This window comes from Streptomyces sp. SAJ15, from assembly GCF_007595705.1.
GTDB lineage: Bacteria > Actinomycetota > Actinomycetes > Streptomycetales > Streptomycetaceae > Streptomyces.
Window position 1 is genome coordinate 1 of record NZ_NISY01000004.1, and the last position, 230,686, is coordinate 230,686.

Genomic DNA, 230,686 nt, shown 5'->3' on the forward strand with positions numbered 1-230,686 from the left:
CGGGAGCCGCCCCACCGGCCTCCGACTCCCCCCACCCGGGGGCCGCCCCACCGGCCCCCGGAGCTCCCCCCCCCACGGGGCCACCCGTGGGGGCCCAGCCCCACCGAGGCCCCACAGACCCACCCCCCACACCTGCCACCCCCCATGGGCGGGGTGCGGCGGCTCCACCCCCGGCCGCCGCACCCCGCCCGCAGGTCTGTTCCGGGACGGAACCGTCGGAGAACCGCCGGTGGCGACCGACGCCCAACCACACGAACCGCAACGGGTGGGAACCGTGCCCCTGTTGAATGGGCCTGGGACGTAAGACGTACGCAGGGCGTGGCTGGAGGCGGAAGACCATGGCAGGAACCCGACGGCGCGGGGGCGCGGGGCGTGGCAGACCCACCCTGGAGGAGGTCGCCGCCCGCGCGGGAGTCGGTCGGGGCACCGTCTCACGGGTGATCAACGGCTCGCCCAGGGTCAGTGACCGGACCCGCGCCGCCGTCGAACAGGCGGTGGCCGAGCTCGGATACGTCCCCAACCGGGTCGCTCGGGCGCTCGCCGCGGGCAGCGCGGACGCCGTCGCGCTGGTCATCCCCGAGCCGGAGACCCGGCTCTTCGCCGAGCCGTACTTCTCCGACATCATCCGCGGTGTCGGCGCCGAGCTGGCAGAGGCCGACCTCCAGTTGCTGCTCACCCTGGTGCGCACCCCCAAGGAACGTCAGCGGTTCGCGGACTACCTGGCCGGCAACCGCGTCGACGGCGTGCTGGTGGTCTCCGTGCACGTCGACGACCCGCTCCCCGACCTGCTGGAGCGGATCGAGATGCCGGCCGTCCTCAGCGGTCGCCGCTCGGCGCGCGAGACGGTCGCCTATGTGGACGCCGACAACACCGGCGGCGCCGGCGCGGCCGTCGCCCACCTGGCGGCGCGCGGTCGGCGCACCATAGCCACCATCACCGGGCCGTCCGACATGTACGCGGCCTCCTGCCGTCTGGACGGCTACCGCGCGGCGCTGGACGCCGCGGACCTCCCGTTCGATCCGCGGCTCGTGGGGTCCGCGGACTTCACCGAGGAGGGCGGTCGCCGCGCCATGCGCGCGCTCTTGGACCGCTGCCCGGCGTTGGACGCGGTCTTCGCCGCCTCCGACGTGATGGCCGCGGGCGCCCGGCAGGTGCTGCGCGAGGCGGGACGCCGGGTCCCCGACGACGTCGCCCTCGTCGGCTTCGACGACTCCGCCGTGGCCCGGCACATGGACCCGCCGCTGACCAGCGTCCGCCAGCCCACGGAGGAGATGGGCCGGGCGATGGTGCGGGTGCTGCTGGAGCAGATCGACGAACAGCGGGGGAGGGGCCGCCGCACGGCGGGGCGGGTCCGGGAGCGGACGCGGCTGGTGCTGCCGACGGAGCTGGTCTGTCGGGCGTCGTCGTAGCCGCCCGTTCGAACGCTCGCTGGACCGGCCGGTGCCCGGCGGCGGCGTGCGGCGGCCGGCGGTCCGCGGTGCTCGGCACCGCGCTGCGCCGTCGCCGTGTCGGCGCGGCGTCGGCGCGGCGTCGGTACGTCGTCAGTCCGCTGTCGGGGCGCTGTCGGCGCGCTTCTCCAGGCTCGGGGAAGACGGAACGACCTCGGGCTGAACAGGAGTCTCCCATGCGCACGATGAACGTCCTGATCTCCGGCGCCAGCGTCGGCGGACCCGCCCTCGCCTACTGGCTGCGCCGGTACGGGATCGGGGTGACGGTGGTGGAGCGTGCCCCCGGGCTGCGTCCCGGCGGGCAGGCGATCGACGTCCGAGGCCCGGCGCTGGGGGTCGTCGAACGGATGGGCGTGCTGGACCGGATACGGGCCCGGTGCACGGACCTGCGCGGGATGTCGGTCGTCGACGACGACGGTGTGGAGCTGTTCCGCACTACCGAACGGACCATGAGCGGCGGTGAGATCGACAGCCCCGATGTGGAGATCCTGCGGGACGACCTGGCCGAGATCCTCTTCGAGGCGTCCCGCGGCGAGGGCGTGGAGTACCTCTTCGGCGACTCCGTCGCGGAGCTGGAGCAGGACGCCGACGGGGTGCGGGTGCGCTTCCAGAGCGGCGCGCGGCGCACCTTCGACCTGGTCGTCGGCGCCGACGGAGTGCACTCCGGCACCCGCCGGATGGTCTTCGGCACGGACGAGGAGTGCTACCGCCACCTGGGGAGCTACCTCGGCGTGTGGACGGTCCCCAACCACCTCGGACTGGACCGCTGGCAGGTCGTCTACCGCACGCGCGGGAACGTGTGGGGCGGCATGGCGATGAGCGTCCGCGACAACAAGGAGGTCCGCGTCTATGTGGGCATCGACGCGGACGTGCCGCCCGCGGAGTTCCTGCCCCGCTCCGTCGAGGAACAGAAGCGTCTGGTGGTCCGCGCGCACGCGGACGCGCGCTGGGAGATGCCGCGGCTGTTGGAGGGCGTGTGGGACGCCCCGGACTTCCACTTCGACTCGGTGTCCCAGATCCACCTGGACTCCTGGTCCCGCGGCCGGGTGGTGCTCCTGGGCGACGCCGGCTACTGCGGCTCGCCCGCCTCCGGCCAGGGCACCACCATGGCGCTGATCGGCGCCTACGTCCTGGCCGGTGAGCTCGCCGCCGCCGGCGGGGACCATCGCGCCGCCTTCCTCGGATATGAGCGTGCGCTACGCGAGTATGTGACCGCCAGTCAGGAGATCGCGCACATCGGCATGGCCCGACTGCGCACCGAACTGGAGGCCGACCTGGGTGACCCGGAGGCGGCGGCCCGGCTCGCCGAGGACCCCGCGGACGCCTTCAAGAAGATCGGTGCGATCCGCTTCCGGGACTACGCGACCCCGACGGGCCTGCTGTAGCCGGGAACAGTAATGGGTGCTAACGCTTAACGCCCCTATACTGCGCCTCATGACCTCGCCGATGATCAAGCGCGCGACCGTCCGCGACGCGGAGCGCCTCACCGACCTGATGCACGCCTCCCGCGCCTACGCGGGCGCCTATGCCGCGATGCTCGCCGGCTACCGGATCACGGCCGACTACATCGCCGCGCACCCGGTCCACCTGGCGGAGTCCCCCGACGGGAAGCTCCTGGGCTTCTACGCCCTGCTGCTGGAGCAGGCGGAGCTGGACCTGCTGTTCGTGGCCGACGCCGCGCAGGGGACCGGTCTGGGCCGGCTGCTGGTGGAGCACATGTTGGAGCGGGCACGGGAGCATGGGCTGGAGCGGGTACGGGTGGTCTCCCACCCGCCTGCCGAGCCCTTCTACCGCCGGGTGGGCGCCCGCCGGACCGGCACGGTGCCGGCGTCTCCGCCGAAGGTCACCTGGGACCGCCCGGAACTCTCCTTCACCACGGCCACCACGGCCACCGTGGCCGCCACGGCCGAGAGCTCCCGCGGCGCGGCCGACGCGGACGGGCGCGGCTAGCCGCACGGCGAGGGCGGGCAGCCCCGCGCCGAGGCGGTCGGCCGGCGGGGTGGCTCAGGAGTCGGTGGCGAGCACGCGGGCGTAGATCCTGGCTCCTGAGTGGCAGTGGACGGTGAGCCCGTGGTGGCCGGGGCGGGGATTCGCCCGCCCCGACCACTGCTCGATGCCGCTGATCTCCCGGCTGCCGCCGGAGGCCAGCAGGGCGGCGAACCACGCCTCCGCCTCGATGGGCCCGAGCCGTGCCCCCACCTCGGGCACGGGCACCGGCGCCATCGGCTCGCCCTCCACCGGTGCCTCCGTCTCGCCGTAGTCGTCGCCGGGCGAGGACTCCGCGATGAACTGCCACCGCGTCTCGCCCCCGGCGTGGGTGATCGCGAGGCCGAAGGGATGCTTGTCGTCGCCGGCCTCCCTCAGACTGCTGACGCCGCTGACGCCGGCGGCGTTCTTGGCCAGGTCGAGAGCGTGTTCTTCGAACCGAGAGGGCCGCATGCGCGGCAGCCTAGGAAGGATCACGCGCGCCCACCGGTCCATGTCCCCCGGAGGGGTTGATCTCCCTGAGAGGTCTGACAGACATGGCTGCGGAGTGCTACCGACAGCCGGGCTGACGGGCGTTCAGCCACCCGTGCCGAGCACCGCCCGCACCACCGGACCCGCCGTGTCCCCGCCGTGGCCGCTGGCGGGCACGCGGGCCGCCGCGGCCATATCGCCGCGGTACGCGGTGAACCACGCGTCCGGACGGCCCTGCCCGTCGACCTCGGCCGACCCGGTCTTGGCGCCGATGTCACCGCGCAGGCCGGTCATGGCCCGTGCCCCGGTGCCACTGGTCGCGGTGAGCCGCATCATGGACTTGAGCTGCCGCGCCACCGCGGGGGTCAGGGCGCGCTCGGCGGTCGCCACCTCGCGGTGGTCCAGCGACGGCGCGACGAGGTACGGCTGCCGGAAGCGGCCCGACTGGGCGGTGGCGGCCACCGACGCCATGGTCAACGCGTTCATCTGCACCCGCCCCTGGCCGATCATGGCGGCGGCCTTCTCATCCCCTCCCTCCGTGGGAACCTTCCCCTCGCTGCTGGACACCCCGATGTTCCACACCGGTCCGATGCCGAACACCTCGCGGGCCTCCGCCGCCAGCGCGTCGTCGGATATCTCGTCGGCCAACGAGACGAAGGCGGTGTTGCAGGAGGCGGCGAAGTCCTCCGCGAAGGTGGCGTCGAGCTGCTCGCCGCTCTCCAGGTTGTGGAAGCTCTTGCCCTGTCGGTAGGCGGCGTACTTCGGGCAGGGCAGCGACTTCTCCGCCGTGACCTTGCCCTGCTCCAGCAGGGTGGCGGCAGTGACGATCTTGAAGGTGGAGCCGGGAGCGGTCTGGCCCTGGAGCGCGGTGTTGAACTCCGTACGGGCCGAGTTGGCGATCGCGAGGATCTCGCCGGTGCTGGGCTTGACGGCCACGACCGAGGCGTCCTCGTGCCGCGCCACCTGCGCCTCGGCGGCCCGCTGTGCCTTCGCGTCCACCGTGGTGCGCAGCGTGCCCGGCTTGCCCGCGCGGAGGATGTGCAGCACCTGCGACGGGCTGCCGTTCACCTGGATCGCGATCGCCGGGCTGCCGCCCGACTCCGTCGCATACCGCTTCCGCAGCGAGGCCAACACCGGTGACAGCGAGGGGAAGTCCTTCTCGTCCAGCGCCTTCCCGTGCCGGTCCAGCACCTTGATCGATGACGGCAGTGCCGCCTCGCCCGTCATCAGGGTGTCCCCGCTCGTCTTCAGCTTCGGGTGCAGCACCGAGGTCTTCCAGGAGACCAGCGGTCGCCCACTGGTCTCCCCCCGCACCACGTCCAGCGACGACTCGTAGGTCCAGGTGGAGCGCTTCTCTCCGGTGTCGATGTGGGCGGCGACGGTGAACGGCACCTCGGTCCCGTCGGCCTCGCCCTGGGTGAGCTTCACCTTGGTGACGTGCGTGCCCTCGCGGTAGCGGGTCAGCGCGCCGAGCGCCGCCACCGCGTCGTTGGTGAAACCCGCGGCCCGCTGGTCGTTTCCGTTCTGCCAGGCCGTGAGGAAGTCGGATGCCGCCTTGGTCACTTGAGCGTCACTCAGGGGACCGTCGGGTCTCTCGGTGCCCGAACTTCCGCCGGCCATGGCGTCGTAGATGTTGTAGACGCCGACTCCCGCCACTCCCACCACCCCGGCGACGACCCCGCCGAGCACGATTCTCCCCACTGTGCGCATGGCCCCGTGGCCCCCCGTGTATCCGTCGACCGCCGGGTTGGCGGCCGGTACAGCCGACGATCGTAATCGGCATGAGGGGCAAATCATGCCGGATCCCGCAGATGTGTTCGAGTCAACGCGGTGGACCGCTACCGGCGCGCGCGCTCCGCGGCGTACCGGTTCGTCAGCAGTCCCCGGGCCAGGCCCGATTGGAGCGCGACCAGCGCGCGGATGACCGGTATCGCCGAGGCGGCCATCAGCACCCCGATGCCGGTGTTGAACGCGATGTCGGCCACTCGGGAGTCCACGCCGAACATCAGGTCCAGCAGCGACTGGTCGTCCCCGTCACGGGGTACCGCCCACGACCAGGTGACGTACAGCAGCTCGCCGGCCGCGCCCACGGTCCACGTCAGCGCGAGGCAGAAGCCCACCACCCGCGCCGGGAACGCCACCACCATGTGCAGCAGGTCCCGCCATGACTGCGGATCCCCCAGCGCCCGCACCAGGCCGCCGAGCCCGGAGCCGCCCCGCTCCCGGTAGTGGTGCGGCGGCAGCGCCCGCCCCGTCACGCTCTCCACCCGCCGACGCTCCACCCGGGCGAACCCCCGCGCCGCCCGCAACAGCCCCACCAACACCGGCAGCCCCAGCCAGACCACGAGCGTGCCCAACCCGAACGAGAACCCCGTCACCGCCACGACGAACGCGGCTATGCCCAGCGGCAGTCCGGTCAGCAGATATCCCAGCTCACGCCCGAACCGCCTGGCCTGCCCGGCGCGGAGGCCGGCGGAGACGGTGGAGGTGGGGGAGGCGGTGCCGTGCGACACCCTGTGCGGCGAGGTCATCTCGGTCATGGATCCACTCTCGCCACTCCGTCGCCCCCTGCCCAACCGGCCTGCCCGCCTTCTCGGGGTGGTGCTAGCACCACCCCCGGGCGGCTTCTGACCCCCGGGAGGATTCCCGTGGCGCCTCACGCGGTGATCCCCGGGCGGCTTCCCGTGGTGGCCCGCGGCGGTTCCCGTGCGATCCCCGGGCGGCGCCCACTCCCCGTGGGCGATCGCGTTCGGGCGGTCTCACGCGTCAGGGACGACCCCGCGGTGTCACCGCGACTCCGAGTGAGCCGCTACGAGTCATCCGCTCCGGGTCAGGCACTCCCAGCCAGGCGTGCCAGGCGTGCCAGGCGTGTCAGGCACCTCAGCCGCTCCGGGCGCGGAGGGGGCGGCCGGGACTCGGTACGTCGTCCCGCCCGGGAGAAGGCGCCCGGGAAAGGCCGAGGCCCGATGCGCCTGCGCGCATCGGGCCTCGATCCCTCAGGGTGAGTAACGGGACTCGAACCCGCGACATCCTGGACCACAACCAGGTGCTCTACCAGCTGAGCTATACCCACCATGACCGGCGGTTTTCCGCTTTTCCGTACCGGCCGAGAAAAAGTGTACAGGGTCCGGAGGTGTGCTCGCTCCCGGCTTTCGGGTGTGCCGGGAGCGAGCTACGTCACTCCTGCCGCAGGGGGCGCCCGCGAGGTCGTCGAAAGACCCCGCGGACGTCCCGCTGGCTACGGCTGCGGCTGCGGCGTGGGGACCACGTGCTTGGCCGCGATGGCCTTGGCCGTCTCGGAGTCCGGGCCGGGCTGCGGCACGAAGACCGCCTCCCGGTAGTAGCGGAGTTCGGCGATGGACTCGCGGATGTCGGCGAGGGCGCGGTGGTTGCCGTTCTTCTCCGGGCTGTTGAAGTACGCCCGCGGGTACCAGCGCCGGGCGAGCTCCTTGACGGAGGAGACGTCGACGATCCGGTAGTGCAGATACACCTCCAGCTCCGGCATGTCGCGGCCGAGGAAGCCGCGGTCGGTGCCGACGGAGTTTCCGCACAGCGGGGCCTTGCCGGCCTCCGGGACGTGCTCGCGGATGTAGGCCAGGACCTGGCGCTGGGCGTCTTCCAGCGTGGTCCCGCCCTCCAGCTCCGCGAGCAGCCCGGAGGCGGTGTGCATCTCGCGCACCACCTCCGGCATGGTCGTCAGAGCCTTGGCCGGCGGGCGGATCACGATGTCCACGCCGTCGCCCAGGATGTTCAGCTCGGAGTCGGTGACCAGGGCGGCCACCTCGATGAGCGCGTCGTCGGCCAGCGAGAGCCCGGTCATCTCGCAGTCGATCCACACCATGCGATCGTTCATACGTCTCACCCTACGGGGCGTTCCCGCTGACCCGGCAGGGTCGGACGGCCCGGAAGCCGCCCGCCGGCCTGTTCGGGCAGGCGAGGAGCGTACTCGTCCGACTCCGGCTTGCCCGGCTCACCGCCGAGGCCGCCGGCTGCCAGGCCGGTGGGCACCCGGCCGCCGTGGCCCGTATGCCCCGGGTGGCCGGCATGGTTCCCCAGTGCCCCGCCGCCCACGGCCCCGGACGGGCCCGGCGGGGGATAGCCGCCGTGGCCGCCGTGGACCGCCGCACCATGGGCTCCGGCCCCGTGGCCGCCGTGACCGCCGTGCGACCCGCCGTGCCCGGCGTGCGCCACCGAGGCCGCCGCCCTGCGCAGCGCTCCCGCCGGCTCGGCGCCGCGCTCGACCGCCTCGGCCCGGTCCAGCCGGTCCAGGCGGTCGCGCTCCGGACGCTCGGGGCGTTCGGAGCGCTCGGAGGCGCCGCCCTGGGGCCGGCGGGCGCGGTACGCGGCCCGGTAGGCGGCCGGGGAGGACCCCAGCTGCCGCCGGAAGTGCCCGCGCAGCGCGACCGGGGACCGGAAGCCGCAACGCCCGGCGACCTCGTCGACGGAGTAGTCGGAGGTCTCCAGGAGTCGCTGGGCCTGGAGCACCCGCTGGGTGATCAACCACTGGAGTGGAGCGCTCCCAGTGAGCGAACGGAACCGGCGGTCGAAGGTCCGGCGGCTCATATAGGCGCGGGCGGCCAGCGCCTCGACATCGAACTGTTCGTGCAGATGTTCGAGTGCCCAGGCGACGACCTCGGCCAGCGGGTCCGCGCCGATCTCTTCTGGTAAAGACCTGTCGAGGTAGCGCTCCTGGCCTCCGCTGCGTCGCGGCGGCACGACCAGGCGGCGGGCCAGCGCCCCGGCCGCGTCGGCCCCGTGGTCGGTGCGCACGACATGGAGGCACAGATCGATCCCGGCGGCGGTGCCCGCCGAGGTCAGTACGTCGCCGTCGTCCACGAACAGCTCGCGTGGGTCCACGTGGACGGACGGGTAACGCTTGGCCAGTGTCGGCGCGTACATCCAGTGTGTGGTGGCCGGCCTGCCGTCGAGCAGACCTGCCGCCGCCAACACGAAGGCCCCCGTGCACAGGCCGACGATGCGGGCGCCCTCCTCATGGGCGCGGCGCAGCGCGTCCAGCGCGGCGGTGGGCGGTGGTTGGGTGATGGAGCGCCACGCGGGTACGACGACGGTGCCGGCCCTGGAGAGTGCCTCCAGGCCGTACGGAGCGGTCAGTTCCAGTCCGCCGGTCGTTCGCAATGGCACATCTTCGCCCGCGCACACGAGCAATCGGTATCGAGGGACACCGGCGTCCTGCCGGTCGATACCGAAGACGGAGAGCGGGATGGAGCTCTCGAATATAGGGCCGCCGCTGAAGAGCAGCACCGCGACGATTTCGCGTCGGCGGCGTCCGGAGAGCTTACGCGAGGTCTCCGGTACGGTTGTGGAGTCCTGGCTCATGGAACTAAGCCCCCCTCGGTGGTCGCGTCCTCTCGGTCCTGCACTGTTCCCCTCGGTCCTGAACGGTTCCCCCGCCGGTCATCGCCAAGATCGAATCTACTGCGTCGCGTGTGCTCGGCGTGACCAGTTCACCACTCGACACTATGTCGACATGACAACTTGGCGCGAAGCATTCGATCACGAAGCGTTGCACTCGTAGCGCTCGCTGGGAAGTGCGCCTATGGCCCACGCCCACTCCCCGTAGGGGGCCCGAACCGCCGATACCCCTTTCCTTGCAGGTCGGAAGGGGGTTGAGCGTGCCGTTTGCCGTGGAAAGAAGTGCGGCGTGAAGTTGGCTGAAAAGAATCGGGTGCAGGCGCGCGATGGACTCATTCCACCGGCGTACGCGCACTCCTCACCTGGGCGTCGGACCGTGCCCTCATGCGCCCGCGCCCGTGCCGCGCGAGGTGGAGCGCCGGTCGCTCCGCGACCCCCCGGGCGGCATGAGGCACCGCGGCGCGCTCGGAGTGCCGCAGCAGCGCGCGGCATCCGGCGGCGGTCGCCACGAGCGCCATCGCGATCCCCGCCGCGCCACCGAACGAGGCCCCGCAGGCGAGGAGGAGTACGGGGGCCAACGCGCAGCTGAAGGCGGTCCAGCGCAGCGCCGACGCCCCCTCGCCGACCGCCGTCGCCCGGCCGTGTGCCACCCCGGCCGGCCTTCGCGCGGCGCACTCCCCGATGCCCCGTCGCCCGCATCGGGCCGCGCCCGTACGGCCCGGCGCCGGTTCCGCCGCGGCGCGGACCGGGGGCTCGACGACGACCTGGCGACTGCTGCCGGACACGGGCTGCTCCTCGCGGGCGGCGGATGGCGGCGGGTGACGACGAATGTGCCGCGGCCGGGAACTGGGCGGCACGGAAGTGCGACTAGTAGGCAGGTACTACGCAACGGTTCACGGCTACTACAACGCCCGGCCCGGCGCCTGGTCACGTGTCGGCGGCCGCGTGGCGTACGCCCGGGGACCACTTGGGGCATTGCGCTACGAGCCGCCCTCCGGCATGCTCCGGGGAACGCCTCGGGGCGCCCCCGCGCGGGGGCGGCCTCTGGGCAGGCGAGGAGTGGCGCCGTACCCTTGGGGGTATGGGCTTGGAAAGATGAATCCCGGACGGATTTCGTTCGTTCGATTATCGCCCCGGGGGCGGCCCGTCCGGCCCCGAGCGACGCCCCGAGCCGACAGAGCCTCCAGTCCCACGACAACTCCAACCAGAGCCCACCGCCGATCCCTCCGCACGAGGACATCCTTCGCCGAGACACCGATGGCCGGTCACGAATTCTCCGATCCCGCGGACCGCAAGCGGGTCGCCGATCACCACGAGGCGCACCCCGAAGCGGCGGAAGAATCACGTCATTCCTGCGACCCGGCGTTCCAGCACGGCGTCGTGGTGGGATTCGACGGTTCCATGTCCAGCGAGCGAGCGCTCGCCTACGCCATCGGCATGGCTCGGCGCTCCGGCTCCGGGCTGATCATCGTCCATGTGGCGAACCGGTTGCCGACGACGGTCTGGGCGGGCTGTGAGCCGCCGGTCTTCGTGGACGTCCCCGACCATCGCACCGAGGTGCTCGGCCTCGAACTGGCCTGCGCGGACCACCTCTCCGAGGTGCCCTGGATCCTGGTCGAGCGGGGCGGCGACATCTGTCACGAACTGGAGGAGGTCGGCCGGGAGTACGCGGCCGACGCGATCGTGGTCGGCTCCACGCACGGTCTGGTCGGACGCATCTTCGGCTCCGTGGCGGGGCGGTTGGCCCGCCGCGCGCAACGCCCGGTCGTCGTCATCCCGTAGCCGCCGTCATCCCGCGGCCGTCCTCATCGGGCGCCGTCTTCATCAGCCGTCCTCAGCAGACGTCCTCATCAGGCGGCGTCCGTTGGAACCGTCGTCGGTGGTCGGCGCCCATCGCCCTCATCCGCCGTCCGCCCTCCGTCATCCGCCGTCCGCCGGACAAAGCGGCCCTCATCGCCGTGCGGGATCGCGCGGGTGCCCTCGCGCGTAGCCGCCGGGGCGCCGGTCGGGAAGCCGGTTGTTGCGTCAATTTCCTTGCGCGCCGGGCCACATGGTGCGGGTTGCGCCACCGCCCAGCCCGTCAATCTACCCATGCGTAGGCGTGGATTGTGCGTTTGTGATGGGTACACACCGACCAGGGTCAAGCACGCGCCGCCGCCCGGGAGGTGACGGTTCCCGGCGTGGTGGCGCGCCGCCGGCGTGAAGGGCGACGCCGGCCAAGGGGAGGCGGTTCCCCGCGTGCGTGGTGGCACACGCGGGGAACCGCCTGAACATCCGGAGTCAAGCCCCGGAGGGGCGGACTACTCCACCGTGACGGACTTCGCCAGGTTGCGCGGCTTGTCGATGTCCCGGCCGAGGGCCAGCGCCGTGTGGTAGGCGAGGATCTGGAGCGGAATGCCCATCAGGATCGGGTCGAGCTCGACCTCGTTCTTGGGCACCACGATGGTGTGGTCCGCCTTCTCCTGCTCCTGGTGGGCGACCGCGAGTATCCGGCCGCTGCGGGCCTTGATCTCCTCCATCGCCGCGCGGTTCTTCTCCAGCAGGTCGTCGTTGGGGACGATCGCGACCGTCGGCATGGCCGGCTCGATCAGCGCCAGCGGACCGTGCTTCAGCTCGGAGGCCGGGTACGCCTCGGCGTGGATGTAGCTGATCTCCTTCAGCTTCAGGGACGCCTCCAGCGCCACCGGGTAGCCGCGCACCCGGCCGATGAACATCATCGACTTTGCGTTCGCGTACTCCTCGGCGAGCTTCTTGATCTCCGGCTCCAGGTCCAGGATCTCCCGGATCTGCTCCGGCAGCTTGCGCAGACCCTCGATGAGGCGCTTGCCGTCGGAGACCGACAGGTCGCGGATGCGGCCCAGGTGCAGGGCGAGCAGCCCGAAGGCGACGACCGTGTTGGTGAAGCACTTGGTGGAGACGACGCAGACCTCCGGGCCGGCGTGGACGTACACGCCGCCGTCGGTCTCGCGGGCGATCGCCGAGCCGACGACGTTGACCACGCCCAGCACCCGCGCGCCCTTGCGCTTCAGCTCCTGCACGGCGGCCAGCACGTCATAGGTCTCACCGGACTGGGAGACGGCGACGTAGAGGGTGTCGGGGTCCACGACCGGGTTGCGGTAGCGGAACTCCGAGGCCGGCTCGGCGTCGGCGGGGATGCGGGCCAGCTCCTCGATCATCTGGGCGCCGATGAGGCCCGCGTGGTACGAGGTGCCGCAGCCGAGGATCTTCACCCGGCGCACCGCGCGCGCCTCGCGCGCGTCGAGGTTGAGGCCGCCCAGGCGGACGGTGGAGAAGCGGTCGTCGATGCGGCCGCGCAGCACGCGGTCGACCGCGTCCGGCTGCTCGGAGATCTCCTTGTGCATGTACGTGTCGTGGCCGCCCATGTCGTACGACTCGGCCTCCCACTCCACGGTGGTCGGCGAGGCGGTGGTGCGGGTGCCCTCGGTGGTGTACGTGCGGAAGTCGTCGGCCTTGAGCGTGGCCATCTCGCCGTCGTCGAGGGTGACGACCTGGCGGGTGTGGGTGACCAGCGCGGCGACGTCGGAGGCGACGAACATCTCCTTCTCGCCGATGCCCAGCACCACCGGGGAGCCGTTGCGGGCGACGACGATGCGGTCGGCGAAGTCGGAGTGCAGCACGGCGATGCCGTAGGTGCCCTCGATCAGGCGCAGCGCCTGGCGGACCCGCTCCTCCAGGGTCTCCGCCTCGGAGCGGGCGATGAGGTGGGTGAGCACCTCGGTGTCGGTCTCGGAGGCGAACTCCACGCCCTCGGCGACCAGCTTGGCGCGCAGCTCGTCGGCGTTGTCGATGATGCCGTTGTGGACGAGGGCGAGCTTGCCCTCGGGGTCCATGTGCGGGTGGGCGTTCTCGTCGCTGGGGGCGCCGTGGGTGGCCCAGCGGGTGTGGGCGATGCCGGTGGTGCCGGCGAAGCGCTTGGGGACGCGCGCCTCCAGGTCGCGGACTCGACCCTTGGCCTTGACCATCTTCAGGGAGGCCGGGGTCTTGCCGGACGGCTTCCCGGTGATCACGATGCCGGCCGAGTCGTAGCCCCGGTACTCCAGGCGCTGCAGGCCCTCCAGGAGCAGCGGTGCGACATCGCGCTTACCGATGTATCCGACAATTCCGCACATAAAGATTCCCCTCCGGTTGGTTGAAACGGGTGCTCGGCCCGTGTGTGGTGCTCCAGGCCGCCTGGTCCGTCGTGGTCCGGGCTGCCGGCCGGGGCGGGTCGCCCTCGGTGGTCGGCCGCTCGGACGGTGGTCAGCCGTAGACGATGCGGCGCAGCTGCCGCAGGGACAGCTCGGGTGGCGCCACCGCCCGCCGTGGCAGCTCGTGCGCGATCCGCTCGAAGATCTCCGCGTTGTTCAGCCCTCCGGACTGCAGCTCGCGGTGGCGGCGGCGCACGAACTCCTCGGTGGTCTCGTCGAAGTACGCCAGCACGTCCAGCACCACCCGGGCGGCCTCGCCGCGCTGGAGCGGCGTGGTGCGGACCAGGTGGTCGACGAGGTCGTCGTGGTTGGACGTCGGGCGTTCGAGCACCCGTCGATACTGCGTGGTAGCGCAGAGTTTCGCAAGAATCCTGCCCGATTTCGGGCAGGGATTGTGTGGAGGTGCGTGGGAATCGGCCGTTCCGGGGCGGAATGGACAGCGACCGGCGTGCGGTGAGCGGTGGGGAGGGCCGGCGAGCCGCGGCCGCCCCGCGAGCCGCCTTCGTGCTGGGCGCCGCGCGCGGCGCCCCTCGGCGGTCAGAAGCGGCGGAGTACGGCCTGCTTGGCCGCCGTGAACTCGTCCTCGGTCAGCACGCCCGACTGCCGCAGCTCACCGAGCTCCCGCAGTCGGCGCAGCAGCGCGTCATGGTCCTCCGTGCCACCGGCCCGCTCGCCGTCGCCGGACGGGAGCGCCGTCGCGGCCTGCTCGGGCGGCGCCGCCGGGTGCGGCATCCGCGCCGTGACCGCGGCCGCGACCAGCGTCATCAGCATGTCCTTGCGGAAGCCGTAGAGCTCGATCGCGTACGGATCGTACTTCGGCGGGATCTTGGCCGCGTGCCGGCCCATGACGAACCGCAGATAGCCGTCCTCCAGGCCGGCGGCCGGGAGCCACTCCACCGCGTGCACATCCGCGACCGAGAAGGAGCAGGCCCCCGAGGAGCGCTTGGACTCCTCGGTCTTCCAGTTCCACTCCAGGTGGATCCGCTCACCGTCGAAGGAGGCGGTGCCGTCGCCCGCCGAGGCCGACAGCGGCACCGACGGGCCGGGCAGCAGATAGCGGTCGCAGGGCCCACCGGGGACCTGCTCCAGCAGCAGCGCGTTGCGCACCTCGTCGACGAAGTACTCGGCGACGCCGGAACGGTCCTGCTGCACCGTGAGCTGGTACGGATTGGCCGCGTCCGGCAGCTTGCCGCCGGTGGCCTGGAGCAGCGGGTCGGAGCCGTCCCGCAGCCGCAGTCGCAGCCGGCCGGCCTTGCGGCCCGGCTCGTAGGAGATGCCCGCGAGGGCCTCCAGCGGGACCGTCAGCTCCCCCAGGGACTGCCGCGCCAGGTTCACTCCCTTGTCGCGGCCGGGCACGATCCGCACGCTCTCGCCGTCGAACGCCCAGGTCCCGTCCCGCTGGATGATTTCCGCCATGGGTGGAATTCTGGCAGGCGTGGCCCGCGCGGTGGTCTGGACCTTGACCGGCCGCGGGCCTCGCTCCACCCGGGGGAACGGGAGCCGGGTCGGCTCGCGCTTCCCGTCCGTTCGCCCGCCGTTCCCCTCGGCCATGCTCCGCGCACGCTCCAGCCCCGCAGGCTCTTCCCGTAGGCAGTTCGTTGAAGGGACCGCCCGTGAGACGACGCAGCGCCCGCAACCACCACAGAGCGACCCCGTCCCCCCTTCGGCCCAGCCGTCCTCCCCGATTCACCCGGCCACGCTTCCGGGCGCTGTGCGCCCTGCTGCTGGCGGTCACCGTGATCGGGGCGTCGGCCGGCGCCTGCGCCTCCCCGAGCGCCCCGGCCGCCGTGGACCCGGCCGCCGCGCGGGCCGGTCAGGGTACGGGCGAGGGCGCCGCCGAGGATCCGCTGAGCAGAGTGGTGCCCGCCCCCGCCGCCGTGCGGACCGACGGCGAGCCGTACGTCATCGGCTCGGGCGCCCGGATCGGCGTACCGGCCGGGGACCCGGCCGCCCGGCGGGTCGGCGACTACCTCGCCGAGCTGCTGCGCCCGGCCACCGGCTTCGAGCTCCCGGTCACCACGCGGAGCGTCCACGCCGGCGTACGGCTGCGCATCGCCCAGGTGCCCGGGGTGGGCCCGGAGGGCTACCGACTGGAGACCGTCGGCGGCTCGGTCACCATCAGCGCGCCCGCGCCCGCCGGGCTCTTCCACGGGGTGCAGACGCTGCGGCAGCTGCTGCCCGCGGCCGTGGAGCGGCGCACGCCGCAGCCCGGCCCCTGGCTCGTGCCCGGCGTGACGATCACGGACAGCCCCCGCTACGCCTATCGCGGGGCCATGCTGGACGTGGCCCGGCACTTCTTCACCGTCCAGCAGGTCAAGCGCTACATCGACCAGCTCGCCCTCTACAAGATCAACAAGCTGCATCTGCACCTCTCCGACGACCAGGGATGGCGGATCGCCGTCGACTCCTGGCCTCGGTTGGCGAGCTACGGCGGATCCACCCAGGTCGGCGGCGGGCCCGGCGGCTTCTATACGAAGGACGACTACCGCGAGATCGTCCGGTACGCGGCGAGCCGCCACCTCACCGTCGTGCCCGAGATCGACATGCCCGGGCACACCAACGCCGCCCTGGCCTCGTACGCCGAGCTGAACTGCGACGGCGTCGCGCCGCCCCTCTATACCGGCACCGAGGTCGGCTTCAGCTCGCTGTGCGTGCCCAAGGAGGTCACCTACCGCTTCGTGCGGGACGTGCTGCGCGAGCTCGCCGAGCTGACCCCGGGCCCCTATCTGCACATCGGCGGCGACGAGGCGCACTCCACCAGCCAGGCGGACTATGTGACCTTCATGGACCGGGTGCAGCCGCTGGTGGCCGAACGGGGCAAGACGGTGGTCGGCTGGCACCAGCTGACCGGCGCCCGCCCGGCCCCGGGCGCCGTGGCCCAGTACTGGGGCCTGGACGGAAAGGAGAAGGAGGTCGCGGACGCGGCCCGCGCCGGGACGAAGATCATTCTGTCCCCGGCCAACCGCGCCTACCTCGACATGAAGTACACCCGGGACACCCCGCTCGGACTGGACTGGGCCGGATACGTCGAGGTACGCCAGTCCTACGACTGGGACCCCGGACGCTACCTCCGGGACGTCCCGCCCTCCGCCGTGCTCGGCGTCGAGGCGCCCCTGTGGTCGGAGACCATCTCCACCAGCGACCACATCGAGTACCTCGCCTTCCCCCGGCTGCCGGGCATCGCCGAGCTGGGCTGGTCCCCGCCCTCCCGGCACGACTGGTCGTCCTACCGGGTCCGGCTGGCGGCCCAGGGGCCGCGCTGGGACGCGATGGGCGTCGATTTCTACCGGTCGCCGCAGGTTCCCTGGCCCTCGTCCTGAGCCTTCGCCCTCGCGGGCGGCGGTCTGGGTGGCGCGCGTCGTGTTGGGTGCGGCCCGCGCCACCCCCGGCCGGTTGCGGTCGGTTCGGCACCGCCGGGCCCCGCCGCCTCGGTTCTCACCGCCGCGGCGGGATGAAAGGGGTTTCCCCGTCTGTTCTGGGGCCGTCGCGGCGGGAGGAACCGGGGTTTCCCGCCGCCGGGCCTCAGCTCGTCAGCCCCAGTTCGCGGGCGATGAGCATGCGCTGGACCTCGCTGGTGCCCTCGCCGATCTCAAGGATCTTGGAGTCGCGCCACATCCGGGCCACCGGGTACTCGTTCATGAAGCCGTAGCCGCCGTGGATCTGCGTGGCCTCACGCGCGTTGTCGACGGCGACCGTGGAGGAGTGGAGCTTGGCGAGGGCCGCCTCCTTCTTGAAGGGTTCGCCGTTGACCAGACGGGAGGCGGCGTCGCGCCAGGCGAGACGGGCCGTGTGGGCGCGCATCTCCATGTCGGCGAGCTTGAACTGGATGGCCTGGTTGGCTCCGATGGGGCGGCCGAAGGCGTGGCGCTCCTTGGCGTAGGCCACCGACTCGTCGACGCAGCCCTGGGCGAGGCCGGTGGCGAGCGCGGCGATGGCCACCCGGCCCTCGTCGAGGATGCGCAGGAACTGGGCGTACCCGCGGCCCTCCTCGCCGAGCAGGTTGGCGACCGGGACCCGGCAGTCGGCGAAGGAGAGCTCGCGGGTGTCCGAGGCGTTCCAGCCGACCTTGGAGTAGGGGGCGGCCACGGTGAAGCCGGGGGTGCCCGCGGGGACGATGATGGTCGAGATCAGCGGCGAGCCGTCGTCCTTGCGACCGGTGACCGCGGTGACGGTGACCAGGCCGGTGATGTCGGTGCCGGAGTTGGTGATGAAGCACTTGGTGCCGTTGATCACCCATTCGTCGCCGTCGCGCACCGCCGTGGTGCGGGTGCCGCCGGCGTCCGAGCCGCAGTCGGGCTCGGTCAGCCCGAAGGCGCCGAGGACCTCGCCGGAGCACATCCGGGGCAGCCACTCCCGCTTCTGCTCCTCGGTACCGAAGCGGAAGATCGGCATCGCGCCGAGCGAGACGGCGGCCTCAAGGGTGATGGCCACTGAGGAGTCGACCCGCGCCAGCTCCTCCAGGGCGATGCCCAGGGCGAGGTAGTCGCCGCCCATGCCGCCGTACTCCTCGGGGAACGGCAGGCCGAACAGGCCCATGCGGCCCATCTCGCGGACGATCTCGTAGGGGAACTCATGCCGTTCGTAGAGATCGCCGATCTTCGGGGCGACGACGTCGTGGGCGAACTCCTCCACGGTGCGGCGGAGCTCCTCGTGCTCGGCGGAGAGCCGGTGGTCGAGCGACATGGTTCAGTTCTCCTTCTGGGAGAGTGCGCGTACGGTGCGGGACGGGCTGGGTCGGCCCAGATGCCCGGCCATCCACACGCTTGTGGCGGTGAGTCGGCCGAGGTCGACCCCGGTCTCGATGCCGAGGCCGTGGAGCATCCACACCAGGTCCTCGGTGGCGAGGTTGCCGGTGGCGCTCTTGGCGTAGGGGCAGCCGCCGAGGCCGCCGGCGGAGGCGTCGACGGTGGTCACGCCGTGCTCCAGCGCGGCGAGGGTGTTGGCGAGGGCCTGCCCGTAGGTGTCGTGGAAGTGCACGGCGAGCCGGTCGGTGGGCACGCCGGCCTCGTTGAGGCCGGCGAGCAGCTCCCGGACGTGGCCGGGGGTGGCCACGCCGATGGTGTCGCCCAGGCTCAGCTCGTCGCACCCCAGCTCCATCAGGCGGGCCGCGACCGAGACCACCTGGTGGACGGGGACCGGCCCCTCCCAGGGGTCGCCGAAGCACATCGACAGATAGCCGCGCACATGCATCGTCGCCTCGCGGGCGCGGGCGACGACCGGCTGGAACATCGCCAGCGACTCGTCGACCGTGCGGTTGAGGTTCCGCCGGGCGAAGGTCTCGGTGGCGCTGCCGAAGACCGCGATCCGTCGGACACCCAGCTCCACCGCGCGGTCCAGGCCGCGCTGGTTGGGCACCAGCACCGGAAGCTCGGCGTCCACCCCGTCCAGCAGCGGGATCAGCCGCGCGGCGTCGGCCAGCTGGGGTACCCATTCGGGGTGCACGAAGCTGGTCGCCTCGACGGTGGTCAGCCCGGCGTCGGCGAGCCGCCGGATGAACTCGGCCTTCACCTCGACCGGGACGATCGCCTTCTCGTTCTGCAGGCCGTCGCGCGGACCCACCTCGTGGATGCGCACCCGGGCGGGCAGCCCGGCGGCGGGCACGGCCATGGGCAGTCCTGGGGGCAGGGCCATCACGCACGCTCCTCGCTCGCCGGGCCGGTGTCCTCGCCGTCGTGCGGGGTGACCACGGCCAGCACCTGGTCCATGGCGACCGTGCTGCCCGCCGTCACATCGAGCTCGGTGACGACGCCGTCGTGCGGAGCGGAGATGACGTGCTCCATCTTCATCGCCTCCACCACCAGCAGGCCCTGACCGGCGGTGACCTCGTCGCCCACGGCGGCCTTCACCACCGTGACCGTGCCCGGCATCGGCGCGGTCAGCGCGCCGGCGTGGGCGGCCGCGGAGCCGCCGCGCAGCGCGGCCTCCACGGGGTCGTGGTCCTGGACGTGCCAGGCGTCGCCGTCCCGCCCCAGCCAGCGTCCTTCCGGGCCGGGCGCGGCGGTGAAGGTGTGGGTGAGCCCCGTCCACTCCATCGTGACGCGGTCCATGGCGGTGGCGCCGCCGACGAGGCGGGCGCGGACGGGTGGGACGACCGCCCCCGGGGACGGGGTGGCTCCCTCGTGCGCCGGGTCCGGCCGGTCGATGAGGAGCTCCGCGTCCCGGACCGGGCCGCGCACCCGGACCGTGACCGGCTCATGGCCGGGGACGCGCAGGTGGTGGAGGGTCCAGGCGGGGGTGCCGCCCAGCCGCCAGCCGGTGGCCGTGGAGAACGGGTCCACCCAGCCGGAGCCGCCGGCGCCCGGCCCGTCGACGCGGCCGCCGTCGCCGCCCGACCCATCGCCGGGGGAGCCTCCGGAGGCGCCGCGCTCCAGGGCGGCCTGGCGGAGCAGGGCCGCGGTCGCGTAGACCTCGTCGGGGACGGTGTGCGGCACCAGGGTGGCGGCGTCGCGGTCGACCAGGCCGGTGTCGAGGTCGCCGGAGACGACGGCCGGATGGGCGAGCAGCCGGCGCAGGAAGCCGGTGTTGGTGTCGAGTCCGAGCACGGTGGTGTGCCCGAGGGCGGCCCGCAGCCGGCGCAGCGCGGTGGCCCGGTCCGGGCCGTGGGCGATCACCTTGGCCAGCATCGGGTCGTACAACGTGCCGACCTCGGTGCCGGCGGTCAGGCCCGAGTCGACGCGCACGCCTTCGCCCTCGGGGTCGCGCAGCACGCGCACGGTGCCGGCGGAGGGCAGGAAGTCCACCCGGTCGCCGGACGCCCGCGCGGTCTCGGCGCAGATCCGCGCCTCCACGGCGTGGCCGGTCAGGGTGATGTCTCCCTGGGCGAAGGGCAGCGGCTCGCCGGCGGCCACCCGCACCTGCCACTCCACCAGGTCCAGGCCGGTGATGAGCTCGGTGACCGGGTGCTCGACCTGGAGGCGGGTGTTCATCTCCATGAAGTAGTAGGCCGACGGGTCGTTGCCCGGCACGATGAACTCCACCGTGCCCGCGCCGGTGTAGCCGCAGGAGCGGGCCGCCTGGGCCGCGGCCTCGCCCATCGCCGCGCGGGTGGCCTCGTCCAGCAGGGGGCTGGGCGCCTCCTCGATGATCTTCTGGTGGCGGCGCTGGAGGGAGCACTCGCGCTCGCCGAGGTGCAGCACGTTGCCGTGGCCGTCGGCGAGGATCTGGATCTCGATGTGGCGCGGGCGGTCGATCCAGCGCTCCACCAGCAGGGTGTCGTCGCCGAAGGAGCCGCGCGCCTCACGCCGGGCGGCGGCGATCTCGTCCGCGAGCAGCGCCTCGTCGCGCACCAGCCGCATGCCCTTGCCGCCGCCGCCCGCCGAGGGCTTCAGCAGCACCGGCATGCCGATCTCGCGGGCGGCCTCCGCCAACTGGGCGTCGGTCAGCCCGCTGCCCGAGGAGCCGGGCACCACCGGGACCCCGGCGGCCCGCACGGTCTCCTTGGCCCGGATCTTGTCGCCCATCAGCTCGATCGCGCCGGCCGGCGGCCCGATGAAGGCGACCCCGGCGTCCGCGCAGGCCCGCGCGAAGGCCGCGTTCTCGGCGAGGAAGCCGTAGCCCGGGTGGACGGCCTGCGCCCCGGTGCGCCGCGCCGCCTCCAGCAGCCGCTCGACGGAGAGGTAGCTCTCCGCGGCGGGCGCGGGGCCGATGCGGACGGCGGTGTCCGCCTCCCGCACATGCCGGGCGTCGGCGTCGGCGTCGCTGAAGACGGCGACCGAGCGGATGCCCAGCTCCCGCAGGGTGCGGATCACGCGGACCGCGATCTCACCCCGGTTGGCCACCAGGACGCTCTCCAGCGCCGCCGCCTTCATGGAAGCCCCTCCCTGGAGGTCCGCGGAGTCCGTCCGCGCCGCCGCGTCGTCGCGCGCGGCCGAGCCTGTCTGCACCATCGTCCGCATCTCCCTCATCACATCCGGAAGACGCCGAAGCCGGGCGCCGTGTCGTCCTGCCGCGGAAGCGGCGCGTTCGCGCAGGCGGTGAGGGCCAGGCCCAGCACCTGGCGCGTCTCCATGGGGTCGATGACCCCGTCGTCCCACAGGCGAGCCGTCGCGTAGTACGCGTTCCCCTGGGTCTCGTACTGCTCGCGGATCGGCGCCTTGAAGGTGTCCTCCTCCTCGGCGCTCCACTCCTCGCCGCGCGCCTCCAACTGGTCGCGCTTGACGGTGGCGAGCACGGAGGCGGCCTGTTCGCCGCCCATCACCGAGATCTTCGCGTTGGGCCACATCCACAGGAAGCGGGGGCTGTAGGCCCGGCCGCACATGGAGTAGTTGCCCGCGCCGTAGGAGCCGCCGATGACGACGGTCAGCTTGGGGACCCGGGTGCAGGCCACCGCGGTGACCATCTTGGCGCCGTGCTTGGCGATGCCGCCCGCCTCGTAGTCCCGGCCGACCATGAAGCCCGAGATGTTCTGCAGGAAGAGCAGCGGGATGCCGCGCTGGTCGCACAGCTCGATGAAGTGGGCGCCCTTCTGGGCGGACTCGGAGAACAGGATGCCGTTGTTGGCGACGATGCCGACCGGGTGGCCGTGGATGTGGGCGAAGCCGGTCACCAGCGTCGTGCCGAACTCGGCCTTGAACTCGGCGAAGCGGGAGCCGTCGACGATCCGGGCGATGACCTCGCGGACGTCGTAGGGGGTGCGCGAGTCGGTGGGCACCACCCCGTACAGCCCCGCGGGGTCGACCTTGGGCTCCTCCACCGCCCGCACCGTCCACGGCAGCGGGGAGCGCTCGCCGAGGGTGGAGACGATGGTGCGCACGATCCGCAGCGCGTGCGCGTCGTCCTCGGCGAGGTGGTCGGTGACGCCGGAGACCCTGGAGTGCACCTCGCCGCCGCCCAGCTCCTCGGCGGTGACCACCTCGCCGGTGGCGGCCTTCACCAGCGGCGGACCGCCGAGGAAGATCGTGCCCTGGTCCCGCACGATCACCGCCTCGTCGCTCATCGCCGGGACGTAGGCGCCGCCCGCGGTGCAGGAGCCGAGGACGGCGGCGATCTGCGGGATGCCGGCCCCCGACATCCGGGCCTGGTTGTAGAAGATCCGCCCGAAGTGCTCGCGGTCCGGGAACACCTCGTCCTGCATGGGGAGGAAGGCGCCGCCGGAGTCGACGAGGTAGAGGCAGGGGAGCCGGTTCTCCAGGGCGATCTCCTGCGCCCGCAGGTGCTTCTTGACCGTCATCGGGTAGTACGTGCCGCCCTTGACCGTGGCGTCGTTGGCGACGATGACCGCCTCGCGGCCGGAGACCCGGCCGATGCCCGCGATGACGCCGGCGGCCGGGGCCGCGCCCCCGTACATCCCGTCCGCCGCCAGCGGGGCGAGCTCCAGGAAGGGCGAGCCCGGGTCCAGCAGCGCGTCCACCCGGTCGCGCGGCAGCAGCTTGCCGCGCGCGGTGTGCCGCGCCCGCGCCTTCTCGCCGCCGCCGAGTCCGGCCGCCGCGAGCTTCTCGCGCAGCCGGTCCACCAGCTCGCGGTGCGCGGCCTCGTTGGCCCGCCAGGCGTCGGACGCCGGGTCGGCGCCGCTCCTGAGCACCGGTGCCTGCTCCATGGGTACGAGCCCCCTTGCTCGATCCTGCCGATCCGCCGCCCGGTGCCGCGCCTGGTGGGCGCCGACCCCGGTCCGGTCGATCCGTCGTTGAGCGCTCTGTCGTCGAGCGACCCGTCCCCGCGCGATCCGCCGAGGAACGGTGCGTCGATGAGCGATCTGGTACTGGGCGATCTGTTGCTGAGCGATCTGTTAATGAGCGTTAACCTATTGCCTTCAGGTTAACGACCACTAACGCCGCTGTCTAGAATCAATTTCATGAGCACGCATGCCCCCGCCCCGACCCGACGCGAGCAGATCCTCAGGGAGGCGGCCCGGCTCTTCGCCGAGCGCGGTTTCCACGGCGTGGGTGTGGACGAGATAGGCGCGGCGGTGGGCATCAGCGGCCCCGGTCTCTACCGCCACTTCGCGGGCAAGGACGCGATGCTCGCCGAGCTGCTGGTCGGGATCAGCGGCCGGCTGCTGACCGGCGGCAAGCGGCGCGTCGCGGAGGCGGCGACCGCCGGCGACGGCCCGGCGGCCGTGCTGGACTCGCTGATCGAGGGCCACATCGACTTCGCGCTGGACGACCGCCCGCTGATCACGCTGCACGACCGCGAGCTGGACCGGCTGCGGGACAGCGACCGCAAGTTGGTGCGCCAGCTCCAGCGGCAGTACGTCGAGCTGTGGGTCGAGGTGGTGCGCCAGGTCTATCCGGCGCTGGCCGAGGCCGAGGCGCGCGCCGCCGTGCACGCCGTCTTCGGGCTGCTCAACTCCACGCCGCACCTGGGGCGCCCCGGCGCCCTCCCCGGTCGCGGCGCCACCGCGGACCTGCTGCACCGGCTGGCGCTGGGTGCCTTCGCGGCCGCGGCGGGCGTGGGCCCCGGGGCGGACGGATCTGGACAGCGCTACTGACCGCCGGGTAACTTTCGATCCCGTAACTGAGCAAGCGCTTAGAAGGTGCCGCGCGCTGGGGCCGGCCCAGCCGGGGAGGCTGTTCCAGCCGGGGAGGCTGTTCATGCGTCGGACGGTGTTCAACGAGGACCACGAGGCGTTCCGCGAGACCATACGGGAGTTCATCGCCGCCGAGGTCGTGCCCCGGTACGACCAGTGGCGGGAGGCCGGCCAGGCGCCCCGCGACTTCTACAAGAAGCTGGGTGAGCTGGGCGTCTTCGGCATCGAGGTGCCCGAGGAGTACGGCGGCGCCGGTCAGACCAGCTTCAAGTTCCACGCGGTGATCGCCGAGGAGGTCGCGCGGGCGGGCGTGACCTTCGGCGGCAGCGGGGTGCACACCGCGCTCTGCCTGCCGTACCTGCTCGCCTACGCCACCGAGGAGCAGAAGCGGCGCTGGCTGCCGCCCTTCGTCTCCGGCGACATGATGACGGCGATCGCCATGACCGAGCCCGGCACCGGCTCCGACCTGGCGGGCATGCGCACCACCGCCAAGCTCTCCGCGGACGGCCGCCACTACGTCCTCAACGGCGCCAAGACCTTCATCACCGGCGGCGTCCACGCCGACCGCGTCCTGGTCTGCGCCCGCACCGCACCTCCCACCCCCGAGGACCGTCGCGGCGGCATCTCCATCCTGGTCGTCGACACCACCAGCGAGGGGTACGCCGTCGGCCGCAAGCTGGAGAAGCTGGGGCTGCACACCTCCGACACCGCCGAACTGTCCTTCACCGACGTGCGGGTGCCGGTCGAGGACCTGCTGGGCGAGGAGGGCCGGGCGTTCGAGTACCTCACCCACAACCTGCCGCAGGAGCGGCTCGGCATCGCCTTCGGCGCGTACGCCCAGGCCGCCGCGGCCGTGGAGTTCGCCAAGGAGTACGTGCGCGACCGCACCGTCTTCGGGCAGCCCGTGGCGTCCTTCCAGAACACCAAGTTCGTGCTGGCCGACTGCAAGGCCGAGGTGGACGCGATGCAGGCGGTCGTCGACCGGGCGCTGGACGCCCACGACGCCGGGGATCTGACCGCCGCCGACGCCGCCTCGGCGAAGCTGTTCACCACCGAACGCGCCGCCGTCGTCATCGACAAGTGCCTCCAACTGCACGGCGGCTACGGCTACATGATGGAGTACCCCATCGCCCGGCTCTACGCGGACACCCGCGTCAGCCGCATCTACGGCGGAACCAGCGAGGTCATGCGCTCCATCATCGCCAAGTCCATGGGCCTGTGACGGGCCCGCGACGCCCGACGAACGACGCACCGGTCACACCACCCACCACGCCTGCCCCGCCCGCCCCGCCCGCCGGAGCCGACGCGCTCCACGGGCACGCCGCGCGGACACTCCCAGGCACTCCGACGCACTCCGGACGAACGAAGCGCCCAGATGAACGAAGCACTCCAGGATCTGCTCGACCTGCTCGACCTGGAACAGGTCGAGCGGGACATCTTCCGCGGCACCAGCCGCCCCTCCCTGGTGGAGCGGGTCTTCGGCGGCCAGGTCGCGGCCCAGGCGCTGGTCGCCGCGGGCCGCACCGTCCCCGAGGACCGCACGCCGCACTCGCTGCACTCGTACTTCCTGCGCCCCGGCGACCCCGGCGCGCCGATCGTCTACACGGTCGACCGCATCCGCGACGGCTACTCCTTCACCACCCGCCGGGTGGTGGCCGTGCAGCACGGCAAGGCGATCTTCCACCTCTCGGCCTCCTTCCAGCGCGCCGAGGAGGGGCTGGAGCACCAGGAGCCGATGCCGGCCGCCCCGGACCCGCTGACGCTCCCCACCGCGGAGGAGCTGCTGCCGCGGTACGCGCACCTCTTCGGCGACCCGGTGGTCAGCCGGCGCATGCTGGAGGCGCGGGCCGCCGTCGATGTGCGCTACGTGGACGCCCCGCCGTACGGCACCATCGGCGAACCGCGCGAGCCGAGGTCACAGGTGTGGTTCCGCACCAACGGCAAACTGGACGGCGAACAGGACCGTCCACTGCTGCACATCTGTCTGGCGACCTACGTCTCGGACATGACCCTGCTGGACTCGGTGCTGCTCGCGCACGGTCGCGGCGGCTGGGCCGTCGGCGACGTGGTCGGCGCCAGCCTGGACCACGCCATGTGGTTCCACCGCCCCTTCCGCGCGGACGAGTGGCTCCTCTACGACCAGGAGAGCCCGACCACGGCGGGCGGGCGGGGACTGGCCAAGGGCCGGATCTTCACCGCGGACGGTCGGCTCGCCGTGTCGGTGATCCAGGAGGGTCTGGTGCGGGTCCCGCGCGGGCGAGAGTGAACCGGGTGGCCCGGCGGCGCGACGCCGCGGTGGAGGGGCGGTCCGGCGCCACGGTGGACCGTGGCGCGGATGATCTGACGGCTCGGCGGCTCGGCGCCGCGGTGGACTGGCGGCGGCACCCGCCCCGAGGCCGTGGGGCTGGAGGGCGGGACCGCCGGGTGGCCGGCCGGAGCTGGGGTGCGGACGCGCCCCTGGCCGCTGTGGGATGGCGGGGCGCCGTGAGGCCGCGGGTGGTGCCGGCGCGAGGTCGCGCCCGGGCACCGGAGATCGCGTGGGCCGGTCCCCGCCCCACGGAGCGATGGCGCGGCCCTCGGTCAGTAGGCGTCGGTAGGCGTCAGTAGGCCGGGGAGAGGCCCGCGGCGTCCAGCAGATAGGCGGTCATCGGGTCGTAGAAGCGCGGGTTGACGACGTGGTCGTCGAGCGGGACCACCACGGCCAGCGCGCCCTCCGCCTCGCCGATGAACAGCGCCGGGTCGTTGCAGTCCGCGTACCCGACCGCGTCGATGCCGCGCTGCCCCGCGCACCCCGTCCAGCCGTGGTCGGCCACCACCAGGTCCGGCAGCGGCCGCCCCTCGCGCGCCAGCCCGTCCAGGATCGCCGCCATGGGTGCGGGGGAGTGGGTGTGCCACAGCGTCGCGCCGCGCTCCAGCACCGCGACGTCGGCGAACTGGAAGACGAATCCCTCGTCGGCCTGGAGCCCGCCGGGGATCTCCATGATCTCGCAGCCCGCGGCCCGCAGCGCGGCGGCGGTCGCGCGGTGCACGTCCAGCAGCCCGCCCGGGTGGCCGGTGGCGAACAGCACCCGCTCGCCCGCCTCGGCCGCCTTGCGCAGCACCGCCGCCATCCGGTCCAGGGCACCGACGGTCAGCTCCGGGTCGATGGTGTCCTGGCCCACCCGGTGCTCCGGGTCGTCGATCACCCCACACCGCTCCGCCATGACCGCGAGGACGTCCTGCTCGTCCGTCCAGCGGTCGCCCAGCTCCAGACCCAGCCAGTAGTGGCGGTCGCCGTTGGCGAGGCTGCGGTAGTGAGACAGGTTGTTGCCGCGCGGAGTGGCGACGTTGCCGGCGATGCGGGTGGCCACCAGGTGGTCGATCAGTTCGGCGCGGCTGGGCACGGAGCTGGCTATTCGGGGGTACGGGGGTCGTCCCCCGGAAGAAGGCAGCGGCATGCCGCCTATTGTCCTCCTTGGAGCTTGCACATGGACGTGGTGTCCAAATAGCCGGGCTTGGCCCTCGGGAACGTACATGTGCGGAATCCGCGGCGCTGCCTACTCTCGAATCACAGCCCCCGAAACCCCACCGCCGAGAGGCAGTAGTCGCATGTCCACCAACGCCCGCCAGCCCGGCCCCGTCGGCCCGGTCGACTCCTCTCGCATTCCGCGCTACGCGGGGCCCGCGACCTTCGCCCGGCTGCCGCGCATCGACGAGGTCGGCGGCACCGCCGACGTCGCCGTGGTCGGCGTGCCGTTCGACACCGGCGTCTCCTACCGCCCCGGCGCCCGCTTCGGCGGCAACGCCATCCGTGAGGCCTCGCGCCTGCTGCGCCCGTACAACCCGGCCCAGGACGCGTCCCCCTTCGCGCTGGCGCAGGTCGCCGACGCCGGTGACATCGCCGCGAACCCGTTCAACATCAACGAGGCCGTGGAGACCATCGAGGGCGCCACCGACGAGCTGCTGTCCTCCGGTGCCCGACTGATGACGCTGGGCGGCGACCACACCATCGCGCTGCCGATCCTGCGTTCCGTGGCCCGTAAGCACGGTCCCGTCGCGCTGCTGCACTTCGACGCGCACCTGGACACCTGGGACACCTACTTCGGCGCCGAGTACACCCACGGCACCCCGTTCCGGCGCGCGGTCGAGGAGGGCATCCTCGACACCTCCGCGCTCTCCCACGTCGGCACCCGCGGCCCGCTCTACGGCAAGCAGGACCTGGACGACGACGAGAAGATGGGCTTCGGCATCGTCACCTCGGCCGACGTGATGCGGCGCGGCGTGGACGAGGTGGCCGACCAGCTGCGCCAGCGCATCGGCGACCGGCCGCTGTACATCTCCATCGACATCGACGTGCTCGACCCGGCGCACGCGCCCGGCACCGGTACCCCGGAGGCGGGCGGTCTGACCTCCCGCGAGCTGCTGGAGATCCTGCGCGGCCTGTCCTCCTGCAACCTGGTCTCGGCCGACGTGGTCGAGGTCGCCCCGGCGTACGACCACGCCGAGATCACCTCCGTCGCCGCGTCCCACACGGCGTACGAGCTGACCACGATCATGTCGCGGCAGATCGCCGCCGCGCGGGAGGCGTGACGCTCCGCGCGGTGCGCCGACAGCGCGGCGCGCCGAGTGAGGAGGCGCGCTGACAGGAGGCGCGGCGGTGGCCCTTGAGGGTCACCGCCGCGCCTCGCGCCTTTTCCGGGCTCCGGGCTCTGGGTTCCGGGCTCCGGGCTCCGGTCACCCGGTTCCGCCGGACTCTTGGACGGACCGTCTGCCCTCTGTACAGTTGATCCAGTGAGCACCGTGGGAGCATCAGTGAACGCGGAGGCGGACGCCGTCATCGCCGCGCTGCGACCGGTCGCGGAGGGGCTCGCCGCCACCTTCGGTCGGTCCTGCGAGGTCGTGGTGCACGACTTCCGCACGCCGGAGAACTCGGTGGTCGTCATCGCCGGCGACCTCACGGGGCGCGCCGTCGGCGGCTCCATGAGCGCCATCGGGATGGACCTGCTGCGCCAGGGCGACGCGGCCCCCGACCGGCTCAACTACGTCACCAGGACCCCGGCCGGCCGGATGCTGAAGTCCTCCACGGTCGTGCTGCGCACCAGCGACGGCACGGCCTTCGGGGCGTTCTGCGTCAACCTCGACATCACCGCGCTGACCCAGGTCCATGATCTGGTCGGCGATCTGGTGGGCGTGGTCCCCGGCGCGGCGGGGCAGCGGGCCCCGGGGTCCGCCGCCGTGGTGCCGACGACCACCTTCAGCAACGACGTGGACGACGTCGTCGACGCCGCGGTGGACGGTCTCCAGCTCGCGCACGGCAAGCAGTGGGCCCAGCTGGACCGGGCCGAGCGGGCGGAGCTGTTCGCCCGGCTGGACGCGACGGGCGTCTTCGCGGTGCGCCGGGCGGTGCCCCGGGTGGCCGCCCGACTGGGCATCTCACGGGCCTCGGCCTACGCGTACCTGTCCGACGCGCGGAAGCGCACGGCGGACAAGGGGCGCGCTCCAGGGACTTCAGCGAAAGGCGGTTCCGCATGACGACCATTCAGCCGGCCACGCCGTCGGGGGCCCGGTCGACCACCGGCGAGCGCGCCGCGCCGGTCACGCTCGACGACGTCCGCGCGGCCGCGGCCAGGATCGCGGGGATCGCGCACCGCACCCCGGTGCTGACGTCCCGGACGCTGAACCGGCGGGTCGGCGCGGAGGTGTTCCTCAAGTGTGAGAACTTCCAGCGGGTCGGCGCGTTCAAGTTCCGAGGCGCCTACAACACGATCGCCCAGCTGTCCGCGGAGGAGCTCCGGCGCGGCGTCGCCGCCTACTCGTCCGGGAACCACGCCCAGGCGGTGGCCCTGGCCGCCCGGCTCCTCGGCGCCCCCGCCGTGATCCTGATGCCCGAGGACGCGCCGGAGTCCAAGCGCGCCGCGACCCTCGGGTACGGCGCGGAGGTGGTGACGTACGACCGCTACACCGGCGACCGGGAGGCGATCGGCCGCAAGCTGGCGGAGGACCGCGGGCTCACGCTGGTCCCGCCGTACGAGCATCCGCAGATCATCGCCGGCCAGGGCACCGTGGGCCTGGAGCTGATCGAGGAGGTCGGCGCCCTGAACGCGCTGGTGACCCCGGTCGGTGGGGGCGGCCTGATGGCGGGCTGCGCCACCGCCGTACGGGGCATCGACCCCGCCGTCCGCACGATCGGCGTGGAACCGGCGGCGGGCGACGACTACAAGCGCTCCCTGGAGGCCGGTCACCGGGTGCGCGTTCCGGTGCCGCACACCATCGCCGACGGACAGGCCCTGGAGACCCCGGGGGAGCTGACCTTCTCCATCAACCGGCGGCTGCTGGACGAGGTGGTGCTCGTGAGCGACGACGAGATCCGCGAGGCCATGGCCTTCGCCTTCACCCATCTGAAGATCGTCGTCGAGCCGAGCGGCGCCACGGGCCTCGCCGCCCTCCTCGCGGGGCGGGTCGCGTCGGTCCCCGAGCGGGTAGGGGTCGTGATCTCCGGCGGGAACGTGGACCCGGGGCGCTTCGCCTCGCTGGTCGGGGCGGGCTGACGACCCGGTGCCGCCCGCGCGGGAGCGCGCTGGGCGGGCCGCCTAGGGGAGCGTGAGGACGCGCGGGCCGTCGTCGGTGATGGCGACGGTGTGTTCGCTGTGGGCGGCGCGGCCGCGGTCGGCGGTGCGGAGGGTCCAGCCGTCGGGGTCGGTGAGGTAGGCGTCGGAGCCGCCGGCGAGGAACATGGGCTCGATCGCGATCACCATGCCGTGGCGGAGGGGGAGGCCCCGGCCCGGTCGGCCCTCGTTGGGGACCGGGGGGTCCTCGTGCATGCGCCGGCCGATCCCATGTCCCCCGAAGTCGGCGGGGATGCCGTAACCGGCGGCGCGGCCCACGCTGCCGATGGCGTGTCCGATGTCGCCCATCCGGGCCCCGACCACGGCCGCCGCGATGCCGGCCTCCAGGGCACGCCGGGTGGTCTCGACGAGTCGCTGGTCGTCGGGGCGCGGGGTGCCGACCGTGAAGCTCACCGCCGCGTCGCCGGCCCAGCCGTCCAGCATCGCCCCGCAGTCCACGCTGAGCAGATCGCCGTCGCGCAGCCGGTAGCCGTCGGGGATGCCGTGCACGATCGCGTCGTTGACCGAGGCGCAGATCACGGCGGGGAAGGGGGTGGGGGCGAAGTGCGGCCGGTAGCCGAGGAACGGGGAGCTCGCCCCCGCCGCGCGGAGCACCTCGCGCGCCGTCTCGTCCAGCTCCCGCAAGGACACGCCGACGGCGGCCACCGCGCGCACCGCCTCCAGCGCCTTGGCCACCACCCGGCCGGCCTCGCGCATGGCCTCCAACGCCGCGTCGGTCTTGATCTCCACCATGGCCAGCCGTCCCTTCGCTCAGGGAGACCCGATGCCGACGGGGTGCCGACGGGGCGGGGTCCCAATTCTTATACCGGTATTAGTATCACGGTCATGGTGCGCACCCCTCTCACCGCCCTCGAACGCGAACGCGGCCGTTGTCTCGGCGCCCTGCTACGGCAGGCGCGCGGCGAACGCAGCATGGCCGAGGTCGCCGCGCGGGCGGGCATCTCCGCCGAGACCCTCCGGAAGATCGAAACCGGCCGGGCGCCGACCCCCGCCTTCTTCACCGTCGTGGCGCTGGCCTCCGCGCTGGGGCTGGGGTTGGACGAGCTGTCGACGCGGTGCGCGGAAGCCGCCGACGAGGCCGCCGCCGCCGCGGAGGACAGCGCGGCCGCCTGACCGACGCCGCCCGTTTCCGGACCGCGCCCCGCGCGGGGCGCGGCTTCACCGCGGGTGTCGGCAACACCGTCCGGCTGTACCTCGCCGATCCGCGCCGCGCCGGCGACGTCGGCGGCGTCAGGCCCTGACCCGATCACGCCCTGATCGGATTCGGTCGGGCGACGCTCGGTGACGATCCGCGACGATTTCTTTGTTGCGTAAGGATGAAATCCGCACGCCTGTGCGTTGCAGCCTTCCGATAGGGCGGAAAGATCCGGGAGGTCGTGGGTGTCAGGCACAGGACAGGGCTGGGTGCGACGGCTGACCCGGTACTGCTGGCGGTACCGGCGCAATGTGCTGCTGTCTCTCGGCGCCTCGCTCGCCGGGATGGCCGTGCTGGCCCTCGTGCCGCTCATCCCGCGACTGATCATCGACGATGTCGTCGTCAGTCAGGAGCGCTCGCTGGGCCCCTGGGCCGCGCTGCTGATCGTGGCCGCGGTCGTCGTCTACGCCCTGACCTATCTGCGGCGCTACTACGGCGGGCGACTCGCCCTCGACGTCCAGCACGACCTGCGCACCGAGATGTTCGAGGCGATCACCCGGCTGGACGGCAGGCGGCAGGACGAGCTGTCCACCGGCCAGGTCGTCGGCCGCGGCACCAGCGACCTCCAGCTCATCCAGGGCCTGCTCTTCATGGTGCCGATGATGATCGGCAACGTGCTGCTGTTCGTCATCTCGCTGGTCGTGATGGCGATCCTCTCGCCGCTGCTCACCGTCGTGGTGCTCGCCGTGGCCCCGGCCCTGTGGATCATCGCCGCGCGCAGCCGCACCCGACTCTTCCCCGCCACCTGGTACGCGCAGAGCCAGGCCGGCGCGGTCGCGGGCGTCGTCGACGGCGCCGTCACCGGCGTGCGCGTCGTCAAGGGCTTCGGACAGGAGCACCAGGAGACCGGCAAGCTGCGCGAGGCCGGCCGCCGGCTGTTCGCCGCGCGGCTGCGCACCGTGCGGCTCAACGCCCGCTACACGCCCGCGCTCCAGGCCGTGCCCGCGCTGGGTCAGGTCGCCATGCTGGCGGTCGGCGGCTGGATGGCCACCCGCGGCCAGGTCACCCTCGGCACCTTCGTCGCCTTCTCGACCTACCTCGCGCAGCTCGTCGGCCCGGTGCGGATGCTCACCATGATGCTGACCATGGGCCAGCAGGCCCGGGCCGGCGTCGAGCGCGTCTTCGAGCTCATCGAGACCGAGCCGGCCATCGAAGAGCGGCCCGACGCCCGGGAGCTGCCGGCCGACGCCCCCGCCACCGTCGAGTTCGACCACGTCACCTTCGGCTACGCCGGCGCCCGGCGCCCGGTGCTCGACGACGTCTCGCTGCGCATCGAACCGGGCGAGGTGCTGGCCGTCGTCGGCGCCTCCGGAAGCGGCAAGTCGACGCTCTCGATGCTGCTGCCGCGCTTCTACGACGTCTCCAGCGGGGCCGTGCGGATCGGCGGTCAGGACGTGCGCGACCTGACGTACGCCTCGCTCCGCGGCGCCATCGGGCTCGTCCCCGAAAGCAGCTTCCTGTTCTCCGACACCGTGCGGGCGAACCTCGCGTACGGCGCCCCGGACGCCACCGACGAGCAGATCCGGGCCGCCGCGCGGGCGGCGCAGGCCGACGCCTTCATCAGCGAGCTGCCCGACGGCTACGACACGGAGGTGGGCGAGCAGGGCCTCACCCTCTCCGGTGGCCAGCGGCAGCGCGTCGCCCTGGCCCGCGCGATCCTCACCGACCCCCGGCTGCTCGTCCTGGACGACGCGACCTCGGCGGTGGACGCGCGCGTGGAGCACGAGATCCACGAGGCGCTGCGCGGGGTGATGGCCGGCCGCACCACGCTGCTCATCGCGCACCGCCTCTCCACCCTCGCCCTCGCCGACCGCGTCGCCGTCCTCGACGCCGGCCGCGTGGTCGACGTGGGCACCCACGACGAGCTGCGCGAGCGGTGCGAGCTCTACCGCCGGCTGCTGACCGACCCCGACGAGCTCAGCGGGATCGAACGGGACCCGGCAGGCGCGGCGCCCGCGGCCGTCGGACGCGACGCCTCCGTGAGCGCCGCGCTGGAGGACGGCTCGGCAGGCGAGCCGGACGGTTCCACGCCGGACGGTTCCACGCCGGACGGAGCCGCGGGCGGCTCAGACGGTGAGGCGGCCGGCGCGGGGCTCGCCGAGCCGGAGATACAGGGCGTGGACCTGGGGCTGGGCCGGGACACGGGCCGGGACCCCGGGCACCGGCTGGACCGGAGCCCCGCGTCCGCGCGGCGCCCGGCGACGAACGGCGCGTCGGGCCAGGATCTCTACCGGGCGCTGGACCGTCGGGCGCTGGACCGCGAGCTCGACCTGGACGTCGACATCGAGGTCGAGGCGGAGATCGACAGCGAGCCGGTCAACGCCCGGCGCCGGGTCGTGGACGGGGTGACGCCCGAACTCTGGAAGCGCCGGCAGGACGGCGCGGACGGCGCGGACACCGCGTCGGCCGGCACGGCCGGAGCCGCCGGCCCCTCCGCCGCGGCCACCGGCCAGCCCGGCGCCATGGCCGGCGCGCTCGCCGGGGCGCCCGCGACGCCCGAGCTGCTCGCCAAGGTCGCGGCGCTGCCGCCGGCCACCGACACCCCCGACATCGACGAGGACCGGGCCGAGCGCCCGGAGGACTCCTACGGGCTGCGGCGGCTGCTGCGCGGCTTCGGGCTGCCGCTCGGCCTCGCCCTGGCCCTGGTCGCCGTGGACGCGTTGGCCGGTCTGCTGTTGCCCGTGCTGATCCGGCAGGGCATCGACGAGGGTGTGCAGCGTGCGGCCCTGGGCGCCGTGTGGGTGGCGTCCGGGCTCGCCCTGCTGGTGGTGCTCGGGCAGTGGGCCGCGCAGATCGGGGAGACCCGACTGACAGGGCGGACCGGCGAGCGGGTGCTCTACTCCCTGCGCGTCAAGATCTTCGCCCAGCTCCAGCGGCTGGGCCTGGACTACTACGAGCGCGAGCTGACCGGCAAGGTCATGACCCGCATGACCACCGACGTCGACGCGCTCTCGACCTTCCTCCAGACCGGCCTGGTCACCGCCGTCGTCAGCCTGCTGAGCTTCTTCGGTATCCTGGTCGCGCTGCTCGTCATCGACGTCCAGCTGGCGATGGTGGTCTTCGCGACGCTGCCCCCGCTGGTCATCGGCACCGTCTTCTTCCGGCGGCAGAGCGTCAAGGCGTACGAGCTGGCGCGCGAGCGCATCAGCGGCGTCAACGCCGACCTCCAGGAGAGCGTCGCCGGGCTGCGGATCGTGCAGGCGTTCCGCCGCGAGGACAGCGGACGGCGGCGGTTCGCCGAGCGCAGCGACGACTACCGCCGGGCCCGGGTGCACGGCCAGTGGCTGATCTCGATCTACTTCCCCTTCGTCCAACTGCTGTCCTCCGTCGCCGCCGCGCTGGTGCTGATCGTCGGCGCCGGGCGGGTCGGCGACGGGACGCTCACCGCCGGCGCCCTGGTCGCGTACCTGCTCTACATCGACCTGTTCTTCGCCCCGGTGCAGCAGCTCTCCCAGGTCTTCGACGGCTACCAGCAGGCCACCGTGTCGCTGCGCCGCATCCAGGAGCTGCTGCGCGAGCCGACCACCACCCCGGTCGCCGAGCGGCCGCGCGATGTGCGCTCGCTGCGCGGCGAGATCACCTTCGAGGACGTGCACTTCCACTACGGCGCGGCCGTGGAGGCCGCCACGGCCGCGGAGCGCGGCCGGGCGGCCTCGGAGCGCGACGCGGCAGCGGACGCCCGTACGGTCGCGGACGCCGGGGGCGGGGCCGGCGCCCGCGCCGACGATGCGGCGCTCACCGGCATCGACCTGCACATACCCGCCGGGCAGACCGTCGCCTTCGTCGGCCAGACCGGCGCCGGCAAGTCCACCCTCGTCAAGCTGGTCGCCCGGTTCTACGACCCCACCTCCGGGAGCGTCCGGGTGGACGGCGCGGACCTGCGCGAGCTCGACCTGACCCGCTACCGGCACCGGCTCGGCGTGGTCCCGCAGGAGTCCTACCTCTTCGCCGGGACCGTGCGCGACGCCATCGCCTACGGTCGCCCCGACGCCACCGACGCCGAGGTCGAGGCCGCCGCGCGGGCGGTGGGAGCGCACGCCATGGTCGCCTCCCTGGAGGGCGGCTACCTCCACGAGGTCACCGAGCGCGGGCGCAACCTCTCCGCGGGCCAGCGGCAGTTGATCGCCCTGGCCCGTGCCGAGCTGGTCGACCCGGACGTGCTGCTGCTCGACGAGGCGACGGCGGCCCTGGACCTGGCGACCGAGGCGTTGGTCAACCAGGCCACCGACCGGCTCGCGGGCAAGCGCACCACGCTCGTGGTCGCCCATCGGCTCACCACGGCGGCCCGCGCCGACCGGGTGGTGGTGCTGCACCAGGGGCGGGTCGCCGAGGACGGCACCCACGACGAGCTGCTGGCGCGCGGCGGACGCTATGCCGAGCTGTGGCGCACCTTCACGGGTGAGGCCGGGCCGACGGCGGCCGACGTCGACGAGGGCACGGCGACGCCTACGCTGGCGCGTTGACCCCGGCGCGTTGACCCCGGCGGGTGCGTGGTCGGCGGTCGTCCGCCGTTCTCGGTGCTCGTCGTGGGCTCGGGGTCCGTTCGGCACCGCCGGTCTCCGCCGTCGGTCTCCGCCGTCGGGCTGCTCGCCGTCGAGCGGGATGGTTTCGCTACGCGCCGTAGTCACCTTCGGCTACGGCGCGTAGCGATCACCGAGTCCCGCGGCCGCTAGGGCTCCATGCCGCTCACCCGGGCTATCGCCTCCACCTCCCGGCGGTCCCGCTCCCGCTGCTCCGCCTCGGCCGCCACCCGCTGCTTGTGCCGCTGAAGGAAGTCGGGGTCGTCCGCGCGGTCCTGGGGCACCAGGACCTTCATGCCCTTGGCGTGCGGGCTGTCCCCCAGGTCCACCACGACCCGCTCGTCCTGCGAGGTCAACAGGCCGAAGAGCACCAGCAGTTCCGCCTGGAGTGCCGGCGTGAACAGCTCCTTCTCCTCCGGGCCCATGCCGAGCTCGTACGTCCCTCCCCGTACGGCGGGTGAGGTGCTCAGCTCCCGCAGCAGACGCATGAGCAGCTCCAACGCCCGTGGCTCCACCCGCTCCTGCAGTTCCGTCAGGTACTGCCTCAGCCGCTCGGCCCGTTCGCTCCGCTCGTGCCGTTCGTCTCGGTCCATGTAGGCAGCATGCGCCATCACGCGCCGCTACGAAAGAGGGCGGGCGACAACTCTCCGTATTCACAAGCGGGATGGACGGGGCTAGCGGGTCGGGCAGCGCCCCCGATAGGTTTCCCGGCGACCTCTGAGGAGAAAGGGGAGCGCGCATGCGCAAGGCGCTCAGATGGCTGCTGTCGCTCGTGGTGCTGATAGGCACCGCGGTCGTCGGCAGCGCGTCGTCCGTGACGGCGGCCCACGCCGCCGAGCCGGACATCAAGGAACGCATCCTCGCGATACCGGGGATGAGTCTCATCGAGGAGAAGCCCTACGAGGGCTACCGCTTCTTCGTGCTCAACTACACGCAGCCGATCGACCACCGGCACCCGTCCAAGGGCACCTTCCAGCAGCGGCTGACCCTGCTGCACAAGGCCACGGACCGGCCGACGGTGTTCTTCACCTCCGGCTACAACGTCAACACCAACCCGCGCCGCAGCGAGCCCACGCAGATCGTCGACGGCAACCAGGTGTCGATGGAGTACCGCTTCTTCACTCCGTCCCGACCCCAGCCGGCCGACTGGTCCAAGCTCGACATCTGGCAGGCCGCCAAGGACCAGCACCGCATCTTCAAGGCGCTGAAGCCGATCTACGGCAAGAACTGGCTGGCCACCGGCGGCAGCAAGGGCGGCATGACGGCCACCTACTACCGCCGCTTCTTCCCGAACGACATGGACGGCACCGTCGCCTACGTCGCCCCCAACGACGTGCGCAACAAGGAGGACTCGGCCTACGACCGCTTCTTCCGCACCGTCGGCACCGCCGAGTGCCGCGCCAAGCTCAACGCGGTGCAGCGCGAGGCCCTGGTGCGGCGCGACGAGATCGTCGACCGCTACCAGAAGTGGGCGGCCGAGGAGAAGCAGACCTTCACCGTCGTGGGCAGCGCCGACAAGGCGTACGAGAACGTGGTGCTCGACCTGGTGTGGGCCTTCTGGCAGTACCACCTGCTGAAGGACTGCGACACGGTGCCGGCGGCGACCGCCTCCACCGATGATCTGTACACCTTCATCGATGACATCTCCGGCTTCTCCGCCTACACCGACCAGGGCCTGGCGAACTACACCCCGTACTACTACCAGGCGGGCACCGAGCTGGGCGCGCCCTCCTTCAAGACCCCGCACCTGAAGGGCCTGCTGCGCTACCCGGGCATCTACGACCCGCGCAACTACGTGCCCCGCGACATCCCGATGACCTTCAAGCCGTGGGTCATGCGGGACGTCGACCGCTGGGTGCGGCACCACAGTGAGCGGATGCTCTTCGTCAACGGCGCCAACGACCCGTGGGCGGCGGAGCCGTTCCGCGTGGGTCGCGGGTCCGACGACAGCTACGTCTTCACCGTCCCCGGCGGCAACCACGGCTCCAACGTGGCCGGGCTGCCCGCCGCGCAGAAGGAGAAGGCCACCCAGGAGATCCTGGAGTGGGCGGGGGTCGCCCCGGCCGCCGTCCGTGAGGGCGACAAGCCGGCCAAGCGGCTGACCTCCTACGACCCGAAGCTCGACAAGCAGCTCGTCGAGCGCGAGCCGCTGCTGCGGCCGTAACGGTCGTTCAGCCCTCGGGGCCGTCCGAACCGCTCAGGGGACGGGATCGGACGGCGCACCCCACCGGCGGTCCGCCGTCCAGGTGCACATAGAGGGCGGTGCCCGGCGGGCAGTCAGCCCGCCGGGCCACCGCCGCCACCAGCCGGAACTCCGGTGGCCGGGCCCCCGAGCCGTCACAGGCCGTCTCCCGCACCTGGCCGCGCCGGGCGCTGTAGACGCAGTCGCCGACCAGCGTGCGCGGCCCGCCGCCGGCGCCCGGGTCGCCCGGATGCGGCGGCTCCAACGCCCGCATGCAGGCGTAGCCCTCCGGCGCCGTGCCGTCGCCGTCCTCGTCCGCGTCCGGACGGACGCCGGAGATGTGCAGCACGAAGTCGGTGCGCTCCGGACAGTGGGTTCCGGAGTCCGGCGTCCCCTCGTAGCGGGCGAGCACCCGCGCGGTCGCCCGTTCACTGGTGCACGGCACCTCGGTGAAGGCCGTCCGCCGCTGAGCGCCGCACTCGCCCCGGGCCAGGAAGGTCGCGCCGTAGTCGGCGCTCCCCGTGGCCGCCGCCGGCGTCGTCCCACCGGCCCGCTCGTCCCCGTGGCAGCCCGTCAGCCCCATCGCCGTCCCGGCCAGCGCGAGCGCCAGCACGGCCGCGCGAGACCCGGCGACGTGCCGCGGCGAGCGTTCGCGTGTCCCGCCCTCCATTCCCACCCCCGGCTGCCAGCCTGGTCCGCGCGGGCGGGCGCACGCCAGGCGTACGGCGCGGAATCCGTCGGCGGTGGGGGGACGCGCGGGAGCGCGCCGTACTCGCCGTACGCCGGGCGCGGGGCCGCCGCGCCGCGCCCGTACGACGGCCCCGTACGACGGCGCCGTACGACGGCCCTGTACGCCGCCTCGGTACGCCGTACCGGCTCCTCAGTACGACAGCCCGTGGCCGATCGGGTAGAGCAGCCGGGACGGGTCGTCCGCGCGGGGCACCGCGACCGGCAGCCGGCCGTGCGGCCGGACACGCCCGGCCAGCACCCGTGCGGCCGCCCGTAGTTCCACATCGGTCCAGGAGTAGGTGGCGAGCGAGGCCGCCAGACCGTAGCCGGTCAGCTGGGCGATGTCGTACGGGTTGCGCAGCGCGAGATGGACGACGGGGACGCCGGTGGCGGTGAGCTCCGCCACCAGGGTGCGTTGGCCGGAGCTCGGGCCCACGTTGTACGTCGCCACGAGCACCGCGTCCCGGCCGCGCGCCCGCGCCACCGCCGCCGCGATCCGCTCCGGTGTCGGGTCGGGCCGGGAGCCGGTCCCGGTGGACAACGCCTCGGCGGCGAAGCCCAGCTCGGTCAGGGCCCGGGCGAGCACGGCGGTGGGCGGGCCGCCGGTGCCCGAGGGGGCGGCCGGGTCGACGCCGACGACCAGCAGCGAGCGCTGCCGGCGGGGCGAGAGCGGCAGCAGCCCGGCGTCGTCGGCGACCAGCGTCGTGGTCCGCCCGGCGATCCGGTCGGCGGCCCGGAGATGGGCCGGCACGCCCACCGTGCGGTCCACCGCGCGGTCGCTGGTGTACGGGTCGGCGAACAGTCCGCGGCGCGCCTTCAGCTCCAGGATCCGCAGGATCGAGGCGTCCAGCCGCGCCTCGCTCAGCTCCCCGTCCCGCACCGCCTGGTGCACCCCGCGCCAGGCCGTGGGCAGGTCGGGCGGGTTCAGCAGCTGGTCGGCGCCGGCCTTCAGGGCGAGCACCGGCACCCTGGCGTCGCCGTACTTCTCGCGCACCCCCGCCATGCCGAGCGAGTCGGTCACCACCACGCCGTCGAAGCCGAGTTCGCCGCGGAGCACCCCGGTGAGGATCCGCCGGGAGAGCGTCGCCGGGTCGTCCACCGGGTCCAGCGCGGGGAACAGCAGATGCGCCGTCATGATCGCGTCGATGCCGGCCGCGATCGCCGCGCGGAATGGCGGGGCGTCCAGCCGCTCCCACTCCGCCCGCGAGTGGGTGATCAGCGGCAGCCCGACATGGCTGTCCACGGTGGTGTCGCCGTGGCCGGGGAAGTGCTTGGCGGTGGCCGCGACCCCGCCCCGCTGGTACCCCCTGACCTGCGCGGCGACCAGGCGGGCCACGGCCTGTGGGTCGGCGCCGAAGGAGCGCACGCCGATGACCGGGTTGGCCGGGTTGACGTTGACGTCCGCGACCGGGGCGTAGTCCTGTCGGATACCCATGGCGGCCAGCTCGGCACCGGCGACGCGGGCGGCGGTGCGCACGTCCTCCGTGCTCCCGCCCGCGCCCAGCGCCATGGCGCCGGGGAAGAGGGTGGCCGGCGCGCCGACGCGGGCCACGATGCCGTGCTCCTGGTCGGTGGAGATCAGCAACGGCAGCGGGGTGGGCTGGGCCAGCCCGGCGCGCTGGATGCCGTTGGACAGGTCGGCGATCTGGTGCGGTTCACGGGTGTTGTGCGCCCAGGCGAAGTAGATGATCCCGCCGACGTGGTACGCCTCGACCAGCTCGGCGGCGTTGGCGACGCCCGTCTCCTTGCGGTTCGCCTCGGCGTCGACGGGGTCCGGCGCGGTCGCCGAGTGCCCGTACACCCGCATCACGAAGAGCTGGCCGACCTTCTCCTCCAGCGTCATCCGGGAGATCAGGGCCCGCAGTCGGGCCCGATCGGGTCTGCGGGCCCCGACGGCGGCGCCCGCCCGTTCGGCGGCCCCGGCGGCTCCGGTGGCACAGGCGGCGGCCGTGGCGGCCGTGGCGGTGAGCAGCGTACGTCGTTGCACCTCGCGCCCCTTCCGTGGCAGGACATGGCGAAGAGTCGCCTCTTGGCACGGAATAGGCGCGGACGCGGGGCGGGTCAAGGGGGTGGGATGTGCCGCCGCCGGCACAGGTCCGCGAGGGGCGTGCCGGCGGCGGGTCACTGCCGGCCGCGGGCGGCGGAGAGGGAGGTCGGCGTTCGCAGCCAGCAGCGAGGCCGACACCGCACCGCGGAGGCTTTTCCGGCAGCACGGTCCTTGGACGGGGGCCCTTGCGGAGTGGTTCCGCCGGGCCGATGACCCGGCCCGGGGTCGGGGGTTTTCCCCGCCCACCCGCCCCCGCCCGTGCGGGGACCGCCGGGAACGAGATCACCTGATCGAAACCGAGCCCGCGCAACAAGGCCTGAACGGGGCAGGGCGGGCGTAGTCGTGATCCACATGAGTTGCCGAAGCTAACCGCCGCCGGAAACTACGCGGGCTCTCCACGGTCGGCCAGGAGCAGGGCGAGGGGCCCGGCCGGGAGGAGGAATCGGCGCTGGGAGGCGGCGTCGAGGGCGTCGGCCATGGGCCACCAGGACAGTTTGAATCCCTCCTCCGTCGGGGTCAGCTCCTGCGGTCCGAGCGTCAGCCCTTGGGCTTCGTAGAGGTGTACGCGGGCAGTCGATTCCAGGGTGATGGCGTACGCGCCCAGGTGCCGCCACCGGGTGGCGGTGATCCCGGCCTCTTCACGCAGTTCCCGTCGAGCGCACTCTTCGGGGGTCTCGCCGTCCTCGCGACGACCGCCGGGCAGGAACAGGTACTCGCCGCCATGGCGGGGGAAGTCGGCCGACAGCAGGGCCACCAATCCATCCGCGTCGCGGGCCACCACCACCGCCGCGTCGCGGGCCGGGCCGCGTGCGGGAACGTCGTCGCTCATGGCGCGCGAGCATAGCGGTGACCCTCAACGCACCCAGGCCGCGAACGGCACATTCATCACGACGGGATGCGCGATGCCCCGGCCGTGGTAGCCGTCGTCTCCGTAGGCGTCGCCGTGATCGGCGCACATGATGACCAGCCACCTTCGCTTCGCGGTCAGGGTGGTGACCAGGCGATCGAGGTGTTCGTCTGCGTATGAGCGCGGCCTTCTGGGAGGCGGTGGTGTCTCGCCTCGCAGGGCCTGGATGGGCCCGCGAGGCCAGGCGGTCGACCTGCCCCCATCCCGGGCTCGCCGCTTTAACGACCACCCGCCACGACACCGACGCCGCTCTGGCCGCCGACCACACCTCCGCCGATCTCGGCTACTGGGAGCACGCCGCCGAGCGGTACAGCTACGGCTACCACGGGCAGGCCCGGCCAAGGTCCTCTCCGACCTGGTCGCGGACTTCACCGACATGAAGCCGCTTCTGTCACAGCCGCAGACCGTCAAGAACCGCGCCACGCTGTGCCACGTGACCGGGCAGATGGCGGGAATGATCGCGATTGTTCTGTACGACCTCGGTCAGCGCCGCTCTGCTTCGATCAAGGCGTGATCCTCTGCTCAGATGTCATGAGCGTGGCCGGGGTGACCGTGCGGGCGCGCTCGTAGAGGTCCCTGGCGGCGTGGTTGCCCAGGTGTGGGCGGATGAGCTTGAACATGTTCTGCACGCGTTGGTCTGCCCGCCCGGACTGGATCAACGGGTAGTCGTCGAGCGCCATGTGCCACGTCGCGCAGGCGGCTTCCAGGTGGCCGATCGACAGTTGGCGCTCTGCGAGAACGGCGCGTTCCTTGACCCGGGTGCGCCGGTACACGTCGTGGCGCAGCCTGTCGGACTCCTGCATGGCTTCGACGGCGCCGTGCGCGTCGCCGAGCTCGAACCGCACTTGGCTCGTGTGGTACTGCAATGACGACGGATCGTACGAGCCGAACGCTCGCTCGCGCGACTCGGCTTTCTCCATGGCCGCTTCGGCGTCTCGGAGGTACCTCAGTGCTTCGTTCCGGTTGCCGACTTGCGCGTACGCGTGGGCCTGTTGCCCGGTGAGGAATGCCCGCATCCGGGGGCCGGCCTGCGGGGACGCGGCGGCAGCGGCATCGGCGAGTCGCACGGCCGCCCGGCCGTGTCCGAGGTCGACCGCCTGAACGCTCATGCCACGGAGCGTCGTGCAGTACGTCAGATGGTCTTCCGAGGCCCCGGCCAGTTGCAAAGCCTTCAGGTAGTACTGCTGTGCCAGGCCGTGTAGACCTTCGTCAACCGCCATGTAGCCGGTGAGGTAGCACAGGTCCGATGCCGCCGACATCATGGCTTTTCTGACCGGCTCGGAGCCGTCCGCCCGCAGATACGGCGCCACGGTGTTCACGAGGAACGCGGCGGCCATCGGACGGGCGTGGCGCCCGCCGAACTGGTCGTCGAGCTCGGAGACGCGCTCGGTCATGGCGATGACCATGTCGACGTCCGGCATCCCGATGCGCTGCACCCGACCCTGCCGCACGGTTTCCATCCTGCCCATGACGTCAGGCCAGTTGGGGTCGGTGAGGGCGACCGAGAGGAGCCCCGCTCCTAGGATGCCGCGCCGGGACGGGGGCATGTCCTGTCTACCGAGGTCGATGATCCCTTTCATGGTGTTCGGGGAGGTGCTCCTTCGGTCACGGGGGCAGGCACACGCCGAGCCGCTACGGCGTCTGTGTAGAGCTCCGACGTGAAGTCTTCCTCACAGACGCCGAGTTCGCTCATGACAGACCGGATGTCGTCAAGCGCCGATGGGAGTTCTTCCTCCTCTTGGACCATGGTCTCGACTTCCAGGAAAGTTCCCTCGATCTCCGGCACTTCGACCAGCGTGGCGAGCAGGCCGCGCCCGTGAGAGCTGAGCTTGTAGTTCCGGCATCGTTTCTGGAACGAGATCACCGGAACATAGCCGAGTCCGCGCAGCAGGGCGTGAACGGAATCCGGGTTGTCCACACCCGTTTCGTGCTCTGGCTTCGAGCCGGAGGTCGGGTCGATCCGGGCGCCCTTGTACGTGAGGACGGTTCGAGTTGAGTGGGGCTCACGGATTGTGCGGACCCTCAGTTCCTGGTCCTGCGCGCCGAGGCTTCCCGATGGGTCGTCGTAGTAGGTGTCCTGATAGACCTCCTCCCGCCCCTCTGCCATGCGTTCAAGCTGCTCCATGACGTCCTTCGGGGCGCGAACACGCGCCTTCAGCTCTGCTTCGATCAAGGCGTGATCCTCTGCTCGGATTGCACGGATCCCTGTTTCGCTCACGCGAGCGGTGCGCCGTCGCGGCTCCCGTGGCTCAGCCGCAGGGCATCTCTCCTTCCGTGACGGAGGCGACAAACGCCGCCCAGACGGGTACGGGGAAGGCGAGGGTTGGGCCGTCGGGGTTCTTGCTGTCTCGCGTTGCCACCACCCCGTGAAGGAACGCGATCTCGACGCATTGGCCATTTCCACTGCTGTAGGAGCTCGTACGCCATCTCGCCTCTATAGGGCCCACCTCATGCATCCTTGACTGCCTCCGCTCACAGCATGTCGCCGATCAACTCGGTGATCAGGCTCAGCGTGCCATCCGGGCTGAGTGCCTGGGCACGCAGGTTGTCGAACATCACGCCGTACCGGCGTACGTCGATCTCGGCTTCGAGGAAGAGGCCGCCGGCCATGCTGTCCAGGTACACGATCTCGGGATCTTCCGCGTCGGCGAAGCCCATCAGGACGAACGAGCCGGGCATTCCCGCGTGCGCTCCCGCGCTGAACGGGATGGCCTGGAGCGTTACATGCGGTTCCTGCATGACCCGGGCCAGGTGTTCCAACTGTTCACGCATGACCTTGCGGCCGCCGACCAGGCGGCGCAGCGCGGCCTCGTCCGTGATCGCCCAGAGCCGTAGCGGGTCGTCCTTTGTGAGCACGTACTTTCGCTCGACGCGCGCCTGCACTCGTTGCTCTACCGCCTCGGCAGTGGCCATGGGCAACGTCCCTCTGATCACGGCTCGCGCGTAGTCCTCGGTCTGCAAGAGGCCGGGGACGAACAGGGACTCGTAGTTGCGGACTTCCCATGCTTCGCTCTCGAAGCTGATGTAGGCAGTGTATTCCTCGGGTAGTTCGCTGTGATACGGCCGTAGCCACCCTTGTTTGTTCGCACCCTGCAAGAGGGCCAGGACTTCGCCACGGTGCGGATCACGCACTTCGTAGAGGTCCAGCAACGCGACCAGCGTCCGGCGCTGGGGCCGGACGCGTGCCGTCTCGATGCGATACAGCGTCGCCTCGTTGATGCCCGTACGGTTCGTGACGTCTTCCCTGGTCAGCTCTGAGCCATTGCGGAGGCGTCGTAGCTCTGCCGCGAGGCGACGGAGGCGGACCGTGGGGATCTGGCGCTTCGGAGTCACCACAACCAACCCTTCATCTGCGCAAGACGACGGCCGATTCTGGCGGCTCATCAGCTCGCCCATCAAGCTGAGGCCGCATATGCAAGGTATGCATTCACATACCTTGCGAGCGACGGGCCTGTGGGTGCACCCTGGTCTCGTAAGTCGCTCCGTGTAGCAACTCGACTACAGGGGTGCGGCGTTGGTGCGCACTGTTGTGCGTACGAAAGACCCCCGCGACGTTGCCGGACGTCCGGGGGCGCGGCCATCACCTGATGAGAGGTTGACGACGCCATGGACACTATCCGAACGATCTTCGAATCGCTGTTGGTGCGGTTACTGCCAGGACCTGGTCGGCACCGTGCCACCGGACCCCGACATGCCCTGCCGCGGCACGCGTACCGGTTGGGGGTGGCGGCCCGATGAGTGAGCAGACGCCACCGGCGGCGGGCGGTCAGGACCGCCCCAGTCTGGAAGAGCTCGGCCGGCGTGGGGACGATCTGGCCGAGCGGGTCCGTAGCCACCTGGGGCCCCGGGGTGGAGCCCGGCGTGCGACGTATCGGTTCCGGGAGTACACCATCGGCCTGGACCGCCGGCCGCAGGCCGAACCGCACTCGTTCACCATGCAGTGCGCGGACTGCGGGGACCACAGCGCGCCGCACGGCAGTGGTGAGGGCGGCACGGAGTGGGCCGTGGCGCACCTGAAGGCCCACCCCGGGCACCTCGCCTATCGGGAGATCATCACGCGTCCGTACCGGTTCGAGCCGGGGGTGTGGCGATGAGCCTGCCGTCGTCGCGCTGGCGCGTCGGGCCCGTGCCCGAGCGGCGTCCCAGCCGCACCGAAGAGGGCGACGTGACGATGTCGTTCCAGATCAGCCGTGCCGGGAAGCCCGTCGCCATCGCCCCGCTCACGCTCACGGCCGCCGAGGCGGAGCAGCTCCACGCGGCGCTGTGCCATGCCCTGGCCGGGCACCCGCCGCCCGACGACGCCCCCGCCTGCCGCCGGCCGTACGGGCGGACCGTCGTTCGCTGGCCGTAGCCGCCCCGCTCAGCCCGCCCGCGGCTCCCAGTGCTCCCGTAGCAGTCGGACCGTTTCGGTGATCGCGGGGCGGCGGGCGGCGCCTGGGCGCCAGAGGGCGTACAGGCGGCGGACCGGGGTGGGGTGGAGAGGGATGGAGGCCACCCCGTCGGGGAGGGGGCCGCGGCCCAGCAGGGGGACCAGGGCGACGCCCAGGCCGGCGGCTACCAGGGCGAGCTGCGAGTGGTACTCGGCGACCTGGTAGGCCAGGTCGGGTTCGTGGCCGGTGGCGCGCAGGGTGCGGACCAGCCAGTCGTGGCAGACCGTTCCCGGCGGCTGGCAGATCCAGCGGAGGCCCACCAGGTCCTCCCGGCGCAGGGCCGTGCGGTCTGCCAGCGGGTGCCGCGCCGGGACCAGGACGTCCGAGGGGTCGTCGCCGATCACCGCCCGGCGGACGCCGTCGGGGGCCGGGCGGGGCGCGATGTCCCAGTCGTGGGCGACGGCCAGGTCGATCACCCCTCGGGCCACCAGGTCGGGGGAGAGGTGCGGGTCGACCTCGACCAGGCGGGCGTCCAGGGACTCGTGGCAGGCCGTCAGCTCGGCTAGGACCGAGGGGAGCAGGCCGCGCGCCGCCGTGGCGAAGGCGCCGATCACCAGGCGGCCGGCGGGCTGGCCGCGGCGCTCCTCCAGGGCGGTCTCCGCCCGCTCGACCAGGGCCAGCAGCTCTTCGGCCGTGTCCGCCAGCTGGCGCGCCGCGTCGGTCAGCGCCACCCCGCGGCCCTGGCGCTCCAGCAGCGTCGTACGGGTCTCCCGCTCCAGCTTGGCGATCTGCTGGGACACCGCCGAGGGCGTGTAGCCGAGCGCGATGGCGGCCGCGCTGACGGAGCCGTGGACGCCGACGGCGTGCAGCGCCCGCAACCGCGACAGGTCAAGCATCGGCCCCCCAGGTGACTTTGAAGCGTCGCTTCATCCAACCATGAAGTGATCCGCGCTGGTGCTTCACGGTCCGCTGCCGGGAAGCTCGACACCATGCGTCCCGCCCACATCGCCCTCGCGGTCGGCACCGCCGCCGTCTGGGGGCTGAACTTCGTCGTCATCGAGGTCGGCCTCGACCACTTCCCGCCGCTGCTCTTCTGCGCGCTGCGGTTCCTGGCGGCCGCCTTCCCCGCCGTCCTCCTCGTCGGCCCGCCGCCGGTCGGCTGGCGGTGGATCGTGGCGGTGGGACTGGCGCTCGGGGTGGCCAAGTTCGGCCTGCTCTTCATCGGCATGCACCAGGGCATGCCCGCCGGGCTGGCCTCACTGGTCCTCCAGATCCAGGCGGTGTTCACCGTCCTGATCGCCGCCGCCGTGCTCGGCGAACGCCCCGGCCGGACCCGGCTGCTGGGCATGGCCGTCGCGGCCGCCGGCATCGTCGTGGCCGCCGTCGACGAGGGCGCCTCGGGGCCCGTGCTCGGCTTCGCCCTCACCATCGCCGCCGCGCTGTGCTGGGGCGTCTCCAACGTGGTCACCCGCCGTGCCGCGCCACCCGACGCGCTGCGCTTCATGGTCTGGGTGAGCCTGGTGCCGATCCTGCCGCTGCTGGCCCTGTCGCTGCTGTTCGAGGGCTGGTCCGCGGACCGCGCGGCGCTCGCCTCCCTCGACTGGGGCGGCGCCGGCGCGATCCTCTACGTCGCCTGGGGCGCGACCGTGCTGGGCTTCGGCGCCTGGGGCTTCCTGCTGCGCACCTACGACGCCTCCGCGGTCGCCCCGTTCTCGCTGCTGGTGCCGGTCTTCGGGATGTCCTCCGCGGCGCTGCTGCTGGACGAGCACGTCAGCCCGCTGCGCTGGCTCGCCGCCGCGCTGCTGGTCGGCGGGGTCGCGTTGACCACCCTGACCGGTGTCGGGGCCCGGCTCAGGGCGCGGCGGCCGGCAGCCGCCGCAGCCACTCCCGCGCCGGGCCCAGCAGCCCCGCCAGCTCCGGGACCCGCGGGTACCAGCGTCTCTCGTACTCCCAGCACAGCCAGCCGTCCCAGCCCGCGCGGCTGAGCAGCCCCAGGCACTCGGTCAGCGGGAGCACTCCGGCGCCCAGCGGCAAGGGGGTGGTGTCGTCCGCCGAGGCGACGTCCTTGAGCTGCACATAGGCCAGGTGGGGGGCGAGGGCCGCATAGGAGTCGGTCGGCTCCTCGCCGCCCAGCCAGGGGTGCAGCACATCCCAGATCGCGCCCACCGCGCCATGGCCGATCTCGTCGGGACCGACCACCCCGCCGTGCTCCACCCGGCCGAGCAGCCGCGCCACGGCGGCCCCGGTGCGATGCGAGTCGTGGGTCTCCACCAGCAGCCGCACCCCCAGCTCGACGGCGTACGGCGCGACGGCGGCCAGTCGGCGTACGGCGTCGGCGTCCGCCTCGTCCTCGGGGCGCTCCCCTGCGCCGGGGAAGACCCGGACATGGCGGGCCCCCAGGTCCCGGGCCAGGCCGAGGAGGGCGCGCAGCTCGGCGAGGACGGGGCCGTCGGGGCCGGGCGCGGCGACCCGCGCGTACCCGGCGACGGCGAGGACCTCCACCCCCGCCGCCGCGAACTCCTCGGCCGCCCGGCGTCTTTCGGCCGTGCCGAGCCCCGGGTGCACCGGCTCCTCCGGGTGGGCGCGCAGCTCCACGCCCTGGTAGCCGTGGTCGGCGGCGAGCGCGACCACCTCGGTGAGGGGCGCGCCGGGAATGCCCAGCGTCGAGAAGGCGAGCTTCATGACGTGACGCTAAGCGCTTCGCTGGCGGGTATGCCATCTGCGGGTGCGTCGTGGCTGGTCGCGCCCACGCGGCGGAGCCGCATATGGCACAGCCCCGCGCCCCTTCGGGGCGCTGCCCCTCACTGCGCGCCCAGGCACCGTACGGGGCCTCAGGTCGTCAGCCCGAGGCGCCAGTCCTGGCCGACCAGGTCGGCGCCGAAGCTGCGGTGCGGCCGCTCGGCGACCAGCTCGAAGCCGACCCGCTCGTAGATCGCCCGCGCGGCGGAGAGCGCGTCGTTGGTCCACAGCACGATCTCCCGGTAGCCCCTCTCGCGCGCGAAGTCCACGCACCGCCGTACCAGCAGCTCCCCGATGCCCTCGCCTCGCGCGTCCGGCTCGACCAGCAGCAGCCGCAGCCGCGCGGCCCGAGGATCGTCCGCGTCGCGCACGCAGAGCACGGAGCCCACCGGGCGGTCGGCGAGCTCCGCGATCCAGGCCCGTTCGCACGCCGGGTCGTGCCCGGAGGCGAAGTCGCCGACGATGCGGGCCACCAGGCCCTCGAACTCGGCGTTCCAGCCGAACTCGCGGGTGTACAGCGCCCCGTGCCGCTGCACGATCCAGCCGTACTCCCCCGGTGCCGGCGGCCGCAGGCGCACCGGTGCCGGCGGCCGCGGCTCCCCCAGGACGTCCGTCGCGGTGCGCAGCGCGTCCCGCAGCCTGCGCAGGTCGGCCCAGCGCAGCCCGCGCAGCAGCAGGGCGACGGAGGCCCGTGAACGCTCCTCCAGCTCCGCGGCGACCGCCCGGCCGGCCGCGGTGAGCAGGACCTGCTGGTAGCGGGCGTCCATGTGGTGCCGCTCCCGGGTGATCAGGCCCTGCTCCTCGAACCGGCCGAGGGTCCGGCTCAGATGCGCGGCGGTCAGCCCGAGGTCCTCGCGCAGCTGGGAGACGTGGGTGCGCTCGCGCCGCGAGAGCTCGCAGAGGATCCGCGCCTCACTGGGCGTGTAGGGCGTGTGCGGCCGGCCGGGATGGTCCAGGGCCCCGGTGAGCCGGGTGTAGAGGCGTTGGAAGCGGCGTACCTCGTCCACCGCCGCGCGCAGGTCGTCCCCGTGCCCCATCGAGCTCCCCCTTCACGGAATCGCTTCACCCCATACTTGCTCCCGAACAACTGCCTGGGAAGGGGTGTGGACGACCGAAGGCGAGGACGGCGCGCCGCCGACCGGCCCGCGCGGCGCGGGTGGCCCCGGCACCGGGGCCGTGGGGCTCAGGCCGCGGCGCCGGCGCGGGGCGGCGCGGTCGACGCGCGGGCCATCAGCTCGGCCCGTACCATCGCCACCCCGCCCGGCGGCTCCGGCTCGCGGCCCAGCGCCAGCCTGCCGGCCCGCGCCCCCGCGTCGTGCAGCGGCAGTCGCACGGTGGTGAGTGACGGCACGGCGTCCACGCTGAACGGCAGGTCGTCGAAGCCGGCGACCGAGACGTCGTGCGGGATCCGCAGCCCCTGGTCGCGCAGGGCCGCGCAGGCGCCGAGGGCGACGGTGTCGTTGGCGGCTATGACCGCGGTCAGCCGCGGCTCCCTGCGCAGCAGTTCGAGGGTGGCGTCATAGCCGCAGGAGCGGTCGTACGGGCCGTGGACGGTCAGTCGCTCGGCTCCTTCGGCGAGGCCCTGGCCGGCCAGCGCGGCCCGGTGCCCCTCCAGGCGGTCCCGCGTGGTGCTGCGGTCGGCCGGACCGGCGACATAGCCGATGCGGCGGTGGCCGAAGGCCAGCAGGTGCTCGGTCAGCCGGCGCGCGCCACCGCGGTTGTCGAAGGTCAGCGTGGTGGCGTCGGGGATCGGGGGACGTCCGCAGAGCACCACCCGGGTGCCGGCGGCGGCCAGCCGGGACGCCTTGGCCTCCACGGCGGCCGCGTGCTCGGGGTGCTCGATCGCGCCGCCGGTGAGGATGACGGCGGCCGCGCGCTGACGCTGGAGCAGGGTGAGATAGGTGAGTTCGCGCTCCGGCGAACCGCCGGTGTTGCAGATGACGGCCAGCTTCTCGCCACCGCGCCGCGGCTCGGCGCCACGGCCCGGTTCACGGCGGGCGCCCGGCTCGCCGGCACCGCCCATCTCCGACTGCACGGCACCGGCGATGATCCCGAAGAACGGGTCCGCGATGTCGTTGACGAGGACGCCGACCAGGTCCGAGGTGGCGGCCGCGAGAGCGCTTGCCGGGCCGTTGACCACGTACTCCAGCTCGTCGACCGCTCGCAGCACCCGGGCCCGGGTCGACTCGGCCACCGGGTAGTTGCCGCTCAGGACGCGGGAGACGGTCGCCGCCGAGACCCGCGCCCGCGCCGCCACATCAGCCAGCGTCACTGTCATGGCTTCCTCCGTGTGTGAGCACCGTGTGCGCCCGGCGCGCGCCGGGCGCCCCAGGGTTGCCGACATGCTCCGCCCATGCTCTCACCGCACCGGTCCGGGGCGGTGAACCGGTGACCGTCAGGCGAGACGCCGGGACGGTACGACATGCAACGCCCGCCCGCCATACGGCTGATAAGCGACCGGCGCCCTTGTTGGCGGATGCAAAAGGCGACTAGCGTGAAACGAAGGGAAAGCGCTTGCTATAGCCGTCCGCGACACCCGGGCGGCGAGGGCGGGCGGGGCCGGCGCGTGGGCGGACCGAAGGAGACGGACCAGGTGACGAGTGTGTCCCGCAAGACCTTACGCATCGCCATGAACGGGGTGACCGGCCGCATGGGCCACCGTCAGCACCTCGTGCGCTCGCTGCTCGCCATCCGGGAGCAGGGCGGCGTCGACATCGGTGACGGCGGCACGCTGTGGCCGGAACCGGTGCTGGTGGGGAGGCGGGAGCACGCTCTGACCGCGCTGGCCGAGCGCCACGGGCTGGACCCGGTCGACGACGTCAGCACCGACCTCGACGCGGTGCTCGCCGACCCGACCGTGGACATCTACTTCGACGCCCAGGCCACCGCGGCCCGCGAGGGCGCCGTGCGGAAGGCGATCGCGGCCGGCAAACACGTCTACACCGAGAAGCCCAGCGCCGGAACGCTGGCCGGGGCACTGGAGTTGGCCCGGCTCGCCGAGGCCGCCGGGGTGCGGCACGGGGTGGTCCAGGACAAGCTCTTCCTACCGGGACTGCGGAAGCTCAAGCGGCTGATCGACGGCGGCTTCTTCGGCCAGATCCTTTCGGTGCGTGGCGAGTTCGGGTACTGGGTCTTCGAGGGGGACTGGCAGCCGGCGCAGCGGCCGTCGTGGAACTACCGCGCGCAGGACGGCGGGAGCATCGCGGGCGACATGTTCCCCCACTGGGAGTATCTGCTGCGCGAGCTGTTCGGCCCGGTGCGGACCGTGCAGGCGCTGGTCACCACGCACATCCCGCGCCGCTGGGACGAGCGGGGCAAGCCGTACGAGGCGACCGCCGACGACGCCGCGTACGGGATCTTCGAGCTCGACGGCGGGATCGTGGCCCAGATCAACTCCTCCTGGGCGGTGCGGGTGCGCCGCGACGAGCTGGTGGAGTTCCAGGTGGACGGCACCGAGGGCTCGGCCGTGGCCGGGCTGCGCGAATGCCATGTGCAGCACCGCGCCACCACGCCCAAGCCGGTCTGGAACCCCGACCGGCCGACGGCCGAACGGTTCCGCGAGCAGTGGCAGCGCGTCCCCGACAACGCGGGCGACGAGGCCGACAACGCCTTCAGGGCGCAGTGGGAGCTGTTCCTGCGCCATGTGGCCCTCGGCGAGCCCTGGCACTGGGACCTGCTGGCCGGAGCGCGCGGCGTCCAACTGGCCGAGCTGGGACTGGCCTCCTCGGCCTGTGGGCGTCGGCTGGACGTGCCGGAGCTGACGCTGTGACGCTCCGGCTGCCGCGCGCGGGCGGCGCGTTGACCGCGTACCGGCCGCGCACCGAGCCGGTCTGGCATCCGCCCTCCGGTCGCCCGCCCGCCTCCCGCACGGTCTTCGCGGCCGCACACGTGGTCGCGGACCCGTACGCGGATTCCGACCCCGAGGGCCCGGCCGTCGTGGACTGGGACGCCACCCTCGCCTTCCGCCGCCACCTGTGGGCGCACGGACTCGGGGTGGCCGAGGCGATGGACACCGCGCAGCGCGGCATGGGCCTGGACTGGACCACCGCCGCGGAGCTGATCACCCGGTCGGCGGCGGAGGCCAAGGCGGCCGGCGGCCGGATCGTCTGCGGCGCCGGCACCGACCAGCTGACCGGGCCGGCCTCGCTCGACGCCGTCCGTACCGCCTACGAGGAGCAGTTGGCGCTGGTGGAGGGGGCGGGCGCGTCCGCCGTCCTGCTGGCCTCGCGCGCGCTGGCCGCCGTCGCGCGCGGCCCCGAGGACTATCTGGAGGTGTACGGATCACTGCTGCGGCAGGCCGCGGAGCCGGTCGTCCTGCACTGGCTGGGCCCGATGTTCGACCCGGGCCTGCGCGGCTACTGGGGCGCCGACCACCCGGAGGAGGCCGCCGAGACCCTGCTCGCGCTCTGCCGCGCCCACCCGGACAAGGTCGACGGGGTCAAGGTCTCGCTGCTGGACGCGGGGCGGGAGGTCGAGCTGCGCCGCCGGCTGCCCGCCGGGGTCCGCTGCTACACGGGCGACGACTTCCACTACCCCGAGCTCATCGCCGGCGACGCCGACGGCTTCAGCGACGCGCTGCTCGGCGTCTTCGACCCGCTGGCCGCACCGGCCGCCGCCGCCCTGCGGCGGCTGGACGGCGGCGACGCCCGGGGCTTCCGGGCGCTGCTGGACCCGACCGTGGCGCTGTCCCGGCAACTGTTCCGGGCGCCGACCCGCTACTACAAGACAGGCGTGGTCTTCCTGGCCTGGCTCGCCGGCCACCAGGACCACTTCACCCTGCTCGGCGGCCTCCAGTCGGCGCGCTCGCTGCCCCATCTGGCCCGGGTGTACGAGCTCGCCGACGGGCTGGGGCTGTTCCCCGACCCGGCGCTGACCACGGCCCGCATGCGCCACTTCCTCGCCGTCCACGGAGTGGCGCCGTGACCGACCTGGCCGGGTTCAGCCTGAACCAGCAGACCATCCGGCAGTGGTCGCTGCCGCGGCTCGTCGAGGGCTGCGCGCGGGCCGGCGTCACCGCCGTCGGGCTGTGGCGGGAGCCGGTGCGGGAGTACGGGGTGGCGGCCACGGCCGCGCTGGTGCGGGCCGCAGGGCTGACCGTGACCAGCCTCTGTCGGGGCGGCTTCCTCACCGCCGCCGACCCGGCCGGGCGGGCGGCCGCGCTCGCCGACAACCGCGCCGCCATCGACGAGGCGGCGACGCTCGGCACCCGCACCCTGGTGCTGGTCTGCGGCGGGCTGCCCGACGGCAGCCGCGACCTGGGCGCCGCACGGGAGCGGATCGGCGAGGCGCTCGCCCACCTCGCCCCGTACGCCGCCGAGCGGTCCGTGCGGCTGGCCGTCGAGCCGCTGCACCCGATGTACGCCGCCGACCGCTGTGTGGTCTCCACCCTGGCCCAGGCCCTGGACCTGGCGGAGCGCTTCCCCGCCGACCAGGTGGGGGTGGTGGTGGACACGTACCACCTGTGGTGGGACGACACCGTGGCCGGGCAGATCGCCCGGGCCGGCGCCGGCGGCCGGATCGCCGCCTTCCAACTGGCCGACTGGGTGACTCCGCTGCCGGAGGGGGTGCTGCTGGGCCGCGGCCAGCTCGGGGACGGCTCCGTCGACCTGCGCTGGTTCCGCGGGCGGGTGACGGCCGCCGGCTACTCAGGCCCGGCCGAGGTGGAGATCTTCAACCCGGCGCTGTGGGCGCGCGACGGCGCCGAGGTGCTGGCGGAGACGATCGGGCGGTTCCGCGCGCACGTGCTGTGAGCGGCGCCGCCGGCCCCGCGCTCTCCGGCGGGCCGTCAGTCGTCGGCCGGGCCGGTCTGGCCGATGCCGAAGGGCCAGGGATGCTGACTTCAGGTAACGGATCGATAACTCTGGGAAATCGTGCAACCCTTCAGGGCCGAGTGGGGTCGTAACTGTCGTGCGGCCGCCCGGGAGTCTGGGGGGATGGTCCGAGGGGCCGCGCATGGGGGGAGGGAAGGGGCCCGGTCCACGGACCGGGCCCCTGGAAACGTCCTCCGCACATCCCGGACCGCTTCACAGGGCCGCCACCTCCTCCGCGGTGGGGAACGACCGCTGGGCACCGGGTCGGGTGACCGCCGCCGCGCCCACCCGCACGGCGAAGCGCACCGCCGTCGCCAGGTCGTCGCCGACCCCCAGCCGCCAGCCGAGCGCCCCGGTGAACGCGTCGCCCGCGCCGGTGGTGTCCACCGCCGCCACCGGCACCCCGGGCACCCGGACCGCGCCCCGGTCGTCCGCGGCGAGTGCGCCGGCGGCGCCCAGCGTCACCACCACCGAACGCGGCCCGCGTGAGCGCAGGGCCGCCGCCCACACCACGGGGTCCTCGCTCCGCGCGGCCAGGTCGTCGCCCAGCAGGAACCGCGCCTCGTGCTCGTTGACCACCAGCGGGTCGCAGGCGGCGAGCACCTCGACGGGCAGCGCGGCCGGCGGCGAGGGGTTGAGCACCACGCGGGTGTCCGGGCCCACCGCCGCCACCGTCGCGGCGACCGTCTCCAGCGGGATCTCCAGTTGGAGGGAGACCACGCGGGCCGCGGCCAGCAGCGGGGCGGCGGCGTGAACGTCCTCGGGGCTGAGCCTGGCGTTGGCGCCGGGGGAGACCACGATGCTGTTGTCGCCCGAGGGGTCGACGGTGATCAGCGCCACCCCGGTGGGCGCGCCGCCGACCAGGACGCCGGAGGTGTCCACGCCGGCCGCCCGCTGCACCTCCCGCAGCATCCGGCCGTGGTCGTCGTCGCCCACGCGGGCCAGCAGCGCGGCGCGGGCCCCCAGCCGGGCGGCGGCGACGGCCTGGTTGGCGCCCTTCCCGCCGGGGTGGACCGCCAGGTCGGAGCCGAGGACGGTCTCCCCGGCCGCGGGGCGGCGCTCGACCCCGACCACCAGGTCGGCGTTGGCGGACCCCACGACCACCAGGTCGTAGCCGTGCATGCGTCTGTCCTCTCGTCAGCTGCCATGCCGACCCTATGAGGCCCATGGCCGCCGTCACCGTCACCGTCACCGGCGGCCGGCCGCCGAGGGTCCCCACCCCGCCCGTCGCCCCGGTTGTCCACAGGCCCACGAAACGCTGTCGCACCCGGGCGGTACCGTCGGTCCATGCTCAAACTCGCGGTCGTGGAAGGTGTTCTGGAGCGGCTGACGTATGTCAATGAGGAGACGGGCTACACGGTCGCGCGGGTCGACACCGGCCGTGGCTCCGGCGACCTTCTCACCGTCGTCGGCTCGCTGCTCGGCGCGCAGCCGGGCGAGTCGCTGCGCCTGGAGGGTCGCTGGGGCTCACACCCGCAGTACGGCAAGCAGTTCACGGTGGAGAACTACACAACCGTGCTGCCCGCCACCGTCCAGGGCATCCGCCGCTATCTGGGCTCGGGGCTGATCAAGGGCATCGGGCCGCGGATCGCGGACCGGATCACCGAGCACTTCGGCGTGGACACCCTGGACGTGATCGAGAAGGAGCCGAAGCGGCTGATCGAGGTGCCCGGCCTCGGCCCCAAGCGCACGAAGATGATCGGGGCGGCCTGGGAGGAGCAGAAGGCGATCAAGGAGGTGATGGTCTTCCTCCAGGGGGTGGGCGTCTCGACCTCCATCGCGGTGCGGATCTACAAGAAGTACGGAGACGCCTCGATCTCCGTCACCAGGAACGAGCCGTATCGGCTGGCCGCCGATGTCTGGGGTATCGGATTCCTGACGGCCGACAAGATCGCGCAATCGGTGGGCATCCCGCATGACAGCCCGGAGCGGGTGAAGGCCGGGTTGCGGTACGCGCTGTCGCAGTCGACCGACAGCGGCCACTGCTATCTGCCGGAGGAGCGGCTGATCGCGGACGCGGTGAAGCTGCTCCAGGTGGACACCGGGCTGGTCATCGACTGTCTCGGCGAGCTGGCGGCGGACCCGGAGGGGGTGGTCCGGGAGTCCGTGCCCGGGGAGGACGGAGAGCCGGTCACCGCCGTCTATCTGATCCCCTTCCATCGCGCCGAGATCTCCCTGGCGGCACAGCTGCTGCGGCTGCTGCGCTGCGAGGAGGACCGGATGCCCGCCTTCCAGGAGGTGGACTGGGAGGCGGCGCTGGGCTGGCTGGCCCGGCGCACCGGCGCGGACCTCGCCCCCGAGCAGCGGGACGCGGTGCGGCTGGCGCTGACCCGGAAGGTGGCGGTGCTCACCGGCGGCCCGGGCTGCGGCAAGTCGTTCACCGTGCGGTCCGTGGTCGAGCTGGCCCGGGCGAAGAAGGCCAAGGTGGTCCTGGCGGCACCGACGGGCCGGGCCGCCAAGCGGCTCGCGGAGCTCACCGGGGCGGACGCCTCCACGGTGCACCGGCTGTTGGAGCTCAAGCCGGGCGGGGACGCGGCCTATGACCGGGACCGCCCGCTCGACGCCGATCTGGTGGTGGTGGACGAGGCGTCGATGCTGGATCTGCTGCTCGCCAACAAGCTGGTCAAGGCCGTTCCGCCGGGCGCGCACCTGCTGTTGGTGGGGGATGTGGACCAGCTGCCGTCGGTGGGGGCCGGGGAGGTGCTGCGGGACCTGCTGGCGGACGGCGGACCGGTGCCCGCGGTGCGGCTGACCCGTATCTTCCGGCAGGCCCAGCAGTCCGGGGTGGTGACCAACGCACACCGCATCAACTCCGGGGTGCCGCCCCTCACCCAGGGCATGACCGACTTCTTCCTCTTCGCCGAGGAGGACGCCGAGGCCGCCGCGCGGCTCACCGTGGATGTGGCGGCCCGTCGCATCCCGGCGAAGTTCGGCCTCGATCCGCGCCGCGATGTGCAGGTGCTGGCCCCGATGCACCGCGGTCCGGCCGGCGCCGCGGTGCTGAACGGGCTGCTCCAGCAGGCCGTCACCCCCGCCCGCCCCGACCTCCCCGAACGCCGCTTCGGCGGCCGGGTCTTCCGAGTGGGCGACAAGGTCACCCAGATTCGGAACAACTACGAAAAAGGGGAAAACGGCGTCTTCAACGGCACCGTCGGCGTGGTCGCCTCGCTCAACGCCGAGGAGCAGCGGCTGACCGTCCGCACCGACGAGGACGAGGAGGTGCCCTACGACTTCGACGAGCTGGACGAGCTGGCCCACGCCTACGCCGTGACCATCCATCGCTCCCAGGGCAGCGAGTACCCGGCCGTGGTGATCCCGGTGACCACCAGCGCCTGGATGATGCTCCAGCGAAATCTGTTGTATACGGCGGTAACCCGGGCAAAGCGCCTCGTTGTGCTGGTCGGGTCCCGTCGGGCGCTCGGTCAGGCGGTGCGTACAGTGTCCGCCGGTCGTCGCTGCACCGCGCTCGATCACCGAATCGGTGGCGCCATGCGTGTCGAGAGGGTTTCCGAACGGTGACGAAGGGGGCAGGATGGGCATCGAGGGAGGCACTCAGTGCCGCCGATAGGCCCTTTGGCCGACCCCGAGTGCACGTTCATCGTCCAAATGGGGGAAGGTAGGGGGAGTCAGGGCACCTCGAAGAAGAGAACCAGACGTCGGTGAGGGATGACGTGAGCGACAACTCTGTAGTACTGCGGTACGGGGACGGCGAATACACCTACCCGGTGGTCGACAGCACCGTCGGCGACAAGGGCTTCGATATCGGCAAGCTTCGCGCCCAGACCGGTCTGGTGACCCTGGACTCCGGTTACGGCAACACCGCGGCGTACAAATCCGCGATCACCTATCTTGATGGCGAATCGGGCATTCTGCGCTATCGCGGCTATCCGATCGAGCAGCTGGCCGAGCGCAGCACCTTCCTCGAGGTCGCTTACCTGCTCATCAACGGCGAGCTGCCGACCGTGGACGAGCTGGCGGTCTTCAAGAACGAGATCACCACGCACACGCTGCTCCACGAGGACGTCAAGCGCTTCTACGACGGCTTCCCGCGGGACGCGCACCCGATGGCGATGCTGTCCTCGGTGGTCAGCGCGCTGTCGACGTTCTACCAGGACAGCCACAACCCGTTCGACGAGCAGCAGCGCAACCTGTCGACCGTGCGGCTGCTGGCCAAGCTGCCGACGATCGCCGCCTACGCGTACAAGAAGTCGGTCGGTCACCCGTTCGTCTACCCGCGTAACGACCTCGGCTACGTCGAGAACTTCCTGCGGATGACCTTCTCGGTGCCGGCCCAGGAGTACGACCTCGACCCGGTCGTGGTCAACGCGCTCGACAAGCTGCTGATCCTGCACGCGGACCACGAGCAGAACTGTTCCACCTCGACGGTCCGCCTGGTCGGCTCCTCGCAGGCCAACATGTTCGCCTCCGTCTCGGCGGGCATCAGCGCCCTGTGGGGTCCGCTGCACGGTGGCGCCAACCAGAGCGTGCTGGAGATGCTGGAGGGCATCCAGCGCTCCGGCGGCGACGTCGACTCCTTCATCCGCAAGGTGAAGAACAAGGAAGACGGCGTGAAGCTCATGGGCTTCGGGCACCGCGTCTACAAGAACTTCGACCCCCGGGCGAAGATCATCAAGGCGGCGGCGCACGACGTCCTCTCGGCGCTCGGCAAGAGCGACGAGCTGCTGGACATCGCGCTCAAGCTCGAAGAGCACGCGCTCGCCGACGACTACTTCGTCTCGCGCAAGCTCTACCCGAACGTGGACTTCTACACCGGTCTCATCTACCGGGCGATGGGCTTCCCGACCGAGATGTTCACCGTGCTCTTCGCGCTCGGCCGGCTCCCCGGCTGGATCGCCCAGTGGCACGAGATGATCAAGGAGCCGGGCTCCCGCATCGGCCGTCCGCGCCAGATCTACACCGGCGTGGTCGAGCGCGACTTCGTCCCGGTCGAGCAGCGCTGACGCCCGCGGCGCGTGTCCGAGCGATCCGCTGTGCGCGTGATCGGTCGGCCGCGGGCCGTCGGTAGCTGATCGCGCAGTTCCCCGCGCCCCTTCGGGGCGCGGTTCGGTGCCCCGAAACGAAAGCGCCCCGCGCCTAATCCCCCCACGGGTTAGGGCGGGGCGCTTCCCGTTCCCCGGTGCGGATTCCCCCCACGGGATCCGGCCGGGCGTCTGCTGGCCGCAAACAACCAGGGTCGCGACCTGCCGGGACCCGTACGTGCGGGAGGGCCGCTCAAAGCTCCCCGTGTACGTGCCCCGGCTACGCGTAGCCGGAATACGTCCCCCAAGACGACCCAGCCGCACAGTTAGACTCTCCACTCCCGACAATGGTTACGTTCAGTTGACTGTGATCTGCGTCTCTTGCCATATGCGCATCTAAAAGGGCAAGAGCCCCGATCGGGAGATCGGGGCTCCGCTGTATGGGTGGTGTGCGGCTTATGGCGGCTTGGTAAAGCTATGTGGACGATGTGAAGGTCCGCAGTCGCAGACTGTTGGTCACCACGAAGACCGAGGAGAAGGCCATCGTGGCCCCGGCGATCATCGGGTTGAGCATGCCGGCCGCCGCGAGCGGCAGCGCGGCCACGTTGTAGCCGAAGGCCCAGAAGAGGTTGCCCTTGATGGTGCCGAGGGTCTTGCGGGAGAGCCGGATGGCGTCCGCGGCCACCCGCAGGTCGCCCCGGACCAGGGTCAGGTCCCCGGCCTCGATGGCGGCGTCGGTGCCGGTGCCCATCGCCAGCCCCAGGTCGGCGGTGGCCAGCGCGGCCGCGTCGTTGACGCCGTCGCCGACCATGGCGACCGAGTGGCCCTCGGCCTGGAGCCGCTCGACCACGTCGACCTTGTCCTGCGGCAGCACCTCGGCGTAGACCCGCTCGATCCCGACCTCGCGCGCCACCGCCTCCGCGACCAGCGCGTTGTCACCGGTCAGCAGCACCGGGGTGAGGCCCAGCGCGCGCAGCCGGGCGACGGCCTCGGGGCTGCTCTCCTTGATCGCGTCGGCGACGGTGAGCACGCCGCGCGCCGCGCCGTCCCAGGCCACGGCGACCGCCGTGCGGCCCTCCGCCTCCGCGGCGGCCTTGGCCTCGGCCAGCTCCGCGGGCAGCTCGATGGACCACTCGGCCAGCAGCTTCTCGCGGCCGACCAGCACCGCGTGCCCCTCGACGACGCCCTGGACGCCGAGGCCGGCGAGGTTCTCGAAGCCCTCGGGGGCGGGCAGGGCGGCCGCGCCGGTGCGCTCCAGGGCGCCGTCGGCGATGGCGCGGGCGATGGGGTGCTCCGAGGCGTGCTCCAGGGCTCCCGCCAGCCGCAGCAGTTCGCTCTCGTCGACGCCGGAGGCGGGGTGCACCCCGTGCAGGCTCATCCGGCCGGTGGTGACCGTGCCGGTCTTGTCCAGGACCACGGTGTCCACGCGGCGGGTGGACTCCAGCACCTCGGGGCCCTTGATCAGGATGCCCAGCTGGGCGCCGCGGCCGGTGCCGACCATCAGCGCGGTCGGGGTGGCCAGGCCCAGCGCACAGGGGCAGGCGATGATCAGGACGGCCACGGCGGCGGTGAAGGCGGCGGCCGCGTCGCCGGTGAGCAGCAGCCAGGTCGCCAGGGTGCCCAGCGCCAGCAGGATGACCACCGGGACGAAGATCCCCGAGATCCGGTCCGCCAGCCGCTGCACCTCCGCCTTGCCGTTCTGCGCGTCCTCCACCAGTCGGGCCATCCGGGACAGCTGGGTGTCGGCGCCGACCCGGGTGGCCTCGACGACCAGCCGCCCCGCGGTGTTCACGGTGGCTCCGGTGACCGCGTCGCCGACCGTCACGTCCACCGGCACCGACTCGCCGGTCAGCATCGAGGCGTCCACCGCGGAGGCGCCCTCGACCACGGTGCCGTCCGTGGCGATCTTCTCCCCGGGGCGGACGACGAAGCGGTCGCCGACCGCCAGCCGGCCGACCGGGACGCGCTCCTCGCGGCCGCCGCGCAGCACGGTGACGTCCTTCGCGCCCAGCTCCATCAGGGCGCGCAGGGCGGCGCCGGCGCGGCGCTTGGACCGGGCCTCCAGATAGCGGCCGACCAGGATGAGCGCGGTGACCCCGGCCGCCGCCTCCAGGTAGATCGAGGAGGACCCGTCGGAGCGGGAGACGGTGAGGTCGAAGCCGTGGTTCATGCCGGGCATGCCCGCGTCGCCGAGGAACAGCGCCCAGAGCGACCAGCCGAGCGCGGCGAGGGTGCCCATCGAGATGAGGGTGTCCATGGTGGCCGCGCCGTGTCGGGCGTTGGTCCAGGCGGCCTTGTGGAACGGATAGCCGCCCCAGGCCACGACGGGGGCGGCCAGGGTGAGGGACAGCCACTGCCAGTAGTCGAACTGGAGCGCGGGGACCATCGCCAGTAGGACGACGGGCACCGAAAGGGCGACCGTGACGAGCATGCGCTCGCGCAGCTCGGCGAGGTCCTGGGCGCCGTGCTCGACGGCCGCCTCCGCGGGCCCCTCCTCGGGGCTCGGCTGGGCCGCCTCGGGTCGCGCGGGGGGCGCGGGCTCCTCGGCGGTGTAGCCGGTCTTGACGACGGTCGCGATCAGATCGGCGACCTCGACGCCGGTGGGGAAGGTGACCTTGGCCTTCTCGGTGGCGAAGTTGACCGTGGCGGTGACGCCGTCCATCCGGTTGAGCTTCTTCTCCACGCGCGCCGCGCAGGAGGCGCAGGTCATTCCGCCGATGGCGAGTTCGACCTGGCTGGTCGGCGGTTCCGCGACGGTGGGCTGAGCCGTGGTTTCGGGGGCCGTGCTGGTCATGGGGGTCTCCCGTGGGGTGGGCCGGGTCGTGCGGCGGCTGTATGAGCAGGGCGGCACGACCCGGCGGGGTGTGGCTGCGGGGTCGCTCAGACCCGGCCGACGAGCTCGTAGCCGGCCTCGTCCACGGCGGCGCGGACGGCCTCCTCGTCCAGCGCGGCGGCCGAGACCACGGTGACCTCGCCGGTGGCGGCGACGGCCTTGACCGAGCTGACGCCGGCGATCGCGGAGATCTCCTCGGAGACAGCGCCCTCGCAGTGCCCGCAGGTCATTCCCGTCACCTTGAAGACGGTGGTCACGGCGGTGTTGGCCTCGGAGGTCATGGTTGCTCCTGTAGGGGTGTGTATACGGCTGTTCGCGGGGAGGTCGGCGAGGTGCCGGTGGCTTCCCACATCCACAACTGTATACCCCTAGGGGGTATCGCGCACCCCTTCTTCCGAGTCATGTCTTCGACATATGTTCGTGCGATCCGGCGCCGGTTCCGCGGGGCGCGGCCGGACCCACGCCGCCGCCCGCGCCGTCGCGCGCCCCGCGACGCGAAACGGGTCCCGCACCTCGTGGTGAGGTGCGGGACCCGTTCGGGGGAGAGCGGCTCCGGCGTGGTCAGGGATCGCGGCGGGGGCGGTTGCCCGGGCGGCGGGTGACCCAGGCGCGGATGGTGTCGGCGAACCAGTACGGCTTCCCGGCCTCCACCAGGTCCGGCGACGGCAGCAGTCCGTGCTTGCGGTACGAGCGCACGGTGTCGGGCCGCACGCCGATGTGCGCGGCGATCTCCTGGTACGACCAGAGTCTGCGGTCGGTCATGTCTCGCGCCTTCCTTCAGGGCCGCGGCGGACGGCTCGGGGGAGAGTCGTCGGGGGTCGCCGCGGCGCGACCGTTGGTCGTCACTCAGCGTGCCCGCTCCGCCTCGCGGCCCGGCCGGTGCGAGGCGGGTGTGGAAGGGCTGTGGCTCAAGGCGCACGGAAGTGTGACGTCTGTGACGGAAGGGTGACGCTCCGCGACGGCGTGGCGGGTTGCCGGGGACACCGGCCGCCCCCGTCCGGCCGGTGTCCCGCGCCGGCCGGGTGGCCCGGCCGGCGGCCTCGTCCGCGCGTCAGCGATCAGGGCGTGGGCGCGGCCGCCTCGGTCAGCGCGGCCATGCGCTCGGCCATCTCGCTCAGCCGCACCGGGCGGTGCTCCAGCCGGGAGAGCTCGCACGCCTCCGCGACCAGCAGCGCGTTCAGCGCCTGCTCGCCGGAGCACGGGTTGGGGGCGTCCCCGCGCGCCGCCGCGACGAACGCGGCCAGCTCGGCCCGGTAGGCGTCCTCGAACCGCTCCAGGAAGCCGGTCCAGGGCCGGGCCGGGGCGCCCGGCCCGCCCGGCTCGGCGGAGGTGAACGGCGTCCGGGCGTCCAGCCCGACCACATGGCTGTCGCGCTCGCCGGAAAGCTCCATCCGCACGTCGTAGCCGGCGCCGTTGTAGCGGGTGGCGGTGGCCGTGACCAGGGTGTCGTCGTCCAGGGTGAGCAACGCGGCCGCGGTGTCCACATCACCCGCCTCGCGGAAGAAGGCGGCGCCCCCGTTGGCGCCGGTGGCGAAGACCTCCACCACCTCACGGCCGGTGAGCCAGCGCACCGCGTCGAAGTCGTGCACCAGGCAGTCCCGGATCAGCCCGCCGGAGTGCGGCAGGAACTCCGCGGGCGGCGGCGCCGCGTCCGAGGTGACGGCCCGGATGGTGTGCACCCGCCCCAGCTTCCCGGAGGCGTACGCCTCCTTCGCCGCCCGGTAGCCGGCGTCGAAGCGGCGCTGGAAGCCCATCTGGAGCAGCGTCCCGGCCGTCGCCACCTCGCGCAGCGCCCGCACCGTGCCCGCCAGATCCAGCGAGATGGGCTTCTCGCAGTAGGCGGGCAGCCCGGCGCGTGCCGCGCGGGTGATCAGGTCGGCGTGCGAGGCGGTGGCGGTGGCGATCGCCACCGCGTCGATGCCGGCGTCGAAGACCGCGTCCACCGACTCCGCGGCCGTGACCCGGTCGCCGAAGCGGCCGTTCAGGGCGGCGGCGAGGGCGGCGGCCCGTCCGGGGTCCACATCGCCGATCACCAGGTGGTCGACGCCGTCGGTGGCGGCGAGGGCGGCGGCGTGGAAGGAGCCGATGCGCCCCGCACCGAGAAATCCGATACGCATGGGGTTCCTGTCTGCGTGGAGGGGGTGGAGGGGCTCAGCGGTAGAGGGCGGGGCGCTCGATCAGCTCGACGGCCACCCGCTCGCCGGTGGCCTGGGCGCGCACCCCGGCCTCGCAGACGGCGGCCGCGGCGTAGCCGTCCCAGCAGCCGGGGCCCTCGACCTCGCCACGCCGGGTGGCGTTGACCCAGGTCTGCACCTGCCGGTCGTAGGCGTCCTCGAAGCGCTCCACGAAGCCGGGGGCGATCTCGCCGCCCCAGCGGCCGGCGCTGTTCACGAACACCCCGTGATCGTCGCCGATCCGGGCGGTGCCGCGCTCGCAGACCGCCTCGCAGCTCACCTGGTAGCCGAAGCCGCAGTTGAGGAAGAGTTCGGTGTCGACGAGCTGCCCGGCGGCGGTCTCGAAGAGCGCGAACTGCGGGTCGTTCAGCCCCTTTGGGGCGTGCGCGGTGGCGGTCGGGCGCACCATCCGCACCGAGGTGATCTCGGTGTCCAGCAGCCAGCGGGTCACGTCGATCTCGTGGACCAGGGAGTCGTTGACGACCATCGCGTCGCTGAAGCCGGGCGGGGTGTCGGCGTTGCGGTGCTTGTTGTGGAGCATCAGCGTGCGGCCGTAGGCCCCGGCGTCCAGCAGTCGCTTGAGCCGCGCGTAGTCGGCGTCGTAGCGACGCATGAAGCCGACCTGCACCCGGCGGTGGCCCAGCCGCTGCTCGGCCTCCAGCACCCGCAGCGCGGAGGCGGCGTCCGGGGTGAGCGGCTTCTCGCAGAGCACCGGCAGGTCGTGCCGGAAGGCGGCCAGCAGCGCGGCCTCGTGGGCCGGCCCCGGGCTGGCGATCAGCACGGCGTCTACCTCGGGGGCGGCCATCGCGGCCTCCGGGTCGGTGTGGGCCGTGCAGCCCTCGATGGAGTCGGCGAGGGCCTTCACCCGTTCCGCGTCGATGTCCACGACGGCCGCGACGCGGGCGCCGCTGATGACGTCGTTGATGCGGCGCACGTGGTCGGCGCCCATGCGGCCGGTGCCGATGACGGCGACGCCGAGGATTCCCTGTCGGCTCATCTGGGTCTCTCCTTGCTCCGCGCCGGGGGTCGGTCGGTGCGGAAGTAGCGCTGTACGGGTTCGCTCGGGGCGGCGGCCGGGTCAGGCGCCGCAGCCGCGCAGGAAGCGGCGGGTGCGCTGGGCGATCGGGAAGGGCTGGTCGGGCGGGCAGGGGTACATGTCCTGCTCGACGATGGCGAACAGGTCCACGCCGAGGTTCTGCGCCGCGGCCAGCACCGGCTCCAGCGCGGGCACGCCCTTCGGCGGCTCGCACATCACGCCCTGCCGCACCGCGGGCCCGAACGGCGTGCCGTCGGCGACGACGCCGGCGAGGATCTCCGGGTCGACCTGCTTGAGGTGCAGATAGCCGATGCGCTCGCCGTAGGTCTCGATCAGCTTGACGCTGTCGCCGCCGCAGTAGGCGTAGTGGCCGGTGTCCAGGCAGAGGTTGACCAGGTCGGAGTCGGTCGCGTCGAGAAAGCGCTCGACGTGCTCCTCGGTGTCGATGTGGGTGTCGGCGTGCGGGTGCACCACGATGTCCAGCCCGAAGCGCTCGCGCACCTCGCGGCCCAGCCGCTCCATGCCGCTCGCCAGGTGCTTCCACTGCTCCACGGTGAGCTCGGGGCTCTCCAGGATCTCGGCGGTCTTGTCGTCCCGCCAGAAGGAGGGGATGACGACGAGGTGCCTGGCGTCCATGGCCTGGGTGAGCTCGGCGACCTCCGAGACGTGGGCCCAGGTCTTGTCCCAGACCTCCGGGCCGTGGTGCAGCGAGGTGAAGATCGTGCCGGCCGAGACCTGGAGCCGGCGGCGGGCCAGCTCGCGGCGGAGATGGGCCGGGTCGGTGGGCAGGTAGCCGTACGGCCCCAGCTCGATCCACGCGTAGCCCGCCTCGGCGACCTCGTCCAGGAAGCGCTGCCAGGGGACCTGCTGCGGGTCGTCGGGGAACCACACCCCCCAGGAGTCGGGGGCCGAGCCGACCCGGATGCGGTCCAGCGCGGGGGTGGGGGCGGAGGTGGGGGCTGTCATGGCTGGGGCTCCTCTCACCGGTCGACGGTGACCGGGGATGACCGGAGAAGACGGGCGCTCTCTGCGGCAGCTTCACCGGCCGGGTGGGCGGCCGTCAAGGGCAGGTCAGGACATACGGACGTCAGGTCAGATGGTGGGCGGGGGCGCGGGGCGCCCGTCAGGAGGCCGGGGCGGTGACGGCCTCCGGGAGCTCGTCGACGTCGACCCCGCGCACCTGGGCCAGCTCGTGCTTGAGCGCGGCGAGTTCGGCGCCGCCGGCCATGTGGTTGGTGAGCTCCTCCAGGGTGACCTCGTCCCGGGCGGCGTTCAGCTCCAGGGCGCCCAGCCGCAGCACCGAGAAGTGGTCGCCGACCATGTAGGCGTGGTGCGGGTTGTGGGTGATGAAGATGACGCCCAGGCCGCGCTCGCGCGCCGCGGCGATGTACTTGAGCACGACGCCGGACTGCTTGACGCCGAGCGCCGCGGTGGGCTCGTCCAGGATCAGCACCCGGGCGCCGAAGTGCACCGCGCGGGCGATGGCGACCGACTGGCGCTGGCCGCCGGAGAGAGTGCCGATCGGCTGGTCGAGGTCGTCCAGGTGGATGCCCATGGCGGACAGCTCCGCGTCGGTGGTCCGCTTCATCGTCTCGATGTCCAGCCGGCGCACCGGCCAGGGGCCGCGGGTCAGCTCCGAGCCGAGGAAGAAGTTCCGCCACACCGGCATCAGCGGGACGGTGGCCAGGTCCTGGTAGACGGTGGCGATGCCGCGGCCGAGCGCGTCGCGCGGGTTGGCCAGCCTCACCGGTTCGCCGTCGACCAGGAACTCTCCCTCGTCGTGCTGGTGCAGCCCGGAGATGATCTTGATCAGGGTGGACTTGCCGGCGCCGTTGTCGCCGAGGACGCAGGTCACCTGGCCCGGCCGGACCGCCAGGTCGATGCCGCGCAGCGCGTGGAAGTTGCCGTAGCGCTTGCCGACGCCCTTGAGCTGGACGATGGGCGCGGCGGCCTCGGGGGTCCGCTCGGTCTCGGTCGGGGAGGTCGTGTCAGTCATGGCGATCACTTCCTGGTGGCCTGGCGGCGCACCCACAGGTTGACGAGCGTCGCGACCAGCAGCATCACGCCGAGGAAGAACTTGAACCAGTCGGGGTTCCAGTTGGCGTAGACGATGCCCTGGTTGACCATGCCGAAGATGAACGCGCCGATGACCGCGCCGATCGCGGAGCCGTAGCCGCCGGTCAGCAGGCAGCCGCCGATCACCGCGGCGATGATGTACAGGAACTCGTTGCCGACGCCCTCGCCGGCCTGCACGGTGTTGTACTCGAAGAGCAGGTGCATGCCGACGAACCAGCCGGCGAAGCCCACCATCATGAAGAGCGCGATCTTGGTGAAGGTCACCGGGACGCCGACGGCCCGCGCGGAGTCCTGGGAGCCGCCCACGGCGAAGATCCAGTTTCCGAAGCGGGTGCGCAGCAGCACCCAGGTGGCCAGGGCCGCGAAGAGCAGCCACCACAGCACGGTGATCTTCACATCGACGCCGCCGAGGGAGATCTCCGAGGAGAAGATCTGCTTGGCCGAGTCGAAGCCGTCCATGTCGTTGATGGTGTCGGTGGCGACGTTGCCGGTGAGCAGCTTGGTGATGGCCAGGTTCAGGCCCTGGAGCATCAGGAAGCTGGCGAGGGTGACCAGGAAGCTCGGCAGCCCGGTCCTGACCAGCAGGATGCCGTTGATCGCGCCGACCGCGAGCGAGACCAGCAGGGCGGCGGCGATCCCCACCCAGACGTTCGCGGTGAGCTGGAAGCTGACCATGCTGGCGGTCAGCGCGGAGGCGGTGACCCCCACGCCGGCCGACAGGTCGAACTCGCCGCCGATCATCAGCAGCGACACGGCCAGCGCCATGATGCCCATGGTGGAGGCCTGGTAGAGCACGGTGGCGAAGGAGTCGGCCTGCCGGAAGGAGGGCGCCACGACGAAGAAGAAGGCGTAGACGCCGACGGCGGCGACCAGCGCGCCGATCTCGGGGCGGGCCAGCAGGCGGCGTATCAGCGAGCGGTCGGCGGTGCGCCGTTCGGGGCGGGCGGCCGGGGCCTCGGGCGGCGTGGCGGTGGCCGCCGGTGCGGCAGTCTGCGTCATGGCGGGGTCACCTCGTGCCCTTCGTGGCGAACTTCTCGATCTCGCTCACGTTGTCCTTGTCGACGAAGGCCGGGCCGGTCAGCACCGGCTCCTCGCCGCCGCCGCTGAAGTTGCCGTTGTTCTCGTAGAGCCACAGCGCGTCGACGGCCAGGTAGCCCTGGAGGTAGGGCTGCTGGTCGACGGCGAGCTCCACGTCCCCGTCCTCGACCGCGGCCACCAGCTCCTTGTTGAGGTCGAAGGTGGCGACCTTGGCGTCGGCCTTGGCGTCGTCGACCGACCGCACCGCGGTCAGCGCGAAGGGGGCGCCCAGCGTGACGACGTGGTCGATGCCGTCGTCCTGCTTGAGCTTGGCGGTGATGGTCGACTTCACGGAGGGCATGTCGGTGCCGTTGACGTAGAGGATGTCGGTGTCGCCGTCGAAGGTCTCCTTCACACCGCCGCAGCGGTCCTCCAGGCCGACGTTGCCCTGCTCGTGGATCACGCAGAGGGTGTGCTCGGCGCCCATGGAGTTGAGCCGCTTGCCGAGCGCCTCGCCGGCGATGGACTCGTCCTGGCCGAAGAACTCCAGCAGGCCCTGGTCCTTCCACTCGCCGAGGCCGGAGTTGAGCCCGGCGACCGGGATGCCGGCCTTGCGGGCCTTGGCGATCGCGCCCTTCATCGCGTCGGGCTTGGCGAGCGTGACGACGATGCCGTCGACCTTCTGGTCCACCGCGTTCTGCACGAGGTTGGCCTGGTTGGCGCCGTTGGGGTCGCTGGAGTACACCAGCTCCACGTTGTCCTTGGCCGCGGCGGTCTTGGCGCCCTTGCGCACGACGTCCCAGAAGGTGTCGCCCGGTGCCGCGTGCGTGATCATCGCGATCTTCATCCGGGGGGTGTTCGCCTTGCCGGCGGAGATGTCGTCGGCGGCGTCCTGGGCCTTCTTCCCGCCCTGACTGCTGCAGCCCGCCGCGAGGAGCAGGCCCACGGCGGTCGTCGCGGCGATGGCGGCCGCCCTGCGGTTTCTGGTGATCTTGAGGTCCATCTGGCCTTGCACCTCTCAAACGTGATCCGGAGCGAGGTCCGGGAGTTCCGGAGCGGCGTCCGGGCGTGATCCGGGGGACATCCGGCGTGCTCCGGGGGGCGTTGACCCCGGTGAACACGGCCGTTGCAGAACGGGAGCCAACTCCCTGGGGACATGTACTGTCAAGACTTTGTCATGACAACATTTCATCCGGACGTAACGACCCGATAACGCGCCCAGATGCATCTGGGGTCTAGACGTCAGAATGTAAGGACAAATTCTTGACAGTGGGTGGCGAGTCCCTCTAGACCTGAGTCTGGAAGTGCCGGGATCCCGCGAAGGGGCACGCATGAGTGAGCCGTTTGACCTGATCACGATGGGCCGGATCGGAGTGGACATCTATCCGCTCCAGACCGGCGTTCCGCTGCCGCAGGTCGAGACGTTCGGGAAGTTCCTGGGCGGCTCGGCCACCAATGTGGCGGTGGCCGCCGCCCGCCTCGGTCGCCGCGCCGCGGTCGTCAGCCGCACCGGGGCGGACCCGTTCGGCAGCTACGTCCACCAGGCGCTGCGCGAGTTCGGCGTGGACGACCGCTGGGTGACGCCGGTCGCCGAGTACCCCACCCCGGTCACCTTCTGCGAGATCTTCCCGCCCGACGACTTCCCGCTCTACTTCTACCGCCGGCCCAAGGCCCCCGACCTGGAGATCCACCCCGGTGAGCTGGACCTCGACGCGCTCCGGGACGCCCGCATCTTCTGGATGACCGGCACCGGGCTCTGCGAGGAGCCCAGCCGCACCGCCACCCTGACCGCCCTGGAGGCCCGGACCGAGGCCGGCGTCGCCACCGTCTTCGACCTCGACTGGCGGCCCGTGTTCTGGGCCGAGGACACCGGACCGGAGCAGGCCCGCGCCCTCTACGCCCGGGCGCTGCGACACGCCACCGTCGCCGTCGGCAACCTCGACGAGTGCGAGATCGCCACCGGTGTACGGGAGCCCGAGGCATGCGCCCAGGCGCTGCTGGACGCGGGGGTGGAGCTCGCCGTCGTCAAACAGGGCCCCAAGGGCGTGCTCGCGGTGCACCGCGACGGCACCGTCGCCGAGGTCCCCCCGGTCCCCGTCGAGGTCGTCAACGGGCTCGGCGCCGGCGACGCGTTCGGCGGCTCGCTCTGCCACGGCCTGCTCGCCGGCTGGGAGCTGGAGCGGACCATGCGCCACGCCAACGCCGCCGGGGCCATCGTCGCCTCCCGCCTGGCCTGCTCCTCCGCGATGCCCACCGAGGCCGAGGTCGAGGCCCTCCTGGCGGGTGGCTGACGCCGCGGCGGCCCGGCCGCCCGGGCGGGGCGCGCCGCGCTCGGCCCGCCCCCTCCCGTACCCCTGTCCCATCGCGAAGGCGAGGAGCCTCCCTTGAGCCCCGTGAGCATCAGCATCTCCGACCTCGTGAAGGTGCGGACCCAGCACCCCGAGGCCATCGCCGAGGCGGCCGCCCGCCGTGCCCGGCGCCCCCTCGTCGGGGCCAGCGGCCGGCTGATGATCGTCGCAGCCGACCATCCGGCGCGTGGCGCGCTGGCCGTCGGCGGCCAGCGCCTGGCCATGGCCAACCGGATCGACCTGCTGGAGCGACTGTGCCTGGCGCTGTCCCGGCCCGGCGTCGACGGAGTGCTGGCCACCGCGGACATCCTCGAAGACCTGCTGCTGCTGGGCGCCCTGGAGGGCAAGGTGGTGATGGGCTCGATGAACCGCGGCGGGCTGGCCGGCGCCTCCTTCGAGCTCGACGACCGCTTCACCGGACACCGCCCCCGCGACCTGGCCCGCCTGAACTTCGACGCCGGCAAGCTGCTGCTGCGCATCGACTACCAGGACCCGGGCTCGCTCAGCACCCTGGAGTCCACCGCCCGCGCCATCGACGAGATGGCCGAGCACCGACTGCCCGTCTTCGTCGAACCGTTCATCTCCCGGCGGATCGACGGCAGGGTCGCCAACGACCTGAGCGCCGAGGCCGTCACCCGCTCCATCGCCATCGCCTCCGGGCTGGCCGGCACCTCCGCGTACACCTGGCTGAAGGTGCCGGTCACCGACAACGCCGACGAGATGGCCGCCGTCATGGAGACCTCCACCCTGCCCGCGGTGCTCCTCGGCGGCGACGTCAGCGGCTCCGCCGCGGCCCAGGAGGAGGCGTACGAGCGGTGGCGCAAGGCGCTTCGGCTGCCCACCGTCCAGGGGCTGGTCGTCGGGCGCTCGCTGCTCTACCCGGCGGAGGGCGGCGTCGAGGCGGCCGTGGACACGGCAGTCGGCCTCCTCTAGGGGTTCGGCGAAGTCCGGTGCGGTTCGGCAGCGCCCCAAAGGGGCGCGGGGAACTGCGCGACCAGCCACGACGCACCCGCGGATGGCGTATCGGACTTCGAGCGAAGTGCTGAGGCGTCCCGCCCGTTGACCGCTTCGACCAGGGAAGACTCACCCCATGATCTCGACCACCCCGAACTCCTTCTCCGGCCCCTCCGGCCCCTCCGGTGCCGGGTTCTGGCTTCCCGCCGGCAAGGCGGCCGTGGGCCCGTACGCCGTGGACATCGACCCCGCGCGGGCCGACTGGCGCTACTCCTCGCTGCGCGTCCTGGACCTGCCGCCGGGCGGCGGGCACTCCTTCACCACCGGCGACAGCGAGTGGATCGTGCTGCCGCTCCGCGGCGGCTGCACCGTCCGCGCCGCCGGGGAACGCTTCGAGCTCCACGGCCGCACCGACGTCTTCAGCGGCGTCACCGACTTCGCCTACGCCCCGCGCGACGCCGAGGTGCGCATCGACACCGCCACCGGCGGCCGGTTCGCGCTCACCGGCGCCCGCTGCGAGCGACGGCTGCCGGCGCGGTACGGACCCGCCTCGGGCGTCCCCGTGGAGCTGCGCGGCGCCGGGAGCTGCTCCCGACAGGTCAACAACTTCGCCGCGGCCGCCCCCGCCGGAGGCGGAGACTCGAGTAGCGGTTTCGAGTGCGACCGGCTCATCGCGGTCGAGGTGCTCACCCCCGGCGGCAACTGGTCCTCCTACCCGCCGCACAAGCACGACGAGTGCCGGCCGGGCGAGGAGAGCGAGCTGGAGGAGATCTACTACTTCGAGATCGCCGAGGCGCACGGCACCGAGGGCCTGGGCTACCAGCGCGTCTCGCCCTCCGGGCGCGGCCGCGGCACCGACGTCCTGGCCGAGGTGCGCAGCGGTGACACGGTGCTCATCCCCGACGGCTGGCACGGCCCGTCCATCGCCGCCCCCGGCCACCACATGTACTACCTCAACGTCATGGCCGGCCCCGGCCCGGAGCGCTCCTGGCTGATCTGCGACCACCCCGAGCACGCCTGGATCCGCGACAGCTGGCCCGACCAGCCCGTCGACCCCCGACTGCCCCTCTACGACGCCCCCACCGCATCCACCGGAGACGCCCGATGACGACCCGACGGCTCACGGTCGCCCAGGCCCTGATCGAGTTCCTGTCCCACCAGTACACCGAGCGGGACGGCCGACGACACCGCCTGATCAACGCCTGCTGGGGCATCTTCGGCCACGGCAACGTGGCCGGCCTCGGCCAGGCGCTGCTGGAGTCCGGCCCCGACGCCATGCCCTACCTCCAGGGCCGCAACGAGCAGTCCATGGTGCACGCCGCCGTCGGCTACGCCCGCCAGCACAACCGCCTCGCCGCCCAGGCCGTCACCACCTCCATCGGCCCCGGCGCCACCAACCTGGTCACCGGGGCGGCACTGGCCACCATCAACCGGCTGCCGGTGCTGCTGCTCCCCGGCGACACCTTCGCCACCCGCCCGGCCGAGCCGGTGCTCCAGCAGCTCGAGGTCCCCGCCGCGGGCGACGTCTCGGTCAACGACTGCCTGCGCCCGGTCTCCCGCTACTTCGACCGCGTGACCCGGCCCGAGGCGCTGATCCCCGCCGCGCTCCAGGCGATGCGCACCCTCGCCGACCCGGTGGACACCGGCGCCGTCACCCTCGCGCTGCCGCAGGACGTGCAGGCCGAGGCGTACGACTGGCCCGAGGAGTTCTTCGCCGACCGGGTCTGGCGGGTGCGCCGCCCGGCCCCGGACGCGGTCGAGTTGGAGCGGGCCGTGGCGGCCGTCCGCGCCGCCCGCCGACCGCTGATCGTCGCGGGCGGCGGAATCCACCACAGCGAGGCCGAGGAGGCGCTGCGCGCGCTGGTCGATGCCACCGGCATCCCGGTCGCCTCCACCCAGGCCGGCAAGGGCTCGCTGCGCCACGACCACCCCGCCGACATCGGCGGCATCGGCCACACCGGCACCGCGGTCGCCGACGAACTGGCCCGCACCGCCGACCTGGTCATCGGCGCCGGTACCCGCTACAGCGACTTCACCACCGCCTCCAACACCCTCTTCGTCGACCCCGGGGTGCGGTTCGTCAACCTCAACATCGCCGCCTTCGACGCGCACAAGCTGAGCGCCCTCCCGCTGGTCGCCGACGCCCGCGCCGGCCTCGAAGCGCTGACCGCCGCGCTGGCCGGACACCGGGTGGCGGCGGAGTACGAGGCCGAGTACGGCGCCGGCAAGGCCGACTGGGAGCGGCGGGTGGACGCCGCCTACGCCGCCCCGGACGACTCCGCCCGGCCCTCGCAGACCCAGGTGCTGGGCGCGCTGGACGCCCTCGTCGACGACAGCGACGTGGTGATCAACGCCGCCGGCTCGCTCCCCGGCGACCTGCACAAGCTGTGGCGGGCCCGCTCGCCGCGCCAGTACCACCTGGAGTACGGCTACTCCTGCATGGGCTACGAGATCCCCGCCGCCCTCGGCGTGAAGCTGGCCGCGCCGGAGCGGCCGGTGTGGGCGCTGGTCGGCGACGGCACCTATCTGATGATGCCGACCGAGCTGGTCACCGCGGTCCAGGAGGGCGTGAACATCAACGTCGTCCTGGTCCAGAACCACGGCTACGCCTCGATCGGCGGCCTCTCCGAGCAGACCGGCGGCGAGCGCTTCGGCACCGCCTACCGCTACCGGGCGGCCGACGGCACCTACACCGGGGACCCGCTCCCGGTCGACCTGGCCGCCAACGCCGCCTCCCTGGGCATGGACGTGATCCGCGCCGCCACCGTGGGCGGGCTGCGCGCGGCACTGGCCACCGCCCGGGCCTCCGACCGTCCCACATGTGTCTATGTGGAGACCGAAACGACCGACACAGTGCCGGGCGCGCCCGGCGCCCAGGCGTGGTGGGATGTTCCGGTCGCCGAGGCCGCGACCCGCCCGGCCGCCGTCAAGGCGCGCGAGGAGTACGACCGCCACGCAGCCGCCCGCCGTCGCTATCTCTGACTCCTTCGAAGGAAAGGTCCCACTGAGATGAAGACCGTCAACCACTGGATCGGTGGCAAGCCCGTCGAGGGCGCGTCCGGCAACTTCGGTCCGGTCTACGACCCGGCGACCGGTGCCCAGCCCACCCGGGTGGCGCTGGCCTCCGTGGACGAGGTGGACGCCGCCGTCGCCGACGCCAAGGAGGCGTTCCGGAGCTGGGGTCAGGTGTCCCTGGCCAAGCGCACCGCGATCCTCTACAGGTACCGCGAGCTGCTGGACGCGCACCGCGACGAGATCGCCTCGCTGATCACCGCCGAGCACGGCAAGGTGCACTCCGACGCGCTGGGCGAGGTGGCGCGCGGCCTGGAGATCGTCGAGCTGGCCTGCGGCATCGCCCACAAGCTCAAGGGCGAGCTGTCCACCGAGGTCTCCACCGGGGTGGACGTCTCCTCGATCCGCCAGCCGCTGGGCGTCGTCGCGGGCATCACGCCGTTCAACTTCCCGGCCATGGTGCCGCTGTGGATGTTCCCGGTCGCCATCGCCTGCGGCAACACCTTCGTGCTCAAGCCCAGCGAGAAGGACCCCTCGGCCTCCTACCGGCTGGCCGAGCTGGCCGCCGAGGCGGGCCTGCCGGCCGGTGTGCTCAACATCGTCCAGGGCGACAAGGTCGCGGTGGACCGCCTGCTGGAGCACCCGGACATCGCCGCGGTCAGCTTCGTCGGCTCCACCCCGATCGCCCGCTACATCCAGGCCAAGGCCGTGGAGCACGGCAAGCGGGTGCAGGCGCTGGGCGGCGCCAAGAACCACATGCTGGTCCTGCCCGACGCCGACCTGGACTTCGCCGCGGACAACGCGATCAACGCGGCGTACGGCTCGGCGGGCGAGCGCTGCATGGCGGTCTCGGTCGTGGTCGCCGTCGGCGACACCGGCGACGAGCTGGTGAAGAAGATCGCCGAGCGGGCCGCGGGGCTGCGCATCGGCCCCGGCACCGACCCGTCCTCCGAGATGGGCCCGCTGATCACCCGTGAGCACCGGGACAAGGTCGCCTCGTATGTGCACGGCGCGGCCGCGCAGGGCGCCGAGGTCGTCGTGGACGGCACGGGCTACACGGTGGAGGGCCACGAGGACGGCTTCTTCATCGGCGTCTCGCTGCTGGACAAGGTGCCGGTGACCGCCGACGCCTACCAGGACGAGATCTTCGGCCCGGTGCTGTGCGTGGTCCGCGCCGAGACCTACGAGGAGGCCATCGAGCTGATCAACAGCTCGAGGTGGGGCAACGGCACCGCCGTCTTCACCCGCGACGGTGGCGCGGCCCGCCGCTTCCAGCTGGACGTCGAGGCCGGCATGGTCGGCGTCAACGTGCCGATCCCGGTGCCGGTGGGCTACCACTCCTTCGGCGGCTGGAAGGAGTCGCTCTTCGGCGACCACCACATCTACGGCAACGACGGCGTGCACTTCTACACCCGTGGGAAGGTCATCACCACCCGCTGGCCCGACCCCAGCGACGGCGGCATCAACCTGGGCTTCCCCAAGAACCACTGATCCGCCGACGACCGGTGGGCGGGGCCGTCGCGGCTCCGCCCACCGGTCGCGTGCTTGAGGCCCCTGACCGCGGGGGTTCACCCGGCCGTGGTCGGCCGCCGGGCCGGGAAGCCGTGGGTCCGGGCGGTGCCGACCACGAGCAGCACCGGGACCAGCAGGGCCAGCAGGCTCCAGGGGAACGAGACGGCGCCGAAGCGGTCCAGGAGCAGGCCGCCGGCCACGCCGCCGCCGGCCATGGCCGCGTTCCAGAGGGTGACGAGCATGGCCTGCGCGGCGTCCGCGGAGTCGCCGGCCGCGTCGCCCGCGGCGGTCTGCAGCAGGGTCGGGACGCCGCCCCAGCCGAGGCCCCAGAGGGCGACCGCGAGACAGACCAGCGCGGGGCTGTCGGCCGGGACCGCCAGCAGGGCGGCGGCGCCGGCGACCAGGAGGGCGCTGCCGAGGGTGAGGCCCCGCAGCCGGCGGTGGATATGGGCCCCGGTGATCCAGACACCGGCCAGCGAGGCGCCGCCGAAGACCAGCAGCACCAGGTCGGTGGAGCCGGCCATGCCGACGTGGTCGAGGAAGGTGGCGACGTAGGCGTAGAGGAGGGTGTGGGCGAGGACGAAGACCAGGGTGACGAAGAGGACCGGGGTCACCCCGGGCACGCGCAGCGCCCGCAGCATCGGGGCGCGGGCCGCCGGCCGCCGGCCGAGGTGGTCCGGGACGGTCGCGGCGATCCAGCCGAGCAGGGCGAGGGTGAGGGCGGTCATCAGCCAGAAGGCGGCCTGCCAGCTGACGGCCTTGCCCAGGAAGGTGCCGGCGGGCACGCCCAGCGACAGGGCGACCGGGATGCCGGCCATCGCGATGGCGATCGCCCTGCCCTGGAGGTGGGCGGGGGCCAGCCGGCGCGCGTAGCCGGCCAGCAGCGCCCAGGCCAGACCCGCGGCCACGCCGGCGAGGAACCGGGCCGCCATGGTGAGGGGGTAGCTCACCGAGACCGCCGTGACCGTGTTGGCGACGGCGAACCCGGACATGGCCGCCAGCAGCAGCCGCTTGCGCCGCCAACCCGCGGTGGCCGCGGTCAGCGGGATCGCCGTGAGCGCCGTCCCGACGGCGTAGACGGTGATGGTCTGCCCGGTCGCGGCCTCGCCGACCCCGAGGTCCTCGCTCATCGCGGGCAGCAGCCCCGCGGGCAGGGTCTCGGTGAGGCTGGTGATGAAGACGGCCGTGGCCAGCGCCAGCAGGGCCGCCATGGGGAGCCTGCCGGGTTCGGGGGCGGATCGGTCGGAGGCGACTGCGCTTGACGCGGTGTGAGTTCGCATGCCCGTATGCTCAAACCATCACACTGATGTGAAGGTCAACCTGACGGGCTGTGAGGGCGAGCACATGCGTATCGGAGAGCTGTCGGAGCGCACCGGCACCCCCCGCCGGCTGCTGCGCTACTACGAGGAGCAGGGACTGATCATCCCCGATCGCTGCGCCAACGGCTACCGCTCCTACGACGAGCGGCTGGTAGACCGGGTGCTCCAGATCAGGGGGCTGCTCGACGCCGGGCTGCCGACCCGGATCATCAAGCAGATCCTGCCCTGCCTGGACAAGCCCAGGGCCATCCACTTCTCCGACGCGACCCCGGAGATGCTCGCCACCCTGGAGCACGAGCGCGACCGGATGACCCGCCACATCGAGTGCCTGAGGCGCAACCGGGACGCCATCTCCGAGTACCTCGACACGGTGCGCGAAGGCGCCGCCGCGGCCACGGCGCAGGACCGCCCCGCCGCGGTCGCGTCCGACGACGGCCCCGCCGCGTCCGACGACGGCCCCGCCGCGGCCGACGACGGCCCCGCGGCGCCCGCCCGCCCGGCGGTCCCTTCGGCCGCTCGCCCGGTCGACCGCTCGGGTGAGCTCCCCGCAGTCGGCGTCCCCGGCTGATCTCGCGATCAAGGTCGTACGCTCTGCCGTATGACCTGGTCACGAGCGCTCAAGGAGACGGCTCGATCCGGGCTGACCGTCGAACGGGCGAGCCTCGAACCGCTGGTGGCGGCCCGCGGCGCCGTCGGGGTGGCCCTGATCGTCGGGCTCACCCTGTGGCTGGGCTCGCCGTCGCTGGCCGCCGCCTCCGCGTTCGGGGCGTTCTCCTCGGGACTGGCGACCTTCCAGCGCAGCTGGCGCCCGCGGCCGGCGCTGGCGCTGGGGGCCGGGGCGGGGCTCGCCGTCAGCACCTTCCTGGGCTACCTCGCGGCCGCGCACACCGCCACCTTCGTGGTCATGCTGGTCGCCTGGACCCTGCTGACCGGGATGGCCTGGGCGGTCGGCCCGGTGTCCGGGCTGGTCGCCACCCAGATGGTGGCCGTGATGCTGGTGACCGTCACGCTGCCGACCTCGGTGCCCGGAGCCCTGGAGCACACGGCGCTGATCGCCCTCGGCGGCGTGGTGCAGGCGGCGCTCATCGTGCTCTTCCCGGTGCGGCCGTGGGGCGCGCAGCGCGACGCGCTGGCGGACGCCCTCGCCGGGGTGGCCGACTACGCCCGCCGGCTGCGCGCGGACCCGGTGGCGCCCTTCGACCCGCAGCCGCTGATGGCCGCGCGCAGCGCCGCCGCGCTGACCCCGCGCCAGGCCCGCGGGCGCCCGTCCGAACTGCACGGCTTCCGCGGGCCGGCCGAGCAGATCCGGCCGGTGCTGGCCTCGCTGGCCGATCCGGTGGTCGGCGCGGCCCCCGAGGGGCCGGAGCGGGACCGGGCCCGCGATCTGCTCGCCGCGACCGGCTCGGTGCTGGACGCGGTGGCCCACGCCATCCGCCGCGGCGAGCCGGTGCGGCTGCCGCCCGAGGCGATGGCCGTGCTGGAGGTGCCGCCCGGCGGCCCGGTGCTCCGCGGCGCCGCCCGACGGGCCGCCCTGCGGTTGATGGCGCTGGTCGCGGACGTGGTGGCGGCGGCGGAGCGGCCCGTGCAGGCGGTGACCGCCGAGGGTGCGCGGGACAGCCGTCACCTGCCGCGGCCCACCGTGCCCGGGATGGTGCCGGTGGCGCTGCGCGCGCTGCGCCGCGAGGCCCGCTGGGCCTCGCCGGTGCTGCGGCACGCGGTGCGGCTCTCGGCGGTCTCCGCCGCCGGCTATCTGCTGGCCACCGCGCTGCCCTGGGGCCACGGCTACTGGGCGCCCATGACCTCCGTGATGGTGATGCGCCCCGACTTCGGGCAGACCTACTCCCGCGGCGTCGCCCGCTTCGCCGGCACCCTCGCCGGCGTGCTGCTGGCCGGGGCCGTGATGGCGCTCGCCCACCCCGGACCGTACGCCAGCGCCGCGCTGGCGGTGCTCTGCGTCGGGCTGCTGTACCTGCTGCTGCACACCGGGTACGCCGTCGCGACCGTCTTCATCAGCGGTTATGTCATCTTCCTGCTCGGCATCGCCGGCGAGGGCTGGTCGCAGACCGTCCAGGCCCGGCTGGCCCTGACCCTGCTGGGCGGAGCGCTGGCGATGGCCGGCTACGCCCTCTACCCCGCCTGGGAGACGCCGCGGCTCCAGGATCGGCTCGCCGACTGGCTGGCCGCCAACGGGCGCTACACGGTCGCCGTCTTCGAGCGCTACGCCGGGTCCCCCGGGCTCGGCCCCCGCGAGGTGCGCGAGTCGCTGCTGGACGCGCGGGCGGCGCGCGTCGCCTGGGAGGAGGCCGAGGAACGGGCCCGTTCGGAGCCGGTGCGCCACCGGGGGCCCGACCCCGAAGCGGCGGAGGCGGCCCAGGCCGCGCTGGCCATGATGGGCCGGGCGACGATGCTGCTGGAGGCCCACCTCCCGCACCGCCACCCCGCCGAGGCCCAGGAGGCCGCCGACTTCGCCGCCACTCTCGACGCGGCCCTGCCCGCCGCGGTGGACGCCGTGCGCGAGGGGCGTCGGCCGGACTGGGGGTCGGTGCACACGGCCCTGGGGCGCTGGCAGCGGCGCGTGGGCGAACACGAGGGCGTCGCGGTGCGGGTCGCCGCCCAACTGGTGGAGGACCTGGACGAGCTGGCCTCGGCGCTCCCCGGACCCGCCCGCCCCACCGCGTAGTCCACCCCCGGGTTTCGGCTACGCCCATACCGACGGCCCGCGCGCCGACCGGGCGGCTCGTGGCGTGCGGAACGGCGCGTTCCATAGGCGGTCACTATGATGCGGGCGTGCAACTGCATCAGCTCCGCTACTTCACGGCCGTCGCGGACACCAGGCACTTCACCCGTGCCGCCGAGCGACTGCATGTCGCGCAGCCGTCGCTGTCCCAGCAGATCCGGGTGCTGGAGCGGGAGCTGGGGGCCGAGCTGTTCCACCGGGTGCGGGGCAACATCGCGCTGACGGACGCGGGGGAGGCGCTGCTGCCGCTCGCCCGACAGATCCTGGCCGACACCGAGACCGCCCGCCGCGAGGTGCAGGAGGTCGCCCAACTGCGCCGGGGACGGGTGCGGCTCGGGGCGCCGCCGAGCCTGTGCGCCAGCCTCGTCCCCGATGTGCTGCGCGCCTTCCACGCCCGCTACCCGGGGATCGAGCTCCTCATCGACGAGGGGGGCTCCCAGGACCTGGTGCGCACCCTGGCGGCGGGCGAACTGGACCTGGCGCTGATCATCACACCGCTGGCGGCCGGCGCGCCGCCGCTGGCCACCACCGAGGTGCTGCACGAGGACCTGGTGGTGGTCTCCGCGCCCTCCGACCCGGCGCCGGTGTCCGGTCGCCGGATCCGGGTGGCCGACCTGCGGGACCGACCGCTGGTGATGTTCCGGCGCGGCTACGACCTGCGGGAGTTCACCACCGCCGCGTGCCACGGCGCGGGCTTCGTGCCGGACTTCACGGTGGAGGGCGGTGAGATGGACGCCGTCCTCGGTTTCGTCCGCGCGGGGCTGGGGCTGGCCGTGGTGCCCGGCATGGTGGCCGCGCGCTCGGGGCTGCGGGTCACGCCGTTCGCGGCGCAGGAGGGCATGCGTCGCACCATCGCCGTCGCCCACCGCAAGGACGTCGCCCCGCCGCGCGCCGCGCGGGAGCTGCGAAGGGTGCTGATGGAGCATCTGGCGGAGTCCGACGCCGGGGAGTCCGACGCCGGGGAGTCGGCCGTCGAGAGGCCCGAGGCCGGGGAGTCCCCGGGGCCGAAGACGTCGGAGGCGGGTTCCTAGCCGGCCCGCGGGCCCGCCCGCGCCGGACACGCCGCGCGGACCCGGGCCGTGAGGTCACACGGGCGGGCCCCGGCCCCTGGCCGGTCGGACCCGGGCGTCAGCCCCAGAGCGCGTGGGCCAGCGCGCCGCCGGCGAAGGCCGCGGCCAGGCCCGCCGCCACGCTCGCCACGACGTTGACGAGGGCGTGCAGCCGGGCGCCGCTCTCGGTCAGCCGCAGCGTCTCGTACGAGAAGGTGGAGTAGGTGGTCAGCGCGCCGCACAGGCCGGTGCCGAGCAGCAGCCGGGTGCGGGAGCCGACGGCGCCCGCGGCCACCGCGCCGGTCAGCGCGCCCAGGACCAGACAGCCCACCACGTTGACGACGAGGGTGCCCCAGGGGAAGACCGAGTCATGGCGGCGCTGGACCGCGCGGTCGGCCAGATAGCGCAGCGGGGCGCCGACCATGCCGCCGGCGATCACCAGAATCCAGTTCACCGGCCGGGCTCCGGGGTCTCGGCCTCGTCGCCGGGCTCCAGCACCTCGACCTCGTCCAGGGTGACGAGTCCCTCGTCCACGAGCTCGTCCAGCTGCGGCAGGAAGGCCCGCACGCGTTCCGCGGCGTCCACGACCACGACCGCCACCGGGAGGTCCTCGCTGAGCGACAGCAGCCGGCCGGTGTGGACCACGGACGAGGCGCCGAAGCCCTCGACGCCGCGGAAGACGCTGGCCCCGGCGAGCCCGGCCCGGTGGGCGCGGCGCACGATCTCGGCGTAGCGCGGCCGGTGGTGCCAGGTGTCGCGCTCGCCGAGGTAGACCGTCAGCCGCAGCGCCCTACCGCACGACTTCATGCTCCGGCACCTCCTCCACCGCGGGGTGCCGGTAACGCCACCGGTCCACCGTCAGCCGTCGGGTCGCCGTCGCCGCCAGCCAGACCGCGGTGAGCGCCGCCGCCAGCGTGGCCAGGAGGTAGGCCGCCGCGGTCAGGGCGCGGCCGTGCTCGAGGAGACCCCGGATCTCCACGGCGTAGCTGGAGAAGGTGGTGAACCCGCCGAGGACGCCGGTGCCGAGGAAGGGGCGGACCAGCGGATGGGCGGGGCGGGCCTCGGTGATCAGGACCAGCAGCACGCCGATCGCGGCGCAGCCGAGGGTGTTGATCGCGAACGTGGTCCAGGGGAAGCCGTCCCGCGGGGTCGACCAGGTCAGTCCGGCCGCGTAACGCGCCGCCGCGCCGATGCCGCCGCCGACCGCCACCGCGGCCACGATGGGGGACTGTGCCGTTGCCATGCCGTGCTCTGCCTCGCCCGCGCCGTTCCTCGTCCATGTCGTGCCGGGGCCGCCCCGGTGCGCCCCGGTACGGTGCCGCCGCGGCGCCGCGCCCTGTCCCGTCGTGCGGTGCCCCGGCCCGTCGCGGTGTCCCGTCACGGCGCGTACCGGCTGCTGTCAGGCTAGCGCCGAGCCCCGCGCGCCGCCGGACGAGGTCGTATTGTGTGAGGCAACTGTGGCGCAATCTGCCCCACAGTATCGGTTCACGTGGGGAGTGTGGAGCATGGTGAAGGGCGGCACGAAGGAGACGCGCGCGACGGGGCGCGCGCTGGACCCGCGGGCGGAGCGCAGTCGTGCGGCGGCTCTGGCGGCCGCCAGTGACCTGCTGATCGAGCACGGCTGGTCCGGCGTCACGCATGTCTCCGTCGCCTCCCGCAGCGGGGTGGGCCGGACGACGCTGTACCGGCACTGGCCGGAGTCCGCGATGCTCATCCAGGAGCTGCTGGCCGAGCTGTTCGAGGTCGAACGGCCGGTGCGCACCGACGACCTGCGCGAGGACCTGATCCGCGAGCTCCAGGCGTTCCTGGCGGTGCTGCTCAACCCCAAGTCGGAGCGGGCGCTCCGGGTCATCATCGACCAGGCGCCGCTGGACCCGCGGTACGCGGAGGTGCTGGCGTCGTGCAGTCGGAAGGGGACCGACGGGCTGCGCGCGATCGTCGACGACGCCAAGGCCGCCGGCGGGCTGTCGGGCGGTCTCGACACGGACGTGGCGATCGACCTGCTGCTGGGTCCGCTGACCTTCCGTCGGCTCATCTCGGGCCATGGATTCGCCGAGCGCTACGTCCCCGACCTGGTCGACGGCTTCCTGGCGGCGCACGCCCGACGATCTTGATCGGTTCTTCAGCGGCCCACCAGTGGGGCACGATGTGCCGCACAAATCCTTGGCTTCACGATCTATGAAACACCCTGTTCCGCGAGGGGGGTCGCGGATGGTGACGGGAGGGATTTCGTGAGCCAGCTCATGGACCGTGGTGTCCGCGAGGAGGACACACGGAGAACGGGGGGTCCGGTCCCGAGAGACGTGCGGCTGCGCGTCCCGCGCGGGGACCGGCTCCATGGAAGGGACGCCGAACTCGCCGAACTCGCCCGGATGCTGAGCGATCCGGGCATCCGACTGCTGACGGTCACCGGGCCGGCGGGGGTCGGCAAGAGCGCACTGGCCCGCTTCGCGCTGGGCGGCGGAGCGGCCTACGGGGACGCGCCGCCGTTCGGGAACACCACCTCGTTCGGGGACACGGCCTCGTACGGGCGCACGACCGCGTGCGAGGGCGCGACCTCGTCCGCGAGCCCGGCGGTCCCCGGCGGCACGACGCCCGGCCCGCGCCCGGCCGCCCCCGGGGACACGACCTCGTACGGCGGCGGGGCCGGCGCCGGGTCCGTGGACGGGTCCGTGGACGGGGACGCGGCGGCGCGCCGCGCCGAGGCCGCGCGGGACGCGACCGCGGCCTCGCTCCCGCTCCCCTTCCCCGGGCCGTACCCCTTCCTCGGGTTCCTCGGGCATCCTCCGCTGCTCGAGCGGGTCCCGGCCCCGCGCCGGGCCGCCGACCCCGGGCCGGCCCCGGGCGCCGCCGTCGTCGTGGACCTGGCCTCGACCGGCAGCCGCGGCACCGCCTGGCGCGCGGTGGCCGCCGCCCTGGGCGCGCCGGGTCGGCCCGTCGCGGACGCCCCGGCCGACGCGCTGCCGGAGCTGATCGGGGCCCACCTCGGCGACCGCGAGGTGCTGCTCGTGCTGGACAACGGCGACCTGGTGGCGTCGCGGCTGCCCGGCGACATCGCCGCCCTGCTGCGACGCTGCCCGCGGCTGCGCATCCTGCTCACCAGCCGCTCCTCTCTGGACGTCTCCGCGGAACACCTCTTCCCGGTGGCGCCGCTGCCCGTGGGGCCGCGCGGTGGCGCGCCGCTGGACTCGGTGGCGGTGCGGCTGTTCGTGGACCGGGTCGGCGCGCACTACCGCCGCGACGTCCTCCAGCCGACGGAGCTGCGGAACATCGCCGAGATCTGCGCCGAGCTGGACGGGCTGCCGCTGGCCATCGAGGTGACCGCGCGGGCCGTGGGCACGGTCGGCACCGGCGCGCTGCTCGCGGCGCTGCGGCGCGGCGAGTACCCGTACCACGGCCGGCTGCTCGACGTCCCGACCCGGCACCAGTCCGTGCTCGGCGCGCTCTCCTGGGGTGACCGGGCGCTGAGCGGCGAGGAGAGGTCCCTGCTGCGGCGGCTGGCGGTCTGTGAGGTCGCCGTCGACCTGCTGACCGTGCAGCGCCTGGGCGGCCTCAGCCGGATGCAGGCCGCGCGGCGACTCGACTCCCTCGTCCGCAGAAGCCTGCTGGTGAGCGCCAAGCGGGAGGGCGGCGATCCGGAGTTCCGGATGCTCACCGCCGTCCGCAGCTACTACCGCAGACAGCTCGCGCGGAGCCCGCAGGAGGCGGCCGAGGCGTACCGTCGTCACGCCGACCACTACGCGAAGCTCGCCGTCGCCGCCGAACAGGGGCTGCGCGACGCCGAGGAGCGGGCCCGCTGGCTGGCCGCGGTGCCCACCCGGCTCTCCGATCTGCGCGTCGCCGTCACCCGGCTCCAGGCCGCCGGCCGGCATGCCACCGCCCTGCGCACCCTCCTCAGCCTCGAAGACGCGCTCGCGGTCCACGACGCCCTGCCGATGGCGGCCGAGCTGCTGGAGCGCTCCGTCGCGGCCATGGAGGCGGAGGGGGCCGCGCGGGACGGCGGCGTGCTCGCCGACGCGCTCAGGGTGTCCGCCGGCTGGGCGTTGGCGGCGGACGACCGCCCGCGGGCGGCGGCCCGGCTCAGCCGGGCCGCCGCGCTGTACGAGCGGGCCGGCGACCCGGTCGGCGTCGCCCAGACGGGCGTCCTCGCCGCCGAACTGGCCCGGCGGCTCGGGGACACGGAGACCGCCCAGGCGCGGGCGCTGTCCGCCGTCGCGGCGGCGGAGACCCGCCGGGACGTGCGCGGCGCGGCCGCCGCCCGGCGGGTACTGGCCCTCGCGCGGGCCGACCGGGGCGCGGCGGACGCCGAGGAGCCGTTGTCGCGCGCCCTGGACGAACTGCGCTCCCTGCGGGACCCGCACGCCACCGCGCTCGCCCTCATCGACCTAGCGCGGGTCCGGTCGGCCCTCGGCCGCGGCGCCCCGGCCCGCGCCGCGGTCCGGGAGGCGATGGAGCTGCTCCTGTTGCACGGTGGCAGCCCCGCCGAGGTGGTGCTGGCGCTGGAGATCGCCGTCCGCACGGCGCCGAGCGGAGGCGGCGTCGAGCGACGGCATGTCCAGCGGGTGACCGCCCTGGCCCGGGCGCTGCGTGAGCGGTACGCGCTGCCCGGCGACGGCCTGGCGGACGACGGAACCGGCCCGGACGGCGTCGGCCGGACCGGCGGCCCGGTCCGGGGCGTGGTGCCGGAGGCGCCGCGCGCCGCCGGTCGCGTGCCGGCCCCGCGTACGCCGGACCGCGCGGGGCCGCCGCCCACGGTCGCACCCCGGGGGACCGTGGGCGGGAACGGCCCCGCCGAGCCGCCGGCCGGGTTCGGCGCCGCCAAGGCCCCGCCCGCCACCGCGGCGGCGGAGCCGGGGGAGCCCGCGGGTCACGCCGCCGAGCCGGCCGACTGCCCCTCCCTCCAGTCCGCGCTGACCATCGCCCTGTCCACGCCGCCGCCCGCCCCCGACCCGGCGCCGGAGCGGGAGGGCGGCGAGGGCCCGCGGCTGGCCGGGCTCACCCCGCGGCAGCACCAGATCGCCGAGCTGGTGGCGGAGGGGATGACGAACCGGCAGATCGCTCGGGCGCTGGAGCTGTCGGAGTGGACGGTCGTCAACCATCTGCGGCAGGTGATGACCAAGCTGGAGTGCCCGTCCCGGGTGCACGTCACCCGGATCGTGCAGCGGAGCGCCGGCTGAGACCGTCGGCCGGGGGCACGACACACGTCGGCCGCGCGGGGTCCCACCCCGCGCGGCCGACGCTCGTCCTCGGGCTCCTGTCCCGGCCCGCCGCTACTTGTCCCGGTACACCGCCGCCCGCGCCATCGCGTGCAGCTCCGCCGCCCACTCCGGGGGCAGCGCCGAGCTCACCGCCTCGTTGGCCACCCGGAGCCGTTCGGCGATGACGGCCTCGACCCGGTCCCGGATGCCGGTGCGCACCAGCAGCTCGTACAGCGCGTCCGGGTCGGTGCCCGGCAGGTCGTCGCCGACCAGCTCCCGCACCTCCGGCTCGTCGCTGAGCGCGAAGGACATCAGCAGCGTCATCTTGTGCTGCTTGAAGTCCAGCCGGGCGGGCTTGCCGGTGACCTCGGCGCTGCCGAAGGCGTCGAGCAGGTCGTCGCGGAGCTGGAACGCCTCGCCGAGCGCCAGCCCGTACGCCTCGAAGGCCGCGAGCAGCTCGGCCGAGCCGTCGGACAGCGCCGCGCCGACCGCCAGCGGACGGGAGACCGTGTAGCGGCCGGACTTGAACAGGGCGATCCAGCGGGCCAGCGCGGCGTCGGGCCGGAACCGGGCGGCCGCGCGGACGTCGAGGAACTGCCCGACCATCAGCTCGGTGCGCAGCTCGCCCCAGACCTCGCGGGCCCGGGGGGTGCCGGCGGGCATCAGCCGGTCCGCGTAGACCAGGGCCAGGTCGCCGGCGAGGACGGCCACGCTCTCGCCGTAGCGCCGGGGCTCGCCGTGCCAGCCGCGGTCCTGGTGCAGCGTGGCGTGCAGCACGTGCGCGGTGGGCTCGTTGCGGCGCAGCTCGGAGGCGTCGAAGACGTCGTCGTGGAGCAGGGCCGAGGTGTGCAGCAGCTCCAGCGCCGCGGCCGCGTTCACCGCGTACTCCGCGTCGTCCGCGGCCGGGTCGCCGCCCGCCGCCAGATAGGCGGCGAGGCAGAACGAGGGGCGCAGCCGCTTGCCGCCGCTGGCGACCATGGTGGCCACGCAGTCGATCAGCTCCACGGCGTCCGGGTTGAGCTCGGACCACTCGCGGCGCTCCGCCGCGAGGAAATCCGTGAGGCGCCGCTCCACCCGGGCCAGCAGCGCCGCGCGCTGGTCGGCCGGGGCGTCACCCGGGGTGCCCGCGGGTACGGCTGGCCTGTGCTCGGTCACGGTCACTGCAGACTCCCTGGCATGGCGAAGACGACGTCCTCGGTGGTGGTCGTGATGGTGTCGACGTGGCCATAACCCAGCTCCCCGAGACGGGCGACCAACTGCTCGACGAGGATCTCCGGGGCGCTGGCGCCGGCGGTGACGCCGACCGTCCGCACACCCCGCAGCCAGCGCTCGTCCAGCTTGGAGACGTCGTTGACGAGGTACGAGGCGGACCCGTGCCGGATCGCCACCTCGACCATGCGCACCGAGTTGCTGGAGTTGTCGGAGCCGACGACGAGGACCAGGTCGGCCTCGGCCGCCAGCTCCTTGACCGCGTTCTGCCGGTTCTGGCTCGCGTAGCATATGTCGTCCGAGCCCGGGCCCTGGATTTCGGGGAAGCGCCTGGTCAGCTCGTCCGCGATGGCGCGGGTCTCGTCCAGCGACAGCGTGGTCTGGGTGAGGTAGGAGACGCCGTCCGTGCCGGCCGGGAGCCGCACCGTGCGGGCGTCCTCGACCGTCTCCACCACGATGGTGTGCTCCGGCGCCTCGCCGACCGTGCCCTCCACCTCCTCGTGGTCGGCGTGCCCGATCAGCAGGATGGTGTGTCCCGCCCCGGCGGCGCGCTTGGCCTCCTGGTGCACCTTGGACACCAGCGGGCAGGTGGCGTCGACCACCCGGAGCTCGCGGGAGGCGGAGTTGGACCGTACGGCCGGCGACACGCCGTGCGCGGAGAAGACGCACACCGCGCCGCGCGGCACCTCGTCCTCCGAGTCCACGAAGACCGCGCCGCGCCGCTCCAGCTGGTTCACCACGTACTGGTTGTGGATGATCTGCTTGCGGACGTAGACGGGCGCCCCGTGGATCTCCAGGGCCCGCTCCACCATGCCGATCGCGCGCTCCACCCCGGCGCAGAAGCCCCGCGGCTCCGCCAGGATGACCCGCTTGCGGTCGGTGGTGTCCGTCGTCGTGGTCATGGTGTCCTCCGAGTCGTCGACAGGGGGCGTGCGGCGGAGGCGGCGTCGGCCGCCGCATGCGGGTCGGTGTCGGCCACCGGGTGCGGGTCGGCGTCGGTCGTCCCCACGGCCGCCGCCGGTCCTTCCGGTGCCGGGCCGCCCAGGGCCAGCACCGCCTGGGCGATGGCGTCCGCGTCGCCGAGGGTGACGGAGTTGACGCCCGGTCTGATGCCGGCGGCGGTCACCCAGTGCACGGCCTCCGTCGGCACCCCGTAGGCGAACCGCGCCGGGTGCGGTCGCCCCGCGGCGTCCAGCACCCGGTAGGGGCGCGCGGTGACGGCGAGCCCGCCGGTCACCAGGGCGCCGCCGCGCGCTGCGGGGACGCGGTACGGCCGGCACCGCCCGGTGGCCAGCAGCCGGCGCAGCAGCGGGTCGGCGGTGCGGCGCAGGTCGGGCTCCGGCAGTCGGGCCTCGATCAGCGCCCGTGCCGCCACCGTGGAGCCGGGCACGGCGGGGGACTCGGCGACGAAGCGGCCCGAGCCGGGGCCGGCCGCGCCGGGTTCCGCCCGGATCCGGGTGTCGGGCCCGATGATCCGCACCACCCCGGCCTCCAGCAGTGCCAGCAGCTCCGCGATCCGGTGGGCGGGCGGGCCGATGGACAGATAGGCGTTGAGCGGGGTGTACCAGCCGTCCAGGTCGACACGGTGCGAGTCGCCGTCCAGGCCGCCGTGGTCGACCGCCAGTCGGATCTCGTTGCGCAGGTCGCGCAGCACGTCGAGGGCGGCCTTCAGCGGCCCGGTGACGTTTCCGGCCCGGGCCGCCGCCAGGTCGGCGCGGAGATGGTCGGCCAGCCAGCGGTGGAAGTCCTCGGGGTCGGTGAACCGGCGGTCGCCGTGGGGGCGCTGCACGGCGGCCCAGTCCCAGCGGTCGCCCGGCGCCACCCCGGCCTCGGTCAGCAGCCAGTCCTCCCGCTCCCCGCCGGGCGGGCAGGCCAGGAAGCGCTCGCGGAACTCCCAGGCCCGGTCCGGCCGCCCGCGGGCGGTCAGCAGCGCCGTGTAGTAGACCGCCTCCACCTCCTTGGCGATCAGTGGCCACAGCGTCTCCCGGAAGTCGAGTCCGGAGCCGTCGGGGGACTGGGCGCGCAGCTTGGCGATCAGCTCGGGGGTGAGCAGCAGCGGCTCGTGACGGCCGGAGACACCCTTCTCGTTCTCGCCGCGGGCGTGGTACGGCAGCCCGCGCCGGGAGCCGGCGTACAGCAGCGGCTCCCGCCCGGACGGGACGTACACCAGCCGTCCGTCGCGTGTCTCGTAGCGCCCGCCGCGGCCCTCGGTCAGCAGCGCCATGTGGTCGAAGAAGGTGAGGCCGAGCCCGCGTAACAGCACCGGCTCGCCGGGCGCGAGCGCGGCGAGCGCCGTGTCGGTCGTGTCGGTCGTCTCTGTCGGGGCGTTCGGGTCGGTGGTGTCGGTCGTCTCGATCGGGTCGGCCAGGTCGGCGGGGTTGGCCGGGGGGAGGTGCAGCAGCCCGTGTTCGGCGGCGAAGGCCCCCAGCGCGGCGTCGACGGCGGAGGGCTCGGGGTCGACATGGCCCTGTGCGAGCACCACCGCGTGCAGCCCGGTCAGCCGGGTGCCGTCCGCCAGGGTCACCGTCTGGGTGCCCGCGCGGCCGTCGTCCGGGCCGGGGCCCGAGGCGCCGGGGACGTCGTCCAGATCCACCGCGCGCTGCCGGTGCACCCGCAGCGCGACCTGGTCCGGGGCGCGCTCGGCCACCCGGCGGAACGCCCACTCCAGATAGGCGCCGTACAGGGCACGGGTCGGGTAGGTGTCGGGGCCCAGCGCGCGGGCCTCGGCGCGGGCGGCCCCGTCGAGCGTCTCGGCCGCCGCCGGCGAGCCGGCCCACTCGTACAGGCTCGGCCCCGGCTCCAGCGGCCCCGCCAGCTCCACGCTCTCGTCGGTGAAGACGGTCACCTGGCAGGCGACGGTGTTCATGAGCAGCCGGCGGGACTGGTCGGTGCGCCAGACGCGACCGGCGCCCGGCGGGTACGGGTCGACGACGTGGACGGTGATCGCGCGGTGTCTTCGGGACCGCCGGGCTCCCGCGCACAGCCGCTCCAGCACCGACAGACCGCGGGGCCCGGCCCCGATGAGGCAGACATCGAGGCGTATGCCGCTCATGTGCAGGTCTCCATTCCCCTACGGCTTCACGAGGGTCGGTTTCTGGAGACCGATCGTGGGGGCGCGGGGACCGGGCCGGAAGCGGCTGATTATTGCTATCCGAAGCTGGCAGGTTGTCATGGCGATTGCTATGGCTGGCTGCCGAGTTCCGCTTCTAATTTGTGCACTCCTTGAGCGATGAATGCCATTCCTGGCAGCTGACTGGGGAGTGCTGAAATGCCGTTCCGTAAACACCCGACGCACCTGGGAGTGTTGTTCGACTGGCATGCGGAGGGCGACCGGCAGACGGTCGCCCACCTCGACCGACCCTTCGACATCGCTCCCGAGGCGGGGACCCGGCTCAGCGGGCGGCAACTGGCCGAGATCGTCCGTGACTTCGCCGCCCGGCTCTATGCCGCCGGGGCGCGCAGCGGGGACCGGGTGGCCATCGTCAAGGACAACCACCTGGACATGACGCTGGCCGCGGCCGCCGCCGCCCGTATCGGGGCGCTGCCCGCCACCGTCGCGGCGGTCAACAAGCCGGAGGCGCACCGCGCGATGATCGCCCGGCTGGAGCCGTCGGTGCTGGTCGTCTCGCCGGGCCCGCTGGCCCGGGCGGCCGCGGCCGGGGTGAGCCTGGCGGGCCCGGGGACCCGGGTCATCGTGCTCGGCGGACCGGACGGGCCGGGGGAAGGGCTGCCGGAGGGGGCGCCGGAGGGCGCGCTCACCCTGGCCGAGCTGGCGGGGGCGCCGCCCGCCCCGGTCCACATCCGCCGCCGGGACGAGCCGATGCTGGTCATGCACAGCTCGGGGACGACCGGGGTGCCCAAGCTGGTGGTGCACTCCGCGGAGACCATGCTGGGCGGCATCGCCCGCACCGAGCGGGTCCGCTTCCCGATCCTGGCCAGCAAGCACCGGGACGTGGCGGCGACCTCGGTCTCCTTCGCGCACGGCCGGATCGTGTCCTGGCTGATGGGACAGTTCGTGCTGGCGCCCAGGAAGATCGTGATCATCTCCCGGCATGAGCCGGAGGTGGCCGAGCGGATGATCGCCGAGCACCGCCCGACCTCGCTGGAGGCGTGCCCCAACGTCTTCCAGCGCTGGGAGGAGCTGGCGCTCGCCAAGCCGGAGCTCTTCCGCCAGGTGCGGCTGTACGTGGGCACCTTCGACGCCATCCACCCGCGCACCGTGCGCACCTTCCTGGGCGCCTCGGAGCGGCGCTTCCCGGTGTGGCTCCAGGGCTGGGGACAGAGCGAGGTGGGGCCGATGTGCTTCACCGTGTTCACCCGCGGCCGGCTGCGGAAGCGGTCCGAGGACTCCTCCGTCACCAGCGACATCGGCTGGGCGACACCCGGGCTGACCCGGGTGAGGGTCGTCGACGTCGACACCGGCCGCCCGGTGGCCAAGGGCCGGCCGGGGCTGCTGATGGCGTCCTCCAAGGCCCGCTGTCTGGACTACCTCGGGGAGTCCGACCGGCACGCGGAGAAGGTCCGCGGCCGGTGGTGGAACACCGGGGACGTCGGGGAGCGCGGCCGCCTCGGGCGGCTGAAGCTGGTCGACCGCGAGGTCGACATCATCCCCGGCACCAGCGGCATCGAGCTGGAGTCGATCCTGCTGGACCGACTGCCGAGGGCCTCCGACGTCACCGTGCTGGGCGTGCCGGGCGAACTCCCCGTCCCCGTCCTGTGCATGAACGACAACCGGCTGGACCCCGAGGAGTGGCGGGCCGCCACCCGCGGCCTGCCCGAGCTCGCCGCCCCGCGGCTGGTCCCCTTCGAGGACGTGCCGCGCACCGCCACCTGGAAGGTGCGCCGGCTCGACCTGCGCGAACAGGTCCTCGGCAGCAAGGAGTCCATCGGCACGGGGCGTTGGACGTGACCTTCGCCGAACCGTGTAAGCGGATCGTCCCGCCCAGAGGAGGAGCGCAGTGACCGATATCGACATCGCGGTGGTCGGCGCCGGGATCGCCGGGCTGACCACGGCCTACCGGCTGGCCAGGGAGGGCCACCGGGTCGAGGTGTTCGAGTCCGGCGACGAGCCGGGCGGCCGGATGCGCGCCGCCCGCGTCGACGGCTACACCATCGACCGCGGCGCCGAGACCCTCTCCCCGTACGGGTACCCGGCCACCTGGGAGTTCATCGAGGAACTGGGCCTGGCCCGGCAGGACCGGCTGCACCGGATCGAGCACCCGGTGGGGCTGTGGAGCCAGGGGCGGGCCCATCCCTGGGTCGGCCACCCCCGGTCGCTGCTGACCGGCGCCGGCCTCTCCTGGCGCGGCCGGCTCCAACTGCTGCGGATGCTGGTCGCCGGCAACGGCCGGGGCCGGGTCGACCCCGACCGGCCCGAGCGGTCCGCGCACGGCGACATGACCCTGGCCGAGTTCGGCCGCCGCCACGGCGACGAGCTCGTCGAGCGCTGCCTGGGGCCCGTCGCCACGGCCGCCTTCGGCTGGCTCCCCGAGCGCAGCACGGCCGCCCCGATGCTCGCCATCATGCAGGGCACGCGGGGCATCTACCGCTGGCAGACCTACCGCGACGGCCAGGACACGATGGCGCGGACGCTCGCCGAGCGGCTGAAGGTGCACCTGTCGAAGCCGGTGACGCGGGTCGAGCGGGACGGCCGCGGGGGCGGCCGTGGCGGCGGCGAGGGCGGCCGTGGGGTGCGGCTGTCCTTCGCGGACGGCACCGAACTGACCGCCCGGGCCGCCGTGCTGACCCTGCCCGCCCCGGAGATCGCGGCGATCCACCCCGGCGCGCCCGAGGAGGAGCGCCGTTTCCTGGACGCGGCCACCTTCACCACCATGATCCGGGTGGGCGTGATGCTGGACCGCCCCCTGGAACCCCGCCGCACCGCCCGGCAGCCGCACCTCTACGCCTTCGTCATGGCCCCCTGGGAGGACTCCCTCCTCTCCGGCGGCACCTGCGAGCACAACAAGTGCCCGCACCGCGTCCCGCCGGGCCGCGGCCTGGTCACCCTGCTGGTCTCCCCGCGCCGGGCGGCGGAGGTCTACGACCTCCCCGACGACCAGGTGCTGGAGCGGGTCCTCGACGAGAGCGAGCGCTTCATCGACGGCATGCGCGCCGCGTACGTCGGCCACCAGGTGACCCGCTGGCGCCACGGCCTCCCCGAGGCGACCCCCGAGGCCCTCCGCCTCCGCGCCCCCTTCACCCGCCGCCCGGCCGGCCCCATCGAGTACGCGGGCGACTGGCTCTACCTCCGCCCGAGCAGCGAGGCCGCGATCGCCTCGTCCCGGCTGGCGGTGGACCGGGTACACGCGTGGCTGCGCGACGGCGGCTGACGGCCCGGTCTCAGCCTCCGTCGTAGGAGACGACGGTGCCGCCGAGGGCGTCGGCGACACGCGAGCCGAGATCGTAGTCGCAGAGGTTGACCGTCCAGTTGCCGGCCGTGACGAGCGTGGCGGGGACCCCCTTGTAGGCGATGGCCTCGCGCAGGGCTGCGTCACGGTCGGCGTGCGTCGTGTAGAGATTCAGAGTGGCGCAGTTGGGCGAGGCGCCGATGCTCTTGCCGGTCGTGCAGGACATGTTGCCGCCGCCGCCCTCGCGGTCCGCGCAGCCCACTGCTCGGTCGAGGTCGTCGGCGAGTGCGTCGACGGTGTCGTAGCGGGGGGTGTCGGGGATGCGGGGCAGCTTGAACTTGGGGATCTTCGGGCCCTTGGGCTTGATCACGACGCCGCCGAGGGCGTCGGCGATCTTGGGGGCGAAGCGCGGCTCGGTGACGCGGACGAACCAGTGGCCGGCCACCACGAGCGTATGACCGTACGGTGGCTCGGTCCGGGAGGTGACGGTCACGCCCAGATCATCACGTGTGAAGACGTCGGGATTCAGGACGTGGATCTCGTTCTCGAACTTCAGGCCGTCGATCGTCGAGGCGCAGCCGAGGGAGGTGCCACCGCTTTTGTCGCTGTCCGGTCGGCGCGTCACGACGCAGGGGATACCCGCGGAGTCGAGCTTCCGGACCACGTCGTCGGCTGTCCCGTACTCGGGCTTCAGGGGCACGTTGCCGGGCAGCGGAGTGGGCTTCTTCTGGCGGCTGTTGTCCCCGACACCGCAGCCCGCGAGGGCCACGCAGGCAGCGAGTGCCAGGATCGTCCGTATGGCGTGTTTCATCGTGCTCAGCTACCTCCCGGTGGGGTCGGGGCCGGTCCGGGTCGGGGTGCGGGGGTGGGTGGCACGGTCACTTCGTCATACTCGCGCTCGCGCTCTTCGGGTGTGGGGATGAGGCCGGGCTGTTTCGGCCTCTTCGTCTCATCGGTGCCCATGCCGGCGTCCGGACCCTCGACTTCGTAGATCGGGTCCAGCGTGATCCGATCCCCTTTTGGCGTCTGGCTCTCCAGCTGATCGATGGCCCGTTGGCGCTCTTCCTCGGACAGCCCTTCCCATGCCTTCGCGTCTTCGATATGCGGCTGCAGCCGGTCCCAGTTCTCCGCGCGGCTCTTGATCGCGCCGCCTCGGGGGTCGGAGTCGTCGCCGTACTTCTCGTTGGCTTCGCGAACCTCTGGGGTGTCGGCGGCGTACAGAATGAACAGCTGCTTGTCGGTCTTGGCGCCATAGGGGTTCTGCTGAAGATCGCTGAGGTGATAGGCGCTCAGTCGGATGTCCTCGTTGGGGTTCTCCTCGATGTACTTGGCGAGCTCGCTGTCACTGAGGTCGCCCAGAGACTTCCCGTCGGCGGTGAATTCATCCGGGTGATTACCGATCGTCTTCCTGGCTGTCTCCAGCTTCATGTGCGTGATCCCGAGGGACTTGTCCGGGACGATGGTTTCCCGCAGAGTCCAGTTGAACCATCTGCCGAAGCTTGGAAGGATGCCGCGACCGTCGCGGTCGTGGTTCTGGTACCACTGCTGCTCCTGCCAGAGTATGGAGAGCAGTAGCGTCTTGCTTATTCCGGTTTCGCGTGAGGCTCGGTCCGCAGCGGCGATTTGCGATGCGCTGACATTGATCGGGTGTACGCCGCCGGACCCACCGGCCAGCCGCAGCGCGATGCTGAGCGGGCTGTCCGGCTTCAGGGCTTCGTTGACGACCTTCGGATCGGTGATGTCGGTGAGTCCGCGGATCGTCCGCAACGCGGCCGCGGCCTCGATGTCGGCTGTGGTGGCGGCGGAGAGCGCGCCGTTGACGACGCCCTGCGCGTGTCGCACCGTCTCCTTCCGGCCGCTGTCGTCGGACGCGGCATCGGAGGACTCGCCGCTGTGGACGCGGCCGCTGTCGTCGATGGTCAGATTGTGCGTGCGCGCGTAGCCCTGAGCGCTGTTCAGGTCACGTTGTGCGTTCTCGATCGCGGCCGCGAGGCCGTCGTAGACACGGGTGAGCGCGCGTAGTGCGAGTGCGGCCGCCTCATAGTCGGTTGCGTGTCTCACGAACGCCTGGCGTGCTGTCTTGCCCGCGTCGCTCGCCCAATTCCTTTCCAGTGTGCGGGCGACGTCGTCACGGGCGGCCGTGGCGATTTCCTCGCAGTGTTTGGCGGCCTTCAGGACATCGTCGGCGGCGTCCCGCCACTGCTGGGGTTTGGCGGCGTCGAGATCAGGGACGGAGACCATCAGGCGCCCTCCAGCCAGTCGGCGTCCTTACGCAGTTCCGCCCCGAAGGAAGTGTCGGTGTCCACATAGTCGTCCATGGCGTCCGTGATGGTGCTCGCCGCTAATCGGGCCTGCTCCCCCAGCTTGTGTAATCGGCCGCGCCAGGCTGAAACGCACGCCTCGTTCGGTTCGGCGACGGCCCAATCGGCGTGGGTTTCGCCGGCCGTCACCGGGTCGTCCAGCTTGGTCTTGTTCCGGCCCTCTTGACTGGCGAGATGAAACGCCGCCGCGCTTTTCTTCGGTGACGGAGGATCGATGAAGAGATCTGGAGTCGAGTACATATGCCCCCCCCGTGGTCACATGCCGCTGTTCCCGTGCACGATACAGGTGGGAGGAGCATGGGGCTGGTGAATACTGAAGCGGTACGAGGGATTCCCGAAACGCCGGAGGGCTCGTCGGGCTGTGCGGGATCTACGGCGCTCCCAACACGACCCCGCGCCCCGCGAAGAACCGCTCCAGGTCCGCCCAGCCGACGGTCGCGTACTCCTGGGAGTGCCCCGGCAGCCCGGACGGGTTGTTGAGGCGTACGCCCGCGTCGTCGGCGTCGACCACGAGCACCAGGTGGCCGCCGCGGGCGGGCGGTCGCGGGTCCAGGACGCGGAGGGAGAAGTGCACGGAGATCATGACCAGCCCGCCGTCGTCCACGGTCCGCCGGATCTCTCCGGCGGTGAGCTCGGGCACCGACCGCGCGCGCAGCCCCCACCGCGCGCCGACGTACTCGGCGAACGGCCGGTAGATCAGCCCCTTCACCTCGTCGCCGTCGCGTACGTACGCCCCCGCGGCCTCCAGCTCGCGCGCCAGCGGCACCGAGGGCGGCACCGGCAGTCCCCAGTGGTCCAGGGCCATCCGCAGACAGGCGACGCCGCACATGCGGTGGGCCCAGAAGGCGTACTCCTCCGGGCTGTCGGCGCCGGACTTCTGCCACAGCGGGTCGTCCAGCGCCGACCTGGCCCCGGTCACGAACTCGGGCACGAGGTCGGCGGACTCCCACTGGGAGTAGTAGGGGACGGTCGGGCGCGGGGCGGTGTGGGTCATGGCCCCAGTGTGCTGCACGGCGTGTGGTGACCGGCCGGGCTGTCAGGCGGCGGCCCTCTCGACGCCGATGTGCGTGCGGTGGTGCCGCGGGGTGTCGATCTCGTCGATGAGGGCGATGGCGAAGTCGGCGTAGGAGACGCGGCTGGCGGCGTCGGCGGGGGCCGTGACGTAGCCGCCGGTCCGCGCCCCCTGGTGGTCGAAGTCGCCGGCGGGGCTGACCACCAGCCAGTCGAGCCCGCCGCCCGCCGCCGCCAGCGCGGTCCGGCCCGCCTCGTGCGCGAGGTAGAACGGGCGGTACTCCTGCGGATATCCGGGGGTGTCCATCAGCGGTGTGCCGGAGGCCGTCTCCAGGATCGACGCCAGACCGACGAAGACCAGCCGCCGCACGCCCGCCTCGCCCAGGCCCCGGTCCAGCGCCCGCGCGGTGGCGGTGAAGAAGTCGCCGGGCTGGGCGGCGGGGTCGTAGACCGCGGCGACGGCGGCGTCATGGCCCGCGGCGAGCCGCGCGACGGCCTCCGGATCGGTGACGTCCCCGGCCACCAGCCGGACCCCGTCCGCCGCCGGCTCGGCGTGCCGCCCCGGCTCCCGTACGACGGCGGTCACCTCGTGCCCGCGCCGGAGCGCCTCCGCGACGGCCGCCCGACCCGCCCGGCCACCCGCACCGAAAACAACGATTGCGCCCATGAGTTCACTCCTCGCGTGGTGGACCTCGTCCACGTCCTGACCTGCCCCGCACGCTAGTGAGGACCATGGTTACCTCCGGGGTACCGCACTACTGTGCCCCCTGTGACCAAGCCACTGGACCCCGAGATGTTCGACGAGCTGTGCCCCTCCGACCTGTCGCCCATCCGGGTGGGCGACAAGTGGGCCGCGATGATCATCCGCTGCCTCGAAGAGGGCCCGCGTCGCTTCTCCGAGCTGCGCGTCCCGCTGCACCGCGTCATCGCCAAGGTGCTGACGCAGTCGCTCCGTTCGCTGGAGCGGGACGGCTTCGTCACCCGCACCGTCCGCACCGAGCCCGCCCGCCACGTCGAGTACGCCCTCACCCCGCTCGGCCGCAGCCTCCTCGAACCCCTCGACGCGGCGTGCGCGTGGGCGGCGGAGCACTGGGACGAACTCATCGACGCCCGCGAGGCGGGGTCCGCGGTGCGGCGGGCGGGCTGACGGGCGCGGCGGGGGCCGGGGCCACCCCTACGCCGTCCGATGCCGGCACCCGCCTCGGCGGCGTACGTCCGTCAGGCTCGGGGCGCGTACGGCGCCGCAGACCGTGCAGCGACAGCGCCACGGGGCGCCGACCCGGCCGGGGTACGCCGCCAGCGGCTCGTACCCGACCCGCTCCATCTCCCACTCGGCGCGCTCGGCGGCCGCCGAGCGGTCCCAACGGGGCGGCTGCCGGTCGGCGGGCGGGAGGGCGAGGTCCGCGCGGGTGGCGGTGGACGGCCCGCCGAGCGCCAGACCGAGGCTGACCCACCGCCCACCCCGCCGCCCGCTCATCGCCCGTTGCCCCGCGCCGCGCGGTGGGCCCGGAGCAACGTCCGCCCGACCGGGCACCCGGTGGCCGACCGCGTACAGGCCGCGCACTCGGTGAGATGCAGGATCGCCGCCCGCCAGGCCCGCCGCTCCTCCCGACCCCGCTGGGCGGCGGCGAGTTCGGCGAGCGGATCGGGCCGCGGCGGGAAGTGCGGGGCGCAGTCCGGACACGCGTAGTGCGTGCGGCCGCCGTTGCCGCCGTGCACGAGGGCGACGGTGACCGGCCGCCCGGTCATCCGCTGGCAGCGCAGACAGACCTTCACCGACGCGTGCGCGGCCCGCAGCGCGGCGTGCAGCCGCCCCGCGTCGGTGAGCCGCCCCGCCCGCGCCGGGACGACCCGCCAGTGCGGCCCCGGCCCATACGTCCGCTCCACCGGCGGCACCGCTACATACGCCCCGTGGCTCAGCACCCGCTGAATCGTCCAGTCGCCCGCGACCCCGGGCGCCACCAGCCAGTACCAGACGGCCCCGTACGTGTCCTCGATGACCGGCCCGCTGTCCCCGCCGAGCAGCGCCAGCGCACGCTGGCCGATGGGAGTCGGCACCTTGACGGCATCCCACCATCGCCCGGCGGGCTGGGCCTCGATGTCGGGGCCGTGGGGTGGGTTCCACGACTCAACCGTGATGGTCATACGTTGCTCGCCCCTTCACTGCGCTGGGTGATGTGCTGGCAACGTAGGGCGAGGTAGAACGGAAGCGAGCACGCATAGTGCGTGCCTTGTCCGGGGAGAGCGCCATGGAGATTGGCCGCATCGGTCCCCGCATCGCGTACTGGCGAGAGCGGCGGGGTTTCACGCAAGGCGACTTCGGGAGGCTGATGGGGCGATCCCGGCGCTGGGTGCAGGACATCGAGGGTGGCCACCGGCAGACCGACCCGAGGCTCTCCGTGCTGGAGCGGGCGGCCAGCGTGCTGCGCATCCCCTTAGACCAGCTCCTTGCGGACGAGCCCGCAGCCTCGGTGGGAGCCACCGCTCCCCCTCCCGAAGTGCGGTCCGTACTCGATGTCCTCGACCGACATGATGTCGTGACCGGAATATTCGAAGTCGACTCCCTACCCGCCTCGACAACACAGCTGAGAAGCCGGCTTGTCTACTGTTGTGAGGCGTTCCAGGCATGCCACTACGCGACCCTCGGGCGCCAGCTCCCGGCACTTATCGTGGAAAGCCACCGTGCGGCGGCTGCCGCGCCCGCCGACAAGACATGTGACGCCCAGAGCGTGCTCTCGCGTGTGTACCAGCTCACCGCCAGTTTCTTGCACAAGTACGGTGAGTCGGCGATGGTCCACGCCGCCCTCGCAGCGGACAGGGCCCTCGCCGCCGCCGAGCGGTCCGAGGACCCGGTGGCGATCGGTGCCGCGTCCCGACGGGTGGCAAAGAGCCTGATGTACCAGGGCCGTGCTGAGACAGCCCAGGCATTCGCGTCGACCGCAGCTCGACGTCTCGCAGAGGAACTGACCGCCGGCGGACCGCTGGGGCTGTCCACCCTGGGCATGCTCTATCTCAGTGCGGCGGTCGCAGCCTCCGGGCAGGAGCGCAGTAGCCAAGTCGTCCGAACAGCCTCGGGTCTGGTGGATGAGGCCGCCGAGGTGGCCAGCCGACAGGGTGGGGACCGCAACGAGGACTGGACGATGTTCGGCCCGACCAATGTCGACCTGCACCGTGTGGACGTGCTTGTGCGGTTCGAGGACGGCTGGTCGGCGCTGGACGCCGCTGATCGCTTGAGCCCGGAGGCCGTCAACGGGCTGACCTGTGAACGGAAGGCGCAACACCTGATCTCGATGGCGCGCGCTCACCTACTGACGCGGCGTAAGGAGGACGCCGCCACCGTCTTGTTGGAAGCTGAGCGACTCGCGCCTGAGGAGGTGGTCGGAAGGCCGACGACCGTCGACCTGGTGAAGGACGTCCTGGGGGTGACCGCGAAGCCCACCGGGGAGTTGCGGGCCCTGGCGACACGGTGTGGACTCCGGGCATGACCAGAGTCCTCTACCTGATCGCCTGTGCGGCCGGGCCGACGCAGCACATCGACGACGCCGTACGCGACGCCCAGGCCCAAGGATGGGACACCTGCCTCATCCTGACCCCGGCCGCCGCGGAGTGGTGGGCGGACAGGATCGCCGAGTTGGAGAGCGTCACCGGACACCCCGTGCGCTCGCGCTACAAGCTGCCGGGACAGCGGGACGCCCTGCCGAAGGCGGACGCCATGCTGGTCGCCCCGCTGAGCTGCACGAGCCTGAACAAGTGGGGAGCCGGAATCGCCGACACGCTCGCCCTCGGACTGGTCACCGAGGGCGTGCATCTCGGCATACCGGTCGTCGCCATGCCGTACTTCAACCGGGCGCAGGGCGCGCAACCGGCCGTGGCGCGGAGCTTCGCGGCCCTTCGCGAGCAGGGCGTACGCGTCCTCGACGGACCGAACGGGTACGAGTCACACCCGCCCAAGCAGGGCAACCCGCGTGACTTTCCCTGGCACAGGGCGCTCGCCGCGCTGCCGGCGCCCTGACGACACCGGCGACAGGGTGGAGGATCATGAGTACGCAGTCAGACAACATGCGGAACCACTGGTGGTGGCGCCCCGGGTGGGACATCGGGCGCTGCGCTTCTCCACCTAGCGGGTGGCTCTCGGGCCCGATCAACGAGCTTGAGCGCTAAGGTCCGGAGCCATGCATCCGGTCACTCGTGACAGTGCACGTCTCACTCTGCGAGAGCTCTCGCCCGATGATGTGGACGACGTCCTCGCCATCTACGGCAGCACCAAGGCCACCGAGCATCTGAGCTTCCCCCCGCGCTCCCGCGAAGAGGTGGCCGGCATCGTCTCGCGCTCCATCGCCTCCGCGACAGCGAGGCCCCGAGAGGAGTACGCGCTGGCCGTGACGCGGCGGGATTCGGCCGACCTGATCGGCTTCGCCCGCCTGGCAATTGATCCGCACCAGCAGCGCGCGGCCACCATCGGTGCCGCGCTACGCCCCGAGGCGTGGGGCGTCGGCTACGGCAGGGAGACTCTGAGCCTGCTCTTCGGTCTCGCCTTCGCCGACCTGGATCTCCATCGCGTCTGGGCGGCCCGATCACCGCTGAATACGGCCGCCGAGAAGATGATGCTGGCGGCGGGGATGGTCGAGGAGGGGCGCATCCGCGGCCATGTCCATACCCGGGGCGCGTGGCGAGACTCGATCGTCTACGGGATCCTGCGCGACGAGTGGCAAGGCTGAAGACGGCCCGAGCGGTCCGCACAGGGGGGTACCACCATGCGCCTGGGCATCACCGGACACCGTGGGTTGCCGGAAGAGACCGGGCAGCTCGTCCGTGCCGCGCTCGCAGCCGAGATCGAACGACACGCGCCCGATGACCTCGTGGGCGTCTCCTGTGTCGCCGACGGCCCGACGCGTGGTTCGCCCAGGCCGTTCTCGACCACGGCGGGCGGATCGAGGTCGTCATCCCCGCTGTGGAGTACCGCGAAGGGCTGCCCGAGGACCACCACGCCGTTTATGACGCGCTGATCCAGCGGGCGTCGGAGACCTACTCCACGGGGATGAGGGAGTCCGACGAGCGGGCCCACATGGCCGGGAGCGAGATCCTCGTGGGTGTGGTGGACGAGCTTGTCGCCGTCTGGGACGGGCAGCCAGCCCGGGGCTACGGCGGCACGGCGGACGTCGTGACGTACGCCGAACGGACAGGCGTCCCTGTCCGGGTGATCTGGCCCGAAGGGGCAACCCGGGATTGACGCCCAGCGCGGGACACGCCCCCCAAAGGCCAGTGAAGGCCGTACAACGAGTGCCCTGAGGAGATGGTCGGCGGGCCGTCGACCGGTCGGCGCCGTTGTCGACCAGAATGCGGCGCGACGGCCCGTTGCTAGCTGTGAGGAGCGTGCGTGACGACCATCGTCGTGACCGGCCACATGGACCTGACAGACGAGAGCGTCCCCCTCGTGCGTGGGGCGCAGTCCGCTCACGGCGATTGGGCGGCGCGTAGTCGGTTTCCTGTTCTCTCAACTGCGTTGTCTTGACGCTCATGACACCGGCTCGGGAGCATCGAACCTGACATAGGAGCACACCTTGGAGCAGGGGGACCGTATGGCGTTGACACGGTTAGTGGGGGAGTGCGAGAAGGGGACGTGCCCCACCCTGTACTCCGTTGACGGAACCGGAGACCTGCTCGTCCAGGGATACACGGTGGACGATGCCGGCACGCTGGAAGAGCTCAAGGTCCCAGTCGGTGAGTCCGTGGTCCGCATCCCCGCAGGCATCATCGAGAGGTACGCGCGTGAACATCTCGCCTGACGAGTTCGAAAAACTCTTCTCGGAGTTCCGGCGAGAAGCCTTCCGACTGGAGACCCTGGACGACTACACCGGCTCATCGAGTGCCGAGATGTTTCGGGTATTCATGGCGGGCGATCCGCAGCCGGATGACTACAACCAGGAGTGGGTCGATGAGGTGCGGGCGAACATCGACGCGGGAAAACGCATGTACCGGGTTCATGTTCTGGCGCGTCCCCTGACCGACTACCTTCGATTTGAACTGGGCTGGGGATACCGGAAGAGTATCGGGGCTGGTGAAGAGTTTTTCATCCTCGACATCACCGACGGTGTCAACCCCCTGGAAGACGTTCCTGACTTCTGGATGTTCGATGAATCCACCGTCGTCTCCATGGACTACGGAGCGGGCGGGACATTCCTTGGAGCGGAATCGCACTCCGATATGGCGCCGTGGTTGAAACGCCGGGACGTCGCCCTGAGTCGGGCGGTGCCGTTCGCTGACTGGTGGGAGCGACACAGCGAAGAGTGAACGGATCAGGGCTTGGTCGGGCGCTGCGGGAACTGCGGGAGGCCAGCGGGAAGCAGGCCAAAGTAGTCGCCCGCAGCGCCGCCATGTCTCCGAGCAAGCTCAGCAAGATCGAGAACGAGGTGATCCCTCCGAGCGTTCTTGATGTGGAGCGCATTCTGGCGGCGCTTGATGTGGCTGAGGAGGAACTGGTAGATCTGGCACGGAAGGTGGCGACCGAGGCGACGGCATGGCGTAGGTATCGTCGCTCTGGGCTTCACAAGCACCAGGAAGATATCGGCGCTATAGAGGCGCAGACGGCGCTGCTCAGAGTTTTCCAGCCTTCGTGCGTTCCTGGATTGCTTCAATCGCCTGAATACATTCGAGGCGTACTTCGAGCCTCGGACCTGGACGGTGATGCGCTGGACAAGATGATCGGAGCGCGCCTGCGAAGGCAGGAAGTGCTCTATGATCGTGCGCGCGCCTTTCATTTCATCGTCACCGAGTCGGTGTTGCGGTGGAAACTTGTCCCACCGTCAATGATGGCAACCCAGCTCGACAAGATCCTTGGTGTGTCAAGGATGCCCAACGTCCACATCGGGGTCGTTCCGATTGCGGAGGAAATGCCAGGGCTTCTGCCGACCTCTTCATTCGTTCTCTTCGATGCTCGGCTGGCCATCATCGAGATCCCGCATGCCGAGATCACTACCAGCGAGCTGCCTGATGTGAAGCTCTATGTCTCCAAGTTCGAGAGCTTCCAACTCAAGGCCGTTTCCGGCGAGGGCATGCGAGCCTTCGTCGCGGACATTCGAGATGAATTCTTGAGTGAACGGGAAACGCGCTAGAAGCTCCGCAGTCGTGGCGACACCATGGGTCGGTGCCGACCGGGCCGGGAATCCGGGACGGTATGCATCCGGCAGAGGACAGAGTTGACTCTGCCGATTTTCTCACCGACCTCCAGGAAGGTGCACACCCATGAGTGGAATCGACCTGTACGCGCTGGACGTCACCGGAGTCCATTTCATCCGAGCCTGTGGTGGCAGTACGCATCCGGATGGGGAGGCCTGCGTCACCCTCGCTCGCATCGGCGTGGACGCGTGGGCGCTGGGAGACAGCAAGCGGCCCCACGCGGAGCCGCTCAGGTTCACGACCGCTGAGCTGCGAGCCGCTGGTGTGGACCCGGCGCGCTTCGGCCTCTCGACCTGAACCACAGCGCGCCATCCGACGGCCCTCAGCCCCCAGCGGGCCGAGGGCCGCTTCTCAAGTCAAGAACGGTTGCCTCCGTTGCACATCCACGGCTACTCATGGACCGGGCCTAAGGAACGCTTTGACGAGGATGCTCTCAGACGTCCGCCGTCCCCCCGACCCGCCGCCGGCGGCATCACCCGGTGACGCGGCGGCTCAGCGGCTTGTGGACCGCTACCGCACGGTGTCCCTGGAGTTTCCCGCGACGGATATTCCGCCCATCGAAACTGCTCATTGGCTCATGAAACGCCCGGCTCTGGTCCGGGGCACATGGGAGCAGCCGAAAGAGGCAGCGGGGTGGCTTCATCAGCAACTCGACAACTCAGCACCTCTGTTCGCCTCCGCTCATAGCCGTGATGAGACGCGACTGGCGGAGCTCGCTGCCACAGCCGCTGCACGGCTGAGTTGGGGTGGTGACGTGTCTCATGGCTTCTATCTGGGGCGGACATCATTCCTGTCCCTGGCGCTGGTGACCTGTTCCCCGAACCGCGCCGCACGAGATGTTCCCTGCCCGTTGGCTGGGCGAGCGTCCGGTCCATGACGCCCCGTCGGTACCGTTGTCGATCAGAATGGCCCCGTGAACGGGATAGGTGCCGCCGACGTCCGCCGTAACCGCTCCGGGCGGCGTCGGCCACGGCCGGTGGGTGGGGCGGGCCGCGTGGGTGGGGCCGGCGCGGGTGGGATGGGGTACGCGGGCGTCCTCCCCGGGTCGCCGCCCGACGGTGGTCACGACGACGGCTACGCCCAGCACATCCGCGACGTGTCGCAGCGCCTCGTCGTGCTCGACAACGAGTTGAACGATCTCCCGGTCGCGGACATGGCCGTGCACGCGTTCGCGGAGGTCCGTCGACGCCTCGCCGCGGGCGACCACGTGCGGAGGCGGGGGCGGGACATCCAGGCGGCGGCCGCCGAGTTGGCGGAGGTGGCGGGGTGGGCGCTGTTCGAGGCGGAGCGGCCGGGGGAGGCGCGGCGGTTGAACCAGGAGGCGCTCCGACTCGCGACGGCGTCGGGGGACCGCGCCATCGGGCTGTTGACGTTGCAGAACATGGGCATGCAGGCAGGGTGGCTGGGGAGGCCCCGGGAGGAACTCGCCATCGCGCGGGGTGTCCTGGAGCGGGGGAGGACGTCCCCGCGGGTGGAGGCGATCTTCCGGGTGCGGGAGGCGAAGGGGCTCGCCGGCTCGGGGCGGGTGGCCGAGGCGGAGCGGGCGTTCCAGCGTGCCCGCTCGCTGCTTCAGGAGAGTGGGCGGCTCAGCGACCCCTTCTGGGTGTGGTGGGTGACCGCGGACGAGGTCGACGGCCATCAGGGCTTCGCCCACCAGGAGTCGGGTGAGCCGGCGAAGGCGGTCCCGTATCTGCGTCGGGCCATGCGCCAGGAGGCGGGGGCGCCGGTCGGCTACCGGAACATCTACGCCGCCCGGCTGCTCTCGTGCCTGCTGGGGCTCGGGGCGTGGCGGGACGCCGCGGACCTGGCCGAGGAGATCATTCCCGTGGCGGACGCGACCCCCTCGCGCCGGACGCGCACGCTCTTGGAGGGCGCGGCCCGGCGCGGGCGGGCGCTGCGCCGGGCACCGGGCGGTCTGCGCGATGCCCTGCACGAGATCTGCCTGAGGGGGGAAGAGGGCGCGCGCGAGCCCTGAACGGCCCGCGCGCGGCGATCCCCTCAGGGCGTCTTCCGGGCCGGTGCGGCCACCTCCTGGGAGGCGCGGGCGACGACGAGGAGGAACAGTCCGCAGGCCGTCACGAGCAGCCAGCCGGGGCGGGAGGCGCGGGCGATGTCGGCGGGGTCGACGCCCGTGATCAGGCCGCCCGCGAGGGCGATGCCGACCGCTGAGCCGATCTGGCGGGCGGTGGACGTGATGGCCCCGGCCACGCCGGCCCGGGACTTCGGCAGACCGCTGACGGCCGTGTTGGTGAGCGGCGCGTTGGCGAAGCCGAACCCGATGCCGATGAGCAGGTACGCCAGCAGGAGCAGCAGGACGCTGGTGTGCTGTGCGAGGTTCACCAGGCAGAGGCCGCCGGCGGCGGTGAACCCGCCCGCGAGGAGCAGCGGGCGTCGTGGTCCGAGGCGCCCCACCAGGTTGCCGGACCACGGCGCGCACAGGGTGGCCCCGAGCGCCATGGGCAGGGTCGCCATGCCCGCCTCCAGCGGCGTCCATCCGCGGGCGTGCTGGAGGTAGAGGGTGTTGAGCAGCAGGCTCACGTTGAGCGCGATGAACACCGCCACGGCGCCCAGCACCGCCGTGGCGAAGCGCGGTCGTCGGAAGAGCCCGAGGTCCATCAGGGGCTCGCGCCGGCGCAGCTCGACCCGGACGAACCCGGCCGCCGTGGCGACCACCAGCGCGTAGCCGACCAGGGCCGGCGGCGAGGTCCAACCGATGCGGGGTCCCTCGATGAGGACGCCGATCGAGAGGCCCAGGGCCAGGATGAGCAGGGCCTGGCCGGGCAGGTCGAGCCGTCGGTCGCGCTGGCCGTGGGACTCGGGTACGAAGACGGCGACCAGGACGAGGGCGGCGGCGATGACCGGCAGGTTGATCCAGAACACCGACCGCCAGCCGAAGGCCGCTATGAGTGCTCCGCCGGTGACCGGGCCGGCCGCCATGCTCAGCCCGAAGACCGCCGCCCACACGCCGATGGCCCGGGCCCGCTCCCGGGGATCGGGCATCGCGTTCACCACGATGGCCAGGGCGACGGGGCTCAGCATCGAGGCCCCGACCCCCTGGAGGGCCCGCGCCGCGACGAGGAAGCCGAGCGAGGGGGCGACCGCGCAGGCCAGGGAGGCGAGGCCGAAGACGACCAGCCCGCACTGGAAGACGCGACGTCGTCCGAAGCGGTCCGCGAGCGCGCCGGAGGCGATGAGGAGACCGGCCAGCACCACGGTGTAGGCGTCCACGACCCATTCCAGGTCACGGGTGCCGACGCCCAGGCCGCGTCCGATCTCGGGCAGGCCCACGTTGACGATGGTGGTGTCCAGGCCGACCAGGAACATGCTCAGCGCGCAGACGGCCAGCACCGTCCACCGTCGGCGGGCACTCAGTGCGGCGGGCTGGGCTGGCGGGGATGTCGTGGTCACGGGTGCACCTTCGGTCCGGGATCGTCTGCCGGCCCATGCTCGGATCGGTCGGCGGCGCCGGCCCAGCACTTTTGCGGAAACGGCAAAATGGACCCATGGACGCCAGGGACACGGAACTCGCGGAGATCCTCGACGGCATCGGGCCGCGGCTGCGAGCGCTGCGACACGACCGCGGACTCACGCTGGAGGCGCTCGCGGAGGACACCGGGATCTCCGTGAGCACGCTGTCGCGCCTGGAGTCGGGCAAGCGCCGGCCGACGCTCGAACTGCTCATCCCGCTCGCGCGAGCGCACCGTGTCGCCATGGACCAGCTGATCGCGGCGCCCGCCACCGGCGACCCGCGCGTGCACCTGAAGCCGCACCGCAGGGAGCGCGGAAGCGTCCTCGTGCCCCTGACGCAGTACCCGGGTCGGGTCCAGGTCTTCAAGCAGGTGCTCGCATACCGTGAGCCGAGGCTCGTGACCCACGCCGGCTACGAGTGGCTCTATGTGCTCGCCGGCGAACTCCGCCTCATCCTCGGCGAACGCGAGTTCCTCCTCCGGCCGGGCGAGGTGGCCGAGTTCGACACCGGCGAGCCGCACTGGTTCGGCCCCGCCGGCACCCACGCCGTGGAGATCCTGCATCTGTTCGGGCCCCACGGCGACCAGGCCGTCGTCCGCACCGGCCCGTCGGCGACGTCCTGACCCGCCACGACGCGTCGCCCCGCCGAGGGTTCGGCGGGGCGACGCGTACGGCGTGCGAGTGCGGGTGTGCGTGCGGCCGCGAGGACGGACTACCGGCGGCTCGCCACCCGCTCCCGCTCCGCCTCCGTGCCCGCCGGCGCCGCGCCCGCCACCGGGTGGCCCTCCTCGCTGAGGCCGTAGCGGTCGTGCAGGCGGCGCAGCGGGCCCGGGGCCCACCAGCTGCGGTTGCCGAGGAGGCGCATGGCGGCGGGGAGCAGGATGCCGCGGATGAGGGTGGCGTCCAGCAGGATGGCGAGCGGGACGCCGAGGCCGAGCGCCTTCATGTAGCTGATGCCCGAGGTGAGCATCACGACGAAGACCAGGGAGAGGATGACCGCGGCGTAGGTGACGACCTTGCCGACCCGCTCCAGCCCGGTGGCGACGGCGAGTTGGTTGTCCCCGGTGCGGTCGTACTCCTCCTTGACGCGGGAGAGGATGAAGACCGCGTAGTCCATGGAGAGGCCGAAGCCCAGCGCCGAGATGAGGATGGGGGTGGTCCAGGTGATCGCCCCGGTGTTGATGAAGTCGCCGACGAGCCACTGGAGATGGCCGTCCTGGAAGACGAAGACCAGGGAGCCGAAGGTGGCGCTGAGGCTGAGGGCGCTGAGCGCCATGGCCATCAGGGGCAGCAGCAGGCTGCCGGTGAGCAGGAAGAGCAGCACGTAGGTGCCGACGGCCAGGATGCCCAGGGCGTAGGGCAGCCGCTCCTTGAGCAGGTCGAAGGTGTCGACGGAGATGGCGGGCTGGCCGCCGACGGTGATGGCGAAGGGGGCGTCGGCGTCCCGGACCCGGTCGACGATGGTCTCGCCGCGCTCCGAGAGTCCGTCGACGGCCGGGACCACGGACAGATACGTGGCGTCCTCGCCGGCGTAGCGGCGGTTCAGCTCGCCGGGCGGGACGATGCGCTCGCCCTTGGCGTAGGAGCCGGTGAGGGCGTCCACGCGGGCCACGTCGGGCAGCCGGGAGAGGGCGGACGCGTAGTCGGAGATCTCCTTCTCACGCCCGGCGGGGTCGCCGGTGTTCCGCGCGACGACCTGGAGGGCCTGCGCCTCGCGGTTGTTGAAGTTCTCCTGGACGACCTTGGCGACCTGCGCGGACTGGGCGCTCTTGGGGAGGATCTGCTCGTCCGGGAGGCGCATCTTCAGGTCGACGACGGGGGAGGCGAGGAGCGCCATCAGGACCAGGACGCCGGCGGCCAGCGGGGCGGGGCGGCGCATGACGACGACCGCCAGACGGTGCCAGAAGCCCTCCCCCTCGGCCGGTTCCGCGGCGGCGCCGGCGGATGCCGTCGACCCGGTCGCCTCGGCCCGCGGCCTGCGGCGGATCAGCCGCAGCCTGTCGATCCGCGGGCCGGCCCAGGCCAGCAGGGCCGGGACGATGACCAGGGTGGCGAGGGCGGCGGCCAGGGTGGTGACGGTGCCGCCGACCGCGATGGACTGGAACATCCCGAAGGGGATGACCATGAGGGAGAGGAAGGCCACCGCCAGCGTGACCGCGGAGAAGGTGACCGTCCGGCCGACCGTCCGCATGGTGGCGCGAATGGCGTCCGGGATCTCGGTGCCGTCCTTCTTCAGCTCCTCGCGGTAGCGGGTGATGAACAGCAGGCTGTAGTCGATCGCCAGGCCCAGGCCCAGGAAGGTGGTGATGTTGACCAGCAGGTTGTTGGCGTCGAAGACGAAGGTCAGCGCGAACATCAGGCCGAAGACCAGCAGCATCGTGGCGAGGGCCACCGCCAGCGGCAGCGCGGCGGCGACCAGCGAGCCGAAGATGACCACGAGCACGATCAGCACCAGCGGGAAGACCAGGGACTCCGCCTTGGAGGCGTCCTTGGCGGCCTGCTCGGTGTTCTCGAAGTTCATCAACGCCAGCCCGCCGAGCTTCACATCGAGCCCGTGGACGGTGCCGGTGTACTTCTCCTTCAGGCCCTCGATCCGGTCGTTGACCTGGTCGAAGTCGCCGAGCACGGTGCCGGTGACCAGGGCCTGTTCGCCGGACTCGCCGCGCAGCGAGGGCGCCTTGCCCGCCGACCAGTACGAGGCCACGTTGCCCAGATCCGGGTTGTCCGCCAGCTCCTTCGTCAGCTTGAGCCCGGCGGCGGTGACGGCCGGGTCGTCGACTCCCCGGGAGTCCTCGACGACGAGGGAGAGATTGGGTCGGCCCTGGCCGAACTCCCTCTCCAGGACGGACTGGGTGGTGGCCGACTCGGTGTCGTCGTTCTCGTAACCGCCCATCGTCAGACGGTCGGTGAGGCCCATGGAGCCGCCGCCCACGCAGAGGACGATGATCAGCACGGCCAGCAGAATCTTCTTCGGCCTGGGGAGAATCAGGCTCGCTAACCTGTCGAGCATGTCGGAGCTCTCCTGGGATCCTGGGATGCGGGACGGACTGTTCTGAGGTTCCGGTACGCCTTGTTCTGAAGCTGTGAAACAGCATGTACCAGAGATTGGTTTCGGTGCAAGCTGTTCTATAGGCGTGGCGCGCCTCCGCCGGGCGAGCCGGCGCCTCCGCGCGGGTTCGGCCGCTGAGGGGCCCGGGGTTCCTAACCCCGCTCCGACCCCCGCCGGGACAGCGCCAGATGCGTCGCCACCCCGACCACCAGCCCCCAGCAGGCCGAGCCGACGCCCCAGAGCTCCACCCCGGAAGCCGTCATCAGAAAGGTGACCAGGGCGCCGTCCCGATGGGCCTCCTCCCCGGTCGCGGCCGCCAGCGCCCCACCCAGCGCGCCCAGCAGGGCGATGCCCGCGATGGCCGCCACCAACTCCGTCGGCAGCGCCGTGAACACCGCGATGAACGTGGTGCCGAACACCCCGACCAGCAGATAGCAGACGCCGGCGACCACCCCCGCCGCGTACCGCTTGTCCGGGTCCGGGTGCGCCTCCCGCCCGGTGCAGATCGCCGCGGTGATCGCGGCCAGGTTGATGGCGTGGGCGCCCACCGGGGCCAGGGCGGCGGAGGCCAGCCCGGTGGTGGTGACCGTGCGGCCGGAGCGGGCCGCGTCCATCCGATAGCCCGCCGCGCTCAACACCGCGATGCCCGGCGCGTTCTGCGAGGCCATCGTCACCAGGAACAGCGGCAGTCCGAGCCCCACCACGGCGTCCCAGGAGAACGCGGGCGCGGTGAACACCGGACGGGCCACGTCCGGATGGACCCCGCCGAAGGAGACGTCCCCGGTCAGCAGGGTCCAGCCGACGCCGGCCAGCAGTGCCCAGGCCGTCGCCCAGCGCGGCGCGAACCGGCGCCCCACCACATAGGCGGCCAGCATCAGGGCCACCAGCGCGGGCGCGTCCTCGGTGGCGGTGAAGAGGTCGATGCCGAACTTCACCAGGATGCCGGCGAGCATCGCGGCCGCCACCGGCTGCGGCAGCAGCCGCATCACCGTGCCGAACAGGCCGGTCGCCCCGACCAGCACGGTCAGCGCGGCGGCCACCAGATAGGCGCCGACGGCCTGGTCGTACGGATGGTCCGTCAGCGCCGTCACCAGCAGCGCCGCGCCCGGCGTCGACCACGCGGTGACGACCGGGACGCGGTAGGCCAGGCTCAGCAGCACACAGGTCAGCCCGCTGCCGATGGATATCGCCCAGACCCAGGACTCCAGCCGGGCGTCGCTCAGTCGGGCCGCCTCCGCCGCCGTGAAGACCACGGCCATCGGGCCCGCGTACGAGACGATGACCACGATCAACCCCGCGACGGCGGTCGAGACCGACCAGGCGGAGGGGGACGGGGTCGGGGGCGGGGCGGTGGAAGCGGAAGAGGCCGTCAGGTTTTCTGAATCACTCATCACACGTGCAACAAAAGCGCATTGCCGAGCAGGAGCAACGGAATTCCCCAGCGGTGCAGCCTGATGCCGAGCATCCGCGCCTCCAGCACCTGTCCGCGCGCCAGCCCCGCCCGCGCCTGCGCCACCCGGCCCGCCCACAGCGGCAGTGCCAGCGCCGCGAACCACGCCGGTACCGCACCCACCGCGATCGCGATGCCCACCGCCAGCGGCTCCAGCAGATGGAAGCCGATGACGACGCGGCGGTAGCCGGCGGGTGAGCAGAGCGTGGCGAGGTTGCGCCGCCCGGCGAGTCGGTCGCCCTCCACGTCGTTGATGTTGGAGTAGGCCGACACCAGCAGGCTCCACAGCCCGACCAGCACCGTCTCCAGCACGATCAGGCCGGTGACCTCGCCGGTCAGCAGCGTGTACGGGAGCAGCACGGCGAGGCCCGGGGTCACCAGGATCAGCTCCTGGCCGCCCCGGTAGCTGATCTTCAAACCGTAGGAGTACTGGGCGTTGCTGAGCAGCACCAACAGCATCGCCACCGCCGTCCACGGCGCGCTGTGCGGCGCCACGGCGAGCGTCGCCGTCCACAGCGCCGCACCCCACAGCGCCGCGCCCCAGCCGAAGAGTTCCGCCTGGCGCACCGACAGCGCCCCGCTGAGCAGCGGCTTCCGCGACAGGTCGCGTAGCGCCCCGGACTCGGGGGAGTAGTTGCGCGCGTCGCTGCCGTCCCGGATGCCGGTGACGTCGTCCAGCGCGACGGTGGCGGCCACCACGCCCACGTAGCCGAGGGTGTAGAGCGCCAGCACCGCCCAGCTCCGGCCCTCCCACAGCAGCGGCTCGGGCAGCGCCACCCAGACGACGAAGAGGCTCAGGTAGTAGTCGTAGAAGGAGAGCTTGCCGAGCTTGACGTAGGCCCTCAGTCGCCCTCGGAGGTCGGGCGGGGAGGCCGTGCTCACTGCGGACATCGGCGGGTGCCTTCCGGTCGCGGATGGGGGACGGACAGCGGCCGGCCGCCTTCCCGGAGGGGAACGGGCGGCCCTTGGGGCGGGGAGCGAGGTGGCCTTTCCGGCGGGCGCGGGTGCGGGCGCGAGTGCGGGTCCCGGTGTGTGTGCGGGTGTGTGCCGGCGTGGGTCCCGGTGCGGGCGCGGGTGCGATGTGTGCGGGTGCGGGTCCCGGTGCGGGGCGGCTGCGGGGCGCGGGCCCGGAGAGCCGTGCTCGGCCCCCGGGCCCCCGCCCCGCGTACGGGCTAGCGCGCCCGACGCCCGAACGTCGAGATGAGGACCTGCGACAGCCAGCGGTGCCCCGGGTCGGCCATCTCCCGCAGCGCCTCGTCGACACGGGCCTCCGAGACCAGGCCCTCGGCGACGATCCGCGGCCGCAGGGACTCCAGCCACAGCATGTAGTGCCGGGCCTGGCGGGAGCCGCCGTGCACCATGACCGCGCGGCCCTCGGCGGCGACCTCCTCAAGGCCCAGCTCCAGCGCCGCGTCCAGGTCGAAGTGGCCGCCGCGCGGCTCGTGCCCGGAGCGGCGCATCAGCCCGTACCCGGCGGCCTTGACGTCCTGGAGGAAGTCCTCCCCGGCGGAGCTGCGGAACAGCGACAGCGAGTCGGTGTCCTCCAGGAAGAGCCGGCCGCCCGGCTTCAGCGCGCGCACCAGCTTCGCGACGGCGGCGGGGCGGTCGGCCAGGTGCTGCACGACCATGCGGGAGTGCACGAGGTCGAAGGCGCCCGCGGGGAGCTCCTGGGTGCGCAGGTCCAGCCGCACGGCCTCGACGTTGGCGGCGGTCAGCCAGTCCAGCCGGGAGGGCTCCAGATCCACCGCCACCACCCGGCCGTCCGGGCCGACCCGCTCGGCGAGCCACCCCGCGATCGAACCCGTGCCGGCGCCGACCTCCAGCACCGACCAGCCGGCGGCCACCCCGAGCCGCTCCAGCCGCTCGATCGTCCCCGGATCCCAGATCGCCTCGTTGGTCCGCAGCCGCTCCGACTCCTGGTCCCAGGACTGGTCGAACACGTACTCCGCAGCCCGGGCGACGTCCGGGTCCGCGGCGATCTCCGCGCCCTCGGTGACGCTCATGGGAAACCCCCTCGATTCGGCTTCGGGCCCTCCACGCTAGGAACCCGACCGCCGCTCCAGCCATGGCAATTGAGTGTCCGCGCCCCCCGGCGCGCAGGCAGGTATCTGCTAGCGCTCTGCTACGGACCGGCGGGCGGGTCGGGACATAGCGTGGGCGCTCCACTTCACGGATTCACGAGGAGTTCCCGATGCTGCACACCTTGCTTGTCGGGCTCGGACGCTCGGGGCGAGAACTCCATCTGCCGGTGCTCCACAAGCTGCGGCAGACGACCGCCGCCGGGGACCCCTTCGCGCCGGAACCGCCGCTCGGCTACGACATCCGCCCCGCGGGCGAGCCCGTACCGGGGCTGGTGACCGTGGACTCGTCGGCCGCCGCCCGGGCCCGGCTCGACCCGGCACGCACCGTGGTGCACCTGTGCACCCCGCCCGACCAGCGGGTGGAGGTGCTGCGCGAGCTCGCGGGGCTCGGCTTCCGCCGCTTCCTGGTCGAGAAGCCGATCGGCACCGACGGCGCGGCGGTGGAGGCGATGCGCCGGCTGCGCGATGAGCGCGGGCTCGCGCTGGCCGTCGTCGCACCCTGGCTGCACAGCACCCTCACCGAGCGGCTGGGGCGACTGGTGCGCTCCGGCAGCCTCGGCGGACTGCGCCGGATCACCGTGCACCAGCGCAAGCCCCGGCTACGCCGGTCGCTGAGCACCCCCAGCCACCCGAGCGCCTTCGACGTCGAACTGCCGCACTCCGTCGGCGTCGCGCTGCGGCTGGCCGGCGCCGGCAGGGTCGAGGCGGCCTCCTGGACCGATGCCCGCGCCGGCACATCCGTCGTGCCCCGGATGGGCACCGCGCAACTGACCCTGCGCCATGAGGCGGATGTGATCAGCGAGATCGACACCGATCTGACCTCGCCGCTGCGCGAGCGCAGCATCACGCTGGAGTTCGACGCCGGCACGGCCGTCGGCCACTACCCGGTCAGCGGCGAGGACCCCTACGCCCATCTCCGCGTGCGCCCCATCGGGCTGCCGCAGACCCATGAGGTCTTCCCCGACGAGGCCCTCGACGCCTGTCTGCTCCACGTCTACCGGGGCTTCGCCGCCGGCGCCGACGTCACCGCGGACTTCGCGCTCCAGGCCGAGGTGGTGGCCGTGCTGGAGCGGGCCAAGGAACAGGCCGCCGCCGTGGACAGGAAGGGATACCTCCATGTCGGCTGAGCACCCGCGTCCCACCCCCGAGGGCCCCGGGCTCCCCGCCGGGATCCGGCTGTGCGGCATCGGCGACGAGGCGGGCGCCTCGCTGGACGAGCAGATCACCGCGCTCACCACCCTCGGCTGGGACGCCATCGAGCTGCGCACCGTCGACGGCACCGCCGTCGCCGACCTCGACGAGGCCGCCTTCGAGCGGGTCGCCGAGCGGCTGGCCGCCGCCCGGCTGGAGGTCGTCTGCGTGGACTCCCGCATCGCCAACTGGGCCCGCCCCATCACCGCCCCGTTCGCCCAGGACCTGCACGAGCTGGACGTCCTCGCCGAGCGCTGCGCCCGCCTCGGCACCGACCGGGTACGGGTGATGTCCTACCCCAACGACGGCCTGCCCGGGGACCGCTGGCGCGCCGAGGCGCTCGCCCGGCTGGCCGAGCTGACCGCGCGCGCCGAGGCCGCCGGGCTGGTCCTCCTGCACGAGAACTGCGCCGGCTGGGCCGGCACCCGCGCCGACCGCATGCTCGACCTGCTGGCCCACGTCGACAGCCCCGCCCTGCGACTGCTGTTCGACGTCGGCAACGGCGTCGCCTACGGGTACCGGGCGTACGAGCTGCTGCCGCGGCTCGCCCCGTACATCGCCCATGTGCACATCAAGGACGCCGTCGGCACCCCCGAGGACACCCGCTACACCCTGCCGGGCCACGGCGACTGCCGCGTGCCCGAGGCGCTGCGCCATCTGCTGGACCACGGCTACACCGGGGTGTGGTCCATCGAGCCGCACATCAACGTGCGCCCGCACGACTTCCTCGCGCGGAGCGGCGACGACGTCCTGGGCGCCTTCGTCGACTACGGACGGGAGCTCGAAAGGCTCATCGGCGGACTCGGCGGACTCGGCGGACTCGGCGGGCCCGCAGGACCGGACAAGGCCCGCGGGGCCGGCACGGCCTCCGAGGTGTGCTCATGAGCCCCGTCGAACTCCTCCCCGCCGAGCGGGACCTGCTGCTGCACCTCATCGGACTGCGCACCGCCGGTCCCCTGGAGACCGGCCCCGACGGACCGCCCCCGCGGCTGTGGGAGGCGCAGCGGGCGTACGCCGAGGCCGCCGCGCCGCTGGGCTTCCGCGTCGTCCACCACGCCGCCCCCGACCCGTCCGTACTGGACCGGGACGGGGTGCCGCGGACCGTGCGGGAGGCCGCGGAGCGTACCCCGGACTTCCTGGAGTGCCAGCCCAGCATGGTGCTGCGGCTGGGGCCCGAACTCCCGCCCGAGCGCACGGTGATGTTCAACGCGCACCTGGACACGGTCGCCGGATGGGAGCCGCCCGCCTGCCGCGACGGGCGGTTCCACGGCCGGGGCGCGATCGACGCCAAGGGCCCGGCCGTGGCCCTGCTGGCCGGCCTGCGGGAGGCGGTCGCGTCCGTACCCGGGCTGGGCGTCACCACGGGGGTGCTCATCCAGCTGGTCGCGGGCGAGGAGGGCGGCGCCATGGGCGTCTTCGGCACCCGCCCGCTGGTGGCGGCCGGGTACACCGGACGGCTCAACGTCTTCTGCGAGCCGACCGGGAACCGGCTGGTGCCCCGCGCCACCGCCGCCGCCACCGCCCGGATCACCGTCGCCGGCACCGACTCCATCGACGACCACCCCGGCGGCGGCCACAACGCCACCGTGCTGCTCGGCTTCCTGGCCCAGCACCTCGCCGAGCACCTGGCCGCCCGTGCCACCCGTACCGACGGCGGCCGGGTCTGCGTCGCCGGGCTGCACACCGGCCACCTGCACAACAAGGTCTACGGCACGGGGGAACTGCTGCTGAACCTCGCCTACGGGACCACCGCCGCCGGGACCGCGCTCCAGCGGGCGCTGGAGGACGAGCTGCGCGCCGGTCTCACCGCCTTCGCGGGGCGCTTCGGCGCCCTCCCCGACTTCGCCCTGACCGCCGCCCAGGCCGCCGAGATCACCACCCTGGACTGGCTCAAGCGCGGCCTGCCGGCGCTCGACGACCACGACCCGTGGGCCGAACGGCTGCTGGAGCGGGCGGGCGTCCCGTACGCCCCGCCCGACGCCCCGGCCTGCACCTGCGACGCCATCTGGATGCACGGCGTGCCCGACGCCTACACCGCCGTGTTCGGCCCCGGCGACCTGGCGGCCAACCACGCCCACGCCGAGGGCGAGTACGCCGACACCGCCGACCTCGAAGCCTTCGCCACGCGGGTCGGCTCGCTCCTGCGGCACTTCACCGACCACTTCGCCCACCACACCGCCCGGCGCGCCGACGCCCGGGCAACGGACGGATCGTTATGACAACCACCCTTCCCGACGCGGCCGCCCCGACGGCGGTCCGCGTCCCCTACGACAGCCTGCTCGGCTTCGCCACCGAGGTGTTCGCCGCCCGCGGCGTGCCCCGCCCGCGCGCCCGCGCCGCCGCCGAGGCCCTGGTCTACGGCGACCTGGCGGGGATGCGCTCGCACGGCCTGGCCAACCTCACCCGGCTCTACCTGCCACTGTTCGACGACGGGCGGGCGGTGCCGGACGCCGAGCCCGAGGTGCTCGCCGACCGCGGCGCCGCGGTCCTCTGGGACGCCCACAAGGGGCTCGGCCTGTGGGTCGCCGGCGAGGCCATGGAGCTGGCCGCCCGGCGCGCCGCCGAGTACGGCGTCGGCCTGGTCTCGGTCCGCGACGCCACCCACTTCGGCTGCGCCGGCCACCACACCGAGCGCACCGCGCGACGACACGACGTCGTCGCCGTGCTCGCCTCCAACTGCGGGCGGCAGCGGATCGCCCGCCCGCCGGGCGGCCGGGTCGCGATGCTCGGCACCAACCCGATGAGCGTCGCCGCCCCGGCCGGCCCCGATCTGCCGCCGTACGTGCTGGACATGTCCACCACCGCGGTGCCCACCGGCAAGATCCGGGAGGCCGCGCGCGCCGGCCGTGAGATACCCGAGGGCTGGCTGCAGGACGCCGAGGGCCGGCCGGTCACCGACCCGGGCGCGCTCGACCGCGGCGAGGGCTTCCCGCTGTGGCTCGGCGGCAGCCCGGAGACCGGCGCCTACAAGGGCTACGGGCTCGCCCTGCTGGTCGAGGTGCTCGCCGCGCTGGTGCCCGGCGCCGGACTCGGCCCCGCCACCGAGGCGTACGCCGGCACCGGCGGCCCCTCCGGACGCGACGACGACATCGGCTTCCTGGCGCTGGCGGTCGCCCCCGGCGCGCTGCGCCCGGTGGCCGACTTCCTCGGCGAGTCGGCCGGCCTCTTCCAGGCCCTGGTCGACTGCCCGCCGGTGCGCCCCGGCACCCCGGTGAGCTACCCCGGCGCGCGCGAGGCCACCCTGGCCGTCGATGCCCGGCGCGCCGGGGTCCCCCTCACCCCCGAGCTGTACGCGGAGATCCGCGCGGTCGCGGCCGAGCTGCGGCTCCCGACCCCGGCCGTCCTGGAAGGGGAGAACTCGTGACCGACCGGAACAAGGAGACACCACACCCCTCCGCGGGCCACGGCGTGGAGGACTCCGGCGTGGGCCGCCGGCCCGACGGCGGCCCGGCCGCCCAGCCGCCCGGGAGGGCGCTGCGGGTCGGGATCGTCGGGCTCGGCGTCATCTCCCGCTTCTATGTGGCAGCCTTCGACGTCCTGCCCGACGTCGAGCTGGCCGCCGTCTGCGACCTGCGCCCCGAGGCGCTCGCCCCCTTCGCGGGCCGGGTCGCCGGCTACCCGGACCACCGCGCCATGATCGCCGCGGGCGGTCTCGACGCGGTGGTGGTCAACGTGCCCAACGACGCGCACGCCGCCGTCTGCGCCGATCTGCTGGCCGCCGGTCTCGCGGTCTGCGTGGAGAAGCCCCTGGCGACGCGGGTCGAGGACGGGCGGATGCTGGCCCGGACCGCCGCGGACCACGGCGCGGTGCTCTTCACCTCCTTCCACCGCCGCTACAACGACAACGCGCTGGCGCTGCTCGACCGGGTCGGCGAGCTGGACAGCCCGCTGGTCTCCCTCACCGTCCGCTATCTGGAGCGGATCGAGGAGCACGCGGGCGCCGACCTCTGGTACCTGGACCCGGAGCGCTGCGGCGGCGGCTGCGTCGCCGACAACGGGCCCAACGCCTTCGACACCGTCCGCCAGTTCCTCGGCCCGGTCCGGGTCGTCGACGCCACCGTCGTCCGGGACGAGCACGGCACCGACCGCCGGTCGACGGTGCTGCTGCGCGCCGACACCGGCGCCACCGCCCGGGTCGAACTGGACTGGTCCTACCCCGGCGAACGCAAGGACATCGAGGCGCGGTTCGCCGACGGCACCGTGCTCACCGCCGACATGCTCGGCGGCCACGACGGCTTCAAGCAGTCGTTGTGGCACGAGTACGTCGGCGTGCTGCGGGACTTCGCCGCCGCCGTACGGGCCGGCGAGGACCGCTCGGCCGACGGGCTGGCCGCCCTGGAGCTGGTCGCCGAGGTCTACCGGCGCGAGGGCCGCACGGCCCCGGACGCCGACACCGTACCGCCCGCCGGTGCCGCCCCCTCGGCCGAGACCGCCCGCACCGCCGGAGCCGCCTCGTGAACCCCCACGAGGACGGGCTGAAGCGCCCGGTCACCGGCAGTCTGGTGAAGGTCCTGATCCACAGCCGCGACGATCGCGGCATGGTGCTGGAGGAGTACGCCAGCCGCTGTGTGCGCCGCGAGGAGATCCACGAACTGGTCACCACCGACCAGCACGACCCGACCCCGGGCGCCGTCGTGGACCGCGTCGGCTTCCTGGGCTTCGTGGAGATCGCCGCCGGAGGCGTCATCGACCGCGGCGACGAGGTGCGGGCCGACGGCCATCTGATCGGCACCGTGCTCGGCTTCGACGCCTGCCACTTCCCCAACCACTACAACGTCCTGATCGCGGTCGACAAGACGGCCACCGGCCCGGACCTCGGACTCACCCCGGAGATGGAGGTGCGCTTTGGCTGAGCCGCCCACCCCGCTGCTGGACACCGTCACCGGCCCGGAGCGCCTGCGGGCGCTGGACCCGTCCCGGCTGCCCGAGCTCGCCCGCGAGATCCGGGAGTTCCTCATCGCCGCCGTCTCCAGGACCGGCGGCCACCTGGGCCCCAACCTCGGCGTGGTCGAGCTGACCATCGCCCTGCACCGGGTCTTCGACTCCCCGCGCGACCGCCTGCTGTGGGACACCGGCCACCAGACCTACGTCCACAAACTGCTCACCGGCCGCAAGGACTTCTCCCGGCTGCGCAGCCGCGGCGGGCTCTCCGGCTACCCCAGCCAGGACGAGTCCGAGCACGACGTCATCGAGAACTCACACGCCTCGACCGCGCTGAGCTACGCCGACGGCCTCGCCAAGGCGCACCGGCTGCGCGGCCTGACCGGCCGCCACGTGGTCGCGGTCATCGGCGACGGCGCGCTCACCGGCGGCATGGCCTGGGAGGCGCTCAACAACATCGCCGCCGCCAAGGACCTGCCGTTGATCATCGTCGTCAACGACAACGGCCGCTCCTACGCCCCCACCCGGGGCGGGCTCGCCGACCACCTCACCACCCTGCGCACCACCCAGGGCTACGAGCGCTTCCTGCGCTGGGGCAAGGACCGGCTGCGCGACAGGCCCCTCGGCGGCCCGCTCTACGACGCGCTGCACGGGGCGAAGAAGGGGCTGAAGGACCTCGTCGCCCCACAGGGACTCTTCGAGGACCTGGGGCTCAAGTACGTCGGGCCGGTGGACGGCCACGACACGGCGGCGGTGGAGGCCGCGCTGGGCCGCGCCAAGGCGTTCGGCGGGCCCGTCATCGTGCACTGCATCACCCGCAAGGGCCACGGCCACCCGCCCGCCGAGGCGCACGAACTGGACCGCTTCCACGCCATCGGCGCGGTCGCGACGCCCGGCGCCCGGCCGACCGGACCCTCCTGGACCTCGGTGTTCGCGAAGGAGATGGTCGAGGTCGGGGCGGAGCGCGAGGACGTCGTCGCCATCACCGCCGCCATGCTGCAACCGGTGGGCCTGGACGCCTTCGCGACCGCCTACCCGGAGCGCGTCTTCGACGTGGGGATCGCCGAGCAGCACGCGGTGACCTCGGCGGCCGGCCTCGCCCTCGGCGGGCTGCACCCGGTGGTGGCCGTCTACGCCACCTTCCTCAACCGCGCCTTCGACCAGGTGCTGATGGACGTAGCGCTGCACCGCTGCGGGGTGACCTTCGTCCTGGACCGGGCGGGCGCCACCGGCAACGACGGCCCCAGCCACAACGGCATGTGGGACCTGTCGATCCTCCAGGCCGTCCCCGGCCTACGGATCGCCGCGCCGCGCGACGGCACCCGGCTGCGGGCCCAACTGCGCCAGGCGGTGGCGGTGACCGACGGCCCGACCGTGGTCCGCTTCCCCAAGGGGCCGGTCGCCGCCGACACCGAGCCGGTCGCCACCGTCGGCGGCCTGGACGTCCTGGCCCGGCCGCGCGGCACCCAGCGCGTCGACGTGCTGCTGGTCTCCGTCGGAGCCATGGCCGGCACCGCGCTCGCCGCCGCCCGGGAGCTCGCCGACCGCGGGATCACGGCCACCGTGGTGGACCCGTGCTGGGTCAAGCCGGTCGACCCGGCCCTGGTGCGGCTCGCCGCCGACCACGCGCTGGTGGCCACCGTCGAGGACAACGGCCGGGTGGGCGGGGTGGGCGGCGCCATCGCCCAGGCGGTGCGGGACGGCGGGGTCGCCACCCCCGTCCACACCTTCGGCCTGACCCAGAAGTTCTTCGACCACGGCAGCCGCGGCGAGTTGCTGACCGAGGCCGGACTCCAACCCGCGACCCTCGCCGACGACATCGCCGAGGCGCTGGCGGCGGCCGGCGCCGCCCGACTGAAGGGGGCCTCATGACCGCCGTCTCACTCGGCATCCCGGCCGTACCGACCACCCTCGCCCCGCGCCGGGCCAGCCGACGGATCCAGGTGGGGTCGGTGGCCGTGGGCGGGGGTGCGCCGGTGTCGGTGCAGTCCATGACGACGACGGTCACGGCGGACATCGGTGCGACGTTGCAGCAGATCGCGGAGTTGACGGCCTCGGGGTGTCAGATCGTGCGGGTGGCCTGCCCCTCGCAGGATGACGCGGACGCGTTGCCGGTGATCGCGAGGAAGTCGCAGATCCCGGTGATCGCGGACATCCACTTCCAGCCGAAGTACGTGTTCGCGGCGATCGACGCCGGTTGCGCCGCGGTGCGGGTCAATCCGGGGAACATCCGGCAGTTCGACGACAAGGTGAAGGAGATCGCCAAGGCGGCCTCCGACGCCGGTGTCCCGATCCGTATCGGCGTCAACGCCGGTTCGCTGGACAAGCGGCTGCTGGCGAAGTACGGCAAGGCCACGCCGGAGGCGCTGGTGGAGTCGGCGCTGTGGGAGTGCTCGCTGTTCGAGGAGCACGGCTTCAGGGACATCAAGATCTCCGTCAAGCACAACGACCCGGTGGTCATGGTCAACGCCTACCGGCAGCTCGCCGCCCGGTGTGACTACCCGCTCCACCTGGGCGTCACCGAGGCGGGCCCCGCCTTCCAGGGCACCATCAAGTCCGCGGTGGCCTTCGGCGCCCTGCTCTCGGAGGGCATCGGCGACACCATCCGGGTCTCCCTCTCCGCTCCGCCGGCGGAGGAGGTCAAGGTCGGCATCCAGATCCTGTCCCTCCTGCGGGCGTGCCCAGGTGGACGTCTACAAGCTGGCCGATCAGGTGACCGCGGGTCTTGAGGGGATGGAGGTGCCGTTGCGGGTGGCGGTGATGGGCTGTGTCGTGAACGGTCCCGGCGAGGCTCGGGAGGCCGACCTCGGTGTGGCCTCGGGCAACGGCAAGGGACAGATCTTCGTGAAGGGCGAGGTGATCAAGACGGTGCCCGAGTCGAAGATCGTCGAGACCCTCATCGAAGAGGCCATGAAGCTCGCCGAGCGGATGGAGCAGGACGGCACCCCCTCGGGCAAGCCCGAGGTCGACGTCGCCTGAGCGGAGCCCTTCGACGGATTCCCCCACCGCGACGGATTCAGGAAGCCCCCGATACGACATCAGGTGTCGTATCGGGGGCCTTTTCCATGCCCGGGCCCATGACAAGCCCTGCTAATTCCGCGAAGGACCGGCAATTTATTGTCCGTAGCGGCACAAGCGGGCACCTCCGTAGCGTCATTCCCATGCCGACCACGTCAATTCCGCGCCAGGCGCCACCGGTTCCGTTCTTCACCCAGGCGGAAAGCTTCACCGAGCTGTGGCCGCTCATCGCTCGGCACACCGATGACGTCTTCGACCGCGGCAAGTACTCCCATGGCCGTAAGGTCGCCGAACTGGAAAGCGCCATCGCCGGATACACCGGCGCCCGGCACGCCGTGGCGGTCAACAGCGGCACCGACGCCCTGGTCCTCCTGTTGCGCGCGGCGGGCGTCGAGCCGGGCGACGAGGTCATCGTCCCCGCCTTCAGCTTCTTCGCCTCCGCCTCCGCCGTCAGCCTGGCCGGGGCCACCCCGGTCTTCGCCGACATCACCGCGGACGGCGACTACGGCATGGACGCCGGCTCCGCCGAGGCGGCGATCACCGACCGCACCCGCGCCCTGCTGCCCGTGCACCTCTTCAGCCAGCTCGCCGACATGGCGGCGCTCTCGGGGCTGGCCCACCGCCATGGGCTGACCCTGCTGGAGGACAGCGCCGAGGCCATCGGGATGCGCTGGAACGGCACCCACGCCGGCCTGTTGGGCGCCGGCGGCGTGCTGTCCTTCTTCCCCACCAAGACCCTCGGCGCGCTGGGCGACGCCGGAATGATCCTCACCGATGACGAGCAGGTCGCCGAGCGGGCCGGGGTGCTGCGCCACCACGGCCGGATGGGCCGGACCATCGACCACATCGCGGGGATCTCCAACCTCTCCGGGGTCTCCGGCACCAACAGCAAGATGGACGACGTCCAGGCGGCGGTGCTGCTGGCCAAGCTGACCCGACTGGACCAGGACATCGCCCGCCGCGCCGAGCTCGCCGCCGCCTACACCGAGCGACTGGCCGGCGCCGACGGGGTGCTGGCCGTGCCCCGCCGGGTGGCGCGGCCGGTCGCCAGCGACCCGGTCCACTACGTCTACCTCGTCGAGGTCGAGCGGCGGGACGAGCTGGTGGCCCATCTGACCGCCCGCTCGATCGGCACCGAGACCTACTACCCCCGGCCGCTGCACCTCCAGCCCTGCTACGCCGGGCACCCGGACCACCGCGCGGGCCGCTTCCCGGTCGCCGAGGCCGCCTGCGAGCGGACCGTCGCGCTGCCGCTCTACCCGGACCTCACCGAAGAGCAGCTCGACACCGTGTGCACCGCGATCTTCGACTTCTACGCCGGGAGGCGGTGACGATGTCCCTCATCCCCTTCTTCCCCCCCGACCTCTTCGAGCAGGACCGCGAGGCGTTCAAGCGGCTGCTGCACGAGGTGGGGACCGACGCCGAGCAGAAGTTCATCCTGGGCCGGCGCACCGCGGAGCTGGAGGCGGAGCTCGCCCGCTCCACCGGCGCCGAACACGTCATCGCCTGCTCCAGCGGCACCGGCGGGCTCAACCTCGCCGTCCAGGCGCTGGGCGTCGGCCCCGGAGACGAGGTCATCGTGCCCGCCTTCTGCTGCCAGCCCGTGGCCAGTTCGGTGGCCAACCTGGGGGCGACCCCCGTCTTCGCCGACGTCGACCCGCACACCATGGTGATCGACCCGGACGCCGTGGAGCGGCTGATCACCGAGCGGACCCGGGCCGTCATGCCGGCCCATATCTTCTCGATCATGGCGGACATGCCGCGCATCAAGAAGATCGCGCAGCGGCAGGGCGTCCCCGTCATCGAGGACGCGGCGGTGGCCGAGGGCGCGGTGCTGGACGGTGTCCCCTCGGGGCGCTGGGGAGACCTGGGGGTCTTCTCGTTCTTCCAGGTCAAGGCGTTCGGCACGGCCGGCGAGGGCGGGGTGGTGCTCACCGACGACCCGGAGCTGGCACGCACCGTGCGGATGTTGCGCAACCACGGCCAGGACGGCGTCCACCGCTTCCTGCACCACCGCGTGGGCCAGAACAGCCGCTTCGACGAGATCCTCGCCGCCTTCCAACTGCACCGGCACGGCGGCTTCGCCGACCGGCTGGAACGGCGCGCCCGCATCGCCGACTACTACACCGAGCGCTTCGCCCCGCTGGCCGAGCGCGGTCTGCTCGCCCCGCCCGCCGGGCGCGACGGCCGCTGCTACTACGTCTACTCGCTGCTGGTCCGGCGCCGCGGCGATCTGCGCGCCTGGCTGACCGAGAAGAACATCGGCAGCCACGTCTACTACCCCGTGCCGCTGCCCCGCCAGCCCGCCTTCGAGCGGTACGCGCCGGACGGCGTCGACTGGCCCGGCGCCCAGCACGCCAGCGACCACAACCTGGCCATCCCCATTTGGCCGCACCTCACCGATGCGCAGGTCACCTACATCGCCGACGCGATCTGCGAATTCTTCGACTGAGCACGGAGGAGCTTTCGATGACCACGAAACTGGTCGTGATAGGTCAGGGGTACGTGGGGCTGCCGCTGGCCGTCGCGGCGGCCGAACGCGGCTTCCACGTCGTCGGTTACGACATCGACGAGCGGCGCGTGGACAAGCTCGCGGCCGGGGACAGCTACGTCGGGGACGTGGCGGCGGAGCGGCTGCGCGCGATCCTCGACCGGGGCACCTACCGGCCCAGCATCGACCCCGACGACCTGGACGGCTTCGACATCGCCGTCATCACCGTGCCCACCCCGCTGCACGAGGGCGTCCCCGACCTGAGCTACATCGAGTCCGCCGGCGAGGCCCTCGCCTCGCGGCTGCGCCCCGGGGCCACCGTGATCCTGGAGTCCACCAGCTACCCGGGCACCACCGAGGAGGTGCTGGCCCCGCTGCTGCACAAGGGCTCCGACCTCGCGCCGGGCGTCGACTTCCACCTCGGCTACAGCCCCGAGCGCATCGACCCCGGTAACGCGCGATGGACCTTCGAGACCACCCCCAAGGTGGTCTCCGGGGTCGACGCCGCCTCGCTGGAGCGGGTCCGCGCGTTCTACGCGACGATCGTCGAGGAGGTGGTGGTCGCCCCCTCGCCACGCGTCGCGGAGCTGGCCAAGGTACTGGAGAACACCTTTCGGCACGTCAACATCGCCCTGGTCAACGAGCTGGCCACGCACGCCGAACACATCGGGGTCGACGTCTGGGACGCCCTGGAGATCGCCTCCACCAAACCGTTCGGCTTCATGCGCTTCACCCCGGGGCCGGGGGTGGGCGGACACTGTCTGCCGGTGGACCCGCTGTATCTGTCCTGGAAGGTGGAGCGGACCCACGGCAAGCGGTTCCGGCTGGTGGAGCTGGCCGACGAGCTCAACAACCAGATGCCCGAGTACGTGGTGCGGCGGCTCACCCGGGGCCTGGACCGGCGGCGGCAGACCGTCACCGGCTCCCGGATTCTCATGCTGGGGCTGGCCTACAAGGCCAACACCGGGGACGTGCGCGAGTCCCCGGCGCTGCCCATCGCCCGGATGCTGATCGAGGCGGGCGCCGCGGTGCGGGTGGCCGATCCGCATGTGACCGAGGGCCCGGACATCCCCGGTCTCACCCGGGTGGAGCCGACCCAGGAGGAGCTGGCGGCGGCCCACGCGGTGCTCATCACCACCGACCACGACGCCTTCGACTACGCCGCGGTGGCCGCCCACGCCCGCTATGTCTTCGACTGCCGCCACCGCATCCCGCCGGCCGAGCACATCGAGTCGCTCTGAACCGGGCCGCCTCCCGGGCGCCGCTCAGGAGCGGCCCCGGGGGGCGGCGGCGCGCGGAGCGTCGTGGGACAGCACCTCGCCGTCGCCGGGACAACCGGCCAGGTGCGACACGGAGTCGGTGCCGGCCGGCTTGTCGATCACCGGGTCGCAGACCAGCACCGCCTGGTGCAGCTCCTGGATGCGCGGCGACGGCTCCAGGCCCAGCTCGTCGCGCATCACCCGGCGCAGCCGCTGCACCACCTCCAGCGCCTGGGTGCGGCGGCCGGAGCGGTAGAGCGCGATCACCAACTGGGCGTGGAGGTACTCCTGGGTGGGGTGCTGGGCGGTGAGCGCGCTCAACTCGCCCAGCAGCTCATGGTGGCGCCCCAGCCGCAGGTCGGCGTCGATGCGCTGTTCCTGCACGCTGATCCGGTCCTCGGCCAGCCCGACCAGATGCGCCCGGAGCACCGGCCCGGCCTGGACGTCGGACAGGGCCGACCCGTGCCACATCCGCAGCGCCTCGCCCAGCAGCCGGGAGGCGCCCGCGTCGTCCCGGCGCAGCCGGGCCCGACCCTGGCGGACCAGCGCGGTGAACCGATGGGCGTCCAGCTCGTCGCCGCGGACGACGAGCAGATATCCGCCGTCGCGGGTCTCCAGGACCCGCCGGGCCGCCTGGAGCGAGCCGATCCGTGGAATCCGCCCCAGCGCGCGGCGCAGTTGCAGGATGTACGACTGGATGGTGGAGAGCGCGGTGTTCGGCGGCGCGTCCTCCCAGAGCTCGTCGATGCAGGTGCGGGTGGAGACGACCTGATTGGCGTTGAGGAGGAGCAGGGCGAGCAGCTGCCGCTGTTTGGGAGCCGTCGGTGTATAAGAGTGTCCCCCTTCGCTGACGCGAAGGGGGCCTAATACGGAAAATTCCATGGCGTTCTCGTACACCTTCCAGGCGAGCGTCCCATCAGGCCCAGCAGTCGGCGGCCCTCGTTCGGCAGCCTAAGGTGAAACGGTTGTAGAGGTGGCGGATATCCTAGGCCACGTAAGTGACCGATTCAACAGCCTCTTTCCGAACCGGGAATTCCGCTTCTGGTTGCAGCTGTGAAGATAAAGCGGTGAATTCATTCCGTGTCCGGAAGCTGCCAACGATTTTTTCGTTCGTAGCGTGGACGCCAGAGTGTCTGGAATTTCAGCCGGGTGACGGGGGAGAGCAGCCCCAGCACCTCGCGCCGGGTGTGTCGGGGGGCGCCGTCCAGCAGCCAGGGCAGGAAGGTCGCGGCGCCCTCGGGGCCCAGCAGGCGGCGCTGCACCTGCTCGAAGACCCGCCACTCCCACTCGTCGGCCATGGCCAGGGCCAGCGGGAGCGCCGCCTCCTCCTCGTGGTCGAGGTGGGCCAGCAGGGCGGTGCAGAAGTCGGCCGCGCACTCGGGTAATCGGGTCGGTCGCTCTCCGGTGAGCGCCTCGTCGATGCTCTCCATCAGGGGCTGCAGGTCGGCGTGCTCGGCCTCCATGGCGGCCAGGGTCGTCAGGTTCCGGTGGCCGACGCCCGGCTTGTACCGCAGGGCCGGCCAGAGGGCGACGTCCTCCGCCGTGTGGTGGATCGACAGATAGCGCCGGAAGAGCTTCCAGTCCGGCCCGAGCACCGTGGGGTCGGCGACGCCGGCGGACGACACCAGGAGAGCCGCCTCGCGCCGGAAGGCGTCGTGCAGCGCGTAAAGCAACGACGCGCGCTTCCGGTGGCTTTGCGCCCGGGGTGCCGCTTTGGTGCTCAAGGGCTGACTCCTCACGAAGGCGTGCCGGGCACGGGGGTGGGGAGGGGGAATGGGCCCGGCGTGAATCGTCGGTACGGATGAATTCTGAAATCCGGGGTCCAGTATCGCCCTGAACGGCACTACGGTGCAAGGTGTTCCATAGATGGTACGGGTGTTCCCCGACCCGGCTCCGCCGCCGCGCCGGGCGCTCGGGCCCGGCGTCAGGAGGGGTACAACTCCGGCCGCCGGTCCTGGAGATAGGTGGTGGCGGCGCGGGCGCGCCGGAGAACCTCGGGATCGACGTCCGCGACCAGCAGCCCCTCGCCCTGCTCGGGGAGCGCCTGCGAGCCGCCGTCGGGGGCGGCCACCGTGGTGTGGCCGGCGAACCCGATGCCGCCGTGGGTGCCGGTCCAGTTGGCGTACGCGATGTACAGCTGGCTCTCGAAGGCGCGGGCGGGGACCAGGGTGCGGGCGACGAAGTCCCAGGGGCGCATCAGCCCGGTGGGCACCAGCAGGAGATCGGTGCCGGCCATCCCGTGTGCCCGTACCGCCTCCGGGAACTCGACGTCGTAGCAGATCAGCAGGCCCAACGTCAGGCCGTTGTAGGAGGTCTGCACCACCCCCTGCTCGCCGGGGGTGAACATGGCGCGCTCGCCGCGTCCGTACAGGTGCGCCTTGCGGTAGACCGCGAGGGTGTCGCCCTGGGGGGAGACCAGCCGGGCGGAGTTGTAGAGCTCCCCGCCGTCGGTCTCCGGCCAGCCGTGCACCAGTGCGAGGGAGAACTCGCGGGCGATGGCGTCCACCTCGGCGCACTGCGGGCCGTCGACCGGACCGCACGCCTCCTTGAGATTGCTCATCAGCAGCGGATAGCCGCCGATGGAGATCTCGGGGGTGACGAGCAGCTCGGCGCCCGCCTCGGCCGCGCGGCGCGCCGCCTGGCGCAGCTGGTCGAGGGAGTGGGCCAGGCCGGTGGTGCCGCAGGCCGCCTGCTGGCAAGCGATCCTCACTGGGGGTCCTCCCGGAAGCCTGGCCGTTCGCACATGAGTTCCTCACGATACCCGTACACGGAGAGTGCGAAGGATCGCCCTCACGTCACGCGGTGTATTCGGGGTCGGATATCAGGGGGGGTGGCTTAAACCTAGGGGTACCCCCTACTTCAACTACCGTGATAAACATGAAACATGCCGGGACGGGACCGTTCCGGATAAATCCCGGCGAGAACCGGGCACCTCCCACACAAAACTTAAGGGAAAGATTCTTCGGCACATGGGTGAACAGCGAGAGAATAGCGCTTGGGTACGCCGGTTCCACCCCGCCCCGGAGAGCAGCGTCCGGCTGGTCTGTCTGCCGCACGCGGGTGGCTCCGCCCCCTTCTATTTCCCCATGTCTCAGGCGCTTTCCCCGGCCATCGACGTGCTGTGCCTCCAGTACCCCGGCCGCCAGGACCGGCGACTGGACCCGGCCATCGAGAACATCCCGGACTACGCCGACGCGATCGTCGCGGAGCTCAAGCCGTGGCTCGATGTGCCGACGGCGTTTTTCGGCCACAGCATGGGCGCCGTCCTCGCCTACGAGGTGGCGCTCCGGCTGGAGCGTGACGGCCACTCCGGCCCGATCGCCCTCTTCGCCTCCGGGCGTCGCGCCCCCTCCCGCTACCGCGAGGAGAACGTGCACCGCCGGGACGACGACGGCATCGTCAAGGAGATGCAGCTCCTGAGCGGCACCGACTCCCGCATCCTCGGCAACGAGGAGATCCTGCGGATGGTGCTGCCGGCGATCCGCAGCGACTACACGGCCGTCGAGACCTACCGCTCCGAGGAAGGGGCCGCCGTGCGCGCCCCGATCACGGTCCTCACGGGCGACAACGACCCCAGGACCAGCATGGAGGAGGCCGAGGCGTGGCGCGCCCACACCACCGGCGACTTCGACATCCATGTCTTCCCCGGCGGTCACTTCTTCCTGGCCAACCACTCGGAGAAGATCATTGAGATCGTCTCCAAAAAGATCAACGCGGTCGGCTCCTAGCAGCACTGACCGGACCGCGCATCCGCGTCAACGCACAATTCCCACGGCCCGGCATGACTACCGGGCCGTGGGCCGAGTTCCGGGGGACGGACTCACCATGCCTGCCAAGCTCTTCGAACGCGAGAACCACCTTGCCGCGCTGACCGACATGTTGTGCGGCGCGAAACAGGGCAGGGGACGGCTGGCACTCATCAGCGGTGCGGTGGCCAGCGGAAAGACCGACCTGCTCGACAGGTTCGCGGCCCAGACGCTCTCCTGTGGCGTGCTGCTGCTGGAGACCACCGGGTCCCGCGCGGAGCGGGAACTGCCCTTCGGCCTTCTCAAGAAGGTCTTTGACAACGCTGCCATGCCGTCGGAGGCGCGCGCCGAGGCGATCGCGCTGCTGGACGACGTGGACACCGACGAGGAGAGCGGCGCCGCCTCCCGGCTACGGACGATGTCCCGCGTCTCCTCGGTGCTGCTGCGCCTGGCCGACGAACGCCCGATCGTCATCACCGTCGACGACGTGCACTGGGGCGACGGCCACTCCCTCCAGTTCCTGCTGCACCTGGCCCGCCGGGTGCGCCAGGCCAAGGTGCTGGTGGTCCTCACCGAGTCCACCCGCCTGCGCCAGGAACAGCTGAGCTTCCACGCCGAGCTGCTGCGCCAGCCCAACTGCGGCCGGCTGCGGCTGCACATGCTCACCGAGCCCGGCATCACCCGCGTGCTCACCGGCTACGTCTCGCAGACCGTCGCCGCCCGACTGGCCCCCGAGTGCCACCGACTCACCGGCGGCAACCCGCTGCTGCTGCGCGCCCTGCTGGAGGACTGGCGGGCCGGCGGCGAACACGGCGAGTCGCTGCAACGGCCGGTCCCCGGCGAGGCGTACGCCCAGGCCGTCCTCGGCTGCCTGCACCGCGGCGCCCCCGATGTGCTGACCATCGCCCACGGCATCGCGGTCCTCGGCGACGCCGACTGCCCGGTGCTGCTCAGCGAACTGCTCGGGCTGACCGCCGGCGCCGTCGAACAGGGGGTGCAGGACCTGCGCCAGAGCGCGCTGCTGGAAGGCGGCGCCTTCCGCGCCCCCGCCGCGCGCACCGCCGTCCTCGACGCCGTCCCCACCGCCGCCCGCGCCGCGCTGCACCGGCGCGCCGCCCACCTGCTGCACAGCGACGGCGCCGCGGCGCTCGAAGTCGCCCGGCACCTGGTCGCCGGCGGACAGGACGTCGAGCGCTGGGCCGTCCCGGTGCTGCGCGAGGCCGCCGAGTACGCGCTGGTCGAAGAGGACCTGGAGTTCGCGCTGCGCTGCCTGGAACTGGCCCACGCCGCCTGCCGGGACGAGCGGGAGCGGGCCGCCCTGAAGGCCCGGCTGGTCAGCGTGGCCTGGCGGATGGGGCCGGGGGTCGCCGAAGCGCACCTCCCCGACCTGGCCGACGCGTTGCGGGGCGGCCGTCTCGCCCCGCGCGACCTGGCGCTGTCCGTCTCCTACCTGGCCTGGTCCGGCCGACTGGAGGAGGCCGCCGACGCCGTCGCCGGATCGTCCGCGACCACCCGCCCCGCCCCCGGAGGGTCGACCACCACCGGCGTCGAGGACGCGCGCGGCGCGGCCCTCGCCGCCACCGCGCAGTGGCTGACCGTGATCAGCCCGCCGCTGCGGTCCCGCGTCCCCACCCTCGGCACCACCGCGCCGGCGGCCTCCACCGGCCCGCGCGACCTGGCGGGCGAGGCATACGCGCAGTCCGCCGTCACCCTGTCCACCGCGCTCGGCGGCCAGACGGCCCGCGCCGTGGTCGAGGCGGAACGCGTCCTCCAGCGCTACCACCTGTCCGACAACTCCCTCCAGCCGCTGGCCTTCGCCCTGCTGGCCCTGGTGTACGCGGACCGGCTCGACCTCGCCCAGTCCTGGTGCGAGCGGCTGCTCGGCGAGTGCGCCAGCCGTCGGGTGCCCACCTGGCAGGCGCTGCTCTCCGCCGTCCGGGCCGAGATCGCCCTGCGCCAGGGCGACCTGCCGGTCGCCGCCCACCAGGCGCGGACCGCGATCTCCCGGATCTCCCCGGCCGGCTGGGGCGTGGCCATCGGCCTGCCGCTGGCCACCCTCATCCAGGCCGAGACCGGCATGGGCCGCTACGACGAGGCCATGGCGCTGCTGGAACAGCCGGTCCCCGACGGGCTGTTCCAGACCCTCACCGGACTGCACTACCTCCGGGCCCGCGGCCGCTGCCACCTGGCCACCGGCCGCTACCACGCCGCCCTCGGCGACTTCAACACCTGCGGCGAGCTGATGGCCGCCTGGCGGGTGGACACCCCCCAGCTGGTGCCGTGGCGGCTGGACGCCGCCGAGGCGTGGCTGGCCCTGGAGGAGACCGACCGGGCCCACGCCCTGGCCGAGGAGCAGCTGCGACGCAGCCCCGGCCAGCCGCGGCTGCGCGGCGCGCTGCTGCTGATCCTGGCCCGCGGCGAGGACCTCAAGCGGCGGCTCCCGCGGCTCAAGGAGGCCGTCGAGATCCTGGAGAACGGCGACGACCGACTCCAGCTCGCGGGCGCGCTCGGTGAACTCGGCCGCGGGTACCGCGCGCTGGGCGACTTCAACCGGGCGCGGGTGCTGGTCCGCAAGGCGTGGCACGTCGCCAAGGCCTGCGGCGCGGAGCCGCTGTGCCGACAGCTCATCCCCAGCCACGGGGACGGGGCCGACCTGGTCGCCCCGGTCGGCCAGTCGGGCGACGACGCGGCCCAGCGCGAGGTCGAGGCGCTCACCGAGGCCGAGGCGCGGGTCGCCCTGCTGGCGGCGCACGGAAACACCAACCGGGAGATCGCGTCCAAGCTGTTCGTCACCGTGAGCACGGTGGAGCAGCACCTCACACGGATCTATCGCAAGCTGAAGGTGAAGCGGCGGCGTGATCTGCCGGCGAAGCTCGCCGACAGCAGCCTCACGGGTATCGCCTGACGGCGGGTCCTGCACGGGGCGGGGTGCCCCCGTGGCGCCTCTGCGGGCTGCCGGGGCGCGGGCTGCGGGGCGCGGGCCGCGGGCTGCCGGGGCGCGGTTGCTGGCGTGTGGTTGCGGGCGGTTCGGCACCGCCGGGCCGCGTCGTCTGGGTTGCTCGCCGTCGCGGCGGGAACAAGGGGCCCTTGTCGGGCCCCTTGTGAACCCCCGGGGGGGTGCGTGCCTCGCGGTGGGGACAAGGGGCCCTGCCGGGCCCCTTGTGGGTCCCCTCGCGGTGTCGTTGAGGCTGTTGTGTGCGAACGGGTTGCGGGGGGTTCGGCACCGCCGGGCCGCGTCGTCTGGGTTGCTCGCCGTCGCGGCGGGGACAAGGGGGTGCGTGCCTCGCGGTGGGGACAAGGGGCCCTGCCGGGCCCCTTGTGGATCCCCTCGCGGGCTGGTTGAGCCCGCTGTGTGTGCGAACGGGTTGCGGGCGGTTTGGCACCGCCGGGTCGCGTTGGCTGGGTTGCTCGCCGTCGCGGCGGGGACAAGGGGGCTTGCCTTGGGCCTCTTGTGACCCCCTTGAGATCGCCGTCGCCGTCGCCGCGGGGCAAGCGGCCCTGGTGGGTCCCTTGTGACACCTGTTTTACGGGGTCTGGGGCAGAGCCCCGGTTTCGGGAAGGGGCGGGTCAGGGGAGAAAACCGCCACCGGGCCACAGCCCACCGACACGCCTACAGCAGCCCGCGTTCCAGGGCGGTCATGACGGCTGCCGTGCGGTCGGAGACGCCCAGCTTCTTGAAGGAGCGTAGGAGGTGGGTCTTGACGGTGGCTTCGCTGATGAAGAGACGGGTGCCGATCTCGGAGTTGGTGAGGCCCTGGCTGACCAGGCCGAGGACCTCGCGTTCGCGGCCGGAGAGCGGGACCGGCTCGACGACGGTGCGGGGGCGGAACAGCTTGCCGGCCAGGGACGGGGTGAGGACGGTCTCGCCGCGGGCCGCGCTGTGCACGGCGTCGATGAGCTCCTGCCGGGAGCTGCCCTTGAGCAGGTAGCCGGCGGCCCCGGCCTCGACCGCGCGGAGGATGTCGGCGTCGTCCTCGTAGGTGGTGACGATGACGACCTTGGTGCCAGGGCAGTCGCGCAGGATGTGACCGGTGGCGGCGACGCCGTCCATGCCGCCCATGCGCAGGTCCAGCAGCACGATGTCGGGGCGCAGCGCGGTGGCCTGGACGACCGCCTCCTCGCCGGAGCCGGCCTGGCCGACCACGCTGATGCCCTCGGCGGACTCCAGCATGGCGCTGAGGCCCTCGCGTACCACCGGGTGGTCGTCGGCCAGCATCACCCGGACCGTTGTCGTCTCAGCCACTGAATGCCTCCTGGGCGACCGCGCCCAGCGGGGCGGTCACCTCGATCGTGGTGCCGTGTCCGGGGCGGCTGTCGACGGTGGCCGACCCGTGGATCTCCGCAGCCCTGGCCCGCATGCCGCGCAACCCGTACCCGTTCTGGTCGTCGTCGGGGGAGAAGCCCGGGCCGTCGTCGCGGATGACGACGCGGACGGTGTCCTCCTCGTAGGCGACCAGGACCTCCACCGTGCGGGCCCGGGCGGCGTGCTTGCGGACGTTGGCGATGGCCTCCTGCACCGAGCGGAGCAGGACGACGTTGACGTTCATCGGCAGCGGCCTCTCGTCGCCCTCGACGGTGCAGCGCACGTCCAGGCCGGTCTCGGCGACCAGGCCGTCGGCCTGCCGGCGCACGGCCTGGACGAGGGAGCTGCCGCGCAGCGCGGGCGGGGTGAGGGTGGTGACGAAGTCGCGGGCCTCGGCGAGCGACTCCTTGGCCACCCGGCCGGCCAGCGACAGATGGGTGCGGGCGAGGTCGGGGGAATGGTCCAGCTCCGACTCCGCCGTCTGCACCAGTCCGATGATGCTGGTCAGGCCCTGGGCGATGGTGTCGTGGATCTCGCGCGCCAGCCGCTCGCGCTCGGCGGAGATGCCGGCCTCGTGGGAGAGCCGGGCCACCCGCTCGCGGCTGCGTCGCAGGTCCTCGATGAGCCGGCCGCGCTCCTTGCTCTGTCGGACCACCCGTTTGACCCACAGCCCCAGCAGCGTGGACAGGGCGATGCTCAGCAGCGCTATGGGCAGCACCTGGAGCACGCCGAGGCCCATGTCCTCGCCGCGCACCCACACCACGACCACCGGCCAGAGATGGGCCGCGATGAGCATGACCACGGCCTGCGGCATGGACAGGCTCATGATCAGCATCGGGACGACGGCGAACATGGCGAAGGAGCCGGCGAGGCTGAACGAGGTGGCGACCGCGAACAGCAGCAGCAGGACGCCGGCGAAGACCAGGTTCCGCGGCCCGACCGCGTCACCGATCATCAGCGGTCGGCCCAGCGCCGCGTACCACGGCACGATCAGGGTCAGCGCGCCGATGGCGACGGCATGGGTGCCGGAGGTGAGGAGCAGGGTGGCGGTGACGAGATAGGAGACCGCGAAGAAGCCGTCCCACAGGCCGAACCAGCGGGTTCCGGACTCGGGTCCGTAGTACGCGCCGGCCTGGGGCACGCCGTGCTGAGCCTGCGACACGCCTCGTCGGAAGTGAGTGCGCACGTCACTAGTCCTACCACGCGTGTCCACCGTGTCCACCGTCCGGTGGACAGCCGGAACCCACCGTTCAGTCGTCTCGGCGGCAGGGCGCGCGGACCTAGCGTGGAGGTATCAGGACGCCGGTGAAGCGGCGCGCCACAGCCAAGAGCCCATCAGGGCGGGAGACATCGCACATGAGCCAGTTCGTCACCGCACTCATCGCCAGCGGCACGATTCTGACCATCATCCTGGCCACCGACATCGGCCATAAGAAGATCACCACCACGCGCATGGTGCGCTCGGTGGTGGCCGTGGCCGTCATCATCGCCATCTTCGTGCACTCGTTCCCCACCCAGGGCAACGACGTCTCGCTCCAACTCGTAGGGGTCGGTGTGGGGGTGATCTCCGGTCTCATCGCCGGTACCCTGTTGCCCGCCTACCGTCATGAGTCCGGTGAGATCTACACCATCGGCGGGGTCGGCTACGCGCTGGTGTGGGTCGTGCTGTCCAGCGGGCGCGTCCTCTTCGCCTATGGTGCCGAGCACTGGTTCACCGAGGATCTCATCCGCTTCTCCATCGACTACAAGATCAGCGGACAGGACACCTATGCCAACGCGTTCGTCTTTATGTCCCTGGCCATGGTCCTGACCCGCACCGCTGTCCTGCTGACCAAGATGCGCAAGCTGCGCGCCGCCGAGGCGGCGCGGGCCGCGCAGCTCGAGTCGCAGCGCGGCAGCGGTGCCGCGGTCTGATCCAGGTGAATGACAACCCATCAGCCCGGCAACCTGCCCTGACGTGAGAACTTGGGTGAAGCAGCAGTGGAAACCATGGAAGATGTGAGGCTCCGACCGCCCCGGCACCGGGTGGGGAGCCGCGCGATCGGCTGGTGGACGGTGCAGTCGGCGCTGTTCGCCGTGCCGCTGCCGCTCACCTTCGGCATCCTGTGGGCCTCCATCCCGCCCACCCGCGAGTTCTTCATGTGGGCGACGCTGATCTCGCTGCTGCCCGGCCTCCTCTACACGGCCGTCATGCCGGCCTGGCGCTACCGGGTGCACCGCTGGGAGGTCACCGACGAGGCGGTCTACGCGGCCTCCGGCTGGCTGTGGCAGCAGTGGCGGGTGGTCCCGCTGTCCCGGGTGCAGACCGTGGACACCCTGCGCGGCCCCATCCAGCAGATGTTCGGGCTCTCCGGAGTCACCGTGACCACCGCCTCCGCCTCCGGCGCCGTGAAGATCAAGGGCATCGACCACCAGGTCGCCGAGGAGCTGGTGGCGCATCTGACCCGGTTCACCCAGGCCACCCCGGAGGACGCCACATGAGCGGCGAGACCACCGTACGGCGGGCGGCCCACGCCGCGCCGAGCGAGTGGGGGCGACTCAACTCCCGGCTGCTGCTGGTCAACCTCGCCATCCTGGTGGCCCCGGTCGCGATGTTCCTGGCCACCTATCTGGTCGCCGGGAAGACCAACCTCCAGATCCTCATCACCCTCGGCTCGGTCTTCCTCACCTTCCTGGTCATCAGCGGCATCGGCCTGATGCGCCTGATGACCACCCGCTACCGGGTCGGCGAGGACATGGTGGAGCTCCAGTCCGGGCTGCTCTTCCGCAGCCGGCGCTCGATCCCCCTCGACCGCATCCGCAGCGTCGACCTGACGGCCAACCCGCTGCACCGGCTCTTCGGCCTCACCACCCTCACCATCGGCACCGGCGAGCAGAGCTCCTCCGCCGGCCAGCGGCTCACCCTGGACGGCATCAGCGCGGCGGACGCCGCCGAGCTGCGCCGGCAGCTGATCGAGCGACGGGACGCCGGGCGCGGCCTGGGCGCCGCCGCCGAGGACGACGGCCCGATCAGCGAACTCGACTGGTCCTGGCTGCGCTACGGCCCGCTGAGCGTGTGGGGCGTCGGCGGTGTCTTCATCGCCGCGGCCAGCGTCTACCGCACCCTGCACGAGCTGAAGGTCGACCCGCTGGAGTGGGGGGTCGTCAAGGACCTGGAACACCGCTTCGGCTCGGTCCCGCTCTGGTACGGCGTCCTGGTCGCCCTGGCCGTCGTGGTGGTCCTCGGCGTCGCCGGCTCGACCGGCGCGTTCATCGAGAGCTGGTCCGGCTACCGGCTGGAGCGCGAGGACGGCGGGATGTTCCGGGTCCGCCGCGGACTCTTCGTCACCCGCTCGGTCAGCATCGAGCGGCGGCGGCTGCGCGGCGTGGAGCTGGTCGAGCCGATCCCGCTGCGCTGGGCCAAGGCGGCCAGGCTCAACGCCGTCGCCAGCGGCCTGGGCAACCTGGAGGACAACCGCAGGCGGCGCGCGCTGACCCCGCCGGTGCCCCGCGCCGAGGCCCGCCGGGTGGCCACCGAAGTCCTCGGCGAGCACCCCGCGCTGACGGTGCGGGACGGCCTGCTGGGCCACCCCCGGGCCGCCCTGCGGCGCCGCGTCAACCAGGCGCTGATCTGGTCCGTGCTGATCGCCGCGGTGCCCTTCGGCCTCGGCGTCTGGCTCGGCCCGGCCTGGGTGACCGTCGGCTGTGTCACCGGCGCGGTGCTGGTGCCGGTGCTGGTGGCCTTCGCGGTCAACGCCTACCGGACGCTGGGCCATGGCATCCGCGGCGGCTACCTGGTCACCAGCGCGGGGACGTTCGCCCACCGAACGGTCGCCCTCCAGCGGGAGGGGATCATCGGCTGGAAGATCACCCGGACGCCGTTCCAGCGCCGTGCCGGACTCCTCACCCTCGGCGCCACCACCGCCGCCGGTGAGGGCGTCTACAAGGTCCGTGACGTCTCCACGGGCCAGGGAATCGCCCTCGCGGAGGACGCCGTACCGCAGCTCCTCCTCCCGTTCCTGGAACGGGCACCCCGGTCCGCCCGCCGCGGCTGACCGCATCGCAGACCAACTGGCGAATCCCCCGAGAGGTGGAGGGGCGGACCGAAAAGCCGCCCCTCCACCTCTGAATTCCTTGCCTGTATCCGCATTCTCGTGCACTCTGGTGAATTACGCATTGCCCTCCGAGGCCACCCGGTAAATAAGGGACCCAAGGAAAAGCTAGGGGTCCGTAGGGGGTTTGAAGGGGTTTCTGGGGGACCCTCCCTGTGCAAGGCTGGCGCACGGTCTTGGTTTATGTCTGCAGGGTTATGGGGCGCGCGATGATGAGTGAGTCCGAGGATTTCACGCCCGAGAACACCGAAATGCGGGAGGACGGTCCCGGTGCGGTGTCGGCGTGGCGGGAGCGACTCGCCGACCTGCCCGAGCCCGAGCGTGCCGAAACCGCCCTGGAGTGGGTCGGCGACCTGGTCACGGCCGCGCTCAAGGAGAACGCGCCCGACCAGCTCGACCCGCACCGTCCCTTCCAGGACCTGGGCTTCGACTCGATCGCCGCGGTCGACCTGCACAGCCGGCTGACCGCCGTCACCGGGCTGCGGCTGCCCGTCACCCTCGCCTTCGACCACCCCACCCCGGCCCGGCTGGCCGCCCATGTGCTGGCCGAGCTCGGCCTCGCCGAGGGCCCCGACGCCGTGCCGGTCGTCCCCGGCGCCGCCTTCGCCGACGGCGAGCCCATCGCCATCGTCGGAATGGGCTGCCGTTTCCCCGGAGACGTACGGTCACCGGAAGAACTCTGGGAAATCGTCGCCGGGGCCCGGGATGTCATATCCGAATTCCCCACCGGCCGCGGCTGGGATCTCGCCGGACTTTACGACCCCGACCCGGAACGGGCGGGCAGCAGCTACGCCCGTGAAGGTGGATTCCTGCACGACGCCGATCGCTTCGATCCGGCGTTCTTCGGCATCTCGCCGCGTGAGGCCCTCGCCATGGACCCGCAGCAGCGACTGCTGCTGGAGACGTCCTGGGAGGCGTTCGAGCGGGCCGGCCTCGACCCCGCACTCTTCCGCGGCGGCCACACCGGCGTCTTCGTCGGCGCCGAACAGCAGGACTACGGCCCCCGACTGCACGAGGCCGAGGAGGGCTTCGAGGGCTACCTGGTGACCGGCAACGCCGCCAGCGTCGCCTCCGGCCGCATCGCCTACACCTTCGGCTTCGAGGGCCCCACCGTCACCGTCGACACCGCCTGCTCCTCCTCGCTGGTCGCCCTGCACCTCGCGGTGCAGGCGCTGCGCGCCGGCGAGTGCTCGCTGGCCCTGGCCGGCGGCGTCGCCGTCATGGCCAACCCCGGCTCGTTCATCGCCTTCAGCCGCCAGCGCGGCCTGGCCCCCGACGGCCGCTGCAAGCCGTTCGCCGCGGCCGCCGACGGCACCGCCTGGGGCGAGGGCGCCGGCATGCTGCTCGTCGAGCGGCTCTCCGACGCGCGGAAGAACGGCCACCCGATCCTCGCCGTCATCCGCGGCACCGCCATCAACCAGGACGGCGCCAGCAACGGGCTCACCGCCCCCAGCGGCCCCGCGCAGCAGCGGGTCATCCGCCAGGCCCTCGCCAACGCCGGCCTCACCCCGGCCGAGGTCGACGTGGTCGAGGCACACGGCACCGGCACCACCCTGGGCGACCCGATCGAGGCGCAGGCGCTGCTGGCCACCTACGGCCAGGAGCGCCCCGAGGGGCAGCCGCTGTGGCTGGGCTCACTCAAGTCCAACCTCGGCCACACCCAGTCCGCGGCCGGCGTCGGCGGCATCATCAAGATGGTCATGGCGATGCGGCACGAGGTGCTGCCCAAGACCCTGCACGTGGACGCGCCCACCCCGCACGTCGACTGGTCCGCGGGCGACATCGAGCTGCTGACCGAGGCCCGCGCCTGGCCGCGCACCGAGGAGCGGGTGCGCCGCGCCGGCGTCTCCTCCTTCGGCATGAGCGGCACCAACGCCCACGCCGTCATCGAGCAGCCGCCGGCCGCCGACGAGGCCGCCGAGCCGGCCGAGGCCCCCGCCGGGCCCGCCCCCGCCGTCCTGCCCTGGACCCTGTCGGCCAAGACCGAGACCGCCCTGCGCGAGCAGGCGCGGCGACTGGCGGAGCGGCTGGACGCCGACCCGGAGCTCGCCCTCACCGACGTCGGCCACTCCCTGGCCACCACCCGCGCCGTCTTCGAACAGCGCGCCGTGCTCGTCGCCGGCGACCGCGTCGGACTCCGGGACGCGCTGGGCGCCCTCGCCGCCGGCGAGCCCTCCCCGGCCGTCGTCCAGGGCGCCCCCGCCGCCGGCAAGCTGGCCTTCCTCTTCACCGGCCAGGGCAGCCAGCGGCTCGACATGGGCCGCGAGCTCTACCAGGCGTACCCGGTCTTCGCCGAGGCGCTCGACGACGCCGCCTGGTACCTGGAAGAGCAGCTGGAACATCCGCTGCTCGACGTCCTCTTCGCCGAGCAGGGCTCCCCCGAGGCCGCCCTTCTCGACCGCACCGACTACACCCAGCCCGCCCTCTTCGCGATCGAGGTCGCCCTCTACCGACTGGTCGAGTCCTGGGGACTCCGCCCCGACCTGCTCGCCGGCCACTCCATCGGCGAACTGGCCGCCGCCCACGTGGCGGGCGTGCTCTCCCTGGAGGACGCCTGCGCGCTGGTGGCCGCCCGCGGCCGACTGATGCGCGAGCTGCCCGCCGGCGGCGCCATGGTCGCCGTCCAGGCCGCCGAGGAGGAGGTGCTGCCGCTGCTGAACGACCGCGTCGGCATCGCCGCCGTCAACGGCCCCGCCTCCGTCGTCGTCTCCGGCGACGAGGACGCCGTCACCGAGATCGCCGACGCCCTCCGGCTCCAGGGCCGCAAGACCAAGCGGCTGACGGTCAGCCACGCCTTCCACTCGCCGCTCATGGACGGCATGCTCGACGAGTTCCGGCGCGTCGCCCAGGTGCTGGAGTACGCCCCGCCGCGCATCCCCGTCGTCTCCACCGTCACCGGCCGGCCCGCCACCGCCGAGGAGCTGTGCTCCCCCGAGTACTGGGTGCGGCACGTGCGGGACGCGGTGCGCTTCCTGGACGGCGTGCGCACCCTCGCCGAGCGCGGCGCCACCACCTTCCTGGAGCTGGGCCCCGACGCCGTGCTCACCGCCATGGCCCAGGACTGCCTGCCCGACGCCGACGGCGCCGTCTTCGCGCCCGCGCTGCGCGCCGCCCGGCCCGAGGCCGAGACCCTGACCCTGGCCGTCGCCCGCGCCTATGTCCGCGGCAGGAGGGCCGACTGGAGCGCCCTGTACGCCGGGACCGGCGCCCGCCGCGTCGACCTGCCCACCTACGCCTTCCAGCGCCAGTCCTACTGGATGGCCACCCCGTCCGCCGCCGAGGTCGCCGTCGCCGTCGACCCGGCCGGCGAGCGGTTCTGGGAGGCCGTGGAGAGCGGCGACCTGAGCGCCCTCGCCGCCGAACTCGACGTCGACCCCGAGCTGTCGCTGAGCGCCGCGCTGCCCGCCCTGTCCTCCTGGCGGCGGCAGCGCACCGAGCGCACCCTGGTGGACGGCTGGCGCTACCGCGCCGTCTGGAAGCCGCTGACCGACCGCTCCGGCACCTCGACCCCCGCCGGCCACTGGCTGGTCGTCACCCCGGCCGGCGCCGCCCGCGACCGCGCCGAGGGCGTGGTCCGCACGCTCACCGGCCGCGGCGCCCGCGCCGAGCTGATCGAGCTGGACCCGGCGGACTACGCGGACCGCGCGGGCGTCGCCGAGCGGCTGCGCTCCGCGGCCGCCGACGCGGCCGACGTCACCGGCGTCCTCTCCCTGCCCACCCTCGACGGCACCGCGGGCCTCCTCGCCACGATGACGCTGACGCAGGCGCTGGGCGACGCGGGCATCGAGGCTCCGCTGTGGGTGGCCACCCGCGGCGCGGTCTCCACCGGCCGCTCCGACGCGCCGGTCGACCCCGCCCAGGCGCAGATCTGGGGCCTGGGCCGGGTGGCGGCACTGGAGCTCCCCGAGCGCTGGGGCGGGCTCGTCGACCTGCCCGCCCTGCCGGAGACGCTGGACGAGCGGGCGCTGTCCCGACTCGTCGGGGTGCTGACCGGAACCGAGGACCAGGCGGCGGTCCGCTCCTCCGGCGTGTTCGTACGCCGGCTGGCGCGGGCGGCCGCGGCCGCCGAGGGTGATGCCGCGGGTTGGCGTGCCGGTGGTTCGGTGTTGGTGACGGGTGGTACGGGTGCGCTGGGCGCTCATGTGGCGCGTTGGCTGGTGGAGCGGGGTGCCGAGCACCTGGTGTTGACCAGCCGTCGTGGGCTGGAGGCGCCGGGCGCGGCCGAGTTGCGGGACGAGCTCGTCGCGCTGGGCGCCCGGGTCACCGTCGCCGCGTGCGACGTGGCCGACCGGGAGGCGCTGGCCGAGCTCATCGCCTCGCTCCCCGAGGAACTGCCGCTCACCGCCGTGGTGCACGCCGCCGGTGTGCTGGACGACGGCGTGCTGGACGCGCTGGACGCCGAGCGGGTCGAGCGGGTGCTGCGCGCGAAGGCCGTGTCCGCGCGGAACCTGCACGAGCTGACCCGCGACCTCGACCTCTCTGCCTTCGTCCTCTTCTCCTCCATCAGCGGCTCCGTGGGCGCCGCCGGCCAGGGCAACTACGCGGCCGCCAACGCCTACCTGGACGCGCTGGCCGAGCTGCGCCGCGCCGAGGGCCTCCCCGCCACCTCCGTGGCCTGGGGCCCCTGGGCCGGCACCGGCATGGCCGCCGACGAGGCCCTGGAACAGCGCATGCGCCGCGAGGGCCTGCCGCCCATGGCACCCGCGCCGGCCATCGCCGCGCTCCAGCTCGCCCTCGACCTCGACGAGACCGCCGTGACGGTCGCCGACATCGACTGGGACCGCTTCCCGCGCGTGCTGACCGCCGTCCGGCCCAGCCCGCTCATCGCCGACCTGCCCGAGGCCGGGGCCACTCCGGCCGGTGGCACGGACACCGCCCGCGTCGTCACCGACGCCGACCTGGCCTCCCCGCTGGGCGAGCGCCTCGCCGGGCTCTCCCCGGCCGAACGGGACCGGCTGCTGCTGGACCTGGTGCGCACCCACGTGGCCGAGGTGCTCGGCCACAGTGGCGCCGACGCCGTCGAGTCCGGCCGCGCCTTCAAGGAGCTGGGCTTCGACTCGCTCGCCGCCGTCGAGCTGCGCAACCGCCTCAACGCGGCCACCGGCCTGCGTCTTTCGCCGACCCTCGTCTACGACTACCCGACCTCGGCGGCCCTCGCCGAGCACCTCCGGACCGAGCTGGTCGGCGCGCGGACCGCCGCCGACAGCGGCGACACCGCGCGGCCGTCCGTGGCCGTCGACGACGACCCGATCGCGATCGTGGCGATGAGCTGTCGTTTCCCGGGTGGGGTGCGGTCGCCGGAGGGCCTGTGGTCGCTGCTGACGGCGGGCGCGGACGCGGTCGCGGAGTTCCCGTCGGACCGTGGCTGGGATCTGGAGGGGCTGTACGACCCGGACGCCGCGCTGGTCTCCGCCCCGCCGGAGGGCCTGGAGGGCCACCTCGGCACGGGCAACGCGGCCAGCATCGTCTCCGGCCGCGTGTCCTACACCTTCGGTCTGGAGGGCCCGGCCGTCACGGTCGACACGGCCTGCTCCTCCTCGCTGGTCGCCCTGCACCTCGCCGTGCAGGCACTGCGCCAGGGTGAGTGCACACTGGCGTTGGCCGGCGGCGTCACCGTCATGTCCACCCCCGAACCGTTCGTCGACTTCAGCCGGCAGCGCGGGCTGGCGGCCGACGGCCGGATCAAGGCGTTCGCGGCCGGCGCCGACGGCACCGGCTGGGGTGAGGGCGTCGGCATGCTGCTCGTGGAGCGGCTGTCCGACGCGCGGAAGAACGGCCACCCGGTCCTGGCGATCGTGCGCGGCAGCGCCGTCAACCAGGACGGTGCCAGCAACGGTCTGACGGCGCCGAACGGCCCGTCGCAGCAGCGGGTGATCCGGCAGGCCCTGGAGGGTGCCGGGCTGACGACCGCGGACGTGGACGCGGTCGAGGCGCACGGCACCGGCACCACGCTGGGCGACCCGATCGAGGCGCAGGCGCTGCTGGCCACCTACGGCCAGGAGCGAGACGCCGAACAGCCGCTGTTCCTCGGCTCGATCAAGTCCAACATCGGGCACACCCAGGCCGCGGCCGGTGTCGCGGGCATCATCAAGATGGTGCTGGCGATGCGCCACGGCGTGCTGCCCAAGACCCTGCACGTCGACGCGCCGACCCCGCACGTCGACTGGACGGCGGGCGCCGTCGAGCTGCTGACCGAGGCACGGGAGTGGCCGGAGACCGGCCGCCCGCGCCGCGCGGGCGTCTCCTCCTTCGGCCTCAGCGGCACCAACGCCCACACCGTCATCGAGCAGGCCCCGGCCGCCGAGACACCGGACACGGAGGCCACCGCCGAGGCACTGCCCGGCGCGGGCCGCGTGACGCCGCTGTGGACGCTGTCCGCCAAGGGCGCCGACGCGCTGCGCGCCCAGGCCGCCCAGCTGGCCGCCCACCTCCGGGCCCACCCCGGGCTGAGCGACGCCGACCTCGCCTTCTCCCTCGCCACCGGCCGCGCCGCGCTGGAGGACCGCGCGGCGGGCGTCGCCGGCGACCGTACGCGGCTCATCGCCGCCCTGGAGGCGCTCGCCGCCGGCCAGAGCACCCCCGACCTGGTCCAGGGCTCGGTCACCGAGGGCAAGACGGCGTTCCTGTTCACGGGTCAGGGCAGCCAGCGGCTGGGCATGGGCCGTGAGCTGTACGCGGCCTACCCGGTGTTCGCGGACGCGCTGGACGCGGTCTGCGCGCATCTGGACGGGCATCTGGAGCGGCCGCTGAAGACCGTGGTGTTCGGCGAGGACGCCGAGCTGCTGAACCAGACCGGCTACACCCAGCCCGCGCTCTTCGCGATCGAGGTGGCGCTGTTCCGCCTGGTGGAGTCCTGGGGCATCGAGGCCGATGTGCTGTCCGGCCACTCCATCGGCGAACTGGCGGCAGCCCATGTCTCCGGCGTCCTCTCGCTGGTGGACGCGGCGAAGCTGGTGGCCGCCCGTGGTCGTCTGATGCAGGACCTCCCGGCTGGTGGCGCGATGATCGCGCTCCAGGCGTCGGAGGACGAGGTCCTTCCGCTGCTGACCGAGGGCGTCAGCATCGCGGCCCTCAACGGTCCGCGGTCCGTGGTGATCGCGGGCGACGAGGACGCGGCGCTCGCCATCGCCGCGAGCTTCGAGCAGCAGGGTCGTAAGACCAAGCGGCTCACCGTCTCGCACGCCTTCCACTCGCCCCGTATGGACGCGATGCTGGAGGACTTCCGCGCGGTGGCGGAGACGCTGACGTACGCGGCTCCGCGTATCCCGATCGTCTCGGGCCTGACCGGTGCGCCGGTCTCCGCCGAGGAGATCACCACGGCCGACTTCTGGGTCCGTCACGTCCGCGAGGCCGTGCGCTTCCTCGACGGTGTCCGCGCCCTGGAGGCCCAGGGCGTCACCACCTTCGTGGAGCTCGGCCCCGACGGCGTGCTCACCGCCATGGCGCAGGAGTGCGCCGAGGGCGCGGACACGGCGTTCGTCCCCGTGCTGCGCAAGGGCCGCGACGAGGCGGAGACACTGACCGGTGCGCTGGCCGCGCTGCACGTCCGGGGTGTGACCCCCGACTGGACCGCGTACTACGCGGGTACGGGCGCGGGTCGCGTCGAGCCCGCCGCGCTGGCCGCGCTGCCCACGTACCCCTTCCAGCGGGAGCGCTTCTGGCTGGCCGAGGCGGCCGTCCCGGCGGCCGAGACCACCCCGCGCGGTGCCGTCGACGAGAGCTTCTGGGCGGCCGTGGAGCGCGGCGACCTGGCGACGCTCGCCGCCGAGCTCGACATCGACCCGGAGCTGTCGCTCGGCGAGGTGCTGCCCGCGCTGGCGTCGTGGCGCCGCCGGCAGGCGGAGCGCGCGACCGTGGCCGGCTGGCGCTACCGCGCCCTGTGGAAGCCGGTGACCGAGCGCCTGGCGGGCTCGCTGACCGGCCGCTGGCTGGTCGTCACCCCGGACGCCGAGGCCCAGGCCGACCGCGACGCCGAGATCGTCCGGGCGCTGACCGGGCGCGGCGCCGAGGTGGCGCGCGTCCAGCCGGGCGCCGAGGACGACCACGCGGGCCTGGCCGCGCTGCTGCGCGCGGCGGCGGACGGCGCCGCCGTGGCGGGCGTGCTCTCGCTGGCGGCGGTCGAGGCCGGCGAGGCCGGGCTGGCGCGCACGGTCGCGCTGGTGCGGGCGCTGGGCGAGGCGGGCATCGAGGCTCCGCTGTGGGTGGCCACCCGCGGCGCGGTGTCGGTGGGTCGGTCGGACAAGACCGTGGACCCGGCGCAGGCGCTGGTGTGGGGTCTGGGCCGGGTGGCGGCTCTGGAGCTCCCCGAGCGCTGGGGCGGTCTGGTCGACCTCCCTGAGACGCTGGACGAGCGGGCGCTGGACCGGCTGGCCGGAGTGCTGGCCGGAGCCGGCACGGACGCCGTCGCCGAGGACCAGGTCGCGATCCGCACATCGGGCGTCTACGGCCGCCGGCTGGCGCGGGCGGCCGCGGCCGCCGAGGGCGATGCCGCGGGTTGGCGTGCCGGTGGTTCGGTGTTGGTGACGGGTGGTACGGGTGCGCTGGGCGCTCATGTGGCGCGTTGGCTGGTGGAGCGGGGTGCCGAGCACCTGGTGTTGACCAGCCGTCGTGGGCTGGAGGCGCCGGGCGCGGCCGAGTTGCGGGACGAGCTCGTCGCGCTGGGCGCCCGGGTCACCGTCGCCGCGTGCGACGTGGCCGACCGGGAGGCGCTGGCCGAGCTCATCGCCTCGCTCCCCGAGGAACTGCCGCTCACCGCCGTGGTGCACGCGGCGGGCGTGCTGGACGACGGCGTGTTGACCGGTCTGGACGCGGACCGCATCGAGCGGGTGCTGCGCGCGAAGGCCGTGTCCGCGCGGAACCTGCACGAGCTGACGCGCGACCTCGACCTCTCCGCCTTCGTCCTCTTCTCCTCGCTCGCCGGCTCGGTGGGCGCGGCGGGTCAGGGCAACTACGCGGCCGCCAACGCCTATCTGGACGCGCTGGCCGAGCTGCGGCGCGCCGAGGGGCTGCCCGCGACATCGATCGCGTGGGGCCCGTGGGCCGGCACCGGCATGGCTGTCGATACCGCGATCGAGCAGCGGCTGCGCCGCGACGGGGTGCCGCCGATGGCGCCGCGGCTCGCGATCATGGCGCTGCGACAGGCCGTCGAGCTCCAGGAGACCGCGGTGACGGTCGCCGACCTCGACTGGGACCGCTTCCTGCCGGAGTTCACCGCCGTACGGCCGAGCGCTCTCCTCGCCGAACTGGCCGCGCCCCGCACCGAGTCGGAGACGGCGCCGCACGGCGCGTCCCGCGCGGCCGCCACCACCGGCGGCGGCACGCTGGCCGAGCGGCTGGCCCCGCTGAGCGAGACCGAGCGTGAGCAGGAACTGCTCGGGCTGGTCCGCGCCCAGGTCGCCGCCGTCCTCGGGCACGGCGGCGCCGACGCGGTCGAGTCCGCGCGCGCCTTCAAGGAGCTGGGCTTCGACTCGCTCACCGCGGTCGAGCTGCGCAACCGCCTCAACGCGGCCACCGGTCTGCGTCTTTCGCCGACCCTCGTCTACGACTACCCGACCTCGGCCGCCCTCGCCGAGCACCTCCGCACCGAGCTGCTCGGCTCCGAGCCCGCGGTGGTCGGCGCCGACGGCATACCGCCGCTGGTCGCGGTGGACGACGATCCGATCGCGATCGTGGCGATGAGCTGTCGTTTCCCGGGTGGGGTGCGGTCGCCGGAGGAGCTGTGGTCGCTGCTGACGGCGGGCGCGGACGCGGTCGCGGAGTTCCCGTCGGACCGTGGCTGGGATCTGGAGGGGCTGTACGACCCGGACCCGGACCGGCAGGGCACCTCGTACACGCGTGAGGGCGGGTTCCTTTACGACGTGGCCGACTTCGACGCGGCGTTCTTCGGGATCTCGCCGCGTGAGGCGCTGGCCATGGACCCGCAGCAGCGGCTGCTGCTGGAGACCTCGTGGGAGGCGTTCGAGCGGGCCGGGATCGACCCGGCGACGCTGCGCGGCAGCAGGACCGGCGTCTTCGCCGGCACCAACGGCCAGGACTACCTGTCCCTGCTGATGAAGGCGCCGGACGGGCTTGAGGGCCACCTGGGCACGGGCAACGCGGCGAGCGTGGTCTCCGGCCGGGTGTCCTACACCTTCGGCCTGGAGGGCCCGGCGGTCACCGTCGACACCGCCTGCTCCTCCTCGCTGGTCGCCCTGCACCTCGCGGCCCAGGCGCTCCGCAACGGCGAGTGCGAACTCGCCCTCGCGGGTGGTGTGACCGTCATGTCCACCCCCGAGAACTTCATCGACTTCAGCCGGCAGCGCGGGCTGGCGGCCGACGGCCGGATCAAGGCGTTCGCGGCCGGCGCCGACGGCACCGGCTGGGGCGAGGGCGTCGGCATGCTGCTCGTGGAGCGGCTCTCCGACGCGCGGCGCAACGGTCACCCGGTCCTGGCGATCGTGCGCGGTAGCGCCGTCAACCAGGACGGTGCGAGCAATGGTCTGACGGCGCCGAACGGCCCGTCGCAGCAGCGTGTGATCCGGCAGGCCCTGGAGGGGGCCGGGCTGACGACCGCGGACGTGGACGCGGTCGAGGCGCACGGCACGGGGACGACGCTGGGCGACCCGATCGAGGCGCAGGCGCTGCTGGCCACCTACGGCCAGGAGCGGGACGTCGAACAGCCGCTGTTCCTCGGCTCGATCAAGTCCAACATCGGGCACACCCAGGCCGCGGCCGGTGTCGCGGGCATCATCAAGATGGTGCTGGCGATGCGCCACGGCGTGCTGCCCAAGACCCTGCACGTCGACGCGCCGACCCCGCACGTCGACTGGACGGCCGGCGAGATCGCGCTGCTGACGGAGTCGGTGGAGTGGCCGGAGACCGGCCGTCCGCGCCGCGCGGGTGTCTCGTCCTTCGGCATCAGCGGCACCAACGCGCACACGATCATCGAGCAGGCCCCGGCCGTCGAGGACGAGGCCCCCAAGGCCCCGACCGGCGCGCGACGCGAGATCGCCCCGCTGCCGTTCGCGCTGTCGGGCAAGGGCGCCGAGGCGCTGGCCGCACAGGCCGCGCGGCTGCGCTCGTACCTTGAGGAGCGGCCCGAGGCCGGGCTGCTCGACCTCGCCCACTCGCTGGCCGTCGGCCGTGCCGCGCTGGAGCACCGCGCGGTGCTGACGGCGGCCGACCGCGGGGAACTGCTCGCCGCCTTGGAGGCGCTGGCGTCCGGCCAGAGTGCCCCCGGGCTGGTCGAGGGCTCCGTCGGCGAGGGCAGGACGGCGTTCCTGTTCACGGGCCAGGGCAGCCAGCGGCTGGGCATGGGCCGTGAGCTGTACGACGCCCACCCGACCTTCGCGGACGCCCTGGACGCCGTCTGCGCCCACTTCGACGCGCTCCTGGACCGCCCGCTCCGCGAGGTCGTGTTCGGTGCGGACGCCGAGCTGCTGGACCAGACCGGCTACACCCAGCCCGCCCTCTTCGCCATCGAGGTCGCGCTCTTCCGCCTGGTCGAGGCGTGGGGTGTGAAGGCGGACTTCCTCTCCGGTCACTCGATCGGCGAGCTGGCCGCCGCCCATGTCTCCGGTGTCCTGTCGCTGGAGGACGCCTGCACCCTGGTGGCGGCTCGTGGTCGTCTGATGCAGGCCCTGCCGCCTGGCGGCGCGATGATCGCGGTGCAGGCGTCGGAGGACGAGGTCCTGCCGCTGCTCACCGAGGGTGTCAGCATCGCTGCCCTCAACGGCCCCACCTCCGTGGTGATCGCCGGTGACGAGGACGCCGCCGTCGAGATAGCGAGCGGCTTCGAGCAGCAGGGCCGTAAGACCAAGCGGCTCACCGTCAGCCACGCCTTCCACTCGCCCCGTATGGACGCGATGTTGGAGGACTTCCGCGCGGTCGCCGAGACGCTGTCGTACGCGGCTCCGCGCATCCCGATCGTCTCGGGTCTGACCGGCGCGCTGGTCTCCGCAGAGGAGATCACCAGCCCCGACTTCTGGGTCCGCCACGTCCGCGAAGCCGTGCGCTTCCTGGACGCGGTCCGCGCGCTGGAGGCTCAGGGCGTCACCACCTTCGTGGAGTTGGGCCCGGACGGTGTGCTCACCGCCATGGGGCAGGAGTGCGCCGAGGGCGCGGACGCGACGTTCGTCCCCGTGCTGCGCAAGGGCCGTGCCGAGGCGGAGTCGCTGACCGGCGCGCTGGCCGCGCTGCACGTCCGCGGGGCGGCCCTGGACTGGGCGGCGTTCTTCGCCGGCACGGGCGCGCGGCGCGTGGAGCTGCCGACATACGCGTTCCAGCGGCAGCGCTACTGGCCCGCCGCCACGACGGCGGCCGGCGACCCGGAGTCGATAGGGCTCGGCGGGACGGACCACCCGCTGCTGGGCGCGGCGGTGCCGCTGGCCGACGCGGACGGCTTCCTCCTCACCGGGCTGCTGGCCACCCGGACCCACCCGTGGCTCGCCGACCACGCCGTCATGGACACCGTGCTGCTGCCGGGCACGGCCTTCGTGGAGCTGGCGCTGCACGCCGGCGCCCAGGTCGGCTGCGAGCGGCTGGACGAGCTGACCCTGGAGGCGCCCCTGGTGCTGCCCGAGCGGGTCGCGGTCCAGCTCCAGCTGGTCGTGGACGGCCCGGACGAGTCCGGCCGCCGCTCCTTCAGTCTGCACTCGCGTCGGCAGGACGCGCTCGCGACCGAGCCGTGGACCCGGCACGCCAGCGGTGTGCTGGCGGCCGCCGCCCAGGACGCGCCCGGCGACCTCGCCGTGTGGCCGCCGCGGGGCGCCACCGCCCTGCCCGTCGACGGCCTCTACGAGGAGCTGTCCGGGGCCGGACTGGGCTACGGCCCGGTCTTCCAGGGGCTCAAGGGCGCCTGGCGGCTGGGGGCCGACCTCTACGCCGAGGTCGTGTTGCCGGCGGCCGAGGAGGTGCCCGCCGTCCGGGGCGCCGAGGCCGACCGGTTCGGACTGCACCCCGCGCTGCTCGACGCCTGTCTGCACGTCATCGGCCTGGACGGCCCGGACCGCGAGGCGGCGCTGGCCGAGGGCGCGCTGCTGCCCTTCGCCTGGAACGGCGTGCGGCTGCTGGCCGCCGGCGCCGGCGCGCTGCGGGTGCGGCTGACCGAGCAGTCGGAGAACGCCGTGTCGCTGCTGGTGGCCGACGGCACCGGGGCGCCGGTCGCCACGGTCGAGTCGGTGGCGCTGCGCGCGGCCTCCGCCGAGCAGGTGCGCGCCGCGCGGAGCGGGCTGCACGAGTCGCTGTTCCAGCTGGAGTGGACCGCCGTGCCGGTGCCCGCCACGGGCACCGGGGCGGGCGACTGGGCCGTGTTGGGCGCCGACGCCGCCGAACTGGCCGAGCTGGAGGTCGCGTTCGGAACCGGCGTCCGGCTGGCCGCGTACCGCGACCTGTCGGTGCTGCGTACGGCCGTCGAGGCCGGGGCGGCCGTGCCGCACACCGTGCTCGTCTCGGGCGGCGGTTCCGGCGACGACGCCGACGCGGCGGCCGTACGCACCACGACCCTGCACACCCTGGACCTGCTCCAGTCCTGGCTGGCCGACGAGCGGTTCGCCGACTCGCGGCTGGTGCTGCTGACGCGCGAGACGGTGGCCACCGAGACCGGGGCGGACATCGCGGAGCTGCCGTTCGCCGCCGCCCGCGGCCTGTTCCGCTCCGCCCAGTCGGAGAACCCCGGCCGGCTGACGCTGCTCGACGTGGACGGCGCGGCCGCCTCGTACCGGAAGGTGCTCGCCGCGCTGGCCGTCGACGAGCCGGAGTTGGCGCTGCGTGACGGCGTGGCGCTGGCACCGCGGCTGGCCCGGGTGCCGGCCGTGGGCGACGAGACCATGACGGCACCGGAGTTCACCCCCGACGGGACCGTCCTGGTCACCGGCGCCACCGGCCAGCTCGGCGGACTCTTCGCCCGCCACCTGGCCGCGGAGCACGGGGTGCGCCACCTGCTGCTGCTCAGCCGACGGGGCGTCCAGGCCGAGGGGGCCGCCGAGCTCACCGCCGAACTGGGCGCGCTGGGCGCCGAGGTGACCTGGGCCGCGTGCGACGTGGCCGACCGGGACGCGCTGGCCGCCGTGCTGGCGGACATCCCCGCCGCGCACCCGCTGACCGGCGTGGTGCACACCGCCGGTGTGCTGGACGACGGCATCCTCGGCTCGCTGACCCCGGAGCGGGTGGCGCGCGTGCTGCGGCCCAAGGCCGACGCCGCGCTCAACCTGCACGAGCTGACCCGCGGGTTGGACCTCGCCGCCTTCGTGCTGTTCTCCGGTGCCGCCGCCGCGTTCGGCGCGCCGGGACAGGCCAGTTACGCGGCCGCCAACGCCTTCCTGGAGGCGCTGGCCCAGCACCGCGCCGCCGCCGGACTGCCGGCGACCGCGCTGGCCTGGGGGCTGTGGGCGGGCTCCGGCATGGCCGCCGACCTGGACGAGACGGACCTGCGGCGCATCGCGCGCGGCGGCGTCGCCCCGCTGACCGCCGAGGAGGGCCTCGCGCTCTTCGACGCCGCCCGCGCGGACGGCACGACCGTGCTCTTCCCGATGCGGCTCGACCACGCGGGCCTGCGCGCCGAGGCCGCGGCCACCGGCACCGTGCCGGCACTGCTGCGCGGCCTGGTGCGGGTGCCGGTCCGCCGCGCGGCCGTCGCGGCCGCGGCCGCCGACGGCGGCGGGCTGGCCGAGCGACTGCGGGCGCTGCCCACCCCGGCCGAGCGGGACGCCCTGCTGCTGGAGCTGGTGTGCGGCCGCGTCGCCGCCGTGCTCGGCTACGCCGGTCCGGACGCCGTCGACGCGGGCCGGGCCTTCAAGGAGCTGGGCTTCGACTCGCTGACCGCCGTCGAGCTGCGCAACGACCTCAAGAACGTCACAGGGCTGCGCCTCCCCGCCACCCTCGTCTTCGACTACCCGACGCCCACCGCCCTCGCCGGCCACCTGCGGGACGAACTGCTGGGCGCCGAGGAGCCCGTCCCCGATGCGCCGGTCGCCGTCCCCGCCGCGCTCGCCGCGGTGGCCGACGACCCGATCGTGATCGTCGGCATGGGCTGCCGCTTCCCGGGCGGGGTGCGCTCGCCGGAGGACCTGTGGCGGCTCGTCGCCACCGGCGGCGACGGCGTCTCCGGCTTCCCCGTCGACCGCGGCTGGGACCTGGACGCGCTCTACCACCCCGACCCCGACCACGCGGGCACCAGCTACACCCGCGAGGGCGGCTTCCTGCACGACGCCGCCGACTTCGACCCGGCCTTCTTCGGCATCTCGCCGCGTGAGGCGCTCGCGATGGACCCGCAGCAGCGGCTGCTGCTGGAGACCTCGTGGGAGGCGTTCGAGCGCGCCGGCATCGACCCGGCGACGCTGCGCGGCAGCAGGACCGGCGTCTTCGCCGGCGTGATGTACCACGACTACGTCACCGGCATGGACGGCTTCCCGGAGGGCGTCGAGGGCTACATCGGCACCGGCAACGCGGGCTCCATCGCCTCCGGCCGGGTCGCCTACACCTTCGGTCTCGAAGGCCCGGCGGTCACCGTCGACACCGCCTGCTCCTCCTCGCTGGTCGCGCTGCACTGGGCGATCCAGGCGCTGCGCAACGGCGAGTGCACCATGGCGCTCGCGGGCGGCGTGGCCGTGATGGCCACCCCCGAGACGTTCGTCGACTTCAGCCGCCAGCGCGGTCTGTCGACCGACGGCCGCTGCAAGTCCTTCGCCGCGGCGGCGGACGGCACCGGCTGGTCCGAGGGCGCGGGCATGCTGCTCGTGGAGCGGCTGTCGGACGCGCGGAAGAACGGCCACCCGGTCCTCGCCGTGGTGCGCGGCTCGGCCGTCAACCAGGACGGCGCCAGCAACGGTCTGACGGCGCCGAACGGCCCGTCGCAGCAGCGCGTCATCCGCGCCGCGCTCGCCCACGCCGGCCTGGCGGCCGCCGAGGTCGACGTGGTCGAGGCGCACGGCACCGGCACCACCCTGGGCGACCCGATCGAGGCGCAGGCGCTGCTGGCCACGTACGGCCGGGAGAAGTCCGCCGACCAGCCGCTGTGGCTGGGGTCCATCAAGTCCAACATCGGTCACACGCAGGCCGCGGCCGGCGTCGCCGGCATCATCAAGATGGTCATGGCGATGCGCCACGGCGTGCTGCCCAGGACCCTGCACGTCGACGCCCCCTCGCCGAAGATCGACTGGGAGGCGGGCGCGGTCTCGCTGCTCACCGAGGCGATCGACTGGCCGGAGACCGGCCGGGCGCGCCGCGCGGGCGTCTCCTCCTTCGGTATCAGCGGCACCAACGCGCACACGATCATCGAGCAGCCCCCGGCCCAGCCGGTCGCCGACACCGCGGCCGCCGCCGTGCCGCCGGTCGTGCCGTGGCCGCTCTCGGCCATCGGCCAGGAGGCCCTGCGCGACCAGGCTCGCCGACTCCGCGACCACCTGCTCTCCGTCGGCGACTTCGACCCCGTCGACGTCGGCCACTCCCTGGCGACCGGCCGTGCGGCCTTCGAAGACCGCGCGGTGCTGGTGGCCCAGGACCGCGACGGCTACCTCCGTGCCCTGGCGGCCCTCGCCGCCGACGAGCCGGCCACCGGCGTGGTGCGCGGCTCGGTGGCCGGTGGCAGGACGGCGTTCCTGTTCACGGGCCAGGGCAGCCAGCGGCTGGGCATGGGCCGTGAGCTGTACGACGCGTACCCGGTGTTCGCGGAGGCGTTCGACGCGGTGTGCGCCGCGCTGGACGGGCAGCTGGAACGGCCGCTGAAGGACGTGGTGTTCGGCGAGGACGCCGAGCTGCTGGACCAGACCGGCTACACCCAGCCAGCGTTGTTCGCGGTCGAGGTGGCGCTGTTCCGTCTGGTCGAGGCGTGGGGTGTGAAGGCCGACTTCCTGTCCGGCCACTCCATCGGTGAGCTGGCCGCCGCGCATGTGGCGGGTGTGCTCTCGCTGGCCGATGCCTGCACCCTGGTGGCGGCTCGTGGTCGTCTGATGCAGGCGCTGCCGGCCGGCGGCGCGATGATCGCGGTGCAGGCGTCGGAGGACGAGGTCCTCCCGCTGCTCACCGAGGGTGTCAGTATCGCGGCCCTCAACGGCCCGCAGTCCGTGGTGATCGCGGGCGACGAGGACGCGGCGGTCGGGATCGCGAGCGGCTTCGAGGCGCAGGGTCGTAAGACCAAGCGGCTCACCGTCAGCCACGCCTTCCACTCGCCCCGTATGGACGCGATGTTGGCGGACTTCCGCGCGGTTGCGGAGACCCTCTCCTATGAGGCTCCGCGTATCCCGATCGTCTCGGGTCTGACCGGCGCGCTGGTCTCCGTCGAGGAGATCACCACCGCCGACTTCTGGGTCCGCCACGTCCGCGAGGCGGTCCGCTTCCTGGACGCCGTGCGCACCCTGGAGGCGCAGAACGTCACCACCTTCGTCGAGCTCGGCCCCGACGGGGTGCTCACCGCGATGGCGCAGGAGTGCGCCGAGGGCGAGGGCACGGCCTTCGTCTCCGCGCTGCGCAAGGGCCGCGACGAGGCGGAGACGCTGACCGGCGCGCTGGCCGCGCTGCACGTCCGCGGGACCGCCCTGGACTGGGCGGAGTTCTTCGCCGGCACCGGCGCGCGGCATGTGGAGCTGCCGACCTACGCGTTCCAGAGGCAGCGCTACTGGCTGGACGTCCAGCCGAGCGCCGCGGCCGCGCCGTCCGCGACGAGCGGCACCGACCGCTTCTGGGAGGCCGTGGAGCGGGAGGACCTCGACTCGCTCGCCGCCACCCTGGACGTCGACGGCGAAGGCGCCCTGGAGGCACTGCTTCCGGCGCTCTCGACGTGGCACCGGCAGCAGCGTGCGCGCTCGGCGGTGGACGGCTGGCGCTACCGGATCACCTGGAAGCCGGTCGGCGACCGCGCGGCCGGTGCCCTGGAGGGCCGCTGGCTGGTCGTCGCCCCGGCGGACGCCGGGACCCCGTGGGCCGAGGCCGTCGCACGGACGCTCGCCCAGCGCGGTGCCGAGGCGCGGCTGATCGAGCTGGGCGCCGCGAGCGACCGCGTGTCGGTGGCCGAGCGGCTTCGTGCCGAGAGCGGCGACGCCCCCGTGGCGGGCGTGTTCTCGCTGCTGGCGCTCGCCGAGGACGGCGGGCTGCTCGCCTCGGCCGCGCTGACGCAGGCGTTGGGTGACGCGGGCGTGGACGCGCCGCTGTGGGTGGCCACGCGTGGCGCGGTGTCCGTGGGGCGGTCCGACGCGCCGGTGGACCCGGTGCAGGCGCGGGTCTGGGGTCTGGGTCGGGCGGCGGCGCTGGAGCTGCCGGAGCGCTGGGGCGGACTCATCGACCTCCCCGCCCTGCCGGAGACGCCGGACGAGCGGGCGTTGTCCCGGCTCGCCGGGGTGGTCTCCGGCCGTGGTGGCGAGGACCAGGTGGCGGTCCGCTCCGCCGGTGTCTTCGGGCGCCGGTTCGTGCGGGCCTCGGTGCCCGCCGAGGCCGGGCGGACCTGGCGGCCGGGCGCCGGCACGGTGCTGGTCACCGGGGGCACCGGCGCGCTGGGTGCGCGGGTCGCCCGTTGGCTGGTGGGCCAGGGTGCCGAGCACCTGGTGCTGACGAGCCGTCGGGGTCTGGAGGCGCCGGGCGCCGTGGAGCTGCGTGACGAGCTCGCGGCCTCCGGGGCCCGGGTCACCGTCGCGGCGTGCGACGTGGCCGACCGGGACGCGCTGGCCGCTGTCCTGGCGGACATCCCCGCCGAGCACCCGCTGACCGCCGTGGTGCACACCGCCGGTGTGCTGGACGACGGTGTGCTGGACGCGCTGACGCCGGAGCGGTTCGCGGGTGTCCTGCGGGCCAAGGCGGAGGCCGCGGCCCATCTGGACGAGCTGACGCGTGAGCTGGAGCTGTCGGCGTTCGTGCTCTTCTCCTCCATCTCAGGCCAACTACGGGGCAGCCAACGCCTTCCTGGACGCGCTGGCCGAGCGGCGGCGTGCCGAGGGGCTGCCGGCGACGTCGATCGCGTGGGGTCCGTGGGCCGAGGGCGGCATGGCCGCCGACGAGGCCCTGGAGCAGCGCATGCGCCGCGGCGGCCTGCCGCCGATGGACGCCGGTCTCGCGATCGACGCCCTCCAGCGGGCCTTGGACCTGGACGACCCGGTGCTGGCCGTCGTGGACGTCGACTGGTCCCGCTTCGCGCCCGACTTCACCGCCGTACGGCCCAGCGCGCTCTTCGCCGAGCTGCCGGAGGCCGGGCCGGCCCCGGCCGACGCGGCGGAGCAGAGCGCGGCCGCGGGCGGCTCCTCGCTCGCGGAGCGGCTGGCCGGGCTCTCCCCGGTCGAGCGGGACCGCGCGCTGCTGGAGCTGGTCCGCACCCATGTGGCCGCCGTGCTCGGGCACGACGGCTCGGGGTCGGTCGGCGCCGACCGGGCCTTCCGCGAGCTGGGCTTCGACTCGCTGACCGCGGTCGAGCTGCGCAACCGGCTCGGCGCCGCCAGCGGCGTGCGGCTGCCGGCGACGTTGGTCTTCGACTACCCGACCGCGGCCTCGCTCGCCGGCTACCTGCGCGACGAGCTGGTGGGCGCCGAGAGCGCCGCCGCCACCCCGGAGGCGGCCCCGGCCGCGCCGGCCGACGACGACCCGATCGCGATCGTGGCGATGAGCTGCCGCTTCCCCGGCGGTGTGCGCACCCCCGAGGAGCTGTGGGCGCTGCTCACCTCCGGCGGGGACGCCATCGCGGAGTTCCCGACCGACCGCGGCTGGGACCTGGAGAAGCTCTACCACCCGGACCCGGACCGGCAGGGCACCTTCTACGCCCGGGAGGGCGGATTCCTCTACGACGCCGGCCGGTTCGACGCGGCGTTCTTCGGGATCTCGCCGCGTGAGGCGCTGGCGATGGACCCGCAGCAGCGGCTGCTGCTGGAGACCTCGTGGGAGGCGTTCGAGCGGGCCGGCATCGACCCGGCCACGCTGCGCGGCACCTCCGCCGGTGTGTTCGTCGGCTCCAACGGGCAGGACTACGACTCCGCGCTGCGCGACATCCCCGAGGGCGTCGAGGGCTACCTCGGCACCGGCAACGCGGCCAGCGTGGTCTCCGGCCGGCTCGCCTACACCTTCGGCCTGGAGGGCCCGGCGGTCACCGTCGACACGGCCTGCTCCTCCTCGCTGGTGGCGCTGCACTGGGCGATCCAGGCGCTGCGCAACGGCGAGTGCTCGCTGGCGCTGGCGGGCGGCGTGACCGTCATGTCCAGCCCCGGCGCGTACATCGAGTTCAGCCGGCAGCGCGGGCTCGCCCCCGACGGGCGCTGCAAGGCGTTCGCGGCGGCCGCCGACGGCACCGGCTGGGGCGAGGGCGTCGGCATGCTGCTGGTCGAGCGGCTGTCGGGCGCGCGGCGCAACGGCCACCCGGTGCTGGCGATCGTGCGCGGCTCCGCCATCAACCAGGACGGCGCCAGCAACGGCCTGACCGCCCCCAACGGCCCCGCGCAGCAGCGCGTCATCCGGCAGGCCCTGGCCAGTGCCGGGCTGACCGCCGGGGATGTGGACGCGGTCGAGGCGCATGGCACCGGCACCCGCCTCGGCGACCCGATCGAGGCGCAGGCGCTGCTGGCCACCTACGGCCAGGACCGGGACGCGGACCGGCCGCTCCACGTGGGCGCCATCAAGTCCAACATCGGTCACACCCAGGCCGCCGCCGGCGTCGCCGGCATCATCAAGATGGTGCTGGCCATGCGGCACGGCGTGCTGCCGCCGTCGCTGCACGTGGACGCGCCGACCCCGCACGTCGACTGGTCGGCGGGCGCCGTCTCGCTGCTCACCGAGAACACCCCGTGGCCGGAGACCGGCCGCCCGCGCCGCGCGGGCGTCTCCTCCTTCGGCTTCAGCGGCACCAACGCCCACACCGTGCTGGAGCAGGCGCCCGAGCAGGCGCCGGCCCCGGCCGTCGCCGAGCGGCAGCCGGTGGTGCGGCCGGAGGTGCTCGCCTGGCCGCTGTCGGCCAGGAGCGCCGACGCGCTGCGCGCCCAGGCCGAGCGGCTGCGCGCCCACGTGGTCGCCGACGAGACGCTGCGCCCGTTGGACCTGGCGTACGCGCTGGCCACCACCCGCTCCGCGCTGGAGCACCGCGCGGTGGTCACCGGCGCCGACCGGGAGCGGCTGCTGGCGGGCCTCACGGCGCTGGCGCGCGGCGAGTCCGCGCCCCACGTCGTCCAGGGCACGCCCACCGAGGGCCGCACCGCGGTGCTCTTCACCGGCCAGGGCAGCCAGCGGCTGGGCATGGGCCGCGAGCTGTACGCGGCGAGCCCGGTGTTCGCCGAGGCGCTGGACGCGGTGAGCGCGGAGCTCGACCGACACCTGGACCGTCCGCTGTACGAGGTGCTGTTCGGTCAGGACGCCGCCGAGCTGGACCGGACGGGATTCACCCAGCCGGCCCTGTTCGCCGTCGAGGTCGCCCTGTACCGGCTGGCCGAGGCCGCCGGGGTGCGGCCGGACTTCCTGGCCGGCCACTCCATCGGCGAGCTCGCCGCCGCCCACGTGTCCGGCGTGCTGTCGCTGGAGCACGCGGCCGCCCTGGTGGCGGCGCGCGGCCGGCTGATGCAGGCGCTGCCCGCCGGCGGCGCGATGATCGCGCTCCAGGCCACCGAGGAGGAGGTCCTGCCGCTGCTGGCCGGCCGCGAGCACGAGCTCGGGGTCGCCGCCGTCAACGGGCCGGAGTCCGTGGTGATCGCCGGTGTCGAGGGCGCCGCGCTGGAGGTCGCGGAGGAGCTCCGCGGCCGGGGTCGCAAGACCAAGCGGCTCACCGTCAGCCACGCCTTCCACTCCCCGCTGATGGACGGCATGCTCGCCGACTTCCGCAAGGTCGCCGAGAGCCTGACCTACGGCGAGCCGCGCGTCCCGGTCGTCTCCACCGTCACCGGACGGCTCGTCACCGACGAGCTGGGCGACCCCGACTACTGGGTGCGCCACGCCCGCCAGGCCGTGCGCTTCCTCGACGCGGTCCGCACCCTGGAGGCCCAGGACGTCGCGACCTACCTGGAGCTCGGCCCGGACGGTGTGCTCACCGCCATGGCTCAGGACTGCGTCACCGCCGACGGCGCCGCCTTCGTGTCGGTGCTGCGCGGCGGCCGCCCCGAGCCGGAGACCCTGACCGGGGCGCTCGCGGCGCTGCACGTGCGGGGCGCGGCCCTCGACTGGGAGGCGTGCTACGCCGGCACCGGCGCCGCCCGCGTCGAGCTGCCCACGTACGCCTTCCAGCGCCGCCGCTACTGGCTGGAGGGCTCCGCGCAGCCGGCGGGGGGCGCCAAGGCCACGGCCGGGGACCCGGTCGACGCCCGGTTCTGGGAGGCGATCGAGGCCGCCGACCTCGGCGCGCTCACCGAGGTCGTCGACCTCGACGCCGAGCAGCCGCTGAGCGCCCTGCTGCCCGCCCTGTCCGCCTGGCGGCGACGCCGGCGCGAGCAGGCCGAACTCGACGGCTGGCGCTACCGCGTGAGCTGGCGGCCGCTGGCCGAGCCGGAGACCGCCGCGCTCGTCACCGGCAGCTGGCTGGTGCCCGTGCCCGCCGAGCACGCCGACACCCCGACCGTACGGCGGCTCCTGGACGCGCTCGCCGACCGCGGCGCCCGGGTGACCCCGGTGCGGCTGACCGCGGCGGCCGGCCTGGACCGGGCCGCGGTGGCCGACGCGCTGCGCGAGGCCGCCGCCGGCGAGCCCGTCGACGGAGTGCTGTCGCTCCTCGCCCTGGCCGAGCGGCCACACCCCGAGCACCCCGCGGTGCCCGCCGGGCTGCTGCTCACCTCGGTGCTGGTGCGGGCACTCGGAGACACCGCCGCCCTCGGCTGGGACGCGCCGCTGTGGTGCGCCACCACCGGCGCGGTCGCCACCGCCCCCTCCGAGCGCACCGGAAGCGCCGCCCAGGCGCAGATCTGGGGCCTCGGCCGGGTCGTCTCCCTGGAGCACCCGGAGCGCTGGGGCGGGCTCATCGATCTGCCCGCCCTGCCCGCCGCGCTCGACGAGCGGACCGCCGACCGGCTGGCCGCCGTCCTCGGCGGCTCCCTCGGCGACGGCCACGAGGACCAGCTGGCGCTGCGCACGGCCGGCATCCTGGCCCGCCGCATCGGCCGCGCCGAGCCGGCCGCGGCGTCGGGCGAGCCCTGGCGGCCGCGCGGAACGGTCCTGGTGACCGGCGGCACCGGCGCGCTCGGCGCGCACGTCGCCCGCTGGCTGGCGGGCAACGGCGCCGAGCACCTGGTGCTCGCCAGCCGCCGCGGCGCCGACGCGCCGGGCGCGGCCGAGCTGCGTGACGAACTGACCGCGCTGGGCGCCGAGGTCACCCTCGCCGCCTGCGACGTCACCGACCGGGAGGCGGTGGCCGGGCTGCTGGCCGCCGTGCCCGCGCGGACCCCGCTGACCGCGGTGGTGCACACGGCGGGCGCCGGGCAGTTCGCGCCGCTCGCCGAGACCGGCCCGGCGGACGTCGCCGAGGTGGTGGCCGCCAAGGTCGCCGGCGCCGTCCACCTGGACGCGCTGCTCGGCGACGCCGAACTGGACGCCTTCGTGCTCTTCTCGTCGATCGCCGGCGTGTGGGGCAGCGGCGGCCAGGGCGCCTACGCGGCGGCCAACGCCTTCCTCGACGCGCTGGCCGAGCGGCGCCGGGCCCGCGGGCTCACCGCCACCTCGGTGGCCTGGGGCCCGTGGGCGGACGGCGGCCTGGTCGCCGACGACGAGGCGGCCGAACAGCTGCGCCGCCGCGGCCTGCCGGTGATGGCCCCGCACTCCGCGATCGCCGCCCTCCAGCAGGCGCTGGACGGCGACGAGACCACGGTGACCGTCGCCGACGTCGACTGGGAGCGGTTCGCGCCCGCCTTCACCGCGGCCCGCCCCCGCCCGCTGATCGCGGACCTGCCCGAGGTCCGCGAGGCGCTGGCGGAACCGACCGCGGAGGCGACGGAGACCGCCGGCGAGGACGCCGGGTCGCTGGCCGAGCGGCTGGCCGGACTCAGCGGTCCCGAGGCCGCGCAGGCCCTGCTCGACCTGGTCCGCACCCATGTCGCGGCCGTCCTCGGCCACGACGGGATCGGGGAGATCCAGGAGGGCCGGGCGTTCAAGGAGCTGGGCTTCGACTCGCTCACCGCCGTGGAACTCCGCAACCGCCTCGACGCGGCCACCGGAAAGCGACTCCCCGCCACCCTGGTATTCGACTACCCCACGCCCGGGGCGCTCGCCGACCGACTGCGCGCGGAAATCCTGGGCGAGGACACCACTCCGGAACTTCCGGCACTCGCGGAAATCGACAGGCTGGAATTCACCCTCACCAACGTCCCCGCCGACAGCGCGGAACGAACGAAGGTCACGGCGCGACTCGAAGCGCTGCTGCGGACGTGGAACGAGGCCGAGAACCCGGTGTCCGGAAACGCGAACGACGACGAACTCGAAATCGATTCGGCCTCCGCCGAAGACATCTTCGACATCATCAACAATGAATTCGGAAGGTCCTGACGTGATGACCGCTCACATTCCGACTCTTTCCAGGGGGTGACGTTTCAGTGGCTACCGCGAACGAAGAGAAGCTTCTCGACAACCTGAAGTGGATGACCACTGAGCTGCGCCGGGCTCGCCGCCGCCTGACCGAGGTGGAAGCGGACGCGCAGGAACCGATCGCGATCGTCGCGATGAGCTGCCGCTTCCCCGGCGACGTGGCGTCCCCCGAGGACCTGTGGCGCCTGGTGGACGAGGGCGGCGACGCCGTCTCCGGCTTCCCCGCCGACCGCGGCTGGGACATCGAGGGGCTGGCCGACCCCGACCCCGACCGCAAGGGCACGTTCTACAACAGCGGCGGCGGCTTCCTCGCCGGCGCGGCCGAGTTCGACCCGGCGTTCTTCGGCATCTCGCCCCGCGAGGCGCTCGCCATGGACCCGCAGCAGCGACTGCTGCTGGAGACCTCCTGGGAGGTCTTCGAGCGGGCCGGCATCGACCCGGCCACCCTGCGCGGCAGCAGGACCGGCGTCTACGTCGGCGCCGCCGCCATGGGCTACGGCAACGACCTCCAGGGCGCCCCCGAAGGGCTGGAGGGCCTGCTCCTGACCGGCGGCGCCACCAGCGTGCTGTCCGGCCGGATCGCCTACACCTTCGGCCTGGAGGGCCCGGCGGCCACCATCGACACCGCCTGCTCCTCCTCGCTGGTCGCGCTCCACTGGGCGGCCCAGGCGCTGCGCACCCGCGAGTGCTCGCTGGCGCTGGTCGGCGGCGTCACCGTGATGCCCAACCCCGATGTCTTCGTGGAGTTCAGCCGACAGCGCGGCCTCGCCCCCGACGGCCGCTGCAAGTCCTTCGCCGCCTCCGCCGACGGCACCGGCTGGTCCGAGGGCGTCGGCGTGCTGCTGGTCGAGCGGCTCTCCGACGCGCGGAGGAACGGCCACCAGGTGCTGGCCGTCGTGCGCGGCTCGGCCGTCAACCAGGACGGCGCCAGCAACGGTCTGACGGCGCCCAACGGCCCGTCGCAGCAGCGCGTCATCCGGCAGGCCCTGGAGAACGCCCGGCTGTCGGCCGCCGAGGTCGACGTGGTCGAGGCGCACGGCACCGGCACCACCCTGGGCGACCCGATAGAGGCGCAGGCCCTCCTCGCGACGTACGGCCAGGAGCGGCCCGAGGGCCGGCCGCTGTGGCTCGGCTCGCTCAAGTCCAACCTCGGCCACACCCAGGCCGCCGCCGGCGTCGCCGGCATCATCAAGATGGTCAAGGCCATCGAGCACGGCGTGCTGCCCAAGACCCTGCATGTGGACGAGCCCACCCCCAACGTCGACTGGTCCACCGGCGAGGTCGCGCTGCTGACCGAGGCCCGAACGTGGCCCGAGACCGGCCAGCCGCGCCGCGTCGGCATATCCGCGTTCGGTGTGAGCGGCACCAACGCCCACACCATCCTGGAGCAGGCTCCCGAGCCGACGGCCGAGGAGGAGGACGCGCCCGCCGCCCCGGCCCCGGCCGCCACCGCCGTCCTGCCCTGGACGCTCTCCGCCAGGAGCGAGGCCGCGCTGCGCGAGAGCGCCCGGCGCCTCGCCGCCCGACTCGACGGCGCCGCCCACCCCGTCGTCGACGTCGCCCACTCGCTGGCCGTCGGCCGCGCCGCCCTGGAGCGCCGCGCCGCCGTCGTCGCCGCCGACCACGACGGCTTCCGCACGGCCCTGGACGCCCTGGCGCGCGGCGAGTCCGCGCCCGGCCTGGTCGAGGGCACGGCCACCGGCGGCAAGACGGCGTTCCTGTTCACCGGCCAGGGCAGCCAGCGGCTGGGCATGGGCCGTGAGCTGTACGCGGCCTACCCGGCGTTCGCGGAGGCCCTGGACGCGGTCTGCGGCGAGCTGGACCGGCACCTGGAGCGTCCGCTGAAGGGCGTGCTGTTCGGCGACGACGCCGAGGCCCTGGACCGGACCGGCTCCACCCAGCCCGCCCTCTTCGCCCTCGAAGTGGCGCTCTACCGCCTCGTCGAAGCCTGGGGTGTGAAGGCCGACTTCCTCTCCGGTCACTCGATCGGCGAGCTGGCCGCCGCGCATGTGGCGGGTGTGCTCTCGCTGGTGGACGCGGCGAAGCTGGTGGCCGCGCGTGGCCGGCTGATGCAGGCGCTGCCGACGGGTGGCGCGATGATCGCGGTGCAGGCGTCGGAGGACGAGGTCCTTCCGCTGCTGACCGAGGGTGTCAGCGCAGTCCGTGGTGATCGCGGGTGACGAGGACGCGGCTGTCGAGATCGCGAGCGGCTTCGAGGCGCAGGGTCGTAAGACCAAGCGGCTCACCGTCTCGCACGCCTTCCACTCGCCCCGTATGGACGCGATGTTGGCGGACTTCCGGGCGGTCGCGGAGACCCTCGCCTACGCGGCCCCGCGGATCCCGATCGTCTCCAACCTCACCGGCACCGTGGTCCCGGCCAAGGAGATCACCACCGCCGACTTCTGGGTCCGGCACGTCCGCGAGGCCGTGCGCTTCCTCGACGGCGTCCGCGCCCTGGAGGCGCAGAACGTCACCACCTTCGTGGAGCTGGGCCCCGACGGCGTCCTCTCGGCCCTGGGCCAGGAGTGCGTCACCGGCACCGACGCCGACTTCGTGCCCGTGCTCCGCAAGGGCCGCCCGGAGGTCGAGGCGCTGACGACCGCCGTCGCGCGGGCCCACGTCCGCGGCGTGCGGATCGACTGGGCCGCGTACTTCGCCGGCACCGGCGCGGGGCCCGTCGACCCGGCCGTGCTGGCCGCGCTGCCGACCTACCCCTTCGAGCACCAGCGGTTCTGGCTGGCGCCGGGCGCGCCCACCGGCGATGTGACCGCCGCGGGCCTGGAGGCGGCGGACCACCCGCTGCTCGGCGCGGCGCTGCCGCTCGCCGAGAGCGACGGCTTCCTGTTCACCGGGCGGCTCGGCCTCGACACCCACCCGTGGCTGGCCGACCACACCGTCATGGGCTCGGTGCTGCTCCCCGGCACCGCCTTCGTCGAGCTGGCCGTCCGCGCCGGCGACCAGGTCGGCTGCGACCTGCTGGAGGAACTCACCCTGGAGGCGCCGCTGGTGCTGCCCACCCGCGGCGGCATCCGGCTCCAGCTCACGGTGGGCGCCCTGGACGACGCCGGCCGCCGGCCGCTGGCCATCCTGTCCCGCGCGGCCGACGCCCCGGCCGAGGAGCCCTGGACCCGGCACGCCTCCGGCGTGCTCGCCACCGGCGCCCCGCGGCCCGACTTCGCGCTGACCGCGTGGCCGCCGAGCGACGCGGAGGCGGCCGAGGTGTCCGAGCTGTACGCGACGCTGGCCGCCAGCGGCCTGCCGTACGGCCCGGCCTTCCAGGGGCTGACCGCCGCCTGGCGGCGCGGCACCGAACTCTTCGCCGAGGTGCGGCTGGGCCAGCAGGCGCAGGCCGCCGACTTCGGGCTGCACCCGGCGCTGCTGGACTCCGCGCTGCACGCGCTCGGCCTGGACGCCGACGACCAGGGCCGGGGCCGACTGCCGTTCGCCTGGAGCGGGGTGTCGCTGTACGCGAGCGGCGCCACCGAGCTGCGGGTGCGGCTGGAGCTCCAGGGCACCGAGGGCGTCCGGTTGGAGATCGCCGACGCCACCGGGGCGCCCGTCGCCGCCGTGGACTCCCTCGCGCTGCGCGAGGTCTCGGCCGATCAGGTCCGGGCCGCGCGGGCCGCGTACCACGAGTCGCTGTTCCGCCTGGAGTGGGTCGAGCAGCCCGCCGCCGGCACCGGTACGCCCGGCGCCTGGGCGGTGCTGGGCGTCGACCGCCTGGGCCTCGGGGCCCCGGCCTACGCGGACCTCGCCGCGCTGACCGCGGCGGTGGACGCCGGCGCCCAGACGCCGGAGTTCGTCCTCGTCGCGCCCGCGGCGGGCGATCCGGCCGACGCGTCCGGCGCGGCGCACCGGGCCACCGCCGAGGCGCTCGCCCTCGTCCAGGAGTGGCTCGCCGAGGAGCGGTTCGCCGGCTCCCGGCTGGTGCTGGCCTCGGCGCCGCGGGACCTCGCGCAGGCCGCCGTATGGGGTCTGGTGCGCTCGGCGCAGGCCGAGAACCCGGACCGTCTCGTCCTGCTCGACATCGACGGCGAGGACGCCTCCCGGGCCGTGCTGCCCGCCGCGCTCGCCTCCGGAGAGGAGCAGCTGGCCATCCGCGCGGGCGTGGTCCGCACCCCGCGGCTGGCCCGGGTGCCGGTCGCCGACGAGGCCGCGGCCGCCGACTGGAACCCGGACGGCACCGTGCTGGTCACCGGCGCCGCCGGCCAGCTCGGCGGGCTGGTCGCCCGCCACCTGGCCACCGAGCACGGCGTGCGGCACCTGCTGCTGGTCGGCCGCCGCGGCGGCGCGGCCGACGGGGCCGCCGAACTCACCGCCGAGCTCGCCGAGATCGGCGCCTCCGCCACCTGGGCGGCGTGCGACGTGGCCGACCGGGAGGCGCTGGCCGCCGTCCTGGCGGACGTCCCCGCCGCGCACCCGCTGACCGCCGTCGTGCACACCGCCGGCGTCCTCGACGACGGCACCATCGGCTCGCTGACCGAGGAGCGGCTGGCGAAGGTGGCGCGGCCGAAGGTCGACGCGGCCTGGAACCTGCATGAGCTGACCCGCGACCTGGACCTGGCGGCGTTCGTCCTCTTCTCGTCCGCCTCCGGCGTCTTCGGCAGCCCCGGCCAGGGCAACTACGCCGCCGCCAACGCCTTCCTGGACGCGCTGGCCGCCCACCGCCACGCCGCCGGACTGGCGGCGAGCGCGCTGGCCTGGGGCCCCTGGGCGGGCACCGGCATGGCCGGCACGCTGGACGAGGTCGACATCAGCCGGATGCGCCGGGCCGGACTGCCCCCGCTGTCCCCGGCCGAGGGCCTCGCCCTGCTGGACGCGGCGCTCACCGTCGCCGAGCCGGCCCTGGCCCCGATGCGGGTGGACACCGTGGCGCTGCGCGCCCGGGCGACCACCGACGCCATTCCGGCGCTGCTGCGCGGGCTGGTCCGGGCCCCGGCGCGGCGCGCGGCGCGCACCGCCGCCGACGCCGGCGCCACCGGCCTGGCCCAGCGGCTCGCCGGGCTGAGCGAGAGCGAGCGCCACCGCGTGCTGCTCGACCTGGTGCGCACGCAGGTAGCGGCGGTGCTCGGCTACGCGGGACCGCAGGCCGTCGAGGAGGGTCGGGCCTTCAAGGAACTCGGCTTCGACTCGCTCACCGCCGTCGAACTGCGCAACCTGCTCCGCGAGGCGACCGGGCTGCGGCTCTCGCCCACCCTCGTCTTCGACTACCCGACCTCGCTCGCCCTCGCCGGCCACCTGCGCGCCGAGCTCGTCGGCGACACGGCCGAGGCGATCGTCCCGGACCGGGTGACGACCGCCGCGGACGACGACCCGATCGCGATCGTCGCCATGAGCTGCCGCTTCCCCGGCGGCGTGCGGTCGCCCGAGGACCTCTGGCGGCTGCTGGTCTCCGGCGGCGACGGCATCACCCCCTTCCCCGCGGACCGCGGCTGGGACCTCGACACCCTCTACAGCGACGACCCCGACCTCGAAGGCACCAGCTACACCCGCGAGGGCGGCTTCCTGCACGACGTCGCCGACTTCGACGCGGCGTTCTTCGGGATCTCGCCGCGTGAGGCGCTGGCGATGGACCCGCAGCAGCGGCTGCTGCTGGAGACCTCCTGGGAGGCGTTCGAGCGGGCCGGCATCGACCCGGCCACCCTGCGCGGCAGCCGGACCGCCGTGTACATCGGCAACAACGAGCAGGACTACCTGACCCTGTGGCTGGACGAGCCGCAGGGCCTCGAAGGCCACCTCGGCACCGGCAACTCGTCGAGCGTGGCGTCCGGCCGGATCTCGTACACCTTCGGTCTGGAGGGCCCCGCCCTCACCGTCGACACCGCCTGCTCGTCCTCGGTGGTCGCCCTGCACCTGGCCGCTCAGGCGCTGCGCAACGGCGAGTGCGAACTCGCCCTGGCCGGTGGCGTCACCGTGATGTCCACCCCGAGCGCGTTCCTGGAGTTCAGCCGGCAGCGCGGGCTGGCCGCCGACGGCCGGATCAAGGCGTTCTCCGGCGACGCGGACGGCACCATCTGGTCCGAGGGCGTGGGCGTGCTCCTCGTGGAGCGGCTCTCCGACGCGCGGCGCAACGGCCACCCGGTGCTCGCCGTGCTGCGCTCCACCGCCGTCAACCAGGACGGCGCCAGCAACGGCCTGACGGCGCCCAACGGCCCGTCGCAGCAGCGCGTCATCCGGCAGGCGCTCGCCAACGCCGGTCTGTCCACCGTCGACATCGACGCGGTCGAGGCGCACGGCACCGGCACCACGCTGGGCGACCCGATCGAGGCGCAGGCGCTGCTCGCCACCTACGGCCAGGACCGGCCCGAGGGCCGGCCGCTGTACCTGGGCTCGGTGAAGTCCAACATCGGCCACACCCAGGCCGCCGCGGGCATGGCCGGCATCATCAAGATGGTCAAGGCGATGGAGCACGGGGTGCTGCCGCGGACGCTGCACATCTCCGAGCCCACCCCGCACGTGGACTGGGCCGCGGGCGACATCGAGCTGCTCACCGAGGCCCGGGAGTGGCCGGAGACCGGCCGCCCGCGTCGCGTCGCCGTCTCCTCCTTCGGCTACAGCGGCACCAACTCCCACGCGATCCTGGAGCAGGCCCCGCCGGCCGAGGCCCCGGCCGCCCCGGCCGCCGAGACCGGCCCGCCGGTCCTGGCGTGGCCGGTCTCGGCCCGCGACGCCGACGCGCTGCGCGCCCAGGCCGAGCGGCTGCGCTCGCACCTGGCCGCCGCCGACGCGCCGCGGCCGCTGGACCTGGCGTACTCGCTGGCCACCACCCGCGCGGCCCTGGAGCACCGCGCCGTGCTGCTCGGCCGGGACGCCGAGGAGCTCGGCCGCGGCCTGGCGGCCCTGGCCGCCGGCGAGTCCGCGCCGGGTCTGGTGACGGGCTCCGCGGACGGCGGCAAGACGGCGTTCCTGTTCACGGGTCAGGGCAGCCAGCGGCTGGGCATGGGCCGTGAGCTGTACGCCGCCTACCCGGTGTTCGCGGCGGCGTTCGACGCGGTCTGCGCTGAGCTGGACCCGCACCTGGAGCGTCCGCTGAAGGACGTGGTCTTCGGCGACGACGCCGAGGCCCTGGACCAGACCGGCTTCACCCAGCCCGCCCTGTTCGCGGTCGAGGTGGCGCTGTTCCGCCTGGTCGAAGCCTGGGGCGTGACGCCGGACTTCCTCTCCGGTCACTCGATCGGCGAGCTTGCCGCCGCCCATGTCGCGGGCGTCCTCTCGCTGGCCGACGCGGCGAAGCTGGTGGCCGCTCGCGGTCGCCTGATGCAGGAACTCCCCGCCGGCGGCGCGATGATCGCGGTGCAGGCGTCCGAGGAGGAGGTGCTGCCGCTGCTGACCGAGGGTGTCAGCATCGCCGCGCTCAACGGCCCCACGTCCGTGGTGATCGCGGGCGACGAGGACGCCGCTGTCACGATCGCCGGGACCTTCGAGGCCCAGGGTCGTAAGACCAAGCGGCTCACCGTCTCGCACGCCTTCCACTCGCCCCGTATGGACGCGATGTTGGCGGACTTCCGGGCGGTCGCGGAGACGCTGACGTACGCCAGCCCGCGGATCGCCCTCGTCTCCAACCTGACCGGCGGGCTGGTCTCCACCGAGGAGATCACCAGCCCGGACTTCTGGGTCCGCCACGTCCGCGAAGCCGTGCGCTTCCTGGACGGCGTCCGCGCGCTGGAGGCCGAAGGCGTCACCACCTTCGTGGAGTTGGGTCCCGACGGCGTGCTCACCGCGATGGCGCAGGAGTGCGTCACCGGCGAGGGCGCGGTGTTCACCGCCGCGCTGCGCAAGGGCCGCCCCGAGGCGGAGGCGCTGGCGCACGCCGTGGCCCAGGCCGCCGTCCGGGGCACGGCCCCCGACTGGGCGGCGTTCTACGCCGGTGGCGGCGCCGTGCGCGTCGACCTGGCCACGTTGCCCACGTACGCCTTCCAGCCGCGCCGCTTCTGGCCGGAGGCCGACGGCGCCGCGGCGCCCGCCGGGCGGCTGCCCGCGGACGCGGTGGACGCCCGCTTCTGGGAGGCCGTGGAACGGGAGGACCTGGAGTCCCTCGCGACGGAGCTCGCCGTGGAGGGGGAGCAGCCGTTCAGCGCGGTGCTGCCCGCCCTGTCCTCGTGGCGGCGCAGGCAACAGGAGCGCGCCACCGCGGACGGCCGGCTCTACCACGTGGAGTGGAAGCCCCAGCCGCAGACCGGCACGCCCGCCCTCACCGGCACCTGGCTGACCGTGGTGCCCGCGAGCCTCGCGGACGACGCCCGGGTCGGCGCGATCGGCGACGAGCTGGCGCGGCGCGGGGCGCGGACCGTCCGCGTGGAGCTGGACGCGGCCGACACCGACCCGGCGGCGCTCGCCGAGCGGCTGGCGTCGGCGGCCGACGGCCCCGTCGCCGGCGTGCTCTCGCTGCTGGCGCTCGACGAGCGGCCGCACCCCGAGCACCCGGCGGTGCCGGTCGGCCTGGCGCTGACCGGCGCGCTGGCCGAGGCGCTGGCGCGGCGCGCGGAGTACACGGCCGCGCGACTGTGGTGCGCCACCCGCGGCGCGGTCGCGGTCGGCGCCTCCGACCGGCTGGACAGCCCCGCACAGGCGCAGGTCTGGGGCCTGGGCCGGGCGGTCGCGCTGGAGCAGCCGGAGCGCTGGGGCGGACTCATCGACCTCCCCGCCCTGCCGGAGACGCTGGACGAGCGGGCGCTGGGCCTGCTGGTCGGCGTGCTCGCCGGCGCCCACGGCGACGAGGACCAGCTCGCGCTCCGCGCCGCCGGGCTCTTCGTCCGGCGCCTCGCGCAGCGCACCGCCCCCGCCGGCGGCACCGAGTGGACCCCGCGCGGCACCGTCCTGGTGACCGGCGGCACCGGCGCGCTGGGCCGGCACGTGGCCCGCTGGCTGGCCGGCAACGGCGCCGAGCGGCTGGTGCTGCTCAGCCGCCGCGGCGCCGACGCGCCGGGCGCGGCCGAGATCGTGGCCGAACTGTCCGGCACCGGCACCACGGTGACCGTCGAGTCCTGCGACGTCGCGGACCGCGAGGCGCTGGCCACGCTGGTGGACAAGCTGGCGGCGGACGGCGCCCCGGTGCGGGCCGTGGTGCACGCGGCGGGTGTCTCCCAGGTGCCCGGCACCGGCACCGAACTCCCGGAGTTCGCCGCCGTCGTGGGCGCCAAGACGACCGGCGCAGTCCACCTGGACGAGCTGTTCTCGGGCGACACCGAGGACCGCACCCTCGACGCCTTCGTGCTCTTCTCGTCGATCGCCGGCGTGTGGGGCAGCGGCGGGCAGGGCGCCTACTCGGCCGCCAACGCCTTCCTCGACGCGCTCGCCGAGCGGCGCCGGGCCCGCGGCCTGACCGCCACCTCGGTGGCCTGGGGCCCGTGGGCGGACGGCGGCATGGCCACCGAGGGCGACGCCTCCGAGCAGCTCAGCCGGCGCGGCCTGCCGCCGATGTCGCCCGAGCTGAGCATGGCGGCGCTGCGCCGGGTGCTGTCCCGCGACGAGACCGCCACGACCGTGGTCGACGTCGACTGGGAGCGTTTCGCCCCCGCCTTCACCGCGGCCCGTCCCCGCCCCCTCATCGCCGACCTCCCGCAGGTCCGCGCCGCCCTGCGGGACGGCGCCGAGGACGCGGGCGGCACGGCGGCCGAGGGCGCGGCGCCCGCGCTGCGCGAGCGGCTGGCCGGACTCTCCGAACTCGAACGGCGGGACGCGGTGCTGGAGGTGGTCCGCGGGCATGTGGCGGCCGCCCTCGGCCATGCCTCGGCCGCCGACGTCGACGCCGGACGCGCCTTCAACGAGCTGGGCTTCGACTCGCTCACCGCGGTCGAGCTGCGCACCAAGCTGGGCGCGGCCACCGGCCTCCGGCTGCCCGCCAGCCTCGTATACGACTACCCGAACCCGCAGGCGCTGGCCGACCAGCTGCTGCGCGAACTGGCCCCGGAGGGCCCGGGCCACGGCCCGGCCGCCGGCCCGGCGGCGGTGATCGACACCGACCCGCAGGACGCCGAACTGCGCAGGACCCTGGCGGCCATCCCGATGAACCGGATCCGGGAGGCCGGGCTGCTGGAGTCGCTGCTCCAGCTGGCCGACCCGCACGCGGCGACGCCCGCCGCGAGCCGCGCCGATGACGCCGCCGAGTCCATCGACGAGATGGACGTCCAGCACCTCATCGACATGGCGCTCGACCTCGACAGCCTCGACGGCACCGATTCCTGACGCGGCCCAAGCACGGAGTACCAAGATGACAACCCCCAACGAAAAGCTCGTTGAAGCGCTGCGGGCCTCGCTCAAGGAGACCGACCGGCTGCGCCGGCAGAACCAGCAGCTGACCGAGGCGTCCCGGGAGCCCATCGCCATCGTCGGCATGAGCTGCCGGTACCCCGGCGGCGTGCGCTCCCCCGAGGACCTGTGGCAGCTGGTCGACCGCGGCGGTGACGCCATCTCCGGCTTCCCGGAGGACCGCGGCTGGGACATCGAGTCCCTGTACGACCCCGACCCGGACCGCGAGGGCACCTTCTACGCCCGCGGCGGCGGCTTCCTCTACGAGGCCGCCCAGTTCGACCCCGGCTTCTTCGGGATCTCGCCGCGTGAGGCACTGGCCATGGACCCGCAGCAGCGACTGCTGCTGGAGACCTCCTGGGAGGCGTTCGAGCGCGCCGGCATCGACCCGGCCGCCGTCCGCGGCTCCCGCACCGGCGTGTTCGTCGGCGCCTCCGCCCAGGCGTACGGCGCGGGCGAGTACGACCTGCCGGACGGCGTCGAGGGCCACCTGCTCACCGGCACCGCCTCCAGCGTCGTCTCCGGCCGACTCTCCTACGCCTTCGGCCTGGAGGGCCCGGCCGCCACCGTCGACACCGCCTGCTCCTCCTCGTCCGTCGCGCTGCACCTGGCCGTCCAGGCGCTGCGCAACGGCGAGTGCTCGCTGGCGCTGGCGGCCGGCGTGACCGTGCTGGCCTCCCCGGACGTCTTCGTGGAGTTCAGCCGACAGCGCGGCCTGTCCGCCGACGGCCGCTGCAAGTCCTTCGCCGCGTCCGCCGACGGCACCGGCTGGTCCGAGGGCGTCGGTGTGCTGCTCGTCGAGCGGCTCTCCGACGCCCGCCGCAACGGCCACCAGGTGCTCGCGATCATCCGCGGCTCCGCCGTCAACCAGGATGGCGCCAGCAACGGCCTGACCGCGCCCAACGGGCCCGCGCAGCAGCGCGTCATCCGCCAGGCCCTGGAGAACGCCCGGCTCACCACCGCCGACATCGACGCTGTCGAGGCGCACGGCACCGGCACCACCCTCGGCGACCCGATCGAGGCGCAGGCGCTGCTGGCCACCTACGGTCAGGAGCGCCCCGAGGGGCAGCCGCTGTGGCTGGGCTCGCTGAAGTCCAACATCGGCCACACGCAGAACGCCGCCGGTGTCGCCGGCATCATCAAGATGGTCATGGCGATGCGCCACGGCGTGCTGCCCAAGACCCTGCACGTGGACCAGCCCACCCCGCACGTCGACTGGTCGGCGGGCGAGGTCTCGCTGCTGACCGAGTCGGTGGAGTGGCCGGAGACCGGCCGCCCGCGCCGCTTCGGCGTCTCCTCCTTCGGCGTGTCCGGCACCAACGCGCACACCATCATCGAGCAGGCCCCGGCCGAGGAGGCCGCCGAGAGCGCCGCCGAGCCGGGCACGGTCCCGCCGCTGCTGCCGGTGGTCCTGTCCGCCCGTACCGGTGAGGCCCTGCGTGCGCAGGCCGAGCGGCTGAGCACCCACCTGGCGGCCGCGCCGGGCACCGGCCTGGTGGACCTCGGCCGCGCCCTGGCCACGCACCGCGCGGCCTTCGAGGAGCGCGCCGCGCTGGTCGTCGCCGACCGGGACGCGCTGCTGACCGGCCTGGCGGCCCTGGCGCGCGGCGAGTCGGCCGCGGGCCTGGTCACCGGCTCGGTGGCCGGCGGCAAGACGGCGTTCCTGTTCACCGGCCAGGGCAGCCAGCGGCTGGGCATGGGCCGTGAGCTGTACGCGGCCTACCCGGCGTTCGCGGAGGCCCTGGACGCCGTCTGCGCCGCGCTCGACCCGCACCTGGACCGGCCGCTGAAGGACGTGCTGTTCGGCGACGACGCCGAGGCCCTGGACCGGACCGGCTCCACCCAGCCCGCCCTCTTCGCCCTCGAAGTGGCGCTCTACCGGCTCCTGGAGGGCTGGGGCGTCAAGGCCGACGTGCTGTCCGGCCACTCCATCGGCGAACTGGCCGCCGCGCACGTCGCGGGTGTGCTGTCGCTGGAGGACGCCTCCACGCTGGTGGCCGCGCGCGGCCGGCTGATGCAGGCCCTGCCGACCGGCGGCGCGATGATCGCGGTGCAGGCGTCGGAGGACGAGGTCCTGCCGCTGCTCACCGACGGTGTCAGCATCGCGGCGCTCAACGGCCCGCGGTCCGTGGTGATCGCGGGCGACGAGGACGCCGCCGTCGAGATCGCGAGCGGCTTCGAGGCGCGGGGTCGTAAGACCAGGCGGCTCACCGTCAGCCACGCCTTCCACTCGCCGCGCATGGACCCGATGCTGGACGACTTCCGCGCGGTCGCCGAGACGCTGTCGTACGAGGCTCCGCGTATCCCGATCGTCTCCAGCCTCACCGGCGCGCCGGTCTCCGCCGAGGAGATCACCACCGCCGACTTCTGGGTCCGGCACGTCCGCGAGGCCGTGCGCTTCCTCGACGCCATACGCACCCTCGAGGGCCTGAACGTCACCACCTTCGTCGAGCTCGGCCCCGACGGCGTCCTCTCGGCCCTGGGCCAGGAGTGCGTCACCGGCACCGAGGCCGACTTCGTGCCCGTGCTCCGCAAGGACCGCCCGGAGGCCGAGGCGCTCACCACCGGCCTCGCCCGGGCGCAGGTCCGCGGCGTGCCGGTGGACTGGGCCGCGTTCTACGCGGGCACCGGCGCGCGCCGCGTCGAACCCGCCACCCTCCCCACGTACCCCTTCCAGCACCAGCGGTTCTGGCTGGAGCCGGGCGCCACCACCGGCGACGCCACCGCCATCGGCCTGGAGTCGGCGGACCACCCGCTGCTGGGCGCCGCGGTGCCGCTGGCGATGAGCGACGGCTTCCTGTTCACCGGCCGGCTCGGCCTCGACAGCCACCCGTGGCTGGCCGACCACGCCGTGCTCGGCTCCGCCGTGCTGCCCGGCGCCGCCCTCGTCGAGCTGGCGATCCGCGCCGGCGACCAGACCGGCTGCGAGCACCTCGCCGAACTCGCCCTGGAGACCCCGCTGGTGCTGCCCGCCCGCGGCGGGGTGCGGATCCAGGTGGAGGTCGGCGCGCGGGACACCGCCGGGCGCCGCCCGTTCACCGTCTCCTCGCGCGCCGAGGACGCCGCCGCCGACACCGCGTGGACCCGGCACGCCACCGGCGCCCTCACCGACGCCCGGCCGGCGACGGCCCCCGCGGAGCTGACCGCCTGGCCGCCGGCCGGCGCCGAGCCGATCGACGTCGACGGCCTCTACGACGAACTGGCCGAGGCCGGGCTGCGGCACGGGCCGCTCTTCCAGGGCCTCACCGCCGCCTGGCGCGACGACGAGGAGCTGTACGCCGAGGTGCGGCTGGCCGAGGACGCCGCCCCGGCCGCCGCCGCCTTCGCCGTCCACCCGGCGCTGCTCGACGCCGCCCTGCACACCCTGCACGGCCGCGCCGGCGCCCGGCTGACCGCCGCCTGGCAGGGCGTCACCCTGCACGCGGTCGGCGCCGACACGCTGCGCGTCCGGATCTCGCCCGCCGGCGAGGACACCGTGGCGCTGGCGCTCGCCGACGCCACCGGCCAGCCGGTCGCCACCGTCGACGCGCTGACCCTCCGCCCGCTGCCGGAGAGCGGCGCCGACCTCGACGCCGCCCGCGCCTCCGCCCACCAGCAGGCCCTGTTCCGGCTGGACTGGGTGGCGCCGCAGGCCGCCACGGCCGAGCCGGGCGCCGCCGGACGCCGCGCGATCCTCGGTGCCGACGCCTTCGGGCTGGGCCCGGCGGGCGTTGCCGACGCCTCCTTCCCGGACCTCGCCGCCCTCGCGGCGGCCGTCGACGCGGGAGAGACCCCGGCGCCCGAGCTGGTGCTTGCCGCCTTCCCCGCCGCCGAGGCCGGCGACGACGTCGCCGCCGCCACCCACCGGGCCGCGCTCCGCGCCCTGGAGCTGGTGCGGGAGTGGCTGGCCGACGCCCGTCTCACCGACGCCAAGCTGGCCCTCGTCACCCGCGGCGCCATCGCCGCCGGCCCCGACGAGGACGTCACCGACCTGGCGCACTCCGCCCTGTGGGGCCTGCTGCGCTCCGCCGAGACCGAGAACCCGGACCGCTTCGTCCTCGTCGACCTCGACGGCACCGACGCCTCCGCGGCCGCCCTGCACGACGCGCTCGCCACCGGCGAACCGGAGCTGGCGCTGCGCGCCGGCGAGACCCTGGTGCCGCGCCTGGCCCGCACCACCGCGGCCGACCTCCAGGGCCCGGACACACCCGTGCCCACCCTGGACACCGAGGGCACCGTCCTCATCACCGGCGGCACCGGCAGCCTGGGCCGCCTGGTCGCCCGCCACCTGATCACCGAGCACGGCGTCCGCCACCTGCTGCTCACCAGCCGCCGCGGCCCCGAGGCGCCGGGCGCCACCGAGCTGCGCGCCGAACTCGCCGCGTTGGGCGCCGAGGTGACCATCGCCGGCTGTGACGCCGCCGACCGCGAGGCGCTCGCCGCCACCCTCGCCGCCATCCCGGCGGAGCACCCGCTCACCGCCGTCGTGCACACCGCCGGCGTGCTGGACGACGCCACCGTGCCCGGCCTGACGCCGGAGCAGCTGGACCGCGTGCTGCGCCCCAAGGTGGACGCCGCCTGGAACCTGCACGAGCTCACCCGCGAGCTGGACCTGTCCGCGTTCGTGCTGTTCTCCGCCATCGCCGGCACCCTCGGCGGCGCCGGCCAGGCCAACTACGCCGCGGGCAATGTCTTCCTCGACGCGCTCGCCGGCCACCGGCACGCCCAGGGCCTGCCCGCCACCTCGCTGATCTGGGGCCTGTGGGCCCAGGCCAGCGGCATCACCGGCGGACTGACCGAGACCGACCTGCTGCGGCTGGCCCGCAGCGGCATGGGCGCCCTCACCGACGACGAGGGCATGGCGCTCTTCGACGCCGCCCGCCGCACCGGCCGGGCCGTGCTGGTCCCGGCCCGACTGGACCTGGCGGCGCTGCGCTCCGCGCACGGCACCGGCCCGGTCCCGGCGCTGCTGCGCGGCCTGATCCGCGGCACCGGCCGGCGCACCGCCGCCGCCGGGCTCGCCGGCGGCGGCTCCTCCCTGGCCGAGCGGCTGCTCGCGCTGCCCCCGGCCGAGCGCCGGCGCACCCTGCTCGACCTGGTCCGCACCCAGGTGGCCGCGGTCCTCGGACACGCCACCCCGGACGCCGCCCCGCCGCGCCGGGCCTTCAAGGAGCTGGGCTTCGACTCGCTGATCGCCGTCGAGCTCCGCAACCGGCTCTCCGCCGCCACCGGGCTGAAGCTGCCCACCACCATCGTCTTCGACTACCCCAACTCCGCCCTCCTCGCCGACCATCTGCGCGGCGAACTCCTCGGCGATCTCGTAGACGAGGGGGAGGAGGGCGCCGAGCGGGCCGGTTCGGGCGACGCCGCGACCACCGCCGCGCTCGCCGACGACCCCATCGCCATCGTCGCGATGAGCTGCCGCTACCCCGGCGACGTCGGCTCCCCCGAGGAGCTGTGGCGGCTGGTCACCGGCGACGAGGACGCCATCACCGGCTTCCCGGTCAACCGCGGCTGGGAGGCCATGGAGTGGGCCGCCGAGGGCGAGACGGGCGACTACGCCCGCGCCGGCGGCTTCCTGCACCAGGCCGACCTCTTCGACGCGGCCTTCTTCGGCATCTCGCCGCGTGAGGCGCTCGCCATGGACCCGCAGCAGCGACTGCTGCTGGAGACGTCCTGGGAGGCGTTCGAGCGCGCCGGGATCGACCCGGACGCCGTGCGCGGCCGTAGCGTCGGCGTCTTCGTCGGAGCCTCCTACAGCGCCTACGAGGTGGGCCTGGAGCAGACCGGCGCCGAGGTCGCCGGCCATGTGATGACCGGCAACGCCGGCAGCGTCATCTCCGGCCGCATCGCCTACGCCCTCGGGCTGGAGGGCCCGGCCGTCACCGTCGACACCGCCTGCTCCTCCTCCCTGGTGGCGCTGCACTGGGCCATCCAGGCGCTGCGCCAGGGCGAGTGCTCCATGGCGCTCGCCGGCGGTGTCACCGTCATGACCACCCCCGGCACCTTCACCGAGTTCAGCCGCCAGCGGGGCCTGGCCTCCGACGGCCGCGTGAAGGCGTTCGCGGCGGCCGCCGACGGCACCGGCTGGGGCGAGGGCGTCGGCATGCTGCTCGTGGAGCGGCTCTCCGACGCGCGGAAGCACGGCCACCCGGTGCTCGCCGTGGTGCGCGGCTCCGCCGTCAACCAGGACGGCGCCAGCAACGGCCTGACCGCCCCCAACGGCCCCGCGCAGCAGCGTGTCATCCGCAAGGCGCTCTCCAGCGCCGGGCTGACCGCCGCCGAGGTCGACGTGGTGGAGGCGCACGGCACCGGCACCACGCTGGGCGACCCGATCGAGGCGCAGGCACTGCTGGCCACCTACGGCCGGGACCGGGACGGCGACCGTCCGCTCTACCTGGGCTCCATCAAGTCCAACATCGGCCACTCGCAGGCCGCCGCGGGCGTCGCCGGCATCATCAAGATGGTCCAGGCGATGACCCACGGCGTGCTGCCGCGGACGCTGCACGTGGACGCGCCCACCCCGCACGTCGACTGGTCGGCCGGGGCGGTCGAGCTGCTGACCGAGGCCGTCGACTGGCCGGAGACCGGCCGCCCGCGCCGCGCCGCCGTCTCCTCCTTCGGCATCAGCGGTACCAACGCCCACACCATCATCGAGCAGGCGCCGGCCGCCGACCCGGCGGAGCCCGCCTCCGCCACCGCGCGGCTCCCGCTGCTGCCCGTCACCGTGTCGGCCAAGAGCCCGGACGCGCTGCGTGCCCAGGCCGAGCGGCTGCACGCCCACCTGACGGCCCACCCCGAGCTGGAGCCGGTCGACGTCGCCCACTCGCTGGCCACCGGCCGCGCCGCGCTGCACCACCGCGCGGTGCTCGCCGCCGACGGCCGCGACGCCCTGCTGACCGGCCTGGAGGCACTGGCCGCCGGCCACCCCGCCCCCGGGATCACCGAGGGCACCGTCGCCGAGGGCGAGACCGCGTTCCTGTTCACCGGTCAGGGCAGCCAGCGGCTGGACATGGGCCGTGAGCTCTACGCGGCCTACCCGGTCTTCGCGGAGGCGCTGGACGCCGTCTGCGACGAGCTGGACCGGCACCTGGAGCGGCCGCTGAAGACCGTGGTCTTCGGCGCCGACGCCGAGCTGCTGGACCAGACCGGCTACACCCAGCCCGCGCTGTTCGCCGTCGAGGTGGCGCTGTTCCGCCTGGTCGAGGCGTGGGGCATCACGGCCGACTACCTCTCCGGTCACTCGATCGGCGAGCTGGCGGCCGCGCATGTGGCGGGCGTCCTCTCGCTGGAGGACGCGGCCAAGCTGGTGGCCGCGCGTGGTCGTCTGATGCAGGAACTCCCGGCCGGTGGCGCGATGATCGCGGTGCAGGCGTCGGAGGACGAGGTCCTTCCGCTGCTGACCGAGGGTGTCAGCATCGCGGCGCTCAACGGCCCCACCTCCGTGGTGATCGCGGGCGACGAGGACGCGGCGGTCACGATCGCCGAGACCTTCGAGGCGCAGGGTCGTAAGACCAAGCGGCTCACCGTCAGCCACGCCTTCCACTCGCCCCGCATGGACGCGATGTTGGACGACTTCCGGGCGGTCGCGGAGACGCTGTCGTACGCGGCTCCGCGGATCGCGATCGTCTCGGGTCTGACCGGTGCGCTGGTCTCCGCCGAGGAGATCACCACCGCCGACTTCTGGGTGCGACACGTCCGCGAGGCCGTGCGCTTCCTGGACGCCGTCCGGACCCTGGAGGCGCAGGGCGTCACCACCTTCATCGAGCTGGGCCCCGACGGGGTGCTCTCCGCGATGGCGCAGGAGTGCGTCACCGGCGAGGGCGCGGCCTTCGTGCCGGTGCTGCGCAAGGGCCGTGCCGAGGCCGAGGCGCTCACCGCGGCCCTGGCGCGGGCACACGTCCGCGGCGTGACGGTGGACTGGGCGGGCCTCTTCGCCCGTACCGGCGCCGCGCGCGTCGACCTGCCGACCTACGCCTTCCAGCGCCGCCGCTACTGGCCGGACGCGCCGGTGCGGGCCGCCCTCGCGGCCCCGGCCGGCGTCGACGGCTGGCGCTACCAGGTGTCCTGGAAGCCGCTGTCCCTGAGCTCCACGGCCCGGCCCACCGGCGTGTGGCTGGTCGCCGCGCCCGAGGGCGAGGCGGAGTGGACCGCCGGCGCCGTCCGTACGCTCACCGAGCGCGGCGCCGAGGCGCGACTGGTCGAGCTGGGCGCCGAGGACGGCCGCGCCGGTTACGCCGAGCGGCTCCGCGACGCGGTCGCCGGCGCCGAGGTGACCGGTGTCCTCTCGCTGCTGGCGCTCGCCGAGGACGGCGGGCTGCTGGCCACGGCCGCGCTCACCCAGGCGCTGGGCGACGCGGGCGTGGACGCCCCGCTGTGGGTGGCCACCCGTGGCGCGGTGTCCACCGGCCGCACCGACGCTCCGGTGGACCCGGTCCGGGCGCAGGTCTGGGGCCTGGGCCGGATCGCCGCCCTGGAGCACCCGGAGCGCTGGGGCGGACTCATCGACCTCCCCGCCCTGCCGGAGACGGCGGACGACCGCGCGCTGACCCGACTGGTCGCCGTGCTGGCCGGCGCCGGCGACGAGGACCAGCTCGCGGTCCGCTCCGCCGGCGTCTTCGGCCGGCGGCTCGTCCGGGCCGCCGCCGCACCGGTCGCCGAGGCCGACGCCTGGCGCCCGCGCGGCTCCGTGCTGGTCACCGGCGGCACCGGCGCGCTGGGCGCCCAGGTCGCCCGCTGGCTCGTGGAGAACGGCGCCGAGCACCTGGTGCTGACCAGCCGTCGCGGGCTGGACGCGCCGGGCGCGGCCGAGCTGCGCGACGAGCTCGCGGCCTCCGGGGCCCGGGTCACCGTCGCCGCCTGCGACGTGGCCGACCGGGACGCGCTGGCCGAACTCATCGCCTCGCTCCCGGCCGAACTGCCGCTGACCGCCGTGCTGCACGCCGCCGGTGTGCTGGACGACGGTGTGCTGGACGCGCTCACTCCGGAGCGGTTCGCGGGCGTCCTGCGGGCCAAGGCGGAGGCCGCGGCCCATCTGGACGAGCTGACGCGTGAGCTGGAGCTGTCGGCGTTCGTGCTCTTCTCCTCCATCTCCGGGACGCTGGGCGCCGCCGGCCAGGCCAACTACGGCGCCGCCAACGCCTTCCTGGACGCCCTCGCCGAGCGGCGGCGGGCGGAGGGCCTGCCGGCGACGTCGATCGCGTGGGGCCCGTGGGCCGAGGGCGGCATGGCCGCCGACGAGGCCCTGGAGCAGCGCATGCGCCGCGCCGGCCTGCCGCCGATGGACGCCGGTCTCGCGATCAGCGCCCTCCAGCGGGCCCTGGACCTGGACGACGCCGTGCTGGCCGTCGCCGATGTGGACTGGGAGCGGTTCGGCCCCGGCTTCGCCGCCGTACGGCCCAGCCCGCTGCTGTCCGACCTGGCCGAGGTGCGCCAGGCGGCGGCCCGTGCCGCCGCCACCGTCGCCGACCAGCCCGGGCAGGCCGCCGAGCCGGCCTCCTCGCTCGGCCGCCGGCTGCTCGAGCTCGGCGAGTCCGAGCGCGGCACCTTCCTGCTGGACCTGGTCCGCGGCCATGTCGCCGAGGTGCTGGGCCACGCCCACGTCGAGGACGTGGCGGCCGACCGCGCGTTCCGCGAGATCGGCTTCGACTCGCTGACCGCCGTCGAGCTGCGCAACGGCCTCAACGCCGTCACCGGCCTGCGGCTGCCCGCCACCCTCATCTACGACTACCCGACCCCGAACGCCCTCGCCGACCACCTCCTCGCCGAACTCCTCGGCGAGCAGGCCGCGATCACCGGTCCGGTGGTGACGGCCGTGGCCGACGACGACCCGATCGCGATCGTCGCCATGAGCTGCCGCTTCCCCGGTGGCGTGCACACCCCCGAGCAGCTGTGGCAGCTGCTCTCCTCCGGCACGGACGTCATCTCGGGCATGCCCACCGACCGCGGCTGGGACCTGGAGGCGCTCTACAACCCGGACCCGGACGCCGAGGGCACCTCGTACGCCCGGGAAGGCGGCTTCCTGCACGACGTCGCCGACTTCGACCCGACCTTCTTCGGCATCTCGCCGCGCGAGGCGCTCGCCATGGACCCGCAGCAGCGGCTGCTGCTGGAGACGTCCTGGGAGGCGTTCGAGCGGGCCGGGATCGACCCGGCGACGCTGCGCGGCAGCCACGCCGGCGTGTTCGTCGGCACCAACGGCCAGGACTACCTGTCGCTGCTGCTGGGCGGCTCCGAGGGCCTTGAGGGCCACATGGGCACGGGCAACGCGGCCAGCGTGATCTCCGGCCGGCTCTCCTACACCTTCGGCCTCGAAGGCCCGGCGGTCACCATCGACACGGCGTGCTCGTCGTCGCTGGTCGCCCTGCACTCCGCCATCCAGGCGCTGCGCAACGGCGAGTGCTCGCTGGCGCTGGCCGGCGGTGTGACCGTGATGTCCACCCCGGGTGTCTTCATCGACTTCAGCCGGCAGCGCGGGCTGGCGGCCGACGGTCGGATCAAGGCGTTCGCGGCCGGCGCCGACGGCACCGGCTGGGGCGAGGGCGTCGGCATGCTGCTCGTGGAGCGGCTGTCCGACGCGCGCAAGAACGGCCACCCGGTCCTCGCCATCGTGCGGGGCACCGCGGTCAACCAGGACGGCGCCAGCAACGGCCTGACCGCCCCCAACGGCCCGTCCCAGCAGCGCGTCATCCGGCAGGCCCTCGCGACGGCCGGGCTCACGCCCACCGAGGTCGACGCGGTCGAGGCGCACGGCACCGGCACCAGGCTCGGCGACCCCATCGAGGCGCAGGCCCTGCTGGCCACCTACGGCCAGGACCGGCCGGAGGACCAGCCGCTGTACCTGGGCTCCATCAAGTCCAACATCGGTCACACCCAGGCCGCGGCCGGCGTCGCGGGCGTGATCAAGATGGTGCTCGCGATGCGCCACGGCGTGCTGCCGCGGACGCTGCACGTGGACGAGCCCACCCCGCACGTCGACTGGACGGCGGGCGACATCGCCCTGCTGACCGAGTCGGTGGAGTGGCCGGAGACCGGACGTCCGCGCCGCGCGGGCATCTCCTCCTTCGGCTTCAGCGGCACCAACGCCCACGCCATCGTGGAGCAGGCGCCGGCCGAGGAGCAGCCGGAGCGGACCGCTCCGGCGCGCGGCGAGACCCCGGCCGTGCTGCCGGTGGTCCTCTCCGCCCGCACCGGCGAGGGCCTGCGCGCCCAGGCCGAGCGACTGCGCGCGCACCTGACCGAGGAGCCGGACACCGCACTGGTGGACCTCGGCTACACCCTGACCACGCACCGCGCCCTCTTCGAGGAGCGGGCCACGCTCCTCGCCGGGGACCGGGACGCCCTCACGGCGGGCCTGGCGGCCCTGGCCGGCGGCCAGTCCGCGCCGGGTCTGGTGACGGGCTCCGCGGACGGCGGCAAGACGGCGTTCCTGTTCACCGGCCAGGGCAGCCAGCGGCTGGGAATGGGCCGTGAGCTCTACGCGGCCTACCCGGCGTTCGCGGAGGCGTTCGACGCGGTCTGCGACGAGCTGGACCGGCACCTGGAACAGCCCCTCAAGACCGTGGTGTTCGGCGCCGACGCCGAGCTGTTGGACCAGACCGGCTACACCCAGCCCGCGCTGTTCGCGGTCGAGGTGGCGCTGTTCCGTCTGGTCGAGGCGTGGGGTGTGAAGGCCGACTTCCTCTCCGGTCACTCGATCGGCGAGCTGGCCGCCGCGCATGTCTCCGGTGTGCTGTCGCTGGAGGACGCCTGCACCCTGGTGGCCGCTCGTGGTCGGCTGATGCAGGAACTGCCCGCCGGCGGCGCGATGATCGCGGTGCAGGCGTCGGAGGACGAGGTCCTTCCGCTGCTCACCGACGGTGTCAGCATCGCGGCCCTCAACGGCCCGCGGTCCGTGGTGATCGCGGGCGACGAGGACGCGGCTGTCACGATCGCCGGGACCTTCGAGCAGCAGGGTCGTAAGACCAAGCGGCTCACCGTCTCGCACGCCTTCCACTCGCCCCGTATGGACGCGATGCTGGAGGACTTCCGCGCGGAGACCCTCTCCTATGAGGCTCCGCGTATCCCGATCGTCTCGGGTCTGACCGGCGCCCTGGTCTCCGTCGAGGAGATCACCACCGCCGACTTCTGGGTCCGCCACGTCCGCGAGGCGGTGCGCTTCCTGGACGCCGTGCGCGGCCTGGAGGCGCAGAGCGTCACCACCTTCGTCGAGTTGGGCCCCGACGGCGTGCTCACCGCCATGGCGCAGGAGTGTGCCCAGGGCGAGGACGTCGCCTTCGCCTCGGCGCTGCGCAAGGGCCGCGACGAGGCGGAGACGCTGCTCGGCGCGCTGGCGCGGGCGCACGTCCGCGGCGCGAAGGTCGACTGGGCGGCGTACTACGCGGGCACCGGCGCCTCTCGGGTCGAGCTGCCGACCTACGCCTTCCAGCGGGAGCGCTACTGGCCGAAGGTCTCGGCGCTGTACCTCGGCGACGTCGCCGCGGTGGGTCTCGGCCAGGCCGGGCACCCGCTGCTCGGGGCGAGCGCCGAACTGCCGGGCGCCGACGGGATGCTGTTCACCAGCCGCCTGGCGCTGTCGACGCACCCCTGGCTGGCGGACCACACCATCATGGACACGGTCCTGCTGCCGGGCACCGCGTTCGTCGAGCTGGCGATCCGTGCCGGCGACCAGGTCGGCTGCGAGCACCTCGAAGAGCTGACGCTGGAGGCGCCGTTGGTCCTGCCCGAGCAGGGCGGCGTCCAGCTGCGGCTGTGGGTCGGCGCGGCCGATGAGTCGGGCCGCCGCCCGCTGGCCTTCCACTCCCGGCTGGAGAACCTCCCGGCCGAGGAGGCGTGGACCCGGCACGCCAGCGGTGTGCTCGCGGCCGCCGCGGACCGCGCGGAGCCGGCGTTCGAGCTGAGCGCCTGGCCGCCGGCCGGCGCGGCCGAGATCGAGGTCGGGGACCGCTACGCGCACCTGCGGGACGTCGGCTTCGCCTACGGCCCCGCCTTCCAGGGCCTGCGCAGGGCCTGGCGGCGCGACGGCGAGATCTTCGCCGAGGTGCTGGTGCCGGAGGACGCCCAGGCGGCGGACTTCGGGCTGCACCCGGCGCTGCTGGACTCGGCGCTGCACGCGCTGGGCCTCGGCGGCCTGGGCGGCACCGAGACCCAGGGCCGACTGCCGTTCGCCTGGGCCGGGGTGTCGCTGCTCGCCAGCGGCGCCTCCAGCCTGCGCGTCCGGATGGCCGCCACCGGCGGCGACGGCGTGCTGCTGGAGATCGCGGACGCGACCGGCGCGCCGGTCGCCGCGGTCGACTCGCTCGCGCTGCGCCCGGTCACGGCCGAGCAGCTGCGCAGCGCCCGCACGACCTACCACGAGTCCCTCTTCCACCTGGAGTGGGTCGAGCCGGCGGCCGTGGCCGCCGCGGCCGCCGCGGACCGCTGGGCGGTCCTCGGCTCGGCCGCCCTCGTCGGCGCGGACGTCCCGGCGTACACCGCGTACGCGGACCTCGTCGCGGCGATCGACGCGGGCGCCCCGGCGCCGGAGTTCGTCCTCGTCTCGCCGTCCGCCGACGCGACCGGTGTGGACGCGGCAGCCGCCGCCCACCGGGCCGGCGCCGAGGCGCTCGCCCTGGTGCGGGCGTGGCTGGCCGAGGAGCGCTTCGCCGACTCCCGCCTCGTCGTGCTGACCTCGGGGGCCGTGGCCACCGAGGCCGGCGCGCCGGTGACCGACCTGGCGGGCGCGACCGTACGGGGCCTGCTGCGCTCGGCGCAGTCGGAGAACCCGGACCGCGTCCTCCTGGTCGACCTCGACGGGCACGCCGACTCGCTCGCCGCGCTGCCCGCCGCGCTGACCGCCGGTGAGCCGGAGCTCGCCATCCGGGAAGGCGCCCTCAAGGCGCCGCGACTGGCCCGCGCGGCCTCGGCGGACGACGCCGACGCCACCGTCTGGAACCCGGACGGCACGGTGCTGGTGACGGGCGCCAGCGGCTCGCTGGGCGGCCTCTTCGCCCGGCATCTCGTCGCCGAGCACGGGGTGCGGAGTCTGCTGCTGGTCAGCCGGCGGGGCGCCGAGGCGCCCGGCGCGGCCGAACTCGCCGCCGATCTGGCCGAGTCCGGTGCGTCCGTCACCTGGGCGGCCTGCGACGTGGCCGACCGTGAGGCGCTGGCCGCCGTGATCTCCGCGATCCCGGCGGACCGTCCGCTGACCGGTGTGGTGCACACGGCCGGTGTGTTGGACGACGGCACGATCGGTTCGCTGACACCGGAGCGGCTCGCGGGTGTCTTCCGTCCGAAGGTGGACGCGGCCTGGAACCTGCATGAGCTGACGCGGGATCTGGACCTGTCGGCCTTCGTGGTGTTCTCCTCGGCCGCCGGTGTGTTCGGTGGCGCGGGTCAGGGCAACTACGCGGCGGCCAACGCCTTCCTGGACGCCCTCGCCCAGCACCGCCGGGCGGACGGCCTGGCCGCCACCGCCCTCGCCTGGGGCCTGTGGGCCGGCGGCGGCATGGGCGACACCCTGGACGAGGCCGACATCACCCGGATGCGGCGCGCCGGAGTGCCCCCGCTGTCCGTCGCGGACGGGCTGCGGCTCTTCGACGCCGCCCTCACCACGGGTGAGGCGACGCTGGTCCCGATGCGGCTGGACCTCGCGGCACTGCGCACGCAGGCCGCGAACGGCCCGGTCTCCGCGCTGCTGCGCGGCCTGGTCCGCGTCCCGGCGCGCCGCGCGGTGGACGCCGTCGCGGCCGGCGCGGGCGAGTCCGGCCTCGTCCAGCGGCTCACCGGGCTGAGCCCGGCCGAGCAGGAGCGGACGCTCCTGGACCTGGTTCGTACGCAGGTGGCGACCGTGCTCGGCTATGCCGGGGCGGAGACCATCGGTTCGGGTCGGGCGTTCAAGGAGCTGGGCTTCGACTCGCTGACCGCGGTCGAGCTGCGCAACCAGCTGAACGCGGTGACGGGGCTGCGGCTCCCGGCGACGTTGATCTTCGACTACCCGGACCCGACCGTCCTCGCCCGCCATCTGCGGACCGAGCTCGTCGGCGACGAGGTCGTGACCGCGGCCCCGGAGACCACCGTCATGGTGGCCGACGACGAGCCGATCGCCATCGTCGGCATGAGCTGCCGCTTCCCGGGCGGCATCACCAGCCCCGAGGAGCTGTGGCAGCTCGTCCTGGGCTCGGTGGACGCGATCTCCGGCTTCCCGGCCGACCGCGGCTGGGACCTGGACGGGCTGCACGGCGACACCCCCGGGGCGTCCGGCACCAGCTCCACCATCGAGGGCGGTTTCCTGCACGAGGCCGCCGAGTTCGACCCGGCGTTCTTCGGGATCAACCCGCGTGAGGCGCTGGCGATGGACCCGCAGCAGCGGCTGCTGCTGGAGACCTCGTGGGAGGCGTTCGAGCGGGCCGGCATCGACCCGACCTCGGTGCGCGGCAGCAGGACCGGCGTCTTCGCCGGCGTGATGTACCACGACTACCTGACGCGGCTCACGGCCGTCCCGGAGGACCTGGAGGGCTACCTCGGCACCGGCGCCGCGGGCAGCGTCGCCTCCGGCCGGGTGTCGTACACCTTCGGCCTGGAGGGCCCGGCGGTCACCATCGACACGGCGTGCTCGTCGTCGCTGGTGGCGCTGCACCTGGCGGCGCAGGCGCTGCGCAACGGCGAGTGCTCGATGGCGCTGGCCGGCGGTGTGACCGTGATGGCCACCCCGGACACGTTCATCGACTTCAGCCGTCAGCAGGGCCTGTCGACCGACGGCCGCTGCAAGTCCTTCGCCGCGGCGGCGGACGGCACCGGCTGGTCCGAGGGCGCGGGCATGCTGCTCGTGGAGCGGCTGTCGGACGCGCGGAAGAACGGCCACCCGGTCCTCGCCGTGGTGCGCGGCTCGGCCGTCAACCAGGACGGCGCGAGCAACGGTCTGACGGCGCCGAACGGCCCGTCGCAGCAGCGCGTCATCCGTGCGGCGCTCGTCAACGCGGGCGTCTCCGCCGCCGAGGTCGACGCCGTCGAGGCGCACGGCACCGGCACCACGCTGGGTGACCCGATCGAGGCGCAGGCGCTGCTGGCCACCTACGGTCAGGAGCGGCCGGAGGGGCAGCCGCTGTGGCTGGGCTCGTTCAAGTCGAACGTGGGCCACACCCAGGCCGCGGCCGGCGTCGGCGGCATCATCAAGATGGTCATGGCGATGCGCCACGGCGTGCTGCCCAGGACCCTGCACATCGACGAGCCCACCCCGCACGTGGACTGGGCGGCCGGCGACATCGAGCTGCTGACCGAGGCCCGGGAGTGGCCGGAGACCGGCCGTCCGCGCCGCGCGGGCGTCTCCTCCTTCGGCGTGAGCGGCACCAACGCCCACACCATCCTCGAGCAGGCGCCCGAGGAGACCCCCGCCCGGCCCGCCGCCCCGGCGGCGGAGCTCCCGGCGGTGCCGTGGGTGCTGTCGGGCAGGTCCGAGGCCGCGCTGCGCGGCCAGGCCGAGCGGCTCCTCGCCCACCTGGACGCGCACACCGAGCTCGACGCCACCGACGTGGCCCACTCGCTGGCGACCGGCCGGGCGGCGCTGGAGCGGCGCGCGGTCGTCGTCGCCGACGACCACGCCGGCCTCCGCGCCGGCCTGGACGCCCTGGCGCGCGGCACCACCGCGGCGGGCCTGACCACGGGCACCGCCGCCGAGGGCAAGACGGCGTTCCTGTTCACCGGTCAGGGCAGCCAGCGACTGGACATGGGCCGTGAGCTCTACGACGCCTACCCGGTCTTCGCGGAGGCGTTCGACGCGGTCTGCGACGAGCTGGACGGGCACCTGGAGCGTCCGCTGAAGGACGTGGTGTTCGGCGCCGACGCCGAGCTGCTGGACCAGACCGGCTTCACCCAGCCCGCGCTGTTCGCGGTCGAGGTGGCGCTGTTCCGTCTGGTCGAGGCGTGGGGTGTGAAGGCCGACTTCCTGTCGGGTCACTCGATCGGCGAGCTGGCCGCCGCGCATGTGGCGGGTGTGCTCTCGCTGGTGGACGCGGCGAAGCTGGTGGCCGCGCGTGGTCGTCTGATGCAGGCGCTGCCGACGGGTGGCGCGATGATCGCGGTGCAGGCGTCGGAGGACGAGGTCCTTCCGCTGCTGACCGAGGGTGTCAGCATCGCGGCCCTCAACGGCCCCATGTCCGTGGTGATCGCGGGTGACGAGGACGCGGCGCTCGCCATCGCCGCGAGCTTCGAGCAGCAGGGTCGTAAGACCAAGCGGCTCACCGTCTCGCACGCCTTCCACTCGCCCCGCATGGACGCGATGTTGGCGGACTTCCGCGCGGTGGCGGAGACGCTGACGTACGAGAGCCCGCGGATCGCGATCGTCTCGGGTCTGACCGGCGCGCTGGTCTCCACCGAGGAGATCACCAGCCCGGACTTCTGGGTGCGTCACGTCCGCGAGGCCGTGCGCTTCCTCGACGGTGTCCGCGCCCTGGGGGCCCAGGGCGTGACCACCTTCGTGGAGCTCGGCCCCGACGGCGTGCTCACCGCCATGGCGCAGGAGTGCGTCACCGGCGAGGGCGCGGCGTTCGTGTCCGCGCTGCGCAAGGGCCGTGGTGAGGCCGAGTCGCTGACCGGTGCGCTGGCCGCGCTCCACGTCCGGGGCGTCGCCCTGGACTGGGCCGCGTTCTTCGCCGGCACCGGCGCCGCGCGGGTCGACCTGCCGACGTACGCCTTCCAGCGGCAGCGCTACTGGGTCGAGTCCCCCGAGGGGCCGGCCCAGGGCGGCGCGCTGACCGCGGACGCGGTGGACGCGCGGTTCTGGGAGGCCGTGGAGCGCGAGGACCTGGAGGCCCTCGCCGGCACGCTGCGCTCCGAGAGCGCCGACGAGCTGTCCTCGCTCGGCGCCGTCCTGCCGATGCTGTCCTCGTGGCGGCGTCAGCAGACCGAGCTGTCGACCGTCGACGCCTGGCGCTACCAGGCGACGTGGAAGCCGGTGACCCTCCGCGCCGAGGGCGCGCCGGGCGGCCGCTGGCTGGTCGTCACCGCCGCGGAGCAGGCCGACGCGGCCTGGACCGAGGGCGTCGTACGGATGCTGGCGGCGCGCGGCGCCGAGGCTCGGGTGATCGAGCTGGGTGCCGAGGGCGACCGCGGGTCGGTGGCCGAGCGGCTGCGCGCGGAGGCCGGCGACGGCGCGGTGGCGGGCGTGTTCTCGCTGCTCGCCGTCGCGGGTGAGACCGGGCTGCTCCGTACGCTCGCGCTGACCCAGGCGCTGGGTGACGCGGGCGTGGACGCCCCGCTGTGGGTGGCCACCCGCGGTGCGGTGTCGGTGGGCCGGTCCGACGCGCCGGTGGACCCGGTGCAGGCGCGGGTCTGGGGCCTTGGCCGGGTGGCGGCGCTGGAGCTGCCGGAGCGCTGGGGCGGACTCATCGACCTCCCCGCCCTGCCGGAGACGCCGGACGAGCGGGCGCTCTCCCGGCTCGCCGGGGTGCTCTCCGGCCGTGGCGGCGAGGACCAGGTGGCGGTCCGCTCCTCCGGTGTCTTCGGGCGCCGGCTGACCCGGGGCGCGGCCCCGGCGAAGACCGGGCGCGCCTGGCGGCCGGGGACCGGCACGGTGCTGGTCACCGGCGGCACCGGTGCGCTGGGCGGCCATGTGGCGCGCTGGCTGGTGGGCCAGGGCGCCGAACACCTGGTGCTGACCAGCCGTCGGGGCCTGGAGGCCCCGGGCGCGTCCGAGCTCCGCGACGAGCTCACCGCGCTGGGCGCCCGGGTCACCGTCGCCGCGTGCGACGTGGCCGACCGGGAGGCGCTCGCCGCGCTGATCGACTCGCTCCCCGAGGAACTCCCGCTCACCGCCGTGGTGCACGCCGCCGGTGTGCTGGACGACGGTGTGCTGGACGCGCTCACTCCGGAGCGGTTCGCGGGTGTTCTGCGGGCCAAGGCGGAGGCTGCGGCCAACCTGGACGAGCTGACGCGTGAGCTGGAGCTGTCCGCTTTCGTGCTCTTCTCCTCGATCGCCGGATCCATGGGCGCCGCGGGCCAGGGCAACTACGCCGCCGCGAACGCCTTCCTGGACGCGCTGGCCGAGCGTCGGCGTGCCGAGGGACTGCCGGCGACATCGGTGGCCTGGGGCCCGTGGGCCGAGGGCGGCATGGCCGCCGACGAGGCCCTGGAGCAGCGCATGCGCCGCGCCGGCGTCCCGCCGATGGCGGCGGACCTGGCGATCGCCGCGCTCCAGCGGGCGCTGGACCTGGACGAGACCGCGGTGACCATCGCGGACGTCGACTGGGCACGGCTCGCGCCGGGCTTCACCGCCGTACGGCCCAGCGCCCTGCTGCGGGAGCTGCCCGAGGCGCGCGCCGCGCTGGAGGCCGAGGCGGCCCAGGCGTCCGGCGCGGGCGCGGCCGTCGAGGACGAGTCCTCGCTGGCCCAGCGGCTGGCCGGGCTGTCCGCGGCCGAGGCCGAGCGGGCGCTGCTGGACCTGGTGCGCTCCGCGGTGGCGGACGTGCTGGGCCACGCCGACGCCGAGGCGATCGAGGCCGGCCGGGCCTTCCGGGAACTGGGCTTCGACTCGCTGACCGCGGTCGAGCTGCGCAACCGGCTCAACTCGGTGACCGGGCTGCGGCTGCCGCCCACCCTGGTCTACGACTACCCGTCGTCGGCGGCGCTCGCCGACCACCTCAGGACCGAGGTCCTGGGCGAGGAGAGCGCGGCCGTCGCCGACCCCGCCGCCCCCGTGGCGGCCGTGGCCGACGACCCGATCGCGATCGTCGGCATGAGCTGCCGCTTCCCCGGTGGTGTGCGCACCCCCGAGGAGCTGTGGCGGCTGCTGGCCTCCGGCCGGGACGCCGTCACCGGCTTCCCCGCCGACCGCGGCTGGGACCTCGACGGGCTGTACGACCCGGAGTCCGACGGCGAGAACACCAGCTACGTCCGTGAGGGCGGCTTCCTGGCGGACGCCGGCGCCTTCGACGCGGCGTTCTTCGGGATCTCGCCGCGCGAGGCCGTCGCGATGGACCCGCAGCAGCGGCTGCTGCTGGAGACCTCGTGGGAGGCGTTCGAGCGGGCGGGCATCGACCCGGCGACCCTGCGCGGCCAGCAGGTCGGCGTCTTCGCCGGCACCAACGGCCAGGACTACATGTCGCTGGTGCTCAACTCGTCCGACGGCGGCGACGGCTTCATGGGCACGGGCAACGCGGCCAGCGTGATGTCCGGCCGGGTCTCGTACGCCCTGGGCCTGGAGGGCCCGGCGGTCACCGTCGACACGGCCTGCTCCTCCTCGCTGGTGGCGCTGCACTGGGCGATCCAGGCGCTGCGCAACGGCGAGTGCTCGCTGGCGCTGGCGGGCGGTGTGACCGTGATGTCCACGCCGGGCTCGTTCGTCGAGTTCAGCAAGCAGCGCGGGCTCGCCATGGACGGCCGGATCAAGGCGTTCGCGGCCGGCGCCGACGGCACCGGCTGGGGCGAGGGCGTGGGCATGCTGCTCGTGGAGCGGCTCTCCGACGCCCGGCGCAACGGTCACCCGGTCCTGGCGATCGTGCGCGGCTCCGCCGTCAACCAGGACGGCGCCAGCAACGGTCTGACGGCGCCGAACGGCCCGTCGCAGCAGCGGGTGATCCGCCAGGCGCTCGCCAGCGCCGGGCTGTCGACCGCCGAGGTCGACGCGGTCGAGGCGCACGGCACCGGCACCACGCTGGGCGACCCGATCGAGGCGCAGGCCCTGCTGGCCACCTACGGCCGGGACAGGTCCGCGGACCGGCCGCTGTACCTGGGCTCCATCAAGTCCAACATCGGTCACACGCAGGCCGCGGCGGGCGTCGCGGGTGTGATGAAGATGGTGCTGGCGCTTCAGCACGGCGTGCTGCCGCAGACGCTGCACGTGGACGAGCCGACCCCGCACGTCGACTGGTCGGCGGGCGAGGTCGCGCTGCTGACGGAGTCGGTGGAGTGGCCGGAGACCGGCCGCCCGCGCCGGGCCGCCGTCTCCGCGTTCGGCATCAGCGGCACCAACGCGCACACCGTCCTGGAGCAGGCGCCGGAGGAGGTGCCGGCGGAGACCGCCGCCACCGCTCCGGTGGCGGAGCTCCCGGTGCTGCCGTGGGTGCTGTCCGGCAAGTCCGAGGCCGCGCTGCGCGGCCAGGCCGAGCGGCTGCGGGCGCACCTCGCCGAGCGGCCCGAGGCGGACGCGGTGGACGTGGCGTACTCGCTGGCCACCACCCGCGGCGCCCTGGACCACCGGGCCGTACTGGCCGCCGAGGACCGGGACGGGCTGCTGCGCGGCCTGACCGCCCTCGCCCGCGGCGAGGCGGCCGAGGCGACGGTGCCCGGCCTGACCCGGGGTTCGGCCACGACCGGCAAGACGGCGTTCCTGTTCACCGGTCAGGGCAGCCAGCGGCTGGGCATGGGCCGTGAGCTGTACGCGGCGTACCCGGTGTTCGCGGACGCGCTGGACGCGGTCTGCGCGCGTCTGGACGGGCACCTGGAGCGGCCGCTGAAGACTGTGGTGTTCGGCGATGACGCCGAGCTGCTGCACCAGACCGGCTACACCCAGCCCGCGCTCTTCGCGATCGAGGTGGCGCTCTTCCGCCTCGTCGAAGCCTGGGGTGTGAAGGCGGACTTCCTCTCCGGTCACTCGATCGGCGAGCTGGCCGCCGCCCATGTCGCGGGTGTGCTGTCCCTGGAGGACGCCTGCACCCTGGTGGCCGCTCGCGGTCGCCTGATGCAGGAACTCCCGGCGGGCGGCGCGATGATCGCCGTCCAGGCGTCCGAGGAGGAGGTGCTGCCGCTGCTGACCGAGGGCGTCAGCGTCGCCGCCCTCAACGGCCCCACCTCCGTGGTGATCGCGGGTGACGAGGACGCGGCTCTGCGGATCGCCGCGAGCTTCGAGCAGCGGGGTCGTAAGACCAAGCGGCTCACCGTCTCGCACGCCTTCCACTCGCCGCGGATGGACGCGATGTTGGCGGACTTCCGCGCGGTGGCCGAGGGGCTGACGTACGAGGCCCCGCGCATCCCGATCGTGTCGAACCTGACCGGTGCCCTGGCCTCCGCCGAGGAGATCACCAGTCCGGACTTCTGGGTCCGGCACGTCCGGGAGGCGGTCCGCTTCCTCGACGGCGTCCGCGCCCTGGAGGAGCACGGCGTCACTACCTTCGTGGAGCTGGGCCCGGACGGGGTGCTCACCGCCATGGCGCAGGACTGCCTGGCGGAGCCCGACCGTGCCGAGCTCGTGCCGGCGCTGCGCAAGGGCCGACCGGAGGCGCAGGCGGCGACCGACGCGCTGGCGCGGCTGTTCGTCCGGGGGACGGCCCCGGACTGGGAGGCGTTCTTCGCCGGCACGGGCGCGCGCCGCGTGACCCTGCCGACCTACGCCTTCCAGCGGCACCACTACTGGGCCGACGCCCTGCTCAGCCTCGACGAGTACGCCTCGATGGGGCTCGGCGCCGCCGGTCACCCGCTGCTGGGTGCCGCGGTGGAGCTGCCCGACTCGGACGCGTTCCTCTTCTCCGGCCGGCTGTCGCTGCGCTCGCACGGCTGGCTGGCGGACCACACGGTCGGGGACGTGGCGCTGGTGCCGGGCTCGGCCTTCGTGGAGCTGGCGATCCGCGCCGGCGACCAGGCCGGCTGTGAGCTGCTGGAGGAGCTGGAGCTGGAGGCGCCGCTGGTGCTGCCGGCCCACGGCGGGGTGCAGCTGCGGGTGTCGGTCGGCGAGCCCGACGACGCCGGCCGCCGCACGCTGACCGTCCACTCCCGCCCGGAGCGCGGCGACCAGCCGTGGACCCGGCACGCCAGCGGCCTGCTGGCCGCCGGCGGGCCCGCGGCGGACCCGGCGGCCGCGGCCGAGACGGCCGTCTGGCCGCCGGCCGAGGCGCAGCCGGTGTCGGCCGACGAGGTCTACGCCCGGCTGGCCCGGACCGGTCTGCTGCACGGCCCGGCCTTCCAGGGCCTGGAGCGCGTGTGGCGGCGCGGTGCGGAGCTCTTCGCCGAGGTCCGCGTCGCGGAGGACCGGCAGTCGGAGGCCGCGCGCTTCGCGCTGCACCCGACGCTGCTGGACGCCGCGCTCCAGCCACTGGCGCTGCTGGCGGCGGACACCGAGGGTGCCGCGCTGGCGGGTTCGTGGCGTGGGGTGAGCGTGCGCGCGGTCGGCGCGGACGCGCTGCGGGTGCGGCTGGCCCCGGCCGCCGACCCGGCCCAGGACGGGGCGGTCTCGGTGGTCGTGGCCGACGCGGCGGGCTCGCTCGTCGCGACCGTCGACGCGCTGGCCACCCGTCCGCTGGACGTGGACCGGATCGCCGGCGCGGCCACGGCCACGGCCGGCCGCCACGAGTCGCTGTTCCGCGTCGACTGGAGCACGGTGACCACGGTGCCGGCGCTGCCGGCCTCCCCGGCGGCCCCCGCCGAGCGGTTCGCCGTCGTGGGTGGCGGCGACGAGTTCAAGCTGGGTGTCGCGCTGGAGTCGGCCGGGGTGCGCGCCGAGGCGTACGACGACCTCGCCGCGCTGAACGCGGCCGTCGCGGCGGGCGGCGCCGCCCCGGAGACGGTGCTGCTGCCGCTGCTGCCCGAGCCGGGCGACCCGTCCGGCGAGGACCTCGCCGGGGCCGTCCACGCCGCCTCCCACCGGGCCCTGAGCCTGATTCAGGAGTGGCTGAACGGCGGCCGGCCGGGCACCGCGCGGCTGGTGGTCGTCACCCGCGGCGCGGTCGCCGCGGCCGGCGACACCGAGGTCGCGGACCTGGTGAACGCGCCGGTCTGGGGCCTGCTGCGGGCCGCGCAGGCGGAGAACCCCGAGCAGTTCCTGCTGCTGGACGTCGACGGCGACGCCTCGTTCGCGGCCATCCCGGGCGCGCTCGCCTCGGGCGAGCCGGAGCTGGCGCTCCGCGCGGGCACGGCGTACGCGCCGCGCCTGGCCCGGGTCGAGACCGCGGCCGGCGTCCCGGCCGCCCTCGACCCCGAGGGCACCGTCCTGATCACCGGGGCCACCGGTGGTCTGGGCCGGCTGCTGGCCCGACACCTGGTCGTCGAGCACGGCGCCCGCCGCCTGCTGCTCGTCAGCCGGCGTGGTCCGGCCGCCGAGGGCATGGCGGAGCTCACCGCGGAACTGCGCGACCTGGGCGCCGAGGCCACCGTGGCCGCCTGCGACGCCGCCGACCGGGAGGCGCTGGCCGCCCTGCTGGCGAGCGTCCCGGCGGAGCACCCGCTCACGGCCGTGGTGCACACCGCGGGCGTGCTCGACGACGGCGTCATCGACCTGCTGACGCCGGAGCGGGTGGACCGGGTGCTCGCGCCCAAGGTCGACGCCGCGGTCAACCTGCACGAGCTGACCCGGGAGCTGGACCTGTCCGCCTTCGTGCTCTACTCGGCGGCGGCCGGCACCCTCGGCAGCCCCGGCCAGGGCAGCTACTCGGCGGCCAACGTCTTCCTGGACGCCCTCGCCCGGCACCGCCGGGCCCGCGGCCTGGCCGCCGTGTCCCTGGTGTGGGGCATGTGGGCCGAGGAGCGCGGCATGGCCGGCACGCTCGGCGCGGCCGACCTCGACCGGTCGGCGCGCGGCGGTGTGCTGCCGCTGTCCGGGACGGAGGGCCTGGCCCTGTTCGACGCGGCCCGCGCGGCCGACGAGCCGGTGCTGGTTCCGGTGCGGCTGGACCTGGCCGCCCTGCGTGCCAACGCCGCCGCCGGGGAGCTGCTGCCGCTCTACCGCGGCCTGGTGCGCACCCCCGCCCGCCGCGCCGCGGAGTCCGGGCGTCCCGCCGTGGCCGCCGAGGCGACGGCCGAGACGCTGGCGGCGCAGCTCGCCGGCCTCTCCGAGGCCGAGCAGCAGCGCACCGTGCTGGACCTGGTGCGCCGTCAGGTGGCGGCCGTCCTGGGCTACGCGTCCAAGGACCAGGTCGGCGCCGAGCAGGCGTTCAAGGAGCTCGGCTTCGACTCGCTGACCGCCGTGGAGCTCCGCAACCGCCTCAACGCGGCCAGCGGGCTGCGGCTCTCGGCGACGCTGGTCTACGACTACCCGACCCCGCTGGCGCTGGCGCGCCAGCTGCGGGCCGAGGTGGCGCCGGAGGCCGCGGAGCCCGGGCTCTCCGTCCTGGAGGAGCTGGAGCGGCTGGAGAACACCCTGTCCGCCATGGCGCCGGACGACCTCGCCGCGATGGCCGAGGACGAGGCGGCCCACGACCGGGTCGCGGTGCGGCTGCAGTCCCTGCTGACGAAGTGGAACGACGTTCGGAACGCCGCGGACGACACCGCCGGGGCGAACGCGCTCGAAGAGGCCAGTGACGACGAGCTCTTCGACTTCATCGACAAGAGGTTCGGCACGAGCTGAGAGAAACCTGCCGAGAAAACCAGCCGAGAGATTCGGCTGAGAGATCCGGCTGAGAGATCCGAGAGAAATCCGGCTGAGAAATCCGTGCGGGCCGGGGAAACGCCCGGCCCGCACCCACGGGGGAGACTCGGCGGCCCGAAGCGCGGCAGCACCACCCCACAGACCACCCCGACGATTCACCGCACGCGAAGAGGAAACGCCACATGGCGAATGAAGCAAAGCTCCGCGAGTATCTGAAGAAGGTCACCACAGAACTCGACGAGGCGTACCGGCGACTTCAGGGCTTCGAGGACCAGGCCCGCGAACCGATCGCCATCGTGGCCATGAGCTGCCGGTTCCCCGGCGGCATCCGCACCCCCGAGGAGCTGTGGCGGCTGCTGGCCGCAGGCGGCGACGCGGCGACGGAGTTCCCCGCCGACCGCGGCTGGGACCTGCGGAACCTGTTCGACGCGGACCCGGACACCCCGGACACCACCTACACCCGGGAGGGCGGGTTCCTCGAGGACGCCACCCGCTTCGACCCCGGCTTCTTCGGGATCTCCCCGCGTGAGGCGATGGCGATGGACCCGCAGCAGCGGCTGCTGCTGGAGACCTCGTGGGAGGCGTTCGAGCGGGCCGGCATCGACCCGGCCGCCCTCCGCGGCAGCCAGACCGGCGTCTTCGCCGGCATCAACGCCTCCGACTACCTGTCGGTGGCGCTGGACGCCGAAGAGGACTTCGGCGGGCACCTGGGCACCGGCAACTCCGCCAGCGTGCTCTCCGGCCGGGTCTCCTACACGTTCGGCCTGGAGGGCCCGGCGGTCACCGTCGACACCGCCTGCTCCGCCTCGCTGGTGGCGCTGCACCTCGCGGTGCAGGCGCTGCGGCTGGGGGAGTGCTCGCTGGCGCTGGCCGGCGGCGTCCACGTGATGTCCACGCCCGGCCTGTTCATCGAGTTCAGCCGGCAGCGCGGGCTCTCCCAGGACGGTCGCTGCAAGGCGTTCGCGGCCGACGCCGACGGCTTCGGGCCGGCCGAGGGCGTGGGCGTGCTGCTCCTGGAGCGGCTTTCCGACGCCCGTCGACACGGCCACAAGGTGCTCGCGGTCGTCCGCGGCACCGCCATCAACCAGGACGGCGCCAGCAATGGGCTGACCGCCCCCAACGGCCCGTCCCAGCAGCGCGTCATCCGGCGCGCCCTGGCCAACGCCCGGCTGTCCGCCGCCGATGTGGACGTCGTCGAGGCGCACGGCACCGGCACCGCCCTCGGCGACCCGATCGAGGCGCAGGCCCTGCTGGCCACCTACGGCCAGGACCGCCCCGTCGACCAGCCGCTGCTGCTGGGCTCGGTGAAGTCCAACATCGGCCACACCCAGGGCGCCGCGGGCATCGCGGGCGTCATGAAGATGGTGCTCGCCATGCGCCACGGCGTGGTGCCCGAGTCGCTGCACATCGCCGAGCCCTCCCCGCACATCGACTGGGCCGCCGGCTCGGTGGCGCTCGCGCGGGAGGCCACCCCCTGGCCGGAGACCGGACGTCCGCGACGCGCGGGCATCTCCGCCTTCGGCTTCAGCGGCACCAACGCGCACGCCATCGTGGAGCAGGCGCCGGCCGAGGAGCCGGCCGCCGCCGAGGAGCCGACGCGGCAGCCGGGCGTGCTGCCGTGGGTGCTCTCCGGCAAGGGCGAGGCGGCGCTGCGCGCGCAGGCCGCCAAGCTGCTGGAGCGGCTGGGGGCCGACGCCGGCGCCCGCCCGGTGGACGTGGGCTACTCGCTCGCCGTCACCCGCTCCGCTCTGGAGCGCCGCGCGGCGATCGTCGGCGAGGGCCGCGACGCGCTGCTGACCGGGCTGGAGGCGCTGGCCGCCGGCACGATGGCGCCGAACGTGGTGCAGGGCTCGGCCGTCGGCGGCCAGGTCGCCTTCGTCTTCCCCGGTCAGGGCTCGCAGTGGGCCGGCATGGCGGTCGGGCTGATGGACGCCTCGCCGGTGTTCGCGGCCCGGATCGAGGAGTGCGCCGCGGCGCTGGCGGAGTTCTGCGACTGGTCGCTGGTGGACGTCCTGCGGGGTGTCGAGGGTGCGCCGTCGTTGGAGCGGGTGGACGTGGTCCAGCCGGTGTTGTTCGCGGTGATGGTCTCCCTGGCGGAGCTGTGGCGCTCGCTGGGGGTGCGGGCCGACGCGGTGGTGGGTCACTCGCAGGGTGAGATCGCGGCCGCGTGTGTGGCGGGGATCCTGTCGCTCCAGGACGCGGCGCGGGTGGTCGCGCTGCGCAGCCAGGCCATCGGTCGGGTGCTGGCGGGCAAGGGCGGCATGGTGTCGATCGCCCTGCCGGTGGCCGAGGTCCGCGAGCGGATCGCGGTGTGGGGCGAGGACCGTATCTCGGTGGCGGCCGTCAACGGCCCGTCGTCGGTGGTCGTCTCCGGTGAGCCGGAGGCCCTCGACGAGCTGATCGCGTCCTGCGAGGCGGACGAGGTCCGGGCCCGTAAGGTCCCGGTGGACTACGCCTCGCACTCGGCCCAGGTCGAGCTGCTCCGCGACGAGCTGCTGAAGCTCCTCGCCCCGGTGACGCCGCGCGCGGCCGAGGTGCCGTTCCTGTCGACGGTGACGGGGGAGTGGGTCAAGGGCCCGGAGCTGGACGCCGGGTACTGGTACACCAACCTCCGTCAGACCGTCGAGCTGGAGAGCGCGGTGCGCCGCCTGCTGGACGAGGGCTTCGGCGCCTTCATCGAGTCCAGCGCCCACCCCGTGCTGACCATGGGCGTGCAGGAGACCGCCGAGGACGCGGGCAGCGAGGCCGCGGCCCTGGGCTCGCTCCGCCGCGACGAGGGCGGCCTCGACCGCTTCCTCACCTCGCTGGGCGAGGCGTGGACGCGCGGCGTGACGGTCGACTGGGACGCCGTCTACGGCGGCCTCGGCGCCCGGCGCGTCGAACTCCCCACCTACGCCTTCCAGGCCGAGCGGTTCTGGCCGGAGGCGGCGCCCGCGCGGGCGGCCGGGGCGGCGCAGGCCGACCCGGTGGACACCCGCTTCTGGGAGGCCGTGGAGCGCGAGGACTGGCAGGCGCTGGCCCAGGAGCTCGCGGTCGACGGCGACCAGCCGCTCAGCGCCGTCCTCCCGGCGCTCTCCACCTGGCGCAGGCAGGCCCGCGAGCAGTCCGCGGTGGACGGTTGGCGCTACCGCGTGACCTGGAAGGCGCTGCCCGAGGGCGCCGCCGCGCGGCTCTCCGGCACCTGGCTGCTGGTCGCCCCGGACACCGAGGACGAGCGCGCGACGGCCGTCGCCGCCGCGCTGGGCGAGCGGGGCGCCGACGTACGGCGGATCACGGTGGACGCCACGGCGACCGACCGCGAGGCCCTGGAGGCCCTGGTGCGTGCCGAGCTCGCCGGGGACGACGCGGCGTGCCAGGGCGTGCTGTCGCTGCTGCCGCTGGACGAGCGCCCCCACCCCGGGCACGCGGCCCTGCCCGCCGGCGCCGCCGCGCAGCTGGCGCTGATCCAGGCCCTGGGCGACGCCCAGCTCGCCGCCCCGCTGTGGTGCGCCACCAGCGGCGCCGTCTCCACCGACCGCTCCGACCGGCTGGAGTCGCCGGAGCAGGCGCTGGTCTGGGGCCTCGGCCGGGTGGCCGCCCTGGAGCACCTGGAGCGCTGGGGCGGACTCATCGACCTCCCCGCCCTGCCCGAGTCCCTGGACGAGCGGGCGTTGGGCCGGCTGGCCGGGGTGCTCGCCGGCGACGGCGACGAGGGTCAGGTGGCGATCCGCGCCACCGGCGTCTTCGGACCGCGGCTGGTGCGGGCCGGGCTGGCCGACACCCCGGCCGTACGGGACTGGCGGCCGGCCGGCACCACCCTGGTCACCGGCGGCACCGGCACGCTGGGCGCGCAGGTGGCCCGCTGGCTGGCCCGCAACGGCGCCGAGCACCTGGTGCTCGCCAGCCGCCGCGGTGCCGACGCACCGGGCGCGGCCGAGCTGCGCGAGGAGCTGACCGCGCTGGGCGCCGAGGTCACCCTCGCCGCCTGCGACGTCGCCGACCGGGAGGCGCTGGCCGCGCTGCTCGCGGAGGTCCCCGCCGAGCGGCCGCTGACCGCCGTGGTGCACACCGCCGCGGTGATCGAGGACGGGGTGATCGAGGGGCTGACGCCGGACCAGATGGACCGGGTGCTGCGCCTCAAGGTCGACGCCACCCGCCATCTGCACGAGCTCACCCGCGACCTGGAGCTCTCCGCCTTCGTGCTCTTCTCGCACTTCTCCGCGGTCTTCGGGGCGCCGGGACAGGGCAACCAGGCGCCGGGCAACGCCTATCTGCACGCCTTCGCCGAGCGGCGACGCGCCGAGGGGCTGCCCGCCACCACGCTCTCCTGGGGCCCGTGGGGCGACGGCACCACCGTCGACGGCGCGGTCGGCGACCGGATGCGCCGCCACGGCATCAACGAGATGGCGCCCGAGCCGGCCGTCGCCGCGCTGCGGCACGCGCTGGACCGGGACGAGACGGCGCTGACCGTCATCGACATGGACTGGCGGCGGTTCACCCTGGCCTTCACCGCCGACCGGCCGCGCCCGCTGCTGCACGAGCTGCCGGAGGCGCGTCAGGTCGTCGAGGAGGCGCGGGCCGAGGCCGCCGAGGCCGGGGCCGCCGGGCCGGCGCTGGCCCAGCAGCTCGCCGGGCTGCCGGAGACCGAGCGGGAGCGGGTGCTGCTGGACCTGGTCCGCTCCGCGGTGGCGGCGGTCCTCGGGCACGCCGACGCCTCGGCCATCGAGGCCGGCCGGGCCTTCAAGGAGCTGGGCTTCGACTCGCTCACCGCGGTCGAACTGCGCAACCGGCTGGGCGCCGCCAGCGGGCTCAGGCTGCCGGCGGCCCTGATCTTCGACCACCCCACGCCCGCCGCGGTGGCCGCGTATCTGCGCGCCGAGGTGGTGCCGGACGAGGCGGCCGGCGGCGCGTCGGTGCTGGAGGAGCTCGACCGGCTGGAGGCGGCGATCGCCGGCAGCACCCCGGACAACGTCACCCGGGCCCGGATCACCATGCGGCTCCAGTCGCTGCTCGGGAAGTGGAACGAGGGCCCGGCCGCCGGTGCCACCGGGCCGGCCCCCACCGCGGCCGCCCCGGCCCCCGAGGCCGCCGAGGTGGTCGAGGAGCTCCAGACGGCCAGCGACGAAGAGCTCTTCGCGTTCATCAACAAGGGTCTCGGAAGGGCCTGATGAATATTTCGCTATTGACGTGCCTTTCGAAGTCGGACAGGATTTCCCGCACTCTCGTATAAGGCTCGGCATTTCCGCTGCCCCCTATCATCCCCCGGTCGTCCAGGGGGTGATAGGGGGCAGTTAGGGGTTGTAGGGCCGGTTAGTCCGGCCATAGCCTCTCGCCGAGAAGTCGACTAATTGCTTATTTTCCGATGCCGTCTGCCGTAAATGGGTTGCGTTAAATGGCGAATGAAGAGACGCTGCGGGACTACCTCAAGCTCGTGACGGCGGATCTGCATCAGACTCGTCTTCGCCTGCGTGAGGCGGAGGCCAAGAACCACGACCCCATAGCCATCGTGGGGATCGGCTGCCGCTACCCCGGCGGTGTGCGTTCCGCCGAGGACCTGTGGCGGGTCGTCAGCGAGGGTGTGGACGCGGTCAGCGACTTCCCCGTGGACCGCGGGTGGAACGTCGAGACGATGTACCACCCGGACCCGGACCACCCCGGCACCAGCTATGTGCACGAGGGTGGCTTCGTCGACGCCATCGCCGACTTCGACCCCTCCGTCTTCGGCATCTCGCCGCGCGAGGCGCTGAGCATGGACCCGCAGCAGCGCATGCTGCTGGAGACGTCCTGGGAGGCGTTCGAGCGGGCCGGCGTCGACCCGACGTCCGTGCGCGGCCAGCAGATCGGCGTCTTCGTCGGCACCAGCAACCACGACTACCTGGCGGCGATCCTCAGCTCCACGGAGAACTTCGAGGGCTACTTCGGCACCGGCAACGCCGCGAGCGTCGCCTCCGGCCGCCTGTCGTACACCTTCGGCCTCGAGGGCCCCGCCGCCACCGTCGACACCGCCTGCTCCTCCTCGCTGGTGGCCCTGCACCTGGCGGTGCAGGCGCTGCGCAACAACGAGTGCACGATGGCGCTGGCCGGCGGCGCGACCCTGATGTGCGCCCCCGGCGTCTTCGTCGACTACAGCAAGATGCGCGGCCTCGCCCTGGACGGCCGCTCCAAGCCCTTCGCCCCCGAGGCCGACGGCTTCTGCCTCGGCGAGGGCGTCGGCGTGCTGCTGGTCGAGCGGCTCTCCGACGCGCGGCGCAAGGGCCACCCGGTGCTCGCCGTCATCCGCGGCACCGCCGTCAACCAGGACGGCGCCAGCAACGGCCTCACCTCGCCCAACGGCCCCTCCCAGCAGCGCGTCATCCTCCAGGCGCTGGCCAACGCCCGGCTGACCCCGGACCAGGTCGACGCCGTCGAGGCGCACGGCACCGGCACCGCGCTCGGCGACCCGATCGAGGCCGACGCGCTGCTCGCCACCTACGGCCAGGACCGCCCCGAGGGCCGGCCGCTGCTGCTCGGCTCCGTCAAGTCCAACATCGGCCACGCCCAGGCGGGCGCCGGCGTCGGCGGCGTCATCAAGATGGTCATGGCGCTGAAGCACGGCGTGCTGCCCAAGACGCTGCATCTGACCGAGCCGACCCCGCACGTCGACTGGTCCTCCGGCGACATCGAGCTGCTGACCGAGGCCCGGGAGTGGCCGGAGACCGGCCAGCCGCGGCGCGCCGGCGTCTCCTCGTTCGGCATGTCCGGCACCAACGCGCACACCATCATCGAGGAGGCCCCGGCCCCCGCCGCCGAGGAGCCCGCGGCCGGCGCCGACGCGGCCCCCGCGCCCGTCCGGCCGCCGCTCACCCCCGTCGTGCTGTCCGGCAAGGACCAGGGCGCGCTCCGCGCCCAGGCCGCCCAGCTGCACGCGCACCTGGCCGCCGGTCAGTCCGCCGCCGACCTGGCCGACCTCGGCTACTCGCAGGCCCTCACCCGCCCCGCCCTCGACCGACGCGCCGCCGTCGTCGCGGCCGACCGCGACGAACTCCTCGCGGGCCTGGCCGCGCTGGCCGAGGGGCAGAGCCACCCCACCCTCACCGAGGGACTGGCCGCCGAGGGCAAGCTCGCCTTCCTCTTCACCGGCCAGGGCAGCCAGCGGCTCGGCATGGGCCGCGAGCTGTACGCGACCCACCCGGTCTTCGCCAAGGCCCTGGACGACGTCTGCGCCCAGCTCGACCGCTTCCTGGGGCAGCCGCTGAAGGACGTGCTCTTCGGCGACGACAAGAAGCTGCTGGACCAGACCGGCTACACCCAGCCCGCGCTCTTCGCCGTCGAGGTGGCGCTGTTCCGCCTCGTCGAGTCCTGGGGCCTCAAGCCGGACTTCCTCGCCGGCCACTCCATCGGCGAGCTCGCCGCCGCCCACGTCGCCGGGGTGCTGTCGCTGACCCACGCCAGCGCGCTGGTCGCCGCCCGCAGCCAGCTCATGCAGCAGCTCCCGGCCGGCGGCGCGATGATCGCCGTCCAGGCGTCCGAGGACGAGGTGCTCCCGCTGCTGAACGAGCGCGTCAGCATCGCGGCGCTCAACGGCCCGCAGTCCGTGGTGATCGCGGGCGACGAGGACGCCGCCCTCGCCATCGCCACCGCCTTCGAGGCGCAGGGCCGCAAGACCAAGCGGCTCGCCGTCAGCCACGCCTTCCACTCCCCGCACATGGACGGGATGCTGGACGCCTTCCGCGAGGTGGCCGAGCGGCTGACCTACCACGCCCCGGCGATCCCCATCGTCTCCAACCTCACCGGCGACCTGGTCTCCGCCGAGGAGATCACCAGCCCGGACTTCTGGGTCCGGCACGTCCGCGAGGCCGTCCGCTTCCTCGACGGCGTCCGCGCCCTGGAGGCGCGCGGCGTCACCACCTTCGTCGAACTCGGCCCCGGCGGCGTGCTGTCCGCCATGGGCCAGGACTGCCTGGCCACCACCAGGGCGCACGCCGTGGCGTTCGTCCCCGCCCTGCGCGACGACCGCCCCGAGGCCCGCACCCTGGCCCAGGCCCTCGCGCAGGCCCACACCCGTGGCGCGGCCGTGGACTGGGCCACCTTCTACGCCGGCACCGGCGCCACCCGCGTCGACCTGCCCACCTACGCCTTCCAGCGGCAGCGCTTCTGGCCGTCCAACCCCTTCGCCGACATGGGCGACCCGGCCGGCGAGACCGGCGCGCTCAGCGCCACCGACGCCCGCTTCTGGGAGGTCGTGCACAGCGAGGACCTCGCGGCCCTCGCCGACACCCTCGGCATCGACGGCGACCAGCCGCTGAGCGCCGTACTCCCCGCGCTGTCCGCCTGGCGCCGACGCCACCACGACCGCTCCACCGTCGACGGCTGGCGCTACCGCACCACCTGGAAGCCGCTGACCGGCGCCCAGCCCTCGCTGCTGAACGGCACCTGGCTCGTCGTCACGCCGGCCGGCGCGGCCGACTCCCCGTGGCCCGCCGAGACCGTCCGCATGCTCACCGAGCGCGGCGTGCGCGTCGCCCAGCTCTCCGTGGACGCCACCGCCGCCGACCGCGCCGACCTCGCCGAGCGGCTTCGCGCCGCCCTGCCCGAGGACACCGCGCCCGCCGGCGTGCTCTCCCTCCTCGGCCTCGACGAGCGGCCGCACACCGACCACCCCGAGCTGACCGCCGGCCTCGCCGGCACCGTCGCCCTCGTCCAGGCGCTGGGCGACGCCGACCTCGACGCCCGGCTGTGGGCGGTCACCCGCGGCGCCGTCTCCACCGGCCGCTCCGACCGGCTCACCAGCGCCGTCCAGGCCCAGCTGTGGGGCCTCGGCCGCACCGTCGGCCACGAACACCCGGAGCGCTGGGGCGGCCTGATCGACCTGCCCGAGGCCGCCGACGAGCGGGCCCTCGGCCGGCTCGCCGAGGCGCTCTCCGGCCTCGGCGACGAGGACCACCTCGCCATCCGCCCGCAGGGCGTCTTCGTCCGCCGCCTCGCCCGCGCCCCGCACGCCGAGACCACCGCCGAGACCAGCGGCGCGGGCTGGACCGGCCGCGGCACCGCGCTCGTCACCGGCGGCACCGGCGCCCTCGGCGCACACATCGCCCGCTGGCTCGTCGGCCAGGGCGTCGAACACCTGGTGCTCACCAGCCGCCGCGGCGCCGACGCGCCGGGAGCCGCCGAACTGCGCGACGAACTCACCGCGCTGGGCGCCGAGGTCACCCTCGCCGCCTGCGACGTCGCCGACCGGGACGCGCTGGCCGCGCTGCTGGCGTCGATCCCCGAGCGGTACCCGCTGACCACCGTCGTGCACGCCGCCGGCGTGCTGGACGACGGCGTGCTGGACGCCCAGACCCCGGCCCGTATGGCCGCCGTGCTGCGCCCCAAGGCCACCGCCGCGCACCACCTGCACGAGCTCACCCGCGACCTGGACCTGAGCGCCTTCGTGCTGTTCTCGTCCATGGCCGCCACCTTCGGCGCCGCCGGCCAGGCCAACTACACCGCCGCCAACGCCTACCTGGACGCGCTGGCCGAGCAGCGCCGCGCCGAGGGCCTGCACGCCGTCTCGCTGGCCTGGGGCGCCTGGGCCGAGGGCGGCATGGCCACCGACGAGCTGGTCGCCGAGCGGCTCCGGCTCTCCGGGCTGCCCGCGCTCGCCCCCGAGCCGGCCACCGTCGCGCTGCGCACCGCGCTCGACCTGGACGAGACCTTCTCCCTGGTCGTGGACATCGACTGGGACCGCTTCGGCCCGGGTCTCACCGCCATCCGCCCCAACCCGCTGGTCGCCGACCTCCCCGAGGCGCGGCAGGCCCTGGAGGCGGCGCGGACGGCCGACGGCGACGGCGCCGACGAGGCGTCCTCCCTCGCGCGGCGGCTGGCCGCCGCCGCGACCGAGGAGGAGCGCGAGGCGCTCGCCCTGGACTTCGTCCGCACCCAGGTGGCGGTCGTCCTCGGCCACGCCGGCCCCGAGACCGTCGAGCCCACCCGTGCCTTCCGCGACCTCGGCTTCGACTCGCTGACCGCGGTCGAGATCCGCAACCTGCTGGGCTCGCTCACCGGGCTGCGGCTGCCCGCCACGATCATCTTCGACTACCCGACCCCGATCATCCTGGCGGAGTTCCTCCGGGAGGAGCTCGTCGGCTCGCGTCCGGTCGCCGCCGGCCCCACCGCCCCCGTGGCGGCCGTGGCCGACGACCCGATCGCGATCGTCGGCATGAGCTGCCGCTTCCCCGGCGGCGTCACCACCCCCGAAGAGCTGTGGAAGCTGCTCATATCGGGCCAGGACGCGGTCACCGGCTTCCCCGCCGACCGCGGCTGGGACGTCGACGCGCTCTACGACCCGGAGTCCGGCGCCGAGAACACCACCTACGTGCGCGAGGGCGGCTTCCTGCACGACGCCGCCGACTTCGACCCGGCGTTCTTCGGGATCTCGCCGCGTGAGGCGCTCGCCATGGACCCGCAGCAGCGACTGCTGCTGGAGACGTCCTGGGAGGCGTTCGAGCGGGCCGGGATCGACCCGGCGACGCTGCGCGGCCAGCAGGTCGGCGTGTTCGCCGGCACCAACGGCCAGGACTACCTGCCCGTCATCCTCGCCGCCCCCGGCGGCTCCGAGGGCTTCATGGGCACCGGAAACGCGGCCAGCGTGCTCTCCGGCCGGGTCTCCTACGCCCTGGGCCTGGAGGGCCCGGCGGTCACCGTCGACACCGCCTGCTCCTCCTCGCTCGTCGCCCTGCACTGGGCGATCCAGGCGCTGCGCGACGGCGAGTGCTCGCTCGCCCTCGCCGGTGGCATCACCGTGATGTCCACCCCGGGCAACTTCATCGACTTCAGCCGACAGCGCGGGCTGGCGGCCGACGGCCGGATCAAGGCGTTCGCGGCCGGTGCCGACGGCACCGGCTGGGGTGAGGGCGTCGGCATGCTGCTCGTGGAGCGGCTGTCCGACGCGCGGAAGAACGGTCACCCGGTCCTCGCGATCGTGCGCGGCTCCGCCGTCAACCAGGACGGCGCCAGCAACGGTCTGACCGCCCCGAACGGCCCGTCGCAGCAGCGCGTCATCCGGCAGGCCCTCGCGGGCGCCGGGCTGACGACCGCGGACGTGGACGCGGTCGAGGCGCACGGCACCGGCACCAAGCTCGGCGACCCCATCGAGGCACAGGCGCTGCTGGCCACCTACGGCCAGGACCACACCCCCGAACAGCCGCTGTACCTGGGCTCCATCAAGTCCAACTTCGGCCACACGCAGGCCGCCGCCGGCGTCGCCGGCGTCATGAAGATGGTCCTCGCCATCCAGCACGGCATGCTGCCGCGGACGCTGCACGTCGACGAGCCGACCCCGCACGTCGACTGGTCGGCCGGCGAGATCGCGCTGCTGACCGAGTCCACCGCATGGCCCGAGACCGGCCGCCCGCGCCGGGCCGCCGTCTCCTCCTTCGGCATCAGCGGCACCAACGCGCACACGATCATCGAGCAGGCCCCGGCCGAGGAGGCCGCTCCGGCCCGCGGCACGGACCCGGCCGCGCTGCCGGTGGTCCTGTCCGCCCGCACCGACGAGGGCCTGCGCGCCCAGGCCGAGCGGCTGCGCGCGCACCTCACCGAGGAGCCGGGCGCCTCGCTCACGGACGTCGGCTTCTCGCTGGCCACCCGGCGCGCCGCCTTCGAGGAGCGGGCCGCCCTGGTCGTCGCCGACCGCGACGCCCTGCTGGCGGGCCTGGACGCCCTGGCCGGCGGCCAGTCCGCGCCCGGCCTGGTCGAGGGCACGGCCACCGGCGGCAAGACGGCGTTCCTGTTCACGGGTCAGGGCAGCCAGCGGCTGGGCATGGGCCGTGAGCTGTACGGCGCGTACCCGGTGTTCGCGGACGCGCTGGACGCGGCCTGCGCGCATCTGGACGGGCACCTGGAGCGGCCGCTGAAGGACGTGGTGTTCGGCGACGACAAGAAGGTGCTGGACCAGACCGGCTACACCCAGCCCGCCCTCTTCGCGATCGAGGTCGCGCTCTTCCGCCTCGTCGAAGCCTGGGGCGTGAAGGCGGACTTCCTCTCCGGTCACTCGATCGGCGAGCTGGCCGCCGCGCATGTGGCGGGTGTGCTCTCGCTGGCCGATGCCTGCACCCTGGTGGCGGCTCGTGGTCGTCTGATGCAGGCGCTGCCGACGGGTGGCGCGATGATCGCGGTGCAGGCGTCGGAGGACGAGGTCCTTCCGCTGCCCACCGACGGCGTGAGCATCGCCGCGCTCAACGGTCCGCAGTCCGTGGTGATCGCGGGCGAGGAGGACGCGGCGCTCGCCATCGCCGCGAGCTTCGAGCAGCAGGGTCGTAAGACCAAGCGGCTCACCGTCTCGCACGCCTTCCACTCGCCGCGTATGGACGCGATGTTGGAGGACTTCCGCGCGGTCGCGGAGACCCTCTCCTACGAGGCCCCGCGCATCCCGATCGTCTCCAACCTCACCGGCGACCTGGTCTCCGCCGAGGAGATCACCAGCCCGGACTTCTGGGTCCGCCACGTCCGCGAGGCGGTCCGCTTCCTCGACGGTGTCCGCGCCCTGGAGGCGCAGAACGTCACCACCTTCATCGAGCTCGGCCCCGACGGGGTCCTCTCCGCCATGGGGCAGGAGTGCGTCGAGGGCGCGGACGCGTTCTTCGCCGCCGCGCTGCGCGCCGGCCGTCCCGAGGCCGAGGCGCTGGTCGCGGCCGTGGCGGGGGCGCACGTCCGTGGCGTGGCCGTGGACTGGGCGGCGTTCTTCGCCGGCACCGGCGCCGCGCGCGTCGAGCTGCCGACCTACGCCTTCCAGCGCCAGCGTTACTGGCCGAAGGTGTCCTCGCTGTACCTCGGCGACGTCGCGGCCGTGGGACTCGGCGAGGCCGAGCACCCGCTGCTGGGGGCGAGCGCCGAACTGCCGGACGCGGACGGGGTGCTGTTCACCGGCCGCCTCGCGCTGTCGACGCACCCGTGGCTGGCCGGCCACACCATCATGGACACGGTCCTGCTGCCGGGCACGGCCTTCGTGGAGCTGGCGATCCGCGCCGGCGACCAGGTGGGCTGCCCGCACCTGGAGGAGCTGACGCTGGAGGCGCCGCTGGTGCTGCCCGCGCAGGGTGGCGTCCAGCTGCGGCTGTCGGTCGGCGCCGCCGACGAGTTCGGCCGCCGCCCGCTGTCGCTGCACTCCCGCCTTGAGGACCTTCCGGCCGAGGAGCCGTGGACCCGGCACGCCAGCGGTGTGCTCGCGACCGCCGACGGGGTCCCCGGGCCGGCGTTCGAGCTGAGCGCCTGGCCGCCGGCGGACGCCGTCGAGGTGGAGCTGGGCGACCGCTACGCGGGGCTGCTCGACATCGGCTTCGCCTACGGCCCCGACTTCCAGGGTCTGCGCAGGGCCTGGCGGCGCGACGGCGAGATCTTCGCCGAGGTGCGGCTGCCCGAGGAGACCCAGGAGGAGGCCGGCCGCTTCGGGCTGCACCCGGCGCTGCTGGACTCCGCGCTGCACGCCATCGGCATCGGCGGTCTCGGCGTCAGCGACGGCACGGGCCGACTGCCGTTCGCCTGGAGCGGGGTGTCCCTGTACGCGAGCGGGGCCTCCGCGCTCCGCGTCCACCTGGCGCCCGTGGGCGCCGAGGGCGTTCGGCTGGAGCTCGCCGACGTGACCGGCGCGCCGGTCGCCGCCGTCGAGTCGCTCGGGCTGCGCCCGGTCTCGGCCGAGCAGCTGCGGACCGCCCGCACCGCCTACCACGAGTCGCTCTTCCACATGGAGTGGACGGAGCTCACCGGCGCCGCCGAGGCGGCCCCGGCGGGCCGCTGGGCCGTGCTGGGCTCCGCCGAGCTCCTCGGCGCGGACGTTCCGACGTACGCCGCGTACGCCGACCTGGCCGCCGCGGTCGACGCGGGCGCCCAGGCGCCCGAGTTCGTCTTCGCCACCCCCCGCGCGACCGGTGACGGGGACGCGGCCGCCGCCGCGCACCACGCCGCCGCCGAGGCCCTCGGCCTGGTGCGGGAGTGGCTGGCGGACGACCGGTTCGCCGACTCCCGGCTGGTCGTGCTGACCTCCGGCGCGGTGGCCGCGGTCCCGGGCGAGCCGGTGACCGACGTGGCCCGGGCCGCCGTCTGGGGCCTGCTGCGCTCGGCCCAGTCGGAGAACCCGGACCGGCTGCTGCTGGTCGACCTCGACAAGCGGGACGAGTCCCGCCGGGCGCTCCCCGGCGCCCTCGCCTCGGGCGAGTCGCAGCTCGCGCTCCGCGCGGGCGTCGTGTCCACGCCGCGGCTGACGCGGGTGGCCGTGGACGCCGACGCCGAGCGGGAGTTCCGTCCGGCCGCCGACGGCACGGTGCTGGTCACCGGCGCCAGCGGCTCGCTGGGCGGGCTGGTGGCCCGGCACCTGGTGGCCTCCCACGGGGTGCGGCACCTGCTGCTGGTCAGCCGCCGCGGCGGCGCCGCGCCCGGTGCCGAGGACCTGGCGGCCGAGCTGGCCGCGTCCGGGGCCTCCGTCACCTGGGCGGCGTGCGACGTGGCCGACCGGGAGGCGCTGGCCGCCGTCCTGGCGGACATCCCGGCCGCGCACCCGCTGACCGCCGTGGTGCACACCGCCGGTGTGCTCGACGACGGTGTGATCAGTTCGCTGACCCCCGAGCGCGTCGACCGCGTCATGCGCCCGAAGGTGGACGCGGCCTGGAACCTGCACGAGCTGACCCGCGAGCTGGACCTGGCGGCGTTCGTCCTCTTCTCGTCCTCCTCCGGCGTCTTCGGCGGACCGGGCCAGGGCAACTACGCCGCCGCCAACGCCTTCCTGGACGCGCTGGCCGCGCACCGCCGGGCGGACGGTCTGCCCGCCACCGCCCTCGCCTGGGGCCTGTGGGCCGGCGGCGGCATGGGCGGCACCCTGGACGAGGCCGACATCAGCCGGATGCGGCGCGCCGGTCTGCCGCCGCTGCCGGTGGCCGAGGGGCTGGCCCTGCTGGACACCGCCCTGCGGCTGCCCGAGCCGGCGCTGGTGCCGATGCGGGTCGACGTGGCGGCGCTGCGCGCCGTGGCCGCCTCGGGCGCCATCTCGCCGCTGCTGCGCGGTCTGGTCCGGGTCCCGGTGCGGCGCGCGGCACAGGCCGCGGGCGTCGCCGGCGGCGAGGCCGGGCTGGCCGGGCGGCTCGCCGGGCTCAGCGAGAGCGAGCAGGAGCGGACGCTCCTGGACCTGGTCCGCGGCCAGGTGGCGACCGTGCTCGGCTACGCCGGGGCGGAGACCATCGGCTCCGGTCGGGCGTTCAAGGAGCTGGGTTTCGACTCGCTGACCGCGGTCGAACTCCGCAACCAGCTCAACGCGGTGACGGGGCTGCGGCTCCCGGCGACGTTGATCTTCGACTACCCGGACCCGACCGTCCTCGCCCGCCATCTGCGGACCGAGCTCACCGGCACCGCGGCGCTCGCCCCGGCACCGGTCGTGGCGGCCGTCGGCGACGACGAGCCGATCGCCATCGTCGCCATGAGCTGCCGCTACCCCGGCGGGGTGCGCACCCCCGAGGACCTGTGGCAGATGATCGCCGCCGGCCACGACGGCATCTCGCTCTTCCCCGACAACCGCGGCTGGGACCTGGACGCCCTCTACGACCCGAACCCGGAGACGCAGGGCACCTCCTACGCCCGTGAGGGCGGCTTCCTGCACGACGCCGCCGAGTTCGACCCGGCGTTCTTCGGCATCTCGCCGCGCGAGGCGCTGGCCATGGACCCGCAGCAGCGGCTGCTGCTGGAGACTTCCTGGGAGGCGTTCGAGCGGGCCGGCATCGACCCGCTGTCGGTGCGCGGCAGCCAGACCGGCGTCTTCGCCGGCGTGATGTACCACGACTACGGCTCGCGGCTGCACGCCGCGCCGGAGGAGGTCGAGGGCTACCTCGGCACCGGCAGCTCCAGCAGCGTCGTCTCCGGCCGCGTCGCGTACACCTTCGGCCTGGAGGGCCCGGCCGTCACCGTCGACACGGCCTGCTCCTCGTCGCTGGTGGCGCTGCACCTCGCGGCGCAGGCGCTGCGCAACGGCGAGTGCTCGCTGGCTCTCGCCGGCGGCGTCACCGTGATGTTCACCCCCGGCACCTTCATCGAGTTCAGCCGGCAGCGCGGGCTCGCCGCCGACGGCCGCTGCAAGTCCTTCGCGGGCGCCGCGGACGGCACCGGCTGGGGCGAGGGCGCGGGCATGCTGCTCCTGGAGCGGCTCTCCGACGCCCGTCGACACGGCCACGAGGTGCTGGCGATCGTCCGCGGCTCGGCCGTCAACCAGGACGGCGCGAGCAACGGTCTGACGGCCCCCAACGGCCCGTCGCAGCAGCGCGTCATCCGCCAGGCCCTGGCCAACGCGCGGCTCACCGGCGACCAGGTCGACGTGGTCGAGGCGCACGGCACCGGCACCACGCTGGGCGACCCGATCGAGGCGCAGGCGCTGCTGGCCACCTACGGCCAGGACCACTCGGCGGAGCGCCCGCTGTGGCTCGGCTCGGTCAAGTCCAACCTCGGCCACACCCAGGCCGCCTCCGGCGTCGCCGGCGTCATCAAGATGGTGCTCGCCATGCGGCACGGAGTGCTGCCCCAGACGCTGCACGTCGACGAGCCCTCGCCGCACGTGGACTGGACGGCGGGCGCCGTCGAGCTGTTGACCGAGGCCAGGGAGTGGCCGCGCGCCGAGCGCCCGCGCCGGGCCGGCGTCTCCTCCTTCGGCATCAGCGGCACCAACGCGCACGCCATCATCGAGCAGGCCCCCGAGGCCGACCCGGCCGAGGGCGCGGCCGAGCCGCAGGCCCCCGCGGCCGGCACCGGGCTGCCCTTCGTGCCCGTGCTGCTCTCGGCGCGGGGTGAGGACGGGCTGCGGGCCCAGGCCCAGCGGCTGCGCGCCCACATCGGCGAGCGGCCGGAGATCGCGGGCGACGACCTGCCCGGCCTGGCCGACCTCGGCTACTCGCTGGCCACCACCCGCGCGGCGCTGGAGCACCGGGCCGCGCTGGTCGCCGCCGACCGCGACGAGGCGCTGCGTGCCCTGGACGCCCTGGCGCGCGGCGAGGCCGACCCGGCACAGGTGCTGCGCGGCGTGGCGACCGAGGGCAAGGTGGCGTTCCTGTTCACCGGACAGGGCAGCCAGCGACTCGGCATGGGCCGCGAGCTGTACGACACCTTCCCCGTCTTCGCGGAGGCGCTGGACGCCGTCTGCGCGGAGCTCGACCGGCACCTGGACCGGCCGCTGAAGGACGTGCTGTTCGGCACGGACGCCGAGCTGCTCGACCGCACCGGCTACACCCAGCCCGCCCTGTTCGCCCTTGAGGTGGCCCTCTACCGCCTGGTCACCGCCTGGGGCCTGCGGCCGGACTACCTGTCCGGCCACTCCATCGGCGAGCTGGCCGCCGCCCATGTGGCGGGTGTCCTCTCGCTGGAGGACGCGGCGAAGCTGGTGGCCGCCCGCGGCCGGCTGATGCAGGAACTCCCCGCCGGCGGCGCGATGATCGCGCTCCAGGCGACGGAGGACGAGGTCCTTCCGCTGCTCACCGAGCGGGTCGGCATCGCGGCCCTCAACGGCCCGCGGTCGGTGGTGGTCGCGGGTGACGAGGACGGGGCCCTCGCGATCGCGAGCGACTTCGAGGCGCGGGGTCGTAAGACCAAGCGGCTCACCGTCAGCCACGCCTTCCACTCGCCGCTCATGGAGCCGATGCTCGCGGACTTCCGGAAGCTCGCGGAGGGCCTCACCTTCCACGCCCCGAAGATCCCGATCGTCTCCAACCTGACCGGCGCCGTGGTCACGGCCGACGAGATCCGGCTGCCGGAGTTCTGGGTCCGCCATGTCCGGGAGGCCGTGCGCTTCCTCGACGGGGTGCGCGCCCTGCACGCCGCCGGCGTCACCACCTTCCTCGAACTCGGCCCGGACGGGGTGCTCTCGGCGATGGCCGAGGAGTGCCTGACCGACGCCGCGGACGCCGCCGACACGGCCTTCGCGCCCGCGTTGCGCACCGGCCGTCCCGAGGCGCGGACGCTCGCCACCGCCCTGGCCCTGGCGCACGTCCGGGGCGTCGCCCCGGACTGGGCGGCCTTCTACGCCGGCACCGGCGCGACCCGCACCGCCCTGCCCACCTACCCGTTCCAGCGCCAGCGCTACTGGCTGGACGTGGGCATCTCCGCCGAGGACGTGGCGTCCGCCGGCCTGGAGACGACGGACCACCCGCTGCTGGGCGCGGCGGTCGAACTCCCCGACACCGGCGGCTTCGTCTTCACCGGCCGGCTGTCGCTGCGCAGCCACCCGTGGCTGGCCGACCACGCCGTCATGGACACCGTGCTGCTGCCGGGCACGGCCTTCGTCGAGCTGGCGCTGCGCGCCGGCGAGGAGGCCGGCTGCGACACCGTCGAGGAGCTGACCCTCCAGGCGCCGCTGGTCCTGCCCGAACAGGGCGCCGTACAGCTGCGCCTGGAGCTGGCGGCCGCCGACGAGGCCGGGCGGCGGGGCGTGAGCCTGCACTCCCGCCGCGAGGAGGCCGAGGCCGACGAGCCGTGGACCCGGCACGCCACCGGCTTCCTGGCCCCCGGCGCGGCGGCCCCCGTCGAGCCCTTCCCGGACGTCTGGCCGCCCGCCGGCGCGACCGCCCTCGACACCGCCGACTTCTACCCGGGCGCGGCCGCCGCCGGGCTCGGCTACGGCCCGGTGTTCCAGGGCCTGACGGCCGCCTGGCGCTCCGGCGACGAGCTGTTCGCCGAGGTCCGGCTGCCCCAGGGCTTCGAGACCCAGGCCGGCGGGTTCGGGCTGCACCCGGCGCTGCTGGATGCGGCGCTGCACGCGCTGGGCCTGGACGGCTCCGGCGAGGGCGCGCGGCTGCCGTTCGCCTGGACCGGGGCGCGGCTGCACGCCGCCGGCGCCGCCGGGCTGCGGGTCCGGCTGCGGCCGGCCGACGGCGGCGTGGCGCTCCACCTCGCCGACGCCACCGGCACGGCGGTCGCCTCCATCGACCAGCTGGTGCTGCGCCCGGTCTCCGCCGAGCAGCTGAACGCCGCGCGCACCGCGCACCACGAGTCGCTGTTCCGGCCCGAGTGGACGGCGCTGCCGCTGCCCGCGGAGCAGACCGGAGAGGTGCCGCTCGGCCAGCGCTGGGCGGCGCTGGGCGACGAGCCGTTCGCGCTCGCCGGCCGGACCCTGGACGGCTACGCCGACCTGACCGCGCTGGCCGCCGCCGACGGGGCCGTCCCGGACGTCGTCTTCGTCCCGCTGGACGCGGCCGGCACCGGGCCGCGGCTGCCCGAGACCGCCCGCGCCGCCGCCCGCGCCGCCCTGGAGCTGGTGCGCGCGTGGGTGACGGAGCCCCGGTTCGAGGACGCGCGACTGGTGTTCGTCACCCGCGGCGCCGTCGCCGCCGGCGCCGGCGAGGAGCTCGCCGACCCGGCCCACGCCACCGTGTGGGGCCTGGTCCGCACGGCCCAGTCGGAGCACCCCGGCCGCTTCGTCCTGCTCGACACCGACGCCACCGACGCCTCGCGGCGGGCCCTGCCCGCGGCGCTCGACGCCGACGAGCCGCAGCTCGCGCTGCGCTCCGGCACGGCGCACGCCTTCCGGCTGGCCCGCGTCCCGGCCCAGGACACCGGCGTCGCGCCGGAGTTCGACCCGGCCGGCACCGTCCTGCTGACCGGCGCCAGCGGCACCCTCGGCGCGCTGTTCGCCCGCCACCTGGTGGCCGAGCGCGGGGTACGCCACCTGCTGCTGGCCAGCCGACGCGGCGAGCGGGCGCCCGGCGCGGCCGAACTCGCCACCGAGCTGGCGGCGCTGGGCGCCGAGGTCACCTGGGCGGCCTGCGACGCCGCCGACCGGGAGGCGCTGGAGCGGCTCCTCGGCGCGATCCCGGCCGAGCACCCGCTGACCGCGGTGGTGCACACCGCGGGCGTGCTGGACGACGGCGTGATCGGCTCGCTCACCGGCGAGCGGCTCGACGCGGTGCTGCGACCCAAGGTGGACGCCGCGTGGAACCTGCACGAGCTCACCGAGGGCCTGGAGCTGTCCGCGTTCGTGCTCTTCTCCTCCGCCGCCGGCGTGTTCGGCAGCGCCGGACAGGGCAACTACGCCGCGGCCAACACCTTCCTGGACGCCCTGGCGCGGCACCGCGCCGCCCGCGGCCTGCCCGCCACCTCGCTGGCCTGGGGCCTGTGGGCGGCGGCCGGCGGCATGGCGGGCAGCCTGGACGAGTCCGACGTGACCCGGATGCAGCGCGGCGGCTACGCGGCGCTGCCGCAGGACGAGGGCCTGGCCCTGTTCGACCTGGCCGGCACGCTGGCGGAGCCGGTGCTGGTCCCGATCCGGCTCGACACCGGGGCGCTGCGCGCCCAGGCCGCCGCCGGGATGCTGCCCACGCTGCTGCGCGGCCTGGTCCGCACCCCCGCGCGGCGGGCCGCGGAGACGCCCGCCGCCGGCGGCGCCCCCGCCGCCACCGGCTCGCTCACCGAGCGGCTGGCCGGGCTGTCGGAGGCCGAACGCGACCGGGAACTGCTGGACCTGGTGCGGACGCAGGTGGCGGCCGTCCTCGGCTACGCCGGGCCGGACGACGTCGACGCCGGGCGGGGCTTCCTCGACCTGGGCTTCGACTCGCTCACCGCCGTGGATCTGCGCAACCGACTGGGCGCGGCCGCCGGGCTGCGGCTGCCGGTGACGCTGATCTTCGACTACCCGACGCCCACCGCGCTCGCCGGATACCTGCGCGAGGAACTCGTGGTGGACGGCGCCGACTCGGCGCTCCCGTCCGTACACGCGGAACTCGACAAGCTGGAGGCGATCCTCTCCGGGGTCGGCCCCGACGACGTCGAACGCCCCGGAATCGCCGCCCGTCTGCGCGACCTCCTGTCGAAGTGGAATGAAACGCAAGGTGCAACCGACGGCGCGGCCGAGGACCGCGAGATCGCGTCCGCGACCGCTGACGAGATCTTCGATCTGCTCGACGACGAGCTCGGCTTCAACTGACCGGCTCCACGTGAGCTTTCGGAATTCTTAGTTACGTGGGGATGGCGTAAATGGCTGTGGCGAACGAGGAGAAGTACCTCGACTACCTCAAGCGGGCGACGACCGATCTGCGCGAGGCGCGTCGGCGACTGCGCGAGGTGGAGGAGCGGGAGCAGGAGCCCATCGCCATCGTGGCGATGAGCTGCCGCTACCCGGGCGGGGTCCGTACCCCCGAGGAGCTGTGGGAGCTGGTGGCCCGCGGTGGCGACGCGGTCTCCCCGTACCCCGTCAACCGCGGCTGGGGCGAGGACGTGCTCTTCGACCCGGACCCGGAGACCGGGCACGAGAGTTACGTCCGCGAGGGCGGGTTCCTGCACGACGCCGCCGACTTCGACCCGACGTTCTTCGGCATCTCGCCCCGCGAGGCGCTCGCCATGGACCCCCAGCAGCGGCTGCTGCTGGAGACCACCTGGGAGGCGTTCGAGCGGGCCGGCATCGACCCGACCACGCTCCGCGGCAGCAAGACCGGCGTCTTCGCCGGCCTGATGTACCACGACTACGCCTCCCGGCTGTACTCCGCGCCCGAGGACGTCGAGGGCTTCCTCGGCAACGGAAGCACCGGCTCCATCGCCTCCGGCCGGGTGTCCTACACCTTCGGCCTGGAGGGCCCGGCCGTCACCGTCGACACGGCGTGCTCGTCGTCGCTGGTGGCGCTGCACCTGGCGGCGCAGGCGCTGCGCACCGGCGAGTGCACGCTCGCCCTCGCGGGCGGCGTCACCGTCATGTCCACCCCCGGCACCTTCACCGAGTTCAGCCGCCAGCGCGGCCTGGCCATCGACGGCCGCTGCAAGTCCTTCGCGGCGGCCGCCGACGGCACCGGCTGGGGCGAGGGCGTCGGCATGCTGCTCCTGGAGCGGCTCTCCGACGCCCGCAGGAACGGGCACCCCGTGCTCGCCCTGGTCCGCGGCTCGGCCATCAACCAGGACGGCGCCAGCAGCGGCCTGACCGCCCCCAACGGCCCGTCCCAGCAGCGCGTCATCCGGCAGGCCCTGGCCAGCGCCCGGCTGTCCGCCGGGCAGATCGACGCCGTCGAGGCGCACGGCACCGGTACGACGCTGGGCGACCCGATCGAGGCCCAGGCGCTGCTCGCCACCTACGGCCGCAACCGCTCGGCCGACCAGCCGCTGTGGCTCGGCTCGGTCAAGTCCAACCTCGGCCACACCCAGGCCGCCGCGGGCGTCGCCGGCATCATCAAGATGGTCATGGCGATGCGCCACGGCGTGCTGCCCAAGACCCTGCACGTGGACGAGCCCACCCCCAACGTCGACTGGACGGCCGGCGCCGTCGAGCTGCTCACCGAGACCCGCCCGTGGCCGGAGACCGGCCAGCCGCGCCGCGCCGCCGTCTCCTCCTTCGGCATCAGCGGCACCAACGCCCACACGGTGCTGGAGCAGGCCCCCGAGCCGGAGCCCGCCGACACCCCGGAGGAGCCGGCCGCCGCCCCGGCCACCGCGCTGCCGCTGTGGACCCTGTCGGCCAAGAGCCGGGACGCGCTGCGCGACCAGGCCGCCAACCTCCTCACCCACCTGGCCGCCCACTCGGATCAGTCCCTCGTCGACCTCGGCCACTCCCTCGCCACCGGCCGCGCCGCCTTCGAGCACCGCGCCGCGGTCGTCGCGGACGACCGCGCCGGCCTCGTCCAGGCGCTGGAGGCGCTCACCCGCGACGAGCCCGCGCCCGGCCTGGTCCACGGCAAGGTCGCCACCGGAAAGCGCGCCTTCCTCTTCACTGGCCAGGGCAGCCAGCGGGCCGGCATGGGCCGCGAACTGTACGCGGCGGTGCCGGCGTTCGCGGCGGCCCTGGACGCCGTCTGCGCCGAGCTCGACAAGCACCTGGGACGTCCGCTGAAGGACGTGCTCTTCGGCGACGACCCCGAGCCGCTCCACCAGACCGGCTACACCCAGCCCGCGCTCTTCGCCGTCGAGGTGGCCCTCTACCGCCTCGTCGAGGGCTGGGGCCTGAAGCCCGACTTCCTCTCCGGCCACTCCATCGGCGAGCTCGCGGCCGCCCATGTCTCCGGGGTCCTCTCGCTGGAGGACGCGGCCACGCTGGTCGCCGCCCGCGGCCGCCTGATGCAGGCCCTGCCGACCGGCGGCGCGATGATCGCCGTCCAGGCGACCGAGGACGAGGTCCTGCCGCTGCTCACCGACGGCGTGAGCATCGCCGCCCTCAACGGCCCGCGGTCGGTCGTGATCGCGGGCGACGAGAGCGCGGCCGTCGAGATCGCCGATGGCTTCGAGCGACAGGGTCGTAAGACCAAGCGGCTCACCGTCTCGCACGCCTTCCACTCGCCGCACATGGACGGCATGCTCGCCGAGTTCCGGCGCGTCGCGGCCGGCCTGTCGTACGCGGCCCCGCAGATCCCCATCGTCTCCAACCTGACCGGCGACCTGGTCACCGCCGAGGAGATCACCGACCCGGAGTTCTGGGTCCGGCACGTCCGCGAGGCCGTCCGCTTCCTCGACGGCGTCCGCGCCCTGGAGGCACGGAACGTCACCACCTTCATCGAGCTCGGCCCCGACGGCGTGCTCACCGCCATGGCGCAGGACTGCCTGTCCCGCGAGGACGCCACCCTCGTGGCGGCGCTGCGCGCCGGCCGCCCGGAGCCGCGCAGCCTGGCCGCCGCCCTGGCGGGCGCCCACGTCAACGGCGTCTCCCCGGACTGGCACGCGGTCTTCGCCGGCACCGGCGCCGCCCGCGTCGACCTTCCGCTCTACGCCTTCCAGCGCGAGACCTACTGGCTGGACACCGGCTACCTCACCGGCGACATGGCCTCGGCCGGGCTCGGCGCGGCGGACCACCCGCTGCTCGGCGCGGCCGTCTCCCTCGCCGACACCGACGGCTTCCTCTACACCGGGCGCCTCGCCCTCGACACCCACCCGTGGCTGGCCGACCACGCCGTGGCGGGTTCGGTGCTGCTGCCGGGCACGGCCTTCGTTGAGCTGGCGATCCGCGCCGGCGACCAGGTCGGCTGCGACCTGCTGGAGGAGCTGACGCTGGAGGCGCCGCTGGTCCTCCCCGAGGACGGCGGGGTGCAGTTCCAGCTGTCCGTGGGCGCCCCGGACGACTCCGGCCGCCGCACACTCGCGGTCTACTCCCGTGACGAGGACGCGGCCGCCGACGAACCCTGGGTCCGCCACGCCTCCGGCCTGCTGGCCACCGCGGTCGTGGCGCCCTCGCACGACCTCTCCGCCTGGCCCCCGGCGGGGGCGACCCCGCTGCCCCTCGACGGCCTCTACGAGGGCCTGGCCGAGGCCGGCCTCGCCTACGGACCCGTCTTCCAGGGCCTCACGTCGGCCTGGCGGCTGGGCGACGAGGTCTTCGCGGAGCTGGAGCTCCCGGAGCAGGCGGCGGCGGACGCGGGCCTGTTCGGGCTCCACCCGGCGCTGCTGGACTCCGCCCTGCACGCGGTCGCCCTCGGCGGCCTGATCGACGGCGCGGACGGCGCCCGGCTGCCGTTCGCCTGGTCCGGCGTCTCCCTGCACGCCGTGGGCGCCTCCGTGCTGCGCGTACGACTGGCCGCCACCGGCGCCGACGGCGTCTCCCTCGCCGTCGCCGACGGCACCGGCCGCGCCGTTCTCTCGGTCGACTCGCTGGTGCTGCGCCCCGTGTCGGCCGAGCAGATCAGCGGCGCACGCGACGCACGCCACGACTCCCTCTTCCGGCTCGACTGGGCCGAGGTGTCCGCCACCGCCACCGCCGCCGCGGGCGGCCGCTGGGCGCTGCTGGGCCCCGACACCCTGAACCTGGCCGCGACCGCCGGCGAGCGCATCGACGCCCACGCCGATCTGACCGGGCTGACGGAGGCGATCGCCGCGGGCGCGCCCGCACCGGACGACGTCCTGGTCACGTTCGCGCCCGGCGCCGACACCGACCCCGCGACGGTGCACGCCGCCGCCCGGCGGGCCCTCGCCCTGGTCCAGGCATACCTGGCCGACGAGCGCCTCGCCGACTCCCGGCTGGTCGTGCTGACCTCCGGCGCGGTGGCCACCGGCCCGGTCGAGTCGGTGACCGACCTGACCCACTCCGCCGTCTGGGGCCTGGTGCGCTCCGCCGAGTCGGAGAACCCCGGCCGCTTCGTCCTGATCGACCTCGACGGCGACGACGCGCCGCGCGCCCTCCCGGCGGCGCTCGCCTCCGGCGAGCCGCAGCTCGCGGTGCGCGAGGGCACGCCGCGGGCGCCGCGCCTCGCCCGCGCGGCCGTCCCGTCGACCGACGCGGCCGCCGAACGCTACGACGCCGAGGGCACGGTGCTGGTCACCGGCGCCAGCGGCACCCTGGGCGGGCTGTTCGCCCGGCACCTGGTCACCGAACACGGCGTGCGGCGTCTGCTGCTGGTGAGCCGTCGCGGCGGGGCCGCCCCGGGCGCGGAGGAGCTGGCCGCCGAACTGGGCGCGCTGGGCGCGTCGGTGACCTGGGCGGCCTGTGACGTGGCCGACCGCGAGGCGCTGGCCGGTGTGATCGCGGCGATCCCGGCGGAGCACCCGCTGACCGCCGTCGTGCACACCGCCGGTGTGCTGGATGACGGGGTCATCGGCTCGCTGACCGCGGAGCGGCTGGAGCGGGTGCTGCGCCCGAAGGTGGACGCGGCCTGGAACCTGCACGAGCTGACCCGTGAGCTCGACCTGTCCGCGTTCGTGCTGTTCTCCTCCGCCGCCGGTGTCTTCGGCGGCGCCGGGCAGGCCAACTACGCGGCGGCCAACGCCTTCCTGGACGCGCTGGCCGCGCACCGCCGCGCGGCCGGGCTGCCGGCGAGCTCGCTCGCCTGGGGCCTGTGGGCCGCCGAAGCCGGTGGCATGGCCGGGGAGCTGGACGAGGCCGACGTCTCCCGGATGAACCGGGCCGGCGTCGCCGCCCTGTCCGCCACCGAGGGCCTGGGGCTCTTCGACGCCTCCGCCCGCTCCGACGAGGCACTGCTGGTGCCGGTGCGGCTGGACCTCGCGGCCGTCCGCGCCCAGGCCGCCTCCCCCGACGACGTCGCCCCGCTGCTGCGCGGCCTGGTGCGGGTGCGGGCCCGCCGTACGGCGCAGGGCGCGGCCTCCTCGGGCGCGCTGGCGCAGCGACTGGCCGGGCTGGGCGAGGCCGAGCGCTTCGACGTCCTGCTGGAGCTGGTCCGCACCCAGGTCGCCGCCGTGCTGGGCCACGGCTCCGGCGACGCCGTCGACCCCGAACGCGCCTTCCGCGACCTGGGCTTCGACTCGCTGACCGCCGTCGAGCTGCGCAACCGCATGAACGCCGTCACCGGCATGCGACTGCCCGCCACCCTGGTCTTCGACTACCCGACCTCCGAGGTGCTCGCCCGCCACCTGCGCGACGAGCTGACCGGCTCCGCCGCCCAGGCGGGCGCCGTGGCACGGACCGCCGCGGTCGACGACGAGCCCATCGCCATCGTCGCCATGAGCTGCCGCTACCCCGGCGGCGTGCGCACCCCCGAGGAGCTGTGGCAGCTCCTCGTCGCCGGCCAGGACGCCGTCTCGGAGTTCCCCACCGACCGCGGCTGGGACCTGGAGTCCCTCTACCACCCCGACCCGGAGCACCCCGGCACCAGCTACACCCGAGAGGGCGGCTTCCTGCACGACGCCGCCCAGTTCGACCCCACCTTCTTCGGCATCTCGCCGCGCGAGGCGCTCGCCACCGACCCGCAGCAGCGGCTGCTGCTGGAGACGTCCTGGGAGGCGTTCGAGCGGGCCGGCATCGACCCGGTGACGCTGCGCGGCAGCCGTACCGGCGTCTTCGCCGGCGTCATGTACCACGACTACGCCACGCTGGTGGAGCAGGCCCCGGACGGCGGCGGCGAAGGCGCCCTCGGCTCCGGGAGCACCGGCTCCATCGCCTCCGGCCGGGTGGCGTACACCTTCGGCCTGGAGGGCCCGGCCGTCACCATCGACACGGCCTGCTCCTCCTCGCTGGTCGCGCTGCACTGGGCCATCCAGGCGCTGCGCGCCGGTGAGTGCGAACTGGCCCTGGCCGGCGGTGTCACCGTGATGGCCACCCCCGGCACCTTCGTCGGCTTCAGCCGCCAGGGCGGTCTCTCCGCCGACGGTCGCTGCCGCGCCTTCTCCGCCGAGGCGGACGGCACGGGCTGGGCCGAGGGCGCGGGCATGCTGCTCGTGGAGCGGCTCTCCGACGCCCGGAAGAACGGCCACCCGGTCCTCGCCGTGGTGCGCGGCTCCGCCGTCAACCAGGACGGCGCGAGCAACGGTCTGACGGCGCCCAACGGCCCGTCGCAGCAGCGCGTCATCCGACAGGCCCTGGCCAGCGCCGGTCTGTCGGCCGCCGAGGTCGACGCGGTCGAGGCGCACGGCACCGGCACCACGCTGGGCGACCCGATCGAGGCGCAGGCGCTGCTGGCCACCTACGGTCAGGAGCGCGACGGGGACCGGCCGCTGTGGCTGGGCTCCATCAAGTCCAACATGGGCCACACCCAGGCCGCCGCCGGTGTCGCCGGCATCATCAAGATGGTCATGGCGATGCGCCACGGCGTACTGCCGCAGACCCTCCACGCGGACCAGCCCTCCCCGCACGTCGACTGGTCGGCGGGCGCGGTCGAGCTGCTCACCGAGCCCCTGCCGTGGCCGGAGACCGGCCGCCCGCGCCGTGCCGGCGTCTCCTCCTTCGGCATCAGCGGCACCAACGCCCACACGATCATCGAGCAGGCCCCGGTGGACGAGCCCACCCCGGCCGCCTCCGACGAGACCCCGGCCGCCGACATCGGCGTGGTGTCCTGGACCCTCTCCGGCCGCAGCGCCGACGCCCTGCGCGCCCAGGCCGAGCGCCTCCTCGCCCACGTCGCCGGCCGCGCCGAGCTGAGCCCGCAGGACGTCGGGCACTCCCTCGCCACCGGCCGGACCGCCTTCGACCACCGCGCGGTCGTCGTCGCCGAGGACCGCGCCGGACTGCTCTCCGGCCTCGAAGCCCTCGCCGAGGGGCGCAACGCGGCCGCCGGCCTGGTGACCGGCTCCGTGGCGAACGGCAAGGCGGCGTTCCTGTTCACCGGCCAGGGCAGCCAGCGGCTGGGCATGGGCCGTGAGCTGTACGCGGCCTACCCGGTGTTCGCGGCGGCCTTCGACGCGGTCTGCGCTGAGCTGGACCCGCACCTGGAGCGTCCGCTGAAGGACGTGGTGTTCGGCGACGACGTCGCGACCCTGGACCAGACCGGCTACACCCAGCCCGCCCTCTTCGCCATCGAGGTGGCGCTGTTCCGCCTGGTCGAAGCCTGGGGCGTGAAGGCCGACTTCCTCTCCGGTCACTCGATCGGCGAGCTGGCCGCCGCCCATGTCGCGGGCGTCCTCTCGCTGGTGGACGCGGCGAAGCTGGTGGCGGCGCGCGGCCGGCTGATGCAGGCGCTGCCGGTCGGTGGCGCGATGATCGCGGTGCAGGCGTCGGAGGACGAGGTCCTCCCGCTGCTCACCGAGGGTGTCAGCATCGCGGCCCTCAACGGCCCGCAGTCCGTGGTGATCGCGGGCGACGAGGACGCGGCGCTGAAGATCGCGAGCGGCTTCGAGCAGCAGGGGCGCAAGACCAAGCGCCTCACGGTCTCGCACGCCTTCCACTCGCCGCGTATGGACGCGATGTTGGAGGACTTCCGCGCGGTCGCCGAGACGCTGTCGTACGCGGCTCCGCGGATCCCGATCGTCTCGGGTCTGACCGGCGCGCTGGTCTCCGTAGAGGAGATCACCACCGCCGACTTCTGGGTCCGTCACGTCCGCGAGGCGGTCCGCTTCCTGGACGCCGTGCGCGCCCTGGAGGCGCAGAACGTCACGACCTTCATCGAGCTCGGCCCCGACGGGGTGCTCACCGCCATGGGGCAGGAGTGTGCCCAGGGCGAGGACGTCGCCTTCGTCTCGGCGCTGCGCAAGGACCGTGGCGAGGCCGGGGCGTTGGTGGCGGCCGTGGCACGGGCGCACGTCCGTGGTGTGAAGGTGGACTGGTCGGCGCTGTCCATCGGGACGGGGGCCTCGCGGGTCGACCTGCCCACCTACGCCTTCCAGCGTGAGCGCTACTGGCCTGAGCTCCCGGCGTCCCGCGTCAGCGGCACGGCGGGGCTCGGCCTGGCGACGGTCGAGCACCCGCTGATGGGTGCCGCGGTCCCGCTGGCCGGCGGCGAGGAACTGCTGCTGACCGGTCGGATCGGGCTGGACACCCACCCGTGGCTGGCCGACCACGCGGTGGCGGGTTCGGTGCTGCTGCCGGGCACCGCCTTCGTGGAGCTGGCGATCCGTGCCGGCGACCAGGTCGGCTGTGATCTGCTGGAGGAGTTGACGCTGGAGGCGCCGTTGGTGCTTCCGGAGGACGGCGGGGTGCGGCTCCAGCTGTCCGTGGGCGCGCCGGACGCCTCCGGCCGTCGCTCGCTGGCCGTCTACTCCCGCCACGAGGACGCGGCCGCCGATGAGTCGTGGCTGCGCCACGCCTCGGGCCTGCTCGGCTCGGGCGCGGCGACGCCGTCGTACGACCTGTCGGCGTGGCCGCCGGCGGGCGCGTCCGACCTGTCGGTGGAGGGCCTCTACGAGGGCATGGCTGAGCTCGGTCTCGGTTACGGGCCGGTGTTCCAGGGGCTGAAGTCGGCCTGGCGGCTGGGTGGCGAGGTGTTCGCGGAGCTGGAGCTGCCGGAGGAGGCGCGCGCTGAGGCGGGTCTGTTCGGGCTGCACCCGGCGCTGTTGGACTCGGCGCTGCACGCGGTCGGCCTCGGTGGTCTGATCGAGGGTGAGGACGGCGCGCGGCTGCCGTTCGCCTGGTCCGGTGTCTCCCTGCACGCCGTGGGCGCCTCCGTGCTGCGCGTGCGGCTGGCGTCCACCGGAGCCGAGGGCGTCTCGCTCGCCGTCGCCGACGGGGCGGGTCGCGCCGTGCTGTCGGTGGACTCGCTGGTGCTGCGGCCCGTGTCGGTGGAGCAGATCAGTGGCGCGGCGCGCGGCGGTCGGCAGGACTCGCTCTTCCGAGTGGACTGGGTGACGGTTCCCGCGACGGTCTCCTCCGCGCCCGTGCCGCCGAGCCGTTGGGCGGTCCTGGGCTCCGCCGAGCCGGCCCGCCGCGTGGTCGGCGACCAGGTCGCGGCGTACGCGGACCTCGCTGAGCTGGCCGCGGCCGTGGAGTCCGGCGAGGTCCCCGAGTTCGTCTTCGTGGCGCCCTCCGCGGCCGCCGGCGAGGGGACCGCGGCCGCCACCCACACCGCGACGGCCGAGACGCTCGCCCTGGTGCGGGAGTGGCTGGGCGCCGAGCGCTTCGCCGGCTCCCGGCTGGTGGTGCTGACCTCCGGCGCGGTGGCCGCCGACCCGGTCGAGCCGGTGACGGACCTGCCGGGTGCGGCGGTCTGGGGCCTGGTGCGCTCCGCCGAGTCGGAGAACCCCGGGCGTTTCGTCCTGGTCGACATCGACGGTCGGGACGACTCGATCCGCGTCCTGCCCACCGCGTTGACCTCCGGCGAAGCGCAGCTCGCCATCCGTACGGGC

126 protein-coding genes, 1 tRNA gene and 8 pseudogenes (1 of these 135 cut by a window edge) are annotated in these 230,686 nt (G+C 73.8%); 73 read left to right on the plus strand and 62 right to left on the minus strand.

All coding sequences use genetic code 11. The features are described from left to right. Nucleotides 1-338: 338 nt before the first annotated feature. From CD790_RS13195 to CD790_RS13205, 3 genes are all read left to right on the plus strand, one after another. Nucleotides 339-1,409 carry a LacI family DNA-binding transcriptional regulator gene (locus tag CD790_RS13195; protein WP_144383410.1) on the plus strand — a complete coding sequence of 357 codons (1,071 nt, stop codon included), beginning with the start codon at nucleotides 339-341 and terminating at the stop codon, nucleotides 1,407-1,409. Nucleotides 1,410-1,624: 215 nt separating this feature from the next. Continuing rightward, nucleotides 1,625-2,833, plus strand: a complete 1,209-nt coding sequence (locus tag CD790_RS13200; protein WP_260867546.1) for an FAD-dependent monooxygenase — start codon at nucleotides 1,625-1,627, stop codon at nucleotides 2,831-2,833. Between the two features lie 49 nt (nucleotides 2,834-2,882). Next, nucleotides 2,883-3,398 carry a GNAT family N-acetyltransferase gene (locus CD790_RS13205; RefSeq protein ID WP_260867547.1) on the plus strand — a complete coding sequence of 172 codons (516 nt, stop codon included), beginning with the start codon at nucleotides 2,883-2,885 and terminating at the stop codon, nucleotides 3,396-3,398. A 54-nt stretch (nucleotides 3,399-3,452) separates the two neighbouring features. On the opposite strand, the gene CD790_RS13210 is transcribed toward CD790_RS13205, so the two are convergent. From CD790_RS13210 to CD790_RS13240, 7 genes are all read right to left on the minus strand, one after another. Then, nucleotides 3,453-3,887, minus strand: a complete 435-nt coding sequence (locus CD790_RS13210) for a hypothetical protein (RefSeq protein WP_144383411.1) — start codon at nucleotides 3,885-3,887, stop codon at nucleotides 3,453-3,455. Between the two features lie 123 nt (nucleotides 3,888-4,010). Beyond that, on the minus strand, nucleotides 4,011-5,615 hold the full coding sequence (locus tag CD790_RS13215; protein WP_144383412.1) for a penicillin-binding transpeptidase domain-containing protein: 1,605 nt from the start codon (nucleotides 5,613-5,615) through the stop codon (nucleotides 4,011-4,013). 128 nt (nucleotides 5,616-5,743) lie between these two features. Continuing rightward, nucleotides 5,744-6,445, minus strand: a complete 702-nt coding sequence (locus CD790_RS13220; RefSeq protein ID WP_260867548.1) for a sensor domain-containing protein — start codon at nucleotides 6,443-6,445, stop codon at nucleotides 5,744-5,746. Nucleotides 6,446-6,905: 460 nt separating this feature from the next. Continuing rightward, nucleotides 6,906-6,978, minus strand: a tRNA-His gene (locus CD790_RS13225). 165 nt (nucleotides 6,979-7,143) lie between these two features. Then, entirely contained in the window at nucleotides 7,144-7,758 is a 615-nt protein-coding gene (orn, locus tag CD790_RS13230; RefSeq protein WP_144383413.1) for an oligoribonuclease, read from the minus strand. A gap of 5 nt (nucleotides 7,759-7,763) precedes the next feature. Beyond that, a complete protein-coding gene (locus tag CD790_RS13235; protein ID WP_144383414.1) occupies nucleotides 7,764-9,242 on the minus strand; it encodes a helix-turn-helix domain-containing protein in 1,479 nt (492 codons plus the stop codon). 368 nt (nucleotides 9,243-9,610) lie between these two features. Further along, on the minus strand, nucleotides 9,611-10,063 hold the full coding sequence (locus CD790_RS13240) for a hypothetical protein (protein WP_144383415.1): 453 nt from the start codon (nucleotides 10,061-10,063) through the stop codon (nucleotides 9,611-9,613). Between the two features lie 472 nt (nucleotides 10,064-10,535). Between CD790_RS13240 and CD790_RS13245 the strand changes: the two genes are divergently transcribed. After that, the gene (locus CD790_RS13245) at nucleotides 10,536-11,060 is read left to right on the plus strand and encodes a universal stress protein (RefSeq protein ID WP_144383416.1); all 525 of its coding nucleotides are present in this window, start codon (nucleotides 10,536-10,538) and stop codon (nucleotides 11,058-11,060) included. A gap of 518 nt (nucleotides 11,061-11,578) precedes the next feature. Here CD790_RS13245 and glmS read toward each other — a convergent pair. The 3 genes from glmS to CD790_RS13260 all read right to left on the minus strand — a co-directional run bounded on the left by glmS (nucleotide 11,579) and on the right by CD790_RS13260 (nucleotide 14,902). Further along, nucleotides 11,579-13,408, minus strand: a complete 1,830-nt coding sequence (gene glmS / locus CD790_RS13250; protein ID WP_144383417.1) for a glutamine--fructose-6-phosphate transaminase (isomerizing) — start codon at nucleotides 13,406-13,408, stop codon at nucleotides 11,579-11,581. Nucleotides 13,409-13,538: 130 nt separating this feature from the next. After that, a complete protein-coding gene (locus CD790_RS13255; RefSeq protein ID WP_144383418.1) occupies nucleotides 13,539-13,817 on the minus strand; it encodes a hypothetical protein in 279 nt (92 codons plus the stop codon). Nucleotides 13,818-14,023: 206 nt separating this feature from the next. Then, nucleotides 14,024-14,902 (minus strand): DUF4429 domain-containing protein, encoded by an 879-nt coding sequence (locus CD790_RS13260; protein ID WP_144383419.1) that lies wholly within the window; start codon nucleotides 14,900-14,902, stop codon nucleotides 14,024-14,026. Nucleotides 14,903-15,099: 197 nt separating this feature from the next. Here CD790_RS13260 and CD790_RS13265 point away from each other — a divergent pair, with 197 nt between their 5' ends. Beyond that, entirely contained in the window at nucleotides 15,100-16,806 is a 1,707-nt protein-coding gene (locus CD790_RS13265) for a beta-N-acetylhexosaminidase (RefSeq protein WP_399217463.1), read from the plus strand. A 202-nt stretch (nucleotides 16,807-17,008) separates the two neighbouring features. Here the strand turns inward: CD790_RS13265 and CD790_RS13270 are convergent, their stop codons facing one another. The 4 genes from CD790_RS13270 to CD790_RS13285 all read right to left on the minus strand — a co-directional run bounded on the left by CD790_RS13270 (nucleotide 17,009) and on the right by CD790_RS13285 (nucleotide 23,021). Beyond that, nucleotides 17,009-18,169: an acyl-CoA dehydrogenase family protein gene (locus CD790_RS13270; RefSeq protein ID WP_144383420.1), complete on the minus strand. Its 1,161-nt coding sequence runs from the start codon at nucleotides 18,167-18,169 to the stop codon at nucleotides 17,009-17,011. A gap of 3 nt (nucleotides 18,170-18,172) precedes the next feature. Then, nucleotides 18,173-19,117, minus strand: a complete 945-nt coding sequence (locus CD790_RS13275; RefSeq protein ID WP_186319004.1) for a hydroxymethylglutaryl-CoA lyase — start codon at nucleotides 19,115-19,117, stop codon at nucleotides 18,173-18,175. Next, on the minus strand, nucleotides 19,117-21,294 hold the full coding sequence (locus CD790_RS13280) for a biotin carboxylase N-terminal domain-containing protein (RefSeq protein WP_144383763.1): 2,178 nt from the start codon (nucleotides 21,292-21,294) through the stop codon (nucleotides 19,117-19,119). Before CD790_RS13280 ends, CD790_RS13275 begins: the two co-directional genes overlap by 1 nt. A 95-nt stretch (nucleotides 21,295-21,389) precedes the next feature. Next, nucleotides 21,390-23,021: a carboxyl transferase domain-containing protein gene (locus tag CD790_RS13285; RefSeq protein WP_144383421.1), complete on the minus strand. Its 1,632-nt coding sequence runs from the start codon at nucleotides 23,019-23,021 to the stop codon at nucleotides 21,390-21,392. A 255-nt stretch (nucleotides 23,022-23,276) separates the two neighbouring features. On the opposite strand from CD790_RS13285, the gene CD790_RS13290 reads away from it, so the two are divergent. The 3 genes from CD790_RS13290 to CD790_RS13300 all read left to right on the plus strand — a co-directional run bounded on the left by CD790_RS13290 (nucleotide 23,277) and on the right by CD790_RS13300 (nucleotide 26,217). Next, on the plus strand, nucleotides 23,277-23,912 hold the full coding sequence (locus CD790_RS13290; protein WP_144383422.1) for a TetR/AcrR family transcriptional regulator: 636 nt from the start codon (nucleotides 23,277-23,279) through the stop codon (nucleotides 23,910-23,912). Between the two features lie 103 nt (nucleotides 23,913-24,015). Continuing rightward, nucleotides 24,016-25,173, plus strand: coding sequence for an acyl-CoA dehydrogenase family protein (locus CD790_RS13295; RefSeq protein WP_144383423.1), 1,158 nt, complete (start codon nucleotides 24,016-24,018; stop codon nucleotides 25,171-25,173). A gap of 153 nt (nucleotides 25,174-25,326) precedes the next feature. Beyond that, on the plus strand, nucleotides 25,327-26,217 hold the full coding sequence (locus CD790_RS13300; protein ID WP_144383424.1) for an acyl-CoA thioesterase II: 891 nt from the start codon (nucleotides 25,327-25,329) through the stop codon (nucleotides 26,215-26,217). Nucleotides 26,218-26,551: 334 nt separating this feature from the next. On the opposite strand, the gene CD790_RS13305 is transcribed toward CD790_RS13300, so the two are convergent. Continuing rightward, entirely contained in the window at nucleotides 26,552-27,388 is an 837-nt protein-coding gene (locus CD790_RS13305) for a phosphatase (protein ID WP_144383425.1), read from the minus strand. A gap of 151 nt (nucleotides 27,389-27,539) precedes the next feature. Between CD790_RS13305 and speB the strand changes: the two genes are divergently transcribed. The 3 genes from speB to CD790_RS13320 all read left to right on the plus strand — a co-directional run bounded on the left by speB (nucleotide 27,540) and on the right by CD790_RS13320 (nucleotide 30,478). Beyond that, entirely contained in the window at nucleotides 27,540-28,520 is a 981-nt protein-coding gene (gene speB, locus CD790_RS13310) for an agmatinase (RefSeq protein ID WP_144383426.1), read from the plus strand. A 210-nt stretch (nucleotides 28,521-28,730) separates the two neighbouring features. Beyond that, nucleotides 28,731-29,462, plus strand: a complete 732-nt coding sequence (locus tag CD790_RS13315; RefSeq protein WP_144383764.1) for a transcriptional regulator — start codon at nucleotides 28,731-28,733, stop codon at nucleotides 29,460-29,462. After that, on the plus strand, nucleotides 29,459-30,478 hold the full coding sequence (locus CD790_RS13320; protein ID WP_144383427.1) for a threo-3-hydroxy-L-aspartate ammonia-lyase: 1,020 nt from the start codon (nucleotides 29,459-29,461) through the stop codon (nucleotides 30,476-30,478). The genes CD790_RS13315 and CD790_RS13320 overlap by 4 nt, the downstream gene beginning before the upstream one ends. Nucleotides 30,479-30,520: 42 nt before the next feature. Here CD790_RS13320 and map read toward each other — a convergent pair whose 3' ends face one another. Then, entirely contained in the window at nucleotides 30,521-31,288 is a 768-nt protein-coding gene (gene map / locus CD790_RS13325; RefSeq protein ID WP_144383428.1) for a type I methionyl aminopeptidase, read from the minus strand. Nucleotides 31,289-31,381: 93 nt separating this feature from the next. On the opposite strand from map, the gene CD790_RS13330 reads away from it, so the two are divergent. Together CD790_RS13330 and CD790_RS13340 are read left to right on the plus strand one after the other, a co-directional pair. Continuing rightward, entirely contained in the window at nucleotides 31,382-31,669 is a 288-nt protein-coding gene (locus CD790_RS13330; RefSeq protein ID WP_144383429.1) for a helix-turn-helix domain-containing protein, read from the plus strand. Between the two features lie 267 nt (nucleotides 31,670-31,936). Further along, a complete protein-coding gene (locus CD790_RS13340) occupies nucleotides 31,937-36,214 on the plus strand; it encodes an ABC transporter ATP-binding protein (RefSeq protein WP_186319005.1) in 4,278 nt (1,425 codons plus the stop codon). A 206-nt stretch (nucleotides 36,215-36,420) separates the two neighbouring features. Here the strand turns inward: CD790_RS13340 and CD790_RS13345 are convergent, their stop codons facing one another. Beyond that, nucleotides 36,421-36,864: a hypothetical protein gene (locus tag CD790_RS13345; protein WP_144383432.1), complete on the minus strand. Its 444-nt coding sequence runs from the start codon at nucleotides 36,862-36,864 to the stop codon at nucleotides 36,421-36,423. Between the two features lie 146 nt (nucleotides 36,865-37,010). Between CD790_RS13345 and CD790_RS13350 the strand changes: the two genes are divergently transcribed. After that, on the plus strand, nucleotides 37,011-38,435 hold the full coding sequence (locus CD790_RS13350; RefSeq protein WP_144383433.1) for a S28 family serine protease: 1,425 nt from the start codon (nucleotides 37,011-37,013) through the stop codon (nucleotides 38,433-38,435). A gap of 7 nt (nucleotides 38,436-38,442) precedes the next feature. On the opposite strand, the gene CD790_RS13355 is transcribed toward CD790_RS13350, so the two are convergent. The 3 genes from CD790_RS13355 to CD790_RS13365 form a co-directional block, all read right to left on the minus strand. Continuing rightward, nucleotides 38,443-39,123 (minus strand): hypothetical protein, encoded by a 681-nt coding sequence (locus tag CD790_RS13355; RefSeq protein ID WP_144383434.1) that lies wholly within the window; start codon nucleotides 39,121-39,123, stop codon nucleotides 38,443-38,445. Nucleotides 39,124-39,333: 210 nt separating this feature from the next. After that, the gene (locus CD790_RS13360) at nucleotides 39,334-41,169 is read right to left on the minus strand and encodes a glycoside hydrolase family 3 protein (RefSeq protein ID WP_144383435.1); all 1,836 of its coding nucleotides are present in this window, start codon (nucleotides 41,167-41,169) and stop codon (nucleotides 39,334-39,336) included. A gap of 442 nt (nucleotides 41,170-41,611) precedes the next feature. After that, nucleotides 41,612-42,058 (minus strand): NUDIX hydrolase, encoded by a 447-nt coding sequence (locus CD790_RS13365; protein WP_144383436.1) that lies wholly within the window; start codon nucleotides 42,056-42,058, stop codon nucleotides 41,612-41,614. A 454-nt stretch (nucleotides 42,059-42,512) separates the two neighbouring features. Between CD790_RS13365 and CD790_RS34575 the strand changes: the two genes are divergently transcribed. Continuing rightward, nucleotides 42,513-42,650: a hypothetical protein gene (locus CD790_RS34575; protein WP_186319006.1), complete on the plus strand. Its 138-nt coding sequence runs from the start codon at nucleotides 42,513-42,515 to the stop codon at nucleotides 42,648-42,650. Here the strand turns inward: CD790_RS34575 and CD790_RS13375 are convergent. From CD790_RS13375 to CD790_RS13390, 4 genes are all read right to left on the minus strand, one after another. After that, complete coding sequence (locus CD790_RS13375; protein ID WP_144383437.1) at nucleotides 42,640-43,716, minus strand: transcriptional regulator; 1,077 nt, start codon at nucleotides 43,714-43,716, stop codon at nucleotides 42,640-42,642. The two genes, CD790_RS34575 and CD790_RS13375, sit on opposite strands and share 11 nt — an antisense overlap. Beyond that, the gene (gene cyaB, locus CD790_RS13380; protein WP_144383438.1) at nucleotides 43,713-44,309 is read right to left on the minus strand and encodes a class IV adenylate cyclase; all 597 of its coding nucleotides are present in this window, start codon (nucleotides 44,307-44,309) and stop codon (nucleotides 43,713-43,715) included. Before cyaB ends, CD790_RS13375 begins: the two co-directional genes overlap by 4 nt. A gap of 76 nt (nucleotides 44,310-44,385) precedes the next feature. Further along, entirely contained in the window at nucleotides 44,386-44,592 is a 207-nt protein-coding gene (locus CD790_RS13385) for a DUF397 domain-containing protein (protein ID WP_144383439.1), read from the minus strand. A gap of 16 nt (nucleotides 44,593-44,608) precedes the next feature. Then, on the minus strand, nucleotides 44,609-45,532 hold the full coding sequence (locus CD790_RS13390; RefSeq protein ID WP_260867550.1) for a helix-turn-helix transcriptional regulator: 924 nt from the start codon (nucleotides 45,530-45,532) through the stop codon (nucleotides 44,609-44,611). Between the two features lie 338 nt (nucleotides 45,533-45,870). Here CD790_RS13390 and CD790_RS13395 point away from each other — a divergent pair, with 338 nt between their 5' ends. Both CD790_RS13395 and CD790_RS13400 read left to right on the plus strand, forming a co-directional pair. Continuing rightward, on the plus strand, nucleotides 45,871-46,230 hold the full coding sequence (locus CD790_RS13395; RefSeq protein WP_313956503.1) for a hypothetical protein: 360 nt from the start codon (nucleotides 45,871-45,873) through the stop codon (nucleotides 46,228-46,230). Beyond that, entirely contained in the window at nucleotides 46,227-46,487 is a 261-nt protein-coding gene (locus tag CD790_RS13400; protein ID WP_144383440.1) for a hypothetical protein, read from the plus strand. Before CD790_RS13395 ends, CD790_RS13400 begins: the two co-directional genes overlap by 4 nt. Before the next feature lie 9 nt (nucleotides 46,488-46,496). Here CD790_RS13400 and CD790_RS13405 read toward each other — a convergent pair whose 3' ends face one another. Next, a complete protein-coding gene (locus tag CD790_RS13405; protein WP_144383441.1) occupies nucleotides 46,497-47,402 on the minus strand; it encodes a LysR family transcriptional regulator in 906 nt (301 codons plus the stop codon). A 93-nt stretch (nucleotides 47,403-47,495) separates the two neighbouring features. On the opposite strand from CD790_RS13405, the gene CD790_RS13410 reads away from it, so the two are divergent. Continuing rightward, nucleotides 47,496-48,491 (plus strand): EamA family transporter, encoded by a 996-nt coding sequence (locus CD790_RS13410; protein ID WP_144383442.1) that lies wholly within the window; start codon nucleotides 47,496-47,498, stop codon nucleotides 48,489-48,491. Here the strand turns inward: CD790_RS13410 and CD790_RS13415 are convergent. The 3 genes and pseudogenes from CD790_RS13415 to CD790_RS13425 all read right to left on the minus strand — a co-directional run. Beyond that, a pseudogene (locus tag CD790_RS13415) lies at nucleotides 48,376-49,188 on the minus strand (sugar phosphate isomerase/epimerase family protein); the annotation flags it as partial. The gene CD790_RS13410 and the pseudogene CD790_RS13415 sit on opposite strands and share 116 nt — an antisense overlap. Nucleotides 49,189-49,337: 149 nt before the next feature. After that, nucleotides 49,338-50,282 carry a helix-turn-helix domain-containing GNAT family N-acetyltransferase gene (locus CD790_RS13420; RefSeq protein WP_144383443.1) on the minus strand — a complete coding sequence of 315 codons (945 nt, stop codon included), beginning with the start codon at nucleotides 50,280-50,282 and terminating at the stop codon, nucleotides 49,338-49,340. A gap of 146 nt (nucleotides 50,283-50,428) precedes the next feature. Next, nucleotides 50,429-51,523, minus strand: a complete 1,095-nt coding sequence (locus CD790_RS13425) for a LacI family DNA-binding transcriptional regulator (protein ID WP_144383444.1) — start codon at nucleotides 51,521-51,523, stop codon at nucleotides 50,429-50,431. A 324-nt stretch (nucleotides 51,524-51,847) separates the two neighbouring features. Here CD790_RS13425 and CD790_RS13430 point away from each other — a divergent pair, with 324 nt between their 5' ends. The 3 genes from CD790_RS13430 to CD790_RS13440 are packed head-to-tail and all read left to right on the plus strand — an operon-like array spanning nucleotide 51,848 to nucleotide 54,995. Beyond that, complete coding sequence (locus tag CD790_RS13430; protein WP_144383767.1) at nucleotides 51,848-53,014, plus strand: Gfo/Idh/MocA family protein; 1,167 nt, start codon at nucleotides 51,848-51,850, stop codon at nucleotides 53,012-53,014. Continuing rightward, on the plus strand, nucleotides 53,011-54,168 hold the full coding sequence (locus tag CD790_RS13435; RefSeq protein ID WP_144383445.1) for a dihydrodipicolinate synthase family protein: 1,158 nt from the start codon (nucleotides 53,011-53,013) through the stop codon (nucleotides 54,166-54,168). Before CD790_RS13430 ends, CD790_RS13435 begins: the two co-directional genes overlap by 4 nt. Further along, complete coding sequence (locus CD790_RS13440) at nucleotides 54,165-54,995, plus strand: sugar phosphate isomerase/epimerase (RefSeq protein ID WP_144383446.1); 831 nt, start codon at nucleotides 54,165-54,167, stop codon at nucleotides 54,993-54,995. The genes CD790_RS13435 and CD790_RS13440 overlap by 4 nt, the downstream gene beginning before the upstream one ends. A 273-nt stretch (nucleotides 54,996-55,268) precedes the next feature. Here the strand turns inward: CD790_RS13440 and CD790_RS13445 are convergent, their stop codons facing one another. After that, a complete protein-coding gene (locus CD790_RS13445) occupies nucleotides 55,269-56,177 on the minus strand; it encodes a ribokinase (protein ID WP_144383447.1) in 909 nt (302 codons plus the stop codon). A gap of 165 nt (nucleotides 56,178-56,342) precedes the next feature. On the opposite strand from CD790_RS13445, the gene CD790_RS13450 reads away from it, so the two are divergent. Continuing rightward, nucleotides 56,343-58,574 (plus strand): ATP-dependent RecD-like DNA helicase, encoded by a 2,232-nt coding sequence (locus CD790_RS13450; protein WP_144383448.1) that lies wholly within the window; start codon nucleotides 56,343-56,345, stop codon nucleotides 58,572-58,574. A 152-nt stretch (nucleotides 58,575-58,726) separates the two neighbouring features. Next, nucleotides 58,727-60,016, plus strand: coding sequence for a citrate synthase (locus CD790_RS13455; RefSeq protein WP_144383449.1), 1,290 nt, complete (start codon nucleotides 58,727-58,729; stop codon nucleotides 60,014-60,016). 493 nt (nucleotides 60,017-60,509) lie between these two features. Here the strand turns inward: CD790_RS13455 and CD790_RS13460 are convergent, their stop codons facing one another. The 9 genes from CD790_RS13460 to CD790_RS13500 all read right to left on the minus strand — a co-directional run bounded on the left by CD790_RS13460 (nucleotide 60,510) and on the right by CD790_RS13500 (nucleotide 70,173). Further along, on the minus strand, nucleotides 60,510-62,828 hold the full coding sequence (locus CD790_RS13460) for a cation-translocating P-type ATPase (protein ID WP_144383450.1): 2,319 nt from the start codon (nucleotides 62,826-62,828) through the stop codon (nucleotides 60,510-60,512). 86 nt (nucleotides 62,829-62,914) lie between these two features. Then, nucleotides 62,915-63,148, minus strand: coding sequence for a heavy-metal-associated domain-containing protein (locus CD790_RS13465; protein WP_144383451.1), 234 nt, complete (start codon nucleotides 63,146-63,148; stop codon nucleotides 62,915-62,917). A gap of 280 nt (nucleotides 63,149-63,428) precedes the next feature. Further along, nucleotides 63,429-63,629, minus strand: a complete 201-nt coding sequence (locus CD790_RS13470; RefSeq protein ID WP_144383452.1) for an AlpA family transcriptional regulator — start codon at nucleotides 63,627-63,629, stop codon at nucleotides 63,429-63,431. Nucleotides 63,630-63,925: 296 nt separating this feature from the next. Beyond that, the gene (locus CD790_RS13475) at nucleotides 63,926-64,984 is read right to left on the minus strand and encodes a Gfo/Idh/MocA family oxidoreductase (RefSeq protein WP_144383453.1); all 1,059 of its coding nucleotides are present in this window, start codon (nucleotides 64,982-64,984) and stop codon (nucleotides 63,926-63,928) included. Nucleotides 64,985-65,018: 34 nt separating this feature from the next. Continuing rightward, a complete protein-coding gene (locus CD790_RS13480) occupies nucleotides 65,019-66,038 on the minus strand; it encodes a Gfo/Idh/MocA family protein (RefSeq protein WP_144383454.1) in 1,020 nt (339 codons plus the stop codon). Nucleotides 66,039-66,119: 81 nt separating this feature from the next. Beyond that, nucleotides 66,120-67,043 (minus strand): sugar phosphate isomerase/epimerase, encoded by a 924-nt coding sequence (locus CD790_RS13485; RefSeq protein ID WP_144383455.1) that lies wholly within the window; start codon nucleotides 67,041-67,043, stop codon nucleotides 66,120-66,122. A 157-nt stretch (nucleotides 67,044-67,200) separates the two neighbouring features. After that, nucleotides 67,201-68,073, minus strand: coding sequence for an ATP-binding cassette domain-containing protein (locus CD790_RS13490; protein WP_144383456.1), 873 nt, complete (start codon nucleotides 68,071-68,073; stop codon nucleotides 67,201-67,203). Between the two features lie 5 nt (nucleotides 68,074-68,078). After that, on the minus strand, nucleotides 68,079-69,152 hold the full coding sequence (locus tag CD790_RS13495; protein WP_144383457.1) for an ABC transporter permease: 1,074 nt from the start codon (nucleotides 69,150-69,152) through the stop codon (nucleotides 68,079-68,081). Between the two features lie 7 nt (nucleotides 69,153-69,159). Further along, nucleotides 69,160-70,173, minus strand: a complete 1,014-nt coding sequence (locus tag CD790_RS13500) for a sugar ABC transporter substrate-binding protein (RefSeq protein WP_144383458.1) — start codon at nucleotides 70,171-70,173, stop codon at nucleotides 69,160-69,162. A 328-nt stretch (nucleotides 70,174-70,501) separates the two neighbouring features. On the opposite strand from CD790_RS13500, the gene iolC reads away from it, so the two are divergent. The 5 genes from iolC to CD790_RS13525 all read left to right on the plus strand — a co-directional run bounded on the left by iolC (nucleotide 70,502) and on the right by CD790_RS13525 (nucleotide 76,975). Further along, a complete protein-coding gene (gene iolC, locus CD790_RS13505) occupies nucleotides 70,502-71,461 on the plus strand; it encodes a 5-dehydro-2-deoxygluconokinase (protein WP_144383459.1) in 960 nt (319 codons plus the stop codon). 102 nt (nucleotides 71,462-71,563) lie between these two features. Further along, nucleotides 71,564-72,451: a deoxyribose-phosphate aldolase gene (locus CD790_RS13510; RefSeq protein ID WP_144383768.1), complete on the plus strand. Its 888-nt coding sequence runs from the start codon at nucleotides 71,564-71,566 to the stop codon at nucleotides 72,449-72,451. 157 nt (nucleotides 72,452-72,608) lie between these two features. Beyond that, complete coding sequence (gene iolB, locus CD790_RS13515) at nucleotides 72,609-73,580, plus strand: 5-deoxy-glucuronate isomerase (protein ID WP_144383460.1); 972 nt, start codon at nucleotides 72,609-72,611, stop codon at nucleotides 73,578-73,580. Continuing rightward, a complete protein-coding gene (iolD, locus tag CD790_RS13520; RefSeq protein ID WP_144383461.1) occupies nucleotides 73,577-75,454 on the plus strand; it encodes a 3D-(3,5/4)-trihydroxycyclohexane-1,2-dione acylhydrolase (decyclizing) in 1,878 nt (625 codons plus the stop codon). The genes iolB and iolD overlap by 4 nt, the downstream gene beginning before the upstream one ends. A 27-nt stretch (nucleotides 75,455-75,481) precedes the next feature. Next, nucleotides 75,482-76,975, plus strand: a complete 1,494-nt coding sequence (locus CD790_RS13525; protein WP_144383462.1) for a CoA-acylating methylmalonate-semialdehyde dehydrogenase — start codon at nucleotides 75,482-75,484, stop codon at nucleotides 76,973-76,975. Nucleotides 76,976-77,052: 77 nt separating this feature from the next. On the opposite strand, the gene CD790_RS13530 is transcribed toward CD790_RS13525, so the two are convergent. Continuing rightward, complete coding sequence (locus CD790_RS13530; protein WP_144383463.1) at nucleotides 77,053-78,276, minus strand: MFS transporter; 1,224 nt, start codon at nucleotides 78,274-78,276, stop codon at nucleotides 77,053-77,055. Nucleotides 78,277-78,340: 64 nt separating this feature from the next. Between CD790_RS13530 and CD790_RS36605 the strand changes: the two are divergent. The 3 genes and pseudogenes from CD790_RS36605 to CD790_RS13550 all read left to right on the plus strand — a co-directional run. Next, nucleotides 78,341-78,715: pseudogene (locus CD790_RS36605) on the plus strand (MerR family transcriptional regulator); the annotation flags it as partial. 198 nt (nucleotides 78,716-78,913) lie between these two features. Then, nucleotides 78,914-80,995, plus strand: a complete 2,082-nt coding sequence (locus CD790_RS13545; RefSeq protein ID WP_144383464.1) for an FUSC family protein — start codon at nucleotides 78,914-78,916, stop codon at nucleotides 80,993-80,995. Nucleotides 80,996-81,102: 107 nt separating this feature from the next. Continuing rightward, nucleotides 81,103-82,083 (plus strand): LysR family transcriptional regulator, encoded by a 981-nt coding sequence (locus CD790_RS13550; RefSeq protein WP_144383465.1) that lies wholly within the window; start codon nucleotides 81,103-81,105, stop codon nucleotides 82,081-82,083. Nucleotides 82,084-82,180: 97 nt separating this feature from the next. On the opposite strand, the gene crcB (CD790_RS13555) is transcribed toward CD790_RS13550, so the two are convergent. From crcB (CD790_RS13555) to crcB (CD790_RS13565), 3 genes are read right to left on the minus strand one after another with little or no spacing between them, the layout of a single operon-like run. Beyond that, nucleotides 82,181-82,555 carry a fluoride efflux transporter CrcB gene (gene crcB / locus CD790_RS13555; protein ID WP_144383466.1) on the minus strand — a complete coding sequence of 125 codons (375 nt, stop codon included), beginning with the start codon at nucleotides 82,553-82,555 and terminating at the stop codon, nucleotides 82,181-82,183. Next, entirely contained in the window at nucleotides 82,552-82,908 is a 357-nt protein-coding gene (locus CD790_RS13560) for a DUF190 domain-containing protein (RefSeq protein WP_144383467.1), read from the minus strand. The genes crcB (CD790_RS13555) and CD790_RS13560 overlap by 4 nt, the downstream gene beginning before the upstream one ends. Continuing rightward, nucleotides 82,892-83,344, minus strand: coding sequence for a fluoride efflux transporter CrcB (gene crcB, locus CD790_RS13565; protein ID WP_144383468.1), 453 nt, complete (start codon nucleotides 83,342-83,344; stop codon nucleotides 82,892-82,894). The genes CD790_RS13560 and crcB (CD790_RS13565) overlap by 17 nt, the downstream gene beginning before the upstream one ends. Nucleotides 83,345-83,606: 262 nt before the next feature. On the opposite strand from crcB (CD790_RS13565), the gene CD790_RS13570 reads away from it, so the two are divergent. After that, nucleotides 83,607-84,215, plus strand: a complete 609-nt coding sequence (locus tag CD790_RS13570; RefSeq protein WP_144383469.1) for a TetR-like C-terminal domain-containing protein — start codon at nucleotides 83,607-83,609, stop codon at nucleotides 84,213-84,215. A 117-nt stretch (nucleotides 84,216-84,332) separates the two neighbouring features. After that, complete coding sequence (locus CD790_RS13575; protein WP_144383470.1) at nucleotides 84,333-87,278, plus strand: LuxR C-terminal-related transcriptional regulator; 2,946 nt, start codon at nucleotides 84,333-84,335, stop codon at nucleotides 87,276-87,278. A gap of 93 nt (nucleotides 87,279-87,371) precedes the next feature. Here CD790_RS13575 and CD790_RS13580 read toward each other — a convergent pair whose 3' ends face one another. Genes CD790_RS13580 through CD790_RS13590 form a run of 3 tightly spaced genes read right to left on the minus strand, consistent with a single transcriptional unit; the run spans nucleotide 87,372 to nucleotide 91,560 of the window. Continuing rightward, nucleotides 87,372-88,454, minus strand: a complete 1,083-nt coding sequence (locus CD790_RS13580; protein WP_222108244.1) for a polyprenyl synthetase family protein — start codon at nucleotides 88,452-88,454, stop codon at nucleotides 87,372-87,374. Nucleotides 88,455-88,456: 2 nt separating this feature from the next. Further along, entirely contained in the window at nucleotides 88,457-89,410 is a 954-nt protein-coding gene (locus CD790_RS13585) for a 4-hydroxy-3-methylbut-2-enyl diphosphate reductase (RefSeq protein WP_144383471.1), read from the minus strand. Next, the gene (locus tag CD790_RS13590; protein WP_144383472.1) at nucleotides 89,407-91,560 is read right to left on the minus strand and encodes an FAD/NAD(P)-binding domain-containing protein; all 2,154 of its coding nucleotides are present in this window, start codon (nucleotides 91,558-91,560) and stop codon (nucleotides 89,407-89,409) included. The genes CD790_RS13585 and CD790_RS13590 overlap by 4 nt, the downstream gene beginning before the upstream one ends. Nucleotides 91,561-91,776: 216 nt before the next feature. Between CD790_RS13590 and CD790_RS13595 the strand changes: the two genes are divergently transcribed. Together CD790_RS13595 and CD790_RS13600 are read left to right on the plus strand one after the other, a co-directional pair. Further along, nucleotides 91,777-93,417, plus strand: a complete 1,641-nt coding sequence (locus CD790_RS13595; protein WP_144383473.1) for a class I adenylate-forming enzyme family protein — start codon at nucleotides 91,777-91,779, stop codon at nucleotides 93,415-93,417. A gap of 49 nt (nucleotides 93,418-93,466) precedes the next feature. Next, entirely contained in the window at nucleotides 93,467-94,837 is a 1,371-nt protein-coding gene (locus CD790_RS13600; protein WP_144383474.1) for an NAD(P)/FAD-dependent oxidoreductase, read from the plus strand. 10 nt (nucleotides 94,838-94,847) lie between these two features. On the opposite strand, the gene CD790_RS13605 is transcribed toward CD790_RS13600, so the two are convergent. The 5 genes from CD790_RS13605 to CD790_RS13625 form a co-directional block, all read right to left on the minus strand. Next, nucleotides 94,848-95,666 carry a hypothetical protein gene (locus tag CD790_RS13605; RefSeq protein WP_144383475.1) on the minus strand — a complete coding sequence of 273 codons (819 nt, stop codon included), beginning with the start codon at nucleotides 95,664-95,666 and terminating at the stop codon, nucleotides 94,848-94,850. A gap of 5 nt (nucleotides 95,667-95,671) precedes the next feature. Further along, complete coding sequence (locus tag CD790_RS13610) at nucleotides 95,672-97,096, minus strand: hypothetical protein (RefSeq protein WP_144383476.1); 1,425 nt, start codon at nucleotides 97,094-97,096, stop codon at nucleotides 95,672-95,674. Next, nucleotides 97,096-97,416, minus strand: coding sequence for a hypothetical protein (locus CD790_RS13615; RefSeq protein ID WP_144383477.1), 321 nt, complete (start codon nucleotides 97,414-97,416; stop codon nucleotides 97,096-97,098). Before CD790_RS13615 ends, CD790_RS13610 begins: the two co-directional genes overlap by 1 nt. Before the next feature lie 130 nt (nucleotides 97,417-97,546). Then, nucleotides 97,547-98,170 (minus strand): C39 family peptidase, encoded by a 624-nt coding sequence (locus tag CD790_RS13620; RefSeq protein WP_144383478.1) that lies wholly within the window; start codon nucleotides 98,168-98,170, stop codon nucleotides 97,547-97,549. A 42-nt stretch (nucleotides 98,171-98,212) separates the two neighbouring features. Continuing rightward, a complete protein-coding gene (locus CD790_RS13625) occupies nucleotides 98,213-98,854 on the minus strand; it encodes an NAD(P)-dependent oxidoreductase (protein ID WP_144383479.1) in 642 nt (213 codons plus the stop codon). 102 nt (nucleotides 98,855-98,956) lie between these two features. Here CD790_RS13625 and CD790_RS13630 point away from each other — a divergent pair, with 102 nt between their 5' ends. Continuing rightward, nucleotides 98,957-99,334, plus strand: coding sequence for a helix-turn-helix domain-containing protein (locus CD790_RS13630; RefSeq protein WP_144383480.1), 378 nt, complete (start codon nucleotides 98,957-98,959; stop codon nucleotides 99,332-99,334). A 27-nt stretch (nucleotides 99,335-99,361) separates the two neighbouring features. On the opposite strand, the gene CD790_RS13635 is transcribed toward CD790_RS13630, so the two are convergent. Both CD790_RS13635 and CD790_RS34580 read right to left on the minus strand, forming a co-directional pair. Then, nucleotides 99,362-99,664 carry a hypothetical protein gene (locus CD790_RS13635; protein ID WP_144383481.1) on the minus strand — a complete coding sequence of 101 codons (303 nt, stop codon included), beginning with the start codon at nucleotides 99,662-99,664 and terminating at the stop codon, nucleotides 99,362-99,364. Next, a complete protein-coding gene (locus CD790_RS34580; RefSeq protein ID WP_186319007.1) occupies nucleotides 99,661-100,332 on the minus strand; it encodes a hypothetical protein in 672 nt (223 codons plus the stop codon). Before CD790_RS34580 ends, CD790_RS13635 begins: the two co-directional genes overlap by 4 nt. Before the next feature lie 104 nt (nucleotides 100,333-100,436). Between CD790_RS34580 and CD790_RS13645 the strand changes: the two genes are divergently transcribed. The 10 genes and pseudogenes from CD790_RS13645 to CD790_RS13690 all read left to right on the plus strand — a co-directional run bounded on the left by CD790_RS13645 (nucleotide 100,437) and on the right by CD790_RS13690 (nucleotide 107,338). Continuing rightward, nucleotides 100,437-101,672 carry a helix-turn-helix domain-containing protein gene (locus CD790_RS13645; protein ID WP_144383482.1) on the plus strand — a complete coding sequence of 412 codons (1,236 nt, stop codon included), beginning with the start codon at nucleotides 100,437-100,439 and terminating at the stop codon, nucleotides 101,670-101,672. Then, entirely contained in the window at nucleotides 101,669-102,199 is a 531-nt protein-coding gene (locus tag CD790_RS13650; RefSeq protein ID WP_144383483.1) for a flavoprotein, read from the plus strand. Before CD790_RS13645 ends, CD790_RS13650 begins: the two co-directional genes overlap by 4 nt. Nucleotides 102,200-102,359: 160 nt before the next feature. After that, nucleotides 102,360-102,905 (plus strand): GNAT family N-acetyltransferase, encoded by a 546-nt coding sequence (locus tag CD790_RS13655; RefSeq protein ID WP_144383484.1) that lies wholly within the window; start codon nucleotides 102,360-102,362, stop codon nucleotides 102,903-102,905. 36 nt (nucleotides 102,906-102,941) lie between these two features. Continuing rightward, nucleotides 102,942-103,417 (plus strand): annotated as a pseudogene (locus tag CD790_RS13660) (hypothetical protein). A 331-nt stretch (nucleotides 103,418-103,748) separates the two neighbouring features. Further along, nucleotides 103,749-103,973 carry a hypothetical protein gene (locus CD790_RS13665; protein WP_260867553.1) on the plus strand — a complete coding sequence of 75 codons (225 nt, stop codon included), beginning with the start codon at nucleotides 103,749-103,751 and terminating at the stop codon, nucleotides 103,971-103,973. Beyond that, nucleotides 103,957-104,478 carry a DUF6879 family protein gene (locus tag CD790_RS13670; protein ID WP_144383485.1) on the plus strand — a complete coding sequence of 174 codons (522 nt, stop codon included), beginning with the start codon at nucleotides 103,957-103,959 and terminating at the stop codon, nucleotides 104,476-104,478. The genes CD790_RS13665 and CD790_RS13670 overlap by 17 nt, the downstream gene beginning before the upstream one ends. Further along, on the plus strand, nucleotides 104,475-105,299 hold the full coding sequence (locus CD790_RS13675) for a helix-turn-helix transcriptional regulator (protein ID WP_144383486.1): 825 nt from the start codon (nucleotides 104,475-104,477) through the stop codon (nucleotides 105,297-105,299). Before CD790_RS13670 ends, CD790_RS13675 begins: the two co-directional genes overlap by 4 nt. A 130-nt stretch (nucleotides 105,300-105,429) precedes the next feature. Continuing rightward, complete coding sequence (locus CD790_RS13680; RefSeq protein ID WP_144383487.1) at nucleotides 105,430-105,660, plus strand: DUF397 domain-containing protein; 231 nt, start codon at nucleotides 105,430-105,432, stop codon at nucleotides 105,658-105,660. A 78-nt stretch (nucleotides 105,661-105,738) separates the two neighbouring features. After that, nucleotides 105,739-106,240 (plus strand): annotated as a pseudogene (locus CD790_RS35720) (hypothetical protein). A 36-nt stretch (nucleotides 106,241-106,276) separates the two neighbouring features. Further along, complete coding sequence (locus CD790_RS13690; protein WP_144383488.1) at nucleotides 106,277-107,338, plus strand: XRE family transcriptional regulator; 1,062 nt, start codon at nucleotides 106,277-106,279, stop codon at nucleotides 107,336-107,338. A 23-nt stretch (nucleotides 107,339-107,361) separates the two neighbouring features. On the opposite strand, the gene CD790_RS13695 is transcribed toward CD790_RS13690, so the two are convergent. Next, entirely contained in the window at nucleotides 107,362-108,771 is a 1,410-nt protein-coding gene (locus CD790_RS13695; protein WP_144383489.1) for an MFS transporter, read from the minus strand. A 95-nt stretch (nucleotides 108,772-108,866) separates the two neighbouring features. Here CD790_RS13695 and CD790_RS13700 point away from each other — a divergent pair, with 95 nt between their 5' ends. Continuing rightward, nucleotides 108,867-109,454 carry a helix-turn-helix transcriptional regulator gene (locus CD790_RS13700; RefSeq protein WP_144383490.1) on the plus strand — a complete coding sequence of 196 codons (588 nt, stop codon included), beginning with the start codon at nucleotides 108,867-108,869 and terminating at the stop codon, nucleotides 109,452-109,454. 89 nt (nucleotides 109,455-109,543) lie between these two features. On the opposite strand, the gene CD790_RS13705 is transcribed toward CD790_RS13700, so the two are convergent. The 4 genes from CD790_RS13705 to CD790_RS13720 all read right to left on the minus strand — a co-directional run bounded on the left by CD790_RS13705 (nucleotide 109,544) and on the right by CD790_RS13720 (nucleotide 115,333). After that, nucleotides 109,544-111,841 carry an MMPL family transporter gene (locus CD790_RS13705; RefSeq protein ID WP_144383491.1) on the minus strand — a complete coding sequence of 766 codons (2,298 nt, stop codon included), beginning with the start codon at nucleotides 111,839-111,841 and terminating at the stop codon, nucleotides 109,544-109,546. Nucleotides 111,842-112,032: 191 nt separating this feature from the next. Continuing rightward, nucleotides 112,033-113,271, minus strand: coding sequence for a benzoate/H(+) symporter BenE family transporter (locus CD790_RS13710; protein ID WP_144383492.1), 1,239 nt, complete (start codon nucleotides 113,269-113,271; stop codon nucleotides 112,033-112,035). After that, the gene (locus tag CD790_RS13715) at nucleotides 113,271-114,221 is read right to left on the minus strand and encodes a UbiA family prenyltransferase (RefSeq protein WP_144383493.1); all 951 of its coding nucleotides are present in this window, start codon (nucleotides 114,219-114,221) and stop codon (nucleotides 113,271-113,273) included. The genes CD790_RS13710 and CD790_RS13715 overlap by 1 nt, the downstream gene beginning before the upstream one ends. A gap of 281 nt (nucleotides 114,222-114,502) precedes the next feature. Then, nucleotides 114,503-115,333 (minus strand): class I SAM-dependent methyltransferase, encoded by an 831-nt coding sequence (locus tag CD790_RS13720; RefSeq protein ID WP_144383494.1) that lies wholly within the window; start codon nucleotides 115,331-115,333, stop codon nucleotides 114,503-114,505. A gap of 188 nt (nucleotides 115,334-115,521) precedes the next feature. On the opposite strand from CD790_RS13720, the gene CD790_RS13725 reads away from it, so the two are divergent. The 11 genes and pseudogenes from CD790_RS13725 to CD790_RS13775 all read left to right on the plus strand — a co-directional run bounded on the left by CD790_RS13725 (nucleotide 115,522) and on the right by CD790_RS13775 (nucleotide 128,233). Continuing rightward, entirely contained in the window at nucleotides 115,522-116,538 is a 1,017-nt protein-coding gene (locus tag CD790_RS13725) for an oxidoreductase (protein WP_144383495.1), read from the plus strand. Then, nucleotides 116,528-117,487, plus strand: a complete 960-nt coding sequence (locus CD790_RS13730; RefSeq protein ID WP_144383496.1) for a sugar phosphate isomerase/epimerase — start codon at nucleotides 116,528-116,530, stop codon at nucleotides 117,485-117,487. Before CD790_RS13725 ends, CD790_RS13730 begins: the two co-directional genes overlap by 11 nt. Beyond that, nucleotides 117,484-118,821 carry a M20/M25/M40 family metallo-hydrolase gene (locus tag CD790_RS13735; RefSeq protein WP_144383497.1) on the plus strand — a complete coding sequence of 446 codons (1,338 nt, stop codon included), beginning with the start codon at nucleotides 117,484-117,486 and terminating at the stop codon, nucleotides 118,819-118,821. The genes CD790_RS13730 and CD790_RS13735 overlap by 4 nt, the downstream gene beginning before the upstream one ends. Next, nucleotides 118,818-119,966 (plus strand): Ldh family oxidoreductase, encoded by a 1,149-nt coding sequence (locus tag CD790_RS13740; RefSeq protein WP_144383498.1) that lies wholly within the window; start codon nucleotides 118,818-118,820, stop codon nucleotides 119,964-119,966. Before CD790_RS13735 ends, CD790_RS13740 begins: the two co-directional genes overlap by 4 nt. Continuing rightward, a complete protein-coding gene (locus tag CD790_RS13745) occupies nucleotides 119,963-121,060 on the plus strand; it encodes a Gfo/Idh/MocA family protein (RefSeq protein WP_260867555.1) in 1,098 nt (365 codons plus the stop codon). Before CD790_RS13740 ends, CD790_RS13745 begins: the two co-directional genes overlap by 4 nt. After that, the gene (locus CD790_RS13750) at nucleotides 121,057-121,455 is read left to right on the plus strand and encodes a DUF6917 domain-containing protein (RefSeq protein WP_144383499.1); all 399 of its coding nucleotides are present in this window, start codon (nucleotides 121,057-121,059) and stop codon (nucleotides 121,453-121,455) included. The genes CD790_RS13745 and CD790_RS13750 overlap by 4 nt, the downstream gene beginning before the upstream one ends. Then, nucleotides 121,448-123,355, plus strand: coding sequence for a 1-deoxy-D-xylulose-5-phosphate synthase (gene dxs, locus CD790_RS13755; protein WP_144383500.1), 1,908 nt, complete (start codon nucleotides 121,448-121,450; stop codon nucleotides 123,353-123,355). Before CD790_RS13750 ends, dxs begins: the two co-directional genes overlap by 8 nt. Then, nucleotides 123,352-124,462: pseudogene (ispG, locus tag CD790_RS13760) on the plus strand (flavodoxin-dependent (E)-4-hydroxy-3-methylbut-2-enyl-diphosphate synthase). The gene dxs and the pseudogene ispG overlap by 4 nt, the downstream one beginning before the upstream one ends. Nucleotides 124,463-124,644: 182 nt before the next feature. Beyond that, on the plus strand, nucleotides 124,645-125,832 hold the full coding sequence (locus CD790_RS13765) for a DegT/DnrJ/EryC1/StrS aminotransferase family protein (protein ID WP_144383501.1): 1,188 nt from the start codon (nucleotides 124,645-124,647) through the stop codon (nucleotides 125,830-125,832). A 2-nt stretch (nucleotides 125,833-125,834) separates the two neighbouring features. Beyond that, nucleotides 125,835-126,953 carry a DegT/DnrJ/EryC1/StrS aminotransferase family protein gene (locus tag CD790_RS13770; protein WP_144383502.1) on the plus strand — a complete coding sequence of 373 codons (1,119 nt, stop codon included), beginning with the start codon at nucleotides 125,835-125,837 and terminating at the stop codon, nucleotides 126,951-126,953. 17 nt (nucleotides 126,954-126,970) lie between these two features. Beyond that, the gene (locus CD790_RS13775) at nucleotides 126,971-128,233 is read left to right on the plus strand and encodes a nucleotide sugar dehydrogenase (protein WP_144383503.1); all 1,263 of its coding nucleotides are present in this window, start codon (nucleotides 126,971-126,973) and stop codon (nucleotides 128,231-128,233) included. Nucleotides 128,234-128,257: 24 nt separating this feature from the next. Here CD790_RS13775 and CD790_RS13780 read toward each other — a convergent pair whose 3' ends face one another. From CD790_RS13780 to CD790_RS13790, 3 genes are all read right to left on the minus strand, one after another. Beyond that, nucleotides 128,258-129,133: an AfsR/SARP family transcriptional regulator gene (locus tag CD790_RS13780; RefSeq protein ID WP_144383504.1), complete on the minus strand. Its 876-nt coding sequence runs from the start codon at nucleotides 129,131-129,133 to the stop codon at nucleotides 128,258-128,260. 191 nt (nucleotides 129,134-129,324) lie between these two features. Further along, entirely contained in the window at nucleotides 129,325-129,975 is a 651-nt protein-coding gene (locus CD790_RS13785) for a hemerythrin domain-containing protein (RefSeq protein ID WP_186319008.1), read from the minus strand. 200 nt (nucleotides 129,976-130,175) lie between these two features. Beyond that, nucleotides 130,176-130,961 carry a carbon-nitrogen hydrolase family protein gene (locus CD790_RS13790; RefSeq protein ID WP_144383505.1) on the minus strand — a complete coding sequence of 262 codons (786 nt, stop codon included), beginning with the start codon at nucleotides 130,959-130,961 and terminating at the stop codon, nucleotides 130,176-130,178. Between the two features lie 259 nt (nucleotides 130,962-131,220). On the opposite strand from CD790_RS13790, the gene CD790_RS13795 reads away from it, so the two are divergent. Further along, on the plus strand, nucleotides 131,221-131,979 hold the full coding sequence (locus CD790_RS13795) for a thioesterase II family protein (protein ID WP_144383506.1): 759 nt from the start codon (nucleotides 131,221-131,223) through the stop codon (nucleotides 131,977-131,979). Between the two features lie 97 nt (nucleotides 131,980-132,076). After that, on the plus strand, nucleotides 132,077-134,902 hold the full coding sequence (locus CD790_RS13800; protein ID WP_144383507.1) for an AAA family ATPase: 2,826 nt from the start codon (nucleotides 132,077-132,079) through the stop codon (nucleotides 134,900-134,902). A gap of 705 nt (nucleotides 134,903-135,607) precedes the next feature. Here CD790_RS13800 and CD790_RS13805 read toward each other — a convergent pair. Together CD790_RS13805 and CD790_RS13810 are read right to left on the minus strand one after the other, a co-directional pair. Next, nucleotides 135,608-136,213, minus strand: a complete 606-nt coding sequence (locus CD790_RS13805; protein ID WP_144383773.1) for a response regulator transcription factor — start codon at nucleotides 136,211-136,213, stop codon at nucleotides 135,608-135,610. A gap of 19 nt (nucleotides 136,214-136,232) precedes the next feature. Beyond that, nucleotides 136,233-137,486, minus strand: coding sequence for a sensor histidine kinase (locus CD790_RS13810; RefSeq protein ID WP_260867556.1), 1,254 nt, complete (start codon nucleotides 137,484-137,486; stop codon nucleotides 136,233-136,235). Nucleotides 137,487-137,656: 170 nt separating this feature from the next. Between CD790_RS13810 and CD790_RS13815 the strand changes: the two genes are divergently transcribed. From CD790_RS13815 to CD790_RS13860, 13 genes and pseudogenes are all read left to right on the plus strand, one after another. Beyond that, the gene (locus CD790_RS13815) at nucleotides 137,657-138,214 is read left to right on the plus strand and encodes a hypothetical protein (protein WP_144383509.1); all 558 of its coding nucleotides are present in this window, start codon (nucleotides 137,657-137,659) and stop codon (nucleotides 138,212-138,214) included. 75 nt (nucleotides 138,215-138,289) lie between these two features. Next, nucleotides 138,290-138,781: a PH domain-containing protein gene (locus tag CD790_RS13820; protein ID WP_277742693.1), complete on the plus strand. Its 492-nt coding sequence runs from the start codon at nucleotides 138,290-138,292 to the stop codon at nucleotides 138,779-138,781. Continuing rightward, complete coding sequence (locus tag CD790_RS13825) at nucleotides 138,778-140,334, plus strand: PH domain-containing protein (RefSeq protein WP_144383511.1); 1,557 nt, start codon at nucleotides 138,778-138,780, stop codon at nucleotides 140,332-140,334. The genes CD790_RS13820 and CD790_RS13825 overlap by 4 nt, the downstream gene beginning before the upstream one ends. Nucleotides 140,335-140,642: 308 nt before the next feature. Continuing rightward, nucleotides 140,643-145,514 (plus strand): annotated as a pseudogene (locus tag CD790_RS35725) (type I polyketide synthase); the annotation flags it as partial. A gap of 180 nt (nucleotides 145,515-145,694) precedes the next feature. Beyond that, nucleotides 145,695-149,924 (plus strand): annotated as a pseudogene (locus tag CD790_RS36815) (type I polyketide synthase); the annotation flags it as partial. Nucleotides 149,925-150,104: 180 nt separating this feature from the next. Continuing rightward, nucleotides 150,105-159,273, plus strand: a pseudogene (locus tag CD790_RS36820) (type I polyketide synthase); the annotation flags it as partial. 120 nt (nucleotides 159,274-159,393) lie between these two features. Beyond that, complete coding sequence (locus CD790_RS13835) at nucleotides 159,394-164,787, plus strand: type I polyketide synthase (protein ID WP_260867557.1); 5,394 nt, start codon at nucleotides 159,394-159,396, stop codon at nucleotides 164,785-164,787. Nucleotides 164,788-164,834: 47 nt separating this feature from the next. After that, a complete protein-coding gene (locus CD790_RS35730) occupies nucleotides 164,835-167,006 on the plus strand; it encodes a type I polyketide synthase (RefSeq protein WP_260867558.1) in 2,172 nt (723 codons plus the stop codon). Further along, nucleotides 166,975-175,011, plus strand: a complete 8,037-nt coding sequence (locus CD790_RS13840; RefSeq protein WP_260867559.1) for a type I polyketide synthase — start codon at nucleotides 166,975-166,977, stop codon at nucleotides 175,009-175,011. Before CD790_RS35730 ends, CD790_RS13840 begins: the two co-directional genes overlap by 32 nt. A gap of 25 nt (nucleotides 175,012-175,036) precedes the next feature. Next, complete coding sequence (locus CD790_RS13845; protein WP_144383513.1) at nucleotides 175,037-200,299, plus strand: type I polyketide synthase; 25,263 nt, start codon at nucleotides 175,037-175,039, stop codon at nucleotides 200,297-200,299. A gap of 203 nt (nucleotides 200,300-200,502) precedes the next feature. Further along, a complete protein-coding gene (locus CD790_RS13850) occupies nucleotides 200,503-205,467 on the plus strand; it encodes a type I polyketide synthase (protein ID WP_144383514.1) in 4,965 nt (1,654 codons plus the stop codon). A gap of 263 nt (nucleotides 205,468-205,730) precedes the next feature. Beyond that, nucleotides 205,731-221,201: a type I polyketide synthase gene (locus CD790_RS13855; RefSeq protein ID WP_399217582.1), complete on the plus strand. Its 15,471-nt coding sequence runs from the start codon at nucleotides 205,731-205,733 to the stop codon at nucleotides 221,199-221,201. A gap of 50 nt (nucleotides 221,202-221,251) precedes the next feature. Next, nucleotides 221,252-230,686: the 5' portion of a type I polyketide synthase gene (locus tag CD790_RS13860; protein ID WP_144383516.1), read on the plus strand. Its footprint extends 12,021 nt past the window's final position; the window shows 9,435 of its 21,456 coding nt (coding positions 1-9,435); the start codon lies at nucleotides 221,252-221,254; the stop codon falls past the right edge of the window.

Excerpts from the sequence above, each read along its gene's own strand:
- CD790_RS13410 (WP_144383442.1), top strand. The coding sequence starts at position 47,496 with ATGCGTCCCGCCCACATCGCCCTCGCGGTCGGCACCGCCGCCGTCTGG.
- CD790_RS13655 (WP_144383484.1), top strand. The coding sequence starts at position 102,360 with ATGCATCCGGTCACTCGTGACAGTGCACGTCTCACTCTGCGAGAGCTC.
- speB (WP_144383426.1), top strand. The coding sequence starts at position 27,540 with ATGTCCACCAACGCCCGCCAGCCCGGCCCCGTCGGCCCGGTCGACTCC.
- CD790_RS13480 (WP_144383454.1), bottom strand. The coding sequence starts at position 66,038 with ATGAGCCGACAGGGAATCCTCGGCGTCGCCGTCATCGGCACCGGCCGC.
- CD790_RS13500 (WP_144383458.1), bottom strand. The coding sequence starts at position 70,173 with ATGGACCTCAAGATCACCAGAAACCGCAGGGCGGCCGCCATCGCCGCG.
- CD790_RS13205 (WP_260867547.1), top strand. The coding sequence starts at position 2,883 with ATGACCTCGCCGATGATCAAGCGCGCGACCGTCCGCGACGCGGAGCGC.
- CD790_RS13820 (WP_277742693.1), top strand. The coding sequence starts at position 138,290 with ATGGAAGATGTGAGGCTCCGACCGCCCCGGCACCGGGTGGGGAGCCGC.
- CD790_RS13460 (WP_144383450.1), bottom strand. The coding sequence starts at position 62,828 with ATGACCAGCACGGCCCCCGAAACCACGGCTCAGCCCACCGTCGCGGAA.
- CD790_RS13390 (WP_260867550.1), bottom strand. The coding sequence starts at position 45,532 with ATGGGCGAGCTGATGAGCCGCCAGAATCGGCCGTCGTCTTGCGCAGAT.
- CD790_RS13525 (WP_144383462.1), top strand. The coding sequence starts at position 75,482 with ATGAAGACCGTCAACCACTGGATCGGTGGCAAGCCCGTCGAGGGCGCG.
- CD790_RS13465 (WP_144383451.1), bottom strand. The coding sequence starts at position 63,148 with ATGACCTCCGAGGCCAACACCGCCGTGACCACCGTCTTCAAGGTGACG.
- CD790_RS13220 (WP_260867548.1), bottom strand. The coding sequence starts at position 6,445 with ATGACCGAGATGACCTCGCCGCACAGGGTGTCGCACGGCACCGCCTCC.
- CD790_RS13815 (WP_144383509.1), top strand. The coding sequence starts at position 137,657 with ATGAGCCAGTTCGTCACCGCACTCATCGCCAGCGGCACGATTCTGACC.
- CD790_RS13775 (WP_144383503.1), top strand. The coding sequence starts at position 126,971 with ATGACCACGAAACTGGTCGTGATAGGTCAGGGGTACGTGGGGCTGCCG.
- CD790_RS13765 (WP_144383501.1), top strand. The coding sequence starts at position 124,645 with ATGCCGACCACGTCAATTCCGCGCCAGGCGCCACCGGTTCCGTTCTTC.
- CD790_RS13530 (WP_144383463.1), bottom strand. The coding sequence starts at position 78,276 with ATGCGAACTCACACCGCGTCAAGCGCAGTCGCCTCCGACCGATCCGCC.
- CD790_RS13405 (WP_144383441.1), bottom strand. The coding sequence starts at position 47,402 with ATGCTTGACCTGTCGCGGTTGCGGGCGCTGCACGCCGTCGGCGTCCAC.
- CD790_RS13645 (WP_144383482.1), top strand. The coding sequence starts at position 100,437 with ATGGAGATTGGCCGCATCGGTCCCCGCATCGCGTACTGGCGAGAGCGG.
- CD790_RS13715 (WP_144383493.1), bottom strand. The coding sequence starts at position 114,221 with ATGTCCGCAGTGAGCACGGCCTCCCCGCCCGACCTCCGAGGGCGACTG.
- CD790_RS13355 (WP_144383434.1), bottom strand. The coding sequence starts at position 39,123 with ATGGAGGGCGGGACACGCGAACGCTCGCCGCGGCACGTCGCCGGGTCT.
- CD790_RS13735 (WP_144383497.1), top strand. The coding sequence starts at position 117,484 with ATGAGCCCCGTCGAACTCCTCCCCGCCGAGCGGGACCTGCTGCTGCAC.
- CD790_RS13610 (WP_144383476.1), bottom strand. The coding sequence starts at position 97,096 with ATGGTCTCCGTCCCTGATCTCGACGCCGCCAAACCCCAGCAGTGGCGG.
- CD790_RS13385 (WP_144383439.1), bottom strand. The coding sequence starts at position 44,592 with ATGCATGAGGTGGGCCCTATAGAGGCGAGATGGCGTACGAGCTCCTAC.
- CD790_RS13450 (WP_144383448.1), top strand. The coding sequence starts at position 56,343 with ATGCTCAAACTCGCGGTCGTGGAAGGTGTTCTGGAGCGGCTGACGTAT.
- crcB (WP_144383468.1), bottom strand. The coding sequence starts at position 83,344 with ATGGCAACGGCACAGTCCCCCATCGTGGCCGCGGTGGCGGTCGGCGGC.
- CD790_RS13305 (WP_144383425.1), bottom strand. The coding sequence starts at position 27,388 with ATGCCGCTGCCTTCTTCCGGGGGACGACCCCCGTACCCCCGAATAGCC.
- CD790_RS13475 (WP_144383453.1), bottom strand. The coding sequence starts at position 64,984 with ATGCGTATCGGATTTCTCGGTGCGGGGCGCATCGGCTCCTTCCACGCC.
- CD790_RS13350 (WP_144383433.1), top strand. The coding sequence starts at position 37,011 with ATGCGCAAGGCGCTCAGATGGCTGCTGTCGCTCGTGGTGCTGATAGGC.
- CD790_RS13285 (WP_144383421.1), bottom strand. The coding sequence starts at position 23,021 with ATGGAGCAGGCACCGGTGCTCAGGAGCGGCGCCGACCCGGCGTCCGAC.
- CD790_RS13835 (WP_260867557.1), top strand. The coding sequence starts at position 159,394 with ATGGACGCCGGTCTCGCGATCGACGCCCTCCAGCGGGCCTTGGACCTG.
- CD790_RS13365 (WP_144383436.1), bottom strand. The coding sequence starts at position 42,058 with ATGAGCGACGACGTTCCCGCACGCGGCCCGGCCCGCGACGCGGCGGTG.
- iolD (WP_144383461.1), top strand. The coding sequence starts at position 73,577 with ATGACGACCCGACGGCTCACGGTCGCCCAGGCCCTGATCGAGTTCCTG.
- CD790_RS13740 (WP_144383498.1), top strand. The coding sequence starts at position 118,818 with ATGACAACCACCCTTCCCGACGCGGCCGCCCCGACGGCGGTCCGCGTC.
- CD790_RS13400 (WP_144383440.1), top strand. The coding sequence starts at position 46,227 with ATGAGCCTGCCGTCGTCGCGCTGGCGCGTCGGGCCCGTGCCCGAGCGG.
- CD790_RS13770 (WP_144383502.1), top strand. The coding sequence starts at position 125,835 with ATGTCCCTCATCCCCTTCTTCCCCCCCGACCTCTTCGAGCAGGACCGC.
- CD790_RS13260 (WP_144383419.1), bottom strand. The coding sequence starts at position 14,902 with ATGGCGGAAATCATCCAGCGGGACGGGACCTGGGCGTTCGACGGCGAG.
- CD790_RS13470 (WP_144383452.1), bottom strand. The coding sequence starts at position 63,629 with ATGACCGACCGCAGACTCTGGTCGTACCAGGAGATCGCCGCGCACATC.
- CD790_RS13845 (WP_144383513.1), top strand. The coding sequence starts at position 175,037 with ATGACAACCCCCAACGAAAAGCTCGTTGAAGCGCTGCGGGCCTCGCTC.
- CD790_RS13825 (WP_144383511.1), top strand. The coding sequence starts at position 138,778 with ATGAGCGGCGAGACCACCGTACGGCGGGCGGCCCACGCCGCGCCGAGC.
- CD790_RS13570 (WP_144383469.1), top strand. The coding sequence starts at position 83,607 with ATGGTGAAGGGCGGCACGAAGGAGACGCGCGCGACGGGGCGCGCGCTG.
- CD790_RS13320 (WP_144383427.1), top strand. The coding sequence starts at position 29,459 with ATGACGACCATTCAGCCGGCCACGCCGTCGGGGGCCCGGTCGACCACC.
- CD790_RS13375 (WP_144383437.1), bottom strand. The coding sequence starts at position 43,716 with ATGAAAGGGATCATCGACCTCGGTAGACAGGACATGCCCCCGTCCCGG.
- CD790_RS34575 (WP_186319006.1), top strand. The coding sequence starts at position 42,513 with ATGAAGCCGCTTCTGTCACAGCCGCAGACCGTCAAGAACCGCGCCACG.
- CD790_RS13195 (WP_144383410.1), top strand. The coding sequence starts at position 339 with ATGGCAGGAACCCGACGGCGCGGGGGCGCGGGGCGTGGCAGACCCACC.
- CD790_RS13330 (WP_144383429.1), top strand. The coding sequence starts at position 31,382 with ATGGTGCGCACCCCTCTCACCGCCCTCGAACGCGAACGCGGCCGTTGT.
- CD790_RS13705 (WP_144383491.1), bottom strand. The coding sequence starts at position 111,841 with ATGCTCGACAGGTTAGCGAGCCTGATTCTCCCCAGGCCGAAGAAGATT.
- CD790_RS13650 (WP_144383483.1), top strand. The coding sequence starts at position 101,669 with ATGACCAGAGTCCTCTACCTGATCGCCTGTGCGGCCGGGCCGACGCAG.
- CD790_RS13445 (WP_144383447.1), bottom strand. The coding sequence starts at position 56,177 with ATGCACGGCTACGACCTGGTGGTCGTGGGGTCCGCCAACGCCGACCTG.
- CD790_RS13625 (WP_144383479.1), bottom strand. The coding sequence starts at position 98,854 with ATGGGCGCAATCGTTGTTTTCGGTGCGGGTGGCCGGGCGGGTCGGGCG.
- orn (WP_144383413.1), bottom strand. The coding sequence starts at position 7,758 with ATGAACGATCGCATGGTGTGGATCGACTGCGAGATGACCGGGCTCTCG.
- CD790_RS13245 (WP_144383416.1), top strand. The coding sequence starts at position 10,536 with ATGGCCGGTCACGAATTCTCCGATCCCGCGGACCGCAAGCGGGTCGCC.
- CD790_RS13560 (WP_144383467.1), bottom strand. The coding sequence starts at position 82,908 with ATGAAGTCGTGCGGTAGGGCGCTGCGGCTGACGGTCTACCTCGGCGAG.
- CD790_RS13805 (WP_144383773.1), bottom strand. The coding sequence starts at position 136,213 with ATGCTGGCCGACGACCACCCGGTGGTACGCGAGGGCCTCAGCGCCATG.
- CD790_RS13795 (WP_144383506.1), top strand. The coding sequence starts at position 131,221 with ATGGGTGAACAGCGAGAGAATAGCGCTTGGGTACGCCGGTTCCACCCC.
- CD790_RS13595 (WP_144383473.1), top strand. The coding sequence starts at position 91,777 with ATGCCGTTCCGTAAACACCCGACGCACCTGGGAGTGTTGTTCGACTGG.
- CD790_RS13210 (WP_144383411.1), bottom strand. The coding sequence starts at position 3,887 with ATGCGGCCCTCTCGGTTCGAAGAACACGCTCTCGACCTGGCCAAGAAC.
- CD790_RS13420 (WP_144383443.1), bottom strand. The coding sequence starts at position 50,282 with ATGGGGCACGGGGACGACCTGCGCGCGGCGGTGGACGAGGTACGCCGC.
- CD790_RS13725 (WP_144383495.1), top strand. The coding sequence starts at position 115,522 with ATGCTGCACACCTTGCTTGTCGGGCTCGGACGCTCGGGGCGAGAACTC.
- CD790_RS13345 (WP_144383432.1), bottom strand. The coding sequence starts at position 36,864 with ATGGACCGAGACGAACGGCACGAGCGGAGCGAACGGGCCGAGCGGCTG.
- CD790_RS13275 (WP_186319004.1), bottom strand. The coding sequence starts at position 19,117 with ATGGCCCTGCCCCCAGGACTGCCCATGGCCGTGCCCGCCGCCGGGCTG.
- iolC (WP_144383459.1), top strand. The coding sequence starts at position 70,502 with ATGAGTGAGCCGTTTGACCTGATCACGATGGGCCGGATCGGAGTGGAC.
- CD790_RS13850 (WP_144383514.1), top strand. The coding sequence starts at position 200,503 with ATGGCGAATGAAGCAAAGCTCCGCGAGTATCTGAAGAAGGTCACCACA.
- CD790_RS13280 (WP_144383763.1), bottom strand. The coding sequence starts at position 21,294 with ATGAAGGCGGCGGCGCTGGAGAGCGTCCTGGTGGCCAACCGGGGTGAG.
- CD790_RS13680 (WP_144383487.1), top strand. The coding sequence starts at position 105,430 with ATGAGTGGAATCGACCTGTACGCGCTGGACGTCACCGGAGTCCATTTC.
- CD790_RS13710 (WP_144383492.1), bottom strand. The coding sequence starts at position 113,271 with ATGAGTGATTCAGAAAACCTGACGGCCTCTTCCGCTTCCACCGCCCCG.
- CD790_RS34580 (WP_186319007.1), bottom strand. The coding sequence starts at position 100,332 with ATGACCATCACGGTTGAGTCGTGGAACCCACCCCACGGCCCCGACATC.
- CD790_RS13425 (WP_144383444.1), bottom strand. The coding sequence starts at position 51,523 with ATGACAGTGACGCTGGCTGATGTGGCGGCGCGGGCGCGGGTCTCGGCG.
- CD790_RS13270 (WP_144383420.1), bottom strand. The coding sequence starts at position 18,169 with ATGTCGCTCGACCACCGGCTCTCCGCCGAGCACGAGGAGCTCCGCCGC.
- CD790_RS13590 (WP_144383472.1), bottom strand. The coding sequence starts at position 91,560 with ATGAGCGGCATACGCCTCGATGTCTGCCTCATCGGGGCCGGGCCCCGC.
- CD790_RS13200 (WP_260867546.1), top strand. The coding sequence starts at position 1,625 with ATGCGCACGATGAACGTCCTGATCTCCGGCGCCAGCGTCGGCGGACCC.
- CD790_RS13605 (WP_144383475.1), bottom strand. The coding sequence starts at position 95,666 with ATGAAACACGCCATACGGACGATCCTGGCACTCGCTGCCTGCGTGGCC.
- CD790_RS13700 (WP_144383490.1), top strand. The coding sequence starts at position 108,867 with ATGGACGCCAGGGACACGGAACTCGCGGAGATCCTCGACGGCATCGGG.
- iolB (WP_144383460.1), top strand. The coding sequence starts at position 72,609 with ATGATCTCGACCACCCCGAACTCCTTCTCCGGCCCCTCCGGCCCCTCC.
- CD790_RS13485 (WP_144383455.1), bottom strand. The coding sequence starts at position 67,043 with ATGACAGCCCCCACCTCCGCCCCCACCCCCGCGCTGGACCGCATCCGG.
- CD790_RS13215 (WP_144383412.1), bottom strand. The coding sequence starts at position 5,615 with ATGCGCACAGTGGGGAGAATCGTGCTCGGCGGGGTCGTCGCCGGGGTG.
- CD790_RS13490 (WP_144383456.1), bottom strand. The coding sequence starts at position 68,073 with ATGACTGACACGACCTCCCCGACCGAGACCGAGCGGACCCCCGAGGCC.
- map (WP_144383428.1), bottom strand. The coding sequence starts at position 31,288 with ATGGTGGAGATCAAGACCGACGCGGCGTTGGAGGCCATGCGCGAGGCC.
- CD790_RS13235 (WP_144383414.1), bottom strand. The coding sequence starts at position 9,242 with ATGAGCCAGGACTCCACAACCGTACCGGAGACCTCGCGTAAGCTCTCC.
- CD790_RS13495 (WP_144383457.1), bottom strand. The coding sequence starts at position 69,152 with ATGACGCAGACTGCCGCACCGGCGGCCACCGCCACGCCGCCCGAGGCC.
- CD790_RS13290 (WP_144383422.1), top strand. The coding sequence starts at position 23,277 with ATGAGCACGCATGCCCCCGCCCCGACCCGACGCGAGCAGATCCTCAGG.
- CD790_RS13730 (WP_144383496.1), top strand. The coding sequence starts at position 116,528 with ATGTCGGCTGAGCACCCGCGTCCCACCCCCGAGGGCCCCGGGCTCCCC.
- CD790_RS13545 (WP_144383464.1), top strand. The coding sequence starts at position 78,914 with ATGACCTGGTCACGAGCGCTCAAGGAGACGGCTCGATCCGGGCTGACC.
- CD790_RS13800 (WP_144383507.1), top strand. The coding sequence starts at position 132,077 with ATGCCTGCCAAGCTCTTCGAACGCGAGAACCACCTTGCCGCGCTGACC.
- CD790_RS13780 (WP_144383504.1), bottom strand. The coding sequence starts at position 129,133 with ATGGAATTTTCCGTATTAGGCCCCCTTCGCGTCAGCGAAGGGGGACAC.
- CD790_RS13635 (WP_144383481.1), bottom strand. The coding sequence starts at position 99,664 with ATGAGCGGGCGGCGGGGTGGGCGGTGGGTCAGCCTCGGTCTGGCGCTC.
- CD790_RS13395 (WP_313956503.1), top strand. The coding sequence starts at position 45,871 with ATGAGTGAGCAGACGCCACCGGCGGCGGGCGGTCAGGACCGCCCCAGT.
- CD790_RS13620 (WP_144383478.1), bottom strand. The coding sequence starts at position 98,170 with ATGACCCACACCGCCCCGCGCCCGACCGTCCCCTACTACTCCCAGTGG.
- CD790_RS13585 (WP_144383471.1), bottom strand. The coding sequence starts at position 89,410 with ATGACCACGACGACGGACACCACCGACCGCAAGCGGGTCATCCTGGCG.
- CD790_RS13300 (WP_144383424.1), top strand. The coding sequence starts at position 25,327 with ATGAACGAAGCACTCCAGGATCTGCTCGACCTGCTCGACCTGGAACAG.
- CD790_RS13295 (WP_144383423.1), top strand. The coding sequence starts at position 24,016 with ATGCGTCGGACGGTGTTCAACGAGGACCACGAGGCGTTCCGCGAGACC.
- CD790_RS13720 (WP_144383494.1), bottom strand. The coding sequence starts at position 115,333 with ATGAGCGTCACCGAGGGCGCGGAGATCGCCGCGGACCCGGACGTCGCC.
- glmS (WP_144383417.1), bottom strand. The coding sequence starts at position 13,408 with ATGTGCGGAATTGTCGGATACATCGGTAAGCGCGATGTCGCACCGCTG.
- CD790_RS13615 (WP_144383477.1), bottom strand. The coding sequence starts at position 97,416 with ATGTACTCGACTCCAGATCTCTTCATCGATCCTCCGTCACCGAAGAAA.